At 31.8% G+C, this 230,686-nt stretch carries 236 protein-coding genes, 36 tRNA genes, 3 rRNA genes, 19 pseudogenes and 2 riboswitches (2 of these 296 running past the window's edge); of the genes and pseudogenes, 219 read left to right on the top strand and 75 right to left on the bottom strand.

Going from position 1 to position 230,686, the window contains the following annotated elements:
* Together SAMSHR1132_RS09835 and SAMSHR1132_RS09830 are read right to left on the bottom strand one after the other, a co-directional pair.
* Positions 1–757: the 5' portion of a TrkH family potassium uptake protein gene (locus SAMSHR1132_RS09835; RefSeq protein ID WP_001045060.1), read on the bottom strand. The gene continues 551 nt to the left of window position 1, outside the view; only the first 757 of its 1,308 coding nucleotides appear in the window; its start codon is at positions 755–757; its stop codon lies off the left edge, out of view.
* 617 nt (positions 758–1,374) lie between these two features.
* A complete protein-coding gene (locus SAMSHR1132_RS09830; RefSeq protein WP_000206643.1) occupies positions 1,375–2,598 on the bottom strand; it encodes an ArgE/DapE family deacylase in 1,224 nt (407 codons plus the stop codon).
* Between the two features lie 426 nt (positions 2,599–3,024).
* Here SAMSHR1132_RS09830 and SAMSHR1132_RS09825 point away from each other — a divergent pair, with 426 nt between their 5' ends.
* Positions 3,025–4,077: a leukocidin family pore-forming toxin gene (locus SAMSHR1132_RS09825; protein ID WP_000791422.1), complete on the top strand. Its 1,053-nt coding sequence runs from the start codon at positions 3,025–3,027 to the stop codon at positions 4,075–4,077.
* 21 nt (positions 4,078–4,098) lie between these two features.
* The gene (locus SAMSHR1132_RS09820) at positions 4,099–5,115 is read left to right on the top strand and encodes a leukocidin/hemolysin toxin family protein (protein ID WP_000595211.1); all 1,017 of its coding nucleotides are present in this window, start codon (positions 4,099–4,101) and stop codon (positions 5,113–5,115) included.
* A 575-nt stretch (positions 5,116–5,690) separates the two neighbouring features.
* Here SAMSHR1132_RS09820 and sph read toward each other — a convergent pair.
* From sph to SAMSHR1132_RS09795, 5 genes and pseudogenes are all read right to left on the bottom strand, one after another.
* Positions 5,691–6,515 (bottom strand): annotated as a pseudogene (gene sph / locus SAMSHR1132_RS09815) (sphingomyelin phosphodiesterase); the annotation flags it as partial.
* Between the two features lie 56 nt (positions 6,516–6,571).
* A complete protein-coding gene (locus SAMSHR1132_RS09810) occupies positions 6,572–7,609 on the bottom strand; it encodes a tyrosine-type recombinase/integrase (protein ID WP_000857198.1) in 1,038 nt (345 codons plus the stop codon).
* Between the two features lie 190 nt (positions 7,610–7,799).
* On the bottom strand, positions 7,800–8,513 hold the full coding sequence (locus SAMSHR1132_RS09805) for a type II toxin-antitoxin system PemK/MazF family toxin (RefSeq protein ID WP_001549185.1): 714 nt from the start codon (positions 8,511–8,513) through the stop codon (positions 7,800–7,802).
* A gap of 77 nt (positions 8,514–8,590) precedes the next feature.
* Positions 8,591–8,773, bottom strand: coding sequence for a hypothetical protein (locus SAMSHR1132_RS09800; protein WP_000705240.1), 183 nt, complete (start codon positions 8,771–8,773; stop codon positions 8,591–8,593).
* A gap of 199 nt (positions 8,774–8,972) precedes the next feature.
* On the bottom strand, positions 8,973–9,743 hold the full coding sequence (locus tag SAMSHR1132_RS09795) for a S24 family peptidase (RefSeq protein ID WP_001208476.1): 771 nt from the start codon (positions 9,741–9,743) through the stop codon (positions 8,973–8,975).
* A 158-nt stretch (positions 9,744–9,901) separates the two neighbouring features.
* On the opposite strand from SAMSHR1132_RS09795, the gene SAMSHR1132_RS09790 reads away from it, so the two are divergent.
* Both SAMSHR1132_RS09790 and SAMSHR1132_RS09785 read left to right on the top strand, forming a co-directional pair.
* Positions 9,902–10,126 (top strand): DUF739 family protein, encoded by a 225-nt coding sequence (locus SAMSHR1132_RS09790; protein WP_000338186.1) that lies wholly within the window; start codon positions 9,902–9,904, stop codon positions 10,124–10,126.
* 17 nt (positions 10,127–10,143) lie between these two features.
* The gene (locus SAMSHR1132_RS09785; protein WP_000435337.1) at positions 10,144–10,404 is read left to right on the top strand and encodes a hypothetical protein; all 261 of its coding nucleotides are present in this window, start codon (positions 10,144–10,146) and stop codon (positions 10,402–10,404) included.
* Positions 10,405–10,427: 23 nt separating this feature from the next.
* Here SAMSHR1132_RS09785 and SAMSHR1132_RS09780 read toward each other — a convergent pair whose 3' ends face one another.
* Positions 10,428–10,967: a hypothetical protein gene (locus SAMSHR1132_RS09780; RefSeq protein WP_000351243.1), complete on the bottom strand. Its 540-nt coding sequence runs from the start codon at positions 10,965–10,967 to the stop codon at positions 10,428–10,430.
* Between the two features lie 56 nt (positions 10,968–11,023).
* Here SAMSHR1132_RS09780 and SAMSHR1132_RS09775 point away from each other — a divergent pair, with 56 nt between their 5' ends.
* Genes SAMSHR1132_RS09775 through SAMSHR1132_RS09765 form a run of 3 tightly spaced genes read left to right on the top strand, consistent with a single transcriptional unit; the run spans position 11,024 to position 12,157 of the window.
* A complete protein-coding gene (locus tag SAMSHR1132_RS09775) occupies positions 11,024–11,773 on the top strand; it encodes a phage antirepressor KilAC domain-containing protein (RefSeq protein ID WP_001148653.1) in 750 nt (249 codons plus the stop codon).
* 15 nt (positions 11,774–11,788) lie between these two features.
* On the top strand, positions 11,789–11,986 hold the full coding sequence (locus SAMSHR1132_RS09770) for a hypothetical protein (protein WP_001148861.1): 198 nt from the start codon (positions 11,789–11,791) through the stop codon (positions 11,984–11,986).
* A 30-nt stretch (positions 11,987–12,016) separates the two neighbouring features.
* Positions 12,017–12,157, top strand: a complete 141-nt coding sequence (locus SAMSHR1132_RS09765; RefSeq protein WP_000939496.1) for a hypothetical protein — start codon at positions 12,017–12,019, stop codon at positions 12,155–12,157.
* A 14-nt stretch (positions 12,158–12,171) separates the two neighbouring features.
* On the opposite strand, the gene SAMSHR1132_RS09760 is transcribed toward SAMSHR1132_RS09765, so the two are convergent.
* Positions 12,172–12,804, bottom strand: coding sequence for a hypothetical protein (locus SAMSHR1132_RS09760; RefSeq protein ID WP_000275058.1), 633 nt, complete (start codon positions 12,802–12,804; stop codon positions 12,172–12,174).
* A gap of 58 nt (positions 12,805–12,862) precedes the next feature.
* On the opposite strand from SAMSHR1132_RS09760, the gene SAMSHR1132_RS09755 reads away from it, so the two are divergent.
* From SAMSHR1132_RS09755 to pepG1, 46 genes and pseudogenes are all read left to right on the top strand, one after another.
* Complete coding sequence (locus SAMSHR1132_RS09755; RefSeq protein ID WP_001120197.1) at positions 12,863–13,183, top strand: DUF771 domain-containing protein; 321 nt, start codon at positions 12,863–12,865, stop codon at positions 13,181–13,183.
* Positions 13,180–13,341 (top strand): DUF1270 domain-containing protein, encoded by a 162-nt coding sequence (locus SAMSHR1132_RS09750; protein WP_000066009.1) that lies wholly within the window; start codon positions 13,180–13,182, stop codon positions 13,339–13,341. Before SAMSHR1132_RS09755 ends, SAMSHR1132_RS09750 begins: the two co-directional genes overlap by 4 nt.
* Positions 13,342–13,435: 94 nt before the next feature.
* A complete protein-coding gene (locus SAMSHR1132_RS09745; protein WP_001817285.1) occupies positions 13,436–13,696 on the top strand; it encodes a DUF2482 family protein in 261 nt (86 codons plus the stop codon).
* Positions 13,697–13,735: 39 nt separating this feature from the next.
* The gene (locus SAMSHR1132_RS09740; RefSeq protein ID WP_000291505.1) at positions 13,736–13,996 is read left to right on the top strand and encodes a DUF1108 family protein; all 261 of its coding nucleotides are present in this window, start codon (positions 13,736–13,738) and stop codon (positions 13,994–13,996) included.
* 8 nt (positions 13,997–14,004) lie between these two features.
* Positions 14,005–14,268, top strand: coding sequence for a hypothetical protein (locus SAMSHR1132_RS13880; RefSeq protein ID WP_001205732.1), 264 nt, complete (start codon positions 14,005–14,007; stop codon positions 14,266–14,268).
* Positions 14,265–16,220: pseudogene (locus tag SAMSHR1132_RS09735) on the top strand (AAA family ATPase). Before SAMSHR1132_RS13880 ends, SAMSHR1132_RS09735 begins: the two are co-directional and overlap by 4 nt.
* Before the next feature lies 1 nt (position 16,221).
* The gene (locus SAMSHR1132_RS09730) at positions 16,222–17,142 is read left to right on the top strand and encodes a recombinase RecT (protein WP_000138479.1); all 921 of its coding nucleotides are present in this window, start codon (positions 16,222–16,224) and stop codon (positions 17,140–17,142) included.
* Between the two features lie 80 nt (positions 17,143–17,222).
* Positions 17,223–17,840 carry an MBL fold metallo-hydrolase gene (locus tag SAMSHR1132_RS09725; RefSeq protein ID WP_071621397.1) on the top strand — a complete coding sequence of 206 codons (618 nt, stop codon included), beginning with the start codon at positions 17,223–17,225 and terminating at the stop codon, positions 17,838–17,840.
* Entirely contained in the window at positions 17,841–18,311 is a 471-nt protein-coding gene (ssb, locus tag SAMSHR1132_RS09720) for a single-stranded DNA-binding protein (protein ID WP_000934772.1), read from the top strand.
* Positions 18,312–18,340: 29 nt separating this feature from the next.
* Positions 18,341–19,234: a DnaD domain-containing protein gene (locus SAMSHR1132_RS09715; RefSeq protein ID WP_000148334.1), complete on the top strand. Its 894-nt coding sequence runs from the start codon at positions 18,341–18,343 to the stop codon at positions 19,232–19,234.
* A 6-nt stretch (positions 19,235–19,240) separates the two neighbouring features.
* Positions 19,241–19,459 (top strand): hypothetical protein, encoded by a 219-nt coding sequence (locus SAMSHR1132_RS09710; RefSeq protein ID WP_000338530.1) that lies wholly within the window; start codon positions 19,241–19,243, stop codon positions 19,457–19,459.
* An 8-nt stretch (positions 19,460–19,467) separates the two neighbouring features.
* The gene (locus tag SAMSHR1132_RS09705; RefSeq protein WP_000401958.1) at positions 19,468–19,872 is read left to right on the top strand and encodes a RusA family crossover junction endodeoxyribonuclease; all 405 of its coding nucleotides are present in this window, start codon (positions 19,468–19,470) and stop codon (positions 19,870–19,872) included.
* 12 nt (positions 19,873–19,884) lie between these two features.
* A complete protein-coding gene (locus SAMSHR1132_RS09700) occupies positions 19,885–20,256 on the top strand; it encodes an SA1788 family PVL leukocidin-associated protein (protein WP_000101281.1) in 372 nt (123 codons plus the stop codon).
* Positions 20,257–20,505 (top strand): phi PVL orf 51-like protein, encoded by a 249-nt coding sequence (locus tag SAMSHR1132_RS09695; protein WP_001126845.1) that lies wholly within the window; start codon positions 20,257–20,259, stop codon positions 20,503–20,505.
* Between the two features lie 13 nt (positions 20,506–20,518).
* Entirely contained in the window at positions 20,519–20,953 is a 435-nt protein-coding gene (locus tag SAMSHR1132_RS09690) for a YopX family protein (RefSeq protein ID WP_001127465.1), read from the top strand.
* Entirely contained in the window at positions 20,950–21,297 is a 348-nt protein-coding gene (locus SAMSHR1132_RS13580; RefSeq protein ID WP_001105606.1) for a hypothetical protein, read from the top strand. Before SAMSHR1132_RS09690 ends, SAMSHR1132_RS13580 begins: the two co-directional genes overlap by 4 nt.
* A 158-nt stretch (positions 21,298–21,455) precedes the next feature.
* The gene (locus tag SAMSHR1132_RS09680) at positions 21,456–21,866 is read left to right on the top strand and encodes a hypothetical protein (RefSeq protein ID WP_000197966.1); all 411 of its coding nucleotides are present in this window, start codon (positions 21,456–21,458) and stop codon (positions 21,864–21,866) included.
* Positions 21,859–21,984 (top strand): annotated as a pseudogene (gene higB, locus SAMSHR1132_RS14245) (type II toxin-antitoxin system toxin HigB); the annotation flags it as partial. The gene SAMSHR1132_RS09680 and the pseudogene higB, both read left to right, overlap by 8 nt.
* 355 nt (positions 21,985–22,339) lie before the next feature.
* Positions 22,340–22,882, top strand: a complete 543-nt coding sequence (locus SAMSHR1132_RS09670) for a dUTP diphosphatase (protein ID WP_000181814.1) — start codon at positions 22,340–22,342, stop codon at positions 22,880–22,882.
* Positions 22,883–22,918: 36 nt separating this feature from the next.
* Positions 22,919–23,107, top strand: a complete 189-nt coding sequence (locus SAMSHR1132_RS09665) for a DUF1381 domain-containing protein (RefSeq protein WP_000195837.1) — start codon at positions 22,919–22,921, stop codon at positions 23,105–23,107.
* Positions 23,082–23,282 carry a hypothetical protein gene (locus SAMSHR1132_RS09660; RefSeq protein ID WP_001125015.1) on the top strand — a complete coding sequence of 67 codons (201 nt, stop codon included), beginning with the start codon at positions 23,082–23,084 and terminating at the stop codon, positions 23,280–23,282. Before SAMSHR1132_RS09665 ends, SAMSHR1132_RS09660 begins: the two co-directional genes overlap by 26 nt.
* Positions 23,283–23,284: 2 nt before the next feature.
* Complete coding sequence (gene rinB / locus SAMSHR1132_RS09655; protein WP_000237868.1) at positions 23,285–23,434, top strand: transcriptional activator RinB; 150 nt, start codon at positions 23,285–23,287, stop codon at positions 23,432–23,434.
* On the top strand, positions 23,434–23,634 hold the full coding sequence (locus SAMSHR1132_RS09650) for a DUF1514 family protein (RefSeq protein WP_000265041.1): 201 nt from the start codon (positions 23,434–23,436) through the stop codon (positions 23,632–23,634). The genes rinB and SAMSHR1132_RS09650 overlap by 1 nt, the downstream gene beginning before the upstream one ends.
* A 27-nt stretch (positions 23,635–23,661) precedes the next feature.
* Positions 23,662–24,078 carry a hypothetical protein gene (locus SAMSHR1132_RS09645; RefSeq protein WP_000590126.1) on the top strand — a complete coding sequence of 139 codons (417 nt, stop codon included), beginning with the start codon at positions 23,662–23,664 and terminating at the stop codon, positions 24,076–24,078.
* 231 nt (positions 24,079–24,309) lie between these two features.
* On the top strand, positions 24,310–24,609 hold the full coding sequence (locus tag SAMSHR1132_RS09640; protein WP_000988336.1) for an HNH endonuclease: 300 nt from the start codon (positions 24,310–24,312) through the stop codon (positions 24,607–24,609).
* A gap of 129 nt (positions 24,610–24,738) precedes the next feature.
* Positions 24,739–25,083 carry a hypothetical protein gene (locus tag SAMSHR1132_RS09635; protein WP_000402904.1) on the top strand — a complete coding sequence of 115 codons (345 nt, stop codon included), beginning with the start codon at positions 24,739–24,741 and terminating at the stop codon, positions 25,081–25,083.
* Positions 25,080–26,741: a terminase large subunit gene (locus tag SAMSHR1132_RS09630; protein WP_000625099.1), complete on the top strand. Its 1,662-nt coding sequence runs from the start codon at positions 25,080–25,082 to the stop codon at positions 26,739–26,741. Before SAMSHR1132_RS09635 ends, SAMSHR1132_RS09630 begins: the two co-directional genes overlap by 4 nt.
* Positions 26,742–26,755: 14 nt before the next feature.
* Positions 26,756–27,904 carry a phage portal protein gene (locus SAMSHR1132_RS09625; protein WP_000511812.1) on the top strand — a complete coding sequence of 383 codons (1,149 nt, stop codon included), beginning with the start codon at positions 26,756–26,758 and terminating at the stop codon, positions 27,902–27,904.
* Positions 27,901–28,623 (top strand): head maturation protease, ClpP-related, encoded by a 723-nt coding sequence (locus SAMSHR1132_RS09620; protein ID WP_000700968.1) that lies wholly within the window; start codon positions 27,901–27,903, stop codon positions 28,621–28,623. The genes SAMSHR1132_RS09625 and SAMSHR1132_RS09620 overlap by 4 nt, the downstream gene beginning before the upstream one ends.
* Before the next feature lie 23 nt (positions 28,624–28,646).
* The gene (locus tag SAMSHR1132_RS09615; protein ID WP_000216654.1) at positions 28,647–29,786 is read left to right on the top strand and encodes a phage major capsid protein; all 1,140 of its coding nucleotides are present in this window, start codon (positions 28,647–28,649) and stop codon (positions 29,784–29,786) included.
* A gap of 18 nt (positions 29,787–29,804) precedes the next feature.
* The gene (locus SAMSHR1132_RS09610) at positions 29,805–30,083 is read left to right on the top strand and encodes a hypothetical protein (RefSeq protein WP_000005716.1); all 279 of its coding nucleotides are present in this window, start codon (positions 29,805–29,807) and stop codon (positions 30,081–30,083) included.
* An 8-nt stretch (positions 30,084–30,091) separates the two neighbouring features.
* The gene (locus SAMSHR1132_RS09605) at positions 30,092–30,373 is read left to right on the top strand and encodes a phage head-tail adapter protein (RefSeq protein ID WP_000344038.1); all 282 of its coding nucleotides are present in this window, start codon (positions 30,092–30,094) and stop codon (positions 30,371–30,373) included.
* On the top strand, positions 30,357–30,719 hold the full coding sequence (locus SAMSHR1132_RS09600) for a head-tail adaptor protein (RefSeq protein WP_001231000.1): 363 nt from the start codon (positions 30,357–30,359) through the stop codon (positions 30,717–30,719). The genes SAMSHR1132_RS09605 and SAMSHR1132_RS09600 overlap by 17 nt, the downstream gene beginning before the upstream one ends.
* A complete protein-coding gene (locus SAMSHR1132_RS09595) occupies positions 30,716–31,120 on the top strand; it encodes an HK97 gp10 family phage protein (RefSeq protein ID WP_000114225.1) in 405 nt (134 codons plus the stop codon). The genes SAMSHR1132_RS09600 and SAMSHR1132_RS09595 overlap by 4 nt, the downstream gene beginning before the upstream one ends.
* A complete protein-coding gene (locus SAMSHR1132_RS09590) occupies positions 31,117–31,524 on the top strand; it encodes a hypothetical protein (RefSeq protein ID WP_000565495.1) in 408 nt (135 codons plus the stop codon). The genes SAMSHR1132_RS09595 and SAMSHR1132_RS09590 overlap by 4 nt, the downstream gene beginning before the upstream one ends.
* Entirely contained in the window at positions 31,525–32,169 is a 645-nt protein-coding gene (locus SAMSHR1132_RS09585; RefSeq protein ID WP_000268732.1) for a major tail protein, read from the top strand.
* A gap of 41 nt (positions 32,170–32,210) precedes the next feature.
* Positions 32,211–32,435 (top strand): Ig-like domain-containing protein, encoded by a 225-nt coding sequence (locus SAMSHR1132_RS13875; protein ID WP_072050172.1) that lies wholly within the window; start codon positions 32,211–32,213, stop codon positions 32,433–32,435.
* A gap of 49 nt (positions 32,436–32,484) precedes the next feature.
* Entirely contained in the window at positions 32,485–32,835 is a 351-nt protein-coding gene (gpG, locus tag SAMSHR1132_RS09580; RefSeq protein ID WP_001096355.1) for a phage tail assembly chaperone G, read from the top strand.
* Between the two features lie 50 nt (positions 32,836–32,885).
* Positions 32,886–33,023, top strand: a complete 138-nt coding sequence (gene gpGT / locus SAMSHR1132_RS14130) for a phage tail assembly chaperone GT (protein WP_001549167.1) — start codon at positions 32,886–32,888, stop codon at positions 33,021–33,023.
* A gap of 56 nt (positions 33,024–33,079) precedes the next feature.
* Positions 33,080–37,609, top strand: a complete 4,530-nt coding sequence (locus SAMSHR1132_RS09570; RefSeq protein WP_014373866.1) for a phage tail tape measure protein — start codon at positions 33,080–33,082, stop codon at positions 37,607–37,609.
* A complete protein-coding gene (locus tag SAMSHR1132_RS09565) occupies positions 37,606–39,090 on the top strand; it encodes a phage distal tail protein (protein WP_000567390.1) in 1,485 nt (494 codons plus the stop codon). The genes SAMSHR1132_RS09570 and SAMSHR1132_RS09565 overlap by 4 nt, the downstream gene beginning before the upstream one ends.
* 15 nt (positions 39,091–39,105) lie before the next feature.
* Positions 39,106–42,891 (top strand): phage tail spike protein, encoded by a 3,786-nt coding sequence (locus SAMSHR1132_RS09560; protein ID WP_000582188.1) that lies wholly within the window; start codon positions 39,106–39,108, stop codon positions 42,889–42,891.
* Positions 42,881–43,033, top strand: coding sequence for a hypothetical protein (locus tag SAMSHR1132_RS09555; protein ID WP_001153681.1), 153 nt, complete (start codon positions 42,881–42,883; stop codon positions 43,031–43,033). Before SAMSHR1132_RS09560 ends, SAMSHR1132_RS09555 begins: the two co-directional genes overlap by 11 nt.
* Before the next feature lie 46 nt (positions 43,034–43,079).
* Positions 43,080–43,367 carry a hypothetical protein gene (locus SAMSHR1132_RS09550; RefSeq protein WP_001040256.1) on the top strand — a complete coding sequence of 96 codons (288 nt, stop codon included), beginning with the start codon at positions 43,080–43,082 and terminating at the stop codon, positions 43,365–43,367.
* Positions 43,368–43,424: 57 nt separating this feature from the next.
* Positions 43,425–43,721 carry a DUF2951 domain-containing protein gene (locus tag SAMSHR1132_RS09545; protein WP_000539688.1) on the top strand — a complete coding sequence of 99 codons (297 nt, stop codon included), beginning with the start codon at positions 43,425–43,427 and terminating at the stop codon, positions 43,719–43,721.
* Between the two features lie 191 nt (positions 43,722–43,912).
* The gene (gene pepG1, locus SAMSHR1132_RS13870; protein WP_000226108.1) at positions 43,913–44,047 is read left to right on the top strand and encodes a type I toxin-antitoxin system toxin PepG1; all 135 of its coding nucleotides are present in this window, start codon (positions 43,913–43,915) and stop codon (positions 44,045–44,047) included.
* A gap of 52 nt (positions 44,048–44,099) precedes the next feature.
* On the opposite strand, the gene SAMSHR1132_RS09535 is transcribed toward pepG1, so the two are convergent.
* The gene (locus SAMSHR1132_RS09535; protein WP_001791821.1) at positions 44,100–44,207 is read right to left on the bottom strand and encodes a hypothetical protein; all 108 of its coding nucleotides are present in this window, start codon (positions 44,205–44,207) and stop codon (positions 44,100–44,102) included.
* Positions 44,208–44,258: 51 nt separating this feature from the next.
* On the opposite strand from SAMSHR1132_RS09535, the gene SAMSHR1132_RS09530 reads away from it, so the two are divergent.
* The 5 genes and pseudogenes from SAMSHR1132_RS09530 to scn all read left to right on the top strand — a co-directional run bounded on the left by SAMSHR1132_RS09530 (position 44,259) and on the right by scn (position 47,809).
* Complete coding sequence (locus tag SAMSHR1132_RS09530) at positions 44,259–44,513, top strand: phage holin (protein WP_000611512.1); 255 nt, start codon at positions 44,259–44,261, stop codon at positions 44,511–44,513.
* Positions 44,514–44,524: 11 nt separating this feature from the next.
* Positions 44,525–45,280 (top strand): CHAP domain-containing protein, encoded by a 756-nt coding sequence (locus SAMSHR1132_RS09525; protein WP_000861030.1) that lies wholly within the window; start codon positions 44,525–44,527, stop codon positions 45,278–45,280.
* A 190-nt stretch (positions 45,281–45,470) separates the two neighbouring features.
* Positions 45,471–45,962, top strand: a complete 492-nt coding sequence (gene sak, locus SAMSHR1132_RS09520; protein WP_000920035.1) for a staphylokinase — start codon at positions 45,471–45,473, stop codon at positions 45,960–45,962.
* Between the two features lie 647 nt (positions 45,963–46,609).
* A pseudogene (locus SAMSHR1132_RS13855) lies at positions 46,610–46,948 on the top strand (SH3 domain-containing protein); the annotation flags it as partial.
* 510 nt (positions 46,949–47,458) lie between these two features.
* The gene (gene scn / locus SAMSHR1132_RS09510) at positions 47,459–47,809 is read left to right on the top strand and encodes a complement inhibitor SCIN-A (RefSeq protein ID WP_000702262.1); all 351 of its coding nucleotides are present in this window, start codon (positions 47,459–47,461) and stop codon (positions 47,807–47,809) included.
* Between the two features lie 52 nt (positions 47,810–47,861).
* On the opposite strand, the gene SAMSHR1132_RS09505 is transcribed toward scn, so the two are convergent.
* The 4 genes from SAMSHR1132_RS09505 to SAMSHR1132_RS09490 form a co-directional block, all read right to left on the bottom strand.
* Positions 47,862–48,122 (bottom strand): hypothetical protein, encoded by a 261-nt coding sequence (locus tag SAMSHR1132_RS09505; RefSeq protein ID WP_001791826.1) that lies wholly within the window; start codon positions 48,120–48,122, stop codon positions 47,862–47,864.
* The gene (locus tag SAMSHR1132_RS14380; RefSeq protein ID WP_001792927.1) at positions 48,101–48,409 is read right to left on the bottom strand and encodes a hypothetical protein; all 309 of its coding nucleotides are present in this window, start codon (positions 48,407–48,409) and stop codon (positions 48,101–48,103) included. The genes SAMSHR1132_RS09505 and SAMSHR1132_RS14380 overlap by 22 nt, the downstream gene beginning before the upstream one ends.
* 23 nt (positions 48,410–48,432) lie before the next feature.
* Positions 48,433–48,612 (bottom strand): hypothetical protein, encoded by a 180-nt coding sequence (locus SAMSHR1132_RS09495; RefSeq protein ID WP_000669789.1) that lies wholly within the window; start codon positions 48,610–48,612, stop codon positions 48,433–48,435.
* A gap of 371 nt (positions 48,613–48,983) precedes the next feature.
* Entirely contained in the window at positions 48,984–49,181 is a 198-nt protein-coding gene (locus SAMSHR1132_RS09490) for a hypothetical protein (RefSeq protein ID WP_000591859.1), read from the bottom strand.
* 385 nt (positions 49,182–49,566) lie between these two features.
* Between SAMSHR1132_RS09490 and SAMSHR1132_RS09485 the strand changes: the two are divergent.
* Positions 49,567–50,982, top strand: a pseudogene (locus SAMSHR1132_RS09485) (MAP domain-containing protein).
* 53 nt (positions 50,983–51,035) lie between these two features.
* Positions 51,036–51,161, top strand: a pseudogene (locus SAMSHR1132_RS13845) (IS3 family transposase); the annotation flags it as partial.
* A 105-nt stretch (positions 51,162–51,266) separates the two neighbouring features.
* Here the strand turns inward: SAMSHR1132_RS13845 and SAMSHR1132_RS09475 are convergent.
* Complete coding sequence (locus SAMSHR1132_RS09475; protein WP_001068549.1) at positions 51,267–52,553, bottom strand: aminotransferase class I/II-fold pyridoxal phosphate-dependent enzyme; 1,287 nt, start codon at positions 52,551–52,553, stop codon at positions 51,267–51,269.
* A 199-nt stretch (positions 52,554–52,752) separates the two neighbouring features.
* Between SAMSHR1132_RS09475 and SAMSHR1132_RS09470 the strand changes: the two genes are divergently transcribed.
* The 7 genes from SAMSHR1132_RS09470 (at position 52,753) to pmtD (ending at position 57,090) form a co-directional block, all read left to right on the top strand.
* Positions 52,753–52,851, top strand: a complete 99-nt coding sequence (locus tag SAMSHR1132_RS09470; protein WP_000990055.1) for a Trp-rich small protein — start codon at positions 52,753–52,755, stop codon at positions 52,849–52,851.
* A gap of 242 nt (positions 52,852–53,093) precedes the next feature.
* Entirely contained in the window at positions 53,094–53,270 is a 177-nt protein-coding gene (locus SAMSHR1132_RS09465) for an SE1626 family protein (protein WP_000681974.1), read from the top strand.
* A gap of 256 nt (positions 53,271–53,526) precedes the next feature.
* Complete coding sequence (gene pmtR, locus SAMSHR1132_RS09460) at positions 53,527–53,907, top strand: PSM export ABC transporter transcriptional regulator PmtR (protein WP_000691588.1); 381 nt, start codon at positions 53,527–53,529, stop codon at positions 53,905–53,907.
* Positions 53,904–54,800 (top strand): phenol-soluble modulin export ABC transporter ATP-binding protein PmtA, encoded by an 897-nt coding sequence (pmtA, locus tag SAMSHR1132_RS09455; protein WP_000991312.1) that lies wholly within the window; start codon positions 53,904–53,906, stop codon positions 54,798–54,800. Before pmtR ends, pmtA begins: the two co-directional genes overlap by 4 nt.
* The gene (gene pmtB / locus SAMSHR1132_RS09450) at positions 54,801–55,457 is read left to right on the top strand and encodes a phenol-soluble modulin export ABC transporter permease subunit PmtB (protein WP_000645723.1); all 657 of its coding nucleotides are present in this window, start codon (positions 54,801–54,803) and stop codon (positions 55,455–55,457) included. It abuts the gene before it with no gap.
* 20 nt (positions 55,458–55,477) lie between these two features.
* Positions 55,478–56,350 carry a phenol-soluble modulin export ABC transporter ATP-binding protein PmtC gene (pmtC, locus tag SAMSHR1132_RS09445; protein WP_000763042.1) on the top strand — a complete coding sequence of 291 codons (873 nt, stop codon included), beginning with the start codon at positions 55,478–55,480 and terminating at the stop codon, positions 56,348–56,350.
* A complete protein-coding gene (gene pmtD / locus SAMSHR1132_RS09440; protein WP_001221655.1) occupies positions 56,350–57,090 on the top strand; it encodes a phenol-soluble modulin export ABC transporter permease subunit PmtD in 741 nt (246 codons plus the stop codon). The genes pmtC and pmtD overlap by 1 nt, the downstream gene beginning before the upstream one ends.
* A gap of 66 nt (positions 57,091–57,156) precedes the next feature.
* On the opposite strand, the gene SAMSHR1132_RS09435 is transcribed toward pmtD, so the two are convergent.
* Positions 57,157–57,720, bottom strand: a complete 564-nt coding sequence (locus SAMSHR1132_RS09435; RefSeq protein ID WP_000182845.1) for a thioredoxin family protein — start codon at positions 57,718–57,720, stop codon at positions 57,157–57,159.
* Positions 57,721–57,879: 159 nt separating this feature from the next.
* Here SAMSHR1132_RS09435 and SAMSHR1132_RS09430 point away from each other — a divergent pair, with 159 nt between their 5' ends.
* From SAMSHR1132_RS09430 to SAMSHR1132_RS09420, 3 genes are all read left to right on the top strand, one after another.
* Positions 57,880–58,365 carry a hypothetical protein gene (locus tag SAMSHR1132_RS09430; RefSeq protein ID WP_001222555.1) on the top strand — a complete coding sequence of 162 codons (486 nt, stop codon included), beginning with the start codon at positions 57,880–57,882 and terminating at the stop codon, positions 58,363–58,365.
* A 61-nt stretch (positions 58,366–58,426) separates the two neighbouring features.
* Positions 58,427–58,984: an HAAS signaling domain-containing protein gene (locus tag SAMSHR1132_RS09425; RefSeq protein WP_001033969.1), complete on the top strand. Its 558-nt coding sequence runs from the start codon at positions 58,427–58,429 to the stop codon at positions 58,982–58,984.
* On the top strand, positions 58,981–59,823 hold the full coding sequence (locus SAMSHR1132_RS09420; protein ID WP_000732303.1) for a DUF4097 family beta strand repeat-containing protein: 843 nt from the start codon (positions 58,981–58,983) through the stop codon (positions 59,821–59,823). Before SAMSHR1132_RS09425 ends, SAMSHR1132_RS09420 begins: the two co-directional genes overlap by 4 nt.
* 56 nt (positions 59,824–59,879) lie before the next feature.
* Here the strand turns inward: SAMSHR1132_RS09420 and SAMSHR1132_RS09415 are convergent, their stop codons facing one another.
* Positions 59,880–60,920: a C45 family autoproteolytic acyltransferase/hydolase gene (locus SAMSHR1132_RS09415; protein WP_001188065.1), complete on the bottom strand. Its 1,041-nt coding sequence runs from the start codon at positions 60,918–60,920 to the stop codon at positions 59,880–59,882.
* 450 nt (positions 60,921–61,370) lie between these two features.
* Here SAMSHR1132_RS09415 and SAMSHR1132_RS09410 point away from each other — a divergent pair, with 450 nt between their 5' ends.
* The gene (locus tag SAMSHR1132_RS09410; protein ID WP_000267034.1) at positions 61,371–61,544 is read left to right on the top strand and encodes a hypothetical protein; all 174 of its coding nucleotides are present in this window, start codon (positions 61,371–61,373) and stop codon (positions 61,542–61,544) included.
* A gap of 52 nt (positions 61,545–61,596) precedes the next feature.
* Here the strand turns inward: SAMSHR1132_RS09410 and SAMSHR1132_RS09405 are convergent, their stop codons facing one another.
* Positions 61,597–61,998, bottom strand: coding sequence for a YolD-like family protein (locus tag SAMSHR1132_RS09405; protein ID WP_000205102.1), 402 nt, complete (start codon positions 61,996–61,998; stop codon positions 61,597–61,599).
* A 333-nt stretch (positions 61,999–62,331) separates the two neighbouring features.
* Here SAMSHR1132_RS09405 and pglS point away from each other — a divergent pair, with 333 nt between their 5' ends.
* Positions 62,332–63,360 (top strand): 6-phosphogluconolactonase, encoded by a 1,029-nt coding sequence (gene pglS, locus SAMSHR1132_RS09400; protein ID WP_000191860.1) that lies wholly within the window; start codon positions 62,332–62,334, stop codon positions 63,358–63,360.
* A gap of 115 nt (positions 63,361–63,475) precedes the next feature.
* Here the strand turns inward: pglS and SAMSHR1132_RS09395 are convergent, their stop codons facing one another.
* On the bottom strand, positions 63,476–64,855 hold the full coding sequence (locus SAMSHR1132_RS09395) for an aldehyde dehydrogenase (RefSeq protein WP_001084326.1): 1,380 nt from the start codon (positions 64,853–64,855) through the stop codon (positions 63,476–63,478).
* A gap of 138 nt (positions 64,856–64,993) precedes the next feature.
* Between SAMSHR1132_RS09395 and SAMSHR1132_RS14240 the strand changes: the two are divergent.
* Positions 64,994–65,074 (top strand): annotated as a pseudogene (locus tag SAMSHR1132_RS14240) (hypothetical protein); the annotation flags it as partial.
* A 576-nt stretch (positions 65,075–65,650) separates the two neighbouring features.
* On the opposite strand, the gene SAMSHR1132_RS09385 reads toward SAMSHR1132_RS14240, so the two are convergent.
* Together SAMSHR1132_RS09385 and SAMSHR1132_RS09380 are read right to left on the bottom strand one after the other, a co-directional pair.
* Positions 65,651–66,580: a manganese-dependent inorganic pyrophosphatase gene (locus SAMSHR1132_RS09385; RefSeq protein ID WP_001140874.1), complete on the bottom strand. Its 930-nt coding sequence runs from the start codon at positions 66,578–66,580 to the stop codon at positions 65,651–65,653.
* A 52-nt stretch (positions 66,581–66,632) separates the two neighbouring features.
* The gene (locus tag SAMSHR1132_RS09380; RefSeq protein ID WP_000149689.1) at positions 66,633–67,193 is read right to left on the bottom strand and encodes a cysteine hydrolase family protein; all 561 of its coding nucleotides are present in this window, start codon (positions 67,191–67,193) and stop codon (positions 66,633–66,635) included.
* 375 nt (positions 67,194–67,568) lie between these two features.
* Here SAMSHR1132_RS09380 and SAMSHR1132_RS09375 point away from each other — a divergent pair, with 375 nt between their 5' ends.
* Positions 67,569–68,666 (top strand): glycosyl hydrolase family 28-related protein, encoded by a 1,098-nt coding sequence (locus SAMSHR1132_RS09375; RefSeq protein ID WP_000547878.1) that lies wholly within the window; start codon positions 67,569–67,571, stop codon positions 68,664–68,666.
* A 200-nt stretch (positions 68,667–68,866) separates the two neighbouring features.
* The gene (locus SAMSHR1132_RS09370) at positions 68,867–70,429 is read left to right on the top strand and encodes an SLC13 family permease (RefSeq protein WP_000323176.1); all 1,563 of its coding nucleotides are present in this window, start codon (positions 68,867–68,869) and stop codon (positions 70,427–70,429) included.
* Between the two features lie 169 nt (positions 70,430–70,598).
* Here SAMSHR1132_RS09370 and SAMSHR1132_RS09365 read toward each other — a convergent pair whose 3' ends face one another.
* The gene (locus SAMSHR1132_RS09365) at positions 70,599–71,393 is read right to left on the bottom strand and encodes a prephenate dehydratase (RefSeq protein WP_001177834.1); all 795 of its coding nucleotides are present in this window, start codon (positions 71,391–71,393) and stop codon (positions 70,599–70,601) included.
* A gap of 19 nt (positions 71,394–71,412) precedes the next feature.
* Positions 71,413–72,489, bottom strand: a complete 1,077-nt coding sequence (locus SAMSHR1132_RS09360) for a nitric oxide synthase oxygenase (protein WP_000897630.1) — start codon at positions 72,487–72,489, stop codon at positions 71,413–71,415.
* 183 nt (positions 72,490–72,672) lie between these two features.
* Here SAMSHR1132_RS09360 and SAMSHR1132_RS09355 point away from each other — a divergent pair, with 183 nt between their 5' ends.
* The 10 genes from SAMSHR1132_RS09355 (at position 72,673) to SAMSHR1132_RS09310 (ending at position 84,507) form a co-directional block, all read left to right on the top strand.
* Entirely contained in the window at positions 72,673–74,142 is a 1,470-nt protein-coding gene (locus SAMSHR1132_RS09355) for a nicotinate phosphoribosyltransferase (protein WP_000284444.1), read from the top strand.
* Positions 74,135–74,956 (top strand): ammonia-dependent NAD(+) synthetase, encoded by an 822-nt coding sequence (gene nadE / locus SAMSHR1132_RS09350; RefSeq protein WP_000164016.1) that lies wholly within the window; start codon positions 74,135–74,137, stop codon positions 74,954–74,956. The genes SAMSHR1132_RS09355 and nadE overlap by 8 nt, the downstream gene beginning before the upstream one ends.
* A gap of 287 nt (positions 74,957–75,243) precedes the next feature.
* Positions 75,244–75,846 (top strand): DUF2179 domain-containing protein, encoded by a 603-nt coding sequence (locus SAMSHR1132_RS09345; protein WP_000011540.1) that lies wholly within the window; start codon positions 75,244–75,246, stop codon positions 75,844–75,846.
* Positions 75,827–76,000 carry an NETI motif-containing protein gene (locus SAMSHR1132_RS09340; RefSeq protein ID WP_000669793.1) on the top strand — a complete coding sequence of 58 codons (174 nt, stop codon included), beginning with the start codon at positions 75,827–75,829 and terminating at the stop codon, positions 75,998–76,000. Before SAMSHR1132_RS09345 ends, SAMSHR1132_RS09340 begins: the two co-directional genes overlap by 20 nt.
* 526 nt (positions 76,001–76,526) lie before the next feature.
* Positions 76,527–77,825: an adenylosuccinate lyase gene (gene purB, locus SAMSHR1132_RS09335; protein ID WP_000572884.1), complete on the top strand. Its 1,299-nt coding sequence runs from the start codon at positions 76,527–76,529 to the stop codon at positions 77,823–77,825.
* Positions 77,826–77,932: 107 nt separating this feature from the next.
* Entirely contained in the window at positions 77,933–78,235 is a 303-nt protein-coding gene (locus SAMSHR1132_RS09330) for a YerC/YecD family TrpR-related protein (RefSeq protein ID WP_001165363.1), read from the top strand.
* A 171-nt stretch (positions 78,236–78,406) separates the two neighbouring features.
* Positions 78,407–79,099 carry a heptaprenylglyceryl phosphate synthase gene (gene pcrB, locus SAMSHR1132_RS09325; RefSeq protein WP_000272059.1) on the top strand — a complete coding sequence of 231 codons (693 nt, stop codon included), beginning with the start codon at positions 78,407–78,409 and terminating at the stop codon, positions 79,097–79,099.
* The gene (gene pcrA, locus SAMSHR1132_RS09320; protein ID WP_000992932.1) at positions 79,096–81,288 is read left to right on the top strand and encodes a DNA helicase PcrA; all 2,193 of its coding nucleotides are present in this window, start codon (positions 79,096–79,098) and stop codon (positions 81,286–81,288) included. The genes pcrB and pcrA overlap by 4 nt, the downstream gene beginning before the upstream one ends.
* Positions 81,289–81,291: 3 nt before the next feature.
* A complete protein-coding gene (gene ligA / locus SAMSHR1132_RS09315; RefSeq protein ID WP_000774586.1) occupies positions 81,292–83,295 on the top strand; it encodes an NAD-dependent DNA ligase LigA in 2,004 nt (667 codons plus the stop codon).
* A gap of 12 nt (positions 83,296–83,307) precedes the next feature.
* Positions 83,308–84,507, top strand: a complete 1,200-nt coding sequence (locus SAMSHR1132_RS09310; protein ID WP_000831689.1) for a CamS family sex pheromone protein — start codon at positions 83,308–83,310, stop codon at positions 84,505–84,507.
* 147 nt (positions 84,508–84,654) lie between these two features.
* Here SAMSHR1132_RS09310 and putP read toward each other — a convergent pair whose 3' ends face one another.
* Positions 84,655–86,193, bottom strand: a complete 1,539-nt coding sequence (gene putP, locus SAMSHR1132_RS09305; RefSeq protein ID WP_000957028.1) for a sodium/proline symporter PutP — start codon at positions 86,191–86,193, stop codon at positions 84,655–84,657.
* 368 nt (positions 86,194–86,561) lie between these two features.
* Between putP and gatC the strand changes: the two genes are divergently transcribed.
* From gatC to dinB, 8 genes and pseudogenes are all read left to right on the top strand, one after another.
* Complete coding sequence (gene gatC, locus SAMSHR1132_RS09300) at positions 86,562–86,864, top strand: Asp-tRNA(Asn)/Glu-tRNA(Gln) amidotransferase subunit GatC (RefSeq protein WP_000170162.1); 303 nt, start codon at positions 86,562–86,564, stop codon at positions 86,862–86,864.
* A gap of 1 nt (position 86,865) precedes the next feature.
* The gene (gatA, locus tag SAMSHR1132_RS09295) at positions 86,866–88,323 is read left to right on the top strand and encodes an Asp-tRNA(Asn)/Glu-tRNA(Gln) amidotransferase subunit GatA (RefSeq protein WP_000027931.1); all 1,458 of its coding nucleotides are present in this window, start codon (positions 86,866–86,868) and stop codon (positions 88,321–88,323) included.
* Between the two features lie 12 nt (positions 88,324–88,335).
* On the top strand, positions 88,336–89,763 hold the full coding sequence (gatB, locus tag SAMSHR1132_RS09290; RefSeq protein ID WP_000545367.1) for an Asp-tRNA(Asn)/Glu-tRNA(Gln) amidotransferase subunit GatB: 1,428 nt from the start codon (positions 88,336–88,338) through the stop codon (positions 89,761–89,763).
* A gap of 84 nt (positions 89,764–89,847) precedes the next feature.
* Positions 89,848–89,913, top strand: a pseudogene (locus SAMSHR1132_RS14450) (hypothetical protein); the annotation flags it as partial.
* A gap of 304 nt (positions 89,914–90,217) precedes the next feature.
* Entirely contained in the window at positions 90,218–91,159 is a 942-nt protein-coding gene (locus tag SAMSHR1132_RS09280) for a diacylglycerol kinase (protein WP_001231453.1), read from the top strand.
* An 86-nt stretch (positions 91,160–91,245) separates the two neighbouring features.
* Entirely contained in the window at positions 91,246–92,607 is a 1,362-nt protein-coding gene (gene rlmD / locus SAMSHR1132_RS09275; RefSeq protein ID WP_001147879.1) for a 23S rRNA (uracil(1939)-C(5))-methyltransferase RlmD, read from the top strand.
* Between the two features lie 165 nt (positions 92,608–92,772).
* The gene (locus SAMSHR1132_RS09270; RefSeq protein ID WP_000548772.1) at positions 92,773–93,303 is read left to right on the top strand and encodes a DUF3267 domain-containing protein; all 531 of its coding nucleotides are present in this window, start codon (positions 92,773–92,775) and stop codon (positions 93,301–93,303) included.
* A 227-nt stretch (positions 93,304–93,530) separates the two neighbouring features.
* Positions 93,531–94,601, top strand: coding sequence for a DNA polymerase IV (dinB, locus tag SAMSHR1132_RS09265; RefSeq protein ID WP_000140169.1), 1,071 nt, complete (start codon positions 93,531–93,533; stop codon positions 94,599–94,601).
* A 62-nt stretch (positions 94,602–94,663) separates the two neighbouring features.
* Here dinB and SAMSHR1132_RS09260 read toward each other — a convergent pair whose 3' ends face one another.
* Complete coding sequence (locus SAMSHR1132_RS09260; RefSeq protein WP_001057707.1) at positions 94,664–95,215, bottom strand: 3'-5' exonuclease; 552 nt, start codon at positions 95,213–95,215, stop codon at positions 94,664–94,666.
* A gap of 229 nt (positions 95,216–95,444) precedes the next feature.
* On the opposite strand from SAMSHR1132_RS09260, the pseudogene SAMSHR1132_RS13575 reads away from it, so the two are divergent.
* Positions 95,445–96,788 (top strand): annotated as a pseudogene (locus tag SAMSHR1132_RS13575) (carboxylesterase family protein); the annotation flags it as partial.
* Positions 96,789–97,065: 277 nt separating this feature from the next.
* Here the strand turns inward: SAMSHR1132_RS13575 and ftnA are convergent.
* Entirely contained in the window at positions 97,066–97,566 is a 501-nt protein-coding gene (ftnA, locus tag SAMSHR1132_RS09250) for an H-type ferritin FtnA (protein WP_000949232.1), read from the bottom strand.
* 291 nt (positions 97,567–97,857) lie between these two features.
* On the opposite strand from ftnA, the gene murT reads away from it, so the two are divergent.
* Positions 97,858–99,171, top strand: a complete 1,314-nt coding sequence (murT, locus tag SAMSHR1132_RS09245) for a lipid II isoglutaminyl synthase subunit MurT (RefSeq protein ID WP_001250324.1) — start codon at positions 97,858–97,860, stop codon at positions 99,169–99,171.
* A 1-nt stretch (position 99,172) separates the two neighbouring features.
* Entirely contained in the window at positions 99,173–99,895 is a 723-nt protein-coding gene (gene gatD, locus SAMSHR1132_RS09240) for a lipid II isoglutaminyl synthase subunit GatD (RefSeq protein WP_000544963.1), read from the top strand.
* Positions 99,896–100,527: 632 nt separating this feature from the next.
* Here the strand turns inward: gatD and SAMSHR1132_RS09235 are convergent.
* The gene (locus SAMSHR1132_RS09235; RefSeq protein ID WP_001005533.1) at positions 100,528–101,514 is read right to left on the bottom strand and encodes an FUSC family protein; all 987 of its coding nucleotides are present in this window, start codon (positions 101,512–101,514) and stop codon (positions 100,528–100,530) included.
* 530 nt (positions 101,515–102,044) lie between these two features.
* On the opposite strand from SAMSHR1132_RS09235, the gene map reads away from it, so the two are divergent.
* From map to vraR, 5 genes are all read left to right on the top strand, one after another.
* Positions 102,045–102,800: a type I methionyl aminopeptidase gene (gene map, locus SAMSHR1132_RS09225; protein ID WP_000636139.1), complete on the top strand. Its 756-nt coding sequence runs from the start codon at positions 102,045–102,047 to the stop codon at positions 102,798–102,800.
* A gap of 223 nt (positions 102,801–103,023) precedes the next feature.
* Positions 103,024–103,410: a hypothetical protein gene (locus tag SAMSHR1132_RS09220; protein ID WP_001110170.1), complete on the top strand. Its 387-nt coding sequence runs from the start codon at positions 103,024–103,026 to the stop codon at positions 103,408–103,410.
* A 14-nt stretch (positions 103,411–103,424) separates the two neighbouring features.
* On the top strand, positions 103,425–104,126 hold the full coding sequence (gene vraT / locus SAMSHR1132_RS09215; protein ID WP_000149061.1) for a cell wall-active antibiotics response protein VraT: 702 nt from the start codon (positions 103,425–103,427) through the stop codon (positions 104,124–104,126).
* Positions 104,123–105,166, top strand: a complete 1,044-nt coding sequence (vraS, locus tag SAMSHR1132_RS09210) for a sensor histidine kinase VraS (protein ID WP_001017132.1) — start codon at positions 104,123–104,125, stop codon at positions 105,164–105,166. The genes vraT and vraS overlap by 4 nt, the downstream gene beginning before the upstream one ends.
* The gene (gene vraR, locus SAMSHR1132_RS09205; RefSeq protein ID WP_000153529.1) at positions 105,156–105,785 is read left to right on the top strand and encodes a response regulator transcription factor VraR; all 630 of its coding nucleotides are present in this window, start codon (positions 105,156–105,158) and stop codon (positions 105,783–105,785) included. The genes vraS and vraR overlap by 11 nt, the downstream gene beginning before the upstream one ends.
* 115 nt (positions 105,786–105,900) lie before the next feature.
* On the opposite strand, the gene SAMSHR1132_RS09200 is transcribed toward vraR, so the two are convergent.
* The 3 genes from SAMSHR1132_RS09200 to SAMSHR1132_RS09190 all read right to left on the bottom strand — a co-directional run bounded on the left by SAMSHR1132_RS09200 (position 105,901) and on the right by SAMSHR1132_RS09190 (position 108,149).
* Positions 105,901–107,124, bottom strand: a complete 1,224-nt coding sequence (locus SAMSHR1132_RS09200) for a YihY/virulence factor BrkB family protein (RefSeq protein WP_000037065.1) — start codon at positions 107,122–107,124, stop codon at positions 105,901–105,903.
* A gap of 278 nt (positions 107,125–107,402) precedes the next feature.
* The gene (locus SAMSHR1132_RS09195) at positions 107,403–107,678 is read right to left on the bottom strand and encodes a YtxH domain-containing protein (RefSeq protein ID WP_000428174.1); all 276 of its coding nucleotides are present in this window, start codon (positions 107,676–107,678) and stop codon (positions 107,403–107,405) included.
* 6 nt (positions 107,679–107,684) lie between these two features.
* Positions 107,685–108,149 (bottom strand): low molecular weight protein-tyrosine-phosphatase, encoded by a 465-nt coding sequence (locus tag SAMSHR1132_RS09190; RefSeq protein ID WP_000228669.1) that lies wholly within the window; start codon positions 108,147–108,149, stop codon positions 107,685–107,687.
* 146 nt (positions 108,150–108,295) lie between these two features.
* Between SAMSHR1132_RS09190 and SAMSHR1132_RS09185 the strand changes: the two genes are divergently transcribed.
* The 3 genes from SAMSHR1132_RS09185 to SAMSHR1132_RS09175 all read left to right on the top strand — a co-directional run bounded on the left by SAMSHR1132_RS09185 (position 108,296) and on the right by SAMSHR1132_RS09175 (position 110,377).
* Complete coding sequence (locus SAMSHR1132_RS09185) at positions 108,296–108,496, top strand: DUF1128 family protein (protein WP_000180459.1); 201 nt, start codon at positions 108,296–108,298, stop codon at positions 108,494–108,496.
* 11 nt (positions 108,497–108,507) lie between these two features.
* Positions 108,508–109,755, top strand: a complete 1,248-nt coding sequence (locus SAMSHR1132_RS09180; protein ID WP_000656301.1) for an aminopeptidase — start codon at positions 108,508–108,510, stop codon at positions 109,753–109,755.
* Positions 109,756–109,846: 91 nt separating this feature from the next.
* Positions 109,847–110,377, top strand: coding sequence for an acyl-CoA thioesterase (locus SAMSHR1132_RS09175; RefSeq protein ID WP_000184380.1), 531 nt, complete (start codon positions 109,847–109,849; stop codon positions 110,375–110,377).
* Positions 110,378–110,617: 240 nt separating this feature from the next.
* On the opposite strand, the gene yfkAB is transcribed toward SAMSHR1132_RS09175, so the two are convergent.
* Positions 110,618–111,775 carry a radical SAM/CxCxxxxC motif protein YfkAB gene (yfkAB, locus tag SAMSHR1132_RS09170; protein WP_001089610.1) on the bottom strand — a complete coding sequence of 386 codons (1,158 nt, stop codon included), beginning with the start codon at positions 111,773–111,775 and terminating at the stop codon, positions 110,618–110,620.
* Between the two features lie 225 nt (positions 111,776–112,000).
* Here yfkAB and SAMSHR1132_RS09165 point away from each other — a divergent pair, with 225 nt between their 5' ends.
* The 7 genes from SAMSHR1132_RS09165 to SAMSHR1132_RS09135 all read left to right on the top strand — a co-directional run bounded on the left by SAMSHR1132_RS09165 (position 112,001) and on the right by SAMSHR1132_RS09135 (position 117,831).
* A complete protein-coding gene (locus SAMSHR1132_RS09165; protein WP_001005407.1) occupies positions 112,001–112,162 on the top strand; it encodes an SE1561 family protein in 162 nt (53 codons plus the stop codon).
* Between the two features lie 130 nt (positions 112,163–112,292).
* Positions 112,293–112,811: a type 1 glutamine amidotransferase domain-containing protein gene (locus SAMSHR1132_RS09160; protein ID WP_000163278.1), complete on the top strand. Its 519-nt coding sequence runs from the start codon at positions 112,293–112,295 to the stop codon at positions 112,809–112,811.
* Between the two features lie 363 nt (positions 112,812–113,174).
* A complete protein-coding gene (gene sgtB / locus SAMSHR1132_RS09155; RefSeq protein ID WP_000830376.1) occupies positions 113,175–113,984 on the top strand; it encodes a monofunctional peptidoglycan glycosyltransferase SgtB in 810 nt (269 codons plus the stop codon).
* A 350-nt stretch (positions 113,985–114,334) separates the two neighbouring features.
* Entirely contained in the window at positions 114,335–115,153 is an 819-nt protein-coding gene (gene recX / locus SAMSHR1132_RS09150) for a recombination regulator RecX (protein WP_001124429.1), read from the top strand.
* Positions 115,131–115,445 (top strand): YfhH family protein, encoded by a 315-nt coding sequence (locus SAMSHR1132_RS09145; protein WP_000435805.1) that lies wholly within the window; start codon positions 115,131–115,133, stop codon positions 115,443–115,445. Before recX ends, SAMSHR1132_RS09145 begins: the two co-directional genes overlap by 23 nt.
* A gap of 14 nt (positions 115,446–115,459) precedes the next feature.
* Entirely contained in the window at positions 115,460–116,977 is a 1,518-nt protein-coding gene (locus tag SAMSHR1132_RS09140; RefSeq protein WP_000535845.1) for an ABC transporter ATP-binding protein, read from the top strand.
* A gap of 8 nt (positions 116,978–116,985) precedes the next feature.
* Positions 116,986–117,831: a hypothetical protein gene (locus SAMSHR1132_RS09135; RefSeq protein ID WP_000886451.1), complete on the top strand. Its 846-nt coding sequence runs from the start codon at positions 116,986–116,988 to the stop codon at positions 117,829–117,831.
* A gap of 244 nt (positions 117,832–118,075) precedes the next feature.
* On the opposite strand, the gene SAMSHR1132_RS09130 is transcribed toward SAMSHR1132_RS09135, so the two are convergent.
* Positions 118,076–119,053 carry a metal-dependent hydrolase gene (locus SAMSHR1132_RS09130; protein WP_000379088.1) on the bottom strand — a complete coding sequence of 326 codons (978 nt, stop codon included), beginning with the start codon at positions 119,051–119,053 and terminating at the stop codon, positions 118,076–118,078.
* 151 nt (positions 119,054–119,204) lie between these two features.
* Here SAMSHR1132_RS09130 and mutY point away from each other — a divergent pair, with 151 nt between their 5' ends.
* The 3 genes from mutY (at position 119,205) to SAMSHR1132_RS09115 (ending at position 123,095) form a co-directional block, all read left to right on the top strand.
* Entirely contained in the window at positions 119,205–120,242 is a 1,038-nt protein-coding gene (mutY, locus tag SAMSHR1132_RS09125) for an A/G-specific adenine glycosylase (RefSeq protein WP_000284192.1), read from the top strand.
* A 285-nt stretch (positions 120,243–120,527) separates the two neighbouring features.
* Positions 120,528–121,070 (top strand): nucleoside tri-diphosphate phosphatase, encoded by a 543-nt coding sequence (ntdP, locus tag SAMSHR1132_RS09120; protein ID WP_000251253.1) that lies wholly within the window; start codon positions 120,528–120,530, stop codon positions 121,068–121,070.
* Between the two features lie 288 nt (positions 121,071–121,358).
* The gene (locus SAMSHR1132_RS09115; RefSeq protein WP_000597253.1) at positions 121,359–123,095 is read left to right on the top strand and encodes an SAV1866 family putative multidrug efflux ABC transporter; all 1,737 of its coding nucleotides are present in this window, start codon (positions 121,359–121,361) and stop codon (positions 123,093–123,095) included.
* A 204-nt stretch (positions 123,096–123,299) separates the two neighbouring features.
* Here the strand turns inward: SAMSHR1132_RS09115 and SAMSHR1132_RS09105 are convergent, their stop codons facing one another.
* On the bottom strand, positions 123,300–124,394 hold the full coding sequence (locus tag SAMSHR1132_RS09105; RefSeq protein WP_001236370.1) for an FUSC family protein: 1,095 nt from the start codon (positions 124,392–124,394) through the stop codon (positions 123,300–123,302).
* Between the two features lie 297 nt (positions 124,395–124,691).
* On the bottom strand, positions 124,692–125,981 hold the full coding sequence (locus tag SAMSHR1132_RS09100) for a glutamate-1-semialdehyde 2,1-aminomutase (protein WP_001011608.1): 1,290 nt from the start codon (positions 125,979–125,981) through the stop codon (positions 124,692–124,694).
* Between the two features lie 80 nt (positions 125,982–126,061).
* Between SAMSHR1132_RS09100 and bcp the strand changes: the two genes are divergently transcribed.
* From bcp to SAMSHR1132_RS08935, 34 genes are all read left to right on the top strand, one after another.
* Positions 126,062–126,517 (top strand): thioredoxin-dependent thiol peroxidase, encoded by a 456-nt coding sequence (bcp, locus tag SAMSHR1132_RS09095; RefSeq protein ID WP_000939533.1) that lies wholly within the window; start codon positions 126,062–126,064, stop codon positions 126,515–126,517.
* A gap of 6 nt (positions 126,518–126,523) precedes the next feature.
* Complete coding sequence (locus tag SAMSHR1132_RS09090) at positions 126,524–127,474, top strand: phosphoglycerate dehydrogenase (protein ID WP_000869442.1); 951 nt, start codon at positions 126,524–126,526, stop codon at positions 127,472–127,474.
* A gap of 96 nt (positions 127,475–127,570) precedes the next feature.
* Entirely contained in the window at positions 127,571–128,017 is a 447-nt protein-coding gene (gene perR, locus SAMSHR1132_RS09085; protein WP_000110009.1) for a peroxide-responsive transcriptional repressor PerR, read from the top strand.
* A 1,001-nt stretch (positions 128,018–129,018) separates the two neighbouring features.
* Positions 129,019–130,570, top strand: a 16S ribosomal RNA gene (locus SAMSHR1132_RS09080).
* Between the two features lie 91 nt (positions 130,571–130,661).
* Positions 130,662–130,738 (top strand) — tRNA-Ile (locus SAMSHR1132_RS09075).
* Positions 130,739–130,758: 20 nt separating this feature from the next.
* Positions 130,759–130,834 (top strand) — tRNA-Ala (locus SAMSHR1132_RS09070).
* Positions 130,835–131,048: 214 nt separating this feature from the next.
* Positions 131,049–133,972, top strand: a 23S ribosomal RNA gene (locus SAMSHR1132_RS09065).
* A 72-nt stretch (positions 133,973–134,044) separates the two neighbouring features.
* Positions 134,045–134,159, top strand: a 5S ribosomal RNA gene (gene rrf / locus SAMSHR1132_RS09060).
* Together the 16S, 23S and 5S rRNA genes with 28 tRNA genes alongside form the textbook arrangement of a ribosomal RNA operon.
* An 11-nt stretch (positions 134,160–134,170) precedes the next feature.
* Positions 134,171–134,246, top strand: a tRNA-Val gene (locus tag SAMSHR1132_RS09055).
* A 16-nt stretch (positions 134,247–134,262) separates the two neighbouring features.
* A tRNA-Thr gene (locus SAMSHR1132_RS09050) sits at positions 134,263–134,338 on the top strand.
* A gap of 5 nt (positions 134,339–134,343) precedes the next feature.
* Positions 134,344–134,419, top strand: a tRNA-Lys gene (locus SAMSHR1132_RS09045).
* A 3-nt stretch (positions 134,420–134,422) separates the two neighbouring features.
* Positions 134,423–134,504 (top strand) — tRNA-Leu (locus tag SAMSHR1132_RS09040).
* Between the two features lie 3 nt (positions 134,505–134,507).
* Positions 134,508–134,582, top strand: a tRNA-Gly gene (locus SAMSHR1132_RS09035).
* A gap of 11 nt (positions 134,583–134,593) precedes the next feature.
* Positions 134,594–134,682, top strand: a tRNA-Leu gene (locus tag SAMSHR1132_RS09030).
* Positions 134,683–134,700: 18 nt separating this feature from the next.
* A tRNA-Arg gene (locus tag SAMSHR1132_RS09025) sits at positions 134,701–134,774 on the top strand.
* 9 nt (positions 134,775–134,783) lie between these two features.
* Positions 134,784–134,857, top strand: a tRNA-Pro gene (locus SAMSHR1132_RS09020).
* Between the two features lie 17 nt (positions 134,858–134,874).
* Positions 134,875–134,950: transfer RNA gene (locus tag SAMSHR1132_RS09015), tRNA-Ala, on the top strand.
* A 20-nt stretch (positions 134,951–134,970) separates the two neighbouring features.
* Positions 134,971–135,044, top strand: a tRNA-Met gene (locus SAMSHR1132_RS09010).
* Positions 135,045–135,072: 28 nt separating this feature from the next.
* A tRNA-Ile gene (locus tag SAMSHR1132_RS09005) sits at positions 135,073–135,146 on the top strand.
* A 9-nt stretch (positions 135,147–135,155) separates the two neighbouring features.
* Positions 135,156–135,245: transfer RNA gene (locus tag SAMSHR1132_RS09000), tRNA-Ser, on the top strand.
* 10 nt (positions 135,246–135,255) lie between these two features.
* Positions 135,256–135,331, top strand: a tRNA-Asp gene (locus SAMSHR1132_RS08995).
* Between the two features lie 38 nt (positions 135,332–135,369).
* Positions 135,370–135,462 (top strand) — tRNA-Ser (locus SAMSHR1132_RS08990).
* Positions 135,463–135,476: 14 nt separating this feature from the next.
* Positions 135,477–135,550, top strand: a tRNA-Met gene (locus SAMSHR1132_RS08985).
* A 10-nt stretch (positions 135,551–135,560) separates the two neighbouring features.
* Positions 135,561–135,636 (top strand) — tRNA-Asp (locus tag SAMSHR1132_RS08980).
* A gap of 18 nt (positions 135,637–135,654) precedes the next feature.
* Positions 135,655–135,727, top strand: a tRNA-Phe gene (locus SAMSHR1132_RS08975).
* A 7-nt stretch (positions 135,728–135,734) separates the two neighbouring features.
* Positions 135,735–135,810: transfer RNA gene (locus SAMSHR1132_RS08970), tRNA-Thr, on the top strand.
* Positions 135,811–135,817: 7 nt separating this feature from the next.
* Positions 135,818–135,898: transfer RNA gene (locus SAMSHR1132_RS08965), tRNA-Tyr, on the top strand.
* A gap of 12 nt (positions 135,899–135,910) precedes the next feature.
* A tRNA-Trp gene (locus tag SAMSHR1132_RS08960) sits at positions 135,911–135,984 on the top strand.
* A gap of 2 nt (positions 135,985–135,986) precedes the next feature.
* Positions 135,987–136,059, top strand: a tRNA-His gene (locus SAMSHR1132_RS08955).
* Positions 136,060–136,070: 11 nt separating this feature from the next.
* A tRNA-Gln gene (locus SAMSHR1132_RS08950) sits at positions 136,071–136,142 on the top strand.
* Between the two features lie 5 nt (positions 136,143–136,147).
* A tRNA-Cys gene (locus SAMSHR1132_RS08945) sits at positions 136,148–136,221 on the top strand.
* 7 nt (positions 136,222–136,228) lie between these two features.
* Positions 136,229–136,303 (top strand) — tRNA-Gly (locus SAMSHR1132_RS08940).
* Positions 136,304–136,408: 105 nt separating this feature from the next.
* Positions 136,409–136,483 (top strand) — tRNA-Gly (locus SAMSHR1132_RS14120).
* A gap of 38 nt (positions 136,484–136,521) precedes the next feature.
* Positions 136,522–136,605, top strand: a tRNA-Leu gene (locus tag SAMSHR1132_RS08935).
* A gap of 71 nt (positions 136,606–136,676) precedes the next feature.
* Here the strand turns inward: SAMSHR1132_RS08935 and SAMSHR1132_RS14445 are convergent.
* Positions 136,677–136,763, bottom strand: a complete 87-nt coding sequence (locus SAMSHR1132_RS14445) for a hypothetical protein (RefSeq protein WP_405127604.1) — start codon at positions 136,761–136,763, stop codon at positions 136,677–136,679.
* Between the two features lie 129 nt (positions 136,764–136,892).
* Between SAMSHR1132_RS14445 and SAMSHR1132_RS08930 the strand changes: the two genes are divergently transcribed.
* The 9 genes from SAMSHR1132_RS08930 (at position 136,893) to fumC (ending at position 145,483) form a co-directional block, all read left to right on the top strand.
* A complete protein-coding gene (locus tag SAMSHR1132_RS08930) occupies positions 136,893–137,954 on the top strand; it encodes a PTS transporter subunit IIC (RefSeq protein WP_000072396.1) in 1,062 nt (353 codons plus the stop codon).
* 237 nt (positions 137,955–138,191) lie between these two features.
* Positions 138,192–139,649: an ABC transporter substrate-binding protein/permease gene (locus tag SAMSHR1132_RS08925; RefSeq protein WP_000649887.1), complete on the top strand. Its 1,458-nt coding sequence runs from the start codon at positions 138,192–138,194 to the stop codon at positions 139,647–139,649.
* A complete protein-coding gene (locus SAMSHR1132_RS08920) occupies positions 139,642–140,364 on the top strand; it encodes an amino acid ABC transporter ATP-binding protein (RefSeq protein ID WP_000590808.1) in 723 nt (240 codons plus the stop codon). The genes SAMSHR1132_RS08925 and SAMSHR1132_RS08920 overlap by 8 nt, the downstream gene beginning before the upstream one ends.
* Positions 140,365–140,514: 150 nt before the next feature.
* Complete coding sequence (queG, locus tag SAMSHR1132_RS08915; RefSeq protein WP_000379994.1) at positions 140,515–141,645, top strand: tRNA epoxyqueuosine(34) reductase QueG; 1,131 nt, start codon at positions 140,515–140,517, stop codon at positions 141,643–141,645.
* Position 141,646: 1 nt separating this feature from the next.
* On the top strand, positions 141,647–142,117 hold the full coding sequence (gene trmL / locus SAMSHR1132_RS08910; protein WP_000181399.1) for a tRNA (uridine(34)/cytosine(34)/5-carboxymethylaminomethyluridine(34)-2'-O)-methyltransferase TrmL: 471 nt from the start codon (positions 141,647–141,649) through the stop codon (positions 142,115–142,117).
* A gap of 158 nt (positions 142,118–142,275) precedes the next feature.
* Complete coding sequence (locus SAMSHR1132_RS08905; RefSeq protein ID WP_001251215.1) at positions 142,276–142,875, top strand: 6-phosphogluconolactonase; 600 nt, start codon at positions 142,276–142,278, stop codon at positions 142,873–142,875.
* Positions 142,876–142,907: 32 nt separating this feature from the next.
* Entirely contained in the window at positions 142,908–143,063 is a 156-nt protein-coding gene (locus tag SAMSHR1132_RS08900) for an SAS053 family DNA gyrase inhibitor (RefSeq protein ID WP_000031103.1), read from the top strand.
* 462 nt (positions 143,064–143,525) lie between these two features.
* Complete coding sequence (locus tag SAMSHR1132_RS08895) at positions 143,526–143,927, top strand: hypothetical protein (protein ID WP_000901017.1); 402 nt, start codon at positions 143,526–143,528, stop codon at positions 143,925–143,927.
* A 170-nt stretch (positions 143,928–144,097) separates the two neighbouring features.
* Positions 144,098–145,483: a class II fumarate hydratase gene (gene fumC, locus SAMSHR1132_RS08890; RefSeq protein ID WP_000116241.1), complete on the top strand. Its 1,386-nt coding sequence runs from the start codon at positions 144,098–144,100 to the stop codon at positions 145,481–145,483.
* Positions 145,484–145,776: 293 nt separating this feature from the next.
* On the opposite strand, the gene SAMSHR1132_RS08885 is transcribed toward fumC, so the two are convergent.
* Positions 145,777–146,598 (bottom strand): RluA family pseudouridine synthase, encoded by an 822-nt coding sequence (locus tag SAMSHR1132_RS08885; protein ID WP_000669386.1) that lies wholly within the window; start codon positions 146,596–146,598, stop codon positions 145,777–145,779.
* A 161-nt stretch (positions 146,599–146,759) separates the two neighbouring features.
* Here SAMSHR1132_RS08885 and SAMSHR1132_RS08880 point away from each other — a divergent pair, with 161 nt between their 5' ends.
* From SAMSHR1132_RS08880 to yhaM, 8 genes are all read left to right on the top strand, one after another.
* Positions 146,760–147,872 carry a GAF domain-containing sensor histidine kinase gene (locus tag SAMSHR1132_RS08880; protein WP_000436094.1) on the top strand — a complete coding sequence of 371 codons (1,113 nt, stop codon included), beginning with the start codon at positions 146,760–146,762 and terminating at the stop codon, positions 147,870–147,872.
* Positions 147,873–147,893: 21 nt separating this feature from the next.
* On the top strand, positions 147,894–148,517 hold the full coding sequence (locus SAMSHR1132_RS08875; RefSeq protein ID WP_000361976.1) for a response regulator: 624 nt from the start codon (positions 147,894–147,896) through the stop codon (positions 148,515–148,517).
* Positions 148,518–148,874: 357 nt separating this feature from the next.
* Positions 148,875–149,339 (top strand): XRE family transcriptional regulator XdrA, encoded by a 465-nt coding sequence (gene xdrA / locus SAMSHR1132_RS08870; protein ID WP_000375863.1) that lies wholly within the window; start codon positions 148,875–148,877, stop codon positions 149,337–149,339.
* A gap of 177 nt (positions 149,340–149,516) precedes the next feature.
* Positions 149,517–150,641 carry a DUF445 domain-containing protein gene (locus SAMSHR1132_RS08865; RefSeq protein ID WP_000992538.1) on the top strand — a complete coding sequence of 375 codons (1,125 nt, stop codon included), beginning with the start codon at positions 149,517–149,519 and terminating at the stop codon, positions 150,639–150,641.
* A 75-nt stretch (positions 150,642–150,716) separates the two neighbouring features.
* A complete protein-coding gene (locus tag SAMSHR1132_RS08860; protein WP_000290300.1) occupies positions 150,717–151,061 on the top strand; it encodes a YlbF/YmcA family competence regulator in 345 nt (114 codons plus the stop codon).
* 685 nt (positions 151,062–151,746) lie between these two features.
* A complete protein-coding gene (locus SAMSHR1132_RS08855) occupies positions 151,747–152,943 on the top strand; it encodes a metallophosphoesterase family protein (protein WP_000238234.1) in 1,197 nt (398 codons plus the stop codon).
* Positions 152,933–155,869, top strand: coding sequence for an ATP-binding protein (locus SAMSHR1132_RS08850; RefSeq protein WP_000584622.1), 2,937 nt, complete (start codon positions 152,933–152,935; stop codon positions 155,867–155,869). The genes SAMSHR1132_RS08855 and SAMSHR1132_RS08850 overlap by 11 nt, the downstream gene beginning before the upstream one ends.
* A complete protein-coding gene (gene yhaM, locus SAMSHR1132_RS08845; RefSeq protein ID WP_001244168.1) occupies positions 155,866–156,807 on the top strand; it encodes a 3'-5' exoribonuclease YhaM in 942 nt (313 codons plus the stop codon). The genes SAMSHR1132_RS08850 and yhaM overlap by 4 nt, the downstream gene beginning before the upstream one ends.
* 170 nt (positions 156,808–156,977) lie before the next feature.
* On the opposite strand, the gene prsA is transcribed toward yhaM, so the two are convergent.
* The 4 genes from prsA to SAMSHR1132_RS08825 form a co-directional block, all read right to left on the bottom strand.
* The gene (gene prsA, locus SAMSHR1132_RS08840) at positions 156,978–157,940 is read right to left on the bottom strand and encodes a peptidylprolyl isomerase PrsA (protein ID WP_000782132.1); all 963 of its coding nucleotides are present in this window, start codon (positions 157,938–157,940) and stop codon (positions 156,978–156,980) included.
* Between the two features lie 203 nt (positions 157,941–158,143).
* Positions 158,144–158,701, bottom strand: a complete 558-nt coding sequence (locus tag SAMSHR1132_RS08835) for a DUF3267 domain-containing protein (protein WP_000477952.1) — start codon at positions 158,699–158,701, stop codon at positions 158,144–158,146.
* Positions 158,702–159,118: 417 nt separating this feature from the next.
* Complete coding sequence (locus SAMSHR1132_RS08830; RefSeq protein WP_000648121.1) at positions 159,119–159,484, bottom strand: YtxH domain-containing protein; 366 nt, start codon at positions 159,482–159,484, stop codon at positions 159,119–159,121.
* Between the two features lie 134 nt (positions 159,485–159,618).
* Positions 159,619–160,041: an HIT family protein gene (locus tag SAMSHR1132_RS08825; RefSeq protein WP_000004983.1), complete on the bottom strand. Its 423-nt coding sequence runs from the start codon at positions 160,039–160,041 to the stop codon at positions 159,619–159,621.
* 133 nt (positions 160,042–160,174) lie between these two features.
* Here SAMSHR1132_RS08825 and ecsA point away from each other — a divergent pair, with 133 nt between their 5' ends.
* On the top strand, positions 160,175–160,915 hold the full coding sequence (ecsA, locus tag SAMSHR1132_RS08820) for an ABC transporter ATP-binding protein EcsA (protein WP_000216866.1): 741 nt from the start codon (positions 160,175–160,177) through the stop codon (positions 160,913–160,915).
* Positions 160,908–162,131 carry an ABC transporter permease EcsB gene (gene ecsB / locus SAMSHR1132_RS08815; protein WP_001245772.1) on the top strand — a complete coding sequence of 408 codons (1,224 nt, stop codon included), beginning with the start codon at positions 160,908–160,910 and terminating at the stop codon, positions 162,129–162,131. The genes ecsA and ecsB overlap by 8 nt, the downstream gene beginning before the upstream one ends.
* 123 nt (positions 162,132–162,254) lie before the next feature.
* On the opposite strand, the gene traP is transcribed toward ecsB, so the two are convergent.
* Positions 162,255–162,758 (bottom strand): signal transduction protein TRAP, encoded by a 504-nt coding sequence (gene traP, locus SAMSHR1132_RS08810; RefSeq protein WP_000737977.1) that lies wholly within the window; start codon positions 162,756–162,758, stop codon positions 162,255–162,257.
* Positions 162,759–162,922: 164 nt separating this feature from the next.
* On the opposite strand from traP, the pseudogene SAMSHR1132_RS08805 reads away from it, so the two are divergent.
* The 19 genes and pseudogenes from SAMSHR1132_RS08805 to seg all read left to right on the top strand — a co-directional run bounded on the left by SAMSHR1132_RS08805 (position 162,923) and on the right by seg (position 173,964).
* Positions 162,923–163,030: pseudogene (locus SAMSHR1132_RS08805) on the top strand (hypothetical protein).
* The gene (gene hemE / locus SAMSHR1132_RS08800) at positions 163,020–164,057 is read left to right on the top strand and encodes a uroporphyrinogen decarboxylase (protein WP_000233523.1); all 1,038 of its coding nucleotides are present in this window, start codon (positions 163,020–163,022) and stop codon (positions 164,055–164,057) included. The pseudogene SAMSHR1132_RS08805 and the gene hemE overlap by 11 nt, the downstream one beginning before the upstream one ends.
* Before the next feature lie 57 nt (positions 164,058–164,114).
* Positions 164,115–165,038, top strand: coding sequence for a ferrochelatase (gene hemH / locus SAMSHR1132_RS08795; protein ID WP_000162889.1), 924 nt, complete (start codon positions 164,115–164,117; stop codon positions 165,036–165,038).
* Between the two features lie 23 nt (positions 165,039–165,061).
* Entirely contained in the window at positions 165,062–166,462 is a 1,401-nt protein-coding gene (gene hemY / locus SAMSHR1132_RS08790; RefSeq protein ID WP_042355410.1) for a protoporphyrinogen oxidase, read from the top strand.
* A 269-nt stretch (positions 166,463–166,731) separates the two neighbouring features.
* Positions 166,732–167,286: an RBBP9/YdeN family alpha/beta hydrolase gene (locus tag SAMSHR1132_RS08785; RefSeq protein ID WP_000132895.1), complete on the top strand. Its 555-nt coding sequence runs from the start codon at positions 166,732–166,734 to the stop codon at positions 167,284–167,286.
* A 396-nt stretch (positions 167,287–167,682) separates the two neighbouring features.
* Positions 167,683–167,756, top strand: a tRNA-Met gene (locus tag SAMSHR1132_RS08780).
* 15 nt (positions 167,757–167,771) lie between these two features.
* Positions 167,772–167,847, top strand: a tRNA-Asp gene (locus SAMSHR1132_RS08775).
* Between the two features lie 16 nt (positions 167,848–167,863).
* A tRNA-Phe gene (locus tag SAMSHR1132_RS08770) sits at positions 167,864–167,936 on the top strand.
* 13 nt (positions 167,937–167,949) lie between these two features.
* Positions 167,950–168,025, top strand: a tRNA-His gene (locus SAMSHR1132_RS08765).
* Positions 168,026–168,040: 15 nt separating this feature from the next.
* Positions 168,041–168,114, top strand: a tRNA-Gly gene (locus SAMSHR1132_RS08760).
* 16 nt (positions 168,115–168,130) lie between these two features.
* A tRNA-Asn gene (locus SAMSHR1132_RS08755) sits at positions 168,131–168,205 on the top strand.
* A gap of 1 nt (position 168,206) precedes the next feature.
* Positions 168,207–168,278: transfer RNA gene (locus SAMSHR1132_RS08750), tRNA-Glu, on the top strand.
* A 54-nt stretch (positions 168,279–168,332) separates the two neighbouring features.
* Positions 168,333–168,421: transfer RNA gene (locus SAMSHR1132_RS08745), tRNA-Ser, on the top strand.
* A 229-nt stretch (positions 168,422–168,650) separates the two neighbouring features.
* Positions 168,651–169,433 (top strand): exotoxin beta-grasp domain-containing protein, encoded by a 783-nt coding sequence (locus SAMSHR1132_RS08740; protein ID WP_160149172.1) that lies wholly within the window; start codon positions 168,651–168,653, stop codon positions 169,431–169,433.
* A gap of 281 nt (positions 169,434–169,714) precedes the next feature.
* Positions 169,715–170,434, top strand: coding sequence for a staphylococcal enterotoxin type M (sem, locus tag SAMSHR1132_RS08735; RefSeq protein WP_000821650.1), 720 nt, complete (start codon positions 169,715–169,717; stop codon positions 170,432–170,434).
* Between the two features lie 34 nt (positions 170,435–170,468).
* Positions 170,469–171,197, top strand: coding sequence for a staphylococcal enterotoxin type I (gene sei / locus SAMSHR1132_RS08730; RefSeq protein WP_000713848.1), 729 nt, complete (start codon positions 170,469–170,471; stop codon positions 171,195–171,197).
* Positions 171,198–171,338: 141 nt separating this feature from the next.
* Positions 171,339–172,109: a staphylococcal enterotoxin type U gene (gene seu / locus SAMSHR1132_RS08725; protein ID WP_000764694.1), complete on the top strand. Its 771-nt coding sequence runs from the start codon at positions 171,339–171,341 to the stop codon at positions 172,107–172,109.
* Between the two features lie 38 nt (positions 172,110–172,147).
* A complete protein-coding gene (locus SAMSHR1132_RS08720) occupies positions 172,148–172,903 on the top strand; it encodes an exotoxin beta-grasp domain-containing protein (protein ID WP_001236365.1) in 756 nt (251 codons plus the stop codon).
* Positions 172,904–173,187: 284 nt separating this feature from the next.
* Entirely contained in the window at positions 173,188–173,964 is a 777-nt protein-coding gene (gene seg, locus SAMSHR1132_RS08715; protein ID WP_000736714.1) for a staphylococcal enterotoxin type G, read from the top strand.
* A gap of 453 nt (positions 173,965–174,417) precedes the next feature.
* Here seg and SAMSHR1132_RS08710 read toward each other — a convergent pair.
* The 7 genes and pseudogenes from SAMSHR1132_RS08710 to SAMSHR1132_RS08685 form a co-directional block, all read right to left on the bottom strand.
* A pseudogene (locus SAMSHR1132_RS08710) lies at positions 174,418–175,463 on the bottom strand (tyrosine-type recombinase/integrase).
* 72 nt (positions 175,464–175,535) lie between these two features.
* Complete coding sequence (locus tag SAMSHR1132_RS08705) at positions 175,536–176,030, bottom strand: hypothetical protein (RefSeq protein ID WP_001253322.1); 495 nt, start codon at positions 176,028–176,030, stop codon at positions 175,536–175,538.
* A 397-nt stretch (positions 176,031–176,427) separates the two neighbouring features.
* Positions 176,428–177,204 carry a DUF1828 domain-containing protein gene (locus SAMSHR1132_RS08700; protein ID WP_000848312.1) on the bottom strand — a complete coding sequence of 259 codons (777 nt, stop codon included), beginning with the start codon at positions 177,202–177,204 and terminating at the stop codon, positions 176,428–176,430.
* A gap of 20 nt (positions 177,205–177,224) precedes the next feature.
* Positions 177,225–177,461, bottom strand: coding sequence for a DUF6978 family protein (locus SAMSHR1132_RS08695; RefSeq protein ID WP_000617701.1), 237 nt, complete (start codon positions 177,459–177,461; stop codon positions 177,225–177,227).
* Positions 177,444–177,792 (bottom strand): annotated as a pseudogene (locus tag SAMSHR1132_RS13835) (IS30 family transposase); the annotation flags it as partial. The gene SAMSHR1132_RS08695 and the pseudogene SAMSHR1132_RS13835, both read right to left, overlap by 18 nt.
* 256 nt (positions 177,793–178,048) lie before the next feature.
* Positions 178,049–179,395 carry a DUF4041 domain-containing protein gene (locus SAMSHR1132_RS08690; RefSeq protein WP_000711489.1) on the bottom strand — a complete coding sequence of 449 codons (1,347 nt, stop codon included), beginning with the start codon at positions 179,393–179,395 and terminating at the stop codon, positions 178,049–178,051.
* Between the two features lie 158 nt (positions 179,396–179,553).
* A complete protein-coding gene (locus SAMSHR1132_RS08685; RefSeq protein WP_000595636.1) occupies positions 179,554–180,150 on the bottom strand; it encodes a hypothetical protein in 597 nt (198 codons plus the stop codon).
* Positions 180,151–181,457: 1,307 nt separating this feature from the next.
* Here SAMSHR1132_RS08685 and SAMSHR1132_RS08680 point away from each other — a divergent pair.
* A pseudogene (locus SAMSHR1132_RS08680) lies at positions 181,458–182,075 on the top strand (beta-channel forming cytolysin); the annotation flags it as partial.
* Positions 182,076–182,201: 126 nt separating this feature from the next.
* On the opposite strand, the gene SAMSHR1132_RS08675 reads toward SAMSHR1132_RS08680, so the two are convergent.
* Both SAMSHR1132_RS08675 and SAMSHR1132_RS08670 read right to left on the bottom strand, forming a co-directional pair.
* Entirely contained in the window at positions 182,202–182,993 is a 792-nt protein-coding gene (locus SAMSHR1132_RS08675) for a DUF1828 domain-containing protein (protein ID WP_001014057.1), read from the bottom strand.
* A 4-nt stretch (positions 182,994–182,997) separates the two neighbouring features.
* Positions 182,998–183,471: a DUF6978 family protein gene (locus SAMSHR1132_RS08670; protein WP_000769002.1), complete on the bottom strand. Its 474-nt coding sequence runs from the start codon at positions 183,469–183,471 to the stop codon at positions 182,998–183,000.
* Positions 183,472–183,675: 204 nt separating this feature from the next.
* On the opposite strand from SAMSHR1132_RS08670, the pseudogene SAMSHR1132_RS08665 reads away from it, so the two are divergent.
* Positions 183,676–183,933: pseudogene (locus tag SAMSHR1132_RS08665) on the top strand (BsaG family lantibiotic immunity ABC transporter permease subunit); the annotation flags it as partial.
* 413 nt (positions 183,934–184,346) lie between these two features.
* Here SAMSHR1132_RS08665 and SAMSHR1132_RS08660 read toward each other — a convergent pair.
* Positions 184,347–184,925 (bottom strand): DUF4888 domain-containing protein, encoded by a 579-nt coding sequence (locus tag SAMSHR1132_RS08660; protein WP_001093223.1) that lies wholly within the window; start codon positions 184,923–184,925, stop codon positions 184,347–184,349.
* 469 nt (positions 184,926–185,394) lie between these two features.
* Between SAMSHR1132_RS08660 and SAMSHR1132_RS08655 the strand changes: the two genes are divergently transcribed.
* Positions 185,395–186,951 carry a type I restriction-modification system subunit M gene (locus SAMSHR1132_RS08655; RefSeq protein ID WP_000028684.1) on the top strand — a complete coding sequence of 519 codons (1,557 nt, stop codon included), beginning with the start codon at positions 185,395–185,397 and terminating at the stop codon, positions 186,949–186,951.
* Positions 186,944–188,209, top strand: coding sequence for a restriction endonuclease subunit S (locus SAMSHR1132_RS08650; RefSeq protein WP_000072359.1), 1,266 nt, complete (start codon positions 186,944–186,946; stop codon positions 188,207–188,209). The genes SAMSHR1132_RS08655 and SAMSHR1132_RS08650 overlap by 8 nt, the downstream gene beginning before the upstream one ends.
* Before the next feature lie 126 nt (positions 188,210–188,335).
* Here the strand turns inward: SAMSHR1132_RS08650 and SAMSHR1132_RS08645 are convergent, their stop codons facing one another.
* A complete protein-coding gene (locus SAMSHR1132_RS08645; protein WP_000095394.1) occupies positions 188,336–188,635 on the bottom strand; it encodes a WXG100 family type VII secretion target in 300 nt (99 codons plus the stop codon).
* Between the two features lie 14 nt (positions 188,636–188,649).
* Positions 188,650–190,260 carry a hypothetical protein gene (locus tag SAMSHR1132_RS08640; RefSeq protein WP_001026719.1) on the bottom strand — a complete coding sequence of 537 codons (1,611 nt, stop codon included), beginning with the start codon at positions 190,258–190,260 and terminating at the stop codon, positions 188,650–188,652.
* A gap of 37 nt (positions 190,261–190,297) precedes the next feature.
* Between SAMSHR1132_RS08640 and SAMSHR1132_RS08635 the strand changes: the two genes are divergently transcribed.
* Entirely contained in the window at positions 190,298–190,750 is a 453-nt protein-coding gene (locus SAMSHR1132_RS08635) for a DUF1433 domain-containing protein (RefSeq protein WP_000428250.1), read from the top strand.
* A 134-nt stretch (positions 190,751–190,884) separates the two neighbouring features.
* On the opposite strand, the gene SAMSHR1132_RS08630 is transcribed toward SAMSHR1132_RS08635, so the two are convergent.
* Positions 190,885–190,986, bottom strand: a complete 102-nt coding sequence (locus SAMSHR1132_RS08630; protein ID WP_042355399.1) for a hypothetical protein — start codon at positions 190,984–190,986, stop codon at positions 190,885–190,887.
* 122 nt (positions 190,987–191,108) lie between these two features.
* Positions 191,109–191,204, bottom strand: coding sequence for a type I toxin-antitoxin system Fst family toxin SprA1/PepA1 (gene sprA1, locus SAMSHR1132_RS14115; RefSeq protein WP_001801861.1), 96 nt, complete (start codon positions 191,202–191,204; stop codon positions 191,109–191,111).
* A gap of 451 nt (positions 191,205–191,655) precedes the next feature.
* On the opposite strand from sprA1, the pseudogene SAMSHR1132_RS14440 reads away from it, so the two are divergent.
* The 6 genes and pseudogenes from SAMSHR1132_RS14440 to SAMSHR1132_RS08605 all read left to right on the top strand — a co-directional run.
* A pseudogene (locus tag SAMSHR1132_RS14440) lies at positions 191,656–191,844 on the top strand (DUF1433 domain-containing protein); the annotation flags it as partial.
* 206 nt (positions 191,845–192,050) lie between these two features.
* Positions 192,051–192,128 (top strand): annotated as a pseudogene (locus tag SAMSHR1132_RS14435) (hypothetical protein); the annotation flags it as partial.
* Positions 192,129–192,647: 519 nt separating this feature from the next.
* Positions 192,648–193,031 carry a hypothetical protein gene (locus tag SAMSHR1132_RS08620; RefSeq protein WP_000070811.1) on the top strand — a complete coding sequence of 128 codons (384 nt, stop codon included), beginning with the start codon at positions 192,648–192,650 and terminating at the stop codon, positions 193,029–193,031.
* Between the two features lie 10 nt (positions 193,032–193,041).
* Positions 193,042–193,218, top strand: coding sequence for a hypothetical protein (locus tag SAMSHR1132_RS08615; RefSeq protein ID WP_000375476.1), 177 nt, complete (start codon positions 193,042–193,044; stop codon positions 193,216–193,218).
* 7 nt (positions 193,219–193,225) lie between these two features.
* A pseudogene (locus tag SAMSHR1132_RS08610) lies at positions 193,226–193,405 on the top strand (DUF1433 domain-containing protein); the annotation flags it as partial.
* Between the two features lie 113 nt (positions 193,406–193,518).
* A pseudogene (locus SAMSHR1132_RS08605) lies at positions 193,519–194,146 on the top strand (ImmA/IrrE family metallo-endopeptidase).
* 197 nt (positions 194,147–194,343) lie between these two features.
* On the opposite strand, the gene SAMSHR1132_RS08600 reads toward SAMSHR1132_RS08605, so the two are convergent.
* The 5 genes from SAMSHR1132_RS08600 to SAMSHR1132_RS08580 form a co-directional block, all read right to left on the bottom strand.
* Positions 194,344–194,916 carry a hypothetical protein gene (locus SAMSHR1132_RS08600; RefSeq protein WP_000414227.1) on the bottom strand — a complete coding sequence of 191 codons (573 nt, stop codon included), beginning with the start codon at positions 194,914–194,916 and terminating at the stop codon, positions 194,344–194,346.
* Between the two features lie 100 nt (positions 194,917–195,016).
* Positions 195,017–195,358 (bottom strand): DUF3969 family protein, encoded by a 342-nt coding sequence (locus SAMSHR1132_RS08595; RefSeq protein ID WP_000627553.1) that lies wholly within the window; start codon positions 195,356–195,358, stop codon positions 195,017–195,019.
* A 40-nt stretch (positions 195,359–195,398) separates the two neighbouring features.
* A complete protein-coding gene (locus SAMSHR1132_RS08590) occupies positions 195,399–196,025 on the bottom strand; it encodes a hypothetical protein (protein ID WP_000669020.1) in 627 nt (208 codons plus the stop codon).
* Between the two features lie 75 nt (positions 196,026–196,100).
* The gene (locus SAMSHR1132_RS08585) at positions 196,101–197,096 is read right to left on the bottom strand and encodes a DUF4352 domain-containing protein (protein WP_000070634.1); all 996 of its coding nucleotides are present in this window, start codon (positions 197,094–197,096) and stop codon (positions 196,101–196,103) included.
* A gap of 82 nt (positions 197,097–197,178) precedes the next feature.
* Positions 197,179–197,769 carry an excalibur calcium-binding domain-containing protein gene (locus SAMSHR1132_RS08580; protein ID WP_001091091.1) on the bottom strand — a complete coding sequence of 197 codons (591 nt, stop codon included), beginning with the start codon at positions 197,767–197,769 and terminating at the stop codon, positions 197,179–197,181.
* A gap of 310 nt (positions 197,770–198,079) precedes the next feature.
* On the opposite strand from SAMSHR1132_RS08580, the gene SAMSHR1132_RS08575 reads away from it, so the two are divergent.
* From SAMSHR1132_RS08575 to menC, 3 genes are all read left to right on the top strand, one after another.
* Positions 198,080–198,559: a DUF4909 domain-containing protein gene (locus SAMSHR1132_RS08575; RefSeq protein WP_000760365.1), complete on the top strand. Its 480-nt coding sequence runs from the start codon at positions 198,080–198,082 to the stop codon at positions 198,557–198,559.
* 162 nt (positions 198,560–198,721) lie between these two features.
* On the top strand, positions 198,722–200,200 hold the full coding sequence (menE, locus tag SAMSHR1132_RS08570) for an o-succinylbenzoate--CoA ligase (RefSeq protein WP_000345481.1): 1,479 nt from the start codon (positions 198,722–198,724) through the stop codon (positions 200,198–200,200).
* Positions 200,201–200,204: 4 nt separating this feature from the next.
* Positions 200,205–201,206, top strand: coding sequence for an o-succinylbenzoate synthase (gene menC / locus SAMSHR1132_RS08565; RefSeq protein ID WP_000778506.1), 1,002 nt, complete (start codon positions 200,205–200,207; stop codon positions 201,204–201,206).
* Here the strand turns inward: menC and yidD are convergent.
* Positions 201,203–201,460 (bottom strand): membrane protein insertion efficiency factor YidD, encoded by a 258-nt coding sequence (gene yidD / locus SAMSHR1132_RS08560; protein ID WP_000718109.1) that lies wholly within the window; start codon positions 201,458–201,460, stop codon positions 201,203–201,205. The genes menC and yidD overlap by 4 nt on opposite strands.
* A gap of 65 nt (positions 201,461–201,525) precedes the next feature.
* Between yidD and ytkD the strand changes: the two genes are divergently transcribed.
* Positions 201,526–201,999, top strand: coding sequence for an RNA deprotection pyrophosphohydrolase (ytkD, locus tag SAMSHR1132_RS08555; RefSeq protein ID WP_000672016.1), 474 nt, complete (start codon positions 201,526–201,528; stop codon positions 201,997–201,999).
* Between the two features lie 4 nt (positions 202,000–202,003).
* Complete coding sequence (locus SAMSHR1132_RS08550; RefSeq protein ID WP_096001346.1) at positions 202,004–202,762, top strand: alpha/beta hydrolase family protein; 759 nt, start codon at positions 202,004–202,006, stop codon at positions 202,760–202,762.
* Positions 202,763–202,939: 177 nt separating this feature from the next.
* Here SAMSHR1132_RS08550 and pckA read toward each other — a convergent pair whose 3' ends face one another.
* Complete coding sequence (gene pckA, locus SAMSHR1132_RS08545) at positions 202,940–204,532, bottom strand: phosphoenolpyruvate carboxykinase (ATP) (protein ID WP_000109918.1); 1,593 nt, start codon at positions 204,530–204,532, stop codon at positions 202,940–202,942.
* A 154-nt stretch (positions 204,533–204,686) separates the two neighbouring features.
* A riboswitch (SAM riboswitch) is annotated at positions 204,687–204,797 on the top strand.
* Positions 204,798–204,902: 105 nt separating this feature from the next.
* On the opposite strand from pckA, the gene metK reads away from it, so the two are divergent.
* The 3 genes from metK (at position 204,903) to SAMSHR1132_RS08530 (ending at position 208,226) form a co-directional block, all read left to right on the top strand.
* Complete coding sequence (metK, locus tag SAMSHR1132_RS08540) at positions 204,903–206,096, top strand: methionine adenosyltransferase (protein WP_000933824.1); 1,194 nt, start codon at positions 204,903–204,905, stop codon at positions 206,094–206,096.
* A 124-nt stretch (positions 206,097–206,220) separates the two neighbouring features.
* Positions 206,221–207,129, top strand: a complete 909-nt coding sequence (locus tag SAMSHR1132_RS08535) for a nuclease-related domain-containing protein (protein WP_000366171.1) — start codon at positions 206,221–206,223, stop codon at positions 207,127–207,129.
* Positions 207,130–207,392: 263 nt separating this feature from the next.
* A complete protein-coding gene (locus SAMSHR1132_RS08530) occupies positions 207,393–208,226 on the top strand; it encodes an aldo/keto reductase (RefSeq protein WP_000453249.1) in 834 nt (277 codons plus the stop codon).
* 369 nt (positions 208,227–208,595) lie between these two features.
* On the opposite strand, the gene SAMSHR1132_RS08525 is transcribed toward SAMSHR1132_RS08530, so the two are convergent.
* From SAMSHR1132_RS08525 to SAMSHR1132_RS08515, 3 genes are all read right to left on the bottom strand, one after another.
* Entirely contained in the window at positions 208,596–208,949 is a 354-nt protein-coding gene (locus SAMSHR1132_RS08525) for a fluoride efflux transporter FluC (protein WP_000626064.1), read from the bottom strand.
* Positions 208,946–209,311, bottom strand: a complete 366-nt coding sequence (gene crcB / locus SAMSHR1132_RS08520) for a fluoride efflux transporter CrcB (protein WP_001199739.1) — start codon at positions 209,309–209,311, stop codon at positions 208,946–208,948. The genes SAMSHR1132_RS08525 and crcB overlap by 4 nt, the downstream gene beginning before the upstream one ends.
* Positions 209,312–209,542: 231 nt before the next feature.
* Complete coding sequence (locus tag SAMSHR1132_RS08515) at positions 209,543–209,845, bottom strand: hypothetical protein (protein ID WP_000091424.1); 303 nt, start codon at positions 209,843–209,845, stop codon at positions 209,543–209,545.
* A gap of 257 nt (positions 209,846–210,102) precedes the next feature.
* Between SAMSHR1132_RS08515 and SAMSHR1132_RS08510 the strand changes: the two genes are divergently transcribed.
* Complete coding sequence (locus tag SAMSHR1132_RS08510; protein ID WP_001096490.1) at positions 210,103–210,816, top strand: transaldolase; 714 nt, start codon at positions 210,103–210,105, stop codon at positions 210,814–210,816.
* A gap of 282 nt (positions 210,817–211,098) precedes the next feature.
* On the opposite strand, the gene SAMSHR1132_RS08505 is transcribed toward SAMSHR1132_RS08510, so the two are convergent.
* Complete coding sequence (locus SAMSHR1132_RS08505) at positions 211,099–211,719, bottom strand: CPBP family intramembrane glutamic endopeptidase (protein ID WP_000492907.1); 621 nt, start codon at positions 211,717–211,719, stop codon at positions 211,099–211,101.
* A 181-nt stretch (positions 211,720–211,900) separates the two neighbouring features.
* Positions 211,901–212,536, bottom strand: a complete 636-nt coding sequence (locus tag SAMSHR1132_RS08500; protein WP_042355925.1) for a CPBP family intramembrane glutamic endopeptidase — start codon at positions 212,534–212,536, stop codon at positions 211,901–211,903.
* Between the two features lie 289 nt (positions 212,537–212,825).
* On the opposite strand from SAMSHR1132_RS08500, the gene SAMSHR1132_RS08495 reads away from it, so the two are divergent.
* The gene (locus SAMSHR1132_RS08495; protein ID WP_000038426.1) at positions 212,826–213,269 is read left to right on the top strand and encodes a hypothetical protein; all 444 of its coding nucleotides are present in this window, start codon (positions 212,826–212,828) and stop codon (positions 213,267–213,269) included.
* On the opposite strand, the gene SAMSHR1132_RS08490 is transcribed toward SAMSHR1132_RS08495, so the two are convergent.
* Both SAMSHR1132_RS08490 and SAMSHR1132_RS08485 read right to left on the bottom strand, forming a co-directional pair.
* Positions 213,262–213,699: a competence protein ComK gene (locus SAMSHR1132_RS08490; protein ID WP_001197220.1), complete on the bottom strand. Its 438-nt coding sequence runs from the start codon at positions 213,697–213,699 to the stop codon at positions 213,262–213,264. The genes SAMSHR1132_RS08495 and SAMSHR1132_RS08490 overlap by 8 nt on opposite strands.
* 19 nt (positions 213,700–213,718) lie before the next feature.
* A complete protein-coding gene (locus SAMSHR1132_RS08485) occupies positions 213,719–214,189 on the bottom strand; it encodes a sigma-70 family RNA polymerase sigma factor (protein ID WP_000395493.1) in 471 nt (156 codons plus the stop codon).
* A 199-nt stretch (positions 214,190–214,388) separates the two neighbouring features.
* Between SAMSHR1132_RS08485 and SAMSHR1132_RS08480 the strand changes: the two genes are divergently transcribed.
* Entirely contained in the window at positions 214,389–214,613 is a 225-nt protein-coding gene (locus SAMSHR1132_RS08480; RefSeq protein ID WP_000384170.1) for a hypothetical protein, read from the top strand.
* Between the two features lie 277 nt (positions 214,614–214,890).
* Positions 214,891–215,748, top strand: coding sequence for an N-acetylglucosaminidase (locus SAMSHR1132_RS08475; RefSeq protein ID WP_001032829.1), 858 nt, complete (start codon positions 214,891–214,893; stop codon positions 215,746–215,748).
* Positions 215,749–215,946: 198 nt separating this feature from the next.
* Here SAMSHR1132_RS08475 and SAMSHR1132_RS08470 read toward each other — a convergent pair.
* The 3 genes and pseudogenes from SAMSHR1132_RS08470 to SAMSHR1132_RS08460 form a co-directional block, all read right to left on the bottom strand.
* Positions 215,947–216,291, bottom strand: a pseudogene (locus SAMSHR1132_RS08470) (arsenate reductase/protein-tyrosine-phosphatase family protein).
* A 16-nt stretch (positions 216,292–216,307) separates the two neighbouring features.
* On the bottom strand, positions 216,308–217,600 hold the full coding sequence (gene arsB / locus SAMSHR1132_RS08465; protein ID WP_042355923.1) for an arsenite efflux transporter membrane subunit ArsB: 1,293 nt from the start codon (positions 217,598–217,600) through the stop codon (positions 216,308–216,310).
* A complete protein-coding gene (locus tag SAMSHR1132_RS08460) occupies positions 217,597–217,914 on the bottom strand; it encodes an ArsR/SmtB family transcription factor (protein ID WP_000120602.1) in 318 nt (105 codons plus the stop codon). The genes arsB and SAMSHR1132_RS08460 overlap by 4 nt, the downstream gene beginning before the upstream one ends.
* A 513-nt stretch (positions 217,915–218,427) precedes the next feature.
* Between SAMSHR1132_RS08460 and SAMSHR1132_RS08455 the strand changes: the two genes are divergently transcribed.
* From SAMSHR1132_RS08455 to ribH, 5 genes are all read left to right on the top strand, one after another.
* The gene (locus tag SAMSHR1132_RS08455) at positions 218,428–219,924 is read left to right on the top strand and encodes an FAD/NAD(P)-binding protein (RefSeq protein ID WP_001261656.1); all 1,497 of its coding nucleotides are present in this window, start codon (positions 218,428–218,430) and stop codon (positions 219,922–219,924) included.
* 215 nt (positions 219,925–220,139) lie between these two features.
* Positions 220,140–220,275: riboswitch (FMN riboswitch) on the top strand.
* 127 nt (positions 220,276–220,402) lie between these two features.
* Positions 220,403–221,446, top strand: coding sequence for a bifunctional diaminohydroxyphosphoribosylaminopyrimidine deaminase/5-amino-6-(5-phosphoribosylamino)uracil reductase RibD (ribD, locus tag SAMSHR1132_RS08450; RefSeq protein WP_000077336.1), 1,044 nt, complete (start codon positions 220,403–220,405; stop codon positions 221,444–221,446).
* A gap of 6 nt (positions 221,447–221,452) precedes the next feature.
* Entirely contained in the window at positions 221,453–222,085 is a 633-nt protein-coding gene (locus tag SAMSHR1132_RS08445; protein ID WP_000493879.1) for a riboflavin synthase, read from the top strand.
* 10 nt (positions 222,086–222,095) lie between these two features.
* Entirely contained in the window at positions 222,096–223,277 is a 1,182-nt protein-coding gene (locus SAMSHR1132_RS08440) for a bifunctional 3,4-dihydroxy-2-butanone-4-phosphate synthase/GTP cyclohydrolase II (RefSeq protein WP_001159041.1), read from the top strand.
* Positions 223,278–223,289: 12 nt separating this feature from the next.
* Positions 223,290–223,751: a 6,7-dimethyl-8-ribityllumazine synthase gene (gene ribH, locus SAMSHR1132_RS08435; protein ID WP_001008547.1), complete on the top strand. Its 462-nt coding sequence runs from the start codon at positions 223,290–223,292 to the stop codon at positions 223,749–223,751.
* A gap of 140 nt (positions 223,752–223,891) precedes the next feature.
* Here the strand turns inward: ribH and SAMSHR1132_RS08430 are convergent, their stop codons facing one another.
* Positions 223,892–224,893 (bottom strand): proline dehydrogenase family protein, encoded by a 1,002-nt coding sequence (locus tag SAMSHR1132_RS08430; RefSeq protein WP_001196365.1) that lies wholly within the window; start codon positions 224,891–224,893, stop codon positions 223,892–223,894.
* Between the two features lie 111 nt (positions 224,894–225,004).
* On the opposite strand from SAMSHR1132_RS08430, the gene SAMSHR1132_RS08425 reads away from it, so the two are divergent.
* From SAMSHR1132_RS08425 to SAMSHR1132_RS08415, 3 genes are all read left to right on the top strand, one after another.
* Positions 225,005–225,145, top strand: a complete 141-nt coding sequence (locus tag SAMSHR1132_RS08425) for a hypothetical protein (RefSeq protein WP_072292030.1) — start codon at positions 225,005–225,007, stop codon at positions 225,143–225,145.
* On the top strand, positions 225,126–225,950 hold the full coding sequence (locus SAMSHR1132_RS08420) for an alpha/beta fold hydrolase (protein ID WP_000266085.1): 825 nt from the start codon (positions 225,126–225,128) through the stop codon (positions 225,948–225,950). Before SAMSHR1132_RS08425 ends, SAMSHR1132_RS08420 begins: the two co-directional genes overlap by 20 nt.
* A 602-nt stretch (positions 225,951–226,552) precedes the next feature.
* On the top strand, positions 226,553–226,954 hold the full coding sequence (locus tag SAMSHR1132_RS08415) for a transcriptional regulator, SarA/Rot family (RefSeq protein ID WP_000757544.1): 402 nt from the start codon (positions 226,553–226,555) through the stop codon (positions 226,952–226,954).
* Positions 226,955–227,062: 108 nt separating this feature from the next.
* Here SAMSHR1132_RS08415 and SAMSHR1132_RS08410 read toward each other — a convergent pair whose 3' ends face one another.
* Together SAMSHR1132_RS08410 and SAMSHR1132_RS08405 are read right to left on the bottom strand one after the other, a co-directional pair.
* A complete protein-coding gene (locus SAMSHR1132_RS08410; protein WP_000764431.1) occupies positions 227,063–227,626 on the bottom strand; it encodes a tRNA (mnm(5)s(2)U34)-methyltransferase in 564 nt (187 codons plus the stop codon).
* A complete protein-coding gene (locus SAMSHR1132_RS08405) occupies positions 227,623–228,576 on the bottom strand; it encodes a TIGR01212 family radical SAM protein (RefSeq protein ID WP_000526537.1) in 954 nt (317 codons plus the stop codon). The genes SAMSHR1132_RS08410 and SAMSHR1132_RS08405 overlap by 4 nt, the downstream gene beginning before the upstream one ends.
* 107 nt (positions 228,577–228,683) lie before the next feature.
* On the opposite strand from SAMSHR1132_RS08405, the gene SAMSHR1132_RS08400 reads away from it, so the two are divergent.
* Together SAMSHR1132_RS08400 and leuS are read left to right on the top strand one after the other, a co-directional pair.
* Positions 228,684–229,865 carry an MDR family MFS transporter gene (locus tag SAMSHR1132_RS08400; protein WP_014373855.1) on the top strand — a complete coding sequence of 394 codons (1,182 nt, stop codon included), beginning with the start codon at positions 228,684–228,686 and terminating at the stop codon, positions 229,863–229,865.
* 287 nt (positions 229,866–230,152) lie between these two features.
* Positions 230,153–230,686 carry the start of a leucine--tRNA ligase gene (gene leuS, locus SAMSHR1132_RS08395; protein WP_096001315.1) on the top strand. The gene runs 1,884 nt beyond the window's last position, so the window shows 534 of its 2,418 coding nt (coding positions 1–534); it begins with the start codon at positions 230,153–230,155; its stop codon lies off the right edge, out of view.

The following is a 230,686-nucleotide window of genomic DNA, read 5'->3' as shown; positions in this document are numbered from 1 at the left end:
CAACTAATCCCATATGTTGCATCGTATTAAACTGTTCTAATAAAAAGAATGTAATAGATCCTATAATTATTAGGATACTAGTTGTAGTTAAGACTAATTTAGAGTGCAAAGATAAACGACTCAGTTTTTTACAATTAATAAAGTCTATTACGACAAAATGTCCAATACCTCCCAATATTATGAGTATTGAGATTGTGATAATCACAATTGGATCATTAGAAAAATCTATTAAGTTATTCTTAAAAAGAGCAAATCCAGCATTATTAAAAGCTGACACTGATGTGAATAAACTTAAAAATAAACCTTTACCAATACCAAATTTTGGTATAAAAGATAAACACAAACAAAACATACCAATTAATTCAGTGACTAAACTATAAATAGCCAAGTGTTTAATTAGCTTGATAACACCACCAGGTTCGTCAATATTCCATGTAACCATAATCAAGAATCTATTTTTCATTGATATTTTTCTATTTAAAAATACTAGTGTTAATAAGGTTACGGTTACGATACCTAGGCCACCTATTTGAATTAATAACAGTATTACTATTTCACCAAGTATATTAAACTGTGACCCTATATCGACTGGAGACAAGCCAGTCACTGTGAATGCACTTGAAGCTATAAAAAGAGCATCCAAAAAAGATATTGGCTTTTTACCAGTGAAAGGTAAATATAATAAAAGTGCACCTATGATAGTTGTAGAGAAGAATAGGATTAAATAAAAATATAAAGGTTTGTGGACTTTGTTCATTTTATTGCATGCTCCTTTATATTATAAATTAATAATTAGATAATATCATAAATGAAAATGGAAATGTTACTGATGTATAATAATAACAAGCATTGACTAATTCTTTATATATTTTTAATAGAAAATGAATATAAAATATAAAACTAATTCATTGTCAGCTTGATAACAGTGTTATTTCAGCAAAAAATTTTAAAAGGAATTTTTGATCAGAAGATAATGCCAAATATAAATGGGATGAAGAGTATGGAGACAATATCAGTAAAATTTTAAATATTTAATTACGTATATTATATTCTTACTGTTAATCATAAAATTTGCGCACTTGGTTTAAAAAAAATATTAAATTATTGTATGAAAATATTTTATGAGAAGGTTTCCGTTAGTCGACTAAACTATTGGAAGGCGACATTTTTGAAAGGCCATTAGTCAAGTTATGTGCAATAATTGATCATGATTGTTTCTACTTTAAATCGTTTTGGCAATGAAAATGTGCTTGTTCATATTTTAATATTTACATCCAAATAATGTTAGTTGTTATTTCTATTTTTGGGCTTGAAACATAAAATTAAAATAAAAAACTGCCAGCAAGACGAAAAATATTGCTGACAGTATACCTCTTATTTTTCTTTTAAATATTTAATGATTGCTTCTTCATAAATATCAATATATTTAAGATACATATCTTTTTCAATAAATTCATCAATTTGATGTGCCATTATAGGATTACCTGGGCCGAAAATAGCTAAGTCCACATTATTCTTATTATCTCCTAAGAAGCTGGAAGCATCCGTAGCACCTACATGAGCAGCGATAAATATATCATCTTTATTCACATAGTTAGAAACAATTTCTTTTAACGTAGTTACTAATTTACTATTTTTATCGCTTGTTACAGGTCGATGATTGCTAGGAATTTCAAGGTTAAGTTTATTTTTATTTACATCATTAATAATATCTTGAAAGAACTTTTCAACAAAATCATTATCATATTCTGGAACAGGTCTAACATTAAATTCTAGTGACGCTTCATCAGGTACTGAATTAAATTGTTTTCCACCGCGTGCAATTGAACAAACTGCCGTAAGTCCAGAAGCATAATTTGCTTCTTCTTCAGAAATAGCATTGCCGATAAATGACTTAAACATAGGTGCGACATCAAGTTGATGTTCTGTATCATATTTTTTAAGATCTGTATATTTTTCTTTAAACTGATTATAAAATTCTAACAATGTGTCGATAGCATTATCTCCAATAAAAGGGATTGAACTATGTACAGCTTTACCAGTAGCAGTAACTTTACATGACATTGATCCTTTATGCGCATAAAATATGCCAGAGCCAGTTGGTTCAGCAATAATTAAACCGTCTACATCATCTAAATATCCTTCTTTTGCAAATAATTTTGCACCTTCTTGTTCCTTTTCTTCACCTGCTGTAGCAAGCAATCGAAGTGTTCCTTGAGGTAATCGATTTTGTTCCTTTAATTCGATGAATGATATGACCAAAGCCATAAGACCGCCTTTCATATCAGTTGTACCTCTTCCATATAGCTTGCCTTCTTTTTCTGTCAATTTAAAAGGAGGGTATGTCCAGTTATCACTATTTCCAGCATCAACAACGTCCATATGACCACTCAATGCTAGTACAGGAGAACCAGTTCCAATTTCTGCAACGATATTAGCTCTTTGATCATTAACATTTAAAATTTTAGAGTCGATATTGTATTTGGCTAATAAACCTTTTAAATATTCACAAACTTCAATTTCATTATTATTCTCTGTTTGAAGTTCAACAATATCTGCTAATAATTGAATTTTTTCCTTCTCGCTAAAAGTTGTCATTAAAATCACACCTTTAAAAAATAGTATATATTACTATATAAACATATTTTTTGGACTTAAACATTATATTCATTAAAGAATATAGTGCGTTATTTAATTTTGATTTACAGAATTAAACCTCTATATACAGCAGTAAATTTTTTTATTATCTCTTTTTTGGAATAAATAGGTTGCAATAAAATTTATTTAGACAAAGCAACTACAATTTACGAACCTACATACAATTACTTCTAATAAGAATACTTACTGAATAAAACACCTTGTACACATATTAATTTTATAGCAAAAAAAGTATTTAATAATATTAACAAAATGATTTAATAAATAGTTAAATATATATCCCTTGATTTTGTGATACTATTCACATGTCGATACATATCAACAATTATTAAATATACGAAAATTATATGAAAGAAGGTTATAACAATGAAAAATAAAAAACGTGTTTTATTAGCGTCATCATTATCATGCGCACTTTTATTGTTATCAGCAGCAACGACTCAAGCAAATTCAGCTCATAAAGACTCACAAGATCAAAATAAGAAAGAACATGTTGATAAAGCTCAACAAAAAGACAAGCAAGATTCAACTAAGAAAGGTAAGAATGTCGCAGCGCCAGATGATGTTGGTAAAAATGGTAAAGTCACAAAGCGCACCGAATCAGAATATGATGAGAAAACGAATATCTTGCAAAATTTAGAATTCAATTTCATCGATGATCCAACATATGACAAAGATGTATTACTTGTTAAAAAACAAGGTTCAATTCATTCAAATTTGAAATTTGAGTCTCATAAAGAAGAAAAAAATTCAACGTGGCTAAAATATCCAAGTGAATATCACGTAGATTTCCAAGTGAAAAGAAATCCTAAAACTGAGATATTAGATCAATTACCGAAAAATAAAATTTCAACTGCGAAAGTAGATAGTACGTTTTCATATACGCTTGGAGGTAAATTCGATTCAATAAAAGGTATTGGACGAAACTCTTCAAATAGCTATTCACAAACGATTAGTTACAATCAGCAAAATTATGACACAATTGCGAGCGGTAAAAATAATAACTGGCATGTGCATTGGTCGGTTATAGCGAATGATTTGAAATATGGTGGAGAAGTAAAAAATAGAAATGATGAATTTTTATTCTATAGAAATACTAGAACGTCTTCAGTAGATAATCCTGAATCAAGTTTTGCTGCTAAATATAGATATCCAGCTCTTGTCAGAAGTGGATTTAATCCAGAATTTTTAACTTATTTATCTAATGAAAAGTCGAACGAGAAAACGCAATTTGAAGTAACATACACACGAAATCAAGATATTTTGAAAAATAGTCCTGGTCTACATTATGCACCGCCAATTTTAGAGAAAAATAAAGTAGGTCATAGATTTATAGTGACTTATGAAGTTGATTGGAAAAATAAAACAGTTAAGGTCGTTGATAAATACTCAGATGACCAGCCGTTTAGAGAAGGATAAATTTGAAGGGAAGGATTACAAATGATTAAACAAATATGTAAAAATATCACAATCTGTAGTTTAGCGTTATCAACTACTTTAACTGTATTCCCGGCAACCTCATTTGCAAAGATTAAATCAGAAATCACACAAGTTTCTGAGCAAAATATAGATGGAAATACAAAAATGTTCACACGTACAGCTACAACTAGTGATTCTCAGAAAAAAATCTCTCAAAGTTTACAATTTAATTTTTTAACTGAACCTAATTATGATAAAGAAACAGTTTTTATCAAAGCAAAAGGAACGATTGGTAGTGGATTGAAAATATTAGACCCAAATGGTTATTGGAATAGCACGTTAAGATGGCCAGGTTCATATTCAGTTTCAATTCAAAATGTAGATAATAACACGAATACAAAAGTGACAGATTTTGCTCCGAAAAATCAAGATGAAACAAGAGAAGTTAAATACACATATGGTTATAAAACAGGTGGAGATTTCTCTATTAGTCCAGGAGGCATTACTGGTAATATTACGAAAGAACGTAATTATTCAGAAACAATAAGTTATCAACAACCATCATATCGTACATTAATTGATCAACCTGCGACAAATAAAGGTGTAGGTTGGAAAGTAGAAGCACATTTAATAAATAATATGGGACATGACCATACAAGACAATTAACTAATGATAGTGATAATAGAGTGGGTAGTGAAATTTTCACATTAACAAGAAATGGTAATTTATGGGCGAAAGATAATTTTACACCGAAAAATAAAATGCCTGTAACTGTGTCTGAAGGATTTAATCCTGAGTTTTTAGCTGTTATGTCACATGATAAGAAAGATAAAGGGAAATCAAAATTTGTAGTTCATTATAAACGTACAATGGATGATTTTAAAATAGATTGGATGCGACATGGATTCTGGGGATATTGGACAGGTAAAAACCATGTAGATCAGAAAGAAGAAAAATTGTCAGCTTTATACGAAGTAGATTGGAAGACGCACGATGTAAAATTCATTAAAGCTTTAGATGATAAAGAGAAAAAATAAGGTTTATGGTAGAGTCTGGGATATAAATCAATGTCCTAGACTCTACAATGTTATATTGACAGAAGTTGACTGCGGGGCCCGACACAGAGAATTTCAAGAAGAAATTCTACAGACAATGCAAGTTGGGGCTGGGGCCCCAACACAGAAGCTGACATAAAGTCAGCTTACAAAAATGTGCAAGTTGGGGTCGGGGCCCCAACATAGAGAATTTCAAGAAGAAATTCTACAAACAATGCAAGTTGGGGTAGGACAACGATAAAGAAATACTTTTTCTATAGAAATTAGTATTTCTTATGCATGCGTTTTATTCATGTATTCCTATTTTTAAGTACACATGAACTGTGGCTAATGTATAAGAACCACTACATAATAAATCATTAGTGGTTCTTTATTATTTCTGTCTTACTCCCTACTTTTATATTATTGTCAAAAGGCGTATGTATTAAATTGAAATAAGCATCTGACTTTAAAACTGAAGTATCTATAATTTAATGAAGAAACTAGAGCAAATAAGATTATCAGAAGATAAAAATCGCTTCGATCAAAACGACCGAAGCGATGTAGTTTGTTGAGCACTATTTACTATAGGCTTTGATTGGGTAATGATCTGAAAAATCATTGTATACATAATAGTAAGGGAACGCATATACATCCCATGGTTTTGGTTTTTCAGTAACAACCTCATTGATTAATTGCTTAGGTTGTTTATGATCTTTGTCTGTGAATATATAGTCTAAATGTTCTGGTTTGCCATTAGGATAATTATATTTTGCAATAGAATTCGATTTTGGATCCCATGTACTGTTGTGACCTGCATATAAAACATCATTAACGTTTAAGTTTTTAAGCATATCTTTGAACTCTTCAGTACCTTTATTGACATTCAAGTCGCCACCGATATATACAGTTTCGTCTTTAGGGATGTTTTTCTTTTTAACAAAGTCGCTAATTTCTTTCATTTGTTCAGCTCTAATTTTTCTATCATGACCAGCACCACAACGAGTATCTTCTGATTGTGTATGTGTTCCGATAACATGGACGTTTTTACCATTTTTTTCTATTTTTGTATAAACAAATCCTTTGTTACTATCATTATCAAATCCACAACCGCTTTTGAAAACATGTTGAATTTTTTCTTTAATCGGATATTTACTTACAATTGCTACGCCACCATCTTCAGCAACTGTATTAGAATAATTACCTTCAGTTTTATCCCAACCAGAATGAGAACGACCAAGCACAGGTGTTTGATATGGATATTCTTTTTTAACATTATTTAATAACTTATCAGATGCACCATTATCAAATGCTTCATTGAAAATAACAACATCATTATTTTTAATATATGAAGACTGACCAATTAAATCAGCTCGTTTATATTGGCCCCAGTTCGGATACATAGAAACCTTGTAACAACAGTATTTATTGGGTTTGGAGTCCCTAATGGGTCCCTAAATTACATACTTTCTAAAATTTTAGTTGTTTTTTTGTCCTCTTCATTAAATTTTTCTTCTAACAAATGAGAATACACGGATGTAGTTATTGCTATATTTTTATGACCTAATCTTTTAGAAATGTAATGTATAGATACACCTTTTGCTAGTAAATAAGAACAATGAGTGTGTCTTAATGCGTGCGATGTAATAATTGGTATATTATTGACTCTACAGGCTGATTTCAAAGCATTATTGATAGCATGAAGGTTAATTATAGATCCGGCTTCTTTGAAAATGTAACCATCATAGCTAATTGCAAATGTACTTATGACGTCCATAATGTGTTTCATATCAGATTTAGCGATACTGATATATCTAGGGGAAGTATCGGTTTTTCGCTCGTCAATAAATATAGTGTTTTTCACTTGGTTGATATGCTCAATCTTTATATTTCTTGCACCACTGACACGACAACCCGTACAAATCATTATGAATAGCGCTAATGATGAACGAGTTCTCTTCTTTCTGACGTGATCTTTTAGTATTTCATATTCAGTTACCGAGATGAATTTTTCTTGTTCTGACTTCGTAGGTTTTCCGGCTTTATAATTAACTTTATAAGCGGGATTTTTAAAAATAAGCCCATCATATAATGCGTCATCTAAAGCTGACCGAATAGCACCGTTTGTTTTTCTTATAGTTTCTTTTGCGTGTTCTTTTGAATAATCGTTTATGAATTTCTGATAAACTTGTCTATTTATCTTTGATAACTCCATTTTACCTATTTTATGTTTTTGTATATGTTGTAATGCATTTCTATAATGACGGTAGGTATTTTCTTTAACAACAGGTTGTTTATACGTTTTAATCCAATTTTCGAAGTATTCTTCAAGAGTTATATAGTTATCTATATTAAAACCACTTCTTAACTCATTTAACTTGTCTAGTCCAGCAGAATTAGCTTCACGCTTTGTTCTAAAACCTTTCTTACGGTATCTTTTTCCTTCATACTTAAATTCATATTGCCATTTTTTACCATCGTAACAACGTGTTTTCATGCGTTCCCTCCTCAAAATTGGCAAAAAATAATAAGGGTAGGCGGGCTACCCATGAAAATTGTATAAAAAAAGACGCCTGTATAAAATACAGACGCCACTTATAGTTATAAGATTACATGGTTAATTACCAAAAATGGTAACGAATATATACGTGTTTTAAAGGATAAACCTTTAATATATTAAAATTATATCATCTTATATCAGGAATCTGCAATATATTATTATTAATTCTATTTATCAGTAACATAATATCCGAAGAATCTATTACTGGATTTTTAATTTTTTGGGGTAAAACTTTTCTTATGCGAAACTTACTAATCGGCTGGAAAGAATTTATGCAAGCGTAACTATTACCTTTTAATTTTTTTACCTTATCAATTGCTGATACTATGTTATTAATGTTTCTGTCAATTTTATTTAATTTATTTTCAATTTCTAAACTATCAGATATAAATTCACTAAAATAATCTTTAGTGATGAATTCTGTGTTGTTTTTTTGGTATTTTTTATCGAAAACTTCTTTTAATATAGCTGAATTATTTTGCGCGCTAATTAAATTTAAAAACAATCTTAAATAATACTCCCATTTCAAATCAAAATTCATCTTTAAATACTTTTTGTTTTCTTTAGAAGATAAGGGAATAACATTTACTATATCTTCCGTATTAGAATCATTTTTATTCATCACTATTGCAAAGTGTGAATTAGAGAATTCTTTATTAACGTTTATACCGAAATCTACAAAAACTATTTCTCCTTGTTTAAACTTTGGATAAAAACCTTTATGGTTTTTTTCACCTTCAAATCTCTTGAGTAAATAGTGAATATCTGAATCTAATTTTTTAAATTTTGGATTTCCAGAAGTTTTTAATTTATTAATGCGTTTTTCTATATTATGCGTCATCATTTCTCCTTTATTCTCGCTCACACTCTCACCACCATTCAACGTCTACACTTGTAGACGTTTTTTGATTAGTAAAATCATAATGAATCTTCTTTGGTTAACTTATCGCCATCTATTTTTTGTGAAATAAATTCCAAGTATTTACGCGCATTATGTGACGATAAATCTTTAGGTAACTCATAAGTGAATGGTTGATTACCACTAGTTAAAACTTCATATACTATAGTTTCTTTTTTTATTTTGCAATTAGTTATTTTCATTATAAACTTCCTTTCAAACACTGCTGAAATAGACGTCTTTTTCAAATAAGCATGATTAATACTTCAATTCTTTAATCCACATATATTTAAAAGTGAGGTAGTAGGTAATAAATATAAGACTTAAAGTTAAGATTGCTTTTTTCATGTCAATTTCTCCTTTGTTTATATTTATATTAAAGCGCTAAATATACGTTATTAATCACAATACAACTTTGCCCATTACTTTAATATCACTAAACGAAGCGACTTTGATATCATCATACTTCGGATTTAGAGATACCAAATTAATATAGTCTTCGCATATATCTACACGCTTGATAAGACTTACTCCATCTAATACAACGAGTGCAATTGTACCATCTTTAATAGAATCTTCTTTCTTAATAAAAGCGTATGTTCCTTGTTTTAACATAGGTTCCATTGAATCACCATTAACTAAAATACAAAAATCAGCATTTGATGGCGTTTCGTCTTCTTTAAAAAATACTTCTTCATGTAATATGTCATCATATAATTCTTCTCCTATGCCAGCACCAGTTGCACCACATGCAATATACGATACTAGTTTAGACTCTTTATATCCATCTATAGAAGTGACTTTATTCTGTTCTTCCAAATGTTCATTTGCATAGTTAAGTACGTTTTCTTGGCGGGGAGGTGTGAGTTGAGAAAATATGTTATTGATTTTTGACATTATCGTTTCATCTTGACGTTCTTCATCAGGAACTCGATAAGAATCTACATCATACCCCATAAGCCACGCTTCACCAACGTTCAGAGTTTTAGAAAGTAGGTAAATTCTATCTTGGTCGGGTGATTGTACGTCGTTAATATATTGAGATAAAGTGCTTTTACTTAAAGATATACCTAGTTTCTTTTGATAAGGTTTCGATTTATTAATGATATCTACTTGTTTTAAGTTTCTTATTTTCATAATGTGTTTAAGTCTATTTGAAACTTTTTCTCTCATTTAGTGCACCTCCGTTTGATAACTTCATAATAAAGCTTGTTGAACAAAAATTCAACAAAAAAGTTCATAAATCATGAATTTTTGTATTGGCTTGATTCAAAACAAGGTGTAAAGTATATTTAAGTTCATGATACGTGAACTTGAGAGGAGGTGCTTTTATGTGTTACGACTACTCACGTTTGAGTGGGAAAATAGTAGAAAAGTATGGCACTCAGTACAATTTTGCAATTGCTATGAAATTGTCAGAGAGAAGTTTATCCTTAAAACTCAACGGTAAAGTTGGTTGGAAAGACAGTGAAATATGGAAAGCTATACAACTACTAGATATACCGGTAGAGAAAATACACTTATATTTTTTTAAAGAAAAAGTTCATGTTATATGAACTTAAGGAGGGACACAATGGAACAAATCACGTTAACCGAAGAAGAGTGTGTCGAACAATGCATCAATAAAGACTTAAAACTTTTAGATTATCGAGTTCAACAAATTTTAGAAGGTGTTCTATCAGAAAGTACCACATACGGTGATGCAAGAAATAAATTAGAAACATTGAAAATTATTGCTGAATCTCATTTTAAAACCGAACATGCTTCAGTTATTTACAAATTAGCATTGAAAAAGTTAGACGAAAAAATCAACGCCACTCCAATTAAAGAGTGACGGAAAGGGAGGATTTTAAATGTTTAAGGTTTTAAATGATATAAAAACTTCTTTAAAAAACCATCCTTGGGGTTGGAAAGAGCACTTACCTTATTTGCTGATGTTAACTCTGTCACTTGTGGCTCTGATTCTCGGTGTTCTGTCCGCGATTCTATGATAACAGGCTTTATATAGATTCCTTTGTTGGTAGTGACTTTGATAGTCACATCCCATTCCCATATCACTGGATATTCTTCGAGCAAAAAAGTACATTCAACACTTTCATAAGGTCCTAAAGTAAATGGAATGGAGTAGTTTTTATCTTTATATCGTATAGGTTTGAACGTTTTTTGTTCATTTACTTTATTTTTAATATCAAATTCAACGTCAATAACAGAAATGGGAAACTTTGTGAAATTAATAAATGTTATATCGTTGTAACTTGATTTGTCATCGACCAAGTAATTAAAGCTTCTGGTAGGTATAACATCGATGTTAAGAGAATCTTTCATATAGTCTAAATAATATTTAAGTGCAGTCAGTAAGAAACTAAAAATTGCGATACAAATCGCGATTATGTCCATACTTATCACCTCCTTAGGTTGATAACAACATTATACACGAAAGGAGCATAAACAATATGCAAGCATTACAAACGCAATCGAACATCGGCGAAATGTTCAACATACAAGAAAAAGAAAACGGAGAAATCGCAATAAGTGCAAGAGAGTTATATAAAGCTTTGGAAGTTAAAAAGCGTTTTAGCGCTTGGGCAGAAATTAACTTGAAGCATTTCAAAGAAAATAGGGATTTTACAAGTGTACTTACAAGTACGGTTGTTAATAACGGAGCTGTAAGACAACTAGAAGATTATGCTTTAACACTTGATGTAGCTAAACATGTTGCGATGATGTCAGGTACAGAAAAAGGTTTTGATTTTAGAGAGTATTTCATCCAAGTTGAAAAAGCATGGAATAGCCCAGAAATGATTATGCAACGTGCTTTAAAAATTGCTAACAACACAATCAATCAATTAGAAACAAAGATTGAACGTGATAAACCAAAAATTGTATTTGCAGATGCAGTAGCTACTACTAAGACATCAATTTTAGTTGGAGAGTTAGCAAAGATCATTAAACAAAACGGTATAAACATCGGGCAACGCAGATTGTTTGAGTGGTTACGTCAAAACGGATTCCTTATTAAACGCAAGGGTGTGGATTATAACATGCCTACACAGTATTCAATGGAACGTGAGTTATTCGAAATTAAAGAAACATCAATCACACATTCGGACGGTCACACATCAATTAGTAAGACGCCAAAAGTAACAGGCAAAGGACAACAATACTTTGTTAATAAGTTTTTAGGAGAAAAACAAACATCTTAATAGGAGGAACGAACAATGCAAGCTCAAAACAAAAAAGTCATCTATTACTACTATGACGAAGAAGGTAATAGACGACCCGTTAATATTCAATACAACGATGGCTACGACTTAATGATAGACCCGCGTTTTATTGAAATGACGCTTGAAAGACATCCGCATTTAAAAAATAACTTTTATGGATTAATAGATGGAAAAGAATTTAAGTTAGATTAAATTTTTGGAAATGCAAAGGAGGCATAACAAATGTTACAAAAATTTAGAATCGCGAAAGAAAAAAATAAATTAAAACTCAAATTACTAAAGCATGCTAGTTACTGTTTAGAAAGAAGTAACAACCCTGAATTGTTGCGAGCAGTTGCAGAGTTGTTAAAGAAGGTTAACTAAATTAGGCCTTATTATTACTTTTTAGAATGTGAACAATAGGTCGATAAAAAACTTAATAAACAAACTATAGCAACTATCAATGAATTTTGAATATGTAAATCGTTCTCGTTTATATAGTTTGTTACAAAGATTTGAATGTCAGCACCTGCTGCAATGCCATTAGACCATCTTATTAACTTTTTGAAAGGATGTGGAAAATCATTTTCGATACGTTTGACAAATTCATCGTGTCTCTTGTAGGTACTTTGCTCATTTATTGGATAGGTCGAATTGATGGCTTCAGCCAAAGTAGAGATAGCAGTTGGATTGATATAAAAATCTCTAATGGTCTGTTGTGCTTGAAGTACAATCTCATCATCAAACCTATAGAGTTCCTTAAAAGATTTTATCGTTTCTTCAGAAAATAAATTTCTTTGAAATGTTAGAGATGAAAAAGAATTACGCAAATTAAAATTCATTTCAATTAAGTTGTTTAGATGAAAGTCTACTTTGAAGTCAGAAAATAAATTTATGTTGTTTCTATTAATTATATCTAATTGGTACTTAGGTTTTAAAGATTGTTTAATTGCCATACTTTTAGAAATTTCAACATTACTAATTACGTTATTAATAGAAAAACGAACATTTTTTAAAGGATCAATATACACCAATATCACCTCCTTTCACTAGGAGATAACAACATTATACACGAAAGGAAAGATAGAAATGCCACATATTTTAAACGTAACAGTTCCAATACCTGAAACACATGTACTTATCACAAAAGATGAATACGATGAGCTAATTGGTTATTCATTAGACCCTGTATGGAACATGAGTGACTTAAAGAAGAAATTAAAAATTGCATCTGATGAGACTATCAAGGACAGATTACTATTTCATCCTAGATTTGAAAAAGAACTAAGAGCGCAAGGAATTGTGCATTACCCTGATGAGAATTTTAATCGCTGGAGATTTAACGCAAGAAAGATGAATAAATTCGTCGATGAGCATTTCAATGAAATATATAAGGAGAGAATAAAATGAGCAACATTTATAAAAGCTACCTATTAGCAGTACTGTGCTTCACAGTCTTAGCGATTTGTTTAATGCCATTTTTGTACTTCACAACAGCATGGTCAATTGCAGGATTCGCAAGTATCGCAACATTCATATTCTATAAGGAATACTTTTATGAAGAATAAAACAACTGCTACTTGCGCCAACAAGTAACAGTGACAAACGATTAACAAAATTAATTCATGTTCAATATAAAACGAAAAACGGAGGAAGTCAACCATGACTAAAAATTATAAAGACATGACTCAAGACGAATTAAGGGATTTATTGGCTGAAAAGAATGCAGAATTGTTTGATTTAGCGAGCGAAATCGATGAAGAAACTGAATTTGACGTTTTACTTTTTTCAAATGTAGGGATTAGCAACGGAGATTTTACACCGTCGTCACATTGTGTGATTGGGAATGTTGTTGATATTGCTAATTTATTGAAACGTAGAGCTGTTTACCGAGATATCGCTGATGTTATCAAAATGCGTTAAAAATTCTAGCTATAGATAATGACAAGGAGGACTAAAACAATGTATTACAAAACGGGTGACGTATGTCAAAAAATAATTAATGTAGATGGCTTTGATTTTCGATTAAGAGTTAAGAAACGAGCGTATAGTGTCGAAATAGTTGTTTTAGATCATGAAGGAAATTCAATTGACGGGTTACTAGTTTCTGATGAGAACGATCTATACACAGCTTTAGATATTTTAAAACAAACAATTTATGAATGGATTGAATTCAACACAGATGAACAGGACAAATTAATCAATTTAATCATGAAATGGTAGGTATAAGCATGAGAGATACAGAAAGAAATATATTGAATATTTTTAAGACGTTATTCGACGAATATACTTTGTCAAACCAACGAGCATTATTGGAAATTGAACGTAATCATCACGGGTACTTATCGATTAATTTCTTGCACTATCACGACAGTTACAAAACGAACAATAAGCTTGTGCAGATACATGAAATCAATCCAGACAGCCATGAACGAATAAAAAATTTAATTATCGAGGTGCTAAGAGGTCATCGGAAGATTAAAAAAGGAGCATGATGATGGATATAAAAATAAATAAGCTAACAATATCAAACTTTGCTGGAATCAAAGAAGAAAGCTTTAACTTTGACGGTAAAGACACAAAAATATACGGCAATAATGCGACTGGTAAGACTACGACTGCAACCGCATTACAATGGCTGCTTTTCGATAAAGGTTTGGACGGATCAACCAAATCATTTAACCCTGTACCTTTAAACGAAAAAAACGAAGAAAATTATGAGTTAATTCCGACTGTTTTCGCAGAATTTGAAATCGACGGAAAAATAACGACTTTCAAAAAAGAGTCACATCCTAAATACACAATAAATCAAAAGACGAATCGCAAGGAATACTCACGAAGTAGAACAAAGAAACAATATATCAATGATGAATCAATAAAAGTAAAGGATTATAAAGCTCGTATTGATGAACTAATTGATGAAGATGTATTCAAGTTGATTACAAATCCCCAAGCACTTAATTTACTCGATTGGAAGAAACGAAGAAGTTTGTTATTTGAAATTGCAAAACCAATTAATGATGAGGATGTCATTAAAACAAATAACGACTTTAAAGAATTAAATAATATTCTTGGTGATCATGAAATTGAAACAAAGAAAAAGATTCTTACTGACAAGATAAAGCAGATTAACAAAGACATTAAAGATATTCCGATACGTATTAATCAAACACAACAAAATAAGCAGGATGTACCAGAATTCGATAACGATAGATACGCAATTATCAAACAAGAAATTGAGCAACTTGAAAATGAGCGTATAGATATTCAAAACGGTAAGGAAGAAATTAATTTGCGTAATCAATTAGCTGATAAACAATCAGAATTGAAACGCATAGAAGACAATAACAGCGCAAGTAATGAGAACAAAATCCATGCTTTAACAAATGAATTACACGTTGAAAATGGAACGGTAGCAAACCTTAAAACGAGATTAAAGCAAAACAAACAACAAATCACGCATGAAGAAAATAGACGTAATCAATTATTGGAAAATCACAAAGGACTAAAAAGTGATTTAGAAAAATCTAAAAATCAAAAATTTGAACATCTTGATGACAATGTATGTAGTTGTTGTGGTCAACAGTTACCAACTGAACAAGTGAATGAGGCAAGAGAAAAAGCTTTACAGAAATTCAATGTAAAAAAATCGAAAGAATTAGAAACAATACAAACATCTATCAATCACATTATTTCAGAAGGCAAGAAAATAAAGCCAATCATCGAGAAGTTAGAGGATGACAACAATAATCTACAAATTAAAATCAACGAAGCAGAAGAGCGTTCAGCAAGAATACAAAACAAAATTAATAAGTTGAAAACGACTCATGTTGACGTTACACAAACTGACGAATACAAAGCAGTAATGTTATAGATAAACGAGATTAATCAAAAACGCTCGAACATTAGGAAAACTATTCAAGATAACGTTTCAGGAATAGATGACAAAATAAGCGAACTTACTCAAGAAAAATCAGAAATTGAAGTGTCAAGATCAATCGAAAAATCAAATAAACATCTAGATGATGTTATTTCTGAATTAAGAAATGAAGAAGATAGATTATTGGATGAAAAAGAAAAGTATTCACATGACCTTTATATCTTAAAAGAATTTACAACAACAAAAGTCAAAATGCTTACTGAAAATATCAATAATGAATTTGAGATTGCTGAATTTAAGTTATTCAATACCTTAGTTAACGGCGAATTAGAAGAAACATGTTCCACAACGGTTAACGGCGTCGAATACGACAGCGGTTTAAATAACGCCTCAAGAATTAATGTTGGCTTAGATATCATCAATACACTGTCAAAACATTTTAAAGTTACAGCGCCAATATTTATTGATAATGCTGAATCAGTAACAGAGCTTATCAAAACAGAATCACAACAAATTCAATTGATAGTAAATGAACAAGATAAAAAATTAAGAATGGAGACTATATAAAATGACTGAAAATAATAAATTACAAACTATTGAACAACAATTAGTACAAGAAAAGAACGTATCTGACAACGTATTAAACAAAGTGAGAGTTTTAGAGTCACAAGGCAATTTGGAATTGCCAAATGATTATTCACCAAGTAATGCCATGAAACAAGCATGGTTACAAATCAGCCAAGATAACAAATTAATGAGTTGTAACGATACAAGCAAAGCAAATGCCTTATTAGACATGGTAACGCAAGGTTTAAATCCAGCTAAAAATCAATGCTACTTTATTCCTTACGGCAACAAAATGCAGTTACAACGTAGCTATCACGGTAATGTAATGATGTTAAAACGTGATGCAGGTGCTCAAGATGTTGTTGCTCAAGTGATTTATAAAGGCGATACATTCAAGCAAGAAATGGGAGAAACAGGACGTATCAAAGCGATTAAACACGAACAAGACTTCTTTAACATCGACAAAGAAAACATTATCGGTGCGTACTGCACAATCGTATTTAATGATGGACGAGATAACTATATTGAAGTCATGACTATTGAACAAATTAAACAAGCATGGATGCAGTCATCAATGATTAAAGATGAAAAAGCATTACAAAATTCTAAAACACATAATAATTTCAAAGAAGAAATGGCTAAAAAAACAGTTATCAATAGAGCTGCTAAACGTTATATCAACACATCAACAGATAGCAATCTTTTCAAATACGCACAAGAATCCGAACAACGTCAACGCAAAGAAGTGTTGGACTCAGAAGTTGAAGAGAATGCAAATCAAGAACAATTGGACTTTGAACAACCAGTTTTCGAAGAAGCACAATACACAGAATTAGAAGATGATAAGCCTATTGATGTATCTGACTTTGAAGAAATAAAAGAACCTGCAACAGAAAAAGAAAGCGAAGAAGAGCCATTTTAATTGAAACAATAGCAACTGGTTCAAGTGGTAACTGCTACGTCTTAAATGATGGACGTACTACGTTACTACTTGAGGCAGGTATAAAATTTGAACGTGTTCAAAAGCATTTTAAATATAAAACAAGACATATAGCAGGGTGTCTTATCACACACGAACATGGTGATCATGCAAAGTACACAAAGCAGTTTGTCGACAATGGTGTAATCAGCTATATGACTGCTGGAACACAACAAGCTATGAATTTTGAAAGTCATCGCTTATGCACGATTAAGGCAAAGCAAGAGCTGCGAATAGGTACATGGTCAATTCTACCGTTTGACATCGAACATGATGCTAACGAGCCTGTGGCTTTCTTATTACAAAGCACACTAGGTTATAAGGTTCTGTATGTTACTGATACAAAGTATTTGAAATACAAATTTAATGGCATTACGCACATGATGCTAGAAGTTAATTATATCTATGAACAAATGCAAGAAAACATAAAAAACGGCAGTGTGCACAGCACATTAGCAAACAGAATTATGGAGTCTCATTTTAGCTTAGAACATGCTATCGGAATGTTAAAAGCAAATGATTTAACTAGACTCGAAGAAATACATTTAATTCATTTAAGTAGTCAAAATTCAAATGCAAAATACATTAAAAGTGAAATACAAAAAGTGACGGGCGCGCCCGTTTATGTTGGAGGTTTATAAATGCTAAACAGAACAATATTAGTTGGTCGTTTAACTAGAGACCCAGAATTAAGAACCACTCAAAGTGGTGTAAATGTAGCATCATTCACATTAGCAGTTAACCGTACATTTACAAATGCACAAGGCGAGCGCGAGGCAGACTTTATAAATGTCATCGTATTTAAAAAACAAGCAGAGAACGTTAATAAATACCTATCTAAAGGATCGTTGACGGGCGTAGATGGTAGGTTACAAACGCGGAATTATGAAAATAAGGAAGGTCAACGTGTATATGTTACGGAAGTTATTGCTGATAGTATTCAATTTTTAGAACCGAAAAACTCAAATGACACTCAACAAGATTTATACCAACAACAAGTACAACAAACACGTGGACAATCGCAATATTCAAATAACAAACCAGTAAAAGATAATCCGTTTGCGAATGCAAATGGTCCGATTGAAATAGATGACAATGATTTACCATTCTAATTTAACCGGTTTGAAAGTGAGGTGTGTATATGACTGGTTGGATAAGTATTGATCGCTCAATTCAAAATCATTGGCTATTTAAAGAAAAGAGAACATTTTCAAAGTTTGAAGCATGGATATATTTACTCATGGAAGCGAATCATTCAAAGGCAAAAGTGCCTATTGGAAACCAAATTGTAACCGTAGAAAGAGGACAAAGATTAACATCGATTTTGACCTTGTCTGACCTTTTTAACTGGTCACGATTTAAAGTGAAAACCTTCCTTGACTTACTCGAGAGTGATGGAATGTTAGAAGTCAAAACAACATCAAAATATACCCTTATAACCATTGTCAATTATGACTTTTATCAAAGTGAGCAGGGCAGGAACCAACATCAAAACGACATCAAACCAACATCAAAACAACATCAGTCAAACATCAACCCAACATCAAAACAACATCAAACCAACACAAACAATAATGATAATAAAGATAATAATGAAAAGAATGTGAATAATGAGAAGAAGAAGGTAACCGCCTTCGACTTCTTCCAAGATAACGGATTCGGTTTCATAACTCCTTACAATTTAGACGATTTAAATTATTATCTTGATTCATTTGAAAATGATTCAGATCAAATAGTTACCGCATCACTTAAAATCGCTAAAGATAGAAACAAAGTTACTTGGGGATATGCTAAAAGCATTTTGAATACATGGCTTAATGCAAACTTGAAATCTATTGAACAAGTACGTGCATTTGAAAAGCAACAACTTGAAAGCAAAAAACAAAATTATAAACCTTTCGTTAAACAATCAAAAGAAAAAACACCCAAATGGCTCACAGACAGCACGAGAGAAACGAAAACGGCGGAAGTAGATGAAAACCTTGAGAAAGACAGAGAAGCTTTTATTAAGCGTCTAAATAGCAAATGGGAGTGATTGAAAATGGATGCATTTGATAAATACTATCTATTTGATCATGACGGCAACAAAATGTTTTCAGTTACACCACATTTTAAAGATGGACGGCATTTAGTTGTTGGATTAAAACACACAAAATTCAATGGTCGACGTTGGTACTTAGATGATTATGAATTAAAAACACTTATTGATAATGAACAAATGGAGTTAGGACACCAAACAAGCTTATTTGAATATATATGAGGGATTACATGGAGATAGAAATTAAATTTAACGAAACTTTCGAGGCACCTATGGGCTCGCCTCGACCGCGTTTTAGCACAAAAGGTAGATATGCACACACATATATGCCTACAAAATATACAGAACATAAAAAATATTTACAAAATCAAATGCCAAAGCTAAATCTAGAAAATGCATTAAAAATTGAATTAGAGTTTTACTTTACTCCACCTAAATCATGGTCGAAGAAAAAGAAAACTCAAGCGATTGGACAATTAAAAGTAACTAAACCAGATATCGATAATTTGATGAAGACAGTTCTAGACGCTTGTAACAATTATTTGTGGAAAGATGACAATCAAATTGCAGAAATAACTAGCTCAAAGCGTTATGGAATTGACCCCAAAATAATCATACGAATAGAAGAAATATAAGAGGTGGATAAAATGGCGAGAAAAGCAAGGATTGTAACAATAAATGATAAACCATATAGGTTCAGTAAATTTGAAATGGAATTAATAGAAAGTCACGGTATAACCGCAGGAATGGTTTCTAAGAGAGTAAAAGACGGTTGGGAACTACATGAAGCAATGGACGCACCAGAAGGTACGCGTTTAAGCGAGTACAGAGAAAAGAAAACAATAGAAAGACTGGAACAAGCTAGACTCGAACGTAAATTGGAAAGACAGCGAAAGAAAGAGGCAGAGCTAAGAAGAAAGAAGCCACATTTATTTAATGTGCCTCAAAAACATTCACGTGATCCGTACTGGTTCGATACTACTTATAACCAAATGTTTAAGAAATGGCAGGAAGCATAAATGCCTAAAACCGATAGCGCACGTAAAGAATACTTAAACCAATTTTTCGGCTCTAAGAGATATCTGTATCAGGATAACGAGCGAGTGGCACATATCCATGTAGTAAATGACACTTATTACTTTCACGGGCATATCGTACCAGGTTGGCAAGGCGTGAAAAAGACATTTGATACAGCGGAAGAGCTTGAAACATATATAAAGCAACATGGTTTGGAATACGAGGAAGAAAAGCAACTAACTTTATTTTAGAGGAGATGGAATGATGCCGAAATATCGAGTATGGGACACCGAAACAAAAAAGATATGTGAGGTTGTAGCGTTAGATCTTCACAATAGCGAAGTAAGTTATTCAACAAAAGAAAATGAATACGGCAAGGTTATAAAGGAGTTTATAAAGACTGAGAAAATGGCAGATGTAGAACTTATGCAGTCAATAGGTATAAATCTGTGTGGAAGAGAATTATACGAGGGCGATATATTAAAAGTCGTATCAACGAAACTGTGGGGCATCGAACGGGACAAAACTTATATTTATTTAGATGCTACAGGTGTAGTCACTCGCGACCATATTGGCACTATGATTGGCGACGTACAGCTAATGAGAGTTTTTGATGCTGAAGAAGTTCGTGAAATGCCAACTATTGAATACCTAGGCAATAAGTTTGAAAATCCGGAGTTACTGGAGGAGATAGAATGAACTATGAAACAGGGTTCCAACTAGGTGTAATGGAAGCTAGGTTGAAGGATATGAGAAAACAACGTGATGCGTACAAGAAGCAACGTGATGAACTTATCGTGGATATAGGTAAGTTAAGAGAAAAGCAAAAAGCATTTGATGAGATAGATAATCTGATTTATGAAGTATTCGAAATGATGAATTGCTTTAAATGCAGTTTTATCAATGAAAATAAAGAGCTTATCCTCGATGGAGAATCAAATATTTTCTTTTCACTAAAAGATTGCGCTAACAAATTAGATTTAGTTGTTAAATTTATTCATTGGGTTAGCAGATGTTGTATTGAAAATATATCTCCTAAATGAACACAGGTATTTTTACAAGCAGGTTTCGAACAGTATATTGGCAAACATTTAACAGAAAAGGATTACGAATACATGTATAGATGCTTTGGCAACGGATTAAATAGTGATGGCGCATATAGTTATGCCAGAAGATTATTAAATATTCCGGAGGGGATAGAATGACACGACCTACTAGAGAGGAATTGTTAAGTTACTTTAAAAAATATGGAGTAGAGAGAGTAGACTCTATTACTGACGACGAAAGTGCAATACATCATTTTAGAACTAAGGCATTTTACTATAGAGAAGAAAACAAAAAACTTTCTGAAAATATCAAAAAACTAGAAAAACGCAACAAAGAGCTGGAGAACATGTGGCGCACGCTTAAAAATGAATTGTTTGGAAGATACGAATTTTACCGTTTTAGACTTAGCGAACTACAGATTGAGAGCAGAGCGAACAAGGCAGTAGCTATATATAGAGGAGCTGAAAGCAACTTAAATGTTATATTGTGCCGAATGGACAAACTAGACGGAACAAATGAGTTTAACGAATTTTTAGATCAATTGGAGGATGACACTAATGAATAATCGCGAACAAATCGAACAGTCTGTTATAAGTGCTAGTGCGTATAACGGCAATGACACAGAGGGATTGCTAAAAGAGATTGAGGACGTTTATAAGCATAAAGATATGTGGGAAAAACTTAAAAAAGACTATTTAGAAACTTATATCCAATATAGAAATGACGAAAACAGAAATATTATAGGAGAACAGCATATATTAAGTTTCATATATGCAATGGATTTATTTGATGGTAATAAAGATGCAGAGAATATGTTCAAGAAATTGGAGCGTGCTAAATATGTAGTTTATGCAAAAGGCTCATTTGTGCAAGACGTTCATTTAAGTGGAGGTACTAAACAAGGAACTTTTTGGGCTAGTTATACCCCAAAAGAAGATGCAACTATTTTAAACACATGGATTACTGACGATATTAACAAAGCTAGAGCTGTAGCGCTTTTAGTTGGTGGCAACACAATGCAATGGGAGGAGCAGGAAAATGACTAACATCCTACAAGTGAAACTATTATCAGAACATGCTAGAATGCCCGAGCGAAATCATAAGACGGATGCAGGTTATGACATATTCTCAGCTGAAACTGTCGTACTCGAGCCACAAGAAAAGGCAGTGATTAAAACAGATGTAGCCGTAAGCATACCAGAGGGTTATGTCGGACTATTAACCAGCCGTAGTGGTGTAAGTAGTAAAACACATTTAGTTATTGAAACTGGCAAGATAGACGCCGGTTATCAAGGTAATTTAGGAATTAATATTAAGAATGATGAAGAACGTGATGGAATACCCTTTTTATATGATGATATAGACGCTGAATTAGAAGATGGATTAATAAGCATTTTAGATATAAAAGGTAACTATGTACAAGATGGAAGAGGCATAAGAAGAGTTTACCAAATCAACAAAGGCGACAAACTAGCTCAATTGGTTATCGTGCCTATATGGACACCGGAACTAAAGCAAGTGGAGGAATTCGAAAGTGTTTCAGAACGTGGAGCAAAAGGCTTCGGAAGTAGCGGAGTGTAAAGACATCTTAGATCGAGTCAAGGAGGTTTTGGGGAAGTGACACAATACTTAGTCACAACATTCAAAGATTCAACAGGACGACCACATGAACATATTACTGTGGCTAGAGATAATCAGACGTTTACAGTTATTGAGGCAGAGAGTAAAGAAGAAGCTGAGCGCAAATACGAGGCACAAGTTAAGATAAGGAGAGATGGAGATGCCAAAGAAAACGGTAACGATTGATGTAGATGAAAACTTATTAGTAGTAGCTAGTAATGAAATATCAGAACTATTATATGAATATGACAGTGAGTTAATGTCAGCTGATGAAGATGGCGATAATAGAGATATCGAAGAAAAAAGAGACGCATTAAAACAAGCTATACAAATTATCGATAAATTAACATGGGGTGTTTAGTGGTGGTTAAAGAAATTTTGAGACTATTATTCTTACTAGCAATGTATGAGCTAGGTAAGTATGTAACTGAGCAAGTATATATTATGATGACGGCTAATGATGATGTAGAAGCGCCGAGTGATTACGTCTTTCGAGCGGAGGTAAGTGAGTGATGTGGATTACTATGACTATTGTATTTGCTATATTGCTATTAGTTTGTATCAGTATTAATAGTGATCGTGCAAGAGAGATACAAGCACTCAGATATATGAATGATTATCTACTTGATGAAGTAGTTAAAACTAAAGGATACAACGGGTTAGAAGAATACAGGATTGAATTGAAGCGAATGAATAACGATATTAAAAAGTAATTTATATTATCGGAGGTATTGCATTGAATGATAAAGATTGAGAAACATGATATCAAAAAGCTTGAAGAATACATTCAGCACATCGATAACTATCGAAGAGAGTTGAAGATGCGAGAATATGAATTACTTGAAAGTCATGAACCAGATAATGCAGGAGCTAGCAAAAGTAATTTGCCAGGTAATCCGATTGAACGATGTGCAATAAAGAAGTTTAGTGATAACAGATACAATACATTAAGAAATATAGTTAATGGTGTAGATAGACTGATAGATGAGAGCGATGAGGATACGCTTGAGTTATTAAGGTTTAGATATTGGGATTGTCCTATTGGTTGTTATGAGTGGGAAGATATCGCGCATTACTTTGGTACAAGTAAGACAAGTATATTGCGTAGAAGAAATGCACTGATCGATAAGTTAGCGAAGTATATTGGTTATGTGTAGCGGACTTTCACCCTATGTAAGTCCGCATTAAAACAGTTTATTATGTTAGTATCAGATTAATATTTAAAGTTATTAAATGCTAATACAACGCATGAACAAGAGGCGCATCACTATGTGATGTGTCTTTTTATTTATGAGGTATGAACATGTTCAAACTAATTGTAAATACATTACTACACATCAAGTATAGATGCGTCTTGATACTACTTAAGTTATATAAGGTGAAACATTATGATGACTAAAGACGAACGTATACGATTCTATAAGTCTAAAGAATGGCAAACAACAAGAAAAAGAGTGCTAGAAAGAGATAATTATGAATGTCAACAATGTAAGCGAGACGGCAAGTTAACGACATATGACAAAAGCAAGCGTAAGTCGTTGGATGTAGATCATATATTATCGCTAGAACATCATCCGGAGTTTGCTCATGACTTAAACAATTTAGAAACACTGTGTATTAAATGTCACAACAAAAAAGAAAAGAGATTTATAAAAAAAGAAAATAAATGGAAAGATGAAAAATGGTAAATACCCCCGGGTCAAAAAAATCGAAAGTGATCAAAACGCTTGGGGAACGGGGAGGGGCTCGACTTCGCGATAATTTTAAAAATCCATGTATAACCCCCCTCTTATAACCATTTTAAGGCAGGTGATGAAATGGAGATTATAGTTGATGAAAACTTAGTGCTTAAAGAAAAAGAAAGGCTGCAAGTATTATATAAAGACATACCTAGCAATAAATTAAAAGTAGTTGATGGTTTAATTATTCAAGCAGCAAGGCTACGTGTAATGCTTGATTACATGTGGGAAGACATAAAAGAAAAAGGTGACTATGATTTATTTACTCAATCTGAAAAGGCGCCACCATATGAAAGAGAAAGACCAGTAGCCAAATTATTTAATGCTAGAGATGCAGCCTATCAAAAAATAATCAAACAATTATCGGATTTATTGCCCGAAGAGAAAGAAGATACAGAAACACCATCTGATGATTACCTATGATTAGTAATAAATACGTTGATGAATATATAAATTTGTGGAAACAAGGAAATATAATTTTAAATAAAGAAAGAATTGATCTATTTAATTATCTACAAACACATATATATTCACGAAATGATGTATATTTTGATGAACAGAAAATCGAGGATTGTATCAAATTTATTGAAAAATGGTATTTTCCAACATTACCATTTCAAAGGTTTATCATAGCTAATATATTTCTTATAGATAAAAATACAGATGAAGCTTTCTTTACAGAATTTGCTATTTTCATGGGACGTGGAGGCGGGAAAAACGGTTTAATAAGTGCAATTAGTGATTTCCTTTCTACGCCCCTACATGGAGTTAAAGAATATCACATCTCTATTGTTTCCAATAGTGAAGAACAAGCAAAAACATCGTTTGATGAAATCAGAAACGTTTTAATGGAAAACAAACGAAATAAGACGGGTAAAACGCCAAAAGCTCCTTATGAAGTTAGTCAAACAAAAATAATAAACCGTGCAACTAAATCAGTTATTCGTTATAACACATCAAACACAAAAACCAAAGATGGTGGACGTGAGGGGTGTGTTATTTTTGATGAAATTCATTATTTCTTTGGTCCTGAAATGGTAAACGTTAAACGTGGTGGACTAGGTAAAAAGAAAAACCGACGAACATTTTATATTAGCACTGATGGCTTCGTTAGAGATGGTTATATCGATTCAATGAAGCGCAAAATTGCGAGTGTATTAAGTGGCAAAGTTAAAAATAGCAGGTTATTCCCTTTTTATTGTAAGTTAGATGATCCAAAAGAAGTTGATGACAGAAATATGTGGGAAAAGGCAAACCCAATGTTACATAAACCGTTGTCAGAATACGCTAAAACACTGCTAAGTACTATTGAAGAAGAATATAACGATTTACCATTCAACCGTTCAAATAAGCCCGAATTCATAACTAAGCGAATGAATTTGCCTGAAGTTGATCTTGAAAAAGTCATAGCCCCATGGAAAGAAATACTAGCGACTAATAGAGAGATACCAAATTTAGATAACCAAATGTGTATAGGTGGTTTAGACTTTGCAAATATCCGAGATTTCGCAAGTGTAGGGCTACTGTTCCGAAAGAACGACGATTATATTTGGTTAGGACATTCTTTTGTAAGACAAGGGTTTTTGGATGATGTCAAATTAGAGCCCCCTATTAAAGAATGGGAAAAAATGGGGTTACTGACGATTGTCGATGATGATGTTATTGAAATTGAATATATTGTTGATTGGTTTTTAAAAGCTAAGGAAAAATATGGACTTGAGAAAGTTGTGGCTGATAACTATAGAACTGACATTGTAAGGCGTGCATTTGAAGCGGCAGGCATCGAATTAGATGTTATAAGAAACCCAAAAGCAATACACGGCTTATTAGCCCCTCGAATAGATACAATATTTGCTAAACATAATGTGATATATGGAGATGATCCATTAATGCGTTGGTTTACAAATAATGTTGCTGTAAAAATCAAGCCGGATGGAAATAAAGAGTATATCAAAAAAGATGAAGTCAGACGTAAAACGGATGGATTTATGGCATTTGTTCATGCGTTATATAGAGCGGATGAAATTATTGAGTCAAATCTTGATGATGAACTTGAATTTTTAAATAGTTTGGATTTTTAGAAAGGAGGTGCAAAATGGGAATCTTAGGAAAAATTTTTAATCGTCGCGAAGATTTAAAGTGGATGTTTGACTATGACGTAATCGAAGATTTATCTAATCAAGCATATGTTAAAAGATTAGCACTAGATAGTTGTATAGAATTTTTAGCAAAGGCAGTAGCACAAAGTCAATTCAAAGTATTAAAAGGTTATAAATCGCAAATGAATGACACATATTACAAATTGAATGTTAAACCTAACACAGACATGTCTAGTGATACATTTTGGCAACATGTCATGTATAAATTGATTTACGACAATGAAGTTCTAATCATTGTATCAGACAAAAAAGAATTATTGATTGCTGATAGCTTTTACCGCAAAGAATACGCTTTATATGATGATATTTTCGAAAGTGTTGAAGTAAAAGAATATACATTTAACCGTTCTTTTAAAATGGATGAAGTTATTTATTTGAAATTTAACAACAATCAAATCATGCATTTAGTCGAATCATTATTTGAAGATTACGGAAAAATATTCGGACGAATGATTGACGCACAAATGAAAAATTATCAAATACGAGGCATAGTCAAAACAGAAAGTAGCTCTATGGAAAAAGGACAACGAGAGCTAATGAATGCTTTTATGAAAAAGATGTTTAAGTCATTTAGTGAGAATCAAATTGCAATAGCTCCGTTAACTAAAGGTTTTGATTATGAAGAACTTTCAAACGGTAAATCAAACAATATGGCATTTAATGAAATGTCAGACTTATTAAAAGATGCAATTAAAAATGTTGCGCTGATTATCGGCATTCCACCAGGTCTTATTTATGGTGAAACAGCAGATCTTGAAAAGAATATGAAGATTTTTGAAAAGTTTTGCTTAAATCCATTACTTAAGAAAATTGAAAACGAATTGAATGCAAAGCTATACAACCGAAAAGAATATTTAGAAGGTAATCGAGTTGTAGTAATTGGTGTTAATAAAAAATCGCCACTTGAACATTCAGAAGCAATTGACAAGCTTGTAAGCAGTGGTTCATTTACACGTAATGAAGTAAGAATAATGTTAGGTGAAGAACCGTCTGACAATCCTGAATTAGACGAATATCTAGTGACGAAGAACTACGAAAAAGCAAACGAAAATGGTAGTACATTGAAAGGTGGTGATGAAAAATGAAGATAAACGTTAAAGGTGCAATTATTCCAAATGATGACAAATGGATTTATGAAATGTTAGAAATGGATGCTACTTCTCCAAAAGACATTGCTGATTCACTTCCTGATACTAATGAAGATATTGACGTTATTATCAACAGTGGTGGCGGTGATGTATATAGTGGTAGCGAAATTTACACATCATTAAAAACGTATCCTGGTAAAGTTAACATTAAAATTGTTGGTGTTGCAGCAAGTGCCGCCTCAGTAATTGCTATGGCGGGTGATCATATTGAAATAAGTCCGACAGCACAAATAATGATTCATAATGCTTGGACGATGGCAATGGGTGACATAAACGAAATGCAGAAAACAGTTGATATGTTAGATGGTGTAAACAGAGGTATTGCTAATGCATACATCAATAAAACCGGTAAAACAGAAGATGAAATATTAAGTCTTATGAACAAAGAAACTTGGTTCAACGCACAAGACGCAGTTGAACACGGATTTGCTGACAGTAAGATGTTTGATGAAGCAGCACCGCGGTTGGTTGCTAATTCAGGACAAATGCTATCAGATGATGTAATAAATCGTGTTACTGCACTTGTAAGTAAAACACCAGAAATGAAAATCGATATTGACGCTATAGCAAATAAGGTAATTGAAAAAATGAATAATACAAATGAGAAACCTAAAAACACTGTTAACGAAAGTGGTTTTAATAGGTTTCTTTTTTAATGCAAAAAATGGGAGGTCATAAAATGACAGTTAAATTAAGTGATGATTTTAAAAATGCTCGTACAGAGTTTTTAGAAGCAGTAAAAAATGGTGAGTCTCAAGAAGTACAAGGTCAGTTATATTCTGATATGATTAACGAATTATTTGAAGAAGCTAGAGCACAAGCTAAAGCTGAAGCAGAAGGAATTTTAAATATGCCGAATGCCGATAAAAAGTTGAATGCTGAACAACGCAAGTTTTTCAATGAAATTAATAAAGAAGTCGGTTACAAAGAAGAGAAACTAATCCCGCAAGAAACAATTGATCGTATTTTTGAAGATTTAACAACGGCACATCCGTTATTACAAGTCATTGGGTTGAAAAATGTTGGATTACGTTTGAAATTCTTAAAATCTGAAACTAAAGGCCAAGCTGTTTGGGGTAAAATTCACGGCGAAATTAAAGGCCAGTTAGATGCAGCATTTAGTGAAGAAGAAGCAATTCAAAACAAGTTGACTGCTTTTGTTGTAATTCCAAAAGATTTAAAAGACTTTGGTCCTGCATGGATTGAATCATTCGTGAAAATTCAAATTGAAGAAGCTTTTGCAGTTGCATTAGAAGCAGCATTTTTAAATGGAACAGGTAAAGATCAACCAATTGGTTTGATTCGACAAGTTCAAGAGGGTGTGTCTGTTTCAGGTGGCGAATATCCTAAAAAGGATATTACATCTACATTATCTTTTAAAGACCCTAAAACTACAGTTTTAGAGTTGACGAAAGTATATAAACACCATTCAATAAATGAAAAGGGCAAAGCAGTTGCAGTTAAAGGTAAAGTGCACATGGTTGTTAATCCTAGTGATGCTTTTGATATTCAAGCACAATACACACACCTAAATGCTCAAGGTGTATATGTTACTGCATTACCATTTAACTTGAATATTGTTGAGTCACTAGCACAAGTTTCTGGAGAAGTAACTACATTTGTAGAAGGTCGTTATCATGCATACTTAGGTGGAGGAATTAACATCAAGAAGTTTGATCAAACGCTAGCTTTGGAAGATTTAGAGCTATACACTGCAAAGCAATTTGCTTATGGTAAAGCTTTTGATAACAAAGCTGCAGCAGTTCACAAATTGGCGTTAGCAACATCTGAGCCTGTCGATAGTGGCGAAACATTATAAACATAAAGAGGTGATAAGATGAGCGAAGTAATGAAACATGCTGTAGTCAGACCCTATACAGATATCGCTCATAAATATCATAAATACAACATCTATGATATTTATCCGGCTAAGGGATACGAGGAGACTCGAATTGACTTGTTAACTAATAACGAAGTCAATAAATACAATCAGGTTTATATCAAAGCTTTAGACAAATTTTCTAAAAATGAACTATTAGAAATTGCAGAAAGAAATAAAGTGGAAATACCTAAAAGCGCATTGAAAAATGAAATTATTGATTTATTGAATGCGTAGGTGATTTCATGGATGAACTTGTTCAAGATTTTAAAGATATGGAAAAAATTGACCATACAAGTGAAGACAGTTATATTGAAAAACTTTTGAAAAGATCTTACGAAAAGTTACAAAGAGATTATGGCAAGTTTGATATCGATAAAAACTTGATTGGTAGAGAATTGGTATTAAATCGTGCCCGTTACGCTTATCAAGATCTACTAGAATACTTTAATGAAAACTATAGAGTTGATTTAATCGACTTTGGCATTAGCCTTGTGGAGGTTGAGGACGATGAGGAAACCATTTAAAAAACCTAAAATAACGACGAGACGACTAAAAACACGTGTTCACTTTTATAAGTACATTGAAAATGATGGTCCTGAAGCTGGAGAAAGCGAAGAAAAACTTTTGTATAGTTGTTGGGCTAGCGTTGATGGTGTTTGGTTGCGCGAATTAGAGCAAGCTATTGCAAATGGAACGCATAACGACGTCAAGTTATACATTCGTGATCCGCAAGGTGATTATTTACCCAGTGAAGAACATTATCTTGAAATTGAATCAAGATATTTCAAAAATCGTTTGAATATTAAGCAAGTATCACCAGATTTGGATAATAAAGACTTTATTATGATTCGTGGAGGATATAGTTCATGAGTGTGAAAGTGATAGGTGATAAAGCATTAGAAAGAGAATTAGAAAAACGTTTTGGCATAAAAGAGATGGTAAAAGTTCAAGATAAGGCGTTAATAGCTGGTGCTAAGGTAATTGTTGAAGAAGTAAAAAAACAACTAAAGCCCTCAAAAGATACGGGAGCATTAATTAATGAGGTAAGTTTTAGTAAACCTGAATGGATAAACGGAAAACGTACAATTACTGTTCATTGGCGAGGTTCTAAAGACCGTTATAAAATCGTACATTTAATTGAATATGGACACGTTCAAAAAGAAACAGGTAAATTTATCAAACCTAAAGCTATGGGCGGTGTTAATAGAGCAATAAGACAAGGGCAAAATAAGTATTTTGAGACGCTAAAAAGGGAGTTGAAAAAATTGTGATTGATATTTTGTACAAAGTTCATGAAGTGATTAGTCAAGACAGAATTATTAGAGAGCACGTAAATATCAATAATATTAAGTTCAATAAATACCCTAATGTAAAAGATACTGATGTACCTTTTATTGTTATTGACGATATCGACGACCCAATACCTACAACTTATACTGACGGAGATGAGTGTGCATATAGTTATATTGTCCAAATAGATGTTTTTGTTAAGTACAATGATGAATATAATGCGAGAATCATAAGAAATAAGATATCTAATCGCATTCAAAAGTTATTATGGTCTGAACTAAAAATGGGAAATGTTTCAAATGGAAAACTGGAATATATAGAAGAATTTAAAACATATAGAAGCTCTCGCGTTTACGAGGGCATTTTTTATAAGGAGGAAAATTAAATGGCAGTAAAACATGCAAGTGCGCCAAAGGCGTATATTAACATTACTGATTTAGGTTTCGCTAAATTAACGAAAGAAGGCGCGGAATTAAAATATAGTGATATTACAAAAACAAGAGGATTACAAAAAATTGGTGTTGAAACTGGTGGAGAACTAAAAACAGCTTATGCTGATGGCGGTCCAATTGAATCAGGGAATACAGACGGAGAAGGTAAAATCTCATTACAAATGCATGCGTTCCCTAAAGAGATTCGCAAAATTGTTTTTAATGAAGATTATGATGAAGATGGCGTTTACGAAGAGAAACAAGGTAAACAAAACAATTACGTAGCTGTATGGTTCAGACAAGAGCGTAGAGACGGTACATTTAGAACAGTTTTATTACCTAAAGTTATGTTTACAAATCCTAAAATCGATGGAGAAACGGCTGAGAAAGATTGGGATTTCTCAAGTGAAGAGGTTGAAGGTGAGGCACTTTTCCCTTTAGTTGATAATAAAAAGTCTGTACGTAAATATATCTTTGACTCAGCTAACATGACAAATCATGGTGGCGACGGTGAAAAAGGCGAAGAGGCTTTCTTAAAGAAAATTTTAGGCGAAGAATATACTGGAAACGTGACAGAGGATAACGAAGAAACTTTGTAACGAAACCGGCTTCATCGGAAACTGCGGTAAAGTCGGTTAATATACCAGATAGCATTAAAACACTTAAAGTTGGCGACACATACGATTTAAATGTTGTAGTAGAGCCATCTAATCAAAGTAAGTTATTGAAATACACAACAGATCAAACGAATATTGTATCAATCAATAGAGATGGTCAAGTTACTGCGGAAGCACAAGGCATTGCTACGGTTAAAGCAACAGTTGGTAATATGAGTGACACTATAACAATAAATGTAGAAGCATAAGAGGGGGCAACCCCTCTATTTTATTTGAAAATAAGGAGAGTATTATAAAATGGCAAAATTAAAACGTAACATTATTCAATTAGTAGAAGACCCGAAAGCAAATGAAATTAAATTACAAACGTACTTAACACCACACTTCATTTCATTTGAAATTGTATACGAAGCAATGGATTTAATCGATGATATTGAGGACGAAAATAGCACGATGAAACCAAGAGAAATCGCTGACAGATTGATGGATATGGTTGTAAAAATTTACGATAACCAATTCACAGTTAAAGACTTAAAAGAACGTATGCATGCACCTGATGGAATGAATGCACTTCGTGAACAAGTAATTTTCATTACTCAAGGTCAGCAAACTGAGGAAACTAGAAATTTTATCCAGAACATGAAATAAAGCCTGAAGATTTAACATATAAAGCAATGTTGAAAAATATGGATACTCTCATGATGGACTTAATTGAAAATGGTAAAGACGCTAACGAAGTTTTAAAAATGCCATTTCATTATGTACTTTCCATATATCAAAATAAAAACAATGACATTTCTGAAGAAAAAGCAGAGGCTTTAATTGATGCATTTTAACCTTAACCGTTTGGTTAGGGTTATTTTTTTGAACTTTTTTAGAAAGGAGGTAAAAAATGGGAGAAAGAATAAAAGGTTTATCTATAGGTTTGGATTTGGATGCAGCAAATTTAAATAGATCATTTGCAGAAATCAAACGAAACTTTAAAACTTTAAATTCTGACTTAAAGTTAACCGGCAACAACTTCAAATATACCGAAAAATCAACTGATAGTTACCAACAAAGGATTAAAGAACTTGACGGAACTATCATAGGTTATAAGAAAAATGTTGATGATTTAGCCAAGCAATATGACAAGGTATCTCAAGAACAGGGTGAAAACAGTGCAGAAGCTCAAAAATTACGGCAAGAATATAACAAACAAGCAAATGAGCTGAATTATTTAGAAAGAGAATTGCAAAAAACATCGGCTGAGTTTGAAGAGTTCAAAAAAGCCCAAGTTGAAGCTCAAAGAATGGCAGAAAGTGGCTGGGGGAAAACCAGTAAAATTTTTGAAAGTATGGGACCTAAATTAACAAAAATGGGTGATGGTTTAAAATCTATTGGTAAAGGTATGATGATTGGTGTTACCGCACCTGTTTTAGGTATTGCAGCAGCATCAGGAAAAGCTTTTGCAGAAGTTGATAAAGGTTTAGATACAGTTACCCAAGCAACAGGAGCAACCGGCGGAGAGCTTAAGAAGTTGCAGAATTCATTTAAAGATGTTTATGGCAACTTTCCAGCAGATGCTGAGACTGTAGGCGGTGTTTTAGGGGAAGTTAACACAAGGTTAGGTTTCACTGACAAAGAACTTGAGAGTGCCACAGAGTCATTCTTGAAATTTAGTCACATAACAGGTTCTGAAGGCGTACAAGCCGTTCAATTAATTACGCGTGCAATGGGTGATGCAGGTATTGAAGCTGATGAGTATCAAAGTGTACTTGATATGGTAGCGAAAGCAGCACAGGCTAGCGGTATAAGTGTTGATACATTAGCTGATAGCATTACTAAATACGGTGCTCCAATGAGGGCTATGGGCTTTGAGATGAAAGAATCAATCGCTTTATTCTCTCAATGGGAGAAATCAGGTGTTAATACTGAAATAGCCTTCAGTGGTTTGAAAAAAGCTATATCCAATTGGGGTAAAGCTGGTAAAAATCCAAGAGAAGAATTTAAGAAGACATTAGCAGAAATTGAAAAGACGCCGGATATAGCTAGCGCAACAAGTTTAGCGATTGAAGCATTTGGTGCAAAAGCAGGTCCTGATTTAGCAGATGCTATTAAAGGTGGTCGTTTTAGTTATCAAGAATTTTTAAAAACTATCGAAGATTCCCAAGGCACAGTAAATCAAACGTTTAAAGATTCTGAAAGTGGCTCCGAAAGATTTAAAGTAGCAATGAATAAATTAAAATTAGTAGGTGCTGATGTATGGACTTCTATTGAAAGTGCGTTTGCACCAGTAATGGAAGAATTAATCAAAAAGCTATCTATAGCGGTTGATTGGTTTTCCAATTTAAGTGATGGTTCTAAAAGATCAATTGTTATTTTCGGTGGTATTGCTGCTGCAATTGGTCCTGTAGTTTTTGGATTAGGCGCATTTATAAGTACAATTGGCAATGCAGTAACTGTATTAGCCCCACTATTAGCTGGTATTGCAAAGGCTGATGGATTAATTAGTTTTTTATCGACTAAAGTACCTATATTAGGAACTGTCTTCACGGCTTTAACTGGTCCAATTGGCATTGTATTAGGTGTTTTGGCTGGCTTAGCAGTCGCATTTACAATTGCTTATAAGAAATCTGAAACTTTCAGAAATTTTGTTAATGGTGCAATTGAAAGTGTTAAACAAACATTTAGTAATTTTATTCAATTTATTCAACCTTTCATTGATTCTGTTAAAAACATCTTTAAACAAGCGATATCAGCAATAGTTGATTTTGCTAAAGATATTTGGAGTCAAATTAATGGATTCTTTAATGAAAACGGAATTTCTATTGTTCAAGCGCTTCAAAATATATGCAATTTTATCAAAGCTATATTTGAATTTATTATAAATTTTGTAATTAAACCAATCATGTTTGCGATTTGGCAAGTGATGCAATTTATTTGGCCGGCGGTTAAAGCCTTGATTGTCAGTACTTGGGAGAATATAAAAGGAGTAATACAAGGTGCTTTAAATATAATACTTGGCTTTATTAAGTTCTTTTCAAGTTTATTCACTGGTAATTGGCGAGGTGTTTGGGACGGTATTGTGATGATACTAAAAGGCACTGTGCAGTTAATTTGGAATTTAATACAACTGTGGTTTGTAGGCAAAATACTTGGCGTTGTTAGGTACTTTGGCGGATTGCTAAAAGGATTAATAACAGGTATTTGGGACGTAATAAAAAGTATATTCAGTAAATCTTTATCAGCAATTTGGAATGCGACAAAAAGTATTTTTGGATTCTTATTTAATAGTGTCAAATCAATTTTCACGAATATGAAAAATTGGTTATCTAACACATGGAGTAGTATCCGTACGAATACGATAGGAAAAGCACAGTCATTATTTAGTGGTGTGAAATCAAAATTCACTAGTTTGTGGAATGCGACAAAAGATATTTTTAGTAATCTAAGAAATTGGATGGCAAATATTTGGAATTCCATTAAAGATAATACGGTTGGAATTGCAAGTCGTTTATGGAGTAAAGTGCGTGGAATTTTTACAAATATGCGTGACGGCTTACAAAGTATTATCAGCAAAATTAAAAGTCATATCGGCGGTATGGTAGATGCTATTAAAAAAGGACTTAATAAATTAATTGAAGGTTTAAACTGGGTCGGTGGTAAGCTGGGAATGGATAAAATACCTAAGTTACACACTGGTACAGAACACACACATACTACTACAAGATTAGTTAAGAACGGTAAGATTGCGCGGGATACGTTCGCTACGGTTGGGGATAAAGGACGTGGAAATGGTCCGAATGGTTTCAGAAATGAAATGATTGAATTCCCTAATGGTAAACGTGTAATCACACCTAATACAGATACTACCGCTTATTTACCTAAAGGCTCAAAAGTATACAACGGTACACAAACTTATTCAATGTTAAACGGAACGCTTCCAAGATTTAGCTTAGGTACTATGTGGAAAGATATTAAATCCGGTGCATCATCGGCATTTAACTGGACAAAAGATCAAATAGGTAAAGGTACCAAATGGCTTGGCGATAAAGTTGGCGATGTTTTAGATTTTATGGAAAATCCTGGCAAACTTTTAAATTATATACTTGAAGCTTTTGGAATTGATTTCAATTCTTTAACTAAAGGTATGGGAATTGCAGGCGACATAACAAAAGCTGCATGGTCTAAGATTAAGAAAAGTGCTACTGATTGGATAAAAGAAAATTTAGAAGCTATGGGCGGTGGCGATTTAGTCGGCGGAATATTAGACCCTGACAAAATTAATTATCATTATGGACGTACCGCAGCTTATACTGCTGCAACTGGAAGACCATTTCATGAAGGTGTCGATTTTCCATTTGTATATCAAGAAGTTAGAACGCCGATGGGTGGCAGACTTACAAGAATGCCATTTATGTCTGGTGGTTATGGTAATTATGTAAAAATTACTAGTGGAGTTATCGATATGCTATTTGCGCATTTGAAAAACTTTAGCAAATCACCACCTAGTGGCACGATGGTAAAGCCCGGCGATGTTGTTGGTTTAACTGGTAATACCGGATTTAGTACAGGACCACACTTACATTTTGAAATGAGAAGAAATGGACGTCACTTTGACCCTGAACCATATTTAAGAAATGCAAAGAAAAAAGGTAGGTTATCAATTGGTGGCGGTGGTGCTACTTCTGGAAGTGGTGCAACTTATGCAAGCCGAGTAATCCGTCAAGCGCAAAGTATTTTAGGAGGACGTTATAAAGGTAAGTGGATTCATGACCAGATGATGCGAGTTGCAAAGCGTGAAAGTAACTATCAATCAAATGCAGTGAATAATTGGGATATTAATGCTCAAAGAGGAGACCCATCAAGAGGATTATTCCAAATCATCGGCTCAACTTTTAGAGCAAACGCTAAACGTGGATATACTAACTTTAATAATCCGGTTCATCAAGGTATTTCAGCAATGCAGTACATTGTTAGACGCTACGGTTGGGATGGATTTAAGCGTGCTGGTGATTACGCATATGCTACAGGTGGAAAAGTTTTTGATGGTTGGTATAACTTAGGTGAAGACGGTCATCCAGAATGGATTATTCCAACAGATCCAGCTCGTAGAAATGATGCAATGAAGATGTTGCATTATGCAGCAGCAGAAGTAAGAGGGAGAAAAGCGAGTAAAAATAAGCGTCCTAGTCAATTGTCTAGTGTAAATGGGTTTGATGACCCAAGCTTATTATTGAAAATGATTGAACAACAGCAACAACAAATAGCTTTATTACTGAAAATAGCGCAATCCAACGATGTGATTGCAGATAAAGATTATCAGCCGATTATTGACGAATACGCTTTTGATAAAAAGGTGAACGCGTCTATAGAAAAGCGAGAAAGGCAAGAATCAACAAAAGTAAAGTTTAGAAAAGGAGGAATTGCTATTCAATGATAGACACTATTAAAGTGAACAACAAAACAATTCCTTGGTTGTATGTCGAAAGAGGGTTTGAAATACCCTCTTTTAATTATGTTTTAAAAACAGAAAATGTAGATGGACGTTCGGGGGCTATATATAAAGGGCGTAGGCTTGAATCTTATAGTTTTGATATACCTTTAGTGGTACGTAATGACTATTTATCTCACAACGGCATTAAAACATATGATGACGTCTTGAATGAATTAGTAAAGTTTTTTAACTACGAGGAACAAGTTAAATTACAATTCAAATCTAAAGATTGGTACTGGAACGCTTATTTCGAAGGACCAATAAAGCTGCACAAAGAATTTACAATACCTGTTAAGTTCACTATCAAAGTAGTACTAACAGACCCTTACAAATATTCAGTAACAGGAAATAAAAATACTGCGATTTCAGACCAAGTTTCAGTTGTAAATAGTGGGACTGCTGACACTCCTTTAATTGTTGAAGCCCGAGCAATTAAACCATCTAGTTACTTTATGATCACTAAAAATGATGAAGATTATTTTATGGTTGGTGATGATGAGGTAACCAAAGAAGTTAAGGATTACATGCCTCCTGTTTATCATAGTGAGTTTCGTGATTTCAAAGGTTGGACTAAGATGATTACTGAAGATATTCCAAGTAATGATTTAGGTGGTAAAGTCGGCGGTGACTTTGTGATATCCAATCTTGGCGAAGGATATAAAGCAACTAATTTTCCTGATGCAAAAGGTTGGGTTGGTGCTGGCACGAAACGAGGGCTCCCTAAAGCGATGACAGATTTTCAAATTACCTATAAATGTATTGTTGAACAAAAAGGTAAAGGTGCCGGAAGAACAGCACAACATATTTATGATAGTGATGGTAAGTTACTTGCTTCTATTGGTTATGAAAATAAATATCATGATAGAAAAATAGGACATATTGTTGTTACGTTGTATAACCAAAAAGGAGACCCCAAAAAGATATACGACTATCAGAATAAACCGATAATGTATAACTTGGACAGAATCGTTGTTTATATGCGGCTCAGAAGAGTAGGTAATAAATTTTCTATTAAAACTTGGAAATTTGATCACATTAAAGACCCAGATAGACGTAAACCTATTGATATGGATGAGAAAGAGTGGATAGATGGCGGTAAGTTTTATCAGCGTCCAGCTTCTATCATAGCTATCTATAGTGCGAAGTATAATGGTTATAAGTGGATGGAGATGAATGGATTAGGTTCATTCAATACGGAGATTCTACCAAAACCGAAAGGCGCAAGGGATGTCATTATACAAAAAGGTGATTTAGTAAAAATAGATATGCAAGCAAAAAGTGTTGTCATCAATGAGGAACCAATGTTGAGCGAGAAATCGTTTGGAAGTAATTATTTCAATGTTGATTCTGGGTACAGTGAATTAATCATACAACCTGAAAACGTCTTTGATACGACGGTTAAATGGCAAGATAGATATTTATAGAAAGGAGATGAGAGTGTGATACATGTTTTAGATTTTAACGACAAGATTATAGATTTCCTTTCTACTGATGACCCTTCCTTAGTTAGAGCGATTCATAAACGTAATGTTAATGACAATTCAGAAATGCTTGAACTGCTCATATCATCAGAAAGAGCTGAAAAGTTCCGTGAACGACATCGTGTTATTATAAGGGATTCAAACAAACAATGGCGTGAATTTATTATTAACTGGGTTCAAGATACGATGGACGGCTACACAGAGATAGAATGTATAGCGTCTTATCTTGCTGATATAACAACAGCTAAACCGTATGCACCAGGCAAATTTGAGAAAAAGACAACTTCAGAAGCATTGAAAGATGTGTTGAGCGATACAGGTTGGGAAGTTTCTGAACAAACCGAATACGATGGCTTACGTACTACGTCATGGACTTCTTATCAAACTAGATATGAAGTTTTAAAGCAATTATGTACAACCTATAAAATGGTATTGGATTTTTATATAGAGCTTAGTTCTAATACCGTCAAAGGTAGATATGTGGTACTCAAAAAGAAAAACAGCTTATTCAAAGGTAAAGAAATTGAGTATAGTAAAGATTTGGTTGGGTTAACTAGGAAGATTGATATGTCAGAAATCAAAACAGCATTAATTGCTGTGGGACCCGAAAATGACAAAGGAAAGCGTTTAGAGTTAGTTGTGACTGATGACGAAGCACAAAGTCAATTCAACTTACCTACCCGTTATATTTGGGGAATATACGAACCTCAATCAGATGATCAAAATATGAATGAAACACGGTTGCGTTCTTTAGCCAAAACAGAGTTAAATAAACGTAAGTCGGCAGTTATGTCATATGAGATTACTTCTACTGATTTGGAAGTTACGTATCCGCACGAGATTATATCAATTGGTGATACAGTCAGAGTAAAACATAGAGATTTTAACCCGCCATTGTATGTAGAGGCAGAAGTTATTGCCGAAGAATATAACATAATTTCAGAAAATAGCACATATACATTCGGTCAACCTAAAGAGTTCAAAGAATCAGAATTACGAGAAGAGTTTAACAAGCGATTGAACATAATACATCAAAAGTTAAACGATAATATTAGCAATATCAACACTATAGTTAAAGATGTTGTAGATGGTGAATTAGAATACTTTGAACACAAAATACACAAAAGTGATACACCGCCAGAAAATCCAGTCAATGATATGCTTTGGTATGATACAAGTAACCCTGATGTTGCTGTCTTGCGTAGATATTGGAATGGTCGATGGATTGAAGCAACACCAAATGATGTTGAAAAATTAGGTGGTATAACAAGAGAGAAAGCGCTATTCAGTGAATTAAACAATATTTTTATTAATTTATCTATACAACACGCTAGTCTTTTGTCAGAAGCTACAGAATTACTGAATAGCGAGTACTTAGTAGATAATGATTTGAAAGCGGACTTACAAGCAAGTTTAGACGCTGTGATTGATGTTTATAATCAAATTAAAAATAATTTAGAATCTATGACACCCGAAACTGCAACGATTGGTCGGTTGGTAGATACACAAGCTTTATTTCTTGAGTATAGAAAGAAATTACAAGATGTTTATACAGATGTAGAAGATGTCAAAATGGCCATTTCAGATAGATTTAAATTATTACAGTCACAATACACTGATGAAAAATATAAAGAAGCGTTGGAAATAATAGCAACAAAATTTGGTTTAACGGTGAATGAAGATTTGCAGTTAGTCGGAGAACCTAATGTTGTTAAATCAGCTATTGAAGCAGCTAGAGAATCCACAAAAGAACAATTACGTGACTATGTAAAAACATCGGACTATAAAACAGACAAAGACGGTATTGTTGAACGTTTAGATACTGCTGAAGCTGAGAGAACGACTTTAAAAGGTGAAATCAAAGATAAAGTTACGTTAAACGAATATCGAAACGGATTGGAAGAACAAAAACAATATACTGATGACCAGTTAAGTGATTTGTCCAATAATCCTGAGATTAAAGCAAGTATTGAACAAGCAAATCAAGAAGCGCAAGAAGCTTTAAAATCATACATTGATGCTCAAGATGATCTTAAAGAGAAGGAATCGCAAGCGTATGCTGATGGTAAAATTTCGGAAGAAGAGCAACGCGCTATACAAGATGCTCAAGCTAAACTTGAAGAGGCAAAACAAAACGCAGAACTAAAGGCTAGAAACGCTGAAAAGAAAGCTAATGCTTATACAGACAACAAGGTCAAAGAAAGCACAGATGCACAGAGGAAAACATTGACTCGCTATGGTTCTCAAATTATACAAAATGGTAAGGAAATCAAATTAAGAACTACTAAAGAAGAGTTTAATGCAACCAATCGTACACTTTCAAATATATTAAACGAGATTGTCCAAAACGTTACAGATGGAACAACAATCAGATATGATGATAACGGAGTGGCTCAAGCTTTAAATGTGGGGCCACGTGGTATTAGATTAAATGCTGATAAAATTGATATTAACGGTAATAGAGAAATAAACCTTCTTATCCAAAATATGCGAGATAAAGTAGATAAAACCGATATTGTCAACAGCCTTAATTTATCAAGAGAGGGTCTTGACATCAATGTGAATAGAATTGGTATTAAAGGCGGAAATGCTAACCGTTATGTACAAGTTCAAAATGATTTTATTGAACTTGGCGGAATCGTACAACGAACTTGGAAAGGCAAACGATCAACCGATGATATATTCACACGTCTTAAAGATGGACATCTAAGGTTTAGAAATAATACCGCAGGCGGTTCACTTTATATGTCACATTTTGGTATTTCAACATATATTGATGGAGAAGGCGAAGACGGAGGTTCATCCGGTACTATTCAATGGTGGGATAAAACTTACAGTGATAGCGGTATGAATGGCATAACAATCAATTCCTATGGTGGTGTCGTTGCACTAACGTCAGATAATAATCGGGTTGTTCTGGAGTCTTACGCTTCATCGAATATCAAAAGCAAACAGGCACCGGTGTATTTATATCCAAACACAGACAAAGTGCCTGGATTAAACCGATTTGCATTCACGCTGTCTAATGCAGATAATGCTTATTCGAGTGACGGTTATATTATGTTTGGTTCTGATGAGAACTATGATTACGGTGCGGGTATCAGGTTTTCTAAAGAAAGAAATAAAGGTCTTGTTCAAATTGTTAATGGACGATATGCAACAGGTGGAGATACAACAATCGAAGCAGGGTATGGCAAATTTAATATGCTGAAACGACGTGATGGTAATAGGTATATTCATATACAGAGTACAGACCTACTGTCTGTAGGTTCAGATGATGCAGGAGATAGGATAGCTTCTAACTCAATTTATAGACGTACTTATTCGGCCGCAGCTAATTTGCATATTACTTCTGCTGGCACAATTGGGCGTTCGACATCAGCGCGTAAATACAAGTTATCTATCGAAAATCAATATAACGATAGAGATGAACAACTGGAACATTCAAAAGCTATTCTTAACTTACCTATTAGAACGTGGTTTGATAAAGCTGAGTCTGAAATTTTAGCTAGAGAGCTGAGAGAAGATAGAAAATTATCGGAAGACACCTATAAACTTGATAGATACGTAGGTTTGATTGCTGAAGAGGTGGAGAATTTAGGATTAAAAGAGTTTGTCACGTATGATGACAAAGGAGAAATTGAAGGTATAGCGTATGATCGTCTATGGATTCATCTTATCCCTGTTATCAAAGAACAACAACTAAGAATCAAGAAATTGGAGGAGTCAAAGAATGCAGGATAACAAACAAGGATTACAAGCTAATCCTGAATATACAATTCATTATTTATCACAGGAAATTATGAGGTTAACACAAGAAAACGCGATGTTAAAAGCGTATATACAAGAAAATAAAGAAAATCAACAATGTGCTGAGGAAGAGTAATCCTTAGCACTATTTTTATACAAAAATTTAAGGAGGTCATTTAATTATGGCAAAAGAAATTATCAACAATACAGAAAGGTTTATTTTAGTACAAATCGACAAAGAAGGTACAGAACGTGTAGTATATCAAGATTTCACAGGAAGTTTTACAACTTCTGAATTGGTTAACCATGCTCAAGATTTTAAATCTGAAGAAAACGCTAAGAAAATTGCGGAGACGTTAAATTTGTTATATCAATTAACTAACAAAAAACAACGTGTGAAAGTAGTTAAAGAAGTAGTTGAAAGATCAGATTTATCTCCAGAGGTAACAGTTAACACTGAAACAGTATGAAAAGCTATGAGTTAGATACTCATAATCTTTATTCTTTTAGAAAGCGGGTGTACTGAATTGGGGTGGTTCAAAAAACACGAACATGAATGGCGCATCAGAAGGTTAGAAGAGAATGATAAAACAATGCTCAGCACACTCAACGAAATTAAATTAGGTCAAAAAACCCAAGAGCAAGTTAACATTAAATTAGATAAAACCTTAGATGCTATTCAAAAAGAAAGAGAAATAGATGAAAAGAATAAGAAAGAAAATGATAAGAACATACGTGATATGAAAATGTGGGTGCTTGGTTTAGTTGGGACAATATTTGGGTCGCTAATTATAGCATTATTGCGTATGCTTATGGGCATATAAGAGAGGTGAATAAAATGTTTAAACTAATCTTTGGTTATAGTTTCTGGACATGTTTTTGGTTCGGTAAATGTAAATGAGTTTTAGTCAGTGCTTCGGTACTGACTTTTTATTTATTGTTGTAATTATGGTAATATGCAGAAGTGAGCAAGTTGGATAGATGGTGGCTATCTGAGTATAAGGAGGTGGTGCCTATGGTGGCATTACTGAAATCTTTAGAAAGGAGACGCCTAATGATTACAATTAGTACCATGTTGCAGTTTGGTTTATTCCTTATTGCATTGATAGGTCTAGTAATCAAGCTTATTGAATTAAGCAATAAAAAATAACCATCGCTAACTTTGGCTGGTTTCGATGGTTAAATGGTTATTAATTTAATCTTTAATCTAAAATAGCCACCGTCTTTTTAACGGGCTCATTAGGGTAACATGTTTGCGCATGTTGCCCTTTTTCTATATATAAATTAACACACCATAATATAAATATCAAATAGACGGCTTATTAGTCGTCTTTTTATTTTGGGTAAAAGGAGATAAGAATATGATTAATTGGAAAATTAGAATGAAACAAAAATCATTTTGGGTAGCGATATTGTCAGCTATCTTTTTATTTGCTCAAAACATCGCAAAAGCTATTGGGTATGATATCCAAGTTTATACAGAGCAATTAACAGACGGTTTAAACGCTATATTAGGATTTTTAGTATTAACTGGTGTGATTCAAGACCCGACTACTAAAGGTATAGGTGATAGCCACCAAGCTTTAGAATATGAAGAACCAAGAAGAAAATACTAGGAGGTAAAATAATGAAAACATACAGTGAAGCAAGAGCAAGGTTACGTTGGTATCAAGGTAGATATATTGATTTTGACGGTTGGTATGGTTACCAATGTGCAGATTTAGCAGTTGATTACATTTATTGGTTGTTAGAAATTAGAATGTGGGGAAATGCAAAAGATGCAATCAATAACGATTTTAAAAACATGGCAACAGTATATGAAAACACACCATCGTTTGTTCCACAAATAGGTGATGTGGCTGTATTTACCAAAGGAATATATAAACAATACGGTCATATTGGTTTAGTGTTTAATGGTGGTAATACAAACCAATTTTTAATTTTGGAACAGAACTATGACGGTAACGCAAATACGCCTGCAAAGTTACGTTGGGATAATTATTACGGCTGTACTCACTTTATTAGACCTAAGTATAAAAGTGAGGGCTTAATGAATAAGATCACAAATAAAGTTAAACCACCTGCTCAAAAAGCAGTCGGTAAATCTGCAAGTAAAATAACAGTTGGAAGTAAAGCGCCTTATAAGCTTAAATGGTCAAAAGGTGCTTATTTTAATGCGAAAATCGACGGCTTAGGTGCTACTTCAGCCACTAGATACGGTGATAATCGTACTAACTATAGATTCGATGTTGGACAGGCTGTATACGCGCCTGGAACATTAATATATGTGTTTGAAATTATAGATGGTTGGTGTCGCATTTATTGGAACAATCATAATGAGTGGATATGGCATGAGAGATTGATTGTGAAAGAAGTGTTTTAATTCTTAGGTTAAAATGTTAAATATTTGTTAATTATTTTTTAATGTAAGTTTAGTTTCTTTTAATATTTTATTGATTTTTAATATTTTCTCAATATAAAATGAAGTTGTTGATATTTATCATCTTAAATAAGGGTGTTAGCTATAAAAAGAGATAAATAAAAACAAATATATTATATTTGGAGGAAGCGCCATGCTCAAAAGAAGTTTATTATTTTTAACTGTTTTATTGTTATTATTCTCATTTTCTTCAATTACTAATGAGGTAAGTGCATCAAGTTCATTCGACAAAGGAAAATATAAAAAAGGCGATGACGCGAGTTATTTTGAACCAACAGGCCCGTATTTGATGGTAAATGTGACTGGAGTTGATGGTAAAGAAAATGAATTGCTATCCCCTCGTTATGTCGAGTTTCCTATTAAACCTGGGACTACACTTACAAAAGAAAAAATTGAATACTATGTCGAATGGGCATTAGATGCGACAGCATATAAAGCGTTTAGAGTAGTTGAATTAGATCCAAGCGCAAAGATCGAAGTCACTTATTATGATAAGAATAAGAAAAAAGAAGAAACGAAGTCTTTCCCTATAACAGAAAAAGGTTTTGTTGTCCCAGATTTATCAGAGCATATTAAAAACCCTGGATTCAACTTAATTACAAAGGTTGTTATAGAAAAGAAATAAAACAAAATAGTTGTTTATTATAGAAAGCAATGTCTTGCTTGAATATGTGTAGTGAAAATTATCTTTCATCAAATTCTCATTCATGCACGAATGGCTCTTCCCCACCTAATCAGATATTAGGTGACTTATGGGGAGAAATCAGTTAGGATGAAAAAGTGGATAATCCTTTTTTAGGCAGGTACTTCGGTACTTGCCTATTTTTTTATGTTATAATCTTTCTAGACGTATTCAAAGGACGTCTTTTTAGATTGTATGTTATAGCTAGCCTTCGGGCTAGCTTTTTGCTATGATGTGTTACACATGCATCAACTATTTACATCTATCCTTGTTCACCCAAGCATGTCACTGGGTGTTTTTTTCTTATGATAGAGAGCATAGTTTTCATACTACTCCCCCGTAGTATATATGACTTTAGCATTCCCGTATAATAGTTTACGGGGTGCTTTTTATGTTATAATTAACTGTATATAGTAGGAGTGAACTATATAGCCTGTTAAGTGGCCTAGTAACCTAACACTTATCCTGCAATTGATATCCTTTTTGCCCTTCACTCGATACATATATCTCAACAACATAGAAATATTACAGTCGCTACACCGCATCTTAAATGGTGTGGTTATTTTTATTGGAAGTGTGTATCAGGTATCAGTAATGTTAAAACACCAGCTAAAAATGAAAAGAATTCACCAGTGCCAGCAGGTTATACACTCGATAAAAACAATGTACCGTATAAAAAAGAGACTGGTTATTACACAGTTGCCAATGTTAAAGGTAATAACGTGAGGGATGGCTATTCAACTAATTCAAGAATTACAGGTGTATTACCCAATAACGCAACGATCAAATATGACGGCGCATATTGCATCAATGGCTATAGATGGATTACTTATATTGCTAATAGTGGACAACGTCGTTATATAGCGACAGGAGAGGTAGACAAGGCAGGTAATAGAATAAGCAGTTTTGGTAATTTTAGCGCAGTTTGAAAAAAAGTGTGTAAAGTTTCATATGAAGTTAATTAATTTATTATAGAATAGTTTAAAATTATGCTATAATCATTTTAGACACAGCAATGTGTTCAAATTTTCATCTATTCATAAGCTAGCCTTCGGGCTAGTTTTTTTGTGTTATATATTTGTTTTAATTAAATAAAATTAGATAATGCAATAGTAGCCATTTTATGTTAATATTACCTTGGGCGTTTTCAAGGAGCGCCTTTCATTTTTTATGTATTGCTCCCCTTCGGGCTAGTATATTAAATTTATTTTTGCGCTTTCCAAATCAATGTATATGTGTTATATTGTTTATGGGAAGTAGGTAAGCATTTCGGTGCTTACCTTTTTTTGTTTTTCTATAAATACAATAAGGTATGTCAATTTGATAATTTATTAATTTTCATTTAATAAGAAGATCTATATAGTTAATGAATAATTAATGTACTTTTTTTTAGTTAGTCATTAAAATAAATTAGTACTAATTACTAAGGAGAATAAAAAATGAAAATTAGAAAATCTATACTTGCGGGAACTTTAGCAATCGTTTTAGCATCACCACTAGTAACTAATCTAGATAAAAATGAGGCACAAGCTAGCACAAGCTTGCCAACATCGAATGAATATCAAAACGAAAAGTTAGCTAATGAATTAAAATCGTTATTAGATGAACTAAATGTTAATGAATTAGCTACTGGAAGTTTAAACACTTATTATAAGCGAACTATAAAAATTTCAGGTCTAAAAGCAATGTATGCTCTTAAGTCAAAAGACTTTAAGAAAATGTCAGAAGCAAAATATCAACTTCAAAAGATTTATAACGAAATTGACGAAGCACTAAAAAGTAAATATTAAAAAAACCACCCTTTTACGGGTGGTTTTAATTTTCTAGATAATATAAAAGTGTTCATAAATAAAACAGTATAGGCAAACAATAAAGTATTGAAAAAAGTAAGTTTAATATGAAAATTGTTAAATGAACGACATCTTTTGTTTTTATAAATATCAAGAAAATAATCAAACTCAAAATAAATAACGTAACTGTAGTCATAGGCGTCCATACATAATCAGCATTAGTCATTAAGAATGGTGCAGCCATTATGAAAAAATTTATAATGCAGATGAAATAGACAATTAGACTATAAATTAGGTAAATAACAATACACACCCTTCATAAATAAATAATTTAAATCCTATATATTTTAACAAAAGTAAAACACAGAAGTGTAGAAAATAAAAAATATTGGTAAATAAAATCAATAAGTTTAACCAATATGTTGCTCGCTTCATACCGTATATTGCAACAAAAATTCCGATCAAGAAAAATATAGCCCCTATGATAAAACAGAAATCCGATGCTGAACTATTAAAAAATGAGGTGTTTAGAGTTAGAAAATGAGTTAATGAGTTGACTATAACTAATAAGATATTAATTATATTTGTATGGTTCTTCACATGATACCTCCAAGTAAAAAAATCTAATTAATAAAGTGAATGCTTGATGAACAAGCAGTTATTCCAAACAGAATCAATAAGAAAAGTAGAATCAACATGCTAATGCCCCATAAACAACCCTTTTCACTTTCTCTATTATTAATTTCTTGACTTCTTTTAAAGATATTATTACTTTTACATTCTTTAGTTGTTTTAAATTTCACGTTTTTATTACTTCCTTTTGTCTAAAAGTTTACAATGAATTTTTGATTATAATAATATATTCAAAATAGTACTATCTAGTTTGATATGTCAAGCAATATTATTATAAAATTGGAATTCTGAGTTGTCTACTCTAATTTATTATATTTACCTATAAAAATACACCTCAAAAAATAGATTTTTCAGTCTAGCTTTTGGGGTGTACATTCCACACAAACATGTGATTATTTTGATGTTTCTATTAAACTTGTAATTTTAAATTTAAAGTCCCTAAAAAGTCCCTAAAATTTTATTTTATATGAGGTATTATTGATAATGATAAAGTTATAAACCTTGATATTATGCTGTTTTACTTTTTGAATGATAAGTAATTTTATGTTAAAAGTCTCCAGTTCGGATACAGTAGGGTCGATAACATGTAAACATTATGACTCACTAACTTCAAATCAGTATCATCTTTCTTAGTTTCGGCTTTAGCGTTACTCTCGCTAAGCGCTCCAACTAATATTAAATTGGCTAATGCAATAGTTGCAACTTTTTTTAAAGAATTAGATTTTATTTTTTTTATCATCAGTATCACTCCTTATTAATAGCATACAACGAATTAACTATTTAAGGGATTAACTGAATTTAAATTAATTATTAAATCGAATTTATATTTTTAAGCAAATGGTTTTCAAATATAAATATGATATACATACAGTTGATAAACACATTGAGAAGTAAGGATAATGTAGATATTTAGATATCTTTTTCGGTGTATTGATTGGAAGAAATAAAGACAACACTTTTGAGAAGTGTAAATTTGTAGTTAAGCGACTTTAAAAGAATATTTAGGTATGTTAAAGAAGTGTTCAAATTGATAATTTATTATTAATATTCAGTTAATTCAAAATTGTGATAAATCGTGGCTATAATGAATGTGTAAAATCGAATTTCAAAAAGGAGAGATAATTATGAAATTTAAGTCAATCATTACATCAACATTAGCACTAGGTGTTTTAGCAACAACAGGAGCAACTTTCATTAACAATGAAGCATCGGCATCAAAACAACAATCACATAGTACTTATCATAAATCGCACGCGAAGAGTCAAGTGCAATATACAATTACATTGAATGGTATAACTTCAAATATTTTATCTTATTTAGCACTTCCTAAAAATACAAATGTTAGTTATAAAGATTTAACGTATAAAGTGAAATCAGTTTTAAAATACGACAGAGGTGTTAGTGATATTGATGTAAGCAATGCTAAGAAAGCATCTTATACGGTATTTTATAAAAATGGAACTAAAAAAGTGGTAGATTTAAAATCTAATAATTATACAGCAAACTTAGTTAATACAGGTGATATTAAAAAAATTGACATCAATGTTGATTTAAAGAAACATTCTAAAGAAAAAGTGAAAGCAAATACACAAGTACCATACACAATAGCAGTAAATGGCGCTTCTACTCCGCTTTTAGCAAACTTAACATTTTCAAATAAACATTTGATTAGCTATAAAGACTTAAATGCAAAAGTAAAATCAGTATTAAAGTATGATAGAGGAATCAATGAGATTGACTTGAAATTTGCGAAAAAAGCAAAATACACAGTACATTTCAAAAATGGAACTAAAAAAGTGGTAGATTTAAAATCTGATATCTTCTCAGGTAACCTATTTAGAGCAAGCGATATTAAAAAAATTGATATTAATGTTGATGTAAAAATTGCTTCAAAAGATAAAGCAAAAGTAACTACGCAAGTACCTTACACAATAGCAGTAAATGGAACTTCAGCACCTATTTTATCAAGTATTGCATTCCCAAATAAAGAATTGATTAGCAATAAAGATTTAAATGCAAAAGTGAAATCAGTTTTAAAACACGATAGAGGTATTAGAGACCTTGATATTCAATTTGCAAAACAAGCAAAATACACAGTACATTTTAAAAATGGAACTAAAAGAGTAATAGATTTAAAATCTAATGTAATAACAGGTAACTTATTCAAAGCAAGTGACATTAAAAACATTGAAATTAATGTGAAACAACATAACCATTGAAAGGGTAAGGACGAAAATATTGTTACTAAAGTAACGATACCAGTTTATTTAAATGGACATCCCGAATTACTTTCACATCATTTTAGATTTACTCATGCAAATCGAATTACATTTGAAGACTTGAATCTAAAATTAAAATCAACTTTAGCTAATGATCAAGGTGTTCAACAATCTGATATCGATGGGGCAGAACGTATTAAATATAAAGTTTATTTTAAAGATGGCACATCTGAAGTCATTGATTTGAAAGCAAAAGTAAAAAATTGGAAAGTATTTAAAGCGACAGACATTAAAAAAATAGATATGGATTTGAAATTCTAATTAAAGAAGGCATCTCACAGGCGTGAGGTGCTTTTTCTATATATTCTCAACGCGAAGTTTTCAGGGGAAATAAGCACTTTAAATTTAATAGTGTAGAAGAAGCTATAAAAACAATTCATGATTTTATACATTTCTTTAATCATGAAAGAATTACATTAAAAATGGCTGATTCTGTTTAACAACAAAATCAACCATTAATTTTAATTATTTAATTTTCTACTTGACTGGTTGCAGTTCAAAAACGTTTCCATCAGTCCAATAAATGGTAATGCGAATTCAATTTGTTATCTTAAATCATCAATCGCATTGGCAATTGCATCAAATACGTGAGGTATGTCTTCTTTTTCGACACAGCTAAATGCAATACGTATATCTGTTGAATTTAAAGCAATGACACCAATTGAGTATTTTTCAATTAAATGCTTACGAAGTTCTTCAGGATCTACATCATGAACTTTAATTGCCATAAAATAACCTGAATTAAAGTCGTATGCTTGCCAATGAGAGCGATATTGATCAGCATAAACGACTTCTTTTGTTACTTCATAGCGTGCTTTTAATGTTTGGATATTTTGTTCAATCTCTTTATCAAATTGCTCGTTATTTTTTAAAACATGCTTAACGGCACTTTGTGTTGGAAGTGGTCCACTAGAGATATTGCTTCGAATAAGTCCTTTTACTTTCGCTTCTAGGACATCTTTTGTTACTTGGTCAGATGTACCAAATGTCATAAATCCAACACGGAATCCCCATGCGAAAAATTCTTTTGTTGCACCATCTAAGCGAACAGGTAATACTGCGTTTGATTTTAAGTTTGTTAAAGCAGTAAATAATGATTGCGTATATACATCTTCATAGAAAAGACCATAATATGCATCATCGACGACAGCTACAACTTTTGTACCTTTGTCAGCCAATGCTTTAATTGCATTAACGATTGTAGTTACTTCATCATGTGTAGGTGTATAACCAGTTGGATTATTTGGATAATTTAAAATCATAATGACTTTATCTTTATTGTATGATTGTAAAGTTTCTACAAGTGATTCAGTTGTATAGTGACCTTCTTCATTAAAGATAGGGTATGTTTGAATGTCGGCACCGTTTCTTGTATTAAACACAAGTTTATAGTTGCCCCAATTATGTTCTGGTAACAAAATGGTATCGCCTTGGTTTACAAATAAATCGCCAACTAAAGACAAACCATGAGTTAGTGCGTTCGTAACAATAGGACGTGACATATTTTCAATTGAAAGTTCAGGATTGTCACGTAACATTTTTTGTTGCCATAAATCACGTAGCTCTTCTACGCCTTGAGGTGGTGCATAAGGGAATATTTCATCAGGCGTTAAATCATTAAACATAGCCTCTAATGATGGCGCGAACATTTTCCCGTGCTTATTTGTCGCCATTCCAATTGTTGCATTATACTTTGTACTTTTTGCTTCGGCAGATTGAGATAAAATACCTTTTGGATAAAACATATTTTGACCTAAATTAGATAACATTGAAAGTGCAGTTGCGTTTGACTGTTGAAGTTGTTCATTTAAGCTTTGGGCTAAAGGATTCATTATTGCTTAACCTCTCTTTAAAAAAATTGTATGCCTATATATTATCTTCAATTATACCAAAGATAAAGCGTTGTTGTTGAACAAACGAATAATATGTAAAATTCACCACCAAAATACGAACACATGTTCTATTTTTATGTTAGAATATGTATAGGTCATCCATCAGTATGATACTTTAGTCGAATGGAGGTGTAGTGTAATGATGTGGTGGCAAGATGGGATGATGACACTAATTACAGGTGGCTTACTTATTATTTTTCGACTTTGGTTAGAATTGAAATGGAAAAATAAAAAATGATCTTACACACATAAAAAACCCCGAGTCTGCTGGTACCAGACTTGGGGTTGTGTAGTATAATTCTGTGGATACAGTTAAATAATATCATTGAACACAATATACCGCAATCAAAAATCATTTTGAAAGAATTGATTTGTTGCAATATTTTATTGGGAATATGTATTACTTATAAAATAAAGGTGAGGTTTTCATTATTAATCATTGATATATTTGTTATAATGTCGGTGTTGAGGTGAATGAGGATGAAGCATCTAACAAAAGTATTTGTTATATTAGCAATTATATTATTTATTATAGGTTATTATTTACAAGCCACGAATCATGAAAGCCAAGGCATTAAATTATTATTAGCTGCGATTATGTTCATGGTTTGTGCCTTTATTAGTAGAAGTAATGATCGACGTAAAAACAACGAATAGTAGTAGACTGTTTAAAACGCCTGCTTATATGCGATTGAAATTTATCATGCATTAGAAGCTTCGTTCTGACAGTCTTTTTTTCATTTTAGGGGAATTAGTTTGGAGTAGCGAAAAGCAGTTGCAAAACGAGACAATGCGCTAACAATTAAAATCATCGTTTTATACAGGAACCAGTATGATAGTAAGTTGTGTATATTTACAAAACTGTGCATATTGTGTATATTGTATATATACAGATTGCGGAAGGGGGACATTGATGAAAATAATTTTGAAAAATAGTAGTGATTTCCCGATTTATGAACAGATTAAGCAGCAAGTTAAACAAAATATTTTAAAAGGTCATGTTGCTCCTGGTGAGCATTTACCATCGATGAGAGAACTCGCAAAAGATTTGCAAGTCAGTTTAATCACTACTAAGCGTGCTTATGAAGATTTAGAGAAAGATGGATTTGTTACTACTATTAGAGGTAAGGGAACATTTGTTAAAGAACAAGATAGTGCCATTCTTAAAGAAAAACAATTTTTTACTATTGAAAATTTAGTTAAAGAATTAGTTAACGAAGCGCAAGCCATTGAAATGCCACTTGAGGAACTTCAAGAAATTTTAACTTTTATTTATGAGGAGGAATCGTCATGAATGCAATAGAAGTTAAAAATGTCACATATGAGTATGATCAATTTCAACTTAAAAATATTTCATTTAATGTTCCTCGAGGATTTGTTACAGGCTTTATTGGTAGAAATGGTGCTGGTAAAACGACATTAATTAGGTTGATCATGGATTTGTATGAACCTTTATCAGGTGAGATTAGAGTTTTCGAAGATGATATGGCTCGTAATCCTATCGAAATTAAGAATAAAATTGGTTTTGTTTACGCTGAAAATTATTTTAATGAGCGATGGACTGCAAAACAATTTGAAAAAATGGTTAGGTCTTTTTATTGTAAATGGGATCATCAAATTTTTGAGTTTTATCTTGAAAAATTCGACTTACCAATTAATAAACCAATAAAAAGTTTTTCAACCGGTATGAAGATGAAATTATCATTAGCAGTAGCTTTTTCGCATCATGCTGAGCTATATATTTTTGATGAACCGACTTCTGGTCTCGATCCTTTAGCAAGAAATGAACTTCTGGATATTATTCAAAAAGAATTAATAGATGAGAATAAAACAGTTTTCATGTCAACGCACATTATTTCAGATTTAGAAAAAATAGCAGACTATATCATTCACTTAAGTGATGGTGAAATTGTTTTAAATGGTTCGAAAGACGAATTGTTACAAAGATTTCAAATTGTGAGTGGTGATATCGCAGATATAGACGAAGAATTAGCATCTTTACTTATTTTTGAAGAACATAAGCGTACAGGGTTTATAGGATTAACGGAATATGCACAAGTGTTTAAAGAAATATTGGGGCATAAAGTGAATATCACAACACCTTCTATTGAGAATTTAATGGTTTATCTTGAAAAGAGAAAACCAAAATATCATGAAAACATCAAGTTGATGGAAGAGGGTATTTAAATGAAGGCATTGTTAATTAGGAACTTTAAATTGCGTCGATATACACTTATCATTTATGTTTTACTATTGATTTGTTATCCTATATATCTAACATTAGAATCAATAAAGTTCTTTAATCTATTACAATCTTTTGTAAGTGCAATAATTTTCGTTATTTGGATTTTAGATGCTGGTCACTTATTTAGGTTAAATCGTAGACTAGGTGGCAATGATTCTTATTATTTTTATATGAGTTTACCAGTTTCAAAGAAGCAATTATTGGATGCTAACTATATTACATGTATTGTTTTAACTTTAATTGGTACTTTAGTCATTAGTTTATATGCATATCAAGCAGAAGTGATTGAACCAAATTCAATTTATTTTTCAACAGCATATGCGTTTGTCATATCTAACTTTTTATCTATACCAATTGCGTTCAGTCGATTTACGGAATTGCGTAGAGTAAGAGTACATTATGGCATATATGTTTTTACTGTTATCATTTTAGTACCATTTTTATTTTCAATAGCTATCGTATTAGTAAATTATTTTGTTTTAAAACAATCAGCGTTTCCAGATTTATACTCATATTTATTAAATATTGGTTTTCTATTTGTAAGCATTGTTGTACTTATTGTCAATTATTTTAAACAGCTCAAGAAAATAAACGTTTGAATTTTTAAAGGAGGCAGTCGATGAAATTAGAACATATTACAAAAAAATACGGCTCTAACATCGTTTTAAATGATATTGATTTTGATTTTGGCGATAGTAGAATTGTCGGATTAATAGGAAAAAATGGTGTTGGTAAAACAACAGTTATGAAAGTAATGAATGGTAATATTATTAAGTTTGATGGAAAAGTAGATATTGATAATGCAGATAATATCGGTTTTTTAATTGAGCACCCTAAATTATATGATAATAAATCAGGATTGTATAACTTGAAATTATTTGCACAAGTATTAGGTAATGGTTTTGATAAAGCATACACAGATAAAATTATAGATGCATTTGGTATGCGACCTTATATTAAAAAGAAAGTTAAGAAATATTCAATGGGGATGAAGCAAAAGTTAGCGATTGCAGTATCTTTAATGAATAAACCTAAATTTTTAATCTTGGATGAGCCTACAAATGGTATGGATCCAGATGGCTCAATCGATGTACTAACTACAATTAAGTCTCTAGTTAATGAACTTGATATGAGAATTTTAATTTCTAGTCATAAATTAGAAGATATTGAATTAATTTGTGATAGAGCAGTATTTCTGAGAGATGGACATTTTGTTCAAGATGTTAACATGGAGGAAGGTGTTGCATCTGACACAACGATAGTTACTGTTGATCATAAAGACTTTGATAGAACTGAAAAATATCTTGCAGAGCATTTCCAACTACAAAATGTCGACAAAGCAGACGGACATTTAATGATTAATGCACAAAAAAATTATCAATCTATACTTAAAGCATTATCTGAATTAGATATTTATCCGAAATATATTGAAACACGTAAAAGTTCATTACGTGATACGTACTTCAATATTAACCAAAGAGGTGATAAATAATGAGAATCTTAAATTTAGTTAAGTATGATTTTTATAGTATTTTAAAAAGTCCTTTAACATATTTAGCGATACTAGTCGTATCTGGTTTGATTGCAACGCAAAGTATACTTATGGCAAATGCTTTGGATAACCCGAAACATATTATTGTCTATGAATCTGTATTTGCTGCAGCAAAATGGTTATTGTTAATAATTGGATTAATGTTTGTTGTTAAGACAATTACGCGTGATTTTTCACAAGGTACAATTCAACTTTATATGAGTAAAGTTAAAACACGCGTTGGATACATTATTTCGAAGACAATTTCAATTATTTTAATTTCAATATTATTTGCATTAATTCATTATGCGATTTTGATTGTTGTGCAGGCATCTAGTAATGGGAAGAATTTGGCGTTTTCTAAATATCTAGATAACTTATGGTTCTTCCTAATCTTTTTATTATTCTTTGGCTTGTTTTTATTCTTAATCACACTTGCATCACAAAAAACAGCAATGATATTTTCATTAGGTGTATTTTTAGTGCTCATTGTACCGTTTATTAAACCTTTCATTAGATTGATTCCAAGATACGGTGATAAAATATTAGATGCTTTTGATTATATTCCTTTTGCTTACTTAACTGATATAATGATTAGCTCTAACTTTGATTTTAGCAATTGGCAATGGGTAATTTCATTAGGTTCTATAGTAATATTCTTCATTTTGAATATCTTATATGCCGCTAAAAAAGACATTTAATAAAAATAATTTTGAGGTTGGGAATTTAATAACTTCCCAACCTCAAAATTTGTCTTTATATATTTTTTATTTATTTTCTAATTTATTTAGGATGGAATTATAAATGGCTTTCCAAAATGATGAATCTGTTTTGTAACGATTTGAAATGACTAAATGCGTTTCTTTTTCTAAATCTGCATAGTCTGGATGATCTTTGCTCGGTAATTTATCGGCACGAACATCAGTTACAAATTTTTGGACTTCATTTGCTCTTGGTCCCCAAACTGTTTCTTGTTCGAATTGATCATTTAAGAAAACAAAAATAGGGATTGCACGAGATTTTCCATTTGTTAAGTATTGATCGATTAATTTTGTATCGTCATCTCTATGGAATACACGTACTTCTAGGTTTAATGCTTCACTGATGTGTTTTAAAATTGGAAGATTCATCATTGCATCTCCACACCAGTCTTCAGTAATTACTAATACTTTAGAATAATTCATCTCTTTTATTTTGTTGATGCGTGAATCATTTTCTGGTAATTCAAATGATTGATAAATGTTAAGAACATTATCTTTGTTCGTTTTCATTCCTTCGATGTATTCATTTAAGGGCTGGCTATTTTTGAAATAAGTTTCTAAATTTGTCATTGTAAAAACCTCCTTTAGCATTTATAACATTATACCAAGTTATGCTAATAAAAGGTAATGAAATAAATTAATTGCAAATTCTATGTTAATTTTTGTTAAGGATGAAACAGAAAGCACCTTGTGCTATATTTAAATAAGAATTAAGAAAGGGTGACATCAGTGCGTATTCAAAATCGATGGGTTGTATTTGCTTTATTTTTAATTTGTTCTATTGGTGTATTAATTGGTTTATATCAATATCGCCATACGAAAACTGTAGATTTATCTGCTGTTGAAATCAATAATGTTAAATTAAATGAAAAGTTTAATAGTAAAGGTTATGAAGTGAATAAAAAAATCAAAATTGACCGTTTTAAATTTTATAACAGCAAAGCACACCCTGATTTCACTGTTAAAGTCAGAGAAAAGGACAATGTAGTAAAGGGAATAATATTAGTGAAAGATGAAAAAGTATCAACAAACTTTGATGGCTCAATAGATTCCCCAATCAATGATGCAATCGATAATCTTGGATTTGGTTATAAAAAATCAAATGTTGGTAATGATTTTGAATCAGTAAAATATATTGATAGAGACCATCATTTGAAATTAAACTTACTATATCAAGATCAAGAAATTAAGCGTATTGAATTTTTTAGTAAATAATTTATAGGCTTAAGGTTGTATAGAATGATAATGAATAATTTAATCAGGATGAGTGACCTATATGAACAAGATTACTTATTTAAATGAATTAGAGACGGCACTTGATGCGTTACCTAGACATTTACGCGATCAAAAAATGTATGAGTATGAACGATACTTCTATGAACAAGAGCTTAATGGTGTTGATGAAGAAGAAATATTAAGGAAATTAAAAGATCCTCAAGATGTTGCGACTGAGACGAAGGCAAGAAGTGTTATAGATTACGCTGAGTCAAAGCCAACGTTCGAAAATATTTCAAGAGCAGTTGCAGCATCGCTAAGTTTGGGCATTTTATCTATTTTTGTAATTCTTATTCCGGTTTCAATTGTTGGTTTATTTATATTAGCTTTATTTTTAATTTCGTTGTTGTTACTATTTTGTCCTATTATTTTATTAGCTTCAGCGATATCTAGAGGTATTGTTGATTCGATTAGTAATGTGTTTTTTGCAATATCATATTCAGGATTAGGATTAGTTTGTATCATTGTTATATTTAAAATTTTAGAATACATCTACCGTTTAATCTTAAAATATTTACTTTGGTATATTAAAACCGTTAAAGGAAGCGTTAGAAAATGAAAAAACTCTTTTTTATTGGTCTTATTGTGTTTGTGGTGTTTTTCACTGCAGCAACCATTATCTGGTTTACGTATGATAAGAATAAATACGGTACCAAACAATACGATAAAACATTTAAGGATAACGCTTTTAATCGCGTAGCTATTAATTTAGATAGTACTGAACTTCGTATTAAACATGGAAAGCAATTTAGGGTTAAATATGAGGGTGACAATGATGTATTAATTGATGTAGATGATAAGACATTGAAAATTAGTGACAAAAGGTCAAAGACAAGAGGTTACGCTATTGACATGAATCCATTTCACGAAAATAAGAAAACATTAACTCTTGAAATGCCGGACAAAATGATTAAACGTTTGAACATTATATCTGGAGCTGGCGGTGTTAAGATTAAAGGCGTTAATTTAGATAATACTAATATACAAAGTATTAATGGTGAAGTATCTATTACTAATACGCATATTGACTCGCTTGATTCAAAGACTAATAATAGTCCTACATATATAAGAGATAGCAATATAAATAATAGTAATATTAAAGTGAGTATTGGAATGCTAAGGGTTGAAAATAGTCATATTAGCAATTCTATATTTTTAAATGATAATGGTGATATTGATTTTGAAAAGATGCCATCAAAAGTTGACGCAAAAGCTTCGACAAAAGAAGGAGATATTCATTTTAAGTATGGTAAGCAACCTCAAGATACGATATTAAAGTTAAATCCTGGGACTGGAAATAGTGTCGTAAAGAACAAAGTGTTTACGAATGGAAAAGTAGGCAAGAGCGATAATGTTTTAGAGTTTTATACGATTGATGGAAATATTAGAATTGATTAAAAGTTTGAATATGCACCGATATTAGAAAACACTAACTTTCTAATATCGGTGTCTTTTTATTTGTTAGCAAATGTTAATTCAGTATCAATCTTACCGGTGAAATGTGTGATATTAAGTTCTTGACCAGCTAACCATGATTTGAAATCTATAATTTCTGGTGTTGTATTTTCACCTAGAGCGAAGTAGGCAGTCAATGTTTCAGGATGATACATAGATGTATGAATGGTACCTGACCAACTTTTGAATAATTTACTATAAATTTCATACTTGGGGTGATTGAATAACTCAAATACCGTATCCATATCTAAGTTTTCATTAGTTTGTGAAATGGTACGTGCTAATCTCTCTTTGGATTCTTTTGTGTAGTTGCGATTTTCATGTGTGAGTATTTCAAAATGATTTGTACATGTATTATCGTAACGGATATCTATTGATCGCGGAGTTACTTCAACAATGGCATGATTTAATGATTTGTCCATCAGTATATAACTAAATGAGCTTCTATGTGGAATGTCTTTCAATAAATGTACTGCCTCCGTCACATCGTGGCAGTTTTCAAGAATTAAACGACCTATCATATAACATACAAAACCATTTGCAGGATGCTTTCGATGCATGAAGTTATAGCCCATAGTTAATCCTGCCTCATTCATGCCATCCATTCTTCCTGTGACTCTTGATACAGGTCCAATTTGAGCTAATCCTCTATCGGTAGGTTGATATAACAAATAGCGACCATCGTATGTAGCAGGATGGTAATCGTAATTTCTAACCATAAAGTCCTTACCTTGAAAGACAGTACATCCACTTTCTTTTAAATCGGTAAAACGGTAATGGCCAAAGTTTAGTATAATTTGCCGTGTTGGTATTTTAAGTATACTTTGCAGTCCCATTAATTCTTCCCATATTTGTGGAGCATAAGTTTGGAAAATTTGATATGTTTCATTTACATCTATGTCAAAACGTGGGACACGTTTTTTCCATTCTTTTTCGCGATTTTTTAGCAGGGGTGTTTGAAGGAGCCATTTGGCAGTTTCAACACCTAAATCGAAATGAGAACCTCTAAAAGTCATAATATCTGATGTCACTTGTTGCATGTCATCATTCCTCTTTCTTTTTTATTGTAATATATTGTAAATAAATAGTAATCGTATGTATATTGAATGTCATGCTAAATAAAGTTATATTTTACTAAATGAAATATAACATTTTTTGAGGTGATTTCTCAGTGTATAAAACTTATCAATCAGTTAAAACATATTTTTATAGATGGTGGGGATATTAAGTTAAAAGCTTAAAATCATCTTATCATAAATATTAATCTTAAGTTAGCACTCACGAAAAGGTCATTGTTAACATTAGCATTTAAGGTCATGTCGCGATGATTTAGAGAATCCTCGACATTTTTTGAAATAATCATTAACTTGCTCGCTATATAATTTGACGAGTATCTTTCGGAAAAGTGGGTATATATTTAATGATTATTCTATATATGATAGTATAATGAACTGTAGACAGGTATTTAATTTAACAGAGGTGAAATTGAGATGTGGAATTTTATTAAATGTGTATTTAAATTCGTATTTAGCTTGGTTGCTATTACAACGCTAGTTGCTGGTGTTGGTGTGGTAGCTTTTGCATATATCTTCAAGAAAGATTTTGAAGATATCGAAAGAAAGACTAAAGAAATTATTTCTGATATTGAAAGTAAAAATAATTAATAATACTGAGGCGAGAACAATATTGATTGTTCTTGCCTTTTTTTGAGAAAAATTAAGATAAAGAGACAATATCTAAAATATCAAACACAGAAAGTTTTTGGCGTTGTTGTGATTTATAAATATGACCTTCGATTTCATAATTTATAGCATCAATTCGATAAATGATTAAACGGAGAGAATCAATAAAGCCATTATTATAAAATTTAATTTCTACGGGTTGCGCATATTGTAATGCTTCATGTAATCGGATATTTAATTCAGTCAATTGATCATCTGATAATATGGGACGTGTGATTTTATTCTGATCGATAATATATCGCTGAATTGTTTCGAACTGTTCAGGTAATGTTGCAAAAGGTGCCCATTTTATCATGCCTCTTCCCATAGGTATATTGTTATCTAATAATTCAAGTGGAATATTGCGATAATCAGTTTCCTCTTCATAACTTGTCATATTTACTCACCTCAATCTAATAATTACATTATACGAACATACGTTCTATTTTGCAATAAAAAAATGAATAGAGATAATAAAATTTACTCTGAATTTAGCGAATGATGCTTTATAAAATGAGATATCTGACGGCGAATTTATTGAGTCGTTAAAAGGTTTTTAATAATTTTTATTAATATGACTTTTAGCTAACAATCCAAAGCTTAAACTAAAATTCTCAGTATTGGATATAATTCGTTGATGTTTTTATAAGTGTGTACATGATAAATGATTGTTAATTCGCGCTAAAATTTAATAAAATAGATGTAAGACTAACATGGAGGGGTTAAAGCTATGACACAAGGATATATTGGTTCATATACTAAAAAGAACGGCAAAGGAATTTATCGTTTTGATTTAAATGAAGACCAGTCACGTATAGATTTATTAGAAACAGGATTTGAATTAGAAGCATCTACATATTTAGTACGTAATAACCATTTTTTATATGGAATCACTAAAGAAGGTGAGCAATGTGGTGTTGCAAGCTTGAAAATAGATGAAAATGGCAAATTAAGTTTGTTAAACAAATGTTTATCTTCAACAGCTGGAACAGGTTGTTATGTATCACTTTCAAATGATAAACAATACTTATTTGAAGCGGTATACGGCGCTGGAATTATACGCATATATGAATTAGACACATATACGGGTGAAATCGTACGCTTGATTCAAGAACTTGCACATGATTTTCAAACTGGTTCACATGACAGACAAGACCGACCACATGCCCATTATATTAGTCAAACGCCAGATGGTAAGTATGTTGCTGTAACGGATTTAGGTGCAGATAGGATTGTTACTTATACATTCGATGAAAATGGCTTTGAATTTTGTAGCCAATCTCAATTTAAAGACAGTGATGGAACAAGACATATTGAATTTCATAATAATGGAAAATATGCATACGTTGTGCATGAATTATCAAATACTGTCAGTGTGACTAAGTATAATGATGGCAAATTTGAAGAGATTGAACGTCATTTAACAATTCCTGAAGACTTTGCTGGAGATACTAAACTGGCAGCAGTAAGACTGTCCCATGATCAACAATTCTTGTATGTATCAAATAGAGGACATGATAGTATTGCAATTTTTAAAGTACTTGAAAATGGTCAACACTTAGAATTAGTGACGATTACAGAAAGTGGCGGAGAATTCCCAAGAGACTTTAATATTACATCATCAGATAAGTTTCTAGTTTGTGCACATGAACAAGGAGATTCAGTCGTTACTGTGTTTGAAAGAAATAAAGAGACTGGTGAAATTACGCGATGTGATAGTAGTCAGAAAGCTCCTGAAGGTGTATGTGTTATATTTTAACTATTAATAGATAATAAGAAAGAAACCATGTTTCCGAACTAATAGAATGTATCTTGTAAAATAATATTTTCAAGACATCATAGTAGGGAAGCATGGTTTGTTTTAATTTTATTGACTAATTCTTAAAGAAAGCTTTAATGTATTTGAATTTACCTTTATACGGTGGTAAATGTAGCCCTGATTCTAATCGAGTAGATTTGAAAATGTAACTTTTTTCATGAGTAAAGGTATCGAATGAATATTTACCATGATAACGTCCCATACCTGATGTACCAACACCACCAAATGGTAAATTAGGATTTGCTAATTGCATTAATGTATCATTAATAGCACCACCGCCAAACGATAACTCATTTAATACACGTTGTGTTGCATTTTCATCTTCACTAAATAAATATAAACTTAAAGGTTTAGGTCTCTGTTGTATAAAATTAATAGCTTCATCAAATGATTGATACGTTAAAATCGGTAAGATTGGACCGAATATTTCTTCTTGCATAATTGCAGCATCACTAGTGATATTATCTAACAGTGTCGGCTCAATATAGCGTGTATCTTCATCGCTATGACCACCAAATACGATATTCATTTGCGCATCATTAAGTAAGGTAGTAAGACGATGATAATGTTTTAGATTTACAATGCGACCATAATCTGGACTTTGTTGAATATTTTGACCATAAAATTCGCGCAATGTTTTGGATAGGGCTGTTATTAAGTCATCTTTCACAGATTCATGGACTAAAATATAATCTGGTGCGACACATGTTTGTCCTGCATTTGTAAATTTACCAAAACAAATTCGCTCACTTGCAACTTTAATATTGGCTGTTTGATCAACAATAACAGGAGATTTTCCACCCATTTCTAATGTTACTGGCACTAAATTTTGGCTAGCAGCTTGATAAACTACTTTACCTACGTTTTCACTTCCTGTAAAGAAGATATAGTCAAATGGTAAATGAATTAAAGTTTGTGTTTCTTCAATCCCACCTTCAATAACTTCAATGTAATTTGCATCAAATGTATCATTGATTAAACGCTTTATAACGTTGGCAACATTTGGCGTTAATTCAGATGGTTTAATGATAGCGGTATTTCCAGCAGCAATTGCTCCGATAAGTGGTTCGAATACTAATTGGAAAGGGTAGTTGAAAGGCGCAATAATTAGTACTGTTCCATAAGGTTCTTTTTTGATATAACTTTTGGTTGGAAATAAATATAAGGGTGTGTCTACGTTTTTAGTTTTAGTCCAATTTTTAAGTTCTTTACGTGCATTTTTGATACTTTTTAAAGTAATACCGATTTCTGTGGCGTATGCTTCAACTTTGTTTTTACCCAAATCTTGAAATAATGCTTCTAAAATATCTTGTTCATATGATTTGATGGCTTTACTTAATTTTTTTAACTGTTGTTTACGAAAATTAACATCTTTTGTCTGTTGTGTATTGAAAAAGGCTTTATTATTGTAAAATAATTGCTCGATACTATTCATATTGATAAGAACCTCCTTATGATTTATTTTTGAAAAGATGACAAATAGCTTTTTTACAGCGTATTTTAAAAATTTAAGTGTCAGCTTAATAATATATTGTTCATGTTAAATAAAATGTGATGAGTCAGTTTTAAATATATTTATAACTTTAATCATAACGAAAAAGGTATAGAGAAAACAAAAATTTATACTCGGCGTTGTAAATATAGTTTCAAAAGGTATAAGCATATCGAAATAAAGTTACACAAATTACCATATATTATATTCGGCAAGGTCAAGAAGTAGTGCTAGAGTTAATATCACGGGATAGTTGAAATTACAATTAGTTCGTGATTTGAAGAGTCTGCGTGATCTGAAGAGTCTGAAATATAAATCCATGTCCTAGGCACTATAATGTCATATTGGCAGTAGTTGAATGAATGAGAATGCCCTTGTAATATGCTTCTTCAATACTAATCGGGGCCCCAATATAGAGAAATTAGATCCCAATTTTTACAGACAATGCAAGTTGGCGGGGCCCCAACATAGAAGCTGACGGAAAGTCAGCTTACATTCCATAAGTTAAAATTAATGTTTGTAGTAAATTAAGAACACGTTATCTGAGGCTAATGTATAAGAACCACTACATAATAAATCATTAATGGTTCTTTATCATTTCTGTCCCAAGCCCGTTAAAAAAGAATCTATTACTTTCCGACACACAAAAAACAGTTCATTAAAAGTAAAATTATATCTACTTTAATGAACTGTTGTTAAATTATATACTGTCAAGAATTGAGCAGTTACGTATGGACTTTATTTCGTTAATGCTTCAGTGATTTGAGGTACGATTTGTTTTTTACGAGAAACAACGCCAGATAAGAATGCCATATCATCTTCTAATTGAACATTGAATGCTTCACCGACTTTATCTTTTTCAGCACCTACAACTAAGATTTTAGAATCACTATTAATAATATCAGTTACAACAAGTACGAATAAGTCGTATTTTTCTTGAGCACTAACAGCAAGCATTTCTCGTTCTAAATCTTCTTTGCGATTTAACACTTCGTCAAGGTCAACTGCATTTACTTGAGCAATACGTGTCACGTAATCACCCATAGTGAATGATTTAGCATCCATATTTAATAAGAATTCAACTGATTTGTCAGTTGTTGAAGCGCCTGCTTTTAACATATCTAAGCCGTATTTTTGAATATCAACTTTAGCGATATCTTTTAACTCTTCAGCTGCTTTAACATCTTGTTGTGTACATGTTGGTGATTTGAAAAGTAAGCTATCTGAGATAATTGCTGATAACATTAAACCAGCAATTTCAGGTTTAATTTCAAAGCCACGTTCTCTGAACATTTTGTAAAGGATTGTAGCTGTACAACCAACAGGTTCAGCACGATAACATAAAGGACCAGCAGTTTCGAAATTCGCAATTCTATGATGGTCGATTACATGCTTAATTGTAGCAGCGGCAATTGTATCAGAGCTTTGTTGAAATTCATTGTGGTCAACTAAGATAACATCTTGTCCTTCAAGATTATCAGTTAGTAATTCCGGAGCAGGTACATTAAATGTATCTAACGCGAATTGTGTTTCTGCGCTTACATCACCTAAGCGGTATGCTTTAGCACCTGAATTGCCTCTAAGTTGTTCAAATTCTGCCATAATAATCGCAGATGAAATTGCATCAGTGTCTGGATTTTTATGTCCGAAAATATATGTTTTAGCCATTGTCAAATATCTCCCTTGTATATTGTATTCTTTAAAATTATTTTAGCACGATTTAAACGTGTTGTTCTACCTCTGCACCTAATGAGTTTTTGAAATGTGCAAGTGCCCATTCATGCCCTTTTTGATTAAATGAAGCTACACCCTCAGCAGGTACTGAAATTTTATAGCCTAAATTGTACGCAGAAATTGCTGTGTGTAATACGCAAATATCAGTACATACGCCAACGATTTCTACTTGATTAATACTTCTTTCTCTCAATAAACTATCAAGTGGGGTACCGAAGAACGAATCATAGCGGGTTTTATCAATGAAATGTACATTAGATTGCGCTTTGATTGTTTCATATAATTTACCAACTTTACCGTATAATTCTCTGCCACGAGTTTCTACTATATTGTGTGGTGGGAATAATTTACTTTCAGGATGATGAATGTCATGTAAATAATGTAAATCCATTAAAAAGAATATATGGTCTTGATAATAATTAAAATCATTGATACGAGAAACAATAAAATCTTCTATATTTTGTCCAGGTTTACCACAAGTAAGTAAGCCATCGTCTGCGATAAAATCATATGAATAGTCAACAACTAATAGTGCGCGATGTGTCATTCAAAATCTCTCCTATATAATAATAAAATAAACTCCCATCTATTCATAAATGCTAGAGTAATTTTTAACCCAAATGGTTAATATATAAATATAGATTAAGTATATAGATTAATCAACTTTTTTGGAAGAGTAAATAACGCAATCACTCAATATTATGGGATATTTTTGAACTATATTTAAAAAAATAAATTCACAAATACTAGATTTGACAAGTAGGTAGCTAAAATAACAATGTGACAATCTATGGATATATGAATACTGAGGATTTTAAATAAGTAAATTTGGTACGTGAATCTAATCAAATTTAGAAGGATTATAATTTAAATAATGGGATAATATAAGAAGTAATTAGAAAATAAAAAAGGATGACAATTTATGCATATTAATGCGAAAGATTTTGGATTAACTGGTCATAATAAAAAGAAAGATACACGAGCAATACAACGCGCATTAAACTATGGTTATCGCAAGCAGACAACGGTGTATATACCAAAAGGAACATATGACATTTGTAAACCATTAACGATATACGGTAATACAACATTAGTGCTGGAAAATGAAACGATATTACGACGTTGTAATTCTGGAACGCTATTAAAGAATGGACATAGATATGGATTTTATAGAGGTTATAACGGTAACAGCCATATTCATATTAAAGGAGGAACGTTTGATATGAATGGTGTGGCTTATCCTTACAATAACACGGCTATGTGTATGGGTCATGCGGAAGACATTCAATTAATTGGTGTGACAATTAAGAATGTGGTTAGTGGTCATGCTCTTGATGCTTGTGGTATTAATGGACTTTATATCAAAGATTGTTCGTTTGAAGGATTCGTAGATTATAGTGGAGAACGCTTTTACTCTGAAGCGATACAGCTAGATATTCAAGTGCCTGGCGCTTTTCCAAAATTCGGAACTACAGATGGCACGATTACCAAAAATGTCATAATTGATCATTGTTACTTTGGACCTTCTGAATTATCTGAAATGGGTAGCTGGAATCGGGCTATTGGCTCACATGCGAGTAGACATAATTGTTATTACGATAACGTTCACATTATTAATAATACATTTGAAGGTATACAAGGTTATGCATTGACACCTTTAAAATACAAAGATACGTATATTATTAATAATAGATTTATTGATTGCCAAGGTGGAATAAGATATCTAGGAGTGAGGGACGGTAAAAATGCAGCGGATGTATTAACCGGAAAAGATTTAGGATCACAGGCTGGTATAAATATGAATATCATTGGGAATGAGTTTTTAGGGCCAATGGAAAAAGATGCTATACACGTGCGCAATTACAATAACGTAAAACATAAAGATGTTCTAATAGTAGGTAATAAATTTAATAATCTCTTGCAAACGATACATTTAGAAGATATTGATAGAGTGTTTTTAAGTTCAATTGAAGCGGATATTAAAGTGACGACAATCAATGTCAGTGATATAAAAAAATAGAAATTAGATAAAAATAGGATTGAGAGGAAGAAAATTTTTATGAAAGCGCATTCATAAAACGGTATAAATATGCTATAATAAACCCAATTATCTGATAAAAGGGGCATTTTGACGGTAATGATAATACAAGTTATACAACTTTCTGTATGTTTTTAAAGTTGGTTAGCTATGCTTGTCAGAATCAAATGAGGGGGGATTTTATGGCTTATTTTAATCGATATCAATTAACGACTTCAAAAAGGTATTTAACTTTCTTTTCAACATCAAAGAAAAAGAAACCATTTAGTATGGGACAACTTATTGGGCTAATATTAGGACCATTGCTGTTTCTTTTAACTTTAGTGTTCTTTCATCCACAAGACTTACCTTGGAAAGGTGTTTACGTATTAGCAATCACATTATGGATTGCAACATGGTGGATTACAGAAGCAATACCAATCGCAGCGACAAGTTTATTGCCAATAGTGTTGTTGCCATTGGGACACATACTAACACCAGAACAGGTATCATCCGAATATGGTAATGATATTATCTTTTTATTTTTAGGTGGATTTATATTAGCGATTGCTATGGAAAGATGGAATTTACATACGAGAGTAGCTTTAACAATTATTAATTTAATTGGTGCGAGCACTTCGAAAATTTTACTTGGATTTATGGTTGCAACGGGATTCTTATCCATGTTTGTATCAAATACTGCTGCAGTAATGATCATGATACCCATCGGTTTAGCAATAATTAAAGAGGCCCATGATTTGCAAGAAGCAAATACGAATCAAGAAAGTATTAAGAAGTTTGAAACGTCATTAGTTTTAGCAATTGGCTATGCCGGTACGATTGGTGGATTGGGCACGCTGATTGGAACGCCGCCGCTAATTATTTTAAAAGGACAATATATGCAACATTTTGGACATGAAATTAGTTTTGCAAAATGGATGATTGTAGGAATTCCAACTGTCATTATTTTATTAGGTATTACATGGTTCTACTTAAGATATGTTGCTTTTAGACATGATTTAAAATATTTGCCAGGCGGACAGACGTTAATTAAACAAAAGCTTGAAGAACTTGGAAAGATGAAATATGAAGAAAAAGTAGTACAAACCATTTTTGTCCTTGCGAGTTTATTATGGATTACAAGAGAATTTCTATTGAAAAAATGGGAAGTTACATCAGCTGTAGCGGACGGTACAATAGCTATTTTTATTTCAATATTATTATTTATAATTCCAGCTAAAAATACTGAAAAACATCGACGTATCATTGATTGGGAAGTAGCAAAAGAACTTCCTTGGGGTGTATTAATTTTATTTGGTGGCGGTCTAGCATTAGCAAAAGGGATTTCTGAAAGTGGCTTAGCCAAATGGTTAGGTGAACAGTTGAAATCATTAAATGGTGTTAGCCCAATTATTATCGTAATAGTCATTACTATTTTTGTTTTATTTTTAACTGAAGTAACATCTAATACTGCTACGGCAACGATGATTTTACCAATTTTAGCAACATTATCTGTAGCTGTGGGTGTTCATCCGTTGTTATTAATGGCGCCAGCAGCGATGGCGGCCAATTGTGCCTACATGTTACCAGTTGGAACACCGCCTAATGCCATCGTCTTCGGATCTGGAAAAATTTCTATTAAACAAATGGCATCAGTAGGATTTTGGGTAAACTTAATTAGTGCGATTATCATTATATTAGTTGTATATTATGTCATGCCGATAGTTTTAGGTATTGATATAAATCAACCATTGCCTTTGAAATAGCAAATGCAGTTGAGAATAAAATTAAAAAGTAACATTAGCATGAGCAAGTACTAGTTGAGAATATTTATAACCAATGCAAACAAAAGAAAGTCAACCAAGGATGGATTTTAATTTTAATCCTTGGTTGACTCTTTATTTTATTTAAATTGAAGAACCTAGCAAATAAAGTTTAATTAAAGGCGCCAATCAGTTCTACCTTGAAATCTAATGTTTCTAAAATAGTAATAACTTTTGTTATATCTTTTGTAATTGCTGAGTCAGCTTGAACAAAAAAGCGATACATACCTAATTGTGTTTTTAATGGGCGAGACTCGATCCAAGATAAATTAATATTAAACAAAGCGAATGTATTCAGTACACTGGCTAATAACCCAGGTTTATCATACATTGGTGTGATTAAAAACATCAGTGATGTTGCATTTTGATCAAATTGTTGCTTATTTTTAATGACTAAAAAACGAGTCACATTATGTGGATAGTCTTCAATATGTGTATCGATAGGGGTATAGCCGTATGCTTCGCCACTACCTAAAGGTGCAATTGCTGCAACGCCATTTTCTATTTTATCTAAACTTTGAATGGTACTATCAGCATAATCGTACTCAAATTGATGCTGATGTAAATAATTCGTTGTCTGACTAATCGCTGGCGCAATGGAATACACTTTTTCAATGTCAGAAAGTGTATCAACACCATTTCCATATAATGCAAAGTTAATATCTAAACGAATTTCACCATGTGCAAAGACATCTTGTTGGGCAAGTGCATCTGCCACGATATTAATCGTCCCTTCAATAGAATTTTCTATAGGGACAACGCCAACAGAGTTATTATCATCTGCAACTGATTTGATGACTTCGAATAAGTTTGACTTCGGTTGGAAAGTTGCTTCATTTTCAGAAAAATATTGTCGACAAGCCAAATATGAAAATGTTCCTTTAGGACCTAAATAATATAATTGCATATGCTACACCTCATACTACTTAATGATGGAAAGGGCACTGGTTAGTATGTGATTCTTGCTTTTTATAGAAAAAGTTTGGATCTCTAACTGTATTGTCATAACCATGATGATAATTTGACGTAAGTGTCGGTGACAAAGGTGGCGCTAGCCAAGACCATTTACCGGTTACTTTACGTCCTTGTTGTGCTTCATTTCGTTCGAATAATTCGAATTGTTTCGCAGCAGTTAAATGATCAACAATGGATACACCTTCTTTTTTAAAAGAATGGTATACAGCATAGTTCAGTTCAACAAGTGCTCGATCTTTATTAAATGAATTATTTTTAAGTGTATCAAATTCAAAAGCATCTGCAACTTTTTCTAGTAAATTATAACGGTAGTCATCAATAAAATTACGTACGCCAATTTCTGTTACCATATACCAACCATTAAAAGGAGCAGTAGGGTATACGATACCGCCAATTTTTAAATCCATATTGGAAATAATAGGCACTGCATACCATTTTAAGTTCAGATTTTTTAATTTAGGATAGCCATCATGCTCAATCGGAACTTCTTTAATTAATGAACTAGGATACTCATAAAATTTAACCGATTCATTAGGCAATTGATAAATTAGTGGTAACACATCAAAGTTAGTACCTTTTCCTTTCCAACCTAAATGATTCGCTAGGCGAGTGACTTCTTTTTCAGCAGGATCACCTAAAGCGTCATAGCCAGCATAGCGAATCAGTTGATTGTTGAAGATTTTCGGCCCATTATTTGGTGCATAAATAGTAATATAAGGCTTTAATTTACCATTGTTTGTGGCTTGAGTAATATGATTAATAATTGTTGATAAAAATGATTGTTCATCCTGTACATTTCTCGCATCAACTACATTGAGCGAATCCCAAAATAAGCGTCCAATACAACGATTTGAATTACGCCAAGCCATCTTAGCACCATAAACCAGTTCTTCTTCTGTATGTGTATATGTCCCAGTTTCTTTTATTTCTTGTTCTATGTCATGTAAACGTTTATGTATTATTTGCGCTTCGTAATGACATTCTTTATACATGTTTTCTATAAAAGCTTGAGCCTCTTTAAATAACATTAACAACACCTCACTTTATATTATAATCTACATTTTTAAAATACTCGTATAAATAATGTATATGTCATTAAATTGTTGCTTGATTGTGATAGGAAGTCTGTAAAATAAGGGACTCTATTATATATTAAAAATTGAATTATGATAAAATGTAAGAAAATATTTAGGTCGATTGGAGAGATACGAGTGTACCAATTAAAAGACGACAGTTTAATGCTACATAATGATTTATATCAAATAAATATGGCTGAAAGTTATTGGAATGATAATATACATGAAAAAATGGCTGTATTTGATTTATATTTTAGAAAAATGCCATTTAACAGTGGATATGCAGTTTTTAATGGCTTAAAACGTGTGATTGATTTTATAGAGCATTTTGGTTTTTCAGAATCAGATTTAGAATATTTAAAATCTATCGGATATAAAGATGATTTCTTGTCATACTTAAAAGATTTAAAATTTACAGGTAGCATCCGTTCAATGCAAGAAGGAGAATTATGTTTTGGTAATGAGCCATTACTTCGTGTGGAGGCTCCATTAATTCAAGCACAGTTAATTGAAACAATTTTGTTAAACATTGTAAATTTCCATACTTTAATTACAACAAAAGCAAGTCGAATTCGTCAAATTGCATCAAATGATAATTTAATGGAATTTGGTACACGTCGTGCGCAAGAAATTGATGCTGCATTATGGGGTGCTAGAGCTGCATACATTGGTGGATTTGACTCTACTAGTAATGTTAGAGCAGGGAAACTATTTGGTATACCGGTTTCGGGAACACATGCACATGCATTTGTACAAACTTACGGAGATGAATATACTGCTTTTAAAAAATATGCTGAAAGACATAAAAATTGCGTATTCTTAGTAGATACATTCCATACTTTAAAATCAGGAGTGCCAACTGCAATTAAAGTGGCTAAAGAATTAGGTGATAAAATTAACTTTGTAGGTATACGACTTGACTCAGGAGATATTGCATATTTATCTAAAGAAGCAAGACGTATGCTTGATGAAGCAGGATTTACTGATACTAAAATTATTGCATCAAATGATTTAGATGAAGAGACAATTACAAGTTTAAAAGCACAAGGCGCTAAAGTAGATTCATGGGGTGTTGGTACTAAATTGATTACAGGATATGACCAACCAGCATTAGGTGCAGTATATAAACTTGTTGCGATTGAAAATGAAGATGGCACATATAGCGATCGAATTAAATTATCAAACAATGCAGAAAAAGTTACGACGCCTGGTAAGAAAAAAGTGTATCGCATCATAAATAAGAAAACCGGTAAAGCAGAAGGGGACTATATTACTTTAGAACATGAAAACCCATATGATGAAAAACCGTTAAAACTATTTCACCCAGTTCATACCTATAAAATGAAATTTATAAAATCTTTTGAAGCAATTGATTTACATCATAATATTTATGAGAATGGTAAATTAGTTTATCAAATGCCGACGGAAGATGAATCACGAGATTATTTAACTCAAGGTTTACAATTGATTTGGGAGGAAAACAAACGATTCTTAAACCCACAAGAGTATCCAGTAGATTTAAGTAAGGCTTGTTGGGACAATAAACATAAACGTATTTTCGAAGTAGCGGAACATGTTAAGGAGATGGAAGAAGATAATGACTAAATTACAAGATGTTATTGTAGAAGAAATGAAAGTGAAAAAAAGTATTAATAGCGCTGAAGAAATTGCAGAATTAAAACAATTTGTAAAAAGCTATGTTCAATCACATTCATTTATTAAATCACTGGTATTAGGTATTTCGGGTGGACAAGATTCAACATTAGTAGGAAAGTTAGTACAAATGGCAGTAAATGAATTACGTGAAGAGGGTATTGAATGCACGTTTATAGCAGTTAAGTTACCTTATGGTGTTCAAAAAGATGCACACGAAGTTGAACAAGCATTGAAGTTTATTAATCCGGACGAGATTGTTACAGTAAATATTAAACCTGCAGTTGATCAAAGTGTTCAATCATTAAAAGAAGCCGGTATTATACTTACAGATTTTCAAAAGGGAAATGAAAAAGCCCGTGAACGTATGAAAGTACAATTTTCAATTGCATCAAATCGTCAAGGTATTGTAGTAGGAACCGATCATTCAGCAGAAAATATTACAGGTTTTTACACGAAATATGGGGATGGAGCTGCAGATATAGCACCTATATTTGGTTTGAATAAACGACAAGGACGTCAATTATTAGAATACTTAGGCGCGCCAAAACAATTATACGAAAAAACACCAACGGCAGATTTAGAAGATGACAAGCCGCAACTTCCTGATGAAGAAGCATTAGGAGTGACTTATGAAGCAATTGATGATTACTTAGAAGGAAAACCAGTTGCACCTGAAGACCAAAAAGTGATTGAAAATCATTATGTTCGAAATGCGCATAAACGTGAATTAGCATATACAAGATACACATGGCCAAAAGCATAAATGCAAGACTTTTATTAGGTAGAGGTAATTGTATATTTAGCTAAATGATTGAATCAAATAATAAAAGAGGCAAAAATGAAGATCTTAAATAAAAAATTTTTAATTCAAATCTGTGAAATGTGCATATAAAGCTAACTGAAATAATTTTAAGTATAAATCTAAAATAAGCTTAATTCACTATTTATTTCTTAGAGATTTCGTACTATATTATATTAATATGCATTCATTATGATTAGATTGAAGCGGATTGAAAATTAAAGTGTAATTGAAAGAGAGTGTGGCGTCTTATGTCATTCGTAACAGAAAATCCATGGTTAATGGTATTAACTATATTTATCATTAACGTTTGTTATGTAACGTTTTTAACGATGCGAACAATTTTAACGTTGAAAGGATACCGTTATATTGCAGCGTCAGTAAGTTTTTTAGAAGTATTGATTTATATCGTTGGTCTAGGATTAGTAATGTCTAATTTAGATCACATCCAAAATATAATTGCATATGCATTTGGCTTTTCAATTGGTATCATTGTTGGGATGAAAATTGAAGAAAAACTTGCACTTGGTTATACAGTAGTAAATGTAACATCGGCAGAATACGAGCTTGATTTACCAAATGAATTAAGAAATTTAGGGTATGGCGTTACACACTATGCTGCATTTGGACGAGATGGTAGTCGAATGGTAATGCAAATTCTGACACCAAGAAAATATGAACGTAAATTAATGGATACGATTAAAAATTTGGATCCAAAAGCATTTATCATTGCGTATGAACCAAGAAATATCCATGGTGGTTTCTGGACAAAAGGCATTCGTCGTAGAAAACTTAAAAATTATCAACCAGAAGAACTAGAAAGTGTTGTAGAACATGAAATTCAAAGTAGCTGATAATGAAACTATTACTGATTGTTTAGCACGAATGAAAAAGGAAGGATATATGCCTGTAAAACGTCTTGAAAAACCTGTGTTTCAAGAACAAAAAGATGGAACAATTGAAGTGTCACATCAAGAAATCATTTTTGTCGGAAAGAAAATTCAATAACATGATCCACTTTAAATAATGATTAATTAAAGTGGAAATGGCTATTCAAAGTTTGAGTAATTATACTTTGAATAGCTTTTTTATTTTTACTTGTAGCAGTGTCATTCAATTAGAATAAAAAGTGGTTCGTTATCTTTCATGATGGGAAGGTAAAATTCCTGACTTTTTAATACGCAAAAACGTAATTATCTCTAGAAATAAAAGTGACAAAACATATAATTAAAGGAGTTAATGCGCCTATGTGTGATGATAAATTAGAAATAATACGAATAATGGATGAGAATATAATCTAGATTAAGGTGTTGCGAACAATTACAATTTAGAAATCAGCATCAATCTGTCATAGATAATTGTATTAATCTAAAAAATAAAATAAAATGAGAATATACGGAAATTTTTTATACATTTATAACCAATTCTGTTAAACTGTGAAGAGTAGAGTTGAAAACGAACATTACACATCTTATGACGATAAATGTTCTGTTTTTATAAAAATCTGAGTATACATACGATAGGAGTTAAAAAAATGATTGAACGTTATTCTAGAGAAGAAATGTCTAATATTTGGACTGATCAAAATCGCTATGAAGCATGGTTAGAAGTGGAAATTTTAGCATGTGAAGCATGGAGTGAATTAGGTCATATTCCTAAAGAAGATGTACAAAAAATTCGCCAAAATGCAAAAGTAAATGTCGAACGTGCTCAAGAAATTGAGCAAGAAACTCGCCATGATGTTGTAGCTTTTACTAGACAAGTTTCTGAAACACTAGGGGAAGAACGTAAGTGGGTACATTATGGTTTAACTTCTACTGATGTTGTAGATACAGCTTTGAGTTTTGTTATTAAACAAGCGAATGACATTATCGAAAAAGATTTAGAAAGATTTATCGAAGTTCTAGCTGAAAAAGCGAAAAATTATAAATATACATTAATGATGGGTCGTACGCATGGTGTTCATGCAGAACCAACAACATTTGGTGTTAAAATGGCTTTATGGTATACAGAAATGCAACGTAACTTAAAACGTTTTAAACAAGTTAGAAAAGAAATCGAAGTAGGTAAAATGAGTGGGGCAGTAGGTACATTTGCTAATATTCCACCTGAAATTGAAAGTTATGTATGTAAACATTTAGGAATTGGAACAGCCCCTGTTTCAACGCAAACATTACAACGTGACCGACATGCTTATTACATTGCGACATTAGCATTAATTGCGACGTCTTTAGAAAAATTTGCAGTAGAAATTCGTAACCTTCAAAAAACAGAAACTAGAGAAGTGGAAGAAGCTTTTGCAAAAGGTCAAAAAGGATCATCAGCAATGCCGCATAAACGAAATCCGATTGGTTCTGAAAATATAACTGGTATTTCAAGAGTGATTCGTGGATATATTACAACAGCATATGAAAATGTACCATTATGGCATGAAAGAGATATATCTCATTCTTCAGCTGAGCGAATTATGTTGCCAGATGTTACAATAGCATTAGATTATGCATTGAATCGTTTCACTAACATTGTGGACCGTTTAACAGTATTTGAAGATAATATGCGTAATAATATTGATAAAACTTTCGGTTTGATTTTCTCACAACGAGTGTTACTTGCATTGATTAATAAAGGTATGGTTCGTGAAGAAGCTTATGATAAAGTACAACCAAAAGCTATGATATCATGGGAAACAAAAACACCTTTCCGTGAATTAATTGAACAAGATGATACAATTACAAACGTTTTATCAAAAGAAGAGTTAGATGAATGCTTCGATCCTAAACATCACTTGAATCAAGTTGATACTATTTTTGAACGTGCAGGATTATCAGAATAATTGATGAAGTGACGATATTGACCCGAACATAAGTATAAATTGCTACACTTTAGCAAATTAATGCGTTAAAATGACATAAAGAATAAAATTATAGGGGTTGTTTCGATATGCAAATTGAAAAATTACGTGGTGCAGCGTTAGATGAATTGTTTGATGCAATACTAACGTTGGAGAATAGAGAAGAGTGTTACCAATTTTTCGATGATTTGTGTACTGTAAATGAAATTCAATCACTGTCTCAAAGATTACAAGTTGCAAAAATGATTAAGCAAGGTTATACCTATGCAACAATTGAACAAGAATCTGGGGCGTCAACGGCAACGATTTCTAGAGTGAAGCGTTCATTGCAATGGGGTAATGATGCTTACACTATGATTTTGGATCGTATGAATATTGAAACAAATGAATAATAAATGAACAACGAACAATGGTTATCTATCTTTTGCATCAAGGTGGATAATCATTGTTTTTTCACGAAAAAATTTGTAGAGAAAAAGACTATAAAAATCATGTTAAGTCTTTAGAACTAGACACTCAAAAATGCTATAATCATATGTATGTTAAAAAAGGAGTTTCGGAAAATGTATGACATTAAAAAATGGCGCCATATTTTTAAATTAGACCCAGCAAAACACATATCGGATGATGATTTAGATGCAATTTGTATGTCTCAAACAGATGCAATCATGATTGGTGGAACAGATGACGTTACAGAAGATAATGTTATTCATTTAATGAGTAGAGTAAGAAGGTATCCATTACCATTAGCGCTTGAAATTTCAAATCTTGAAAGTGTTATGCCTGGCTTTGATTTTTATTTTGTGCCAACAGTTTTGAATAGTACAGATGTGACATTTCATAATGGCACATTACTACATGCACTTAAAACATTCGGGCATAGTATTGATTTTGAAGAAGTAGTATTTGAAGGATATGTTGTTTGTAATCCTGAAAGTAAAGTCGCAAAATATACCAAAGCAAACACAAATTTATCGACAGAGGATATTGAAGCATATGCTCAGATGGCAAACTATATGTATCGTCTACCTGTTATGTATATAGAATATAGCGGTGAATATGGCGATGTTGCTATGGTAAAAGCTGCTGCAGAACATATAACAGAAACCCAACTTTTTTATGGTGGCGGTATTTCATCGGAACAACAAGCTATAGAAATGGCATCCATTGCAGATACAATTATCGTCGGGGATATTATTTATAAAGATATAAAAAAAGCATTAAAAACAGTGAAAATAAAGGAGTCTAGTAAATGAATGCGTTATTAAATCATATGAATACAGAACAAAGTGAAGCTGTAAAAACAACTGAAGGACCATTGTTAATTATGGCAGGTGCTGGTTCAGGGAAAACACGTGTTTTAACACATCGAATTGCTTATTTATTAGACGAAAAAGATGTCTCACCATACAATGTATTAGCAATTACTTTTACTAATAAAGCTGCAAGAGAAATGAAAGAACGTGTTCAAAAACTAGTAGGAGATCAAGCAGAAGTGATTTGGATGTCAACATTTCACTCTATGTGTGTTCGTATATTGCGTCGTGATGCAGATCGAATCGGAATTGAACGTAACTTTACGATAATTGATCCTACTGACCAAAAATCTGTCATTAAAGACGTTTTAAAAAATGAAAATATCGACAGTAAAAAATTTGAACCACGTATGTTTATTGGTGCTATTAGTAATTTAAAAAATGAACTTAAAACACCTGAAGATGCTCAAAAAGAAGCAACAGACTATCATTCACAAATGGTTGCTACTGTTTATAGAGGTTACCAAAGACAATTATCACGTAATGAAGCATTAGATTTTGATGATCTAATCATGACAACCATTAATTTATTTGAGCGTGTACCAGACGTACTAGAATATTATCAAAATAAATTCCAGTATATACATGTAGATGAATACCAAGATACGAATAAGGCACAATACACATTAGTTAAGTTATTAGCTAGTAAATTTAAAAATTTATGTGTTGTAGGTGATTCAGATCAATCAATCTATGGCTGGCGTGGTGCTGATATTCAAAACATTTTATCTTTTGAAGAAGATTATCCAGAAGCGAAAACAATCTTTTTAGAGCAAAATTATCGTTCAACAAAAACAATTTTAAATGCAGCAAACGAAGTGATTAAAAACAACTCTGAGCGTAAGCCAAAAGGGCTATGGACTGCCAATACAAGTGGTGAGAAAATCCACTACTATGAAGCAATGACAGAACGTGATGAAGCGGAATATGTTGTACGTGAAATTATGAAACATCAGCGTAATGGTAAAAAATATCAAGAAATGGCAATTTTATATAGAACGAATGCACAATCACGTGTGCTTGAAGAAACATTTATGAAATCAAATATTCCGTACACTATGGTTGGTGGTCAAAAGTTCTATGATCGTAAGGAAATCAAAGATTTACTTAGTTATTTGCGTATGATTGCTAATAGTAATGATGATATAAGTTTGCAACGTATTATAAATGTTCCAAAACGTGGAGTTGGGCCATCATCGGTTGAAAAAATTCAAAATTACGCCGTTCAAAATAATATCAGTATGTTTGATGCACTTGGAGAAGCTGATTTTATAGGATTATCTAAAAAGGTCACACAAGAGTGCCTGAATTTTTACGAATTAATTCAAAATTTGATAAAAGAGCAAGAATTTTTAGAAATTCATGAAATAGTTGATGAAGTTTTACAAAAATCAGGTTATCGAGAGATGCTTGAACGTGAAAATACACTTGAATCTAGAAGTAGATTAGAAAATATCGATGAATTTATGTCAGTTCCACAAGATTATGAAGAAAATACCCCATTAGAAGAACAATCGCTTATTAACTTTTTAACTGATTTATCACTAGTAGCAGATATTGATGAGGCAGATACTGAAAGTGGCGTAACATTAATGACTATGCACTCTGCAAAAGGATTGGAATTTCCAATCGTATTTATAATGGGTATGGAAGAATCATTATTCCCGCACATAAGAGCGATTAAGAGTGAAGATGATCATGAAATGCAAGAAGAGCGACGTATTTGTTATGTGGCAATAACTAGAGCAGAAGAAATATTATATATCACACATGCGACATCTAGAATGTTATTTGGTCGTCCGCAGTCAAATATGCCATCAAGATTTTTAAAAGAGATTCCAGAATCACTTTTAGAAAATCATTCAACTTCAAAACGACAAACGATTCAACCGAAATCAAAACCATTTGCGAAGCGTGGATTTAGTCAACGAACAACGTCAACGAAAAAACAAGTATCGTCATCTGATTGGAATGTTGGTGACAAAGTAATGCATAAGGCCTGGGGAGAAGGCATGGTTAGCAATGTGAATGAGAAAAATGGCTCTATTGAATTGGATATTATTTTTAAATCACAAGGACCAAAACGTTTACTAGCACAATTTGCCCCAATTGAAAAAAAGGAGGATTAAGGGATGGCTGATTTAACGTCTCGTGTTAACGAGCTACATGATTTATTAAATCAATACAGTTACGAGTATTATGTACAGGATAATCCATCTGTGCCAGATAGTGAATATGACAAATTATTACATGAACTTATTCAAATTGAAGAGGAACATCCTGAATATAAAACTGTAGATTCGCCAACAGTTAGAGTTGGTGGCGAAGCCCAAGCCTCTTTTAATAAAGTTAATCATGATACGCCTATGCTTAGTTTAGGGAATGCTTTCAATGAAGAAGATTTAAGAAAATTTGATCAACGTATACGTGAACAAATTGGTAGTGTTGAATATATGTGCGAATTGAAAATCGATGGATTAGCTGTATCATTAAAGTATGTAAATGGTTATTTTGTACAAGGATTAACTCGTGGTGATGGTACAACAGGTGAAGATATCACTGAAAATTTAAAGACGATTCATGCTATTCCTTTAAAAATGAAAGAGCCTTTAAATGTAGAAGTACGTGGAGAGGCATATATGCCAAGACGCTCATTTTTACATTTAAATGAGGAAAAAGAGAAAAATGGAGAGCAATTGTTTGCAAATCCTAGAAATGCTGCGGCTGGTTCTTTAAGACAGTTAGATTCCAAACTTACTGCAAAACGAAAATTAAGTGTATTTATTTATAGCGTGAATGACTTCACTGACTTTGATGCAAGTTCACAAAGTGATGCTTTAGATGAATTAGATAAATTAGGTTTTAAAACAAATAAAAATCGTGAACGTGTTAGTGATATTGATGGCGTTTTAGAATATATTGAAAAATGGACGAGCCAAAGAGAATCATTGCCGTATGATATTGATGGCATTGTGATAAAGGTTAATGATTTAGATCAACAAGACGAAATGGGATTTACACAAAAATCACCTAGATGGGCCATTGCCTATAAATTTCCTGCTGAGGAAGTTGTAACTAAATTATTAGATATTGAATTAAGTATTGGACGAACAGGTGTGGTGACACCAACAGCTATACTAGAACCTGTAAAAGTAGCTGGAACTACTGTTTCAAGGGCGTCATTACACAATGAAGATTTAATTCATGATAGAGACATTCGTATTGGAGATAGTGTAGTTGTAAAAAAAGCAGGGGACATTATTCCTGAAGTTGTGAGAAGCATTCCAGATCGTCGCCCTGATGATGCAGTCACTTATCATATGCCAACACATTGCCCAAGTTGCGGACATGAATTGGTGCGCATTGAAGGTGAAGTTGCGCTTCGCTGTATTAATCCAAAATGCCAAGCGCAACTTGTTGAAGGCTTAATTCATTTTGTATCAAGACAGGCTATGAATATTGATGGCTTAGGTACTAAAATTATTCAGCAACTATATCAAAATGAGTTAATTAAAGATGTAGCTGACATTTTCTATTTAACAGAAGAAGACTTGCTTCCTCTAGAAAGAATGGGACAGAAAAAAGTTGACAATTTGTTGGCAGCAATTCAACAAGCTAAATCAAATTCACTTGAACATTTATTGTTTGGTTTAGGTATTAGGCATTTAGGGGTTAAAGCAAGTCAAGTATTAGCAGAAAAATATGAAACGATGGATCGATTACTTACTGTCACTGAAGAAGAATTAGTTGAAATTCATGATATTGGTGACAAATTAGCACAATCTGTAGTTACTTATTTAGAAAACGAAGATATTCGTGCTTTAATTCAAAAATTAAAAGATAAACATGTTAATATGGATTACAAAGGTATAAAAACTTCTGACATTGAAGGACATCCTGAATTTAGTGGTAAAACAATGGTACTGACTGGTAAACTACACCAAATGACACGAACAGAAGCTTCTAAATGGCTTACAGCACAAGGTGCTAAAGTAACGAGCAGTGTAACTAAAAATACAGATGTTGTCATCGCTGGTGAAGATGCAGGATCAAAATTAACTAAAGCACAAAATTTAGGTATTGAAATTTGGACAGAACAACAATTTGTAGATAAGCAAAATGAATTAAATAGTTAGAGGGGTATGTCGATGAAGCGTACATTAGTATTATTGATTACAGCAATCTTTATACTCGCTGCTTGTGGAAATCATAAAGATGACCAAGCTGGAAAAGATAACAAAAAGCATAACAATAGTTCAAATCAAGTAAAAGAAATTGCCACTGATAAAAATGTACAAGGTGATAACTATCGTACATTATTACCGTTTAAAGAAAGTCAGGCAAGAGGGCTTTTACAAGATAACATGGCGAATAGTTATAATGGTGGCGACTTTGAAGATGGCTTATTGAACTTAAGTAAAGAGGTTTTTCCAACAGATAAATATTTATACCAAGATGGTCAATTTTTAGATAAGAAAACAATTAATGCTTATTTAGATCCTAAGTATACTAAACAAGAAATTGATAAAATGTCTGAGAAAGATAAAAAAGATAAGAAAGCAAATGAAAACTTAGGTCTAAATCCATCTCATGAAGGTGAAACAAATCCTGAAAAAATTGCAGAAAAATCGCCTGCGTATTTATCTAACATTTTAGAACAAGATTTTTATGGTGGTGGAGATACGAAAGGTAAAAATATTAAAGGTATGACGATTGGTTTAGCCATGAATAGCGTTTACTATTATAAAAAAGAAAAAGATGGACCAACATTTAGTAAGAAATTAGATGATAGTGAAGTTAAAAAGCAAGGAAAACAAATGGCTAGCGAGATATTATCTAGACTACGTGAAAATGATGATTTAAAAGATATCCCGATTCATTTTGCGATTTATAAACAATCAAGTGAAGATTCAATAACACCAGGTGAATTTATTACGCAAGCGACTGCTGAAAAGAGTCAAACTAAACTTAATGAATGGCATAACATCAATGAAAAATCAGCATTATTGCCTTCATCAACAGCAGCAGACTATGATGAGAATTTAAATAATAACTTTAAACAGTTTAATGATAACTTGCAGTCTTATTTTTCAAATTTCACACAAGCGGTAGGGAAAGTTAAATTTGTTGATAAGAAACCTCAGCATTTAGTCGTAGATTTACCAATAGATTATTATGGACAAGCTGAAACGATTGGTATTACACAGTATGTGACTGAACAGGCTAATAAATACTTCGATAAAATTGATAACTATGAGATTCGAATTAAAGATGGTAATCAACCACGTGCTTTAATTAGTAAAACAAAAGATGACAAAGAACCACAAGTTCATATTTATAGTAATTAATTACTAAAACATATAAATAAAAGGTACTATTGCTAATCAGTATTGTGATTAACAGTAGTACCTTTTTTATAATGAAAAATCAAAGTGAGATAATGAAATAATTTTTGGAAAATATCATTTCTGTCTGACTCCAATTAAACGTATGACTTATTTTTCTCGAACGATATCTCTAACTTTATTTAAATCTGTCTCAACAAATGCACCTGGTTTTTTAGTAAGTTTACTTACAACATAAGTAACAATAACACTTACAATAAAGCCTGGAATGATTTCGTATAAACCAAAGATTTCATTGATATGTGCCAATGGTTTAATCCATGCAATCCAAATAATAACAACAAGAGCACCTGAAACCATACCACTTACAGCACCTGCACGTGTTAAACCTTTCCAATAAAGTGAGAATAATACAAGTGGACTGAATGATGCACCGAATCCTGCCCACGCATTACCAACTAGGTTTAAAATTGTGTCATTTGGATTCCAAGCAATAGAAATTGCAACAATAGCTACAACTAATACTGATAATCGTCCAACCATGACGAATTCTTTTTGATGCGTTTTTGCTTTTTCTTCACCACGAATTAATTTATAAAAATCTTCTGTTAATGAGCTTGACGTTACAAGTAATTGTGAAGAAATTGTACTCATAATTGCTGCTAAAATTGCAGCTAGTAAGAAACCGCCAACAAGCGGATGGAAGAGTACTTGGCTCATTACTATAAATAATGTTTCTGGATCTTCTAATTTAATATGGTAAGCAGGTACAAACGCGATACCAGTTAAGCCAACAGCAACTGCACCTAATAGACCAACTGCCATCCAGCTAATTCCTAAACGTCTAGCTTTTGGTAACATTTTATGTGACTTAATAGACATAAATCTTACTATAATATGAGGTTGACCGAAATAACCTAATCCCCATGAAAATAGTGAAATAATACCTATGAATGATAGGCCTTTAAATAAATTTAAATTAGTAGGTTTCATAGCAGCTACATCATGAAACGTACCCCAACCATTTAAGTTCATCATAGCAACAATAGGGACCATAACCATCGCAATTAACATAATGACACCTTGGAAGAAATCCGTAATTGACACAGCTAAATAACCACCAAAAAACGTATAGAAAATAACAATGAAAGCAACCAAAATTAACCCAAAATGGTAGTCTAAACCAAAGGCACTTTCAAATAATTTACCACCTGATACAAAACCAGAATGTGTATATAACGTAAAGAATACAACAATAATTAATCCGGAAATGATTTTAAGAATATTATTTTTATCGTTTAAGCGGTTTTTAAAGAAATCAGGTAACGTAATGGCATCTCCAGCTAATTCAGTATAAACACGAAGCCTAGGTGCAACAACGAAATAGTTAATGTAAGCACCTAATGTTAAACCGATTGTAATCCACATTGCTGAAAGACCAGTACTATATACTGAGCCTGGAAGCCCCATAATCATCCAACCACTCATATCTGATGCACCAGCTGACAAAGCAGTGATGTATGGGCCAATACTACGTCCGCCTAACATATACTCACTTAAGTTGCCGGTTGCTTGTTTATAACCATAAAAACCTATAACAATAAGTATTAAAAAGTAAACGCCAATCATTATATAAGTTTGCCAATTGGCATCAACTTGTTGGCTTAATGCTGTCCCCATTGTAAGCATGATAAACACTCCCTTTATTTAATTTATAATTTAGTTACTTGAAAACATTATACATAAAGATAAATGTTTAGAAAAGTAGGAAAATTAAATTTATTCATTTGAAAATACTTTTGTAGCAACAAAGAAAACGCTTACGTATAATTTGCGCTTAAGCAAATTTTTATGATTTTTATTGCATAAACATAATATTGATTTCATATGTTCAGAATATAAAGTGAGTTTAAATGCTTGGAAAAAGTGAACTTCTGATGAGTGAGTAAACCTATACAGATTGTATAAATTTATAGCTGAATCTCATAAATACTTAGATTTTTAATTGGAAATTTGATACAATTTAGTGATGAATGAATAAAAGGAGGCTTTTATTAATGACAAAAGTAACACGTGAAGAAGTTGAGCATATTGCAAATCTTGCACGACTTCAAATTTCTCCTGAAGAAACGGAAGAAATGGCCAACACATTAGAAAGTATTTTAGATTTTGCAAAACAAAATGATAGCGCAGATACAGAAGGCGTAGAACCTACATATCACGTTTTAGATTTACAAAACGTTTTACGTGAAGATAAAGCAATCAAAGGTATTCCGCAAGAGTTAGCTTTGAAAAATGCCAAAGAAACAGAAGATGGACAATTTAAAGTGCCTACAATCATGAATGAGGAGGACGCGTAAGATGAGTATTCGTTACGAATCGGTTGAGAATTTATTAACTTTAATTAAAAACAAAAAAATTAAACCATCTGATGTTGTTAAAGATATATATGATGCAATTGAAGAGACTGATCCAACAATCAAGTCATTTTTAGCATTAGATAAAGAAAATGCGATGAAAAAAGCACAAGAGTTAGATGAATTACAAGCTAAGGACCAAATGGATGGCAAATTATTTGGTATTCCAATGGGGATAAAAGATAACATTATTACTAATGGTTTAGAAACAACTTGTGCAAGTAAAATGTTAGAAGGCTTTGTACCAATTTATGAATCAACTGTAATGGAAAAATTACATGGTGAAAATGCTGTTTTGATCGGTAAATTAAATATGGATGAGTTCGCAATGGGTGGTTCAACTGAAACATCATATTTCAAAAAGACAGTTAACCCATTTGATCATAAAGCTGTACCTGGTGGTTCGTCAGGTGGATCTGCAGCAGCGGTTGCAGCAGGCTTAGTACCATTTAGTTTAGGATCAGATACTGGTGGTTCAATCAGACAACCAGCAGCATATTGCGGTATTGTTGGTATGAAACCAACTTATGGTCGCGTATCTCGATTTGGATTAGTTGCTTTCGCATCTTCACTAGATCAAATTGGGCCATTAACACGTAATGTAAAAGATAATGCATTAGTATTAGAAGCAATTTCAGGCTTAGACGCAAATGATTCTACAAGTGCACCTGTTGAAGATGTAGATTTTACATCTGATATCGGTAAAGATATTAAAGGGCTAAAAGTTGCATTACCTAAAGAATATTTAGGTGAAGGTGTAGCAGCAGATGTTAAAGAAGCAGTTAATAATGCTGTAGATACATTAAAGTCTTTAGGCGCTATTGTAGAAGAAGTATCATTACCAAATACAAAATTTGGTATCCCATCTTACTATGTTATCGCGTCATCAGAAGCTTCATCAAATCTTTCACGTTTTGATGGTATCCGTTATGGATATCACTCTAAAGATGCACATTCTTTAGAAGAATTATATAAAATGTCAAGATCTGAAGGTTTTGGTAAAGAAGTTAAACGTCGTATTTTCTTAGGTACATTTGCATTAAGTTCAGGATATTACGATGCATACTATAAAAAATCTCAAAAAGTTAGAACATTAATCAAAAATGATTTTGATAAAGTATTCGAAAATTATGATGTAGTAGTTGGTCCAACAACACCTACAACTGCATTCAACTTAGGCGAAGAAATTGATGATCCATTGACAATGTATGCCAATGATTTATTAACAACACCAGTAAACTTAGCTGGATTACCTGGTATTTCTGTTCCTTGTGGACAATCAAATGGCCGACCAATCGGTTTACAATTCATTGGTAAACCATTCGATGAAAAAACGTTATATCGTGTCGCTTATCAATATGAAACACAATACAATTTACATGACGTTTATGAAAAATTATAAGGAGTGGAAATCATGCATTTTGAAACAGTAATAGGACTTGAAGTTCACGTTGAGTTAAAAACGGACTCAAAAATGTTTTCACCATCACCAGCACATTTTGGGGCAGAACCTAACTCAAATACAAATGTTATCGACTTAGCATATCCAGGTGTCTTACCAGTTGTTAATAAACGTGCAGTAGACTGGGCAATGCGTGCAGCAATGGCACTAAATATGGAAATTGCGACAGAATCAAAATTTGACCGTAAAAACTATTTCTATCCAGATAATCCGAAAGCATATCAAATTTCACAATTTGATCAACCAATAGGTGAAAATGGTTACATTGATATTGAAGTAGATGGTGAGACAAAACGTATCGGTATTACACGTCTTCATATGGAAGAAGATGCGGGTAAATCAACTCATAAAGGTGAGTATTCATTAGTTGATTTGAACCGACAAGGTACACCATTAATTGAAATCGTATCTGAACCCGATATTCGTTCTCCTAAAGAAGCGTATGCTTATTTAGAAAAGTTACGTTCAATTATTCAATATACAGGCGTATCTGACGTTAAGATGGAAGAAGGATCTTTACGTTGTGATGCTAATATTTCATTACGACCATATGGTCAAGAGAAATTTGGTACAAAAGCCGAATTGAAAAACTTGAACTCATTTAACTTTGTGAGAAAAGGATTAGAATATGAAGAAAAACGCCAAGAAGAAGAATTGTTAAATGGTGGAGAAATCGGACAAGAAACACGTCGATTTGATGAGTCTACTGGTAAAACAATTTTAATGCGTGTAAAAGAAGGTTCTGATGATTATCGTTACTTCCCAGAACCAGATATCGTACCTTTGTATATTGATGAAGCTTGGAAAGAACGAGTTCGTCAAACAATTCCTGAATTACCAGACGAGCGTAAAGCTAAATATGTAAATGAACTAGGCTTACCTGCATATGATGCACATGTTTTAACTTTGACTAAGGAAATGTCTGATTTCTTTGAGTCAACAATTGAACACGGTGCTGATGTTAAATTAACATCAAACTGGTTAATGGGTGGCGTAAATGAGTATTTAAACAAAAACCAAGTAGAGTTATTAGATACTAAACTTACACCTGAAAATCTAGCTGGTATGATTAAACTTATCGAAGATGGAACAATGAGTAGTAAAATTGCTAAGAAAGTCTTCCCAGAGTTAGCAGCAAAAGGTGGAAATGCTAAACAAATTATGGAAGACAATGGCTTAGTTCAAATTTCTGACGAAGCAACACTTTTAAAATTTGTAAATGAAGCATTAGATAATAATGAACAATCAGTTGAAGATTACAAAAATGGTAAAGGTAAAGCTATGGGCTTCTTAGTTGGTCAAATTATGAAAGCTTCAAAAGGTCAAGCTAACCCTCAATTAGTAAATCAACTATTAAAACAAGAATTAGATAAAAGATAATGTTAAATAACAACCCTTGATTGCAGAAATCGCTGCAATCAAGGGTTTCTTCATAGCTATCAAAAAATGATATAGTTTAATCGATTATTCATAGTTCATATGATTACTAAAAATATTAATTTTATTAATGCGTTAGCTTTAATTATATAAAGGCAAACTGTATAATATAAAGGTATAAAACATTTTTGTATAAAGACAACTTTATATTTACAACTTCATTTTTAAGAGAGAATATCAAAAATGACAATCAAAATATAGTCGATATTACATTACTTGGACAATGTTTATAGTAGCCCAAGTACATAAAGATATGTCGTGAACGAAGCATAAGCGTTTATAAAGGTAAAAAAGTGTGTTGAAATCACACTAAGTATACAAGTATATGGTATATACCTTTATCGTATAAAAGATCAATTAATATAAAATATATGAATTTTAAGTAGAGGGATAAGATATGAGGAAACGTGCAAGAATCATTTATAACCCGACATCAGGCAAAGAACAATTTAAAAGAGATTTACCTGATGCCTTAATAAAATTAGAAAAAGCGGGATATGAAACGAGTGCATATGCAACCGAAAAAATAGGTGATGCCACACTAGAAGCAGAAAGAGCTATGCATCAAAACTACGATATAATTATCGCTGCCGGTGGAGACGGTACATTAAACGAAGTAGTTAATGGCATTGCAGAGAAACCAAATCGTCCTAAATTAGGTGTTATTCCTATGGGAACAGTAAATGATTTTGGACGTGCTTTACATATACCTAACGACATTATGGGTGCTTTAGACGTCATCATTGAAGGTCATTCTACTAAAGTAGATATAGGTAAAATGAATAATCGTTACTTCATCAATTTAGCTGCTGGTGGACAATTGACTCAAGTCTCATACGAAACCCCAAGTAAGTTGAAATCAATCGTTGGTCCTTTTGCATATTACATTAAAGGTTTCGAAATGTTACCTCAAATGAAAGCTGTTGATTTAAGAATTGAATATGATGGCAATGTTTTCCAAGGAGAAGCTTTATTATTCTTTTTAGGTCTGACAAATTCAATGGCAGGTTTTGAAAAATTAGTGCCAGATGCGAAATTGGATGATGGGTACTTTACTTTAATTATTGTTGAAAAATCAAATCTTGCAGAACTAGGACATATTATGACATTAGCTTCACGAGGTGAACATACAAAACATCCAAAAGTTATATACGAAAAGGCCAAAGCAATTAATATTTCTTCATTTACAGATTTACAGTTAAATGTAGATGGTGAGTATGGTGGAAAATTACCAGCTAATTTCTTGAATTTAGAACGTCATATTGATGTTTTTGCACCAAATGATATTGTTAATGAAGAATTGATAAATAATGATCACGTTGATGAAAAGTTAATTTAAGAATAAATCGAAGTATTTAATTAAATGATAACAGGTTAGGAAGCACATAAATATATTCCTAACCTGTTCATTTTGGAGGTAAAATTTTGCAAGCGATAGCTAAAAATGACATTAAAACAGGGACGGTAGTTGATTTAACGCATGAAGGACATGGTGTCGTAAAAATAGATCGATTTCCTATTTTCATCCCACAAGCGCTAATCAATGAACAAATCGAGTATAAAGTAATTAAAGTTAAAAAGAACTTCGCGATTGGTAAATTGCTGACTGTTAATACAGAAAGTGAGCATCGAGTGGAACCACCATGTATATATTATGAACGTTGTGGTGGTTGTCAACTTCAACATTTATCGTATGAAGCACAACTCGCAATGAAAAAAGAACAAGTAATAAATTTGTTTCAGCGTAAAGCGCATTTTGAAAATGTGACAATTAACGATACGATTGGTATGGATAATCCATGGAGATATAGAAATAAATCACAGATTCCTGTTGGTAAAAACCAACAAGAACAAGTTATCATGGGCTTTTATCGTCAAAGAAGCCATGACATTATTGATATGGAAAGTTGTCTAATTCAAGATACACAACACCAAGAAGTTATGAATGTGGTTAAAACTATTTTAAATGACTTAAATATTAGTATTTACCAAGAACAATTGAAAAAAGGATTAATAAGACATCTAGTTGTTAGAACAGGATATCATACGGATGATATGATGATTATTTTTGTTACTAATGGTAAAAAATGGCCACAAAAGGATGCTGTTGTTCAGAGAATGTTACAAGCATTTCCTAACGTTACGAGCATTAAACAAAATATAAATGATAGCCATTCAAATGTTATTATGGGGCGTCAATCTTTAACATTATATGGTAAAGATACAATTATTGATCAATTATCTGAAAGTACTTTTAAAATTAGTGATCAATCTTTTTATCAAATCAATTCAGAACAAACTGAGAAATTATATAATAAAGCGATTGATTATGCACAATTAACTGGGAATGAAGTCGTATTAGATACTTATTGCGGTATTGGTACAATCGGCTTATACATGGCACCACATGCCAAACATGTTTACGGTGTTGAAGTTGTTCCTTCTGCGATTAAAGATGCACAACAAAATGCGACTATAAACCAATGCAATAATACAACTTTTGTCTGTGGGAAAGCTGAAGATGTTATTTTAAAATGGAAGGCAGAAGGAATTAAACCAGATGTTGTTATGGTTGATCCGCCAAGAAAGGGCTGTGATGAAACATTTATTCAGACATTGCTCACATTAGAACCAAAACGAATTATATATATTTCGTGTAACCCAGCGACACAACAACGTGATGCTTTATTATTAGCTGAAAAGTATCAATTAGAAGAGGTAACACCAGTAGATATGTTTCCACAAACAACACATGTTGAAACAGTTGCGTTGTTCAATTTGAAATAGACAGATTTGAGAAATTTTGTAGCATGATTTGTAATGACAAAATGTCTTTTATTAAGATTTTATTACAGCCAATTTACTTTCTTGATATGAACTTTTTAAATTAAATATGACATTGTATACTTACATTAAGAAGAGATACGAACGTCATTATTGGGAGGGTTGGCAATGCATAAAATCGATTTATCAACTAATAATTTTCGAATGCGAAGATTTGTCGTCTTACAACTTGTCATTGCATTATTTGTAATTTTATTTACGTATAAATGGGCTTTAGGTGTGACAGCGGTTGTCGATCAAAATATAATTATCAATATTATATATGGCTTTGCTGGTTTTATCGTGTTATTAATTTTACATGAACTCATCCATAGAGTATTATTTCTTGTATTTAAAAAAGATAGTAAGCCAATGTTTAATATCCAAAAAGATAGAATGTTATTTCAAACAGCAGACGCATGTTTTAACAAATGGCAATTTTCAATTATAATGTTATCACCATTGCTTGTCCTAAGCGGTGTGTTGCTCATTTTAATTAAATCATTTGGTTATTCTTCACTTATCTTTATGTTTAGTATTCATACAGCATATTGCCTAATAGATATTCTGCTTGTCGCACTTACGATAACTAGTAATTTTAAATATGTGCAACAAGATAAAGATAGCATTTACTTATATCACCAAAAACCAATACAGTAATAGTATTTAGTCTAATGACATTTATAATATAAAGCAGTTAAATTCCCAATATTTGTTATAAAACTATCAACATCATAACGTTGAATTTTCGTTGGATTTCAAAAAATGTAGTCATCTCAATGTAGTTATCGCTATGTGCACGATACATGTAAAAATGTTGCATACAGCGTATAATTATATTGAGATCTTTTTAGTTTCACAGGTATGTATGAAGCGGAGATGAGCACTTGACTGAAAGACGCATTATTCATATAGATATGGATTATTTTTTTGCACAAGTTGAAATGAGAGATAATCCCAAATTAAAAGGTAAACCTGTCATAGTTGGTGGAAAAGCAAGTAATCGAGGCGTTGTTTCAACAGCATCATATGAAGCGCGTAAATATGGTGTCCATTCAGCAATGCCAATGTCGCAAGCACATAAATTGTGTCCGAATGGATATTTTGTCACAAGTAATTTTGGTGCTTACCGAGAAACATCAGCACAAATTATGTCTATATTTCGAAGTTATACAGATAAAGTTGAGCCGATGTCCCTTGATGAAGCATACCTCGATATTACAGAACTTGTACGGCCAGATTTACCTGCATCTAAAATTGCACAGTATATTAGAAAAGATATTTTGGAACAAACACAATTAACTGCTTCTGCAGGAGTATCTTATAATAAATTTTTAGCAAAATTAGCGAGTGGAATGAATAAACCTGATGGCATGACTGTAATCGACTATCGAAATGTTCATGATATATTAATGGCATTAGATATCGGAGACTTTCCGGGAGTTGGTAAGGCATCTAAAAAAGTAATGCATGATCATGGCATTTTTACTGGAAAAGATTTATATAATAAAAGTGAATTTGAATTGATTCATTTGTTTGGAAAACGAGGACGTGGTTTATATAATAAAGCGCGTGGAATTGATCATAGTGAAGTAAAATCAACAAGAGTGAGGAAGTCAGTAGGTACTGAACGAACTTTTGCCACTGATGTTAATGATGATGAAGAAATTTTGAGAAAAGTTTGGGAGTTGTCAGGAAAAACTGCTGAACGTCTTAATAAATTACAGAAATCAGCCAAGACAGTGACAGTAAAAATAAAAACCTATCAATTTGAAACGTTGTCTAAGCAAATGAGTTTGAGAGACTCCGTAAGTTCAGAAAATGATATTTATAATATTGCATATTTACTTTATAATGATTTAAAAGATCCAGATGTACCAATACGTCTAATAGGTGTAACAGTAGGGAATCTTGAACAATCAACATACAAAAATATGACTATATATGACTTTATATAAACAAACGCCCTATAAAGTTGTCACGTAGAACGTGTCAATTTTACAGGGCATTTTATATAATACTAGCCTTTATCTTGTAAATTTTTACCATATATATTTGTTACATGTGTTAAATTCTCATAGTTTTTCAATAATCTAAAGGTAATCATAGCACACGCTTTTGCATCATTTAATGCATCGTGATGACCATGAAAATCTAATTGATAAAATTCCATCATATGTTTCAAACCGTATCGATAAGAATCGACTGTTCTTTTAGCGAGTTGATAGCTACAAAAGTAAGTTAAATTTGGCGTCGGTAAACCAATATTTTGTATACTTTGATGTAAAACGTTCATATCAAAAGCAGCATTATGTGCGACAACTGGTAAATCTGCAATGAATTGCATCATATATGGAAATACAAAGTCGAATGTAGGTGCACTCTCAACATCTTCAGGTTGAATGCCATGGACTTTGATATTTTGTTGTGAAAAGTAATCTTGTGGGTTCACAAGTGTATGAAACGTTTCTGTTATTTGACTATCAATGACTTTAACCATACCGACAGAACAAATACTAGTACGTTTACCATTTGCTGTTTCAAAATCAAGAGCGACAAATGCATTGTTCATTTTGTATATTACAGCTCCTTAAAGATAAGTTTCATGTTTATAACTTTACATTAAAATTGAGATATATCATAATGATTTTGCTTTAAAAATATATAGTTTTTAGAAAGAGCTGATTTTTGGTGCTTAAAATTGAAAGTGGATTGATTCAAGGTTTTCATCGAAATAATACGTATTATTTTTTAGGAATTCCATATGCTGAACCACCTGTAAGTAATTTAGATGGAAGGCGCCGAGAGCGCCACGAAAATGGAAAGGTGTTTATCTAGCAAATGAATTTGGTCCAGTGTGTCCACAAAGAGGTGGTGCTAGTTTTAATTTACGTACTGAAAAGCAAAGTGAAGATTGCTTATACTTAAATGTGTGGTCTACAACTATTGATGTAACTGCTGAACAACCCGTTATGGTATGGATACATGGTGGCGGTAATCTTGGTGGTGCAGGGTAAGAAGATGCCTTTGATGGAGAAAAATTAGTACAAAATGGAGTAACAGTTGTAACGTTTAATAATAGGTTAGGTGCATTCGGTTATATTGCAGACCCAAATATCGGCTGTAATTTTGGTGTATTAGATCAAATCGCTGCATTAAGATGGGTTGCTAACAATATACGGAAATTCGGAGGTAATCCTGACAATGTAACAATATTTGGAGAATCAGCCGGAGCACAAGCAGTAAGGTATTTATTTTCAGCGAAAAATGCAAAAGGTTTATTTCATAAAGCAATCATTCAAAGTGCTGGATTTGAAAAGTATGTGTTTTCAGAAGAACCTACGTACGAAAAAGTAGCTAAACAAACAAGTAAAATGTTTGAAGAGCTAGGTAGTCATAACCTCGAAGAACTTCAAAGTGTGTCAACTGAAAGGATATTAGATATTTCGACTAAGTATTCTGGTGTACGACCACCTAGAGGACAAGTTCATACACCTGCAAATTTAATATGGAATCAGATCCCAGATGGAAAGATTATTTCGAAATCACATTTCCCTGTATTATCGAAAGATATACCGATATTAATTGGGTGTGTTGAAAACGAAGCTAGATATTTTATAAAACCAAATAAAACATATTCTGAAGAAGTATTATTGAATATGGTAGATACTTTGGCTAATAGCAAGAAAGAACGCATTTTGTCATATTTTAAACAGCATAATTATTCAAATTATGAAGCATTAGATAAATTTTTTACCACTGTTATTTGGTTTGAACCTTGTTTAGCAACAATAAAACGTTTTGAGAAGTTGTGCAAACATATATATTATTACCACTTTGCAAGAGTTTCACCTAAGAGTAAAATGAACAACGAGTTGGCTATACATACTTCCGAGATAAAATATATATTTGGAAATTTAACACCTGAAGAAGATTATGACGAAATTGACAAAGAGATTTCTCATAAAATGCAATATGCATGGTCAACTTTCGCGAGATATGGTGTACCTAAAAATTTAGATTATTCTAATTGGTGTCATTACGATAATCACAATCCTTACTACACATTGATTAACAATCGCATACAAACTAAACCATTAGAGATAAATCAGTTAATAAGGTATATACAAGAAATAAGAAATTAAATTACAAGAGAAGATTTAAAATTGAAGGCCCTTAATAATAAATAGTACAGAAATAAAAAAGTTTATATGATTAGTCGGATAGATATAAAGGTTTAACCACTTTTTATCTGTGCGACTTTTTTGATTTTGACAAATAAAAAAACGCAGATCAATGATTTAGAAAATAAATCTAAAGATCTCCGCAATACAAAATAATATAGACATTGGGTGTTTAATAGAAACCCAAATGTCTATCATGTCGTATGATATTTATCTGTCTGTTAATATAGTTTGTTAATTATTCTTCGTCAAAAGTACGTGCGCCTAATTCTTTTTCATAAAGGTATAATGCATTGCTATCGTCACCAATACGAGTTAAATAATTGATGTGTGTTTCAAACATTGCTTCTTCTTCTACTTGCTCATCTAAGAACCAGTTTAAAAATGAAATAGTTGCGTAGTCTTTATCTTGACGAGCAATTTCAGATAAGTTGTAAAAACGTCTAGTTACTTCTTGTTCTTGAGATAAGCTATCTTTGAAAGTTTCTAAAATACTTGAAAAATCAATTTTTGGTGCAGGGATAGCTCTGAATTCTGCATGTGCCCCTCGGTCATTAATATAATTATAAATTTTATGACCATGGAAACGTTCTTCTTTAGCTTGTTGAATGAAAAAGTTTGCAAAGCCTTCGTATGATTCCTTATCACAATATGCTGCCATTGCCATATACGCGTGTGCTGCAAAATATTCATGGTTCATTTGATCATTTAAAGCTTCTAATAAATCTTTACTTAACATTGTTAGACACCTCTTATTTGTAAATTAAAATTATTATGAATTACACTTATTATAACAAACGCATTCTCAATTGTAAATAATAATAATTATAATTTAATGCCTAAAATTAACGTTCTAATTGAGAAAATGTATCATTTAGCGATATTTAATTGAGAATAAATATCATTTTTAATTAACTAAATGAGAATGATTACAAATTAGAATTAATAGACCGATTTATGATTGAGAAACTTTTTTGAAGTTGCCTTATCATGTTATAATGATGCGAGTGGAAATTAGAGGAGGAAACACATGAGACAGTGGACGGCAATCCATCTAGCGAAGTTGGCGCGTAAAGCAAGTAGAGCGGTAGGTAAAAAGGGTACTGATTTACCAGGACAAATCGCTAGAAGAGTGGATACAAATATATTAAGAAAATTAGCTGAACAAGTTGATGATATTGTATTTATTAGCGGAACAAACGGCAAAACAACAACTTCAAACTTAATTGGGCATACTTTAAAAGCAAATAATATTGAAATCATACACAATAATGAAGGTGCTAATATGGCAGCTGGTATTACTTCGGCATTTATCATGCAGTCAACGCCGAAGACTAAAATCGCGGTTATCGAAATTGATGAAGGTTCGATTCCACGTGTTTTAAAAGAAGTCACACCTTCTATGATGGTATTTACAAATTTCTTTAGAGATCAAATGGATCGATTCGGCGAAATTGATATTATGGTTAATAATATTGCAACGACAATTAGTAATAAAGGCATCAAATTATTACTAAATGCCGATGATCCTTTCGTAAGCCGTTTAAAAATTGCAAGTGATGCAATTGTGTATTATGGTATGAAAGCACATGCACATGAATTTGAACAAAGTACGATGAATGAAAGTCGCTATTGTCCAAACTGTGGTCGTTTATTGCAATATGATTATATTCATTACAATCAAATTGGGCATTATCACTGTCAGTGTGGTTTCAAAAGAGAACAAGCCAAATATGAGATTTCAAATTTTGAAGTTGCGCCATTTTTACATTTAAATATTAATGATGAAAAATATGATATGAAAATTGCTGGCGACTTTAATGCGTATAATGCATTAGCTGCATATACTGTATTAAGAGAGTTAGGACTTAATGAACAAGCAATTAAGAATGGATTTGAAACGTATACATCAGACAACGGTCGCATGCAGTATTTTAAAAAAGGTAAAAAAGAAGCGATGATAAACTTAGCTAAAAACCCTGCAGGTATGAATGCAAGTTTATCTGTAGGTGAGCAATTAGAAGGCGAAAAAGTATATGTTATATCTTTAAACGACAATGCTGCCGATGGACGTGATACTTCATGGATATATGATGCAGATTTTGAAAAATTATCAAAACAACATATAGAAGCAATTATTGTAACTGGAACAAGAGCAGAAGAATTACAGTTACGATTGAAGTTAGCTGAAGTTGAAGTGCCGATCATTGTTGAACGTGATATTTATAAAGCAACAGCAAGGACAATGGATTATCAAGGGTTTACAGTTGCTATTCCAAACTATACGTCATTAGCACCTATGCTTGAACAATTAAATCGTTCATTTGAAGGAGGTCAATCATAATATGCATGAATTGACTATTTATCATTTTATGTCAGATAAATTGAATTTATATAGTGATATTGGAAATATTATTGCTTTAAGACAACGCGCCAAAAAACGTAATATTAAAGTTAATGTCATTGAAATCAATGAAACAGAAGGTATTACATTTGATGATTGTGATATTTTCTTCATTGGTGGTGGAAGTGATAGAGAACAAGCGCTTGCTACAAAAGAATTAAGTAAAATTAAGACGCCGCTTAAAGACGCAATTGAAGATGGTATGCCAGGATTAACAGTTTGTGGTGGCTATCAATTTTTAGGAACAAAATATATTACACCTGATGGAACAGAGTTAGAAGGGTTAGGTATTTTAGATTTCTATACTGAGTCAAAGACAAATAGACTAACAGGCGATATTGTCATTGAAAGTGATACATTTGGAACTATTGTAGGTTTTGAAAATCACGGTGGTAGAACATATCATAACTTCGGTACACTTGGTCATGTTACTTTTGGTTATGGTAATAATGATGAAGATAAAAAAGAAGGCATTCATTATAAAAATTTATTAGGAACATATTTACATGGACCAATCTTACCTAAAAACTATGAAATTACTGACTATTTATTAGAAAAAGCATGCGAACGTAAAGGCATTCCTTTTGAGCCTAAAGAAATTGATAATGAAGCAGAAATTCAAGCGAAACAAGTACTTATCGATAGAGCAAACAAACAGAAGTAATTTCGCTAACTCGGAGTATCGCATCAATGGATTTAAAATTGATAAACGATGAAGTTTAGTAATTAATCTTATTCGTATAAACGTACACATATCTTTTGGGAATCATAAATCCAAATTGATATGTGTTTTTTTGTATTCTAGTAATTAATAATTATATAATGATTAGTTATCCTAGATTTATTAATAGTAAGGTGATTAAGCAACATGAACAAAAAATAAATGATGAAAGGAATTTGACAATGAGTTTTACTAAAATAATTTTAGCGGATGGGAGTGGGACAGAAATGATAAAGAACCACTAATGATTTATTATGTAGTGGTTCTTACACATTAGCCACAGCTAATGTGTACTTAAAAATAGGAATACATGAGTAAAACTCATGCATAAGAAATACTAATTTCTAAAGAAAAAGTATTTCTTTATGTTGGGGCCCCAGAATTGAAAAAAGCTTGTTGCAATCGCATTTTCATTTAGTCAACTACTGCCAATATAATATTTTAGATACTTGGACATTGTTTTATGTCCCAAGCTCCATTTAGCAACTTACATTTTTAAGAAGTAACTTATATATTCGCTGAACACTTAGCAAGAGTATTTATTTAATGAAGTGCATAAGCTTAAGACATTTAAACTATGCATATCTACTATCAAGAAGGTGATAAATCATTAATACTTCATATAAGATATGACTTTTTATTTGATTTTCACCGCTAATATCTAGTGCCTTAACTGTCGCACGTAAAGTGTCTATAGATTCATGTTCTCTCTTAAATGAACCATCATAAAAAATATTATTTATACTACTGCTAATTTTTAACAATGCCATTTTTTCATCGGTTGAAAAATAAAGATGAGTGTTTTTAGGCAAGTAAATGATATTTGAAAGATGCGTAATAAATAAGCGATTAGTATATGCACGTTTGATTAATTGATTGAGTAATTTCCAATCACATTCCTTTTTCTTATGATAACTTAATTCATCACGTTGGTATCCGATTAAAGTTTCAACTTGATTATTTAAATTGAAAATATTTTTATATGTTTTTTCACTTTTAACTGATTGTAGATTTGATAAAATAAGTTCTTGGCAGCGATTGTAAAATAATTTATACATTGATGCTTCAGTACGACTTATTTTTTCTTCAACTTGACCATAATACTTTGGTGGAAAAACTAGGAAGTTGATTAGTCCTGAAGTAACAAGACCAATGATTGCTGTTAAAGTACGAGATAAAAAGTTAAACATATAAGCATCATGTATACCTGGAATCATTGCTAAACAAGTAAGTACCGCAACATTTGTACCCACTTGTAATTTAAGCTTTGTACAAAATAAAATTGTAAAGGTAGCACTTAATGCATATGTAAATGGTGATTGATCACCAAAAAGAAATGTAAATAACACCGCAAATCCAGAACCAATAACAGTTGCTGGTAGGCGACGATACCCTTTGATCAGTGATGCCTTGGCGGTAGGTTCAATTGTGACAACAGCAGTTAAAATAGCGTAGATGGGTGTTAGATCTAAAGCCATGCAAAAAACAGCTGTTAAAAAAATGGCGATACCAGTTTTAATAGTTCTGGCACCAATTAAATGTTTGTACCATTGTTCATTCATTTTTTAACCTCTAATCATCGTAAAATCTAAGCGAGCGCTTTATAATATAAAATATCGTACATTGGAAAAGATAATGTATGTAAAATAATAAACATGACCATAATTTATTTATATAGATTGTTTTTCAGATACATCAATCAAAGCCCTAGGCTCTATAATGTTATGTTGACAGTAGTTGACTAAATGAAAATGCGCTTTTAATAAGCATTTTCAATTCCGGGGCCCCAACATAGAGAAATTGGAACACAATTTCTACAGACAATGCAAGTTGGGGTGGGGCCCCAACATAAAGAAATACTTTTTCTTTAGAAATTAGTATTTCTTATGCATGAGTTTTACTCATGTATTCCTATTTTTAAGTACACATTAGCTGTGGCTAATGTGCAAGAACCACTACATAATAAATCATTAGCGGTTCTTTAACATTTCTGTCTTACTCACTTTCCAAAATACGATAAGTAACATCTTTAGTATATCAAAGAATTTTTGCTATAATAAGTTATAATAATATAAAAAAGGAACGGGATAAAATGATTGTAAAAACAGAAGAAGAATTACAAGCGTTAAAAGAAATTGGATACATATGCGCTAAAGTGCGCAACACAATGCAAGCTGCTACAAAGCCAGGCATTACAACTAAAGAACTTGATAATATTGCAAAAGATTTATTTGAAGAATACGGTGCAATTTCAGCGCCAATTCACGATGAAAACTTTCCAGGTCAAACTTGTATAAGTGTGAATGAAGAAGTAGCACATGGTATTCCTAGTAAACGTGTTATTCGTGAAGGTGACTTAGTCAATATTGATGTTTCGGCATTGAAAAACGGCTATTACGCTGATACAGGTATATCATTTGTAGTTGGTGAATCAGATAATCCGATGAAGCAAAAAGTATGTGATGTTGCAACGATGGCGTTTGAGAATGCAATTGCAAAAGTTAAACCAGGTACGAAATTAAGCAATATCGGTAAAGCAGTGCATAATACTGCTAGACAAAATGATTTGAAAGTTATTAAAAATCTAACAGGCCATGGTGTTGGTTTATCATTGCATGAAGCACCAGCGCATGTACTTAATTATTTTGATCCAAAAGATAAAACATTATTGACTGAAGGTATGGTTTTAGCTATTGAACCGTTTATTTCATCAAATGCATCATTCGTAACAGAAGGTAAAAACGAATGGGCTTTTGAAACAAGTGATAAAAGTTTTGTTGCCCAAATTGAACACACTGTTATTGTGACAAAAGATGGTCCAATTTTAACAACTAAGATTGAAGAATAATAGAAAAATCAAATACTAAGACTAAAGTATGAACATCATTTAGTTCCGGAGCCTATTCATATTGGTTTCGGAACTGTTTTATAATAATGAAGAACACAATTAATGAGTCATTAATAAAAGATATTTTGCAATTAACTAGTTTAATTAGCACTTATATCATTGACATCTAAGAAGAAACATAGCGCATTAGATATTTAAATACTTATTATAAAAGGTGATAATGATGAACTATGTTGACCGTTATATTGAACAATTTTTAAGAGAAACCGTTAGAAATAATATTAAACAGTATCTTTTAATTCTAGACAAGAAAATAAAAAACTTAGATGATTATATGCATTATTTAAAAGCTAAAAAAGAACAGCTCAGCAAGATGATTGACAGTCTAATGCTAACATTAGAAAATAAATATGTTGATATCACAGAAACATTTCACATTCAATGTGCTAGAGAGATAAATGATCAAGAAATTGAGAATATTAAAGCTGAATTAAATAAAGTCGAAGCATATTATGCACAAATTGAAATACAGATTCAACAAGCTACAACTGAAAAATTAACAACTGAAAAAACATCGTATCTAATAAATTATATGAACGCTGTGGCATAGAAAGGCGGCGAAACATGACACACAAATATATATCAACGCAAATGTTAATCATTTTTACTGCATTAATGATTATTGCCAATTTTTATTACATATTTTTTGAAAAAATTGGATTTTTACTCGTTCTATTATTGGGATGTGTATTAGTGTATGTAGGTTATCTTTATTTTCATAAAATAAGAGGGCTTTTGGCTTTTTGGATAGGAGCATTATTAATTGCCTTCACGCTACTATCTAATAAATATACGATTATTATCTTGTTCGTATTTTTATTATTACTTATTGTGCGTTACTTGATACACAAATTTAAACCTAAAAAAGTGATTGCAACTGATGAAGTCGTAACGTCACCTTCGTTTATCAAACAAAAATGGTTTGGGGAACAACGTACACCGGTATATGTTTATAAATGGGAAGATGTGCAAATACAACATGGTATTGGAGATTTGCATATTGATTTAACTAAAGCAGCTAATATTAAAGAAAATAATACTATAGTTGTTAGACATATTTTGGGAAAAGTACAAGTTATATTACCAATTAATTATAATATAAACTTACATGTCGCGGCTTTTTATGGCAGTACTTATGTAAATGAAAAGTCATATAAAGTTGAAAACGATAATATTCATATCGAAGAAATGGTTAAACCAGATAATTATACAGTTAATATCTACGTATCAACGTTTATTGGAGACGTTGAGGTGATTTATCGATGAACCATTATATTAGAACAATTGGTTCGATGCTCATCTTAGTATACAGCATGCTAGCGGCATTTCTTTTTATAGATAAAGTTTTCGTTAATATTATTTATTTTCAAGGCATGTTTTATACACAAATATTTGGGATTCCAGTCTTTTTATTTTTAAATCTCATTATCATTTTATTGTGTATCATCGTTGGATCGGTGCTTGCCTACAAAATTAATCAACAAAATGATTGGATTAAGACGCAAATTGAGCGTTCTATGGAAGGCGAAACAGTAGGTATCAACGATCAAAATATAGAAATATATAGTGAAACATTGGATTTATATCATACGTTAGTACCTTTAAATCAAGAATTGCATAAGTTAAGACTCAAAACGCAAAATTTAACAAATGAAAATTACAATATTAATGATGTTAAAGTTAAAAAGATTATCGAAGATGAAAGACAACGTTTAGCTAGAGAACTACACGACTCTGTTAGTCAACAACTTTTTGCGGCAAGTATGATGTTATCTGCAATTAAAGAAACAAAATTAGAACCACCTTTAGATCAACAAATACCTATTTTAGAGAAAATGGTTCAAGATTCTCAGTTAGAAATGCGTGCTCTGCTGCTACACTTAAGACCACTCGGCTTGAAAGACAAGTCGTTAGGCGAAGGTATTAAAGATTTAGTTATTGATTTACAAAAGAAAGTGCCAATGAAAGTTGTGCATGAAATACAAGATTTTAAAGTGCCAAAAGGTATTGAGGATCATTTATTTAGAATTACGCAAGAAGCAATATCTAATACATTGAGACATTCAAATGGTACGAAAGTAACTGTAGAATTATTTAATAAAGATGATTATTTATTGTTAAGGATACAAGATAATGGTAAAGGTTTTAATGTAGATGAAAAATTAGAACAAAGTTATGGACTTAAAAATATGCGTGAAAGAGCTTTGGAAATTGGTGCAACGTTCCTTATTGTATCACTACCAGATTCAGGTACACGTATTGAGGTGAAAGCACCTCTAAATAAGGAGGATTCGTATGACGATTAAAGTATTGTTTGTGGATGATCATGAAATGGTACGTATAGGAATTTCAAGTTATCTATCAACGCAAAGTGATATTGAAGTAGTAGGTGAGGGGGCTTCAGGTAAAGAAGCAATCGCTAAAGCCCATGAGCTAAAACCTGATTTGATTTTAATGGATTTGCTTATGGATGATATGGATGGTGTAGAAGCGACTACTCAAATTAAAAAAGATTTACCACAAATTAAAGTATTAATGCTAACAAGTTTTATTGAAGATAAAGAGGTATATCGTGCCTTAGATGCAGGTGTTGATAGCTATATTTTAAAAACAACGAGTGCAAAAGATATTGCTGATGCAGTTCGTAAAACATCTAAAGGTGAATCTGTATTTGAACCTGAAGTATTAGTAAAAATGCGTAACCGTATGAAAAAACGTGCTGAGTTATATGAAATGTTAACGGAACGTGAAATGGAAATATTATTATTAATTGCCAAAGGTTATTCAAATCAAGAAATTGCAAGTGCATCTCATATTACAATTAAAACAGTTAAGACACATGTAAGTAATATTTTAAGTAAGTTAGAAGTACAAGATAGAACACAAGCCGTTATTTATGCATTCCAACATAATTTAATTCAGTAGCTCATATTAAATTAAGCTATGTGATTATTGCTAATTGCTTCGAACGGCACATAAAATTAAAAAACAGAGGTTTTCGTTATTTATCGCGAAAACCTCTGTTTTTATTTGGTGTTGCTTAGTCTTTGTTTAATTTATCTACAATTTTATCTTTTAAATTTTTGTTATCTTCTGGATAGGTATCTTCAGGATGTTCATCGACATGATATGTTTTTTGATTTGGAGTGTTAGTCTCTTCATCATATTCATATCTTGTATTTTCATTATAGTGATTTTTATTATTATCATCATGCTCTAAAGCGGCTTCTTCAGGTGTTTTACCTTTAATAACATTACGCTGATGAATGATTGCATTGATTTCTGCACCTACGATAATAATAAAGCTAGTGATATATAACCATACTAATAAAATAATAATACCAGCAATACTACCATATGTTTTAGAATAGTTAGCAAAGTTTGAAATATACCATCCAAATCCAAATGATCCTGCTAACCAAATAATTGAAGTAAATACAGCGCCTGGTAAAACAGATCTGATTTTAGTCTTAACATTCGGGGCAACAGCATAAAGAACAATAAATACGATGAAAATAATGATAATAGGTAATACAATTCGAATTAAATTGAATACCCATTTTACTTGTTCATCGAAACCTAATGGGCCGAATAAAAAATGACTAATGACTGAACCAAGTGTTGGTAAAGCAAGGGCAACAACAAATACAACGCCCATAACAATAGTGAATACAACACTTAAAAGCTTTAGAATAATACCATTACGGCTATCTTCAACGTCATAAGCGACATTAAATGAATTCATAATTGCAGTCATACCATTTGATGCTGACCAAATTGCTAAAATCAAACCAATAGATAATAGGCTACCACTAGAGTTTTGGGTTATATCTCCAATAACACTTTTAATTAAAGTTGACGTGTCTGCAGGTGCATTACTTAACATATTTGTAATTTGACTTTGGCTAATATTAAAGAATGGTAATAATGTTAAAAGAAAAATTAACATCGGAAACATAGCGAGAACGAAATGATAAGTCATTTGTGCTGCCAGTCCAGATGCATCATCTTTTCCAATGCGGTAGATGAGATATGATAAGAAATTAGAGTCTTTCTTATATTTAGCTGGTTTATTTAGCCTTGATAAGAAAAAGACTTGATTATCTTTCTTCGGTTTTTTAGATTGAAATTGTTGAGGTTCGATATATGTACGATCAACATCAATTTTTGAATTTTTTCTCTTACTCTTGTTAGTATTAGTTTCTTCTTCTTGTCTTTTGATTGAATTCAAGTACTTTGAAGAAGAGTGATCTTTTTTCGACATACGCACTCCATAACCTTTCTCTATGTATTGTTGTAAAAGTAGCTACTAGTATTTATCCAATTATAAAAAAATTAAACAATAATATGGTTCAAACATGATAATAATATAAAAATTAATTGCTTTAAATTTTTCAGAGCATTTTCCAACTGTAAAATAAAACAAAGGCAATACCCATGCAATGTAATAAAGCCGATGAAAGTATTACTGTTAAGTAGGTACTTACGAAAGGGACATAATACATTGTATAGTATTACCTTTAAATAGTTATTAAATTGATTTTAGCGTTGATTTTTTCTATTAACAAAAGTTTCTTTTGCATCTTTTAAAGAACGTTCTAACTCAGGATTATTGCGACGAATTTCTTCAACAACATCTTTCCAATATAATACTTCGTCTTTAATTTTGCTGACTTTAGAAGGCTTGCGAGTGCGGTTGCCATTTTTAGCGTCTTTAACTGATTGAACTAAAGCTTGACGCGTAGATTTATCAGCTAAAGTGATTGCACCACCAATTACGGCACCAATTAGAATACCAGGAACAAATTTATTTTCCATTAAAAACTACCCCTCTTTCAAATTTGCATCTTTTACGATGTAATCTATTAAATTATCACAAGATGATAATACCATGTCGTATACACCTTCAAAATTATTAGTGTAGTATGGATCTGGTACATCACTCTCTTCCATATTACTAAATTCTAACAGTTTGAACAATTGTCCCTTAAGATTAGGATTGATAGATTTAATATTGTCAACATTGCTTTGATCCATTGCGATAATGTAATCAAAATCATCTGTTGATTCAAATAATTCACTAATCATGCCATCGAAAGGAATATTGTGTTTGTTTAGAATCTTTTGTGTACCTTTATGAGGTGGTTCACCTAAGTTCCAATGCCCCGTACCTCTTGAGTATACTTTAATTTCATTAATATTTCTGTCTTTAAGTCTTTGTCGCATGATTGCTTCTGCCATTGGAGAACGACATATGTTGCCAAGACAGACAAATGCTACATCTACCATTATAATTCCTCCAAACTATGTAGTTATATCCCCATTTTAAAGCGACTTTAAACAATAAGGAAGTAGATTAAATAAATTTCTATTAAAGTTTATTAAATTGTGATACTTTGATAACATAACTATAATTAGAGGTGAGCAATAAGGCTATGACAAATGAAGAAAAAGTATTAGCTATTAGAGAGAAATTAAATATTGTTAATCAAGGGTTGTTAGATCCTGATAAATATAAAAATGCCAACGAAGAAGAACTAACTGAAATATATGATTTTGTTCAATCAAGGGATAGATTATCACCGAGTGAAGTGACAGCTATCGCTGATGCATTAGGGCAATTGCGACATGACTAGGAGTGAGTAAATTGAAAGATTACAAACAAAAGTTACAACAATATGCTGAATTATTAGTAAAAGTAGGTATGAATGTTCAACCAAAGCAACCTGTTTTTATAAGAGCTTCAGTTGAAACATTAGAATTAACACATTTAATTGTTGAAGAAGCATATAAATGTGGTGCTTCCGATGTACGTGTAGCATTTAATGATCCAACATTAAATCGTTTAAAATTTGAATATGAGCAAGTAGAGTTTTTTGCAAATAATGCTATTAAATCTTATGACGTTGAAGCACGAATGGATTATGTAAAACGTGGTGCTGCTAATTTAGCATTAATTAGTGAAGACCCAGATTTAATGAATGGTATTGACAGTAAAAAATTACAAGCATTCCAGCAACAAAATTCACGTGCATTTAAAGGATATATGGAGCGTGTTCAAAAGAATCAATTCCCATGGGTAGTTGCTGCCTTCCCATCAAGAGCTTGGGCTCAGCGTGTTTATCCTGAGTTACCTGTTGAAGAAGCATATACGAAGTTTATTGATGAAGTTTTTGAGATAGTACGAATTGATGGCAATGATCCAGTTGAAAATTGGCGTCAACATATTGCGAATTTAAGTGTGTATTCTAAAAAATTACAACAGAAAAATTATCAAGCGCTACATTATATATCTGAAGGTACAGATTTGACTGTAGGTCTTGTTAAAAATCATATTTGGGAAGATGCAACAAGTTATGTAAATGGCAATGAACAAGCATTTATTGCTAATATTCCTACAGAAGAAGTCTTTACAGCACCAGATAGAAATAGAGTAGATGGCTACGTTACAAATAAATTGCCACTAAGTTATAACGGTACTATTATAGACGGTTTTAAATTGAACTTTAAAGATGGTGTAATTACTGATTTCTCAGCTGAACAAGGTGAAGCGGTACTTAATGATTTAATTAATACTGACGAAGGTTCAAGAAGATTAGGTGAGGTAGCATTAGTACCTGATGATTCACCAATTTCAAACCGCAATACAATTTTCTATAATACATTGTTTGATGAAAATGCATCATGTCACTTAGCGATTGGTTCAGCGTATGCCTTTAATGTTGAAGGTGGCACAGAAATGTCAGTAGAAGAAAAGGTCGCATGTGGATTGAATGATTCAAATGTACATGTTGACTTCATGATTGGCAGCAGTGATTTAACTATTTATGGTATTTTGGAAGATGGTACGGAAGAACTTGTTTTTGAAAATGGAAATTGGGCGCCAACGTTCTAAATAAATGATAGTACAACGTTTTGCAATGACAAAACAAGCGATCATTTAACAATGTAATACTTAATCACAGTAAAGATTGGGAGATAAAATGATGACAAATCAGGACAGACCGATGAAATCTATGTCTGAATCAAAATGCTATAAAAACAGACAAGTTTTTCCTCAAGATACAAACCATCATCATACTATGTTTGGTGGAACTTTAATGGCTAATATTGATGAAATTGCTGCGATTACAGCTATGAAACATGCAGGTGCTCAAGTGGTAACTGCTTCAACAGATTCTGTAGATTTCTTAAAACCGATTAAAACAGGTGATATATTACAGTATGTAGCAATGGTTTCATATGCTGGAACAAGTTCAATGGAAGTTGTTGTACAAATTAGAATAGATGATGTATTTAACAACAAACATGACTTAGCAGCATTAAGTTTCTTAACTTTCGTTGCGTTGGATGACGATGGTAAACCACAACATGTGCCTGGTGTTTATCCAGAGGATGATGTTGAAAAATGGTTTTACGACACAGCGCCACAACGTGTTGAAAGAAGGAAAGCGCGTCGCATTGAAAGCAAACAAACGATTGAATATTTAGCTAAAGTACAACATATTAAAGATTAATAAATAAAGACAGATTGTGAAGGATTATGATGTGCACCTAAAAAGTTGGACTAAAAAAATCTAACTAAATAGGGTTCAGTACATAATTTGAACTATTATTTCAAATTAAATCCTACAATCTGTCTTATTATTTTTTGTCATCAATCAGGTTTGCAAGTTGACCGTTTGAAACTGTACTTGTATTGAAAGGATAACGTTAAATTAATTTAGATTACTTCTCGATAATAATTATAATGGTATTTAAAATTGTAAAATTTGAGGTTGTTTATGCATATGCATATGGCGCTCATTATCTTTAAAATCCATATTCGGATAGTACATGTTTTTAACGAGAACGTTCGGACCTAAGCAACTAAATTCAGCACAATGGCAATTTAAAGATTTAGCAAGGTCTGTTGATAACCATTTATCAAATACATCTGTTAATTTATCTTTTTGAATGTTTGAAATTGTTCCTGTTTCATCGCCAAAGTCAGTAACGATAACATTACCGGTAAATACATTTACATTTAAACGACTGCGGCCATCTGGATCATTTCTAGTTGTTACATTTTTAGCGTTTCTTAAACGTGTTAGAAGCATTTGATCATTATCATCTTTTAAGCAAGGAAAAACAGGTAAAGTTCCAAATAACATCCATACATTTTCATCTCTAAAATCTAAAATGTCATGAATTGTTTTTTTCATTTCTGATAAAGATAATACATTCAATTGACTAGCAAAATCAGCCGGATACATTGGATGAATTTCATGTCTACTACATTTCATATCATGTACGACTTCCTGATGTATTTTTTGTAGATGCGGTAATGTACTTTGATTAAGCATTGTTTCAGCTGACACAAACATACCTTGTTCTGATAATGTACGTGCATTATTAATCATTTGCTCATATAGTTTCAATTTTGCTTTTAAAGGTGGTTGTTTTTCCATAGCACCAAAACCGACATTTGCAAATTCGTCAGTTGTACCCCAGTTGTGAGAAATATGCATGACATCAATATATTCAGCTATATCTAGATAGCGATCTTGCGGGAGTGTTAAGTTTGAGTTCATTTGAGTATAAATGCCACGATTATGAGCATATTTTAAAAGTGGTTTAACAACATTTCTAATAGATTTTTTAGAAAACATCGGCTCGCCACCTGTAATTGACATTGTTCGTAGATGCGGAATTTCATCTAGTCTGCGATAAATTAAATCCATATTTAATGGTTCAGGATCAACCGTTTGAAGTGTATAGCCAACTGCGCAGTGACTACAACGCATATTACATAGATTTGTAGTTGTAAATTCGATGTTACTTAAAGTCAATTCACCGTGATCTTTAACATCATTGTATGCTTCCCATGGATCATTCAGTATGCTTACAGGTTGCTTTAATTTGACGCTATTCATCGTCTTAAACTTCCTTCTTTCTATTTGATTGATACCATTGTGATATCTCTTCGTATTATTATTCGTAACAAATTATCTCGTACTTTTACCTAATTGAAAAGGTATTTTTTAAAAGTCAAAATAATTAGAATGTCATAAATGTCGCTAAGATTATATCGCTTTTAAGTGATTTCTGTTAGGATAATAATGAAAAAGAAAATCAAAATTAAAGGAGTTAACTTTTTTATGAATGAACAACAAACAATCGAACAAATAAAAGCACGTTTAAATAAATTTATTGAGGATATTGATCATGTGAATCCTGATGAAGTACGTGTGGAAGACATTGATGAATGGATTGGGTTGTTAGATCAGTTAGAAGAAAAGGTTAAATTAGTTTCTAAATAACTACTATTTCTGTGATAACGAAGAAATCATTTCGCGATTTACGAATAATATTTTAAGTCATAATATGTTTAATCACTGATTTACTTGTCTATAGTATTGATATCAATGTTATAGAGAAAGGTGATTTTCAATGACTAAAAAAGTAGCAATTATTCTAGCAAATGAATTTGAAGATATAGAATATTCAAGTCCTAAAGAGGCATTAGAAAATGCAGGCTTTGAAACCATAGTGATTGGAGATACAGCGCATAGTGAAGTCGTTGGTAAACATGGCGAAAAAGTAAACGTTGCTGTAAGTATTGCAGATGCGAAACCAGAAGATCATGATGCATTATTAATTCCTGGTGGATTTTCACCGGATCATTTACGTGGTGATGCTGAAGGACGTTATGGTACATTTGCTAAATATTTCACTAAAAATGATGTGCCAACATTTGCTATCTGTCATGGACCGCAAATATTAATAGATACAGATGATTTAAAAGGTCGTACATTAACTGCAGTATTAAATATACGTAAAGATTTATCTAATGCTGGTGCACAAGTTGTTGATGAATCTGTTGTAGTTGACAATAATATTGTAACTAGCCGAGTACCAGATGATTTAAATGATTTTAATAGAGAAATTGTCAAACAGTTACAAGATTAAATATTTACTGTAAATTAGTGTAGTGAACGCTAATAAAAACAGGATATAGCATGAGACTTTTTAATAATATTGATTTTGTTTATTAAAACATAAGTCGATGGCTAAAATTCAATATGTAAAAGGTCATTTCTATTATATGGATAGGAGTGACCTTTTTATTTTGAAATATAAATTGTCATTCTTATAAATAAATGATTGTTTTGATTTTCCTGCAAAAAATTTATTCGTTACATAATTAGTAAGTATGATGATGTATGTAAGTGTAAGCCCTTGGACTGATTTTTCTAAAAAGTGTAGCCTATTAGTGATAGTACTGGTAAACTCAAGGTATACCAAGTGAGTTTTAAAAGAAGGAGCAAACGCATGAAAAGAAGCGATAGGTACCCAAGCTCAAATGAACATATTGAGCAAAAGAATCATGAACCTCACTATAATACGTATTATCAACCTGTTGGTAAACCACCAAAAAAGAAAAAGAGTAAACGAATACTATTAAAGATATTATTAATAATCATAGTTATTATCGCATTGTTTATTGGTATCATGTATTTTTTATCTACACGCGATAATGTAGATGATTTAAGAAAAATTGAAAATAAAAGTAGTTTTGTATCAGCCGATGATATGCCAGATTATGTTAAAGGCGCTTTTATTTCAATGGAGGATGAACGTTTCTATAAACACCATGGATTTGATTTAAAAGGGACAACAAGAGCGTTATTCTCGACAATTAGTGATAGAGACGTACAAGGTGGAAGTACAATCACACAACAAGTAGTTAAAAATTATTTTTATGATAACGATCGTTCGTTTACTAGGAAAGTAAAAGAATTATTTGTGGCTCATCGCGTTGAGAAACAATATGATAAGAACGAAATTTTAAGCTTTTATTTAAATAATATTTACTTTGGAGATAATCAGTATACGATTGAGGGAGCAGCAAACCATTACTTTGGAACAACCGTTAATAAAAATAGTACATCAATGTCTCATATAACAGTTCTGCAAAGTGCTATTTTAGCAAGTAAAGTAAATGCACCAAGCGTATACAACATAAATAATATGTCGGAGAACTTTACGCAACGTGTAAGTACAAATTTAGAAAAAATGAAGCAACAAAATTATATAACTGAAACACAATATCAACAGGCAATGTCTCAATTGAATCATTAAAGTAAGCTAATAATAGTCTGATTTTAAATGTATTCTATAAATGGAATTAACTGGACAATTTGGAAAATAATAATAGCTTACGAATACTTTTAATTTATGAATCACACTTACATCTTTATGTTTGTGTGGTTTTTTATTGTCATTAATTGGTAAATTAAGTTTGAAGCTTCTATTTTTTAAATGTTCAATAATATTGAGTGGAAGATTATCAGAGTTTTATTTTGAGTAATATTTAAATTGTGAATTAACTTGCAATCAATAATTAAAGTTAAACATTTGCTATAGGAAGTCGCTTGTTGAATAATATAATAGTAAATGATTGAAATTAAGAATGTAGTGGGGGTGAAAAAATGCCTAAGATTACTAAAATAGAAGTTCAAAAGAAAAATAAAGAACGTTTCAATTTATTTTTAGATGGTCAATTTGAAATGGGGATCGATATTGATACATTAGTCAAATTTAATTTGAAAAAGGGACAGCAATTAGAAGCAGCTGAAATGGCGCAGATCCAGAAATATGATCATTATCGTTTAGGGTTAAATAAAACGATTCAGTATTTATCTTTTAAAAAAAGAACGGAAAAAGAAGTTGTTCAATATCTGCAAAAGGAAGAGATTTCAGAGCAAGCTATTTCTGAAATTATTGAATACTGTTATCGTGAAAAATTAATAGATCATCGTGATTATGCTGAAAGTTTAAAAAATACAATGATACGTACCACTGACAAAGGTCCTAAAATATATCAACAAAAGTTATACCAATTAGGTATTGAAGCAAACATTATCGAAATGTATACGGCGCTTTATCGAGAACAGCAAGATTTTGAGGATATTGTACAAATCGCAGAAAAAATCTGTAAAACTAAAAAAGGACCGCCAAGTAAAGTGAAAGAAAAAGTTATGCAGTCATTGCTACAAAAAGGTTTTGATATGGATGTCATCCATGAAGTGATGAATGAAATGGATTTTTCACAAGATGAAGCGGTTTTAGATGGATTGATAGAACGGGATTTAGAGAAGATATATAATAAAAATCGCAAAAAGTATACGCACCAAAAATTAATTTTAAAAACTATTGAAGGCCTTATGAGAAAAGGATATAAATATGATAAAATTAAAGCTAAATTAGAAGAAAGTGGTATTGCCGATGGAACAGAAGAAATTGAGTGAGATGTCTGAACCAGAACTAAGACACGAAATACAACTTTACAAAGAAAAAATGAGAAAAGCTGAGATGAATGGTATTTTAAATGAATACGATGTATATCAAAGTAAAGTCATTGTTGCCGAAAGTTACTTAGTAGATCGAGAAAAGATTGAAATAGGTAGAATTTATAAATTGACAGACGGTAGTAACCAATATTTTAAAGTTGAGAGATTAAAAGGTATTTTTGCATGGGGATTTAGATTTAATAGTAATGAACCCGAAGAAGGCTTACCTATAGCGTTATTACAATTATAGAAGGATGAAAATAGATGGGAAGTTCAATTGTTTTAAAGTTACTTAAAGTAACTCACTACTATAGGAATAAACAAAATAAAAAATGGTATTTACCTTTTGGATATGATGCTGAAGATATTGATTTAAACAATATCAGTTTGCATATTTATCAAGGGGAAGCATTAGGTATTATTGGAGAAGTTGAATCTTCTAAAGCGCTTGTTGGTCAATTGTTAGCAGGTGCAATTAAACCTGACAAAGGTAAAGTGGTATGTACTGAAGATTTGTTTTACGGTTACATAGAAGACCAGGCATTAATTCATCAAACTGTAGAAACATATACAGCGCAGTTAATACAACTTTTTCCATACGAAATTAACGACCATAAAGCAGAACAAATTATTCAATACGCACATTTAGGAGAATATAAAAAGAAACCCGTCAATCAAATTTCTAAAGCAGCATATGCACAGTTGCTATTAAGTATTGCGCGATCGTCAAAATCAAATATTATTATTTTAAATCATGTCATCGATTATTTACCGCCACAATTTATGGAGCGTGCGATTGAGCTGACAAATGATTATATCGAAAATAATTTAACAATTGTAACAATCGGTGATGATGTTGATAAAATCGCTCAAGTAAGTAACTATATTGCTTGGTTTTCACACGGTCAATTAAGAATGGAAGGTTCATTGAAACAAGTGATTCCATTGTTTAAAGAACATGAACGTGATCGATTAAGTTTAGAATCAGAAGAAGAAATACAAAACTTTGATTTGGATTGGAAAAAGAATCGCACAAGAATCCCGGAAATGACATATAATTTTAAGCGCATTGAACGTTATAATCACGCTAAACCTCCTAAATTTCTTGTACGCTTTTGGACGATGGCATCTGGAATTATTTGTGGAATTGTATTGATGGTGCTATTGATCTTCAACAATATGGGGATTGTTTCGATTACAGATTTTACAAATCGTGCAACGATGCAAAATGAAAATAAAGATCCGTATGTCGAAAAATTAGCGTATGGTATTGCATTTAATGGCAGTGTCGATATGCAAGGGGATAAACAAGTCACTATACCGAAATATAGTGTTGTGACGATTACTGGAGAAAATAGTAAAAATTATCGTGGGAATGCAGATAATAAAACGTACTATGTTAATAAAGATAAACTTGAATACTTTAATCCAGCAGGGTTGTATCAAACACATAGTTTTAAAAAGTTAGCGCCATATATGAAATCGAATTATAGTAATTATTATGCTTACTTTAACAGTCAATTACATAAAAAACATAATACTGTTATTAAAACTTTAGTACCTGATGATGATAATCGTTTTGTCGCATCCGTTACACAACAACCAATACAATTGCTTTTTAATGACAATGATCAGTTATATGGTTTCGTTTATCCAATCGTCGATAAAAAAGAATTAAAAGATAAGTTTAATATTAATAAAAACATTTGGATTACTAAAGTTGGTAATGGTTATTGTATTGCCAATTTAAAAGAAGACAAATGGATTTATATTGAATTGTAGGTGTAAAGATGCTAGATAATATTATTTTATATTTTAAAAACTTGCCACATACTAAGAGATTCGTAATAGAACGATTAAAACAAAGTTGGAAAAGTTTTCTAATCGTATTAGCTGCATGTTTATTACTTGTTGTTGCTAGTGAAACGATATTTCATTTTAGTCATTTGACTGATGTAAAAGAAGTGCGATGGTTATTTAGAGTGATTGCGCTAATTGTATTCGGCATATTAATGTACACTATTTATAGTGCCTATCATCATTACATGAATGATTTTTTAGTAACTAAACTGTTTAATATATCTGCAGCAACGCCTGTAGTCATTATGTCTATCATTTGTTTTGTACTGTTGAGTATTATGACAATGATAGGTGCATTGGTAAAACCAGTAAACTTTGAAACATCATTTATAGCATTGTTTTATTTTATTGTGATGGCTACTTTATTTGTAGGGCTTATATCCGTAACATTTGGTTTAATTAGACTCCTAACTGATAAAATAAACTTAATCTTTTATGGATATTGTGTATTATGTTTATTCATTTTACCAATTATATTTATTCCAAATCCAAATCATGTATTCTTGAACCATGTATTAATGCTTAACCCATTATATTACGTAGTTAATGGCATAACACAATCTATCATTTTTGGTATATCCAGTATGGAAAATATTCCATATCATTTATATTTTATTTTAGTTCTATTTTTGATAGCGGTAGTGAATTTCGTCTTAACAAGATATGCAACACATGCCATTTATATGAAAAAGACTAAAGCAATAAAACAAATGGTAAAGCAACATGATGCAGAAGTTAGAAATACTCATGTTGACAATGATGAATTATCAAACTAACTAAAAATTGTATATTTCAATTACACTTATATATTTATAATCCGGCGCTTCGAATATCAAAATATTGAAATTTCTAATGGAATTAAGGATTTCAAACTTTGGTTTTTAATTGCGTCGGATCTTTATATAGACTTGCCCTAGAGTTAGAATAAAAATAACCGATGAGATTTTAATCAGTAAATGATTTATATCTCATCGGTTATTTTTCTTGTGTATATTTACTTCAGGGTTTCATAATTTGTAATTATTTAGCATACAATTTACGTTGTAATTTATCTTCCGTAAAAACCCAACCAATATATGAATGGTCAATGATATTGTCTTTAGTTAGATGAGCTATTGCGACAAATGAATAATGATCATTTTTTAAATAGCGTAAATCAATCAAACGAATTTCTGTAGAACCGTCGTCAAGTTCTGTTGTTTGCCAACGATAAATGGATGAAAAGTTTAAAAATGTTCGTATATCTTTATTACCTTTTACTTTCCATAGAATAGAATCTGTAGATAATTTTTGACGTTCCACTTTATCACTAAATACAATATTTCTACCATATGCTTTTCCGACATAGTCATGCGCATCAGTTTGAATTGCCACACGCCATTCCATAAATTTTAATGTAGGTGCGACAAACACCTTAACAGGATGGTGTTCTTTTTGAATTGTTTTCAAAGCTTGTTTTTTTATCATTGCTCTCATTTTAAATCGAATAATGTAATAAACTATAAGTAAAGCAACAATTGGAAAGAAAACTGTATAAGGGTGTAAGCCTAAAAGCCATAAAACAATTCCGATACACAACACAGTGAAAATAATTGGATCAAAAGTGTTAATTACACTTAGTTGAATCCATTTGTTAGTAATAGGTCTCAGTGCCTGTGTACCATAAGAATTAAATATATCTACAAAAACATGTAAAAATACTGCGAGCTGAGCCCACATCCATACATGAAACGGATTTGTACCATTGAAGAATGTGAATATTAAAAACGTAATTATAATTGGCCATAATATTGTGAAAGGGATGGAATGTGTGATACCTCGATGATGTGAAATATATGTTGCATTGTCTTTTAATTTAAGAACGGTATCCCCGTCAGGAATTAATGAACCAACGATAAGTGTAGTAGCAGTTGCACCAAATGTTGATGCCATTGCTGGGTCTTGAGTAGCAAGTGCCGTAAGCCCTACACCAATTGCGATATGTGTTGCAGTATCCATATCTGTTCACTCATTTCATTTTATTATATATACTATTATAATCCAATTTTGCAAATAACTAAATTAACTTACTTACTAAGCTTGTTTTAATGTACAATAGAAACATTATGAGTTACGTATATTAATTTTAGTCGAGGAAAGGGTTTTATTAATGTATCAGGAGTCTAGTTTTAAGGAAAATTTGATACACTGGTTTGATGAAAATCAAAGAGAAATGCCATGGCGTCAAACAACGAATCCTTATTATATTTGGTTAAGTGAAGTTATGTTGCAGCAGACACAAGTTAAGACAGTTATTGATTATTACCATCGTTTTGTTGAACGATTTCCTACTGTAGAAGTCTTGAGCCAAGCGTCAGAAGATGAGGTATTAAAATACTGGGAAGGACTTGGTTATTATAGTAGAGCGCGTAATTTTCATACAGCAATTAAAGAAGTACATGAAAAATTTGAAGGATTAGTTCCTGACAATCCAGAACAGTTTAAAGCATTAAAGGGGGTTGGACCATATACTCAAGCGGCTGTTATGAGTATAGCGTTTAATGCACCACTTGCAACCGTTGATGGTAATGTTTTTCGAGTTTGGTCTAGATTGAATGATGATTATCGCGATATTAAGTTGCAGTCGACAAGAAAAGCATATGAACAAGAGTTATTACCATATGTAAAGACTGAAGCAGGTACATTTAATCAAGCAATGATGGAATTAGGAGCTTTAATTTGCACGCCAAAAAATCCTTTATGTTTGTTTTGTCCAGTACAAGATAATTGTGAAGCTTTTGATAAAGGTACATTTGAAAAGTTGCCGGTAAAATCGAAAAATATTAGTAAAAAGGTAATTGAACAATCTGTATTTTTAATTAGAAATAAGCAAGGTAAATATGTGCTACAAAAGCGAAGTGAAAAATTATTACATGGTATGTGGCAATTTCCGATGTATGAGAGTAAGGATGCGATTAGCCAAATTTCTAATAAATTAAATATGACAATTCAACCAGTTGAAGCACCGATTTTTGAGTTAAAGCATCAATTCACGCATTTAACTTGGAAAATAAAAGTATATGCTATACAAGGAACTGTCAGTATTGAAAGTTTACCAGATGATATGATTTGGTTTGATTTATCTGAACGTGATCAATATACATTCCCTGTTCCTATGTCGAAAATTTACCAATTTATAAATGGATAATGATTGGTCGTTGATAAGCATTTAAATAATTGTATATAGCAATTTTTATAAATAAATGTGTAATCTATGAGGTAAAACATGTGTAATTAAGTATTTTAAATAGTAACGTCTGAAGTTAAAGTATTTAAATTTTGAAAATAGCATGGTCACAGAATAATCATTTTTGAGCTGAGTTAACGATAAAATAGTAAAATCTTATTTAGTAAAAATTTGTATTTATATAATACTATTTCTGAAATATGCTATAATTTATAATGGTTAAAATAACAGAAGGTGGTGTGGAGTATGGTCAGAGAATCCATACCTAAAGAAGGGGAAAACATTAAAATTCAGAGCTATAAGCATGATGGTAAAATACATCGTGTATGGTCTGAAACAACAATTTTGAAAGGTACAGATCATGTTGTAATCGGTGGAAATGATCATACATTAGTTACTGAAAGTGATGGTAGAACTTGGATTACGCGTGAACCAGCAATAGTTTACTTTCACTCAGAATATTGGTTTAATGTTATCTGCATGTTTAGAGAAGATGGAATTTATTATTATTGCAATTTATCATCGCCGTTTGTATGTGATGAGGAAGCATTGAAATATATAGACTATGATTTAGATATTAAAGTGTATCCAAATGGAAAATATCATCTGTTAGATGAGGATGAATATGAGCAACATATGAATCAAATGAATTATCCACATGATATCGATATTATTTTAAGACGGAACGTGGATATTCTTCAACAATGGATTGAACAAAAGAAAGGTCCATTTGCTCCGGATTTTATCAAAGTTTGGAAAGAACGTTACAAAAAAATTAGACAATATTAAGCAAATAAAGTGTAAATACCAAGCAAATCATTTATATTGACTTAGTGATGTAAAGAATAAAGAAATCTTTTGTTGTAGTGTGGGGACACAGTGCTTGTCGATTAAATGAAATAGAATATAAACTTACAAATCAGTCAGCGTATTTAATCACTTCAATATGACAGAGGTTGAGATATCTTAATTTCAAACATGTAAATTTGAATGAAGAATTTACATCTATGAATTATGTATCCAACCTCTATTCATTTTTATACAAAAGATCAGGGCAATTGAAGAGGGGGAAAACGTATGATTAAACGATATTTGCAATTTGTTAAACCATACAAATATCGTATTATTGCAACAATTATCGTTGGGATAATTAAGTTTGGAATTCCGATGTTAATTCCATTACTAATTAAATATGCAATTGATGGCGTTATAAATAATCAAGCATTATCAACGAACGAAAAAGTTCATCATTTAACTATAGCAATTGGAATTGCGCTATTTATTTTTGTAATAGTGAGACCACCAATTGAATTTGTTCGTCAATACTTAGCTCAGTGGACTAGTAATAAAATTTTATATGATATTCGTAAAAAGTTATATGATCATTTGCAGGCATTAAGTGCTAGATTTTATGCTAACAATCAAGTTGGCCAGGTTATTTCAAGAGTTATTAATGACGTTGAACAAACAAAAGATTTTATTTTAACAGGATTAATGAATATATGGTTAGATTGCATCACGATTATTATTGCATTATCCATCATGTTCTTTTTAGATGTTAAATTAACTATAGCGGCATTAATTATTTTCCCATTTTATATTTTAACGGTGTATGTATTTTTTGGCAGATTGAGAAAACTAACTCGCAAAAGATCACAAGCTTTAGCAGAGGTTCAAGGTTTCCTTCATGAACGTGTACAAGGCATATCTGTTGTTAAAAGTTTTGCTATTGAAGACAATGAAGCGAAAAATTTTGATAAAAAGAATACTAATTTCTTAACGCGTGCATTGCAACATACAAGATGGAATGCATATTCATTTGCTGCAATTAATACTGTTACAGATATCGGACCAATTATTGTAATTGGTGTAGGTGCATATCTTGCTGTTTCTGGATCAATTACAGTTGGTACACTGGCAGCATTTGTAGGCTATTTAGAATTATTGTTCGGACCATTACGTCGGTTAGTAGCTTCTTTTACAACTTTAACCCAAAGTTTTGCTTCAATGGACCGTGTGTTTCAATTAATAGATGAAGATTATGATATTAAAAATGGTATTGGTGCTCAGCCAATTGAAATTAAACAAGGTCGTATTGACATTGATCATGTGAGTTTTCAATATAACGATAACGAAGCTCCAATTTTAAAAGATATTAATTTAAGTATTGAAAAAGGAGAAACTGTTGCATTTGTTGGTATGAGTGGTGGTGGAAAATCAACATTGATTAACTTGATACCGAGATTTTATGATGTGACTTCTGGACAAATTTTAATAGATGGTCATAATATTAAAGACTTTTTAACGGGAAGTTTAAGAAATCAAATTGGACTAGTGCAACAAGATAATATTTTGTTCTCTGATACAGTAAAAGAAAACATTTTACTAGGTCGTCCCACTGCTACGGATGCAGAAGTTGTTGAAGCAGCAAAAATGGCGAATGCACATGATTTTATCATGAACTTGCCTAATGGTTATGACACAGAAGTTGGTGAACGAGGTGTGAAATTATCAGGTGGACAAAAACAAAGGCTGTCGATAGCAAGAATTTTCTTAAATGATCCGCCAATTCTTATATTAGATGAAGCAACAAGTGCTTTGGATTTAGAAAGTGAATCTATTATTCAAGATGCATTAGAAGTGTTGAGTAAAGATAGAACAACTTTAATAGTTGCGCATCGATTGTCTACTATAACTCATGCAGATAAAATAGTAGTTATTGAAAATGGACAAATTGTTGAAATTGGAACGCATATGGAATTAATCACAAAACAAGGTGCTTATGAACATTTATACAGTATTCAAAATTTATAAATCATTTTGTTGATTCCACTAGTTGTTTGACTTCAGTGCAATCTTGTAGGGAAGATTTGTAACAGTATGGTGGGGTTATAACATAGAAAAAGCAGTAAGAGATTTTCTTCATTGAAAATAATCTTACTGCTTTTTTTAATTTAATTTCAAGATTCAATATTACTTTAACTTATTGTGATATTAATTGCTGGAATTGTTTTAATGTTATAAATCAAAGTCTTCTTCGACAATTTCAATATCTGCATCAGAGCGATGATATGTGAAGAAACTAATTCGAATACGGTCTAAATGCTCTAAATGATGTCTATATTCTTCGATAGCTGCAACTATTTGCATAACATTTGCAAACGAATATTCGGTTTGATAAGGATGATGTATTAATTCGTGTTGAAATGCATCCATTAAATCCTTTTTTTGAGGATTATCGAGTTCATAATCAACATGTGTGACATTATAACGTGCTTTTTTAGAAAGGCTAGCTAAAATTTGCTCATGAAAAGCAGTTAATGAATCTAAATCTAACTTAATTTGTAAAAGGAAATTGTTATTAAGTAAATACAAATCGTTTTGATAACGGGATAATTTGTTTAATACTTCATATGCTTGTCTAGTCGTCTGAACTACTTCTCTGAAAAGTATTTTCTTTCTATTTTGTTGGTGAATATGTTTTTTAGTAATAGGGCGTTCTTCACTATAATAGTCATAAATTTTCTCCAACTTCTCAATACGTTGTTTTAAATTGTGACTGTCTTGTTTAATGTTGTTAAACTCTGTCGTATCATTTAAAACTAGTTTAAACCATACAAAAATATCAGAAGATATATTTAATGAATTATAGTAAATTTTTGTTTCAAATTTAGGTGGTAGAAACACAAAATTGACTAAAGAAGAACTTATAACACCAATCATTACAAGTACAAACCTGTAAAAGGCGGTAATATAGAAAGAACCGGTATGTTGTCCCATAATAATTAAAGCTGTAACACTTGCCAATGTAGCAACATGTGCTAAATTGAATTTAAATAAAATAGCAATGAGGACAATTACAGTAACACCCATAATGATAAAATTATCACTAAAAATGGTTACCATTGTAACAGAAAGTATGGCACCGATAATGTTACCTAATGCTTGATCAGAAACTGTTTTGAACGATCGATAAATACTTGGCTGCATTGCAACAACAGCACTGACACCAGCTAAAGCTTTTAAACCAACATTTGCCGGAAGTAAAGAAGCGATAGACATAGCTAAAATAATGGCTATACCAGTTTTGAAAATCCGAGCTCCTAGTCTCAAAAATAATGACGCTCCTTTTAATTTTAATTTTTATTGAATATCTAATATTCGTATTCATTACTGTTATACACTTACTAGTTATAAAATTCAAGCTTATTTGTAGTTATTAAAATAAATCCTACATCATACTTATTAGAATGCCATACTTTAGACGGGGTATGTATGATTATATCAATATAAAAACTCACACAGTAATTCATGTATAGTTAATTATTACTTCATTAACATTTACATTGTAATCACTATGTGAGCTATTGTTTAATGTATTTCGGTATTTAGATTATCTTATTTAAACGTTTACTTCATTTGACTAAATGCATAATCTGCTGCTTTTAAAGTTTGGTCAATATCTTCTTCTGTATGTTCAGTTGTTAAGAACCAGGCTTCGAATTTAGACGGAGCTAAATTGATTCCTTGATTTAACATTAATTTGAAAAATTTTCCAAACGCTTCGCCATCAGAGCGTTCAACTTGTTCATAATGAGTGACTTTTTCATCTGTAAAGTACAAAGTTAAAGAACCATATATACGATTAATTGTTGCTGTAATTTGATGTTTTTCAATTAACTCAAGTAAACCATTCTCTAAACGTTCTCCTAGACGATTTAACTTTTCGTAAACACCATCTTGTTCTAACACTTCTAATAATGCAATACCTGCTTTCATAGATAATGGATTACCAGCCATAGTACCGGCTTGATATGCAGGGCCGAGTGGTGCAACTTGCTCCATGATATCTTGACGTCCACCATATCCACCAATTGGTAAACCGCCGCCAACAATTTTACCAAAAGCAGTTAAATCAGGAATAACACCTAATAAATCTTGAGCAGCACCATAATGGAAGCGGAAAGCAGTAATAACTTCGTCATAAATGACTAATGTTCCATTGTTATGTGAGATTTCGTTAACTGCTTCTAAAAATCCAGGTTGGGGCATTACCATTCCAAAATTTCCAACGATTGGTTCTACTAATACTGCAGCAATCTCATCACCCCAAAAATCAATAGCTTCTTTGTAAGCATCAACATCATTGAAAGGTACAGTTATAACTTCACGAGCAACACTTTCTGGTACACCAGCTGAATCGGGAGAACCAAGTTGAGATGGACCGCTACCGGCTGCAACCAACACTAAGTCAGAGTGGCCATGATACGAACCAGCAAATTTTATAATTTTATTTCTTTTAGTATATGCACGAGCAACACGAATTGTCGTCATTACTGCTTCTGTACCAGAATTAACGAATCGAATTTTTTCAAGAGAAGGAATTGCTTTACGTAATTTCTTACTAAATTCTATTTCTAATTCTGTAGGTGTTCCATATAATACACCTTTCGCAGCTTGTTCTTGAATTGCTTGAGTAATGTGAGGATGTGCATGTCCAGTAATAATTGGACCATATGCTTGAAGATAGTCAATAAATTTATTGCCATCTACATCATATAAATATGCTCCATGACCTTCTTTCATTACAACTGGAGCTCCGCCACCGACAGCTTTATATGAACGAGAAGGTGAATTCACACCGCCAAGTATATATTCATTTGAAAGTTGTTGTAAACGTTCACTTTCACTAAAATTCATGTGTATCAACCTCTTTTAATTTAATATTTTCATCTAATATCGTATCATAAAATTATTATAATGAAGAAAAAGGTGATTAGATGTTGCAAAAAGGAGAACAATTTCCAAAATTTTCATTAGAGAATCAAAATGGAAAAATAATTACAAACGATTCATTGAAAGGTAAAAAGACAATTCTTTATTTTTACCCAAGAGATAATACACCAACTTGTACTACAGAAGCATGTGATTTTAGAGACAATTTAGAAATGTTTAGTGAATTAGACGTCGCAGTATATGGCATTAGTGGCGATTCAAAGAAAAAACATCAAAATTTTATTGAAAAGCACGGATTGAATTTCGACTTGTTAGTAGATGATGAATTTGAATTATCAAAAGAAGTAGGTGTTTATCAATTGAAGAAATCTTTTGGTAAAGAAAGTATGGGTATTGTACGTACCACTTTTGTGATAGATGAAGAAGGTAAAGTCTTAGATGTTATCGAGAAAGTTAAAGTTAAAACACAAATAGAAGAACTTAAAAACATTTTGGGGTGACATGTAATGAAGGTTGTCGGTTTAAATCGTATGCGTGAAGTTGAAGCAGAATTACAACAACGGTTTCCAGACATTGAGTTCAAATTTTATAAGAATTCATCAGAAATTCCTGAAAATGATTTAGAAGATATAGATATCTTGGTAGGCTATGATGGTGCAATCGATGAGGCGTTTTTACGACGTTGTCCAAATTTAAAATGGATTGCATGGTTTGCAACTGGCGTAAATACATTACCTTTGGATTATATTGCAAATCAAGGCATACTATTAACAAATGGTAAAGGTGTTCAAGCTAAACAATTATCTGAATACATCTTAGCTTTCATATTAGATGATTATAAAAAGATGAAACTATCATATGATAACCAACAACAATATATTTATGATTCGAAAATAACTGGTAAACGACTATCGGGTCAAACGGTCGTATTTTTAGGAACAGGTGCAATATCTAAAAGAACAGCAAAATTAGCAAAGGCATTTAATATGCATTTGGTTGGTCTGAGTAAATCAGGTCAAGAGAAAGAAGAGTTTGATGAGATATATTCAATTAAATCTTTAGAAAGCATATTGCCTAAAGCTGATATTGTTGTAAATGCTTTGCCAGAAACAAAAGAAACGATTCATTTATTAAAAAGACAACATTTTGAAGTAATGAAAGATGAAACTTTGTTTATTAACATTGGTAGAGGTAGTGTTGTTGATGAACAATTATTAATAGAAGTATTAAAAAATAAAATTATTCGACATGCATATTTAGATGTGTTTGAAAATGAACCTTTGAAACCTAATCATGAACTATATGAATTAGAAAATGTTACTATCACGGCGCATATAACTGGTAATGATTATGAAGCAAAGTATGATTTATTAGATATTTTTAAAAATAATTTAGTTAATTTTCTCAATAAGAAATATCTAATTGAGAATGAAGTGGATGCTAAAAAGGGCTATTAAATGAAATCCGCATGTAAATATTGACACACGCGCAACACTACAGTTATATTTATAGTAAGTAATAATAATTATTATATAAGAAAGATGGTGATTTAGATGAGTGTTGAAATAGAATCAATTGAGCATGAATTAGAAGAATCAATTGCTTCATTGCGACAAGCTGGTGTTAGAATCACACCACAACGACAAGCAATATTACGATATTTAATTTCTTCACATACTCATCCAACAGCTGATGAAATTTATCAAGCACTTTCACCTGATTTTCCAAATATAAGTGTTGCGACAATATATAATAACTTAAGAGTATTTAAAGATATTGGAATTGTTAAAGAACTAACTTATGGTGATGCATCTAGTCGTTTCGATTTTAATACACATAATCACTATCATATTATATGTGAGCAATGTGGTAAGATTGTTGACTTCCAATATCCACAGTTAAATGAAATAGAAAGATTAGCTCAGCATATGACTGACTTTAACGTAACACATCATCGAATGGAAATTTATGGAGTTTGTAAAGAATGCCAAGATAAATAATTTAACTTTGGTAGTATGATTAATTAAATAATGTAGATGTAATTCTTTTATTAGAGAACATTAATCTAGGAGTTAAACAATAATCCGTTGTTTAACTCCTTTTTTTAATGTATTATTCGTTACAGCTTGTACAGGTATTTGAGATTTGTATTAGTAAGTTTATTGATATACATTTATAGATATTATTTTAAAGGTCAATAATTAAATAAGAGGGAAATGTAATCCGTCTGTTTATTATTATGAGGAGAGAACACATATTGCATATTTAATATCGATTCCTACCTGTAATTTATTAAATTATAATATGGATGGAATAAAAAGAGATTAGGAAGCGTACTATTTACTTATTAACAAAATGATCTATTAAAAGTGTGATAGTAAATTATTTAATGTATACAAGCGAAGGTGTAATTATAATGAATTATTATAAGCTGAAGTTCAAATACATATTAAAAGAAAACTTTACATGAATTAAAATAGATATAGAGCTACTATGAGAGTATGATTATCATGTAAATTACTTGTTAAGCCGCTAAAACAGGATAATGAATTACACTTTTAATACATATAATTCTTCCAAATAGAAATTAATCACTACAACGGTAATTTTTAAACCAAAATAAGTGTTGTTTTATGTTGACTCTATTAGAATAACTTGATATTATATAAAAGTCGTCAAACGGCACTAATATTTAAAAAACTAAATGATTAAGTTCTTGGTTTAAAATATTAATAAAGTGTAAATTTGACTATTGAAATTCAAACAAATACATAATAAAATAATATTTGTCGAATTAATTGAGTTAGGAAATTTATTTTTTAGAAATAAAATAATTAAAAATAATTCTTGACTTACAAAAACTTACAAGTTATAATTAAATCTTGTAAGTATCAAACGAACATTGAAAACTGAATGACAATATGTCAACGTTAATTCCAAAAACGTAACTATTAGTTACAAACATTATTTAGTATTTATGAGCTAATCAAACATCATAATTTTTATGGAGAGTTTGATCCTGGCTCAGGATGAACGCTGGCGGCGTGCCTAATACATGCAAGTCGAGCGAACGGACGAGAAGCTTGCTTCTCTGATGTTAGCGGCGGACGGGTGAGTAACACGTGGATAATCTACCTATAAGACTGGGATAACTTCGGGAAACCGGAGCTAATACCGGATAATATTTTGAACCGCATGGTTCAAAAGTGAAAGACGGTCTTGCTGTCACTTATAGATGGATCCGCGCTGCATTAGCTAGTTGGTAAGGTAACGGCTTACCAAGGCAACGATGCATAGCCGACCTGAGAGGGTGATCGGCCACACTGGAACTGAGACACGGTCCAGACTCCTACGGGAGGCAGCAGTAGGGAATCTTCCGCAATGGGCGAAAGCCTGACGGAGCAACGCCGCGTGAGTGATGAAGGTCTTCGGATCGTAAAACTCTGTTATTAGGGAAGAACATATGTGTAAGTAACTGTGCACATCTTGACGGTACCTAATCAGAAAGCCACGGCTAACTACGTGCCAGCAGCCGCGGTAATACGTAGGTGGCAAGCGTTATCCGGAATTATTGGGCGTAAAGCGCGCGTAGGCGGTTTTTTAAGTCTGATGTGAAAGCCCACGGCTCAACCGTGGAGGGTCATTGGAAACTGGAAAACTTGAGTGCAGAAGAGGAAAGTGGAATTCCATGTGTAGCGGTGAAATGCGCAGAGATATGGAGGAACACCAGTGGCGAAGGCGACTTTCTGGTCTGTAACTGACGCTGATGTGCGAAAGCGTGGGGATCAAACAGGATTAGATACCCTGGTAGTCCACGCCGTAAACGATGAGTGCTAAGTGTTAGGGGGTTTCCGCCCCTTAGTGCTGCAGCTAACGCATTAAGCACTCCGCCTGGGGAGTACGACCGCAAGGTTGAAACTCAAAGGAATTGACGGGGACCCGCACAAGCGGTGGAGCATGTGGTTTAATTCGAAGCAACGCGAAGAACCTTACCAAATCTTGACATCCTTTGACAACTCTAGAGATAGAGCTTTCCCCTTCGGGGGACAAAGTGACAGGTGGTGCATGGTTGTCGTCAGCTCGTGTCGTGAGATGTTGGGTTGAGTCCCGCAACGAGCGCAACCCTTAAGCTTAGTTGCCATCATTAAGTTGGGCACTCTAAGTTGACTGCCGGTGACAAACCGGAGGAAGGTGGGGATGACGTCAAATCATCATGCCCCTTATGATTTGGGCTACACACGTGCTACAATGGACAATACAAAGGGCAGCGAAACCGCGAGGTCAAGCAAATCCCATAAAGTTGTTCTCAGTTCGGATTGTAGTCTGCAACTCGACTACATGAAGCTGGAATCGCTAGTAATCGTAGATCAGCATGCTACGGTGAATACGTTCCCGGGTCTTGTACACACCGCCCGTCACACCACGAGAGTTTGTAACACCCGAAGCCGGTGGAGTAACCTTTTAGGAGCTAGCCGTCGAAGGTGGGACAAATGATTGGGGTGAAGTCGTAACAAGGTAGCCGTATCGGAAGGTGCGGCTGGATCACCTCCTTTCTAAGGATATATTCGGAGCATCTTCTTTAGAAGATGCGGAATAACGTGACATATTGTATTCAGTTTTGAATGTTTGTACATTCAAATTAATGGGCCTATAGCTCAGCTGGTTAGAGCGCACGCCTGATAAGCGTGAGGTCGGTGGTTCGAGTCCACTTAGGCCCACCATTAATTTAATTTATATATATGGGGGCTTAGCTCAGCTGGGAGAGCGCCTGCTTTGCACGCAGGAGGTCAGCGGTTCGATCCCGCTAGTCTCCACCATTATTTTGTACATTGAAAACTAGATAAGTAAGTAAAATATAGATTTTACCAAGCAAAACCGAGTGAATAAAGAGTTTTAAATAAGCTTGAATTCATAAGAAATAATCGCTAGTGTTCGAAAGAACACTCACAAGATTAATAACGCGTTTAAATCTTTTTATAAAAGAATGTGACTTCGTGTTAACGTTCGACTTATAAAAATGGTGGAAACATAGATTAAGTTATTAAGGGCGCACGGTGGATGCCTTGGCACTAGAAGCCGATGAAGGACGTTACTAACGACGATATGCTTTGGGGAGCTGTAAGTAAGCTTTGATCCAGAGATTTCCGAATGGGGAAACCCAACATGAGTTATGTCATGTTATCGATATGTGAATACATAGCATATCAGAAGGCACACCCGGAGAACTGAAACATCTTAGTACCCGGAGGAAGAGAAAGAAAATTCGATTCCCTTAGTAGCGGCGAGCGAAACGGGAAGAGCCCAAACCAACAAGCTTGCTTGTTGGGGTTGTAGGACACTCTATACGGAGTTACAAAGGACGACATTAGACGAATCATCTGGAAAGATGAATCAAAGAAGGTAATAATCCTGTAGTCGAAAATGTTGTCTCTCTTGAGTGGATCCTGAGTACGACGGAGCACGTGAAATTCCGTCGGAATCTGGGAGGACCATCTCCTAAGGCTAAATACTCTCTAGTGACCGATAGTGAACCAGTACCGTGAGGGAAAGGTGAAAAGCACCCCGGAAGGGGAGTGAAATAGAACCTGAAACCGTGTGCTTACAAGTAGTCAGAGCCCGTTAATGGGTGATGGCGTGCCTTTTGTAGAATGAACCGGCGAGTTACGATTTGATGCAAGGTTAAGCAGTAAATGTGGAGCCGTAGCGAAAGCGAGTCTGAATAGGGCGTTTAGTATTTGGTCGTAGACCCGAAACCAGGTGATCTACCCTTGGTCAGGTTGAAGTTCAGGTAACACTGAATGGAGGACCGAACCGACTTACGTTGAAAAGTGAGCGGATGAACTGAGGGTAGCGGAGAAATTCCAATCGAACCTGGAGATAGCTGGTTCTCTCCGAAATAGCTTTAGGGCTAGCCTCAAGTGATGATTATTGGAGGTAGAGCACTGTTTGGACGAGGGGCCCCTCTCGGGTTACCGAATTCAGACAAACTCCGAATGCCAATTAATTTAACTTGGGAGTCAGAACATGGGTGATAAGGTCCGTGTTCGAAAGGGAAACAGCCCAGACCACCAGCTAAGGTCCCAAAATATATGTTAAGTGGAAAAGGATGTGGCGTTGCCCAGACAACTAGGATGTTGGCTTAGAAGCAGCCATCATTTAAAGAGTGCGTAATAGCTCACTAGTCGAGTGACACTGCGCCGAAAATGTACCGGGGCTAAACATATTACCGAAGCTGTGGATTGTCCTTTGGACAATGGTAGGAGAGCGTTCTAAGGGCGTTGAAGCATGATCGCAAGGACATGTGGAGCGCTTAGAAGTGAGAATGCCGGTGTGAGTAGCGAAAGACGGGTGAGAATCCCGTCCACCGATTGACTAAGGTTTCCAGAGGAAGGCTCGTCCGCTCTGGGTTAGTCGGGTCCTAAGCTGAGGCCGACAGGCGTAGGCGATGGATAACAGGTTGATATTCCTGTACCACCTATAATCGTTTTAATCGATGGGGGGGACGCAGTAGGATAGGCGAAGCGTGCGATTGGATTGCACGTCTAAGCAGTAAGGCTGAGTATTAGGCAAATCCGGTACTCATTAAGGCTGAGCTGTGATGGGGAGAAGACATTGTGTCTTCGAGTCGTTGATTTCACACTGCCGAGAAAAGCCTCTAGATAGAAAATAGGTGCCCGTACCGCAAACCGACACAGGTAGTCAAGATGAGAATTCTAAGGTGAGCGAGCGAACTCTCGTTAAGGAACTCGGCAAAATGACCCCGTAACTTCGGGAGAAGGGGTGCTCTTTAGGGTTAACGCCCAGAAGAGCCGCAGTGAATAGGCCCAAGCGACTGTTTATCAAAAACACAGGTCTCTGCTAAACCGTAAGGTGATGTATAGGGGCTGACGCCTGCCCGGTGCTGGAAGGTTAAGAGGAGTGGTTAGCTTCTGCGAAGCTACGAATCGAAGCCCCAGTAAACGGCGGCCGTAACTATAACGGTCCTAAGGTAGCGAAATTCCTTGTCGGGTAAGTTCCGACCCGCACGAAAGGCGTAACGATTTGGGCACTGTCTCAACGAGAGACTCGGTGAAATCATAGTACCTGTGAAGATGCAGGTTACCCGCGACAGGACGGAAAGACCCCGTGGAGCTTTACTGTAGCCTGATATTGAAATTCGGCACAGCTTGTACAGGATAGGTAGGAGCCTTTGAAACGTGAGCGCTAGCTTACGTGGAGGCGCTGGTGGGATACTACCCTAGCTGTGTTGGCTTTCTAACCCGCACCACTTATCGTGGTGGGAGACAGTGTCAGGCGGGCAGTTTGACTGGGGCGGTCGCCTCCTAAAAGGTAACGGAGGCGCTCAAAGGTTCCCTCAGAATGGTTGGAAATCATTCATAGAGTGTAAAGGCATAAGGGAGCTTGACTGCGAGACCTACAAGTCGAGCAGGGTCGAAAGACGGACTTAGTGATCCGGTGGTTCCGCATGGAAGGGCCATCGCTCAACGGATAAAAGCTACCCCGGGGATAACAGGCTTATCTCCCCCAAGAGTTCACATCGACGGGGAGGTTTGGCACCTCGATGTCGGCTCATCGCATCCTGGGGCTGTAGTCGGTCCCAAGGGTTGGGCTGTTCGCCCATTAAAGCGGTACGCGAGCTGGGTTCAGAACGTCGTGAGACAGTTCGGTCCCTATCCGTCGTGGGCGTAGGAAATTTGAGAGGAGCTGTCCTTAGTACGAGAGGACCGGGATGGACATACCTCTGGTGTACCAGTTGTCGTGCCAACGGCATAGCTGGGTAGCTATGTGTGGACGGGATAAGTGCTGAAAGCATCTAAGCATGAAGCCCCCCTCAAGATGAGATTTCCCAACTTCGGTTATAAGATCCCTCAAAGATGATGAGGTTAATAGGTTCGAGGTGGAAGCATGGTGACATGTGGAGCTGACGAATACTAATCGATCGAAGACTTAATCAAAATAAATGTTTTGCGAAGCAAAATAACTTTTACTTACTATCTAGTTTTGAATGTATAATCTACATTCATATGTCTGGTGACTATAGCAAGGAGGTCACACCTGTTCCCATGCCGAACACAGAAGTTAAGCTCCTTAGCGTCGATGGTAGTTGGACTTACGTTCCGCTAGAGTAGAACGTTGCCAGGCAAGATATATTTGGAGAATTAGCTCAGCTGGGAGAGCATCTGCCTTACAAGCAGAGGGTCGGCGGTTCGAACCCGTCATTCTCCACCATTTATTCTTACATATTGCCGGCCTAGCTCAATTGGTAGAGCAACTGACTTGTAATCAGTAGGTTGGGGGTTCAAGTCCTCTGGCCGGCACCATGGAAGAGCCATTAGCTCAGTTGGTAGAGCATCTGACTTTTAATCAGAGGGTCAGAGGTTCGAATCCTCTATGGCTCACCATTTGCGGGTGTGGCGGAATTGGCAGACGCACTAGACTTAGGATCTAGCGCCTTACGGCGTGGGGGTTCGACTCCCTTCACCCGCATAAGCAGAAGTAGTTCAGCGGTAGAATACAACCTTGCCAAGGTTGGGGTCGCGGGTTCGAATCCCGTCTTCTGCTCCATTTTTTATAGTGCCGGGGTGGCGGAACTGGCAGACGCACAGGACTTAAAATCCTGCGGTGAGTGATCACCGTACCGGTTCGATTCCGGTCCTCGGCACCATTTTCAATAAAAATACATGCGCCCGTAGCTCAATTGGATAGAGCGTTTGACTACGGATCAAGAGGTTATGGGTTCGACTCCTATCGGGCGCGTTAATTATACGGGAAGTAGCTCAGCTTGGTAGAGCACTTGGTTTGGGACCAAGGGGTCGCAGGTTCGAATCCTGTCTTCCCGATATACTGTAATTATAATGGGGGCTTAGCTCAGCTGGGAGAGCGCCTGCTTTGCACGCAGGAGGTCAGCGGTTCGATCCCGCTAGTCTCCACCATTTATTTACAAACTATATAAGGCGGTGTAGCTCAGCTGGCTAGAGCGTACGGTTCATACCCGTGAGGTCGGGGGTTCGATCCCCTCCACCGCCACTATTTATTAGTTGTAAAATTATATTTAGGACCTTTAGCTCAGTTGGTTAGAGCTAACGGCTCATAACCGTTCGGTCGCAGGTTCGAGTCCTGCAAGGTCCATATAATTTTGGAGGAATACCCAAGTCCGGCTGAAGGGATCGGTCTTGAAAACCGACAGGGGCTTAACGGCTCGCGGGGGTTCGAATCCCTCTTCCTCCGTTTTACAAATGGTCTCGTAGTGTAGCGGTTAACACGCCTGCCTGTCACGCAGGAGATCGCGGGTTCGATTCCCGTCGAGACCGCCATTTAATTTTATAATTAATAGCGATTTACCTATAATAATGGAGGAATACCCAAGTCCGGCTGAAGGGATCGGTCTTGAAAACCGACAGGGCCTTAACGGGCCGCGGGGGTTCGAATCCCTCTTCCTCCGCCATTATTTTTTATTATCGCGGGATGGAGCAGTTCGGTAGCTCGTCGGGCTCATAACCCGAAGGTCGGTGGTTCAAATCCGCCTCCCGCAATATTTTTATAGGTCTCGTAGTGTAGCGGTTAACACGCCTGCCTGTCACGCAGGAGATCGCGGGTTCGATTCCCGTCGAGACCGCCATCATTACATTTTTATTATGGTTCAGTAGCTCAGTTGGTAGAGCAATGGATTGAAGCTCCATGTGTCGGCAGTTCGACTCTGTCCTGAACCATTCCTTTGCCGGCCTAGCTCAATTGGTAGAGCAACTGACTTGTAATCAGTAGGTTGGGGGTTCAAGTCCTCTGGCCGGCACCATTTTTATGGAGGGGTAGCGAAGTGGCTAAACGCGGCGGACTGTAAATCCGCTCCTTCGGGTTCGGCAGTTCGAATCTGCCCCCCTCCATTTAATTTTAATAGGGGCATAGTTCAACGGTAGAATAGAGGTCTCCAAAACCTTTGGTGTGGGTTCGATTCCTACTGCCCCTGCCATGGCGGCTGTGGTGAAGTGGTTAACACATCGGATTGTGGTTCCGACATTCGAGGGTTCGATCCCCTTCAGCCGCCCTTATTATTAATGGGCTATAGCCAAGCGGTAAGGCAACGGACTTTGACTCCGTCACTCGTTGGTTCGAATCCAGCTAGCCCAGTTATTGGCGGCATAGCCAAGTGGTAAGGCAGAGGTCTGCAAAACCTTTATCACCGGTTCAAATCCGGTTGCCGCCTCCAGGTTTATGCGGGAGTAGTTCAACTTTTAGAACACGTTCCTTCCCGGAACGAGGTATAGGTGCAAATCCTATCTTCCGCTCCATAATTTTTAATAACAATGCGGGAGTATTTCAACTCTTAGAATACATTCCTTCCTGGAATGAGATATAGGTGTAAATCCTATCTTCCGCTCCATAATTTAATACATGCGGGAGTAGTTCAACTTTTAGAACACGTTCCTTCCCGGAACGAGGTATAGGTGTAAATCCTATCTTCCGCTCCATGATTACTTCCAAAGGGAAGTTTTTTGTTTACCATTAAGCCGGCGTGGCGGAATTGGCAGACGCGCGGGACTCAAAATCCCGTTCCATTCGTGGAGTGTCGGTTCGACCCCGACCGCCGGTATAATTAACTGTAATTTACATAACATAACGTATTAGAAACCTTGTTTTACAGGGTTTCTTTTTATTTATATATCATTTAATCCAAATGAAAAATTGGTTCTCCACCAAATGTGATGGGTATATAATTAATTTAGGTTCTCCACCAAATGTGGTGGGTATATAATTTAAAGAACTATTTTAAATTACAACTTTTAGAGTTTTATTTTTAGATTAAATATATTAACAAGTCATTGTTAATGATGATTTTCTATAATATTATTGAGTTAATGTTTAAATTGGAGGTCGTTTATGAGTAACACTAAAAATGCTGAAAACAAACAATTTTTCAGTAAAATTTTAAATTCTATTGGAGCAGGTGTCGTTATAGCGCTCGTTCCTAACGCTTTATTAGGTGAAGTTTTAAAAATATTTAAAAGTGGCAATGAAATTTTAGAATTGATCTATCAATTAGTTATTCTTATACAATCCTTTATGGCTTTTATAATTGGTGTATTGGCTGCTCATCAATTTAAATTCAATGGAGCAGGTGCTGCAATTGTTGGTACTTCTGCGATGATTGGTTCTGGGGCAGTAGTTTTTAATAACAATGGTTTTATGTTAAAAGGAATTGGTGACATTATCAATGCAAGCCTTGTCGTTATAATTGCTTGTTTATTATATATGATTCTGCAAAATAAACTAGGCTCATTTGAATTAATTATCTTACCAGTATTGGTGCCAATAGTAAGTGGGGGAATTGGTCTTCTTACACTACCTTATGTTCGTAAAATTACTCAAGCTATTGGAAATGTAATACATTCATTTACTGACTTAAATCCTTTATTAATGTCTATACTAATAAGTGTTGCATTTTCATTATTAATGGTAACACCTATATCTTTAGTAGCAATCGCAACTGCTATTAGTTTAAATGGGCTTGGTAGTGGTGCAGCTAACTTAGGAATTGTAGCAGCTTGCGTTACATTCTTATTTGGATCACTACGTGTTAATTCTATAGGTGTGAATGCAGTTTTATTAATTGGTGCAGCTAAAATGATGATACCCGTATATTTGAAAAACCTAATTATTTCAATTCCTTTAACCATAAATGGAGTAATTACTGGAATTATAGCTTACGTTCTTCAGGTTAAAGGGACACCATTGTCTGCTGGATTTGGTTATACAGGATTAGTAGGGCCAATTAATGCATATAATCGTATGTCTGGTGACCCAACAATGAATATCATTTTATTAGCATTAGGTTATTTTGTAATTCCATTTGTTTCTGCATTTATCGTACATGAACTATGTAAAAAATTTATACCATCTTATTCAAATGATATATATAAATTTGAAGTTCCAAAACAGTAATCAATCGATTTAATACGAATTTAAAAAAATTTAGCGTCGCTATCATTAACAATTGTTGATAGTGGCGCTTTTTTAAGTTGAAATTCTATGTTCAAGTAAGAAAACTATTAGAAAAAAGATTGATCGTTTAATTTTCTCATCCCTCTATATTGATAAAAATACAATTTTAAAAACACTATTGCATCAAAATGTATTAATATGTATAATTATGAATATTAATTAGAGAGGGGTGCACAAATGAAGTGTTTATTTAGGGTTATATTAGTATTAGGTTTTTTATTAAGCAGTGCAATTATATATATCAACCCAATTGCGCATGCTGAACAAGATCAGACTTGGGAAAAAATCAAAGAACGCGGAGAAATTAGAGTTGGTCTTTCAGCAGATTATGCACCAATGGAATTTGAGCATACAGTTAATGGGAAGACGGAATATGCTGGTGTAGACATTGATTTAGCTAAAAAGATCGCAAAAGATAATCATTTAAAATTAAAAATTGTAAATATGTCTTTTGATAGTTTATTAGGAGCATTAAAAACTGGGAAAATAGATATTATTATTTCTGGTATGACGTCAACACCTGAACGTAAAAAACAAGTTGATTTTTCAGATTCATATATGATGACTAAAAATATTATGCTTGTTAAAAAGGATAAAGTGAACGATTATAAAGACATTAAAGATTTTAATAATAAAAAAATAGGTGCACAAAAGGGTACAGAACAAGAAAAAATTGCACAAACAGAAATTGAAAATGCTTCAATTACTTCATTGAGCCGTTTACCAGACGTAATATTAGCACTAAAAAGTGGAAAAGTAGAAGGTGCAGTGGTAGAAAAGCCGGTTGCAGAAGCATATTTAAAACAAAATCCTAAATTAGGTATTTCAAATATAAAATTTAATGAAGAAGAAAAAGATACAGTGATTGCAGTGCCAAAAGATTCACCAAAACTATTATCACAAATTAATAAATCGATTAAAGAGGTTAAGGATAAAGGGCTCATTGATAAATATATGACCAATGCAGCAAATGCAATGAATGATGACAGTGGTTTTATTTCAAAGTATGGTAGCTTTTTCTGGAAAGGTATAAAAATAACAATATTAATTTCATTTATTGGTGTGGCATTAGGTTCAATTTTGGGAGCATTTGTTGCCCTAATGAAATTAAGTAAGATTAAAATCATATCATGGATTGCTTCAATTTATATCGAAATTTTAAGAGGAACACCAATGTTAGTCCAAGTATTTATCGTATTCTTTGGTATAACTGCTGCATTAGGATTAGATATTTCAGCATTAGTTTGCGGAACAATTGCTTTGGTCATTAATTCTTCAGCATATATTGCCGAAATTATTAGAGCAGGTATTAATGCAGTTGATAAAGGACAAATGGAGGCAGCTCGAAGCTTAGGATTAAATTATAGACAAACAATGAAAAGCGTAATTATGCCACAAGCTATTAAAAATATTTTACCAGCACTTGGAAATGAATTTGTTACTTTAATAAAAGAATCGTCCATTGTTTCAACAATTGGAGTTGGTGAGATTATGTTTAATGCTCAAGTGGTACAAGGAATTTCGTTTGATCCATTTACACCATTATTAGTTGCTGCAGCATTATACTTTGTATTAACATTCGTTCTTACACGTATTATGAACATGATTGAAGGGAGATTGAGCGCTAGTGATTAAAATTAATAATCTTAATAAAGTATTTGGAGATAATGAAGTATTAAAAGATATCAATCTTGAAATCAATCAAGGTGAAGTTGTAGCAATTATTGGTCCATCAGGTAGTGGCAAAAGTACATTGTTAAGATGTATGAATTTATTAGAAGAACCTACTAAAGGACAAGTAATATTTGAAGGAAATGATTTAACAAAAAAAGGAACACAAGTCGACAAATTACGCCAAAAGATGGGCATGGTTTTCCAAAACTTTAATCTGTTTCCACATAAAAAAGTTGTCGATAATATAATATTAGCACCTAAATTACTGAAAAAAGATGATAATGAAGCATTGCATCAAGAAGCTATTTCACTTCTAGATAAAGTAGGTTTAAAAGAAAAAGCAAATGTATATCCTAATCAATTATCCGGTGGTCAAAAACAAAGGGTAGCAATTGCAAGGGCGCTAGCAATGCAACCAGATGTTATCTTATTCGATGAACCAACTTCAGCATTAGATCCTGAGGTTGTTGGTGATGTATTAAAAGTAATGAAAGACTTAGCCAAAGAAGGTATGACCATGGTAGTTGTTACACATGAAATGGGCTTTGCCAAAGATGTCAGTGACAAAGTCATATTTATGGCGGATGGTGTCGTTGTAGAATCTGGAACACCAAATGAAATCTTCGAACATCCACAACACGAAAGAACACAGAATTTCTTATCAAGAGTATTATAACTACACAACGAAGCTTGAATATATGATACGACCCACAAAGTTATATCATATATTCAAGCTTTTCATTATTTAAATAATGTGAAATGAAACATCAATATGAATAATGGTTGTGTTAAAATAACATAGTATTATTTTATGGGGGGCATACGATTGGATACAAAGCAGTTAAAGCAAGATATCATTGATTATGCATATACAATCGGAATCGACAGTATTGGGTTTACTACTGCAGATCCCTTTGATGAATTGAAGCAAAAGCTTGAAGCATATCATTCAAACGGTTATGCCTCAGGATTTGAAGAGTCTGATATTGCTTTACGGACAGAGCCAAAACTATCATTACCAACAGCAAGATCGATTATAGCAATAGCGGTGGGTTACCCTAATAAATTAAAGGGCGCACCTAAGAGTGTTAGAGGAGACCGTAGAGGTTTATTTGCAAGAGCATCGTGGGGGCAAGATTATCATTCAATTATGCGTAAACGATTAGACAAGTTGGCAGCATTCATTGAATCTAAAGTTCCAAATGTTGAAATAAAATCGATGGTAGATACAGGTGTGTTATCAGATAGAGCTGTTGCAGAACGTGCTGGGTTAGGATTTGTTGGTAGAAATGGATTTGTCATAAATCCAAATTTAGGTACGTGGACATATCTAGGTGAAATGTTAGTCAGTATACCTTTTGAACCTGATGACCCATTATTAGATAGCTGTGGTGATTGCACGATTTGTGTTGATCGTTGTCCAACAAGTGCATTAGTTGGAAATGGCCAATTAAATAGTCAAAAATGCATTAGTTTTTTAACACAAACAAAAGGTTATATGCCAGATCAATATCGATATAAAATTGGAAATAGACTTTATGGATGCGATACATGTCAGCAAGTTTGTCCGAAAAATCGTGGTATTAACACAGAACAAGATGATATTATTTTAGAGCCAGAAATTTTGAAGCCAAGACTTATACCGTTATTAAGTATGTCTAATAAAGAATTTAAACAAACATATGGTCACCTTGCAGGTGCTTGGCGAGGTAAAAAACCTATACAACGAAATGCTATTTTGGCATTAGCACACTTTAATGAAGTGGATGCAATTCCAGAATTGAAAAAAGTTGCAACTACAGATGAAAGACCTATGATTCGAGCAACTGCTTATTGGGCAATTGGTCAAATTCTTGGTGATGATGCTAAAGACTTTATCAACGCAAATTATGAAAAAGAGGATGCGGAAGTCCAACAGGAAATGATAAAAGGAATAGAAACAAGGAGAGAAAAGTAACATGACAAATCATATCGTTTTATATCAACCTGAGATTCCAGCTAATACTGGAAATATTGCACGTACGTGTGCAGGAACTAATACACATTTACATTTAATTAAGCCACTTGGTTTTAGAACGGATGATAAAATGTTAAAAAGAGCAGGATTAGATTACTGGGAATTTGTGAATATTACTTATCACGAAAGTATTGAAGCATTTTTTGAAACAACTAGTGGTGAATACTATTTATTAACAAAATTTGGCAAAAAGACTTATAGTCATTTTGATTTTTCAAGTCAAGATAAAGATTATTATTTTATTTTTGGAAAAGAAACAACAGGTTTACCAGATTGGGTTAAAGAAAAGTATCAAGAAACAGCATTAAGAATACCTATGAGTGAACACATTCGTTCACTGAATTTATCAAATACTGCGGCGTTGCTAATTTATGAAGCATTACGTCAACAAGATTTTCCAGGATTAAACTAAAAATGTATAAAATCATTATAAAAACAAGGCTTTAAATGCTATATTTAAATAAAGTACATGCAAAAGGTAAATGGTTTGATATAGTACAAGTTAGGGTATAATAAATATTAATATCGCCGTTTTTATGTAAAATGCAAACTAAGAGGAGTGTAAAGATCATGGCAATGAACTTTAAAGTATTTGACAACAGTCAACTTGTAGCAGAATATGCTGCAGATATTATTAGAAAACAATTTAACAATAATCCTACTACAATTGCAGGTTTTCATTTGGATACAGACCAAGCACCAATATTAGATGAACTAAAGAAAAACGTTGAGAAACACGCTGTTGATTTTAGTCAAATAAATATTTTAGATTATGACAATAAAAAATCTTATTTTGAAGCATTAGGCGTGCCAGCAAGTCAAATCTATCCAATTGCGTTTGAAAAAGATGCTATTGAATTTATCTCTGACAAAATTAAAACTAAAGAAAATAAAGGCAAACTAACATTACAAGTTGTTTCTATTGATGAGCAAGGAAAATTAAATGTTAGTATCCGCCAAGGTTTAATGGAAGCGAGAGAAATATTTTTAGTTGTGACAGGTGCTAATAAAAAGGAAGTTGTTGAAAAATTATACCAAGAAAATGGTAAAACAAGTTTCGAACCATCTGACTTAAAATCACATAGAATGGTAAATGTTATTCTTGATAAAGAAGCGGCTGCAGGTTTACCTGAAGATGTCAAAGCTTACTTTACATCTCGCTTTGCTTAATTTGCTTAATTAAAAATCTGTGAGGGATTAAAATGTCTAAAGATAAAGATGCAAAATTAAATTATCACGAAGAAGAAAACAGTATGGTAACTGATTTTGAAGATTTAAAAGAATTAGGTAAAGAGATGGAACAAATTTCAGATCAAAATGATCAAGAGAAGAGTACTGATGAAAAGAATAGCCATTAAATGATTAGCAATTTAAATTAATGATTGATTTTTATATGGAATAATACATTGATTCAATACTATTTTAATTGAGTTACAAATAATCCCATTACAAAAGTTAGGTAGCATATTGTTACCTAACTTTTTATTTTAAAAAGAAGGGGTGTGACAGAAATAATAAAAAAAACGATAAAAATTGATTCAAAAAACTAAATAGCAATTTAAATCACAATTATTTTTAACTCACAAAATTAGCTAAATTCTAAAGCATAATAAAAAATTGCTCCCGTATTTATGCAATTAAAAACAAGTTTTGATAATATAAAATCATCATTCAAAATAAATTTTAAATCCGTGACACAAAATATAACATTTAACAACACAGCTTAATAGTATTATTAATAAAATATTGAACACATTTCTTAAAATGGTTCGATTATGATATGCTATTGAAGAATGAAAATAGAGGAGATTTATACGTATATGTTAGGAAAATATTGGATTCATTTATTGATAGTAACTGTAATCATAAGTTTAATATCAATTAAAGCATTTCCATTGGCTGTCGGTGCGCTTTATTTGCCGGTTATTTTTAAAGTAGTGAAATTACAGCTTAACTTATCAAAAGGATTAATTGATGATGTTAATGCTCAAACATTCATTAAAAGTAATCAATCTGGCATCGTAATAAGTGTTATTTGTTGTTTACTAATTACTGGTATATTGTATTACACACTTGATGGTTTTTACTCAAGTTTATCAGGATTTTTAGGAACACTAGTATCATTAAATCCGTATACAACAATTATTAGTGCAGTATTGTATATATTAACTGCAATCGCGACAGTAGATGCTACAAAAACAAAATATCGTAAAGTAAATTAATTAAAATATATACACTAATTGAAAGTAAGTGTTGCTGTTGAATAGCGATGTACTTTCGGTTAGTGTATTTTTATTTTAAATAAATGAAAACGTTTTAATCATAAATTGCTCAAATAAATTATTTAGTGATATACTACAGATAAATAAACATTGATAAGGGGAGAAAATGAATGTCAGTAAGAATTGAACATGATACTTTTGGAGAAATAGAAGTACCAGCAGATAAATATTGGGGTGCTCAAACTGAAAGAAGTAAGAGAAATTTCCCAGTTGGTAAAGAGCGTATGCCAATTGAAGTGGTCTATGGTTTTGCACAATTAAAACGTGCAGCAGCATTAGCTAATTTTGACTTAGGAAAATTAAGTGAAGCCAAAAAAGATGCCATTGTATACGCTTGTGACCGAATCTTAGCCGGTGAGCTAGATGAACACTTCCCACTTGTTGTATGGCAAACTGGAAGCGGGACGCAAAGTAACATGAATGTGAATGAAGTAGTAAGCTTCGTTGCAAACATGTATTTAAAAGAACATCAAAGTGATGAAAGCATTCACCCTAATGATGACGTTAATAAATCGCAAAGTTCCAATGATACATTCCCAACAGCGATGCACGTAGCATTGTATCATGAAGTCGAAACAAAATTAGAACCAGCTTTAAAACTTTTAAGAAATACCTTGAAAGAAAAAGAAGATAAGTTTGATTCAATTATTAAAATTGGACGAACACATTTACAAGATGCAACACCAATCAAATTAGGGCAAGAAATTAGTGGTTGGAGATATATGTTGGATCGATGCGATACAATGTTATCAGAATCTAAAAAACATATTTTAAACCTTGCTATTGGTGGTACAGCGGTAGGTACTGGAATCAATGCGCATCCTGACTTTGGTGATAAAGTTGCACAATATATTTCTGAAAATACTGGTTATCCATTTGTATCTTCTGAAAATAAATTCCATGCATTAACTGCGCACGATGAAGTTGTACAGTTACATGGGACATTAAAAGCATTAGCTGGTGATTTAATGAAAATTGCTAATGATGTAAGATGGTTGGCTTCTGGACCAAGAGCTGGTTTAGCAGAAATTTCTATCCCTGAAAATGAACCGGGATCATCTATTATGCCTGGTAAAGTTAACCCAACACAATGTGAAATGTTAACGATGGTTGCTGTTCAAGTTATGGGTAATGATACGGTTGTTGGATTTGCAAGCTCTCAAGGTAACTTCGAATTAAATGTATATAAGCCAGTAATTATGCATAATACATTACAATCTATTTATCTTTTAGCTGATGGCATGGAAACATTTAATAATAATTGTGCTGTAGGCATAGAACCAATCGAAGAGAATATTGATAATTATCTAAATCAATCGTTAATGTTAGTTACAGCATTAAATCCACATATCGGTTACGAGAAAGCAGCACAAATTGCTAAAAAGGCCCACAAAGAAGGCTTAACTTTAAAAGAATCTGCAATTCAAACAGGATATGTAACAGAGGAACAATTTGAAGCTTGGATTAAGCCAGAAGATATGGTGGATCCACACTAATTCAATACTTATATATAATGAAGTTTGGGCATTACATGCTAATGTGATGTTCCAAGCTTTATTTTTTTGTGATAAAAATTATTTGATATCATGCGTCGTTCGAAAATACACGTACTACATTTGAACAAAAATACATGGAATTCTACAATGATTCCCTAAAATGAAAAGCTTTTCTAAAATATCAATATAAAATCGAACACCTGAAATAATTTTCAGATATCCGATTCCAAATAATACGCTATTTAATTACAAAACAATAATACACGACATAATGTCATGCGTATTTATCGATATTAATCATCTAACGAAACAGAAATGACCTCTTTAGTTAGAGGATGTACAAACTCTATTTTATAACTTTCAAGTTCTAATTGTCTCAATGTTGAGTCTCCATATAATGGGTCACCAATAACTGGATGACCAATTTCAGCTAAATGCACACGAATTTGATGTGTACGTCCAGTATCTAATTTAATTTCAAGTTGACACACATTTTCTTTTAACATTTTAGAAGTTAAAATATGTGTAATCGCACGTTGACCAGTAGGTGAAACGCGACGTTTGTTTGAATGGAATTTATCTTTACCTATTGGCATATCAATCGTTTGTGGTTTTAATGGTAGCAATGCTTTAACATTTGCTTTATAAATACGTGTAATGTTATTTTCCTCTAACATACGATCAAGTATTTTTTTCATTAAAGGATTTTTAGCAACAATTAATAATCCAACTGTTTCTTGATCCAGTCGATGAATCGGTTCAACATAATCACTGTCAACAGTATAAATAACATGATTCATCAATGTGTTACTTTCTTTTAAATCATTTGGATGCGTCTTTACACCTTTAGGCTTCATAACAATTGCCATGTCATCATCTTCATATTTAATTTGTGCATAACGATAACTAGGTACGTAATTACTTTTTTCATCAGTTGTAGGTACCACAACTTGATCGCCGGTTTGAACTTTATCCATTAATCGTGCGGGTTGGCCATTAATTGTAATATCTTTAGACATGTTTAAATTGTGTAAGTCTTTTTTAGGTACCTTAAGTTGTTGGAAAATGTCTCGTAAACTTAAGTCATTAAAGTTTTCTGGTATTTTAAATTTCATAAAATCCTCCTATAGTCTTTAATATCATATCACAAAACAGTTCAACGAAATATAACTATTAAATCATCAATATCATTTTATCATGTTCATGTCTAAGATTTTAAAATATAATAACTCAATGTATAATAGTAAATACACGTAAAATGAATTGGAGCGATTTGATGGAACAAAAGACGCGACTGGCTTTATTAAAAGAAATTGCTGAATTTTTAAATGAAGAGACAGAAATGTATAGTATGACGCAAGGCGCTTTAAAATATTTAATCGAAGGCAGTAATTTCACGACTGGTTGGATATTTTTTATAAATAGCGTCGGCGAACATGAACTTGTTTCACATGTGGACTTACCTCACTCATTAATGGCAGAACATTGTCATTATATAAAGGATGGATCGTGTTGGTGTGTTAAAGCTTTTAATCAAGGTAGGTTGATGAAAGCCTCTAATATTGTTAATTGTTCTCGAATAAATCTTGCGTCTAAAGCTTATCCAAGTCAAAACGATGATATTACACATCATGCTACGGTGCCACTTAAATCAGGACAAGAGCAATTTGGAATTTTAAATGTTGCGTCGCCTAATACTGAAATTTATAGTGACGAAGACTTAGAATTATTAGAATCAGTTGCATTTCAATTAGGTTCAGCCATCAAACGTATTTATTTAACAGATCGTGAAAAAGAAGCCGCAAAAATAAACGAACGTAACCGTTTAGCTAGAGATTTACATGATTCAGTAAATCAAATGTTATTTTCTGTAAAGTTAACAGCACATGCTGCTTATGGTATGACGAATGAAACCATTGCCAAACAAGCATTCAAGACAATCGAAGAGACAAGTCAAAATGCGGTAAATGAAATGCGTGCACTGATATGGCAACTTAAACCTGTCGGACTAGAACAAGGTTTACTGCACGCGTTGACGGCTTATAGTAAGTTAATGCAAATCCAATTAAAAGTGAATGTAGAAGGTTTGATAGACCTGTCTAATGAAATTGAAGAAAATATATATCGCGCATTACAAGAATGCATTAATAATGTAAAAAAACATGCAGACACAAATTCAATAAGTTTAATGTTAAAACAAACAAACGAAATGCTATACATAAGTGTTTATGATTATGGACAAGGTTTTGATATAGATGAAGTTGATATCAGTTCGTCACATGGCATTAACAATATAAAACAAAGAGTTAAATTATTAAAAGGTAAAGTGACATTTCAATCACAGCCATCTAAAGGGACGCAAATTTATTTCACTATTCCTATAAAATAAAATGGTTTAAGGAGTAAACATATGGACAAAGTAATATTAGTAGATGACCATTATATTGTTCGTCAAGGACTACGTTTTTTATTATCAACAATTGAAAATTTAGAAGTTATTCAAGATTTTTCAGATGGAAAATCATTTTTAGAATATTTAAAAGACCATGAGCATCCAGATATTGTGTTATTAGATTTAGTAATGCCTGAAATGAATGGCATTGAAATTACTGAATATATTAAGACACATTATCCTGAAATCAAAGTATTAGTCTTAACGAGTTATGTTGATGACGAACACGTGATTTCCGCCATCAATAAAGGCGCAGATGGTTATGAAATGAAAGATGTTGAGCCACAGCAATTAATCGACACAATTAGACGTGTCATGAATGGTGAAAAAATGATACATCCTAAAGCGCAGGATGTATTTGAAACGGTAAGCCAAAAACCACACTATACGAATAAATTGTCAAAGAGAGAAATAGAAGTGTTACGTGAAATGGTTAAAGGCAAAACAAATAAAGAAATTGCAGAAACCTTATTTGTGTCAGAAAAAACAATTAAAACACATGTTAGTCATATTTTTAGTAAGTTACAAGTAAGTGATCGTACACAAGCTGCAATCTATGCAATGGAAAATAAATTAATTTAAGGTGAGTTTTTTATAGATTCGTCAAAAAATGGTCAAATTTTCAACGTTTTATTAGGATTTTTTTCATAGCGATAGGATTTATTATACAGTTTTCTTTGTAAATTTGATATCATAATAAAAGTGTAAGTTTTATCAAATGTAGACATTATGCATAAAATTTAACTTCGTTTACTTTTGATTCATTATAAAGTAAACTTAACTTTTGTTGACTTGATCAAAATTTAATACAAATGTGAAATTGGCTCTTTTCATTTTATTAAAAATATATTAAGATGTAATCTGTGTTTCAAGAAATGTGTATTATTGCAATTTCTTGTGTCCGGATAAAATTCCCCAAACAGAAAGGTAGATAACAGAATGGATAGACAGAGTTTTACAGATTTAATTCAAACAAAATTTAAAATGGTTCGTATAGAGGCTGGTTATACGCAAGACACTATGGCGCAAACAATTGGACTTTCTAAAAAGACATTAGTACAAATTGAAAAAGAAAGAGTATTACCAAATTGGACAACTTGTATTTCTATTTGTGCATTATTCAGAGATTCTGAAGTATTAAACAGTACTTTTGGCTGTGATCCATTAGAAATCGTTCAAACAATTTCAAGAAATCACTGTGCATATCCAAACCATGCACCAACAAGTGATATTTACTGGAATAACATTGAGACACGTAACGGCTTCATTTTACAAAGCAATAAAGTTAGCAATATTTATCGTGTATTGAATCCAGATAATCAACCAATTTTCGGTACTTCTAAAATGAGAGAAGCTGAAACATACTTTAACAGAAATGCTAAAGAAGAATTAGTACATATCTAGGCCTATATACTTTTAATAAATAATAAAAGCGATGTGGAACACCTATTTGAGGTGAGGCATCGCTTTTTTGTATGTAAAATAGTTATAAAACAAACAACAAAGTAAATTGAAAAATGAATTAAAAGTTCAAAACAGTGGTATAATGAATAACTATGTTGTAACAAAGGAGTCAAAATTATGAATGCACTATTTATCATTACTTTTATGATAGTTGTAGGGGCGATAATTGGTGGTATTACGAATGTAATCGCAATTAGAATGCTATTTCACCCCTTTAAACCATACTATATATTTAAATTTAGAGTACCATTTACACCTGGCTTAATTCCTAAAAGACGAGAAGAAATCGCAACTAAGATTGGTCAAGTTATAGAAGAACACCTACTTACTGAATCTTTAATAAGTGAAAAACTAAAAAGCAGCAAATCACAAGAAGCAATTCATTCTATGATTCAGAAACAATTGCAAAAAATATCTAAAGATCAGCTAACTATTCAGCAATTAACTTCACAGTTTGATATCGATTTAAAACATGTATTACAAACTAACGGAAGTCAATACATTGAATCACAATTGAACCGATATTATCAAACACATCAAGATCAGACGATTGCAGCACTATTACCCAATCAATTTGTAACTTTACTAGATAATCAAGTAGATAAGGCGACAGACTTATTATGTGATCGCGCAAGAAATTATTTATCTTCAGCAAAAGGGACACAAGATATTAATGACATGTTAGATACTTTTTTTAATGAAAAAGGTAAGTTAATTGGTATGTTGCAAATGTTTATGACCAAAGAGAACATAGCTGATCGTATACAACAAGAACTTATAAGATTAACTTCGCACCCTAAGGCGAGAGGTATTGTTACATCAGTTATTTCAAATGAGTATGAAACGTTCAAAAATAAACCATTAAACGAGCTAATCAATACTTCGCAATTTGATGATATTGCCAAAAATATATCGACGTATTTGGCAACTTATATAAATAATCAATCAAATAAACCAATTGTTGCATTAGTACCCAATTTCATTGACTATCTTGAAAATCAACTTTCTGCAAAACTAACTGATTTAGTTATTCTACAGTTGTCTAAACATTTATCGACAATAATGACAAAAGTAGATTTACGTGGACTAATTGAAGAACAAATTAACACATTTGAATTAGATTATATTGAAAAATTAATCATTGAAATTGCAAATAAAGAATTAAAACTTATTATGTCTTTAGGCTTTATTTTAGGTGGAATTATAGGATTTTTCCAAGGACTGGTTGCAATCTTTGTCTAAAAAAGCGAGATGTGTTAAAGTAATAGCGAAACATTTTTATATAAAAGTTAACAACAACAAAGGAGTGCTATAACCATGGCAGTAAATTTATACGATTATGCAAATCAATTAGAACAAGCTTTAAGAGAAAGTGATGAATACAAAGCAATCAAAGAAGCATTTGCTAATGTAAAAGCGAACGAAGAATCTAAAAAATTATTCGATGAGTTCCGCGAAACACAAATTAACTTCCAACAAAAACAAATGCAAGGTGAAGAAATTGCTGAAGAAGATTTACAAAAAGCACAAGAACAAGCTCAAGCAATTGAAAAAGATGAAAACATCTCTGCATTAATGAATGCTGAACAAAAAATGAGTCAAGTATTCCAAGAAATCAACCAAATTATCGTTAAACCTTTAGACGAAATTTACGCTGACTAATACTTTATATAATTAAAACGCCCATTGAATAGGGAATGACTGTCGACAGAGTTTGAGACTTTGTTGGCAGTTTTTTATTTATTTCAAATCTTCGATAGCAAAGTTCGATTATGTGTAATAAATAGCTGTTTACTAACAACACGAACGTTAAAACTCGTGACTAACCCTTATTAGATGAGTTAACAACACTACCGAGAAAGTTCATGACTATTGTTGAGAAGTTTAACTTACAACATGACTGCGAGAGTTCTTGACATTTTATGAGTAGAAATATACCGAAAACTCATCAGATTAGGGGCGACTTTATTTTCGAAATTTGAATTTTTGAACACGATATTCGAGAAACTTCACCATTTTTAATGATTTAAAAAATAAACTGTTACAAAAATCCCTCAAATTCATATGTTCATCGACGTTTTGAAGCGTATTATGGTAAAATGAAGAAATAATAAACTTGTTAATAATTGAAACATCACGATTTGACTAAAGCACTTTATTATTGATTAAATAATAAATTTTTTTGTGAGACAAAAAATAAAAATCAACTGATTTTAATGAATCAGCTAATGTATCACTATTCAATTTGGTGTATAAATATATCTTTCAAACATAGTGATGACAAAGCTTTAATAGTTGGATTTTGCGAAATTGATGTTAGAACCTTAAATTAAGGAGATATGGATGTATGGTTAAATTTATTCATTGTTCGGATTTGCATTTAGATAGTCCTTTCAAATCTAAGAGTCATATAAGCCCTAAAATTTTTGAAGATGTTCAAAAAAGTGCTTATGAAAGTTTTAAGAATATTGTTGATATAGCATTACAACAGGATGTTGATTTTGTACTTATCGCAGGTGATCTATTTGATAGTGAAAATAGAACGTTACGAGCTGAAATTTTCCTGAAACAACAATTTGAACGTTTACAAAATGAACAAATCTTTGTTTACGTATGTCATGGTAATCACGATCCTTTATCATCAAAGATTTCATCAAATTGGCCAGATAATGTTTCTGTTTTCTCTAATAAAGTTGAGACCTATGAAGCAATTACTAAATCTGGTGAAACTATTTATATTCATGGTTTTAGTTATGAAAATAGAGCAAGTTATGAAAATAAAATTGATGAATATCCTTCTAGTCAAGGTCAAAAGGGTATACACATTGGTGTCTTACATGGAACTTATAGCAAATCATCAGTGAATGATAGATATACTGAATTTATACTAGAGGATTTAAACAGTAAATTATATCATTACTGGGCGTTAGGCCATATTCATGAACGTCAACAATTAAGTGATATGCCTGTAATTAACTATTCAGGTAATATTCAAGGCAGACATTTTAATGAGCAAGGTGAAAAAGGTTGCTTATTAATTGAAGGTGACCATTTAAAATTAAAAACTAAATTTTATCCAACGCAATATATTAGATTTGAAGAAGCAACAATAGAAACGGATAAGACGTCTAAACAAGGTCTGTATGAAGTAATTCAAAGCTTTAAAGAAAAAGTGAGAGAAGAAGGTAAAGCATTTTATCGTCTAACACTAATTATCAATAGTGAGACGTTAATTTCTCCGCAAGATTTATTGCAAGTTGAAGAAATGATTGCTGACTATGAAGAAAATGAAAACCAATTTGTATATATCGATGATTTAAAAATTCAATATGCACAAAATGATGAATCACCTTTAGTTAATGAATTTTCAGCGGATTTATTAGTTGATCAAGGTGTGTTTGATAAAGCAATGTCAGATTTATATTTAAATCCACGTGCATCTAAGTTTTTAGATGACTATAGTACTTTTGATCATACAGCATTGGTTAATCGTGCTGAAGAAATATTAAAAGCTGAAATGAGAGGTGAACAAAATGATAATTAAATCACTTGAAATTTACGGTTATGGTCAATTTGTTCAACGTAAAATTGAATTTAATAAAAACTTCACTGAAATTTTTGGTGAAAATGAAGCGGGTAAATCTACGATTCAAGCATTTATTCACTCAATATTATTTGGTTTTCCAACTAAAAAATCTAAAGAGCCACGATTAGAACCAAGGTTAGGAAATCAATATGGTGGTAAACTCATACTTATTCTTGATGATGGTTTAGAAATAGAAGTTGAGCGTATTAAAGGAAGTGCACAAGGTGATGTAAAAGTATATCTACCTAATGGTTCAGTACGTGATGATGCTTGGCTTCAAAAGAAATTAAATTATATTTCTAAAAAGACTTATCAAGGTATCTTTTCATTCGATGTTTTAGGGCTTCAAGATATCCATAGAAATTTAAATGAAAAGCAATTACAAGATTATTTATTACAGGCAGGTGCTTTAGGATCTACTGAATTTACATCTATGCGAGAAGTGATTAATCGTAAAAAAGATGAACTGTATAAAAAGTCTGGCAAAAATCCGATTATTAACCAGCAAATCGAACAATTAAAACAACTTGAAAGTCAAATTCGTGAAGAAGAAGCTAAATTGGAAACGTACCATCGATTAGTTGATGATCGAGACAAATCATCAAGACGCTTAGACCATTTAAAGCAAAATCTTAATCAATTATCTAAAATGCATGAAGAAAAACAGAAAGAGGTTGCTTTACATGATCATTCACAAGAATGGAAGTCGCTTGAACAGCAATTAAATATTGAGCCGATTTCATTCCCTGAAAAAGGGATAGATCGTTACGAAAAGGCAAGAGCTCATAAGCAATCATTAGAAAGAGATATTGGCTTAAGAAACGAACGTTTAGCACAACTTGAAGAAGAAGCTAGTCAATTAGAACCTGTTAAACAATCAGATATCGATGCGTTTAATAGTTTGAATCAACAAGAAAATGAAATTAAAAACAAAGAATTCGAATTAGCTGCGATTGAAAAAGATATTGCTAACAAACAACGTGATAAAGATGAACTGCAAGCCAATATTGGCTGGTCTGAAACCCATCATGGCGTTGATAGCTCAGAAGCAATGAAAAGTTATGTTAGTGAACAAATTAAAAATAAACAAGAGCAAGCGGCATATATAAAACAATTAGAACGTAGCTTAGAAGAGAATAAAATCGAAGATAATGCAATTCATAGTGAATTAGATTCGGTTGAAGAAAAAATCGTTCCTGAGGAAACATTTGAAAAGAAAAAAGAATACTCTCAACAAGTCATTGAATTAAATGAAAAAGAGAACTTGTACGGTAAGTTAAAAGAGCGTTTTGAAATTGAACAACAAGAAAAACAAAAACGTCAAAAATTATTACGTACAACATTTATTATTCTAACTTTGGCAGGAATTGGTTTAGCAGCATTTTCATTTATCTCAAATAATATGTTGTTTGGTATTATTTTTGCAGTTTTAACTTTAGTATTCATTATCGGTATCATTATGGCTAAATCAAAAGAAGTAGACTATAGTGAAGCTATTACTGATGAAATCGAAGAAATCAAAGCACAATTAGCTGTTTTAGATGAAAATTACGATTTAGACTTTGATCTTGACGAGCAATATCGCGTTCGTGATCATTGGCAACAAGCTTTGAAAAATAAAGATATTTTAGAAGAAAAACGCCAATATATTGAAGGCCGTTTAAACGATGCAAAAGGGCGACATAACGAATTACAAAATACAGTTGAAAATGTTAAAGATGAATTATTCTTATCATCTAAAATTTCGAATGATTTAATTGTTGATAGTATTTCAACAATGGCTAATATTAAAGCATTAGATCAACATATTAGTGACTTAAATCAACAACGTCAACAATTAGTACAAGATTTAGATACATTTTATAATCATGCAGAAGCTGTTACAAAATCACAATTTGTTTACTTTAATAAATTGTCATTATTCCATGATGTACAGCAGTGGTTAAAAAATGCTGAAGATACAAATGAAAAATGGCGTATTAATACTGATAATACTAAACTTACAACTAATGAGTTAAATCATTTAAAAGCACAATTAGAAGAAAACAATAATGAAATTAAATCATTATTTGATTATATCAATGTTGCTTCAGAAGAAGATTTTTATCAACATCATGAAGACTATCAAACTTACACAAGTAATTTGAATCGTTTCAATGATTTGACTAAATATCTCGAAAATCAAAACTATTCTTATGAATTAAGTTCAAGTTTGAGTGAAAAAACGACAGCACAGCTTGAAGAAGAAGATCATTTGTTAGCAACTCAAGTCGATGAATATAATGAACAATATTTAGAAATGCAAGCACAGGTTAGTGATTTAAGTGCGCAAATCAACCATATGGAGACAGATACAACATTGGCAAACTTAAGACATGAATATCATAGTCTTAAAAATCAACTTAACGATATTGCTAAAGATTGGGCAAGTTTAAGTTATTTACAAAGTTTAGTTGACGAACACATCAAACAAATTAAAGATAAACGATTGCCACAAGTTATTAATGAAGCAGTAGAAATATTGAAACATCTAACTGATGGAAGATATACGATGATTAATTATAATGAGGACTCAATTACAGTAAAACATGTAAATGGACAATTATATGATCCAGTTGAATTGAGCCAATCTACAAAAGAATTGCTTTATGTAGCATTACGTATTAGCTTAATTAAAGTGTTACGTCCATATTATCCTTTCCCATTAATTGTTGATGATGCATTTGTTCATTTTGATAAAAAACGTACTGAAAAAATGTTGAATTATTTACGATCATTATCAGAACACTATCAAGTACTTTACTTCACATGTGTTAAAGATAATATTGTACCATCAAAAGAAGTGATAACATTAAACAAAATAGAGGAAGGCGGGAAACGATGAGAAATATAGAGAATCTAAATCCCGGAGATTCAGTTGATCACTTTTTCTTAGTGCATAAAGCTACACAAGGCGTAACTGCACAAGGTAAAGATTACATGACATTACATTTGCAAGATAAAAGTGGTGAAATTGAAGCGAAATTTTGGACGGCTACAAAAAATGATATGGCAACAATCAAGCCCGAAGAAATTGTACATGTTAAAGGTGACATCATAAACTATCGCGGAAATAAACAGATGAAAGTCAATCAAATCAGACTAGCGACAGCTGAAGACCAATTAAAAACAGAACAATTTGTAGATGGTGCCCCTTTATCACCGGCAGAAATACAAGAAGAGATTTCTCATTATTTGCTAGATATTGAAAACGCTAATTTACAACGTATCACACGTCATTTATTGAAAAAATATCAAGAACGATTTTACACATATCCAGCTGCAAGTTCACATCATCATAATTTTGCAAGCGGTTTAAGCTTTCACGTATTAACAATGTTACGTATTGCGAAATCGATTTGTGATATTTATCCATTGTTAAATAAGAGCCTGCTTTATAGTGGTATTATTTTACACGATATCGGTAAAGTTAGAGAATTGAGTGGACCTGTTGCTACTTCATATACAGTCGAAGGCAACTTATTAGGACACATCTCAATTGCGAGCGATGAAGTAGTTGAAGCCGCACGCGAACTTAACATTGATGGGGAAGAAATTATGTTATTACGTCATATGATTTTATCTCATCATGGTAAGTTAGAATATGGCTCACCAAAATTACCTTATTTAAAAGAAGCAGAAATTTTATGTTATATCGATAATATTGATGCAAGAATGAATATGTTTGAAAAGGCCTATAAAAAAACTGACAAAGGTCAGTTTACAGACAAAATATTTGGTCTTGAAAATCGTCGATTCTATAATCCAGAATCACTTGATTAAAAATAATATAACATTTCGGATGAATGAGAAAAGTATTGATGATTGCCTAATCAGTTGAACATTGATTAAATGTGAAATAAAATGGCAGCTGTCATCAGTCGCATCATCTGTTTGGAATTTAATAAAAATGAGCGACCATAGGTTATTAAACCACGGTCGCTCTTTTTAATTTATTGGCTCATGCCGGATTGTCCGCCTTGTGAACCATTTTGTTTAAGTTTTTCTGGATTTAAAATTTTATTTTCTACCACTGATTTGATGTCGCGGTCTTTAAAGTCAACATCATATTCTTTTAGTAACTCTTTATATGCATCAGTAAGTAATTTTGGATCCTTTTGAATTTTTTGTTGGATTAGTTTTTCTTTAAGACTTTGTTTTTCACTCTTAAAGTCAGTTGGTTTATCTGCTTTAATAATATGGTATCCGTAACTTGTTTTAATTACGTCAGACACTTCGCCTTCTTTAAGTTTAAATAACGCTTTTTCAAACGATTCATCTGTTTGACCTTTTAGGACATAACCTAATGAACCATCTTTTTCGGCTGAAGCTTTATCCATAGATTCTTTTTTAGCGATTTCGCCAAATTTACTTGGATCTTTAGAAACTTCTTTTTGAATCTCTTCAGCTTTTTGTTTAGCTTCTTTATCATCTAAGCCTTCTTTATCGCTTTTCTTAGATTTAACTTTGATTAAAATATGTGAAGCTTTAATACTATTTTCTTTTATATCAGAATCAGATAATTTTATCTTATCATTTAATAGCTCTTTTTGATATGCGGCAGTACGTAGATTATCTTTATATTTATCTACTGTTAAACCTTGCTGTTGTAAGGCTTTTTCAAACTTATCTTTGCCACCATATTGTTTTTGCATTTTTTCGATTTGTTCATCTATCTTCTTATCGCTAACTTTATTTTTATATTTGTCAGCTAAAATTTTATTTAACATTTCAGTAAATGATGCATTTGCGATTTGATCATTACCGATTTTTTTCATAGTATCTGCAACTGTTACATTTCCAGCTTTAGAAGAAATTAATGTATTTTCTTTTGAATCCGTTGCACTAGAACCACAAGCACCTAATAATAAAGCACTTGCTGTAACTGGAACGATTAATTTGTTTATCATCTTCATAGTTGAAACTCCTTTGTAAGTTAATCATCGTGAATATAACATAATTCTATAATAGCACCAATTAATAACATATGGCATCAGACTATAGCATTAGGTTTAGGGGTAAAAATTGGTTAAATAAAAAAACAAGGTCTATATACATTTGATTGTAAGCTATTACATAGCTAAAAAACAAATAATATCACCTTGCTATAATTATTTTGTTATAAATGATATGGATTTTTAATTTTTTTCAAAATATTAATACCTGTACTATGTTCTTCTATATATTGTCCATAATTAGAAAATATAATTATTTTTAAATATAATAAATCAGTAACAGAAATACCAAAATTTAAAGCCAATAAAAACATAAAATAATGTCCATATTGTGGTAAAGCAACTGTTAGCATGATGAATATACCAGATAAAATAATCAAAGGTAAAATTAAGTTGATGCAAAAATAAAATTTGTGTACAGGCTGATTGACATATGTATTGTAAAAAATAAGCCATCTTCTTTTAGTCAATTTGTGCGCTTTAAATGATTTACGATAAGGTAAGAAAAATAATAAATGAATACTTTTATGTAAAGGATAGGTCAAAAAAACTAAAAATAAAAAGATGAGAAAATGTCTATCTGATAACGGCGTATTCGATAAGAAGTACATTACTTCATAGCTTATTAAAAACATTATGATAGTTGCTACGGCACTCATAAAGGCGATTCTAGGCAACCCAAATCTTGCATTAATATCAATTTGTCTCTTACATAAAAACATGTCTGACGCCTCATCTCTTTTCAATATAAGTTAGATTATAACCAACTCAGGTTTAGTAATTCAATAGTAACATATTATATTCGCTTTATATCAAGCGTGACACTTTTAAATTAACCATTTTGAGAACAATAAATTAAAAATTTGAAGCTAGACATTAGAAGACAACAAAATAATCAATGGACTTAAATAAATTCACTCATTTTTATTATTTTGAAAAGGGGAACTGTAGAAATAGGGGTATTAATAAAATTTGGAATTCAAAATTAGTATATTCAAGGATTTTACTTCATAAAAAATGAGATGACAAGAAATGAAATAATTTCTGATGTCATCTCGTTTTAAATAAATGAATTTTATATTTTTTAATAACTGGATTATTGTCAATATATGTTTGTAATGATTTATATCATGCTAGTTTTATTTAGATAATTCATTTCCGATATCTTCACCACGGTTTTGTAAGTTTTCAATGTGAGATTGTAAACGTTCAATATTAGGATTGATGTCAGATTTAAAGTTTCCAAGTAACGACTTAATTTCGCCACCAATAGAACCACCAAATTCTGTACTTTCATTTTTAATTTGAACTCCGTAGTTTAAAATGTCGTTGAAACTTTGTTTAATTGTTTCGATTTCTCGTTGCAGTTCAGATTTTGAACCAGTAGGGGAAGTACTATCAATTGTATTATTTTTCACACTTTTGTCATCTCTACCTTGCAGTGCAACTACAAAACCAGCTGCTACGCCAACGCCGATACCGAATAGAATGCGTGATGCTTTCATTTATATTCTCCTCACTTTTATCATCTGTGATATTAATAAATTTAATATGTGCTAACATTTTTGACATTTCGTCAAACACAATCGCTTTAATATTAATTGTAATATACCCGTTCAATCATAGGTTAAGCATATATTTAAAATTGTGCTTGAATTTTTTCAGCAATTTGTTGTTTTGCTTCATTATCTAAAATATCTTCATGTGTTTCCCATTTGTAACCAAAACCATCAATATCATTTTCATATCTAGGAATTAAGTGGAAATGAATGTGGAATACAGATTGATCTGCAAATTCACCATTGTTTTGAATGATATTTAAGCCATCAGGATTAAAAGCACGTTTAATAGCATTTGCAACTTTTGGTAAAGCTGCTCCAATATGTTTCATTGTTTCTTCATCAGTTTCGAAAATGTTTGCAGAAGCTTTTTTAGGAATTAATAACGTATGTCCTTTAGTGACTTGTGAAATATCTAAAAAGGCATAGACATAATCGTCTTCATATACTTTAAAGCTTGGAATTTCTCCAGTTAAAATTTTGCCGAAAATTGTTTCTGACATGATGACTACACTCCTCTTCAACTCGTATTATCATTTATTATAACATTGTCGCTAAAAATTCGATATTAGTACATGTCTATTTAATATGAGCATTTTATAATTTTTGGTACAATATAAGTCATGGAGGTGCCTTATGACAGTTAAAGTAGAACATCTTACAGGTGGATATGGAAAACGCCCTGTAATTAAAGATATAAATTTTGAATTAAACAAAGGTGAAATTGTTGGCCTTATCGGACTTAATGGTGCAGGTAAAAGTACAACAATTAAACATATGCTAGGATTATTGACACCTATGAAAGGATCTCTAACAATTTCAGATATAAATATTAATGATGACATTGAAACGTATCGTAGAAAGTTATCCTATATTCCTGAGTCTCCGGTTATTTATGAAGAGCTTACTTTAGAAGAACATATAGAGATGACTGCAATGGCATATGATATCGATCGCGACGAAGCAATGAAGCGTGCAATGCCATTATTAAAGACATTCCGTTTAGAAAATGAATTAAAAGTATTTCCAAGTCATTTTTCTAAAGGTATGAAGCAAAAAGTTATGATAATTTGTGCGTTTATTGTTAATCCTGAACTATATATTATAGATGAACCATTTTTAGGATTAGATCCTTTAGGAATTCAATCCATGTTAGATTTAATGGTTGAAAAGAAAAACGAAGGCAGAACCGTTTTAATGAGTACGCATATTTTAGCAACTGCAGAACGTTATTGCGATCGCTTTATTATTTTAGATGAAGGTAAAGTAGTGGCGTTTGGCGATTTAGAAGCATTGAGACAACAAACGGGCTTACATAATCAAACGCTTGATGATATTTATATTCATGTGACGCAAGGTGGAGATATACATGCGTAATCAAGCAACCACATTATTTAACAAAAGAGTACATGCCCTTCGTAAAGAGAAGAGTTATTATAATAAGTTTATTTTTAATGGTCATTTCATGGTCTTTTTACTTATTTTGCTAGGTGCATTTATATTTGGATACGGAGAATGGTTAAAACATATTCCAACAAATATTGATTTTGCATTGATTGCATCAGTCATTGTTGCATTAGTGTCGATTTTCCCGATGCGACCACTCTTAAAAGAAGCGGACAAGATATTTTTATTACCGTTTGAAAAGCATATGTCCCAGTTTATGAACCATGCGATTTTATACAGTTATTTTGCGAGAATATTAATGCAACTTGTTATTATCGTCGTACTGTTCCCGTTATTTTATAATATTAATCAACATAGTGTGGCATTTTATATATGTTTTGCTATCTGTGCATTGATATTTCCATATGTTGGATTACGTTTAAGATGGCAATGGTATCAATCTGGTTTAAGTACATGGCAAGTAAACCTCATATCAATTTTCATTTTCGGTGTCACTTATTATTTAATACTAGGAATGAAGTGGTATGTGGCAAGTATATTAATTGTTTTACCACTCTTAATAGAATTATTAGTCAAAAGGTCTAAACCTAGCTTTTTATATCCATGGGAGAAAATGATTGCTATCGAACATCGTCATCATATGAACTACTATAAATTTGTTAATATGTTTACGGATGTGAAACACTTAAAAGAATCAGCAGTTAGACGTAGCTATTTGGATATACTATTACCGGTTCCAAAAGGTCGCAAGTTCAACTCTAATTCAATGTATTTATTTTTATTTATACGTAGCTTTATTAGAGGAAGAGATGCTTTTAATATTATCTTTAGATTATTAATCATTGCTGTTCTATTAATGATTTGGTTATCATACCCATTAGTGACAGCAATTATCGGAAGTCTTTTTGTGTATATTATATTGCTTCAAATGGCACAGTTTTATTCACAACAAGCATATGGTTTATGGCCACAAGTATGGCCGGTACCTGAAGAAAAGGTAATCAAAGGGTATGAGCAGTTTCTATATAGATTAATGTTAGTTATTTGTACTGTATTTGCTGTGACATTTATGATTAAACATATGATGTTATTTTATGTAGTTGTCATTTTCTATATTGTTGGATTACTAACAATTCGAAGTATTATTAAAAAGTTAAAATATCAAGAGACATTATTAAGAGATTAAAAAACTTCCATTGGAATGTATGTTGTGTAGATGCTTGTAATGATGAGTGCCGAATTATATGGCGTTCTTATTACATTAGCATCTGTACGCGAACAGCATAACCAATGGAAGTTTTCTTTAAAATTATTCTTTAATTGGGTATAAATATCTTTCAAAATAACTTGAATGTTGACCACTTGAACCAAAATAATGACTCAATGCTTCTTTTGAAAAATGGTCATTAAAGGCATCAGATTGCTTGAAGTCTTCGTATGCATGTCGATCAGCAAATCCGAAATAAATTTTATATGTTGTACCTTTAGCAGGTCTTAACAAACGATAGCTTTTAAAGCCACCAAAGTTTCTGAAATTGTCATCCACACTAATCAATTTCTTTTCAAGTTGATATGCATGATCTTCTGTTGAAGGAATGAATATTGCACAATAGAAATGATGTTCGTTGAATTCACCAATTTCTTTTATAACGTCATACTTTGTAGGTGATTTTAAAACAGTTTCACCATCAGTTTCTTCAAAAATAACTGAAGTATCTGATGCTGAAAATTGGAATAATTGATGGGTCGGGTTATTGATTTTTATTTGATGTAAAAATCCATAAGTGCCATAAGATGTATATAGTTTCTTCATATGAAAGGTCCCCCTTATGTTTTTATTTATTATACGATGATAAACTAGTCTTTACCACTATTAATATATGTTTAAAATTACTATAATAAATCATGCGAGATATTTAGAAGTAATGATACAAAAAATGGACTTTAGAATTTAAATTTACAATAAATGGCTCTACAATTAAATGTCAGTTTTATGACATTTAATTATTGAAAATACGAACGAATGAGCGATATGATAATATAGATAAGAATGATTTTAATTTAGGAGGCCTTTATGGTGCATAATAAAAACAATACAATTTTAAAAATGATTAAAGGTGAAGAAATAACACATACACCTGTTTGGTTTATGCGACAAGCTGGCCGATCGCAACCAGAATATCGTAAATTGAAAGAAAAATATTCACTATTTGAAATTACGCATCAGCCGGAGCTATGCGCTTATGTAACACATCTACCAGTTGATAATTATCATACAGATGCAGCAATTTTATACAAAGATATTATGACACCATTAAAGCCAATTGGTGTAGATGTTGAAATTAAATCTGGTATTGGACCTGTTATACACAATCCAATTAAAACAATTCAAGATGTTGAGAAACTTTCTCAAATAGACCCCGAACGAGACGTACCTTATGTACTAGATACAATTAAACTTTTAACAGAAGAAAAGTTAAATGTACCTTTAATTGGTTTTACTGGTGCACCATTCACATTGGCATCATATATGATAGAAGGTGGACCTTCGAAAAATTATAATTTCACAAAAGCGATGATGTACAGAGATGAAGCAACGTGGTTTGCATTAATGAATCACTTAGTTGATGTATCAGTTAAGTATGTGACTGCTCAAGTTGAAGCAGGCGCAGAATTAATTCAAATTTTCGATTCATGGGTGGGGGCATTAAATGTCGGAGATTATAGACATTACATTAAACCACACATGATGCGTTTAATAAATGAAATTAAAGAAGTACATGATGTACCAGTCATTTTATTTGGTGTAGGAGCAAGCCATTTAATTAATGAATGGAATGATTTACCAATTGATGTATTAGGATTAGATTGGAGAACTTCAATAAACCAAGCGCAACAATTAGGTGTAACTAAAACATTACAAGGAAATCTTGATCCATCCATTTTATTAGCACCTTGGGATGTTATAGAAGAAAGACTAAAGCCTATTTTAGATCAAGGTATGGCACATGGAAAACATATTTTCAACTTAGGTCATGGCGTATTTCCAGAAGTACAACCTGAAACGTTACGCAAAGTAAGTGAATTTGTTCATAATTATACGCAAAAATAATTTTATGAAATAGCGATAGCACGAGAAAGATAATTCATTTAAAGGAAGGTATTATCAATGACTAAAAAAATGGGACTATTAGTTATGGCATATGGTACACCTTATACAGAGAGTGATATTGAACCATATTATACGGATATAAGACATGGTAAACGTCCAACTGAAGAAGAACTTCAAGATTTGAAGAATAGATATGAATTTATTGGTGGATTATCACCATTAGCAGGTACAACGGACGAACAAGCCAATGCGTTAGTTTCAGCTTTAAATAAAGCATATGCTGACGTTGAGTTTAAACTTTATTTAGGATTAAAACATATTTCACCATTTATTGAAGATGCAGTAGAACAAATGCATAACGATGGTATTACAGAAGCAATTACTGTTGTATTAGCACCACACTATTCTTCATTTTCAGTAGGGTCATATGACAAACGTGCAGATGAAGAAGCAGCAAAATATGGTATTCAACTGACACATGTTAAACATTATTATGAACAACCTAAATTCATTGAGTACTGGACGAATAAAGTTAATGAAACATTAGTTCAAATTCCAGAGGATGAACACAAAGATACTGTCTTGGTCGTTTCAGCACATAGCTTGCCAAAAGGTTTAATTGAAAAAAATAATGATCCATATCCAGAGGAACTAACACATACTGCGCTTTTAATCAAAGAACAATCTAATATTGAAAATATCGCGATTGGTTGGCAATCTGAAGGTAATACAGGTACACCATGGTTAGGACCGGATGTACAAGATTTAACACGTGATTTATATGAAAAACATCATTACAAAAACTTTATATACACGCCTGTAGGTTTTGTATGTGAACATTTAGAAGTACTTTACGACAACGATTATGAATGTAAAGTTGTTTGCGATGACATTGGTGCGAAATATTATCGACCTGAAATGCCGAATACACATCCATTATTTATCGGTGCAATTGTAGATGAAATAAAGTCCATATTTTAATTACGAAAGAAGCGTGAAACGTTGTGAGTAAATCAGTGGCTATAATAGGAGCGGGGATAACAGGATTATCAAGTGCATATTTTTTAAAACAGCAAGATCCTAATATTGACATAACAATCTTTGAAGCATCGAATCGACCGGGGGGAAAGATTCAATCTTATCGTAAAGATGGTTATATGATTGAACTTGGTCCTGAATCTTATTTAGGCAGAAAAACTATAATGACAGAATTAGCAAAAGATATAGGGCTAGAACAGGATATTGTTACAAATACAACAGGACAATCTTATATTTTTGCGAAAAATAAATTATATCCAATTCCAGGTGGCTCAATTATGGGAATTCCAACAGATATTAAACCATTTGTTACTACAAAATTAATATCGCCACTTGGTAAATTAAGAGCAGGATTGGATTTGCTTAAAAAGCCTACTCAAATGCAGGATGGTGATATTTCTGTTGGTGCATTTTTCAGAGCGAGATTAGGGAATGAGGTACTTGAAAATTTAATTGAACCTTTAATGGGTGGTATTTATGGTACAGATATTGATAAATTAAGTTTGATGAGTACGTTTCCTAATTTTAAAGAAAAAGAAGAGGCATTCGGAAGTTTGATCAAAGGTATGAAGGATGAGAAAAATAAGCGTCAGAAACAAAGACAATTATACCCTGGTGCACCAAAAGGACAATTCAAACAATTTAAGCATGGTTTAAGTTCATTTATTGAAGCATTAGAACAAGATGTGAAAAATAAGGGTGTATCAATTCAATATAATACAAAAGTGGATGACATTATCACGTCTCAAAAACAATATAAAATTGTTTATAACGATCAGCTAGAAGAAGTGTATGATGGCGTATTAGTAACGACACCACATCAAGTATTTTTAAATTGGTTTGGTCAAGATCCAGCATTTGATTATTTTAAAACAATGGATAGTACAACGGTTGCGACTGTTGTATTGGCATTTGATGAAAAAGATATTGAAAATACCTATGATGGTACTGGCTTCGTTATCGCGAGAACAAGTGATACAGACATTACCGCATGTACTTGGACATCGAAAAAATGGCCATTTACTACGCCAAAAGGTAAGGTGTTGATTCGTGCCTATGTAGGTAAACCAGGTGACACTGTGGTCGATGATCATACTGATGATGAGTTAGTTTCAATTGTGCGTAAAGATTTAAGTCAAATGATGACATTTAAAGGTAATCCTGAATTTACGATTGTAAATCGGTTGCCGAAAAGTATGCCACAGTATCACGTAGGACATATTCAACAAATTAGAGATATACAAACTCACGTTAAACAGACATATCCACGTCTACGAGTTACAGGTGCTTCATTTGAAGCGGTTGGATTGCCAGATTGTATTATGCAAGGTAAGGTTGCTGCTGAAGAAATTGTTGCAGAACTTTAGGCTAATTATGGACAAGGACGCTAGGGAAGTATCTTTATATATTTTTTATTGATGGAAATTCAGAAATATTGTAATTGTTATAAAAATATATACACATAGTAAGATTTGTTTCTAAATTTAATAGAAAAAATGACAAAGCACTTTAATTTGAAATGTCAATTTGAGATATAAACATTTCTATTTAAGGTGCTTTTATTTTACAATTATTAGTAAATAGTAAAAGTTTTAACAATAGAAAAAGAGACAGCATGTTGAAAGGAGAGAATGAGATGACAGATGTAATCATTGTTCATTCTATGCACGGAAATAGCAGAAATCATTGGTATCAGTGGTTGGAGCATAACTTAACTTTAGAAGGGTATGACGTAACATTATTTAATTTTGAATCACCTGAAATGAAGACAGTAGATCAATGGGTTGAAGCTATGACAAAACAAATTAATGTACGAAAGAAAGATACATATTTTGTAACTCATGGTTTAGGTTCAATTACAGCGCTAAAATATATTGAAATGATTGATCAGCCGATTGAAGGATTTTTCAGTATTGCAGGTTTTAAAGAAGATGCAGAAAAAATTGACTTAGATATCGATTTAAGTAATGTGACAATCGACTATGATAATATTAAGAAGAAAGTCGATCATTTTTATGGATTGAGTTCTAAAAATGATAAATACGTTTCATATAAAGAGACTCAACGTTTAATGAATGCATTAGAAGGTAATATACGAATCGTTGAAGATGGAGGGCACTTCTTAGAAGAGGACGGCTTCGAAACATTTACAGCATTGCAAGATCGCATGCAAGATTACATGACACGCTAGGGAATGTATGATTGCGCAGTGTTGTGTTATGTCAACAGGAGGCATAGCATTTTAGTGAAAATGACTATAATTATATTTTAATTAGCTGAAGATGTAGGTATTATAAATTTTATGGTCTCTACATCTTTTTCAATGTTTTATGGTTAATTATGACAACTATTAGACACTTATATTATAAAAGGGAATAAGAAGCGTTTTTTTACACAAAAAACTTTTAAAATGTCGTTGACGTACACTACAAAAATGAATATACTAATATTTGTGTTCAACAGAGAACATGTTGCTACGATATTTAAGTAATTATTTAAGAGATAATATTTAAATTAAATTCAAAAAGTTCTTGACTTTAGGTATTTAAATATGGTATATTAATTAGGTAATTCAAAATAATATTAGCGCGGGATGGAGCAGTTCGGTAGCTCGTCGGGCTCATAACCCGAAGGTCGGTGGTTCAAATCCGCCTCCCGCAATACATAGTTTTAATAGGTCTCGTAGTGTAGCGGTTAACACGCCTGCCTGTCACGCAGGAGATCGCGGGTTCGATTCCCGTCGAGACCGCCATTATTAATACCATTAAGGTTCAGTAGCTCAGTTGGTAGAGCAATGGATTGAAGCTCCATGTGTCGGCAGTTCGACTCTGTCCTGAACCATTCTTAATTCATGGCGGTTGTGGTGAAGTGGTTAACACATCGGATTGTGGTTCCGACATTCGAGGGTTCGATCCCCTTCAGCCGCCCCATAATCGTTTACATTAGCGGGTGTAGTTTAATGGCAAAACCTCAGCCTTCCAAGCTGATGTTGTGGGTTCGATTCCCATCACCCGCTCCATTATTTTTATTATTATTCCACAGTAGCTCAGTGGTAGAGCTATCGGCTGTTAACCGATCGGTCGTAGGTTCGAGTCCTACCTGTGGAGCCATGGCTCCTTGGTCAAGCGGTTAAGACACCGCCCTTTCACGGCGGTAACACGGGTTCGAGTCCCGTAGGAGTCATACAAACAGAAGTGAAATATCGCTTCTGTTTTTTTATTACATATTTATTATTGAGGAGAGTTGTCCGAGTTGGCCGAAGGAGCACGCCTGGAAAGTGTGTAGGCGCCACAAGCGTCTCGAGGGTTCGAATCCCTCACTCTCCGTTATAGCGCTTAAAATGGTTTGAAATCATTTTAAGCGCTATTTTTAAGGTTTTGTGTCTATTATCTGAGTCACTTAGTTTAAAATGTGTTTGTTCAATTGTAAATAGGATTGATAAGTTTTAAAATCGTATTCAAAAAAATTAGTGAATATTTAAAGGTTAAAACCAGAATTTTTTAATTTATATTGAAAAGTTTCTATAAGAAAAACTTTTTGTGAAGGAGGGATATTATAAAAAAGAGTAAAACAATGTTAAATGTATTATTATTAATTATAAATTTAATTGCAATATGTAGTGTAAACAATGCATATGCAAATGAAGAAAAACCTAAAATTGAGGATTTGTGTAAGAAGTCAAGTGTAGACCCTATTGCTCTACATAACATTGAGAAAGACTATGTAAATAATCGCTTTACAATAGATAAGTCACCTGTATCAACTACAGAAAAATTTTTAGATTTTGATTTATTATTCAAAAATTTTACTTGGTTAGATGGAAAGTCTGCTGAATTTAAAGATTTAAAAGTGGAATTTAGCTCATCGGAAATTTCCAAAGAGTATTTTGGAAAGACTGTAGATATTTATGGTGTCTACTATAAAGCGCATTGTCATGGTGAGCATCAAGTGAAAACTGCCTGTACTTATGGTGGGATAACATCTCATGAAAATAATAAATTAAGCGAGCCTAAAAATATAGGAGTAGCTGTGTATAAGGATAATGTAAATGTTAATACATTTATTGTTACTACAGATAAAAAGAAAGTTACTGCACAAGAACTTGATATTAAAGTAAGAACAAAATTAAATAATGAATATAAATTGTATGACAGAATGACTAGTGATGTACAAAAAGGTTATATTAAATTCCATTCGCATTCGGAGCAAAAAGAATCATTTTATTATGATTTGTTTTATATTAAAGGAAATTTACCAGATCAATATTTGCAAATTTATAATGATAATAAAACAATAGATTCATCAGACTATCATATTGATGTTTATTTATTTACATAACAATCTAAAAGTTGATGCGTATCAACTTACAATCCTATAAAGAACTATAGATATTAACATATTTTTACAAAGTTGCTTAGCAAATGACGATGAACGATTAATGATTCAAATCTAACTTTATTACTATAAAAAGTTTTCTATTTTAGTATAGATAACAAAAGTAGATTAACGAGTAATAGTAGATAAGTGGGATAGAGTCATGATGATTTAAGAAGAAGAATGTTTTTTTACAATAAAAGGATAATAAAGATAGGCATATTTAATTATAGGAGAAATATAAAATGAAAAGAATACTTATCATTGTTGTTTTATTGTTTTGTTATTCACAAAATCATATCGCAACCGCTGATGTTGGAGTTTTGAATCTTAGGAACTATTATGGTAGCTATCCAATCGAAGACCATCAAAATATTAATCCTGACAATAATCGTCTTTCGCATCAATTAGTTTTTTCTATGGATAATTCGACAGTAACAGCTGAATTTAAGAACGTTGATGATGTAAAGAAATTCAAAAATCGTGCTGTTGATGTATACGGTCTAAGTTATAGTGGATATTGTCTAAAAAATAAATATATGTACGGAGGAGTTACTTTAGCGGGTGATTATTTAGAGAAGTCTAAATATATTCCTATTAATCTTTGGGTTAATAGCGAACATCAAACTATATCTACTGAGAAAGTATCAACTAATAAAAAGATAGTAACAGCTCAAGAAATTGATACTAAATTAAGAAGATATCTACAAGAAGAATATAACATTTATGGCTTTAATGATACAAATAAAGGAAGAAATTACGGTACTAAGTCAAAATTTAGTTCTGGATTTAATACAGGAAAAATATCATTTCATTTGAATGACGGTTCATCTTTTTCTTATGACTTATTTGATACCGGAACAGGGCAAGCTGAAAGTTTCCTAAAAATATATAATGACAACAAAACTGTCGAAACTGATAAATTCCATTTAGATGTAGAAATATCTTATAAGGACGAAAGTTGAAGTATTTCAATCATAACTTAGAAAAGGAAATGCCATGAAAAAATTTAAATATAGTTTTATAGTAGTTTTTATATTATTTTTTAACGTTGATGACCTTTCGTATGCGCAAGGAGATATTGGTGTAGGTAACTTAAGAAATTTCTATACAAAATATGATTATATAGATTTAAAAGGCGTCACAGATAAAAACCTACCTATTGCGAATCAACTCGAATTTTCAACCGGTACCAATGATTTGATCTCAGAATCTAATAATTGGGACGAAATAAGTAAATTTAAAGGAAAGAAACTGGATATTTTTGGTATTGATTATAATGGTCCTTGTAAATCTAAATACATGTATGGAGGGGCCACTTTATCAGGACAATACTTAAATTCTGCTAGAAAAATCCCTATAAATCTTTGGGTTAATGGCAAGCATAAAACAATTTCTACTGACAAAATAGCAACTAATAAAAAACTAGTAACAGCTCAAGAAATTGATGTTAAATTAAGGAGATATCTTCAAGAAGAATACAATATATATGGTCATAATAACACTGGTAAAGGCAAAGAATATGGATATAAATCTAAATTTTATTCAGGTTTTAATAAGGGGAAAGTTTTATTTCATTTAAATGATGAAAAATCATTTTCATATGATTTGTTTTATACAGGAGATGGAGTGCCTGTAAGTTTTTTGAAAATTTATGAAGATAATAAAATAATAGAATCTGAAAAATTTCATCTTGATGTCGAAATATCATATGTAGATAGTAACTAATGATAATTACTTTTAACACTAAAATGCGAATTTATATGAATGTTAACGGTTTAAATTTAAAGGCTCTTGGGCTAATATGTACGTTTAATATTCACTGTAATACATCAAATTTATAAAAATTTAAAATATGGAGTTGTTGGAATGAAGTTATTTGCTTTTCTCTTCATATGTGTTAAGTCTTGCAGCTTACTATTTATGTTAAATGACAATCCTAAACCAGAACAATTGAATAAAGCGAGTGAATTCACTGGTCTAATGGATAATATGAGGTATTTGTATGACGATAAACACGTATCAGAAACAAACATTAAAGCCCAAGAAAAGTTTTTACAACATGATTTATTATTTAAAATAAATGGTTCTAAAATTTTAAAAACAGAATTTAATAATAAAAGTCTTTCGGATAAATATAAAAATAAAAACGTAGATTTGTTTGGGACAAACTATTATAATCAATGCTATTTTTCAGCGGATAATATGGAATTAAATGATGGTATATTAATTGGAAAAACGTGTATGTATGGCGGTGTGACCGAGCATGATGGAAATCAAATAGATAAAAATAATTCAACTGATAACTCGCATAATATCTTAATTAAGGTTTACGAAAATGAGAGAAATTCATTATCTTTTGATATACCTACTAATAAGAAAAACATAACAGCCCAAGAAATAGATTATAAAGTTAGAAACTATTTACTTAAGCATAAAGATTTATATGAATTTAACAGTTCGCCTTATGAGACTGGCTATATAAAGTTTATCGAAGGCAATGGTAATACTTTTTGGTATGATATGATGCCTGAATCTGGTGAAAAATTTTATCCTACTAAATATTTATTGATATATAACGATAATAAAACAGTTGACAGTCAATCTGTTAATGTTGAAGTTCATTTAACTAAAAAGTAATTGAGGGAGAGTATATTATAAAAAATATTAAAAAGTTTATGAGATTGTTCTACATAGCTTTAATTATAATAACTTTATTATGTCTTATAAATAATAATTATGTTAACGCCGATGTAGACAAAAATGATTTAAAGAAAAAATCTGATTTAGATAGTAGTAAGTTATTTAATTTAACAAGCTATTATACTGATATAACGTGGCAATTAGAAAAGTCAAATGTAATTAGTTCAGATCAACTACTAAATAATACAATAATATTTAAAAATATAGTTATAGCAGAGCTTAATACGTCTAGCTTGAAAGTTGAATTTAATTCATTAGATTTAGCTAATCAATATAAAGGAAGCAATGTAGATATTTTTGGATTGTATTATGGTAATAAATGTGTAGGATTGCATGGGGAAAAAACATCATGCTTATACGGAGGGGTTACGATACATGATGGTAATCAATTAGATGAAGAAAGAGTTATAGGTGTTAATGTATTTAAAGATGATGCCCAACAAGAAGGTTTTGTGATAAAAACCAAAAAAGCTAAAGTAACAGTACAAGAATTAGATACTAAAGTTCGATTTAAATTAGAAAATTTATATAAAATATACAATAAAGATACCGGTAATATACAAAAAGGATGCATATTCTTTCATTCTCATAATAATCAAGATCATTCATTTTATTATGATTTATATAACATAAAAGGTTCAGTAGGAGCAGAGTTTTTTCAGTTTTATGGTGATAATAGAACAGTCAACTCATCTAATTATCATATAGATGTATTTTTATATAAAGATTAAGTGGTTGATGATTATCAACTTAATCACGAAAATAAACTATTATATTAGGGGTACAATGATTTAAATTGTAGTAAAATTAGAAATTTATATATTATCTTGAATACGGATTCAAAATTATTTGTTGATATTAAGAATAATGATAAATAGAATGTTAATTTATTATAATATTGAATTTTTAGTTTTAAAACTAATACTATCGAAATACTACAACCTGAGCTATCTATAAGCGTGAATTTATAATAAGTTTCATTTTCAAATAGACTGAATAAGTTAGAGGAGGTTTTATGAAGAAATTATCTACTGTAATTATTATTTTGATTCTAGAAATAGTTTTATATAATATAAAATATGCGAATGCTCAACCCGATCCTAAATTAGACGAACTAAATAAAGTAAGTGATTATAAAATTAATAAGGGAACTATGGGAAATGTAATGAATCTTTATATGTCTCCACCTGTTGAAGGAAGAGGAGTTGTCAATTCTAGACAGTTTTTATCTCATGATTTAATATTTCCAATTGAGTATAAGAGTTATAATGAGGTTAAAACTGAATTAAAAAATACAGAATTAGCTAACAATTATAAAGGTAAAAAAGTAGACATTTTTGGTGTTCCATATTTTTATACTTGTATAATACCTAAACATGAACCGGATATAAACCAAAATTTTGGAGGTTGTTGTATGTATGGTGGTCTTACTTTGAATAGTTCAGAAAATGAAAGAGATAAATTAATTACTGTACAGGTAACAATCGACAATAGACAATCACTTGGATTTACAATAACTACAAATAAGAATATGGTTACTATTCAAGAGCTAGATTACAAAGCAAGACACTGGCTCACTAAAGAAAAAAAGCTATACGAGTTTGATGGTTCTGCATTTGAATCTGGATATATAAAATTTACTGAAAAGAACAAAGCGAGTATTTGGTTTGACTTATTTCCTAAAAAAGAACTAGTACCTTTTGTTCCTTATAAGTTTTTAAATATATACGGAGATAATAAAGTTGTTGATTCTAAGAGTATTAAAATGGAAGTATTTCTTAATACTCACTGATAAGTATATATGATATCACTATACAATCATAATGTGCGATTTTCGAACTTTTGTTCTAAGTGTTTTATAGATTCATGTAAATAGTTAGTTTATTACCAGTTCAATTATTTAATTTTTCTCATTGATTTATTCTAAATATGTTTTATATTACTTTGATAAAAATATGTCTAAAAACCTATTTGTGTTAACAGTCAATAGCGGTTTGAAAATGTCGTTTTTTAGCGGTTTATTATTTTAATTCTTTTAATGTTTTTTCACTTTTATAATCTTTAGACCTATATGATTGTCCTGTGGAAATGATAATTTAATAACGGACATTTTTGACTGTTTAAGAATGTGCAATTTTTTAACACTCTAGAGATAAATCTATAGAGCTAATCCGCATTCTCCGTTAATTTAACGGAAATACAATGAAATGTTCAGATTCTTAAAAGAGCAAGTGTGATATACGTATCAAGAAAAAGATTTTCTGACTCGTTGACCTTGCTCTTTTTTTGTTCTTCAAGTAAATGCGAGTAAGTGTTTAACGTTTATGATATTCTAGAGTGACCTAATCGTTTGCTCATATATTCAATCGGTATGGCTTTGGATAGCAAAGAAGATTTGTGAGTGTGTCTAAGTGAATAGGGAGTGATATAATCATTATTTAATTCTATTACTTCTTTTGATTTTTTTAATGATTTACTCACCAATGTATGAATAACCGAAAATAATTTTCCGTTAATTCTATTTGGTAATCTAGCTAACTTTGAATTTATGTGTATAATATCTCTTGAATTAACTTCAACTTCTTGTTTTGAATTCTTTGTTTTTGTTCCTGGTAAATGAACTATACCATTTTCTTTGCTTAAATCATTGTAAGTCATATTGATAACAACTCTATATCTTGCACCAGTAATACCCAATAGATACAGAAAATTTAACTTTCTTCATCTCCTTTTTAAAGTACTCTAGTAATTTTAAGTATTCTTTAATCGTTAAATACTTAAAATTCTCATCTATAGCTTTTTCAGTGCCTTTGATACTAACGTCATAGGTAGGGTCTTTTTTAAAATTGCCATCATATAATGCGTCTCCGATACATCTTGCTAAACAACCATGAATCTCTCTCACAGTTTCATCGTTATGGCCTTGTGCGTATTTATTTAAAAACCTCTGATATTCACTTCGTGTTATATTTTTTATTAGCATGTTTTCTCCGGAAAACTTGCTAAATATCCTAATGGATCTTTCATACCAATAAAACGGTTTGCTGGATAACTTTTTTTATACTTTAAATTTATCCAGTCACTGTAATATTCTGTAAACTTTTTATTATCTTCAATGTTATTATCATCCTCCAAATCTCTAAACAATTGTTGTGCGACGTTGGTTGCCTCTGCTTTAGTTTTGAAGCCTGAATTTCTTTTCCTTCCTGATTTGAAAGACGGATGATTTACATCGTATTGCCAAGATGTTGACGTTTTATTCTGCCTTTTTGTAATAGTAAATGATGTCACTTTATTTCTCCTCCTCAAAATTGGCAAAAAATAATAAGGGTAGGCGAGCTACCCTTATTATTTAATTTTATTTTATTCATACCTTTCTGGTTCGAGACCCATTTCTCTTAAAATTTGGTCGCTATTTTCTTGTGCTCTTTGAGCTTCTTCAGGTGTATAAAAATGCTTATATTCTCTTTTATATATTGGGTCTGTTTCTCCCTCTACATATCCTTCTCTAATATGGTTATTTGTAGTTGTATGTGATTGTCCATTATAAATTTCTGTAACTGTATTTCCATTTTCTATAACTGTGTAATTGTTTTTATTGCTTTGTTGTTGATTGCTATGTTCACTATTATTATTTAAGACTGGTTGATTATTATTTAAATTTTGAACTTGCTCATTATTGTTTTTGTTTATATCTTGATTCTTTTTTTCGTTCTTTGGTTTATCATTATTTTTCTTAGCTTCTTTTTTTACTTCTGACTTTTTATCGTCTTTCATTTCCTTATTTTCATTGCTAGCATCCCCACATGCTACTAAAATCATTGTACTAGCTAGTAATAGATAGAATAATCTCCTCATGCTGTTATCTCCTTTTATTTATATGTGAATCAATAGTTTTAATATTAAACAATATCTAAATTTTTAGATTTGTCTAACTAAGTGTATACTATTCATTCATATAATTATAAAATAATTGAAACTTTAGTACAATCTATTAATATAATATGTTGAAAAGGTAAGACTATTAGTATAAAGATTTTATTAACTCTCCGTTAATTTAACGGAATTACAATGAAATATTAGTATTTCAAAAGAGCAAGTGTCAATTACGTGTCAAGAAATTAATTTTCTGTCGCGTTGACCTTGCTCTTTTTTTGTTCTAAATGAAACGTCCAAATGAAAAAGATTTTTGTTTTTTCATTTGGACGATAAGATTTAAAAATTGAAAAAATAAGAATAGGGGATTACTGTTAATTTATGAGGTTAAAGTTTCAATGATTTTTGATTTATTAGACCATTTTAAAATCTCAAGGTTCTCATGTACTGCTACAGTTTGTGCTCTATCATTTATCGGATAATCTATATCATTTACTATTATTAACATTATAGGTTCTAAATTGTTTCTGGATGGTCTGTTTGGTTTGATGTCTCGATAAATATATGCTTCATTTGTTATTTTGTTAAAATCTAAGTTATTTGTAAAATTAACTAGTTTTTCTGGTTGTGATTTTGTTTCTGAAACAATATAATCAATAGAATATTTTAAACCTGATTCTCCAGAAACAGAAACTTGTGCTAATCCTCTTATTTCTTGGTCATATAAGAATTCAAATACTTCTTCATAGAACATGTTTGTAACATTAGATTTAGTAGTTAAGGTAAGGTCATAAATTTTCAATATACCTTGAATTAAATTATGTTTAGACTGAGCAAAACTCTCATTTTTAATATCTGCTGTAATTTCTTTATCAACTAATTTTAAATTAAATTGATTTAAAATACTCTGTATCAGTTTAGTTCTCGTTTTTGTGTTTATATCAATACCCAACATTTCTAATTCATTAATCGTTAATCCGTCATCAGATAGACGAATTTCATTATTTGGTAATGTATCAGCATATATTCTAATAAAATCATTCAAATGATTTTTAAATGGAGTAGTAATTTCTGTAGAACTATCTAATTCTTTGAAGATATAGTTTTGTTTTAACCAGTTGAAATATTCGTTCATTTTTTCTTCGATAGTTTTCACTAATTATCCCTCCATTTCTTTTACAGTAATCTTGGTTCTATTATAACATTATCGTGTTTTATATTAGGATACTTCATAAAGAACTCTAATGATTCCATAATTTCATCTGTTAATTCTAAATCTTTAATATCTTTTAATGGGATTGCAATACCACCATTATTATATTCTTCAGTATAAATGTGTATATGTGGCGTAGGTATTCTTTCGTTATTTGGTGGATTTGCATGATCACTACCTTTAACATCGAACCTAATCATATAAGTGGTTAAACCATAGATACTTGATTTTAAAAGAAAATCGGTTTTAAAAAATCGAATCACGTTTAATTCATAAGAATAGTGTTATTTTAAATATTGCTTAATGATATTACCAAGTTCTGGAGTAAGTCGAGTAGGACGAACACAAAGTTTTCTGTAGTTACATAATTCTTTTGAGCTGTTTCAGCTTGATATAACTTATTTATATTAATTCTGCTAATTTCACGTAAGTTAGTGGATGCGGAACGTTTTAATTTACGTGCAATAGGTCTTAAAGAATAATTTTCTCTATACATGTGTGTTCAGTAAGTAAAAGATGGTTATAGCTCATATTAGTAATACTTATATGTGTTTTTGTGGTTGTTAACATCTTACAATAAAGTGCCCATTGCGGGCATTTTTATGAACTTTTTTTGGGTTGCACTTAATATTACAATGTATTGATTAACAAATAATTACTTTTTATAATACATATCTTCATATCCAAAACCATAAAAGTTTTTACCATTTGGTTGTTTTATTATTGATATATGATATCTTCCTAAAAATTGGCAAAAATAATAAGGGTAGGTGGGCTACCCAAATTTTTAGAGTGAAGTTAATCTTAAAGTTTCTCTGTATTGTATAGCTTTTGGTTCGTCAATGAATTGAACTGTGCTATTGTGTTCTGATAAAACTTTATCTTTAATTTCATTAATATTAACTTTAAAGAATTCTTTTCTTCCGTTAACTTTATTAACTTTATATTTTTTAAAGTATTCGTGTAATTTGTTTTCAAGCTCAAAAGCATTTTCAGAGAAAATTAAAGCGTGCACATCGAATTCAAAGGGAACAGATGCGCTACTTAATTCATTAATTCTATCCATTGGTTCTAATCTACGGGTTACACCAATCTTATAAACATTTTCTCCAAATGAACCGATATTTGATATTATATAAACAAATCCTGATTGAGCATTAACTTTTCTGTCCTCTACATTTTCTCTTTCAGAATTTAAATACTTGAGTGATTGATCTAATTCTCTAATCTTTTCAATATATAATTCTTTTTCGACATGTAAATCTGTGTTATTTAAATACATTGTCAGCTTTTTGATTTCATTATTGTGGTGTCTAATGTCTTTATCAAGCTCTTTTAGTTTTTTCTCCATTTCTTTTTCTGCTTGTTCTATTTCTTTCAATCTAGCTCGTTCTTCTCTTCTTATGATTTTTTCATCTTCTATTTTAACTTGATATTTGTGCATTAAATCTAACATCTCAAGTTTTATGTCAAGTAAAGTTTCAGGAATACGTACATTATCCGTTTCAAATATTTTATTTATCCCTTCATAACTTTTAAATATTTTGTTCTGCATGCTTTCGATATTTTTGCAATTTACTTTATTAATTAATTGAGAAGTTTCAGCATTAAATAATCGTATGATTTGCTTGGCCTGTGCATTTTGATGTCTCTTATTCTCTGTAGAAACATTAAATATTTTCACTTCTTCAAGATTTAGTAATTCTTTTTCTTTCATTTGTAATTTTTTAATATATGTATTAATTTGAGATGAGTCTACTTCAACTAAATCAAAGGGATAAGTTAATTCTATATCATATTTAAATAATTCATCATTTAAATAACTAGTAATGTGTTCAAGTTCTTTAGTACCTTCTTCTATACTAGATATTAAATCTTTTTTTAGGTTCTTCAATTCTTGTATTTCACGCTTAATTTTTTGATTTTCAATGTTGATACTTTTATTTTTTTCTTTCAAGTTTTGAAGTGTTACTAAATCCGGTTCTACAAATTTATTAACAAGTATTAATTTAGATAATGCATATATTGATAAACTGAATGGGATTATTGCTATACCTGGTGTTCCTATACTAAAGAAAGATGTTACTAAGATTGTCCATATTACCCATTGCTTTTTTAAAATTTCTTTTTTCATTTTCCTATTCTCCTTAATTTGAATTTATGTGTATTTTAATACTCTCTATGGCTTAATTGTTTTGAGTTTTGACACAGTGAAAACAAATGCTATATTAATAATCTACTATCGCTTTTACTATGTAATTTTTGTTACCTTTAATTATTTAGTTGATATAACTAATTTAGAAATTGTTTTATTGCTACTAAAACGTTTGCAATTGTTGAGAAAATACTTATTGTACCAAAAACCACAGTCGTTATAAAAAATAATTTTTGAGTTCTTAAGCCTTCATCGTTATTTGATTCTTCATTAAATATCCATTTGCATACCTTCATTACTTTTTCAGTTAATTTATATGAAATAATAAAAAAGCATAAAAAAAGCGCATAAAAATGCCAAGTAGAGTCCATTTTAGAAATATCTATATTGATATGATGGCTTAGGATATAAAAAAATACTAAAAAATAAATTATAACTTTACTAATCTTTCTAAAGCTAGATTTCCTACATGTCTTAGATGTTAAAGGTATAGAAAGTATAATGTATAAACTTATTGCTGTTACAAAGAACATTAAAAATATATGTGAAATAGATGATAATAACTTAAAATATTCTTGATTATTAGATAAATGTACGAGTATATCTATTATAATGTAAGGCACAAATAAGAATGGGAATATGACAAGTGAAAATATTAAGTTTTTTTGGAAGTTACTTTTATCGAAATGTTCTTTTACTGTATTTAAACTTTTTCTTAGAACCTGTTTTATCATTTCTATTAATCCTCCATATAAGCTAAATTTTGCGAAATTAATATTATTTTGATAAAGTGTGTAATTTTGCTTAGTATGTATAAAGGTTGAAACAAATTTTAATTAATCCCAATTTTCTAGTTTACTTGTGAACTTCTACACATCATTTCTTCTACTGATTTACCAGTATCATTGGCAATTCCTGTCGGTTTAATCATTGTATTAGCTTGTGTTAAATTTTTGCAGATCAATATTGATTAAAGTTAAAGTTTTGATTATTTTTTATCCATTAGACATATTTTGGACTTATTGCGGAAAGTTAACTGCATAATTAGAGCAATGAATTAGTAAATGGTTTTAATGGTATATATTATTATAATACTTCTAAAATTTATGATTTACTTAAATGCTAATATTCGGAAATTATATATAGGTATCTGACGTGTTTTTTCAAATTCATGCAATGAAACGGTTGGACTAAAGCCTTGCCTACGTCCATAATTTCAAATTTTCGGGTTGGTCTAAGATGTCTCCATTCGTCAACTTATGCTAATTGGTTCCTTTATATAGACTTCTACTTTTAGTACTTTTGATAAATTATGTCTTAATTAAATTTTTTCCAAGAAGATAATATTATGATTCATAATTAGAAAGTTAAGAATTTACTTCTATATTTGTAAATTTTGATGTTACTTAATGTAATATTAACTTACCATAATTAGCATTATTTGACACTTATGTTTATAACTTTTCAAGTCAATAATTAAAATTGTAATTATATAGAATAATAGCCATGATAAGGAGAATTGCGACATGCATACACAACCAAAAGTGTATATTGTCAATTTAATACCCTGTAATATAGTTTTATACAATGTATAATGACATTTAAAGATGAAGTTCATCAACTTAATGATGTTATAGAAGGGTATTTTTAATATTAAGTATTGAAAAATAAAATATTTATATTATAATATAAATAAGTCAACGACCATGCGTGGACAGCAAAACGAAGTACATGCGAATGTAGTAGCCGTTTACTATGAGACTAGGCATTATAATTGAATATCATAGTATAAATTGCCATGAGAGTAGAAACTTCAGTATATGAAGATTTCGAAATCATGGTTTTTTATTTTTAGGGTGAAATTTTAGTTGATAGTAAATTTATATATGCTTTTAATTCGACTAAATCATACATTTAAATTTTTAGATAAAGCAAGAGATATTACGAAATGATACACACACCATTTCAGTTATAATAATATGAATTTATAAGCGAAAGAGTTGATGTGTGTTAACTTTATTGTGCTTTTTGAGTACAAAACTTAAAAGATAAAAGTTATGATTTAGTACTTAAAGCTGCAGGGAATATTAATTCAGGTTATAAAAAGCCGTATCCAAATGATTACAAATACTCACAATTTTATTGGGGGGCAAAATATAATGTTTCTATTAGTTCACAGCCCAATGATTCTGTAAATGTTGTTGACTATGCACCTAAAAACCAAAACGAAGAATTCCGAGTTCAACAAACATTAGGTTATTCATATGGTGGAGATATTAATATATCAAATGGTTTATCTGGTGGAGGAAATGGATCAAAATCATTTTCTGAAACAATCAATTATAAAAAAGAAAGCTAAAGAACAACAATTGATAGCAAGACAAATCATAAATCAATTGGCTGGGGAGTAGAGGCACACAAAATTATGAATAACGGTTGGGGACCATTTGGTAGAGATAGTTACGACCAAACATACGCCAATGAACTATTTTTAGGTGGCAGACAAAGTAGCTCAAATGCAGGTCAAAAATTCTTACCAACAGACCGAATGCCGATACTTTCACGTGGAAACTTTAATCCAGAATTTATCGGTGTTCTTTCTCACAAACAGAATGATGCCAAAAAATCGAAAATCAAAGTAACTTACCAAAGAGAAATGGTGTTTAATAGAAGTGAGATTTTAAAATTTATTTCTACATAAAAAAGAGAGTACAAAAGTACTCTCTCATGTTATTTTTAATAGATTATTAAGTTTAAAAATTAAAGTAGGATTCTCTCAACATATTTATGTTCTACTGAACTTATTTTCTAGTTGTTTTTTATTTTCTAATGAAAATACTTCTACATTATATTGAGACAGCATAGTTGAAACTGCTTCACTAATATCATCTTGATGTTCTGTTATGATATTTAGTCTAGCATTTGAATCGAAATTTTTGTTTCTATGTACTTCAACATCTTCCCAATCGAAAAGGGCATTTTTTGCATTGTTTTTATCGATTCGTTTAATTGTTTTAACATACTCTGTAGTTTCTCCTGGAAATACTGCTTCGAAACTATGGATTAACTTTGATTTTCCCTCAACCTTAAATTCGGGAAATACATTAGGATAAATCTTTCTATTCGATAGAAAATATTGCATCACTTCGTCTTTAAATAATGACTTAATATTTTCTTTTTTTAATATCCCCAAATAACTAATCTCTGAAATAGCCAAAACGTAATCATGAATAGCTTGAGATAAGTATTTTCGATTTGTATAAAAGTTTATGCTTTTGTTTTCAATGACTAGACCATAATTTTGTACGATGTTATTGAGGAGTTGATACTTTTTTTGTTTTTTATGACTAGTTAAATCTATACCAAATTGCTCCATGTTCCACAATGTTTCTCCATGATCAGTTAGTTTATATCGATTCTCTGAAAAAGATATATTAACAGAAATAGAATCTCCAAAATAATCAACGATAGGTGAATAAAATTCTATAGTCTCGTTTTCTAATGGGACAAATTTTGATTCTGTTTGTAAATAATCAAAATAGTCCTCACTAATAGATTTAATTATGTTGCCATTCATAGTTTCACCACCTCATAAATATATTAGTTTCAATTTTAATATTATCATTATGATTAGTTTTTGTATATTTAAGCATTGTAAATAATTGCTTAATAAAATCAGAGCTATCTTCAAATAATTTATAGGGTAAAGGATATGCAACCATATATGTTTTTCCATCATCTTTTTCTTTAAATTCCTTTTCAGAAAATATATTAATTCTATTTCCTCTTATTTTCACATTATTAGAGTTTTTATGAAAACCGTCATTAAGATTTATTCTTAACAAACAATGATTGTAACGACATTCTCTAAAATTTATAGTTGCTTTTCCGGGCTTTAAAAAATAACTTAAAATAAAACAATATTCAGTGTTAGTTGACGTAATGCTAATATCTCCCTTACAAGTGTCAACTAATTTAATGTTGTATTGTTCAAGTATTTCTTTACTTAAATTTAGTAAATAATTGAAATCTTTATCATTCAGTTTCAACTTCATTTAGATATCTCCTTAGTTTACATTTTATGGTCGTAAATCCTTATATATTATTTACAGTACAAGTAGTTATGCAAATGTATTATATAAACTTAATAATTTTTTAGTGTTACATTCTATTTCGGTAATGGCTTCAATATCTAAAAACTCTTGAGAAGTTTTGTCCTTATGTAAAAATGAATTTATTATTAATTCTAAATTTTTCATTTTATTAAAGACGTAATGGCTATTGTTGTCGGCATTTTAATGTTTATTTTTAACGTCTATTTTGGATTAGAAGTGCTCGGAGATCATTCGTGGTTCTATTTACTAATCACATATGCAACGCGTTATGTATATATGTATATTGAAGGCAATATACCAGTGATGATGACAATGGTAATCTATATTATTATCACGTTGCTATTGGCAGTTTTACTCTTTAAAGGATTCAATAAATGGAGTGGCAGAACGATTAAAGACTAGGAATTGTAGCGCTGGTGAAAAATGGAGTTTAGTTGTGTTAAAAAGGGAGAAAAGAGAATTGATAGACAATAATGCAAAATGATTTTGTATTTGGACAGAAGGGGTATTAGGCGCGATTGATTATGTCTGATTCTTTAAATGTAAAGTTTTTGATCTTGAATGCAATTGTGATTTATTGGATAGACATTTTATTGAATTGCGTGTTATTATATAAATGTAAAAATAAGACGACATGCGCGAACATGTCGTCTTAGTAAGCCAAACGCTGGCTTCTAAAAATATTTTTTAACCATTCCAACTTGCCAAAGTTAATGCGGAATGGTTTTTTATTTTATCCGCTATTTTAAATAATCAATGACGTTTTAATCTATTATGGGTTAGGTGGTTTGTAAGAAAGGGTATTAAGAATTTATTTATTCGATTGTGATTTTGTCGATGAAGCGTTTAGTCAATGTGTTTTCGCCACCACTAGTTACTCCTTCTCCCACTTTACCAGTAACAGAAGTCACTGTTGACTTTGAAGTGTCAGTATTAAATATTGTAACGCTTTCACCATTTTTTACTAATCCATTTTCAAGAAGGTTCTTCGTCAATTTTTCCCATGCTTCTTTTCCAGAAAGTGTAGTATTAAAATCATTCCCCCCAATATTCACTCTTGTAATATCAATTTTTGATAACTTGGAGAAATCACTTGGTTTATTGAAAAAGTCATTGTTAGTATCACCATGTGCAGTTACACTACTTGATTGTCCATCATTACGTACATAACTAACTTTAACCTCTTCATCTTTATTTCCGCTAATAATTTGTGCATCAATTAGAGATTTTTTAACGCCTAGCCATAATTGCCCATCAGTTAAACTATCTGCTTTTGCTGTTTTAACAACTTTATTTGTATCTAATCCTAAGTATGAAGAATGAAATCCTGTTCCTAATGTCGTTAAAACTAATGCGCTGGCTACTAATGTCTTACCTAACAATTTTGTATTCATTTTAATTGCTCCTCTTTTTATATTGTAAACGTTTACAATGCAAATATAATAATAATTTTTTAGAAAAACAATTAACTAAAAATAACAAATGTATTAAATGACTATTAACTAAAAGTTAGAATAATTTTTTAATATAATTTTTTATCCTAATCATAAAGAATGAAGAGAAATAGTAATGTTGATAAGTGTTTTAGGGAATATAAATGTAAATAAAATGATTTGAACAAATACAATTATTTGTTCTACTTATGTATAGATGTGCATTTATTTAATACCATTGAAACTTCAGATGATATTAAGAGGATTAGAAAAATTTACAACGCGACTACAAAAATTTTCCATCCATGATTTTATAATAATAACTTTCCATTATTATCACCAAAATTCTCCACATCGCAACATAACCAAATGTTATAATAAATCTATTACACAAAGAGATAAATTACTTATTCAAAGGCGGAGGAATCACATGTCTATTACTGAAAAACAACGTCAGCAACAAGCTGAATTACATAAAAAATTATGGTCGATTGCGAATGATTTAAGAGGGAACATGGATGCGAGTGAATTCCGTAATTACATTTTAGGCTTGATTTTCTATCGCTTCCTATCTGAAAAAGCGGAACAAGAATACACAGATGCCTTGGCAGGTGAAAATATCACGTATCAAGAAGCATGGGTAGATGAAGAATACCGTGAAGATTTAAAAGCAGAATTAATTGACCAAGTCGGTTACTTCATTGAGCCACAAGATTTATTCAGCGCGATGATTCGTGAAATTGAAACACAAAATTTCGATATCGAACATCTGGCGACGGCAATTCGTAAAGTTGAAACATCGACATTAGGTGAAGAAAGTGAAAATGACTTTATCGGACTGTTCAGCGATATGGACTTGAGTTCAACGCGACTAGGTAACAATGTGAAAGAACGTACTGCACTAATCTCAAAAGTCATGATTAATCTTGACGATTTACCATTCGTTCACAGCGACATGGAAATTGATATGTTAGGCGATGCATACGAATTCCTTATCGGGCGTTTTGCGGCGACAGCAGGTAAAAAAGCAGGCGAGTTTTATACACCACAACAAGTATCTAAGATACTGGCGAAGATTGTCACAGACGGTAAAGATAAATTACGTCACGTGTATGACCCAACATGTGGTTCAGGTTCATTGCTGTTACGTGTTGGTAAAGAGACGAAAGTGTATCGTTATTTTGGCCAAGAACGTAACAATACCACATACAACTTAGCACGTATGAACATGTTGTTACATGATGTACGTTATGAAAATTTCGATATCCGTAATGATGACACGTTGGAAAATCCAGCCTTTTTAGGCAATGCATTTGATGCGGTTATAGCGAACCCACCATACAGTGCGAAATGGTCAGCAGATTCAAAATTTGAAAATGACGAACGCTTCAGCGGTTACGGCAAACTTGCGCCAAAATCCAAAGCAGACTTTGCCTTTATTCAACACATGGTACATTATCTAGACGATGAAGGTACCATGGCAGTTGTACTACCACATGGTGTATTATTCCGTGGTGCCGCAGAAGGTGTCATTCGTCGCTATTTAATCGAAGAAAAGAACTACTTAGAAGCTGTGATTGGCTTACCAGCCAATATTTTCTATGGGACAAGTATTCCAACATGTATTTTAGTATTTAAAAAATGTCGCCAACAAGACGACAACGTACTATTTATCGATGCATCCAATGATTTTGAAAAAGGAAAAAATCAAAACCATTTAAGCGACGCCCAAGTCGATCGCATTATTGACACATATAAGCGTAAAGAAACGATTGATAAATATAGCTACAGCGCGACATTACAAGAAATTGCCGATAACGATTACAACCTAAACATACCGAGATATGTCGATACATTCGAAGAAGAAGCGCCAATTGATTTAGATCAAGTCCAACAAGATTTGAAAAATATCGACAAAGAAATCGCAGAAGTTGAACAAGAAATCAATGTATACCTGAAAGAACTTGGGGTGTTGAAAGATGAGTAATACAGGAAAAATGAACGTGCCAGAGTTGAGATTCCCAGGATTTGAAGGCGAATGGGAAGAGAAGGAATTAAGAGAGTTAAGAAACCCTAAGGATAAATATAGTTATACAGGTGGGCCTTTTGGCTCTGATTTAAAAAAATCTGACTATACAACTGATGGGATACAAATTATTCAACTTCAAAACATTGGAGATGGATATTTCTATAATAGTAATAAGGTCTTTACATCTAATGAGAAAGCAGAAGTACTTAAAAGTTGTAATGTATTTCCAGGAGATATAGTTATTGCTAAAATGGCAGATCCTATAGCAAGAGCAGCGATTGTACCGGATAATAATATAGGGAAATATCTAATGGCCTCAGATGGGATAAGATTAAGTGTTGACACAGTACATTTCAATACAAAGTTTGTACTTGAGTGTATAAATAGAAAAAGTTTTAGAAAAAAAGTTGAGGATAATAGTTCGGGGTCAACTCGAATGAGAATAGGACTAAGTACATTAGGTAGTCTAACTTTAAAAACCACAACACTAAAAGAACAACAAAAAATAGGACAATTCTTCAGCAAACTTGACCGACAAATTGTACTAGAAGAACAAAAACTTGAATTACTTCAACAACAGAAAAAAGGCTATATGCAGAAAATCTTTTCACAAGAATTGCGATTCAAAGATGAGAATGGTAATGATTATCCAGATTGGGAAGAGAAGCAATTAGGGGAATTATCACAAATTGTACGAGGGGCTTCTCCTAGACCTATTAAAGATCCTAAATGGTTTAATAAAGAATCAGATATAGGATGGCTAAGAATTTCTGATGTTACAAATCAAAACGGGAAAATTTATCATTTGGAACAAAAATTATCAATTGAAGGTCAAGAAAAAACAAGGGTTTTAGTAACAACACATTTATTATTAAGTATTGCGGCAAGTATTGGAAAACCTGTAATGAATTTTGTGAAAACGGGAGTTCATGATGGATTTTTAATATTTTTAAAGCCTAAGTTTAATTTATTCTTTATGTACTATTGGCTTGAATATTTCAAGGATAAATGGAGTAAATACGGTCAACCAGGTAGTCAGGTTAATTTAAATTCAGAAATTGTCAAATCTCAGACACTGAATATGCCAAGCAATCACGAACAAGAAAAAGTGGGACAGTTTTTTAATAGAAATGAAAAACTAATTGAATTGCAGCAAGAAAAAATAATGTATATCAAGCGATGTAAGCAGGTTTTACTTCAAAAAATGTTTATATAATAGTATTAAATTTGATATTTAGTTCAGCATAGAATATGAGTTAACATAAATCCCTTCACTATTTGTTTAGCGAGGGGATTTTCGTAATGTGTAAAAAAGTACAGTTAAATAAATAATACCTCTATATTATCCATTTATCTTCATTGTATTTAATAGGGATTCAAATTTTTGTTTAAGATTTTCGTTATTGTTTTTGAGTTTATTTATACTTTGTTGGGCTGCTTCGCTTGCTTTTCCTTCAAATGTACTTTCTAAATTTTGCGAAGAATTATTAATTGTTTCAATGATTTCATTTAATGTTTGAGATTTTAATGCTACATTATTTTTAGCATTGCTAACCATATTATCAGTACTATTACGCATCTCTTGCTTTAATTGTTGCAATCTAGCTTCTTCTTGACTTTTTTTTGCATCTTTTGAGCTCATTTTAATTACCCTCTTTAACTAAATAGTCCAAAAACATCGCTTTCTTCTAAATCTTTTTCTTCGAATTTATTTGCAGCAAATTCTAGTTTTTCAGCAAATTGTAACAAGTCTTTTTTGTTTTGATCTAATTCTTGAATTAAGTCATCCATTAAACCATTATTATAAAACTTGAAATTTCCTAAACTTCCCTCAACTGCTAAAATCTCCATATATTGTTCAAGATCATAAGGTGTTATAAATTCATGTGGACCGCTTAGAAGCTCCGATTGATATTTATCTAAAATGCGATTACCCCCTGATATTGTTTCTTCTCTATATTCATCCAATGCAGTAATTATTTGAGTATACAAAATTAGTCTATCACGGATTGTGTTAGCGATATTACGCACTTCATCAGGCTGAATTTTTACTTTTTTGCCTGAATCTTTGGAACCACCTTTACCTTTTTTAACAGAGCTTTCTTTTTCTGCTTTTAATTTTTTTCTATCGTCTCTTTTGGGAATTAATGGATCGTCATCATCATTTAGTTCATCATCAAAAGGATTTAAATCAATACTTAAATCTTCTTTTTGTTTATTATTAAATCCTTCTATATCAAAATCATTTGATTCGAATAATTTATCTTTTTTATTGAGAATAGCAAAAGGATCAAAATCATTTTCACTTGTTCTATTTAATATAGAACTATCGATTTTAATAGAGTCGAAAAATCTGCTATTTATACCAAATGGGTCAAATAATTGAAATCTATTAGTAAGAGATGGATCATCATTAAATTGTTCAAGTTCTGGCATTTCCTTCACATTACCATCTGCATCGAAATCATTGTAAGATTCAATTGTGTGTTGACCAATCAAAGGAAGGGCAGTTATAAATCCATCATAATGTGGCATTGCTGTAATATTTTTGCCAATACGAGGATTAAAAAAATTCAATTTATTAATAGGATCATCAAAATGGCCAATATTGCGTATTTTTGAATCATAGACACCATTATCAATGTCTTTTTTAAAGTCGCCAGTAAATGAATGGTATACGTTAGGTGCTGCAAACGTTGTACCGTTATCCAGATTATGTTTTATTAAATTATATTGAGCTAGAAATGCACCTAAACTATGTCCTAATGGGTGAATTTCACTATCTGGATATTTCTTTTTAACTGATTCAGTAAATGCATCACTTTCGTCCATTTGAGTAGGTGCAAACTTAGCTACCCATAGATTACCTAAAAGTGATTTAGAATATAACGCAGAAGAAAAACTAAACAGGTCATTTTTATCATTTATTGTATTGTATTTTTTGTGGATAGTTAAGTTATTTAAATCTTTATAATGATTATTAATTTTTAGGTTATTTGTGTTATGATGAATGGGAAGTTGTAAATCAGTACGAATATCGTTTAGACTATATGGGTTAGTGCCAGCATAACCTATTAAAAGTTGACTCTTATCAACTTTACCTTTGATTACTGGAGCGAAAACATATGCCCTAAATCCATTTTGGGTGTCGTCGCGTTTTTCGATGACTTTGTAATCTTGGCCTTGATATGAAATGATATTATCAATTTCATGTGTATTGTATGAAATTTGAGAAATGTGTCTTGATAATTTATCTGATATATTCATCAAATTCACTCCTAATAATAAAATTGAGAGGTTGAAAATGGAAAATAAAAAAATAAAAATATTGATTTCATGTATATTAATATTAACACTTTTATTGTGTTTTGGATATGTTACTCATAAAAATAAGAAGAATCAATATATTTCAACTCAAGAAAAACGAATCGATTTGTATTTTAAGCATAACCTGAATCACTATAAGTCTATGAAAATAACAAAGTTTCAAAAAAGTCCGGTGGATGCATACTTTATTAAAGGATATATAAATAATGATAAACAATATAAATTTCAGGCATATATAAATACAGGAGATGAAGGAAATCAGTTTAATAGTAGCATAGGGTATAAGGAAGAAAAAATAGGGCGATTATTGAAAGAGAAAGATGCTAAAGACCGATTAACAGTGGATGAAATAATTGAAAAAGAACACTTGGATAAAAGTGATTATGAAGCCGAGCCACCGTTATTTTTCTTTTCAGGTCCAATTGAATAAATAATATGAATAGATTAGATAATTTAATGATTTATATGTTAAACGCACGTCTTTTGGTTATGGAAATTACAATCATTTGTGCAATCGTATATTATTATGTTCAAAACTTTACGCTCCAAAAAGTAAAAAGGAAGTTAAGCAATGTTTAGTTTTCTAACTTCCGATATTGAACGCATCAGTCCAATTTGGCATAGAGCACTCTTTAGTTCTTGATGTTTCTCTTTAAAACCTTGCATATTTTACAAAAAGAAAAATTAGCAGTATAATTGAGATAACGAAAATAAGTATTTACTTATACACCAATCCCCTCACTATTTGCGGTAGTGAGGGGATTTTTATTGGTGCGGCTATATGTCACCTATTTTGTATTGCGTCTACTTAGCCAATAAGAAAAAAACGCAATGGCACAGCCACTGATGACTGGCGCTATGATGTGAACGAAAATAAGCATCACCTTATACACCTCCTCTCTGCGTCTAAATTGACGCCTGAGAGATAGGCGACTCTACTATTATATCATCTAATTGGACAAATTCTATGAGAGTAGATTTTGTTAATTTAAGAAAGAAGAACATTTAGTTCAGAGTTTAAGTTATAAATGGTTAGATTATATGAAAATGGTAAGCCAAGAAGTGAAATTATACGCGAGTATGATTTAACACCTTTGACGTTAGGAAATACAGCATTTTCATTTCGCCATTTTCCTACATTTTATAACCGCCATATATAACAGCGTTATTTTATGTATTTATAATTATGTCAAGCAAATAATTTTTAAAAGTATTTTGAAACAACGTTTCATGAGGGGCGTAAACGGAACATAGAAAAAAGATAGCATGTCAAAGTGAATTGTTTTTTGAAATCTAAAATCTATAAGAAATAAATACTAAACTTTGGGGGTTAAAATGAAAAAGAGATATGTATTTGTGGTAGTTGTTGCATTATTAATAGTACTAATTGTTATTGCATACGCGTTTCACAAAAGTAAAAAAGAACATTATATTGAGACACAAGAAAAGCGAATCGATTTGTATTTTAAGCATAACCTGAATCACTATAAGTCTATGAAAATAACAAAGTTTCAAAAAAGCCCGGTGAATGCTTACTGAAATACTCCCTTCAAAGTAGACATTGAAAAAAATGAAAACTTAGATAAAAGTGAATATGAAGCGGAACCACCGTTGTTCTTCTTTTCGGGATCGTTGGATTAGATTCGGTTGTATAATCTAATAAAAAGTGTAATCACCCTCAAAAACATTAAGGAACATGAGTATTTTTAAATAATCATTACAGAACAAACAATGTTTTTTATGATGATGACAAATATAATAAGAAAATAATTAAGAACGAAATGTCAAATATTAGGCGTAATTTTTAGATTTATCTATATATTTATGCTACCGCTCAAACTGTTATTAAAAGTTAAAAACAATATTTTATATTGAACTTTTGCCGTGAATTTCTAAATCACAACCAACAATTCACAAGGAAGCTAGTAAATAATTTTGAAAATCTTAAAGATTATAGAAGAATCATACTGACTAAAAAGATTTTAAAAGTGAATAAGTACTAAAAACACGACAATCTTAAATAGTTAAAATACACATTTGTGAAGCGTTATTGACACTAGATGCATATTTTAGAAATTTGAAAAATATATTGATTGAAATGTATTTAATTATTGGTGATAAATTATTATTATGATATATTGTGTTTAGGGATGTTGATAGGGAATAACTTTACAAGAGGGGTTTTTACTATGGATAAGTATTCAAAAAAATTATCTTTATTATTAGCTGCTGGTGTATTATTTGTTAGTCCAATTTCATTATCTTATAATTCAGATGTAGCTCATGCTGAAGATAAGTTAGACCATTCTCAAGCAAAGGTAATATATTTGAGTAACCAAAATTTATTTGATGAACTTGAGAAAAAAGGTTATAAACTGGAAGATATATTTACAAAAGAAGAAATAAAAAAATATAAAGCTGAAGACCAATTGAGAGCGGGTAAAACTCAATATGTAGAAACAGGTAAAGATACTGCAACATTATATCTTTCTTCTGCATATACAAAAACAATAGCTGCTTTAGGTGCGGGGGCTATTAGCGTTATTTCTGCACTAACAGGAGGTTTAGTTGGCGCAGGTGTTGGTGGTTTCCTTGGATCTATAGCTGCATCGAATATTGATACTAGTAAGGGAATATATATAAAATTAAAAACTAAAAAGAATGCAGCCGGGGAATACGTTCTGACAGGAGAAAAATGGGGATATCAGTAAGGGTGATTTTATGGATAGATTAAAATATTCACTTAAAGTTGGAATTTTAGCATTATTATTATTTTGTACTTTAAATTATTTAGTTCCAATGCAAAGCAATGCTTTTTCAATAATTATATATTCGGCAATTTTTGCTGTGTTACTTATGCTTTTAGTTTATATATTTTTAGGAATTTTAAAGAAATGACATGAAACAAATTAGCATTGGCTATGAAGAAATCTATGGGGATAGAATTTTTCATAGCCATTTTTTAAAAGAGCAAGAAGTAAAAAATTGGAAAACCGTCAATCAAATAATTGAAAAAGAACACTTGGACAAAAATGAATATGAAGCCGAGCCACCGTTGTTCTTCTATTCGGGATCGTTGGATTAGATTCGGTTGTACAGTATAATGAAAAATATTATAATAAATTTATAAAAAAGGTATTTTATTTTGAATTCATGTCCCTTCGTTACATATAGTAGTGAAGGGGTTTTATTTTAATAATGTTTGCACCTATAGTTATAAATTTATTAAATGATGTAGGTTAATTTTTTAGTTAGGGTGGGGAATCAATTGAAAGTTATTGAGAAAGTTCATTATGAAGATATTTTAGAACCAGAAATAGTTCAATTAATTCAGTTATTAGTTAAGGACAAAATGGATCAACTGTTTATTACTTCTGAATATTTTGCTATTGACATAGACAAGCTATTATTTCAACTTAATTTAAAAGTTAAATATATTAAAATGGAGGGTAATACTTCGGGTTATTTAAGTGGAAGAACGATTTATATCAATAATAATTACTCAATTAATAATACTAGATTTGCAATAGCTCGTGAACTTGGCCGTTTTTTATACAAATATAAAGATAGTAACGATAATAGTCTAAAGAATTTACATGAAATGATTTATGAAAGCGACGTAAATCAGTTTTCAGTCGACTTACTTATGCCTAAAAAGCAAATAGAGGCATTAGTTTATAATTTTTATGAAGTCAATAATATCAATTTAAATTCTGGTTTATCTGAAAAAGAACGAAACAAACTATTAAATCTTATATCATCTAAATTGGAAGTTTCGAAAATAGCCGCTGGATTAAGGCTGTATAATTTAGGAATACATATTTGATAAATATTGTGATAATCTAGTCGATTTATTAAAACCAAAAGAAAACTAATACAATTCAAGACCAGGCAAACTCATTTATAAACATTGTCCTTTTATAGATTGGTATGAGTGGTCTATTCTTATAAAATATATTTAATTACAGGTTTAACCATCTATAACAAAATCTCAACTGCAAAAAATAAATCTCCATTAATCATTTATCGCGACTCAAGGAAATCATATATTTCAATTCCTTTTAACATATCGTCAATTTTAATGAGTAATTTCTCTACTAATATTCCAGGCAAATAGGCACGTGCTTTGGTGGCTTGCATCCATGCTGGTTTTGGATTATATTCGTCAATGTACCAATCAATGACTGTTGGTTTGATCATTTGACATAATCCAGCCACGCCAAATTGGCCATCGGATTCTTTTGTAATAATTGCATGTAAAATTAAATGCTCGATTAAATCGCAGTAAACTAAGTTTTCTTTCTTTTGATAGTCGTATGAGTACTTAAATTCGGAAATGAATCTTAGGTCAGATAGATTTTGGAATTTGTCCTCGCTTATGTGATGGCAATATAATCCTTCGTTAGCTCTAGTGTATTTTCCTTTTGAAATACTTTTGATTTCTCCATTTAAAAATCGCGTGTATGATTTTTCCTTATAATAGTCATCGGTTACAGCGCCATATTTATTTAAAAGGTATGTTACAGCTTGCGAGTAAGTAGCGTCTAATAATTGACTATATTCATTATATTTAGCTGTATATTCGTTTTTCTCCATTTCAATATACCTCTTTTCAAACTTTATAAAATGAAATACTTGTAATTTAGAAAGAATAAAATCAATATCCACTTAGTTACGTTCGACTTTTATATGTCTATTACTTTTGCATAATGCACCAATTGATTAATATTTTGTCATTGAATTCAACATTTTTGTATTGTTTTAATAGTTCTTCAGTTCTTTGTAAACAGACTGTAACTGTATCATCAATTGATAACTTAAATGCTGCAAAGTCTTCTAACTCAGTCCCTTTGTGAATTAAATCGATAATGTCGGGTTTCACACCTAGGTAAGAGAGTGTTTCTATCATATAAGGTGTAAAGAGCGTATGCTCTGCATTGTCGATTGAAATAATGCCGAGTTTAAGTTGATTAAAAAGACCATGCATAGTCATTAAGGTGTAATTTTCAAGTTGTTGTATATTTTCAAATGTTATCATAGTGGTTCTCCTAAAAATTACTATTAATTAAAGTATCCCATTATTTAACTTTAGTTTCTGCTGAATTATTTGTCCCATTATCGTGTTGTTCTTCTTTATTAACAGCATTTTTATCGTTTTTTTCATCGATTTTTTGATCTGGTATGTCATTTTGAATGGCTTTGTTATTGTCATTGTCATGATGTTGAATGTCTTCTGACTCATTATCCGTTTCATCATGATTGTTCATACCTGGATTGTATTTAGGGCTTCTCTTTTTATATGCTTCAAATTCTTCTTTATCTTTTTCTGACATATCATCAAAAATATTAATGATCGTACCATTGTGTCGATTAACAATAGCGCAACGCTTTAAAGGTGTGCCAACGGCATCTCGGACAAGATGTTCAACATAGTATTCATGTTCATTACTTCGTTCTAGATTTGTTTTAAAATTTAAAGTTTGATATTCATTAACGCCTCTCGCTTTGTAATCGTTTCGAACGATATCTTCAGCTTGTTGTGGTGAAATTTGATTATCTGTATTTGACTGCATATTGTTGTTAGTTTGTTTAGTTTTTTTAGAAGTATCATTTGATTTATCACTATTTTCCTTATGTTGATTACCACCACAGGCAGTTAATAGTGATAATGATAATGCGATTGCTACGATAGCTTTGAATTTCATTTATTTCTTCTCCTTAAATTGCTATGTATATTTAATTTTTCCGTAAAAGAAGGGTAGACGAGCTACCCTGAAAATTTATTCTGTTGTAGCATCGTACATACTATCTTCATTGTGATTATTTTGACTAGGTGGTGCTTCACTTGTAACAGGTTTGCTTTGAGGTGCTGATTCTGCAGTAGCAGGTTCCGATTTAGATTCACTTTTTTCTACACTAGATTTATCACTCTGAGACGCATCCTGTTTATCCTCATCTTTACTAGACTGTTCATTTTCTTCAGAATCATTATTCGCACTAGATGGTGTAGAAGGTGTAGTAGCCGAAGCTTCATAATTTACATTATCGTTATTTGAACTTGCAGTAGCAACGTCCTCATCGTTGTTTTCTTTTTTAGCTTTTGATGTTTTTTTAGCATCGGATAAATCAAATGTAATCTTCTTGACACTAAATAAACTAGAAATAACTTCTAATTTTTTATCTTTTGCGTTGGCTATGTTTTCTGACACATCGAAAACAATTTTACCTTGAGCAGTGCTATCTGGATTTATACGTTGTAAGAAAAATGAATTTTCTATACTACCGTTGTCATTTTGGTTAGCAGACATTGAACCTGTATTATCTGCTTCAAATGTTTTATCACCAGTTTTTAATTTAAACATTGAACTATCAATTGTTAATGCTTCTTTACCTTTATTTTTAATCGTAACATCAGCAACGACAAATGTACCTTTGGCATTTGTTGGTGCGATAGAGGGTCCAACTGATTTCATAGTTTCAACTGAATTAACTGTGACTTCAAGATCACCATTTTTTACAGTCTCACCAATTTTATGGGTTTTGTTCGTTTCCTTAGAATTATTTCCACCAAGGTTACCAGTGATACCGGCTGTGCATGCAGAAATACCGATAATTATTAAAATAAATAGTACTAGACAGCCACCACAACCCCAGAACCATCCTTTTCTAGATTTCTTCTGTCTAAATTGTTGATTTTGCTGGTTTTGATGCTTTTGAAAGGCTTGGAATTGTTCCCATTGCCTTTTTTCTTCTTCGCTTTTAAATTGATTACTCATTCCTAAAAATCTCCCTCATTTTAAACTATGTGATTTGTGTATCAAGCTAAATACAATTTGAATAATGTCTATCGTTTGTTGCTTAACCTTTACCTGGTTCACATGCACGTTGGTCTTTATCTCTATCAAGATGAGGTCGATAGGCTGGATGACCTGCATTTACACCATTAGGATAAACTTTTCTTAGTTCCGTACAATTTGAAAATGACTGTTGTGTATTCGTTTCTGGTTCAGGTGAAGTCTTAGGTTGTGTAGGTTGTTGATTTTGTTTTGACTTATGATTGTCATTAAGGTTCATTTGTGGGTCGTCATCATTTGTATTAGTTTCTTCATTTGATGATTTCTCTTGAGGTGTAGATTGTGTACTGTCATGTTGATGAGATTCTGAATTTTCCTTTGTAACTGTTGTGTCTGTTTCTTGTTTATCTTTGTCAGTATTTTTATCGGATTGCGATTTATCTTCTTTCTTATTTTTGTCTTTGCTGCTTGTTTCTGTCTTTGACGATTTATTAGATGATGAATCGTCATTGTTACCTATAAGCATTGAACATGATGATATTAAGATAATTAATAAAATTAAAGAAATAAGGCAGCCACCACATCCTTTTAACATGCCACGTCTTTCAGAACTTTTATCAGTTTGGTTTTGAGTCTTGTTGTTTTCAGTATTCAATAGTTAATCTCCTCTATATTTATATGTTAATTTCATGAATTGCTGTAAAACCTGGGTGTTTTTAAGAGGGAGTTGCTAATATGTAAAACGCTTTCACTATATCACATAATCATATTTTACCAAATTAGTAGTGAGAATACTTTAATTTTTTTCAAAACTTTAAAATTAATTTTGGATTGCAGGAATGTTAATTTTAAAATTCTAAAATTGTATCATCATGCAAATTGACACATGCATGACAAAAATATTTAACAAAAACATAAATTAATTTTGATATAATATGTTGTATTTAAATTTAGAGGTGTTGTTTTTGAAGAAATATTTAAAACATAAGTGGATGAAAGTTTGTTTAATATTAGGTGTTGTAATCATATTAAGTAGCTGTGGCACGAATAATAAAATAGAAGGGCAACATTTTGATATACAACAACACAATAAGAATATAGGTAGTGTTTATTTTTCGCCAGATTATGCACAAGTTAAAGGTTTGGAAAAGGGTACTGCAAAGTATTTTATTAACAAAGTTGGAAGCAAACGTTATTTATTTATTGAATACATACCAAATGAAATTTTATCTTGTAAACCGGAATTTTGGGAAACGAAGAAATATAAAAAAGAAAAGAACACATATTATGTATATCTCATTGAAAATTTAGATGACGAGGTTTTTCATTTAAGTGCGTTACAGAATATTGATCAGAAATCTATTAATGATGTAGATGATTTGGCTTCAATTGCTAAATCACCACATCAAAATGATAGAATTACATTAAAAATTAAAAAATCATAAATGATATAAGTAGACAAAGTATTTTATGATATGAATCAGATAAGAAATAAATCATATCAGTGAAATCATTTGTCTGCTTTTTTACATTTTTAAACATAACGCCTGCTAGAATGTCATAAAATCGTTATAATTAAAATGTAGATGAATATGGGGGAATAGAGTATGGATTTTGGGTTATATAAACAAGCAAAACAAAATGGCCAACATATTGCAATTACTGATGGTCAAGTTTCCTACACCTATCGAGATTTATATCTTAAGGCGTATCATGTGGCTAACAAACTTAGAACTTATCAACAATCGCGTGTAGGACTATACATAGATAATTCGATTCAATCTGTCATTTTAATTCATGCATGTTGGTTAGCGAATATTGAAATTGCGATGATTAATACAAGATTGACGCCAAATGAGATGACGAATCAGATGAGGTCGATTGATGTGAAATTGATTTTTTGTACCTTGCCATTGAATTTGGAAGGATTTCAAATTGTATCGTTGGATGATATTGAATTCCCTGGAACGGATATTACAATGAACGGTTTGTTGGATAACACAATGGATATCCAAAATGATAGATCGAACGAAACAGTCATTCTGAAAGATTTGCCGTCCAACATATTAAATACATCATTTGAGCTTGATGCTATTGCATCAATCATGTTTACATCAGGGACAACTGGCCCTCAAAAAGCGGTGCCACAAACGTTTCGTAATCATTATGCCAGTGCAATCGGATGTAAAGAAAGTTTGGGATTTGATCATGACACAATATGGCTATCTGTATTGCCCATTTACCATATTTCAGGTCTCAGTGTACTGTTAAGAGCTGTTATTGAAGGATTTACGGTGCGCATTGTTGATAAATTCAATGCCGAACAAATTTTAAAAATGATTAAAAATGAATGCATAACGCACATTTCGCTTGTGCCACAAACATTGAACTGGCTTATCCAACAAGGTTTACATGAACCTTATGATTTACAAAAAATATTACTCGGCGGTGCTAAATTATCTGCCACTATGATAGAGACGGCATTACAATATAACCTGCCAATTTATAATTCATTTGGTATGACGGAGACATGTTCGCAATTTTTAACTGCGACACCACAAATGTTGCATGAACGTCCTGATACCGTTGGCATGCCAAGTGCCAATGTTGATGTAAAAATTAAAAATCCAAATAAAGAAGGTCATGGAGAATTATTAATTAAAGGTGACAATGTGATGAATGGATATTTGTATCCAACAGATTTAACAGATACGTTTGAAAATGGTTATTTTAATACAGGTGACATTGCAGAAATTGATCATGAAGGTTTTGTCATGATTTATGATCGTCGTAAAGATTTAATTATTAGTGGCGGTGAAAATATTTATCCATATCAAATTGAAACTGTAGCGAAACAATTTCCAGGTATCAGTGACGCAGTATGTGTAGGGCATCCTGATGATACATGGGGACAAGTGCCCAAATTATATTATATAAGTGAAAATGACATTGCTGAGTCACCATTGATTGCATATTTATCGCAGCATTTAGCGAAATATAAAGTTCCAAAATACTTTGAAAAGGTTGATACGTTGCCATATACATCGACTGGTAAATTACAAAGAAATAAGTTGAATAGAGGGTGATCTAGTGAAATTGACGGCTTTGCATTTTTATAAATTTAGTGAACCGTTTAAGTCGCAAATTGTAACGCCGAAAGTCACTTTAACGCATCGTGATTGTTTGTTTATTGAGATAATTGATGATAAAGGCTATTCATATTTCGGTGAATGTAATGCTTTTCCAACAGATTGGTATAATTTTGAAACGATTGATTCAGTAAAAGAAGCACTTCAACAATGGTTTATAGGTATTAAAAATAAATCATTCGAATCGTATGAAGCGGCACTTGAATTATTGGCACCTTTGGAAGATACACCTGCTGCAAGAGCAACTATAGTGATGGCATTGTATCAAATGTTTCACACATTACCTTCATTTTCAGTAGCATATGGAGCGACAGCGAGTGGCTTATCAAATAAACAACTAGCGGCCTTGAAAACAACAAAGCCTGCCAGAATTAAGTTAAAGTGGACGCCTCAAATCATGGATCAAATTAAAACGTTACGGGAATTAGACTTTCACTTTCAATTAGTTGTAGATGCAAATGAGTCATTGACCCGTCAAGATATGACAGAGTTAAAGTTATTAGCGCGTGAACAAGTTCTTTATATCGAAGAGCCATTTAAAGAAATTTCAATGCTTGATGATGTAGTGGATGGAACAATACCTCCAATAGCCCTTGATGAAAAGGCGACGTCACTGTCGTCCATTCTTAATTTGATAGAACTATATGATGTGGATGTTGTCGTATTAAAACCATTTCGACTTGGTGGCATTGATAGGGTGCAAACGGCAATGGATACTTTGAAAAAGTACGGTGTGAAGGTAGTGATTGGTGGCATGTACGAATATGGTTTGAGCCGTTATTTTACAGCGATGATTGCTCGCAAAGGTGATTATCCAGGAGATGTTACACCAGCAGGTTATTATTTTGAACAAGATGTAGTTGAACATTCAGGCATATTAAAAGAGGGACGACTCGAATTTCGTCCCCCTAGGGTAGATATTACTCAATTAAAACCATATTAATGATGATGTTTATGCGAATGTTTACTTGTTGACTTGTCTTTTTTTAAAGGAACAGGGTCAAAGCCACCTTTATGAAGCGGATGACATTTTAAAATACGACGGATGCCTAAATAAAGGCCTTTGAAAGCACCGTGGTATTGAATCGCTTCTCTAGTGTACTCTGAACATGTTGGATAAAAACGACAAGTTGGTGGAGTAAGTGGCGAAATGAAACGTTGATAAAAATGAATCATCGCCAAAAATATCTTTTTCATAATTAATGCCTCCAACAATAGTGATTAACTATTATATTAACATACAATGTAGGGATGTGATGCGCGTGAAGTTTAGGGATAAAGATAATCGTCAAGTTAATTTGACATTTAAAAAGGATAATGAGGTAGCAGATGGCAATCATGTGCTAGCTATTCCAACGTTTAAAAATCAATTGCTTTTTACCAAACATAATATTAGAGGAATTGAATTCCCTGGTGGTAAAAGGGAACACGGGGAAAGTAGTATTGAAGCTGTAACGCGGGAATTGTATGAAGAAACAGGGGCCAAAGTTAAAAATATTCATTACATCGCACAATATACCATTGATACACATGAGAAAACTGATTTTGTGAAAGATGTATATTTTATCGAAGTTGAATCATTGGTAAATAAGAATGATTATTTAGAAACAGCAGGGCCAGTGTTGTTTAAATGTATCAATGATATCGAACTTACTCATCAAAGTTTCTTGCTTCAAGATAGTACCATTTTAAAATGTGTGGAGAGGGTGCAATCACTTGGATTTTATCAAACGTAAACGAATGCCAATTGAATCTTTTACGCATCATTTTGAAGAAGTTACATATTTGTCAGATGATTTAAAAGTAAAAGCACTTATGATGACACCGTATCAAAATGTTAAAAGAATTGTAGTTTACTTGCGGGGTGGCAAAGGTCAAGTAGGACGTGTGCGCGCAGGTAGATTAATGCAATTTGCAGATGATAATACTCTAGTTATAGGACCTTATTATCGTGGCAACAATGGTAGTGAAGGTAGAGATGAATTTTATCGTGGGGATTTAAATGATGTGACACAATTATTAAGGTTGCTACATGGCAAATATCCACAAGCTTTTATTCATATGATTGGCTTTTCACGAGGCGGTTTACAAGGATTGCTAACGTTTCAAGATTTACCTGTAGATAGTTACATTATCTGGGGTGGAGTCTCAGATATTTATTTAATGTATGAAGAACGCGTTGATTTAAGAGGAATGCTTAGGAGAATGATTGGACACCCGAAAAAAGATAGAGCAGCATATGAAATGCGTCAGGCTATTCCAAATATAAATGAAAATAGTCCGCCAATTTTAATTGTACATGGAGGCAAAGATAAACAAGTTGGTATTCAACATGCGTATCATTTAGCGGAACAGCTTGAGTTAAAAGGTGTCATGCATGAAACATTTTATCAAATGACAGAAGGACATGTACCGAGACCGCCAGCCATGGTTGAAACATTGACTTATATTAAAAACTTTATGAGTAAAGTGGAGAAACTTAGGCACTTTGAAGTGTAAAGAGGCAATCTTTACTTACAATCGATATCTTGATAAGTGATTCGAGCTTTATGGGTTTTAAATATAGATGCTTTAAAATGAATTTATGAAAATGACTATAAATTTTACTATATAACATAAGAAGAGCCAACCATTGTTAAAATTTAACAGCGGTTGGCTCTGTGATTAGCATTCAATTTATTTGTTGAAGCTACCTTTTTCGGCAATATGTTCAACTTTCTTACCGAATTTTTCGAAATTCTTTTCAAAACGTTGAATTAAATCTTCTGCTTGTGCTTTATACTTCTCTTGATCGCTCCAAGCATTGATCGGATTTAAAATTGTTTTAGGAACATCTTCAATTTCAACAGGAATACTTAAACCAAAAGTACTATCTTTTGTATATTCAGCATTTTTTAATTTACCTGAAATAGCTTGATTTACCATTTGGCGTGTGTAATGTAAGCTGATTCTACGACCTACACCGTATTTTCCACCAGTCCATCCAGTATTAACAAGATAAACATCAACATCATGTAAATCGATAAGTTCACCTAGTAAGTCCGCATAAACAGTAGGGTGTAACGGGAAGAATGGTGCACCGAAACATGTTGAGAATGATGGTTCAGGTTCTGTGACACCACGTTCTGTACCAGCTAATTTAGAAGTGAAACCACTTAAGAAGTGATACATAGCTTGATCTTTATTTAATTTAGAAATTGGTGGAATCACACCAAATGCATCTGCAGTCAAGAAAATGATTGTATTTGGATGTGCTGCTTTTGATGGTACCACAATGTTATCTATATGATTTATTGGATAAGCCGCACGTGTATTTTCAGTATAGCGATTGTCTTCAAAGTCTACTGAACCGTCTTCAGCAACGACAGTATTCTCTAAAATCGCACCATATTTAATTGCGTCAAAGATCTGTGGTTCTTTTTCTTTGGAAAGATTGATTGCTTTTGCATAGCAGCCACCTTCAATATTAAATACGCCGTTTTTATTCCATCCGTGTTCATCATCACCGATTAGTTTGCGGTGTGGATCAGCTGATAATGTTGTTTTACCAGTGCCTGATAGACCGAAGAATAATGCTACATCGCCTTTTTCACCAACATTTGCTGAACAATGCATACTCATGATATCTTGCATCGGTAATAAGTAATTCATTACAGAGAAGATACCTTTTTTCATTTCGCCAGCATATTCAGTACCACCGATTAAAATTACTTTATGTTTAAATGAAATAATGACGAATGTTTCAGATCTAGTGCCATCTACTTCTGGATCTGCTTTAAAATGTGGGGCAGAAACGATAGTGAAGTTTGGTTTAATCTTCGTAGCTTCTTCTTTCGATTCAGGTCTGATAAACATATTTTTAGCGAATAAATTATGCCAAGCTAATTCGTTGATGACTGTAAGTTTTAACATTGTATCTTTATCGCTACCTGCGTAACCTTTGAAAACATATAATTCATCTTTTTTATCTAAATAGTCTAATACTTTATGGTATAACTTCAAGAAAGTTTCTTCATCGATAGGTTGATTGATATCTCCCCAATCAATGTTATCTCTATATGAAGGTTCTGAGACAAAAAATTTGTCTTTAGGCGAGCGACCAGTGTATTTACCAGTACTTGCATTAACAGCACCAAGTTCTGTTAATACGCCTTCTTTGTTATCTAAAATTTTATTATAAAGTTGTGTCGTCGAAAGCTGAAAATGTGACGTTGTTTTTTTCAATAATTTGTCAATTTTAGTTGTTTCAGTGTATGTGTCTACTGACATCCTAAATCCCTCCAAAGCGATAATTTAAATGTAAGCCTTTACATTTAATTAGTATAACACATTAACATAATTAATCTACAATATTTTACTGTAAATTTATTTATCAAAAATTGACATTAATTCATTATTTAGGTAGTATTAATTTTAACGGATTCTCTTATCCTGAGTGGTGGAGGGACATGGACCCAATGAAACCCAGCAACCTCTTTTTTATAAAAGAAAGGTGCCAAACCGTTTGCAGACAAATAGGTCTGAACGATAAGAGCGAATGGACGTATTAGGCCTTCTCTCTATATTCATAGTTAGAAGGTCTTTTTTATTTAGCTCACAGAAAGAGAATTTTCGTAATATAAATTTAAAGGAGCAAACTATGTTAAATAACAAACGATTATTTACTTCAGAGTCTGTTACAGAAGGACACCCAGATAAAATCGCTGACCAAGTGTCAGATGCAATATTAGATGCTATTTTAAAAGACGACCCAAATGCACGTGTAGCTTGTGAAACAACAGTTACAACAGGTATGGCATTAATCGCCGGCGAAATTTCTACAACAACATATGTTGATATTCCGAAAGTTGTTAGAGAAACAATTAAAGAAATTGGATACACAAGAGCAAAATATGGCTATGATTATGAAACGATGGCAATTTTAACTGCGATTGATGAACAATCACCTGACATTGCTCAAGGTGTGGATAAAGCGTTAGAATATCGTGACAAAGATAGTGAAGAAGAGATTGAAGCTACTGGTGCAGGTGACCAAGGTTTAATGTTTGGTTATGCAACAAACGAAACAGAAACGTATATGCCTTTAGCAATCTATCTATCACATCAACTAGCTAAACGTTTATCAGATGTGCGTAAAGATGGTACATTAAACTATTTACGTCCTGACGGTAAAGTTCAAGTTACTGTTGAATATGATGAAAATGATAACCCAGTACGTATTGATACGATTGTTGTTTCAACGCAACATGCTGAAGATGTGACACTAGAGCAAATTCAAGAAGACATTAAAGCACATGTCATTTATCCTACTGTTCCTGAAAACTTAATTAATGAACAAACTAAATTCTACATCAACCCTACAGGACGTTTTGTAATCGGTGGACCTCAAGGTGATGCTGGTTTAACAGGACGTAAAATTATTGTTGATACTTATGGAGGCTATGCACGTCATGGTGGCGGTTGCTTCAGTGGTAAGGATCCTACAAAAGTAGACCGTTCAGCTGCATATGCTGCACGTTATGTCGCTAAAAATATAGTAGCAGCAGGCTTAGCAGATCAATGTGAAGTTCAATTAGCATATGCCATTGGTGTTGCAGAACCAGTATCAATTGCAATTGATACATTTGGAACTGGAAAGGTTTCTGAAAGTCAACTTGTTGAAGCAGTAAGAAAGCACTTTGACTTAAGACCAGCTGGCATTATTAAAATGCTTGATTTGAAACAACCAATTTACAAACAAACTGCTGCTTATGGTCATTTTGGACGTACAGATGTATTATTCCCATGGGAAAAATTAGACAAAGTAGAAGAATTAAAAGACGCAGTTAAGTAATGATTCGAACTAAATAAGGCTAAATAAAAGATTTTCGGTATATAAATGATATTATGTATCGAAAATCTTTAGCTTTTCTATTATAATTAAAGTTATTCATATATTAAAAAGGAGCGTTGTTGTGATGGATTTATCTTCACCGGTAGTCATTGGACTCATTACTGCAGTAGTCATTGCATTAATCTTTTTTGTCCTTTTCTTAGTTGCCTTAGGTAGTAAGAAAAAAGTTAAGCGACAAACAGAAGAAAAGTATGAACAACAAGAACAAAACATTAAAAAGTCTCATGAAGAAGCTTTAGAGAAAGAGCGTATTCAAAATAAAAAGACAATTACAAAACAACAAGAAGATTATAATCACATGGTTAGTACAAAAGATCGTGAGATTGACGCATTAAAATTGTTCTCGAAAAATCATAGTGAATATGTAACGGACATGAGATTAATTGGTATTCGTGAAAGATTAGTTAAAGAAAAACGAATTCGACCAGAAGATATGCACATTATGGCAAATATCTTTTTACCAAAGGATGGCTTTAATAATATTGAACGTATTAGTCATTTAGTTTTAACTAGAACTGGACTTTATATAATTGATTCTCAATTGTTAAAAGGTCATGTTTATAATGGTATTAGTGGCGGTCAATTTAAAGATTTACCACCAATGGAACAAGTATTTGATACATTAGATTTAGATAAATCTAGACCGCAAACGATTGTGATGGATCAAAATGATGACAAACGTTCATTATCATTTGTAAATTATTCAGATCAAATTGAGGCGATTAAACAATTGGCTGAAGACTTACAAAAACAATTAGGTGCTAAATATACGCCGACTTCAATTTTATACTTTAATCCTAAAAATGAAGGTGACGTAACGATTTCAAATTATAATCAAAATAGCGCTGTAAAAGTACTTGTTGGTGCTGAACAATTAGATGAATTCTTTAACAAATTTGTATTCCATGGTCGTATTCAATACAATGTTGAAGACTTACAACAAATGATGGATAAAATCGAATCATTCAATTAAATGAAAAGCTGGAGTTATGACTTAATAGTTGTTACTTCAGCTTTTTTATTGTGTCATAAATTAAAAGAATTGAGTTTCACGCTCAACTAATTATTGTATTGTGCCATAAATTAAAAAGAATTGCTTTTGCATTTTGCGTAATATTTGATAAATAATACTAGAGTTTTATTGGTTAATCGACAAAAGTGTTTTTAAATGTATGCGTAAAGTTAGATTTGTTATGATAACAGGGTATAATACATTAAAAAAGTGAGGCGATATTAATGGAGGTTAAACGATTTTATAATGGGAACGAAATGCCACAAATTGGTTTAGGAACTTTTCGTGTTGAAAATGATGAAAATTGCATGAAAAGTGTTAAACATGCAATTGAGCAAGGATATCGTAGCATTGATACTGCAAAGGTGTATGGGAATGAAGAGCAAGTTGGGGCAGGTATTCGTGCTGGATTGGAATCGACTGGATTAAATAGGGAGGATTTATTCATTACTTCAAAATTATACTTTGAAGATTTTGGTAGAAACAATGTGGCCAATGCATACCACGCTAGTTTATCACGCCTTGGTTTATCATATTTAGATTTATATTTAGTACATTGGCCTGGTACAAATGAAGCAATCATGATTGATACATGGAAGGGCATGGAAGACCTATATAAAAATAATGAAGTAGGAAATATTGGTGTTAGCAATTTTGAGCCTGAACATTTGGAAGCATTGCTGGCACAAGTGTCAATTAAGCCGGTTATTAATCAAGTTGAATTTCATCCTTATTTAACACAACATAAATTAAAATTATACTTGGAAGCGCAACATATTGTGATGGAATCTTGGTCACCATTGATGAATGCACAAATATTAGAAGATAAAACAATTATAGAAATTGCTAAAGAAGTAGGGAAATCTGCGGCACAAGTAGTTATAAGATGGAACATACAGCATGGTGTAGTAACGATACCTAAATCTGTAACACCTGAAAGAATTACTGAAAACATAAATATATTCGATTTCAATTTAACAGATGAGCAAATGATGCGAATCGATGCCTTGAATCAAGATAGAAGAATTGGACCTGATCCAAAAACATTTGAAGGGTAATTGAATTATGAGTGACGAATAAAAACAAGTCTTTGAAGGATAGCGCGAAGTATTTCAAAGTGGTTTTAATTAAAGATAGGTTTCAATTGATCAGAGAAGTTAAACGAGGCAGGAGACCATGAAACAGCTTCATTTTTGCAATATGTTAATTTTGCTTTTCTTAGGTTTTATGGTGAAAATAAACCTCAAGAAGTTTGGTTTTTGTCTAAGGTTGTTCAACGTTAATTTATAAAGATTTGATTGATATATTAAATACCAATATAAATTTACTTAAAAATCCAACAATATATTATGATTGATTCAAAATTAAAAATGCTTTATTCAGTTTAGGATGTGAGATTACCATTTTACTGAATAAAGCATTATTTTTTAAATATGAAAACCGATATAACAGGCAATAAATCCTATAATGAATTGTAAAAGTGAATAATTGATAAAATGTGTTAACTTAAGCTTAGGAGTCATCATTAATGTAAGTTCTTTAGCTAATGTTGAAAATGTTGTAAGGCCACCTAAAAATCCTGTGACAAAAAGTGCAGATAACCACGTGTTTGAAATTGCCATTCCCATTATAAGTCCGATGAGAAAGCTACCTATGAGGTTTACAATAAGTGTTGGGATTGGCAACGATGATGTAAATTTAGCATTACAGTAATCTGTTAATGCACCTCTAACAACTGCACCAAAGCCACCACCAATCATTACTAATAATGTAGATATCATGATAGGGCACCTCCGATTTTCATACCGAAGTGACATAAAAAGATTCCTAGCACATAACTTGTTACGGCATATAATAGTAATATTATAAATTGCTGATGGTTAAACATATGTACTAATTCTATTTGAAATGTTGAAAAAGTCGTTAATGCACCTAAAAATCCTGTTGTAATTGCTTTCTTTAATGTTGGACGATTTTTAAAAAAAGAAATGGACAATGTAGTTAAAATTCCCATAACAAAGGCGCCTATTAAATTTGCTACAAAAGTACCAACAGGAAATGAACCAGATACATTTAGAAATGAAATTAAGTAACGTAAAAGTGCACCTATAGCACCACCTATAAAAATATATAAATATTGCAATTGAGTCACCTCGAATGAAAAAGTTTTGTCTTCAATCAAAAATGAGGTTTTGACAATGTTGCGATTATAAAAAATCACGTAATTGCCAAACCTCAATATAGTTATATCATGTTGTCTATGGAAATACAGAAATGATGTAAAGATTTTATGAAGCATTGGCATTTTTTTATGAGCCAATGGTATTTACTTTGATGTTAAATAAGAATCAAATAAATGTTTTAGTGATTTGACTTAAATTAAGCCAAATGTATGAACGATTGAAAATATATGAACTAAAATTACAATTAAAATAAGCCATGGCAAACTTTTACTGGCAATTCTGATCCAATCAGCATCAGGTTTTAATGCTTTTATTGAACGATCTGCAAATATTATCGCCAAAATAAGAATAATTGAATTAACAATGCTACAGAAGAATATTAATTTTATGAAAGAATTAAAAAGTCCACTTAGAAAAACATTATTTGTATTAAAGAAAAAGCTTAAAATAATCATTAAGCTCGATAAGTAAAAGTGTTTTTTTGAACGAGACATGCTTGACCTCCTGGATGATTATCATTAACATATCGTATCATAAACAACCGTAAAACAATAGTTTAATTACTATCTTGACACAATGTTGCAAAAGTAATTTATTCATTTTCTAGGCAAAACATTAGCTTAATATTATAAAAGCGTGATATAAATGTTTTATATAACAAAGAAATAAAAATCATTTTTGACAAATGGTTGTAAGAAAAAGACATGCAGATGTTGTAAAATTTTAATAAGAACCAAGGAGGCTATACTATATGGCTAAACTAAATGTTGAAGTATTTGCAGACGGTGCAGATATTGAAGAAATGAAAGCGGCTTATAAAAACAAACAAGTGGATGGTTTTACTACAAATCCAAGTTTAATGGCAAAAGCGGGTGTTACAGATTATAAAGCATTTGCTGAAGAAGCTGTAAAAGAAATTCCAGATGCATCTATTTCGTTCGAAGTGTTTGCAGATGATCTAGAAACGATGGAAAAAGAAGCAGCAATTTTAAAACAATATGGTGACAATGTTTTCGTTAAAATTCCAATTGTTAATACAAAAGGTGAGTCAACTATTCCATTAATTAAAAAACTTTCAGCTGACAATGTAAGATTAAATGTAACTGCGGTATATACTATCGAACAAGTTAAAGAAATTACAGAAGCAGTAACTGAAGGCGTACCAACATATGTTTCAGTATTTGCAGGAAGAATTGCTGATACAGGTGTAGATCCATTACCATTGATGAAAGAAGCGGTGGAAGTGACACACAGCAAAGAAGGCGTTAAGTTATTATGGGCAAGTTGCCGTGAATTATTCAATGTCATTCAAGCTGATGAAATTGGTGCAGATATTATTACATGTCCAGCAGATGTTGTTAAAAAAGTGAACACAAACTTAGGTCGCGACATTAATGAATTACCAGTTGATACAGTTAAAGGCTTTGCAAAAGATATTCAAAGTTCAGGACTTTCTATTTTATAATTTAAAATACATTTAAACCCTCATAGGCACTGTGCCTATGGGGGTTCTTAATTGATATGTAATTGGAGCCACACATAAATAGTTAAACAATAAATTAAGAAAACCACACACCTATTTAAGTCCGGCGTGTGGCTTTGTTGTATTTATATAATTCCAAAAAGTAAATGTCCAATAACAAATGAAAAGTTACCTATTTATTACATTGTTATAATTTTAGTGTCATGTTGCAATTTTCAAAATAAATAATGATTAATCATATAGTGAAGCTGAATGACTTTAATGCTAAATAGCTAAGAGGTTATTTATAAAATGTATTAAAATTGGTACCTCTAATCGTTTTGTTTTTAAGTAAGTATAGCCAAAAATTAAACCTGAATAAAAATAAGGAAGATAACCAATCAGTGTGTCAGATGCATGTATTAGTGCGAAGAATATGCTTGATACAATTAGTCCTAAGAAAAGATGGTTTCTAAATAAAACCCGTAAAATCAATCCACGACATATGATTTCTTCCGTGATTGGTGGAATTATTGCAATGCTGATTAGAGATAAGTGGAAAGGTATATCTTCAAACTCTTCATCTATCAACGTTTCATTTAATGTAGGTGGTGCGAACATAGCATATAAGCTATCCAACCCATACATTAGCAAATAGCCAAAAATAATATAAAGAATATGAGTGAATTTTAATTTTTTGAAAGATAACAGATTAATATTTAAAACTTTGAGAAGTACAACACCAAGCAATATGATGAATAACCCTATATACTCATGTTCAATACTGAAGTCTGTACCATAATTAATAACTAAAAAAATGAGTAACATCTTTAAAACTGCAATTAAATAATTATCCTTTGTTACAGATAAATCATCAACAAATACATTGTTGTTCCTCGAAAACATATTAACTCTCCTAATATAAAGATGGATGTTTAATTTTTTATAAAAATTAAGTTAATTATACAAGATTTATTATTGCTTTAAAAGCTTGTGTGTTATTAATTTGTATTGTATATAGTTTTATAGATAACATATTGAGATGCAATCAATGTGTATCATTTCAAATTATCATTTTAAACTGACATTACCCCCACAGTATAATGAATAAAGAGGAGAGATTATTTAGAAAGTGCATTAAGATAGCAACTTCTAATCGTCTTGTTTTTAAATATGCTAGTCCAAAAATTACTCCCGAATAAAGGTAAGGTAAGTATCCAATCCATGTTTCTGATTCATGTAATGATGCAAAAGCTAGACTAGACACAACTAAACCTAGTAATAAATGGTTTCTAAATATAACTCTTATTAAAATGCCGCGAAAAATAATTTCTTCTAAAAGAGCTGGAGTAACTGCGACAGTAAGAATTGAAAAGTATAATGGCATATTCTTTATTTCATTTTCCAATGTTTGTTGATTTTTAGGCGTTTCATGAAAGTATAAGTAAATGTTGTCTAAGCCAAAAAGTAAAAGGGTACCACCGATTATAAGGGCAATTTGTGGCAATGTTATTTTTTTAAGCGAAAATAGGTTTATTTTTAGTATTTTTAGAAGGAAGATACCGACCATTATTGTAAGTAAACCATATAGTAAATGTAATTCACAAATAACAATTGCGATGAGGAAATAAATCGCAATAAAAATTCCTTTTAGCAGTGTGAAAAAATAATTTCCTTGAGTAACTGATAAATCATCGTAAAAGAATTGATTGAATTTTTTAATCATAACTGATTTCTCCTTATTATTAAAAAATTAATTCAACTGGTATTTATAGTGATTACTACGTTCATTATATGAAAACTACACATGTATTTAAAGGTGCTTTAAATCTACATGTATAAATAGTAAATATAACATTCGATTTATAACTTTAAATGAACACAAAATGAAATTGTAAAATGAATTTTGTAGATTTGATGCATATATTTCTGTAAAATATATAAAATACAATGTTATTTGACTTTGCATTTTAAAATGAGGTCAAAAAATCAAAGGAGAGAAATCCTTAATTATGAGTAAAAAATTGTTTGATAAAAAAGTGAAAAAGCAATTATGGTTTTTAAATAAAAAGGAAAAGCTTGAATTAGATCAACATTTGGCATCAATCTCTGAATCTGACAATGTGAATTTTAATAAACCAATTACATTTGCTAATGCATATTTAAGACAATACATTTTCAAAGATAAAGAAGCGAAAAGTTATAGTATGTTTCTAATTTTAATTATGATGATTCTTGCATATGTTGCATTACTGGGCATTTTCTTGTTTGGATTAATTACTAGCCTATCAGGTGTACAATTTTTCGTTAATCCTAAGGTGGACTTAACTACAACAGTTGTGATATTAACAATTATTGGAGCGATTTTATTAATGTTTGTCAGTATATATTTAATTAAAATCGTAACATCATATTTCACTAAGAAATTACTAGAACTAAAATTTAATTCTAAATAGTATGTTCAATAAAATGTTTAAGTGCTAGACTTTCATGACATTTTTTCGAAATAAGTGAAATTGGCTCATCAACTTCTAACGTAATGCCTTTCTTAAAATGTATTAAAGTTGAATCATTTTTAGCAGTCATACCAATAATATAGTGTGCATTGATATAAATTTGTATCGGTGCACGCTTTTGTTTTATGGGGAAAAGTATCGTTTTGTGGTCAAGGTAAATAGGAATTAATTTGTTAATATTCAGTAGGTTTTTTGCGGTTTCAATTTGTAATTCTGGTGTTTTTAAATGAAGTTTCGCGTAATATGCGATTAATTTATTTACTGAAATAGGAAGATGATAATTATAATTTAGGAAAACACAATCTGTTTTAATATGATTCGAAGATGCAGTTTTGATATAAAGTAAATGTTTAGTAGAAATGACTTGCAAATAAATTACTCCTTTAAAGCTAATTAAAAATATGATGGCATTTACGCTTAACAGATGCCTTGATTAATTTAATTGTTGACTTTGATAATGACATAACTTTAGCAATTTCGTATTGCTTATATCCGTCAAGATATAGCTTTAGCCATTGTCGTTCTCTACAATTCAAAACCTTACATATGTCTTGAAAATATAATTCAAAGTTACTACAATATACAGGTTGTTCTAATAATATAGGTGAATTGTTTTCTAATAAAATGACATCGTTTAAACGATTTTGTTGGCGAAATAAGTCAATAAGATAAAAATTTAAGCGTAAGAATAAAAATGAAGATAAAGAATGGTTGGTTGAGGGTTTATATATTTGACTCAATTCCCACATTTTAATTAAAAGTAGTTGATAAAACTCATCATAATTATACTTAATGTTATATTTTTTTAAAAGATGGTGAATGATTTTGTGGTGCTTTTTAAATACATCATTAAATTCCAAAGTATATATCTCCATGCTATACGTATAGCGAAATATTTCCGGATAAAGTGATGATAAAGTATTTTTGAAAATCATTCATTTGCGTAATCGCTAATTTAAGTGTTAAATAGAAGACATAAGTAATTAAATTAATGTGATTTGATATATCATTACTTTGCTATATAGTAAATTGAACAAAATTTGTAATCGGGAGGTAACAATGGATTACGCACATTTAAATTTAGAACATTTTTTCGCACGAAACGATGATTTAGATGTTATAAGAGATCGTGCCGATTTCGTGATGATAAATAATTTTAATAATGAAATGATGTATCGTGATGGTCAAATAGAGGGTACGATTGATTTAAACCAGTATTATTATAAAAATAGATCAAATGCTGCCAGCTTTATCATGATGGATTATAAAAAAGAAACAAAATAATAATAGATAGCTAAAATTAAGTTATTTCATTACTTACTTGATCAATAGCTTCTTTACTAAAATTTTAAAAAGCTTTATAAAATAATTTACGTCAGTGATGCATAAAAATGGTTTCGCTTATGTTGATGAATCGTTTAAAACGTTTCATTTACATTACTGTTTATTTATGAATATGTAACAATGCATAGATAAAATTGTTAAACGGTTTTAATAATGTTAAACTTTATTATCGTAATCAAACTGAATGTATAACAACAATGACCTAAGAGGTGTGGATATGAATAAGCACAAGAAAGGTTCTATTTTTGGAATAATAGGACTTGTTATCATATTTGCTGTTGTCTCATTTTTATTTTTCTCAATGATATCCGATCAGATATTTTTCAAACATGTTAAATCAGACATTAAAATTGAAAAGTTAAATGTTACATTAAACGATGCAGCAAAGAAACAAATAAACAACTATACGAGTCAACAGGTATCAAATAAAAAAAATGATGCATGGAGAGATGCATCAGCAACTGAAATAAAAAGTGCAATGAATAGTGGTAGCTTTATTGATGATAAAAAGCAAAAATATCAATTCTTAGATTTGTCTAAGTATCAAGGCATCGATAAAAATAGAATTAAACGTATGTTAGTAGATAGACCAACATTATTGAAACATACAGATGATTTCTTGAAAGCCGCAAAAGAAAAGCACGTTAATGAAGTTTATTTAATTTCACATGCATTATTGGAAACTGGTGCAGTAAAAAGTGAATTAGCAAATGGAGTCAAAATCGACGGCAAAAAATACTATAATTTTTATGGTGTAGGCGCTCTTGATAAAGACCCAATAAAAACTGGTGCAGAATACGCAAAAAAACATGGTTGGGATACACCTGAAAAAGCTATTTCTGGCGGTGCTGATTTCATTCATAAGCACTTCTTATCAAGTACAGACCAAAATACTTTATATAGTATGAGATGGAACCCTAAGAATCCTGGTGAACATCAATATGCAACTGATATTAAGTGGGCAGAAAGTAATGCAACGATTATTGCTGACTTCTATAAAAACATGAAGACAGAAGGTAAATACTTCAAATACTTTGTGTATAAAGATGATAGCAAACATTTAAACAAACAATAATTTAATAAGGGATAAGTTATGATCTGACTTGTTCAATTACAAAAATACGCTTTCTATCGCAATGAAATAGAAAGCGTATTTTTATTTTTTGAAAATAAAGGTTTTGAAGGTTTCCTTGATGCTTTATAATTTTCTATTGTTGAACCTTTATCTTGATTTGAAATTTTCGATAGCCATTTTAATCTCGTCACTCACACGTTAGAATGCTGATCAAGGCTTACCAGCAGGATCATCAAATCTCCAATGTTCCTTCTTAACATCTGGTGGTAAAGTAGGGGGATTGGTATCTGCATCAATACATAATGTTACGACTAAATTTGAATTTTTTAAGATATTACTATTAATTAAATCAGATGTTTGGATAGATATATAAATGACTACTTCTTTCTTAGCTTCTATGCCTTTCGGATTAACACCATGTATCTCAATCCCCGCAGAATGTACTTTTCAATCTCAGCCTAGTATGTGTTTAGCTCAACCTTCAGCCATTTGACTTCGACATGAGTTACCTGTGCAAATAAAGTAAATTGTTTTTGTATTCAATATGAAATACCTTCTTCTAAAAAAGAATTAATGATAGATACAATCCTAATAAAGTTATAAATAGTACTGGAATTGTAGTCATAATTCCTGTTTTAAAATAAGATCCCCACGAAATTTTAACGTCTTTTTGTGCTAAGACGTGTAGCCACAATAATGTAGCTAAAGAGCCAATTGGTGTGATTTTAGGGCCTAAATCTGAACCGATGACATTTGCATAGATTAAGCCTTCTTTTAATATGTCATTGACATTTGTTTGACCTATAGCAATGGCATCTATTAAAACTGTAGGCATATTATTCATAACAGATGATAAAAAAGCTGATATAAAGCCCATACCCATAATTGTGTTAAATAGTCCATAATTTGAAATGTTGGATAATATATGAGCCAATATTAAAGTGATTCCAGCATTTTTTAAGCCAAAAACAACAATAAACATACCAAGTGAAAATAAAACAATATTCCACGGTGCATTTTTAATTATATGTTTAATACTTACTGCGTTAGATTTTCGAGCTAATAGTAAAAATATACACGCAATAATCCCGGTAAATATTGATACGGGAATTTTAGTAAATTCACTTATTAAGTATCCGAATAACAATATGACTAAAACGACCCACGAAATCTTAAAAAGCTTCATATCTTTAATTGCGTCTCTAGGATTTTTTATGTTTTTTGCATCAAATGTATTAGGTATAGCTTTTCTAAAATATAACCACAATACGAGAATGCTTGCTAATAGCGAGAATATATTTGGAATAATCATTCGAATAAAGTATTGAACAAAACTGATATTAAAATAATCAGCAGAAATGATATTAACTAAGTTACTTACGATTAATGGTAAAGATGTAGTATCAGCAATAAAACCACTTGCAATAATAAACGGGAATATTGCACGCTTATTGAACCCGATATTTTTTACCATAGCTAATACAATTGGAGTTAGGATTAAGGCTGCGCCATCATTAGCGAAAAATGCTGCAACAATGGCGTCTAACAAAATGATAAAAACAAACATTTTTAAACCATTACCTTTTGAAGCATGCAACATGTGGATGGCAGACCATTCAAAAAATCCAATTTTATCTAATATTAATGAAATAAGAATTACAGAGACAAAAGTTAAAGTCGCATTCCAGACTATGGTTGTTACTTCGTAAACATCAGAAATACTAACTACACGTGTAATCATAGCGATGAGGGCGCCGATTAAAGCTGAAACACCTATATCTAAGCCTTTAGGTTGCCATAAAACCAAGATTAAAGTTAACAGAAAAATGATAATTGCTAAAATAGTCATTATGAACATTTACCATTATTCAGTGCATGACAAATACATCGTTGATTTGAGGTGTGAACGGTAGCCAAATTATTAATTACAGACTCAAAAAGATTCTTATTAAGTTGATACATGTGTTTATTTCCGATTTTGTGTGTTATAACTAAGTGGTTTTTAACTAATACTTTCATATGATGGCTTAGTGTAGGTTGAGAGAAATGAAAATGCTCTAGTAAATCACAAGCGCATAATTCTCCACAAGAGAGTAAATCTAGTATTTCTAATCTACTTGGATCAGATAAAATTTTTAAAAATCTTGCTAGTTCTTTATATGACATAACAATACCTCCTAGACTTTAAATAGATTATCATCTATATAGATATATGTCTAAGTATTGCTGTTTATCATTTTTCGACAATAGCATAAAAGTAGAATATGTGGTACAACGTTGAGAATCGTCACATAAATAAAAAAAATTGAAAATTTAATATCGTTATTTTTCAAAAAAAGGTAACTGGCCAAGTTTAGATAACATGGTCAATTACCTTTTTTGAATTTAATTTATATTCTAGGGTATTAATTAAGATGCTTTATTTTTACGACTAAGAATCATAAATAGAATGACTAGCGAGATTAAAATTTTTGCTATGAATTTCATTTTGATCACCTCATTTTTGATATTTTAACACAAACAATATTGTTGTTATTGAATGAAAGCTTATAGGTTTTATTTATTTGATAATATGTGAGTAAGTTTCACTAACAAATTTTAAACTAATAAGTCAAATTGATATAATTATTGATAATACCAGAATTGCAATATTTTGAACTACTAAAGGATGGATGATGTATGCGTGTAGCAATTATAGGAATGGGAACAGCTGGAGTAAGCGTTTTAAAAGAATTAGTTAAGCATCCTAAGTTTAAACAACTAGATATAGATTTATACGATGATAAAGTTAATATGGGACAAGGCGTACCGTTTCAAAATGATAGTTCAGAACTTTTAATCAATATGCCTTCAAAAAAGATGAGTCTAAATTTAGATGATGAATCAGAATTTTGGAAGTGGTACCAACAACAAACAGAATTCACATTCGATCAACCTACATATTTACCAAGATTTGTTTTCGGGCATTACATGAAATCTTATTTGTTAATGTATTTGAAAAGATATAGTAATATCACTACTAAATTTCACAAAGTCCAAGAAATTTATACGAATTCCAAAATAGATGAGACTAAATTAACATTTTATGTTTGTACAACTGATACAAAACAATCTTGGAAAGAATATGATTATATATTTCTAACATGTGGTACATTTGCTTATCATGATCCATATAAGTTAAAAGGAACTAAAGGATATATTGCGACACCTTATCCTACCTATCATACTTTAGACGAAGTTAACGATGATGATGAAATTGCTATTGTGGGTACAGGTCTTGCAAGCTTGGATGTCGTTCGATACGTAGCTGCACACCATCCAAAATTACCAATTACAATGACAAGCCGTTCTGCTAATTTACCTAGTGTGCGTGGCACAATGATTGATATTAAATTTAATTATTTAACAAAAGAGAAGTTGAATGAAATTAAGAAAATACATTTCGGTAATGCGCCCCTTGATACTTTAGTTTCATTATTTTTAAAAGAGTGTGATGACTACAATATAGACTTTATAAAGTTAGTCAAAAGACGTACAGGAAATCATATTCAGGACTTAAAATATGATTTAAATAATCCAAAAGAGATGGGAATATTTCAAAGTATTATCGAACATTTAAAAGAAAATTTAAATTGGATATGGAATAGTTTGAATATCGAAGATCAGTATAGATTTAACAATAAGTATAGTAAAATCATTCAATTAAATTCTAATCCGATGCCACCAAGAACAGCTAAGCTAATCATTCAGTTAATTGAAAATGAGTCTTTAATATTAAAAAAAGGTTTGGATGATATAGTTTATAATAATAATTTGTATCACTTTTCATACAATAATCAAGAAATAAAAGATGTATTCAATGTTGTGATTAATGCAACTGGTGCAAAAAATCATTTATCTGAATTAGATGAAGATGACCAGTTAATGAAAAATCTTGAGAACAGACAAATTGTACAAGCGCATCCAATGGGTGGGATACAAATCATACCTGAAACTAATCAAGTCATTAGTCCTAGATTTGGCACATTGACTAATATGATAGCAATAGGACAAATGACAAATGGTGTTAATAAACTGCGCAATGGTGTGAAGATGATTGTTGAACAAGTTGCGAATACAGTGTCTCAATTATATGAAGTGTTAGAATCTTATGAACAACAAAATCATCTTAATTGATAAAATGGCATACTATATTTTATATAAATCTAAACTGAAATGAATAGAGAGTGTGTTCAAAAAAAACAAAAATCAACTTTTTGAATATAATGTTTTTAAATAACTAAATACGTATATTCAAACCGACATTAATTGTATTTTCTGAAAACATATAGTATCATTTTAAACGTAGTAGACATACTATAAACTCAAATGATCTATAACAATTTCATAAATAATTCTTTCGGGGCAGGGTGAAATTCCCAACCGGCAGTAAATTAAGCCTGCGACCCGCTAATATTTTGTATATTAGTGGCTGATCTAGTGAGACTCTAGAGCCGACAGTTAAAGTCTGGATGGGAGAAAGAATATCAGTTATCGACACAGATAATGTAGCGTATTTGTAAAATTAATTACAAATAGGCTTATTTAACGATATATTTTTACTCCTTGCATCGGATTTTTTGATGTGAGGATTTTTGTTTATAGAGGTGATAATTTGAGTCAATTTATGGATTACGCGATTCAACTTGCGAACATGGTACAAGGGCAAACGGGTGTTAATCCTCCTGTTGGTGCAGTTGTAGTTAAAGAAGGTAGAATTGTAGGTATCGGTGCACACTTGAAGAAAGGTGACAAACATGCAGAAGTTCAAGCTTTAGACATGGCCAAACAAGATGCCGTTGATGCAACTATTTATATCACGTTAGAACCATGTAGCCATTTTGGTTCTACGCCACCATGTGTTAATAAAATTATAGAGTGCAAAATTGCCAAAGTAATTTATGCTACAAAAGATGATTCGTTAGATACACATGGTGATGATAAATTACGCGCTAGTGGTATTGAAGTAGAGTGTGTTAATGATGAACGTGCTGCGCGTTTATATAGTGATTTTTTCAAAGCGAAAGCACAGCAAATACCACAAGTTACTGTAAAAGTTTCTGCAAGTTTAGATGGTAAACAAGCTAATGACTATGGACAAAGTCAATGGATTACGAATAAAGAGGTTAAACAAGATGTCTATCAATTAAGGCATAACCATGACGCTGTGTTAACAGGTCGTGGCACGATCGAATTAGATAATCCGCAATATACAACACGTATTCAAGATGGAAAAAATCCAACAAAGATAATTTTGTCAAAGTCCGGAAATATTAGTTTTAATAAACAAATTTACCAAGATGAATCAACGCCAATTTGGATATATACTGAAAATCCAAATTTAACAACGAATAAAACACATGTTGAAATTATTTATTTGAAGTCATGTGATTTAACAACAATACTTCATGATTTATATAAAAAAGGTGTTGGTACTTTGCTAGTCGAGGCAGGGCCAACGATTACTTCAGAATTTCTCCAATCTAATTTTATAGATGAACTTATTCTCTATTTTGCCCCGAAATTAATTGGCGGATCTGGAAATTATCAATTTTATCAAACGAATAAAGTGATGGAAATTCCAGACACAAACCAATTTGAAATTGTTCATTCCGAGTTATTAAATCAAAATGTCAAATTAACTTTACGAAAGAAGTGATGATGCATGTTTACTGGCATCGTTGAAGAAATAGGTGTCGTTAAAAATGTACAAATTCGTCAATCGGTAAGAACGATTGAAATTGAAGCACATAAAATTATTGAAGATATGCATATTGGTGATTCGATTAGTGTGAATGGTGCATGTTTAACAGTTATTGATTTTAGTCCAACCTCTTTTACTGTACAAGTTATTAAAGGTACTGAAAATAAAACCTATTTAGCAGATGTGAAACGACAGTCTGAAGTGAATCTAGAACGTGCAATGAGTGGTAACGGTAGGTTTGGTGGTCACTTTGTATTAGGTCATGTCGATGAACTTGGAACAATTTCTAAAATAAACGAAACTACAAATGCCAAAATTATTACTATCCAATGTTCTAATAATATTATTGAACAATTAGTTAAACAAGGTTCAATAACTGTAGATGGTGTGAGCTTGACAGTTTTTGATAAGCATGCAAATGCATTTGATATTCACCTTATTCCCGAAACAAGACGTTCTACAATTTTAGCGTCAAAAAAAATAGGTGATGATGTACATTTGGAAACGGACGTACTGTTTAAATACGTTGAAAATATTTTAAATAAAAACAACAATCATTTAACTGCGGATAAATTAAGAGCATTTGGATTTTAGGAGGGGTATTATGCAATTCGATAATATAGAGAGTGCTTTAGCAGCTCTGAAAAATGGTGAAACAATTATCGTGGTTGATGATGAAAATCGTGAAAATGAAGGTGACTTAGTTGCTGTCACTGAATGGATGGACGATCAGACTATTAATTTTATGGCGAAAGAAGGAAGAGGCCTCATTTGTGCACCAATGTCTAAAGATATTGCAGAACGATTAGAATTAGTACAAATGGTGAATGATAATTCGGATGTCTATGGAACTCAATTTACTGTGAGCGTCGACCATATTGATACTACAACCGGCATTAGTGCATTTGAACGTACATTAACTGCTAAAAAACTGATAGATTCAAATAGTATTGCAAAAGATTTCAACCGTCCTGGGCATTTGTTTCCATTAGTAGCACAAGATAAAGGTGTATTAGCAAGAAATGGTCATACTGAAGCGGCTGTTGATTTAGCAAGACTTACTGGTGCCAAGCCAGCTGGAGTTATTTGTGAAATAATGAATGATGACGGCACAATGGCCAAAGGTCAGGATTTACAACTATTTAGAGAAAAACATCAATTGAAAATGATCACAATTGAGGATTTAGTTGAATATCGTAAAAAATTAGAACCAGAAATTGAATTTAAAGCAAAAGTAAAAATGCCTACAGACTTTGGGGCATTTGATATGTATGGATTTAAAGCGACTTATACAGATGAAGAAATCGTGGTGCTTTCTAAAGGTCCAATCCGACAACATGAAAATGTTCGATTACATTCAGCATGTCTGACAGGTGATATTTTCCATAGCCAACGATGTGATTGTGGTGCACAACTTGAAGCATCTATGGAATATATTAATGACCAGGGCGGTATGATAATATATCTTCCTCAAGAAGGTCGAGGCATAGGTTTATTAAATAAATTACGTGCATATGAATTAATAGAACAAGGATATGATACTGTAACTGCAAATTTAGCATTAGGTTTTGATGAAGATTTACGTGATTATCATATTGCGGCGCAAATTTTAAAATATTTTAATGTTGAACAAATCAATTTATTAAGTAATAATCCAAGCAAATTTGAAGGTTTAAAGCAATATGGTATTAATATTGCAGAAAGAATAGAAGTCATTGTGCCAGAAACGGTACATAATCATGATTATATGGAAACAAAAAAATTAAAAATGGGTCATTTAATTTAGGAGGATAATAACATGAATTTTGAAGGAAAATTAATTGGAAAAGATTTGAAAGTAGCAATTGTAGTAAGTAGATTTAATGATTTCATTACTGGTAGATTATTGGAAGGTGCAAAAGATACACTCATCCGTCATGACGTTCATGAAGACAACATTGATGTAGCATATGTACCGGGTGCATTTGAAATTCCATTGGTAGCTAAAAAGCTAGCGAATTTAGGCAATTATGATGCTATTATTACTTTGGGATGTGTGATTCGTGGCGCGACATCACATTATGATTATGTATGTAATGAAGTTGCTAAAGGTGTATCTAAAGTAAATGATCAAACAAATGTACCAGTAATATTTGGTATATTAACAACAGAAAGTATCGAACAGGCCGTTGAAAGAGCTGGTACTAAAGCAGGTAATAAAGGTGCTGAAGCAGCAGTAAGTGCAATCGAAATGGCCAATTTATTAAAATCAATAAATTAAAAATTTATGGCACAGGATAATAGATAGAGTTGATAGATATAGTTGATAAAACGTAAATCAACTACATTTTTAAGGGAGTAGGACAACGAAATAAATTTGTGAAAATATCATTTCTGTCCAACTCCCTAAACTTTTATATATTATTTGCGACATAATTTTTTAATTAAAGTAAAGCTTAACATCATTGTAGCACCGATACCTGCAATCACACCGGCACGTTTTAATCCAGCAGGCTTAACAAATTCTTTAACCGCTAATGATAAGTTTTGAGGTCGCTCTGCTAATCTTCTCATAAAATATGCAAACCAATCGTCTCCATATGGTACATAAATCGTAAAGTTATATCCTTCGTTAGCAATTTGTTCTGCTAATTCTGATCTAAAACCATAAAGCATTTGGAATTCCATATGATCTTTTTCAATATGATGTTCTTTCATAAATTGTTTCACATGATTAATAATTCGATGGTCATGTGTCGCAATAGATGTAAAATTACGAGCATTTAGTAAACGTTGCTCAATAATTTTGATGTAATTTGCATCTACATCTTCCTTTGATTGAAAAGCAATAGTTTCATTTTCTTTGTATGCACCTTTAACTAATCGTAAACGTAAATCTTGATATTTATCTACTAACTCATGACTATCATATAAATATGCTTGGATTACAGTACCTACATTTCTAAATTCACCTTTTAAACGATTAAGAACTTGAACAATTTGTTGAAGACTAGCATATTTTTCAGTATCAATATTAATATGCATGTTATTATAACTATTTGCTTTAAGTAAAATTTCTCTTAAATTTTGATATGCTAATTCTAAATCAAATTCAGCACCTAATTGGCTTAATTTAACTGACATATGTGCGTTGACACCATGTTGGTGAAGTGCGTCCATAATCGTTAAAATTTGTTCTTTAGCATGATTACTTTCTTCCACTGTTCCAACAAATTCCCCTAAATTGTCTACAGTAACAGCAATATTTTTATCATTTAAGTGTTCAATTGTATTGATTAACTGTGGAATTGTATTTCCGGCAACGACTTTATTGGCACCCATTCGAGGTCCAACTTTTTTAGCTGCGTTGTTTAAAAAACTATTATTAGATAATCCGATAAAAAAATTCTTTAATAGTGCCATTGCTACTCCTCCAAACCCTTGTGTTTACAATAAGTTTAGCATGAAAAAATTATTCGAGAAAGCGTTTTCATCAAAAACAATTAAAAATAATTATGTATATTTACACTATTATTGGTGTTGATTTCATTTGTATTAAATAATATGGACAACAATAATACTATAAATAGAAATCTACATGCAGAATTTGCTATAATTATATTATTGAAGATTATCAAAAAGGGGCAGTATAAGAATGTGGAAGTGGGAAGCTGAAAATGATGCAAAAGGCGTCGTTGTTATTGCTCATAATATATTAGAACATACAGGTAGATATGCTTATGTTATAACGATGTTAAGACGAAATGGTTACCATGTGATAATGGGAGATTTACCAGGTCAAGGACAAACTTCTAGAGCCATTAAAGGTCAAATTGAAAATTTCCAAACATATCATGAAAGTTTGCTAGATTGGTTGAAAATCGCTAATGAATATAAAATTCCAACTTATGTTTTAGGTGTAGGACTTGGTGGTTTAATATTATTAAATTTACTTGAAAAAGTTGAATTACCTATTGAAGGCATGATGCTGATATCGCCTATGCTAGAACTTCAAAAAAATGGTAAAAATCGTAAAGATAAACTCGTTTCAAATATAGGTAAAATTTCAAAAGATACACGTTTTAATGTTGGTGTAGAAGCTAAAGATTTAACACGTAATGTAGAAATTGTAGAAGAAACAGAAAATGATGGATTAATGTTAAAAAAAGCAACATATCATTGGTACAATACGATAAATGAAACAATGAAAGACACGATGTCTCATATTCATGACATTCAACCATTACCAACTTTACTTATGTATGGAACTAAAGATTTAATAGTTGATACAAGAGCGGTTGATGAGTTTAAAGATAAATATCAAACACCGGAATTATATTTCAAAGCTTGGCAAGGTTTTTATCATGAGGTGCATAATGAGCCAGAACGTGATGAAGTTATGCGTTATATTCTGACCTTTTTAAATAATAGTGTCAATACTATGGGATTCATTGTTGAAGAAGAAATCGAAGAAATTTAATAACTAGTTTTAGTAAAGATGAGTCAAAATGAGCTCATCTTTTTTTATAATTTTTGAACAAACTATGACATGATTAATAGACACAGAATGTTAAATTATTAAAGGCGTTAACATTATTTATTATGTTTAAACTTTTGATTTATCAAAATCAAATCGTGATAAATAAAGGATTTAGCATTATACAGTTGAACCTAATTGGTTAAAATACAGGGTAACTAATTAATTTAGTTTAATCAATTTACATGAGAGTTATATGTAATAAAAATTTAATGTGTATCTTTTTTGAAGAAATATATGTAGAATTGTTGCAATTTAATGGTAATATTGATATATTTTCTTTGTATATAAATTATAAAATTAATATGTAATAGAGTGATTAGTTTTATGTACTATTATCTTATTTCTAAATATTAACTCTATCGATTATTGGTTTTTATACTTATTTAATTTTATTCAACTTTGACAATTGAATAGTTAACAAGTTTATTTACACTTGTAGTATTAAGCATAGGTTAGCACACATAAGTTTTGGGATTTATTGGGATGTAAGTTATAACTCGTGTGATGCTAAATATGTGATTATTAATTGGGAGATGTTTAGCATGAAAAAAGTAAATAATGATACTGTATTTGGGATTTTGCAATTAGAAACATTATTGGGTGACATTAACTCAATTTTTAGTGAAATTGAGAGTGAATACAAAATGTCTAGAGAAGAAATTTTAATTTTACTTACGTTATGGCAAAAGGGATCTATGACACTTAAAGAAATGGATCGATTTGTTGAGGTAAAACCTTATAAACGTACTAGAACTTATAATAATTTAGTTGAATTAGAATGGATTTACAAAGAAAGACCTGTTGATGATGAAAGAACAGTAATTATTCACTTCAATGAAAATTTAAATCAAGAGAAAGTCACATTATTGAATTTTATCAGTGACGCGATAGCGAGTAGAGCAACTACAATGCAAAATAGTTTAGATGCCATTACTGCAGTATAAAACTAAATTACACAAAAAAGAGGTTTTCGAAATCGAAAACCTCTTTTTTATGTTTCATTACCATAATTGCATATAATGCAAAGAATTATTAGATAAATTAAAGCCTTGTTAAGAAAGCTTTTCTATAGCGCAAATAAATGGTGCATGATTTCGCTGATTTAGAAATTTATATTGCAAAACTTGTGCTTGCTTTTGGTCTAAGTTGCTCAAATATTCAAGTATTTCATTTTTCTCAATTTGTCCTTCAATATGACCATGATAAATAACTAAAATGATGATGCCTTCGATTGACAGCATTTTCAACAAAGAATTAATAGCTTGAATAGTTGTATCAGGTTTTGTCACGATAGATTTGTCGCCTTTTGGCAAGTAACCTAAGTTAAAAATAGCTGCATCAATATGACCTTTATGTTTATCTTGTATATATCTTGCAACATTTTCGTGACCATCTTTAATTAAAGTGACATTGGTAAAACTTTTAATCTTTTCTCGTGTGTTTTCTAAAGCTAAATCTTGAATGTCAAAACCATAAACATGGCCTTCTGATACTTGTTCTGCTAAAAATAAAGTATCATTGCCATTTCCACATGTAGCATCAACAACTATACTTTTTGATGATGTATGTTGTTTAATAAGCGTTTTTGAAAAGGGGAGTATGCGTTCTAATTTCATTGGTTCACCTTTGACTTGTAATGTAATCCTTGATGAGAATTTCTGCGTGCCAACTCAGCGTCAATACCATTTAACACTTCCCATTTATTTACACTCCACATAGGACCTACCATAATGTCGATTGGACCATCTCCAGTAATTCTGTGAACAATCATTTCAGGAGGTATCACTTCTAATTGATCTACAACAAGGTTTGTATATTCTTCTTGAGTCATAAAAGTTAATAAACCTTTATCATATTGCTTAACCATTGGAGTTTCTTTTAATAAATGTAATAAGTGAATTTTAATACCTTGCACGTCCATTTGTGCAACTTCTTTAGCAGTTGCCATCATCATTTCATAGTCTTCACCCGGTAAGCCATTAATAATATGGGTACAAACATTGATGTTATGTTTACGTAATTTTGCAACGCCATCATAATATGTTTGCATATCATGAGCGCGATTAATTAAATCAGATGTAGATTGATGGATGGTTTGCAAACCTAATTCAACCCATAAATATGTTCTCTTATTTAAGTCAGCCAAATATTCTACTACGTCATCAGGTAAACAATCTGGACGTGTCCCAATTGATAAACCTACAACACCAGGTTCTTTAAGTACAGGTTCAAATTTTTCTTTTAACACTTCTACAGGTGCATGTGTATTTGTAAAAGCCTGAAAATAAGCGATATACTTTCCTTCATGCCATTTTTCATGCATTTTTTCTTTAATTTCTTTAAATTGTACTGCAATTGAATCTGCTCTATTGCCTGCAAAGTCTCCACTGCCAGCTGCAGAACAGAATGTACATCCACCATGTGCGACAGTACCGTCACGGTTTGGACAGTCAAAACCGCCATCCAATGCAACTTTAAATATTTTTTGCCCGAATTTATTTTTCAAATGGTAATTCCATGTGTGATAGCGTTTGTTTTCAAATGCATATTGGAAATGATTGCCCATAAGTCATTTTCCTTTCTAAAAAAATAGTACTAAGTACAGATTTTAACATATTTTAATGTTATAGTGTTTATAATAGTTTGACAAAAAAGAGAGAGGAACTATGAAATATGAATATACCTAAATCGGTCTGGTGGCTAGTAATTGGCATGGCATTAAATATTACTGGTTCCAGTTTTTTGTGGCCTTTAAATACTATTTATATGAAACAAGAACTTGGAAAAAGTTTAACAGTTGCTGGTTTAGTCCTAATGATCAATTCATTTGGCATGGTTATTGGTAACTTATTAGGTGGTTCACTATTCGATAAATTAGGTGGATACAAAACGATATTAATAGGTACTTTCACATGTCTTTGTAGCACAACACTACTGAATTTCTTTCATGGATGGCCGTGGTATGCTGTGTGGCTAGTAATGCTTGGATTTGGCGGGGGCATGATTATTCCAGCTATTTATGCCATGGCAGGTGCAGTTTGGCCTAATGGCGGTAGACAAACATTTAATGCCATTTATTTAGCACAAAATATTGGTGTAGCTGTAGGTGCAGCAATGGGTGGGTTTGTTGCAGAATTTAGCTTTAACTATATTTTTCTAGCTAATCTTATTATGTATATTGTATTCGCGCTAGTAGCCGTTACGCAATTTAATATCGAAGTTAAAGCAAAAGTTAAATATCCAACCCATTTAGATATTACGGGTAAAAAGAATAAAGCAAGATTTATTTCATTAGTACTAATTTGTGCAATGTTTGCAATTTGTTGGGTTGCGTATATTCAATGGGAGTCTACAATCGCATCATTTACACAATCTATTAATATTTCAATGGCACAATATAGTGTTTTATGGACGATAAATGGAATTATGATTTTAGTTGCACAGCCATTAATCAAGCCAATTTTATATTTGTTAAAAGGAAATTTAAAGAAACAAATGTTTGTTGGTATTGTCATTTTTATGCTGTCATTTTTTGTTACTAGTTTTGCTGAAAACTTTACTATATTTGTTGTAGGAATGATTGTTTTAACCTTTGGAGAAATGTTTGTATGGCCAGCTGTACCAACAATTGCAAATCAATTAGCGCCAGATGGCAAACAAGGACAATATCAAGGTTTTGTAAACTCAGCAGCCACAGTAGGAAAAGCCTTCGGACCATTTCTTGGTGGTGTGTTAGTTGATGCATTCAATATGCGTATGATGTTTATTGGCATGATGATATTACTAGTCTTTGCATTGGTCTTGTTAATGATTTTTAAGGAAAACAATGAGCAAGTTAAAAAAATAGATGCATAATGTGTAAACAGAATTAACCTTATAGACTTGAAATAAATGTCGTTATAACATAATATTAATTTGTATAATTTAATTTCATTTAGAGCTTTTCTACAGAAAGTTAGTGGTGCTGAGAACTAGCGTTAAGGACTAAATGTAAATCGTAATAATTTTAAACTGAATGAATGACATCTCTTACTATTAAAATGAGTGCACAACTTTTGTGAATTAGGGTGGTAACGCGGCAAATGTCGTCCCTATATAGACTAAATAGTTTGAGGTGTCTTTTTTATTGAATAGGAGGAAATGTGTTGAATTACAATCACAATCAAATTGAAAAGAAATGGCAAGATTATTGGGACGAAAATAAAACATTTAAAACAAATGATAACTTAGGTCAAAAGAAATTTTATGCGTTAGACATGTTTCCGTATCCTTCTGGTGCGGGCTTACATGTTGGACATCCTGAAGGTTACACAGCAACAGATATTATTTCAAGGTATAAAAGGATGCAAGGATATAATGTATTACATCCAATGGGGTGGGACGCATTCGGTTTACCAGCGGAGCAATATGCATTAGATACTGGGAATGATCCTCGTGAATTTACAAAGAAAAATATTCAAACATTCAAGCGTCAAATTAAAGAATTAGGATTTAGTTATGATTGGGATCGTGAAGTAAATACAACAGATCCGGAATATTATAAATGGACGCAATGGATTTTTATTCAGTTATACAACAAAGGTTTGGCTTATGTTGATGAAGTTGCCGTCAACTGGTGTCCTGCATTAGGCACAGTATTATCTAATGAAGAAGTTATTGATGGTGTATCTGAACGT

Origin of the sequence: Staphylococcus argenteus, from assembly GCF_000236925.1 — a bacterium.
Lineage (GTDB): Bacteria > Bacillota > Bacilli > Staphylococcales > Staphylococcaceae > Staphylococcus > Staphylococcus argenteus.
This window is presented reverse-complemented; position numbering and strand designations above follow the sequence as displayed.

Bases quoted from the DNA above. Each gene is read 5' to 3' on its own strand.
- SAMSHR1132_RS09830 (WP_000206643.1), bottom strand. From the start codon at position 2,598: ATGACAACTTTTAGCGAGAAGGAAAAAATTCAATTATTAGCAGATATT.
- SAMSHR1132_RS09825 (WP_000791422.1), top strand. From the start codon at position 3,025: ATGAAAAATAAAAAACGTGTTTTATTAGCGTCATCATTATCATGCGCA.
- SAMSHR1132_RS09820 (WP_000595211.1), top strand. From the start codon at position 4,099: ATGATTAAACAAATATGTAAAAATATCACAATCTGTAGTTTAGCGTTA.
- SAMSHR1132_RS09810 (WP_000857198.1), bottom strand. From the start codon at position 7,609: ATGAAAACACGTTGTTACGATGGTAAAAAATGGCAATATGAATTTAAG.
- SAMSHR1132_RS09805 (WP_001549185.1), bottom strand. From the start codon at position 8,513: ATGACGCATAATATAGAAAAACGCATTAATAAATTAAAAACTTCTGGA.
- SAMSHR1132_RS09800 (WP_000705240.1), bottom strand. From the start codon at position 8,773: ATGAAAATAACTAATTGCAAAATAAAAAAAGAAACTATAGTATATGAA.
- SAMSHR1132_RS09795 (WP_001208476.1), bottom strand. From the start codon at position 9,743: ATGAGAGAAAAAGTTTCAAATAGACTTAAACACATTATGAAAATAAGA.
- SAMSHR1132_RS09790 (WP_000338186.1), top strand. From the start codon at position 9,902: ATGTGTTACGACTACTCACGTTTGAGTGGGAAAATAGTAGAAAAGTAT.
- SAMSHR1132_RS09785 (WP_000435337.1), top strand. From the start codon at position 10,144: ATGGAACAAATCACGTTAACCGAAGAAGAGTGTGTCGAACAATGCATC.
- SAMSHR1132_RS09780 (WP_000351243.1), bottom strand. From the start codon at position 10,967: ATGGACATAATCGCGATTTGTATCGCAATTTTTAGTTTCTTACTGACT.
- SAMSHR1132_RS09775 (WP_001148653.1), top strand. From the start codon at position 11,024: ATGCAAGCATTACAAACGCAATCGAACATCGGCGAAATGTTCAACATA.
- SAMSHR1132_RS09770 (WP_001148861.1), top strand. From the start codon at position 11,789: ATGCAAGCTCAAAACAAAAAAGTCATCTATTACTACTATGACGAAGAA.
- SAMSHR1132_RS09765 (WP_000939496.1), top strand. From the start codon at position 12,017: ATGTTACAAAAATTTAGAATCGCGAAAGAAAAAAATAAATTAAAACTC.
- SAMSHR1132_RS09755 (WP_001120197.1), top strand. From the start codon at position 12,863: ATGCCACATATTTTAAACGTAACAGTTCCAATACCTGAAACACATGTA.
- SAMSHR1132_RS09750 (WP_000066009.1), top strand. From the start codon at position 13,180: ATGAGCAACATTTATAAAAGCTACCTATTAGCAGTACTGTGCTTCACA.
- SAMSHR1132_RS09745 (WP_001817285.1), top strand. From the start codon at position 13,436: ATGACTAAAAATTATAAAGACATGACTCAAGACGAATTAAGGGATTTA.
- SAMSHR1132_RS09740 (WP_000291505.1), top strand. From the start codon at position 13,736: ATGTATTACAAAACGGGTGACGTATGTCAAAAAATAATTAATGTAGAT.
- SAMSHR1132_RS13880 (WP_001205732.1), top strand. From the start codon at position 14,005: ATGAGAGATACAGAAAGAAATATATTGAATATTTTTAAGACGTTATTC.
- SAMSHR1132_RS09730 (WP_000138479.1), top strand. From the start codon at position 16,222: ATGACTGAAAATAATAAATTACAAACTATTGAACAACAATTAGTACAA.
- ssb (WP_000934772.1), top strand. From the start codon at position 17,841: ATGCTAAACAGAACAATATTAGTTGGTCGTTTAACTAGAGACCCAGAA.
- SAMSHR1132_RS09715 (WP_000148334.1), top strand. From the start codon at position 18,341: ATGACTGGTTGGATAAGTATTGATCGCTCAATTCAAAATCATTGGCTA.
- SAMSHR1132_RS09710 (WP_000338530.1), top strand. From the start codon at position 19,241: ATGGATGCATTTGATAAATACTATCTATTTGATCATGACGGCAACAAA.
- SAMSHR1132_RS09705 (WP_000401958.1), top strand. From the start codon at position 19,468: ATGGAGATAGAAATTAAATTTAACGAAACTTTCGAGGCACCTATGGGC.
- SAMSHR1132_RS09700 (WP_000101281.1), top strand. From the start codon at position 19,885: ATGGCGAGAAAAGCAAGGATTGTAACAATAAATGATAAACCATATAGG.
- SAMSHR1132_RS09695 (WP_001126845.1), top strand. From the start codon at position 20,257: ATGCCTAAAACCGATAGCGCACGTAAAGAATACTTAAACCAATTTTTC.
- SAMSHR1132_RS09690 (WP_001127465.1), top strand. From the start codon at position 20,519: ATGCCGAAATATCGAGTATGGGACACCGAAACAAAAAAGATATGTGAG.
- SAMSHR1132_RS13580 (WP_001105606.1), top strand. From the start codon at position 20,950: ATGAACTATGAAACAGGGTTCCAACTAGGTGTAATGGAAGCTAGGTTG.
- SAMSHR1132_RS09680 (WP_000197966.1), top strand. From the start codon at position 21,456: ATGACACGACCTACTAGAGAGGAATTGTTAAGTTACTTTAAAAAATAT.
- SAMSHR1132_RS09670 (WP_000181814.1), top strand. From the start codon at position 22,340: ATGACTAACATCCTACAAGTGAAACTATTATCAGAACATGCTAGAATG.
- SAMSHR1132_RS09660 (WP_001125015.1), top strand. From the start codon at position 23,082: ATGCCAAAGAAAACGGTAACGATTGATGTAGATGAAAACTTATTAGTA.
- SAMSHR1132_RS09650 (WP_000265041.1), top strand. From the start codon at position 23,434: ATGTGGATTACTATGACTATTGTATTTGCTATATTGCTATTAGTTTGT.
- SAMSHR1132_RS09645 (WP_000590126.1), top strand. From the start codon at position 23,662: ATGATAAAGATTGAGAAACATGATATCAAAAAGCTTGAAGAATACATT.
- SAMSHR1132_RS09640 (WP_000988336.1), top strand. From the start codon at position 24,310: ATGATGACTAAAGACGAACGTATACGATTCTATAAGTCTAAAGAATGG.
- SAMSHR1132_RS09635 (WP_000402904.1), top strand. From the start codon at position 24,739: ATGGAGATTATAGTTGATGAAAACTTAGTGCTTAAAGAAAAAGAAAGG.
- SAMSHR1132_RS09630 (WP_000625099.1), top strand. From the start codon at position 25,080: ATGATTAGTAATAAATACGTTGATGAATATATAAATTTGTGGAAACAA.
- SAMSHR1132_RS09625 (WP_000511812.1), top strand. From the start codon at position 26,756: ATGGGAATCTTAGGAAAAATTTTTAATCGTCGCGAAGATTTAAAGTGG.
- SAMSHR1132_RS09620 (WP_000700968.1), top strand. From the start codon at position 27,901: ATGAAGATAAACGTTAAAGGTGCAATTATTCCAAATGATGACAAATGG.
- SAMSHR1132_RS09615 (WP_000216654.1), top strand. From the start codon at position 28,647: ATGACAGTTAAATTAAGTGATGATTTTAAAAATGCTCGTACAGAGTTT.
- SAMSHR1132_RS09610 (WP_000005716.1), top strand. From the start codon at position 29,805: ATGAGCGAAGTAATGAAACATGCTGTAGTCAGACCCTATACAGATATC.
- SAMSHR1132_RS09605 (WP_000344038.1), top strand. From the start codon at position 30,092: ATGGATGAACTTGTTCAAGATTTTAAAGATATGGAAAAAATTGACCAT.
- SAMSHR1132_RS09600 (WP_001231000.1), top strand. From the start codon at position 30,357: ATGAGGAAACCATTTAAAAAACCTAAAATAACGACGAGACGACTAAAA.
- SAMSHR1132_RS09595 (WP_000114225.1), top strand. From the start codon at position 30,716: ATGAGTGTGAAAGTGATAGGTGATAAAGCATTAGAAAGAGAATTAGAA.
- SAMSHR1132_RS09585 (WP_000268732.1), top strand. From the start codon at position 31,525: ATGGCAGTAAAACATGCAAGTGCGCCAAAGGCGTATATTAACATTACT.
- gpG (WP_001096355.1), top strand. From the start codon at position 32,485: ATGGCAAAATTAAAACGTAACATTATTCAATTAGTAGAAGACCCGAAA.
- gpGT (WP_001549167.1), top strand. From the start codon at position 32,886: ATGATGGACTTAATTGAAAATGGTAAAGACGCTAACGAAGTTTTAAAA.
- SAMSHR1132_RS09570 (WP_014373866.1), top strand. From the start codon at position 33,080: ATGGGAGAAAGAATAAAAGGTTTATCTATAGGTTTGGATTTGGATGCA.
- SAMSHR1132_RS09565 (WP_000567390.1), top strand. From the start codon at position 37,606: ATGATAGACACTATTAAAGTGAACAACAAAACAATTCCTTGGTTGTAT.
- SAMSHR1132_RS09555 (WP_001153681.1), top strand. From the start codon at position 42,881: ATGCAGGATAACAAACAAGGATTACAAGCTAATCCTGAATATACAATT.
- SAMSHR1132_RS09550 (WP_001040256.1), top strand. From the start codon at position 43,080: ATGGCAAAAGAAATTATCAACAATACAGAAAGGTTTATTTTAGTACAA.
- pepG1 (WP_000226108.1), top strand. From the start codon at position 43,913: ATGGTGGCATTACTGAAATCTTTAGAAAGGAGACGCCTAATGATTACA.
- SAMSHR1132_RS09530 (WP_000611512.1), top strand. From the start codon at position 44,259: ATGATTAATTGGAAAATTAGAATGAAACAAAAATCATTTTGGGTAGCG.
- SAMSHR1132_RS09525 (WP_000861030.1), top strand. From the start codon at position 44,525: ATGAAAACATACAGTGAAGCAAGAGCAAGGTTACGTTGGTATCAAGGT.
- sak (WP_000920035.1), top strand. From the start codon at position 45,471: ATGCTCAAAAGAAGTTTATTATTTTTAACTGTTTTATTGTTATTATTC.
- scn (WP_000702262.1), top strand. From the start codon at position 47,459: ATGAAAATTAGAAAATCTATACTTGCGGGAACTTTAGCAATCGTTTTA.
- SAMSHR1132_RS09490 (WP_000591859.1), bottom strand. From the start codon at position 49,181: ATGATAAAAAAAATAAAATCTAATTCTTTAAAAAAAGTTGCAACTATT.
- SAMSHR1132_RS09475 (WP_001068549.1), bottom strand. From the start codon at position 52,553: ATGAATCCTTTAGCCCAAAGCTTAAATGAACAACTTCAACAGTCAAAC.
- SAMSHR1132_RS09470 (WP_000990055.1), top strand. From the start codon at position 52,753: ATGATGTGGTGGCAAGATGGGATGATGACACTAATTACAGGTGGCTTA.
- SAMSHR1132_RS09465 (WP_000681974.1), top strand. From the start codon at position 53,094: ATGAAGCATCTAACAAAAGTATTTGTTATATTAGCAATTATATTATTT.
- pmtR (WP_000691588.1), top strand. From the start codon at position 53,527: ATGAAAATAATTTTGAAAAATAGTAGTGATTTCCCGATTTATGAACAG.
- pmtA (WP_000991312.1), top strand. From the start codon at position 53,904: ATGAATGCAATAGAAGTTAAAAATGTCACATATGAGTATGATCAATTT.
- pmtB (WP_000645723.1), top strand. From the start codon at position 54,801: ATGAAGGCATTGTTAATTAGGAACTTTAAATTGCGTCGATATACACTT.
- pmtC (WP_000763042.1), top strand. From the start codon at position 55,478: ATGAAATTAGAACATATTACAAAAAAATACGGCTCTAACATCGTTTTA.
- pmtD (WP_001221655.1), top strand. From the start codon at position 56,350: ATGAGAATCTTAAATTTAGTTAAGTATGATTTTTATAGTATTTTAAAA.
- SAMSHR1132_RS09435 (WP_000182845.1), bottom strand. From the start codon at position 57,720: ATGACAAATTTAGAAACTTATTTCAAAAATAGCCAGCCCTTAAATGAA.
- SAMSHR1132_RS09425 (WP_001033969.1), top strand. From the start codon at position 58,427: ATGAACAAGATTACTTATTTAAATGAATTAGAGACGGCACTTGATGCG.
- SAMSHR1132_RS09420 (WP_000732303.1), top strand. From the start codon at position 58,981: ATGAAAAAACTCTTTTTTATTGGTCTTATTGTGTTTGTGGTGTTTTTC.
- SAMSHR1132_RS09415 (WP_001188065.1), bottom strand. From the start codon at position 60,920: ATGCAACAAGTGACATCAGATATTATGACTTTTAGAGGTTCTCATTTC.
- SAMSHR1132_RS09410 (WP_000267034.1), top strand. From the start codon at position 61,371: ATGTGGAATTTTATTAAATGTGTATTTAAATTCGTATTTAGCTTGGTT.
- SAMSHR1132_RS09405 (WP_000205102.1), bottom strand. From the start codon at position 61,998: ATGACAAGTTATGAAGAGGAAACTGATTATCGCAATATTCCACTTGAA.
- pglS (WP_000191860.1), top strand. From the start codon at position 62,332: ATGACACAAGGATATATTGGTTCATATACTAAAAAGAACGGCAAAGGA.
- SAMSHR1132_RS09395 (WP_001084326.1), bottom strand. From the start codon at position 64,855: ATGAATAGTATCGAGCAATTATTTTACAATAATAAAGCCTTTTTCAAT.
- SAMSHR1132_RS09385 (WP_001140874.1), bottom strand. From the start codon at position 66,580: ATGGCTAAAACATATATTTTCGGACATAAAAATCCAGACACTGATGCA.
- SAMSHR1132_RS09380 (WP_000149689.1), bottom strand. From the start codon at position 67,193: ATGACACATCGCGCACTATTAGTTGTTGACTATTCATATGATTTTATC.
- SAMSHR1132_RS09375 (WP_000547878.1), top strand. From the start codon at position 67,569: ATGCATATTAATGCGAAAGATTTTGGATTAACTGGTCATAATAAAAAG.
- SAMSHR1132_RS09370 (WP_000323176.1), top strand. From the start codon at position 68,867: ATGGCTTATTTTAATCGATATCAATTAACGACTTCAAAAAGGTATTTA.
- SAMSHR1132_RS09365 (WP_001177834.1), bottom strand. From the start codon at position 71,393: ATGCAATTATATTATTTAGGTCCTAAAGGAACATTTTCATATTTGGCT.
- SAMSHR1132_RS09360 (WP_000897630.1), bottom strand. From the start codon at position 72,489: ATGTTATTTAAAGAGGCTCAAGCTTTTATAGAAAACATGTATAAAGAA.
- nadE (WP_000164016.1), top strand. From the start codon at position 74,135: ATGACTAAATTACAAGATGTTATTGTAGAAGAAATGAAAGTGAAAAAA.
- SAMSHR1132_RS09345 (WP_000011540.1), top strand. From the start codon at position 75,244: ATGTCATTCGTAACAGAAAATCCATGGTTAATGGTATTAACTATATTT.
- SAMSHR1132_RS09340 (WP_000669793.1), top strand. From the start codon at position 75,827: ATGAAATTCAAAGTAGCTGATAATGAAACTATTACTGATTGTTTAGCA.
- purB (WP_000572884.1), top strand. From the start codon at position 76,527: ATGATTGAACGTTATTCTAGAGAAGAAATGTCTAATATTTGGACTGAT.
- SAMSHR1132_RS09330 (WP_001165363.1), top strand. From the start codon at position 77,933: ATGCAAATTGAAAAATTACGTGGTGCAGCGTTAGATGAATTGTTTGAT.
- pcrB (WP_000272059.1), top strand. From the start codon at position 78,407: ATGTATGACATTAAAAAATGGCGCCATATTTTTAAATTAGACCCAGCA.
- pcrA (WP_000992932.1), top strand. From the start codon at position 79,096: ATGAATGCGTTATTAAATCATATGAATACAGAACAAAGTGAAGCTGTA.
- ligA (WP_000774586.1), top strand. From the start codon at position 81,292: ATGGCTGATTTAACGTCTCGTGTTAACGAGCTACATGATTTATTAAAT.
- SAMSHR1132_RS09310 (WP_000831689.1), top strand. From the start codon at position 83,308: ATGAAGCGTACATTAGTATTATTGATTACAGCAATCTTTATACTCGCT.
- putP (WP_000957028.1), bottom strand. From the start codon at position 86,193: ATGCTTACAATGGGGACAGCATTAAGCCAACAAGTTGATGCCAATTGG.
- gatC (WP_000170162.1), top strand. From the start codon at position 86,562: ATGACAAAAGTAACACGTGAAGAAGTTGAGCATATTGCAAATCTTGCA.
- gatA (WP_000027931.1), top strand. From the start codon at position 86,866: ATGAGTATTCGTTACGAATCGGTTGAGAATTTATTAACTTTAATTAAA.
- gatB (WP_000545367.1), top strand. From the start codon at position 88,336: ATGCATTTTGAAACAGTAATAGGACTTGAAGTTCACGTTGAGTTAAAA.
- SAMSHR1132_RS09280 (WP_001231453.1), top strand. From the start codon at position 90,218: ATGAGGAAACGTGCAAGAATCATTTATAACCCGACATCAGGCAAAGAA.
- SAMSHR1132_RS09270 (WP_000548772.1), top strand. From the start codon at position 92,773: ATGCATAAAATCGATTTATCAACTAATAATTTTCGAATGCGAAGATTT.
- SAMSHR1132_RS09260 (WP_001057707.1), bottom strand. From the start codon at position 95,215: ATGAACAATGCATTTGTCGCTCTTGATTTTGAAACAGCAAATGGTAAA.
- ftnA (WP_000949232.1), bottom strand. From the start codon at position 97,566: ATGTTAAGTAAAGATTTATTAGAAGCTTTAAATGATCAAATGAACCAT.
- murT (WP_001250324.1), top strand. From the start codon at position 97,858: ATGAGACAGTGGACGGCAATCCATCTAGCGAAGTTGGCGCGTAAAGCA.
- gatD (WP_000544963.1), top strand. From the start codon at position 99,173: ATGCATGAATTGACTATTTATCATTTTATGTCAGATAAATTGAATTTA.
- SAMSHR1132_RS09235 (WP_001005533.1), bottom strand. From the start codon at position 101,514: ATGAATGAACAATGGTACAAACATTTAATTGGTGCCAGAACTATTAAA.
- map (WP_000636139.1), top strand. From the start codon at position 102,045: ATGATTGTAAAAACAGAAGAAGAATTACAAGCGTTAAAAGAAATTGGA.
- SAMSHR1132_RS09220 (WP_001110170.1), top strand. From the start codon at position 103,024: ATGAACTATGTTGACCGTTATATTGAACAATTTTTAAGAGAAACCGTT.
- vraT (WP_000149061.1), top strand. From the start codon at position 103,425: ATGACACACAAATATATATCAACGCAAATGTTAATCATTTTTACTGCA.
- vraS (WP_001017132.1), top strand. From the start codon at position 104,123: ATGAACCATTATATTAGAACAATTGGTTCGATGCTCATCTTAGTATAC.
- vraR (WP_000153529.1), top strand. From the start codon at position 105,156: ATGACGATTAAAGTATTGTTTGTGGATGATCATGAAATGGTACGTATA.
- SAMSHR1132_RS09200 (WP_000037065.1), bottom strand. From the start codon at position 107,124: ATGTCGAAAAAAGATCACTCTTCTTCAAAGTACTTGAATTCAATCAAA.
- SAMSHR1132_RS09195 (WP_000428174.1), bottom strand. From the start codon at position 107,678: ATGGAAAATAAATTTGTTCCTGGTATTCTAATTGGTGCCGTAATTGGT.
- SAMSHR1132_RS09190 (WP_000228669.1), bottom strand. From the start codon at position 108,149: ATGGTAGATGTAGCATTTGTCTGTCTTGGCAACATATGTCGTTCTCCA.
- SAMSHR1132_RS09185 (WP_000180459.1), top strand. From the start codon at position 108,296: ATGACAAATGAAGAAAAAGTATTAGCTATTAGAGAGAAATTAAATATT.
- SAMSHR1132_RS09175 (WP_000184380.1), top strand. From the start codon at position 109,847: ATGACAAATCAGGACAGACCGATGAAATCTATGTCTGAATCAAAATGC.
- yfkAB (WP_001089610.1), bottom strand. From the start codon at position 111,775: ATGAATAGCGTCAAATTAAAGCAACCTGTAAGCATACTGAATGATCCA.
- SAMSHR1132_RS09165 (WP_001005407.1), top strand. From the start codon at position 112,001: ATGAATGAACAACAAACAATCGAACAAATAAAAGCACGTTTAAATAAA.
- SAMSHR1132_RS09160 (WP_000163278.1), top strand. From the start codon at position 112,293: ATGACTAAAAAAGTAGCAATTATTCTAGCAAATGAATTTGAAGATATA.
- sgtB (WP_000830376.1), top strand. From the start codon at position 113,175: ATGAAAAGAAGCGATAGGTACCCAAGCTCAAATGAACATATTGAGCAA.
- recX (WP_001124429.1), top strand. From the start codon at position 114,335: ATGCCTAAGATTACTAAAATAGAAGTTCAAAAGAAAAATAAAGAACGT.
- SAMSHR1132_RS09145 (WP_000435805.1), top strand. From the start codon at position 115,131: ATGGAACAGAAGAAATTGAGTGAGATGTCTGAACCAGAACTAAGACAC.
- SAMSHR1132_RS09140 (WP_000535845.1), top strand. From the start codon at position 115,460: ATGGGAAGTTCAATTGTTTTAAAGTTACTTAAAGTAACTCACTACTAT.
- SAMSHR1132_RS09135 (WP_000886451.1), top strand. From the start codon at position 116,986: ATGCTAGATAATATTATTTTATATTTTAAAAACTTGCCACATACTAAG.
- SAMSHR1132_RS09130 (WP_000379088.1), bottom strand. From the start codon at position 119,053: ATGGATACTGCAACACATATCGCAATTGGTGTAGGGCTTACGGCACTT.
- mutY (WP_000284192.1), top strand. From the start codon at position 119,205: ATGTATCAGGAGTCTAGTTTTAAGGAAAATTTGATACACTGGTTTGAT.
- ntdP (WP_000251253.1), top strand. From the start codon at position 120,528: ATGGTCAGAGAATCCATACCTAAAGAAGGGGAAAACATTAAAATTCAG.
- SAMSHR1132_RS09115 (WP_000597253.1), top strand. From the start codon at position 121,359: ATGATTAAACGATATTTGCAATTTGTTAAACCATACAAATATCGTATT.
- SAMSHR1132_RS09100 (WP_001011608.1), bottom strand. From the start codon at position 125,981: ATGAATTTTAGTGAAAGTGAACGTTTACAACAACTTTCAAATGAATAT.
- bcp (WP_000939533.1), top strand. From the start codon at position 126,062: ATGTTGCAAAAAGGAGAACAATTTCCAAAATTTTCATTAGAGAATCAA.
- SAMSHR1132_RS09090 (WP_000869442.1), top strand. From the start codon at position 126,524: ATGAAGGTTGTCGGTTTAAATCGTATGCGTGAAGTTGAAGCAGAATTA.
- perR (WP_000110009.1), top strand. From the start codon at position 127,571: ATGAGTGTTGAAATAGAATCAATTGAGCATGAATTAGAAGAATCAATT.
- SAMSHR1132_RS08930 (WP_000072396.1), top strand. From the start codon at position 136,893: ATGAGTAACACTAAAAATGCTGAAAACAAACAATTTTTCAGTAAAATT.
- SAMSHR1132_RS08925 (WP_000649887.1), top strand. From the start codon at position 138,192: ATGAAGTGTTTATTTAGGGTTATATTAGTATTAGGTTTTTTATTAAGC.
- trmL (WP_000181399.1), top strand. From the start codon at position 141,647: ATGACAAATCATATCGTTTTATATCAACCTGAGATTCCAGCTAATACT.
- SAMSHR1132_RS08905 (WP_001251215.1), top strand. From the start codon at position 142,276: ATGGCAATGAACTTTAAAGTATTTGACAACAGTCAACTTGTAGCAGAA.
- SAMSHR1132_RS08900 (WP_000031103.1), top strand. From the start codon at position 142,908: ATGTCTAAAGATAAAGATGCAAAATTAAATTATCACGAAGAAGAAAAC.
- SAMSHR1132_RS08895 (WP_000901017.1), top strand. From the start codon at position 143,526: ATGTTAGGAAAATATTGGATTCATTTATTGATAGTAACTGTAATCATA.
- fumC (WP_000116241.1), top strand. From the start codon at position 144,098: ATGTCAGTAAGAATTGAACATGATACTTTTGGAGAAATAGAAGTACCA.
- SAMSHR1132_RS08885 (WP_000669386.1), bottom strand. From the start codon at position 146,598: ATGAAATTTAAAATACCAGAAAACTTTAATGACTTAAGTTTACGAGAC.
- SAMSHR1132_RS08880 (WP_000436094.1), top strand. From the start codon at position 146,760: ATGGAACAAAAGACGCGACTGGCTTTATTAAAAGAAATTGCTGAATTT.
- SAMSHR1132_RS08875 (WP_000361976.1), top strand. From the start codon at position 147,894: ATGGACAAAGTAATATTAGTAGATGACCATTATATTGTTCGTCAAGGA.
- xdrA (WP_000375863.1), top strand. From the start codon at position 148,875: ATGGATAGACAGAGTTTTACAGATTTAATTCAAACAAAATTTAAAATG.
- SAMSHR1132_RS08865 (WP_000992538.1), top strand. From the start codon at position 149,517: ATGAATGCACTATTTATCATTACTTTTATGATAGTTGTAGGGGCGATA.
- SAMSHR1132_RS08860 (WP_000290300.1), top strand. From the start codon at position 150,717: ATGGCAGTAAATTTATACGATTATGCAAATCAATTAGAACAAGCTTTA.
- SAMSHR1132_RS08855 (WP_000238234.1), top strand. From the start codon at position 151,747: ATGGTTAAATTTATTCATTGTTCGGATTTGCATTTAGATAGTCCTTTC.
- SAMSHR1132_RS08850 (WP_000584622.1), top strand. From the start codon at position 152,933: ATGATAATTAAATCACTTGAAATTTACGGTTATGGTCAATTTGTTCAA.
- yhaM (WP_001244168.1), top strand. From the start codon at position 155,866: ATGAGAAATATAGAGAATCTAAATCCCGGAGATTCAGTTGATCACTTT.
- prsA (WP_000782132.1), bottom strand. From the start codon at position 157,940: ATGAAGATGATAAACAAATTAATCGTTCCAGTTACAGCAAGTGCTTTA.
- SAMSHR1132_RS08835 (WP_000477952.1), bottom strand. From the start codon at position 158,701: ATGTTTTTATGTAAGAGACAAATTGATATTAATGCAAGATTTGGGTTG.
- SAMSHR1132_RS08830 (WP_000648121.1), bottom strand. From the start codon at position 159,484: ATGAAAGCATCACGCATTCTATTCGGTATCGGCGTTGGCGTAGCAGCT.
- SAMSHR1132_RS08825 (WP_000004983.1), bottom strand. From the start codon at position 160,041: ATGTCAGAAACAATTTTCGGCAAAATTTTAACTGGAGAAATTCCAAGC.
- ecsA (WP_000216866.1), top strand. From the start codon at position 160,175: ATGACAGTTAAAGTAGAACATCTTACAGGTGGATATGGAAAACGCCCT.
- ecsB (WP_001245772.1), top strand. From the start codon at position 160,908: ATGCGTAATCAAGCAACCACATTATTTAACAAAAGAGTACATGCCCTT.
- traP (WP_000737977.1), bottom strand. From the start codon at position 162,758: ATGAAGAAACTATATACATCTTATGGCACTTATGGATTTTTACATCAA.
- hemE (WP_000233523.1), top strand. From the start codon at position 163,020: ATGGTGCATAATAAAAACAATACAATTTTAAAAATGATTAAAGGTGAA.
- hemH (WP_000162889.1), top strand. From the start codon at position 164,115: ATGACTAAAAAAATGGGACTATTAGTTATGGCATATGGTACACCTTAT.
- SAMSHR1132_RS08785 (WP_000132895.1), top strand. From the start codon at position 166,732: ATGACAGATGTAATCATTGTTCATTCTATGCACGGAAATAGCAGAAAT.
- sem (WP_000821650.1), top strand. From the start codon at position 169,715: ATGAAAAGAATACTTATCATTGTTGTTTTATTGTTTTGTTATTCACAA.
- sei (WP_000713848.1), top strand. From the start codon at position 170,469: ATGAAAAAATTTAAATATAGTTTTATAGTAGTTTTTATATTATTTTTT.
- seu (WP_000764694.1), top strand. From the start codon at position 171,339: ATGAAGTTATTTGCTTTTCTCTTCATATGTGTTAAGTCTTGCAGCTTA.
- SAMSHR1132_RS08720 (WP_001236365.1), top strand. From the start codon at position 172,148: ATGAGATTGTTCTACATAGCTTTAATTATAATAACTTTATTATGTCTT.
- seg (WP_000736714.1), top strand. From the start codon at position 173,188: ATGAAGAAATTATCTACTGTAATTATTATTTTGATTCTAGAAATAGTT.
- SAMSHR1132_RS08705 (WP_001253322.1), bottom strand. From the start codon at position 176,030: ATGAGGAGATTATTCTATCTATTACTAGCTAGTACAATGATTTTAGTA.
- SAMSHR1132_RS08695 (WP_000617701.1), bottom strand. From the start codon at position 177,461: ATGATTAGGTTCGATGTTAAAGGTAGTGATCATGCAAATCCACCAAAT.
- SAMSHR1132_RS08690 (WP_000711489.1), bottom strand. From the start codon at position 179,395: ATGAAAAAAGAAATTTTAAAAAAGCAATGGGTAATATGGACAATCTTA.
- SAMSHR1132_RS08685 (WP_000595636.1), bottom strand. From the start codon at position 180,150: ATGATAAAACAGGTTCTAAGAAAAAGTTTAAATACAGTAAAAGAACAT.
- SAMSHR1132_RS08675 (WP_001014057.1), bottom strand. From the start codon at position 182,993: ATGAATGGCAACATAATTAAATCTATTAGTGAGGACTATTTTGATTAT.
- SAMSHR1132_RS08670 (WP_000769002.1), bottom strand. From the start codon at position 183,471: ATGAAGTTGAAACTGAATGATAAAGATTTCAATTATTTACTAAATTTA.
- SAMSHR1132_RS08660 (WP_001093223.1), bottom strand. From the start codon at position 184,925: ATGAATACAAAATTGTTAGGTAAGACATTAGTAGCCAGCGCATTAGTT.
- SAMSHR1132_RS08655 (WP_000028684.1), top strand. From the start codon at position 185,395: ATGTCTATTACTGAAAAACAACGTCAGCAACAAGCTGAATTACATAAA.
- SAMSHR1132_RS08650 (WP_000072359.1), top strand. From the start codon at position 186,944: ATGAGTAATACAGGAAAAATGAACGTGCCAGAGTTGAGATTCCCAGGA.
- SAMSHR1132_RS08645 (WP_000095394.1), bottom strand. From the start codon at position 188,635: ATGAGCTCAAAAGATGCAAAAAAAAGTCAAGAAGAAGCTAGATTGCAA.
- SAMSHR1132_RS08640 (WP_001026719.1), bottom strand. From the start codon at position 190,260: ATGAATATATCAGATAAATTATCAAGACACATTTCTCAAATTTCATAC.
- SAMSHR1132_RS08635 (WP_000428250.1), top strand. From the start codon at position 190,298: ATGGAAAATAAAAAAATAAAAATATTGATTTCATGTATATTAATATTA.
- SAMSHR1132_RS08630 (WP_042355399.1), bottom strand. From the start codon at position 190,986: ATGCAAGGTTTTAAAGAGAAACATCAAGAACTAAAGAGTGCTCTATGC.
- SAMSHR1132_RS08615 (WP_000375476.1), top strand. From the start codon at position 193,042: ATGGATAGATTAAAATATTCACTTAAAGTTGGAATTTTAGCATTATTA.
- SAMSHR1132_RS08600 (WP_000414227.1), bottom strand. From the start codon at position 194,916: ATGGAGAAAAACGAATATACAGCTAAATATAATGAATATAGTCAATTA.
- SAMSHR1132_RS08595 (WP_000627553.1), bottom strand. From the start codon at position 195,358: ATGATAACATTTGAAAATATACAACAACTTGAAAATTACACCTTAATG.
- SAMSHR1132_RS08590 (WP_000669020.1), bottom strand. From the start codon at position 196,025: ATGAAATTCAAAGCTATCGTAGCAATCGCATTATCATTATCACTATTA.
- SAMSHR1132_RS08585 (WP_000070634.1), bottom strand. From the start codon at position 197,096: ATGAGTAATCAATTTAAAAGCGAAGAAGAAAAAAGGCAATGGGAACAA.
- menE (WP_000345481.1), top strand. From the start codon at position 198,722: ATGGATTTTGGGTTATATAAACAAGCAAAACAAAATGGCCAACATATT.
- yidD (WP_000718109.1), bottom strand. From the start codon at position 201,460: ATGAAAAAGATATTTTTGGCGATGATTCATTTTTATCAACGTTTCATT.
- SAMSHR1132_RS08550 (WP_096001346.1), top strand. From the start codon at position 202,004: ATGCCAATTGAATCTTTTACGCATCATTTTGAAGAAGTTACATATTTG.
- pckA (WP_000109918.1), bottom strand. From the start codon at position 204,532: ATGTCAGTAGACACATACACTGAAACAACTAAAATTGACAAATTATTG.
- metK (WP_000933824.1), top strand. From the start codon at position 204,903: ATGTTAAATAACAAACGATTATTTACTTCAGAGTCTGTTACAGAAGGA.
- SAMSHR1132_RS08535 (WP_000366171.1), top strand. From the start codon at position 206,221: ATGGATTTATCTTCACCGGTAGTCATTGGACTCATTACTGCAGTAGTC.
- SAMSHR1132_RS08530 (WP_000453249.1), top strand. From the start codon at position 207,393: ATGGAGGTTAAACGATTTTATAATGGGAACGAAATGCCACAAATTGGT.
- SAMSHR1132_RS08525 (WP_000626064.1), bottom strand. From the start codon at position 208,949: ATGATATCTACATTATTAGTAATGATTGGTGGTGGCTTTGGTGCAGTT.
- SAMSHR1132_RS08515 (WP_000091424.1), bottom strand. From the start codon at position 209,845: ATGTCTCGTTCAAAAAAACACTTTTACTTATCGAGCTTAATGATTATT.
- SAMSHR1132_RS08510 (WP_001096490.1), top strand. From the start codon at position 210,103: ATGGCTAAACTAAATGTTGAAGTATTTGCAGACGGTGCAGATATTGAA.
- SAMSHR1132_RS08505 (WP_000492907.1), bottom strand. From the start codon at position 211,719: ATGTTTTCGAGGAACAACAATGTATTTGTTGATGATTTATCTGTAACA.
- SAMSHR1132_RS08495 (WP_000038426.1), top strand. From the start codon at position 212,826: ATGAGTAAAAAATTGTTTGATAAAAAAGTGAAAAAGCAATTATGGTTT.
- SAMSHR1132_RS08480 (WP_000384170.1), top strand. From the start codon at position 214,389: ATGGATTACGCACATTTAAATTTAGAACATTTTTTCGCACGAAACGAT.
- SAMSHR1132_RS08475 (WP_001032829.1), top strand. From the start codon at position 214,891: ATGAATAAGCACAAGAAAGGTTCTATTTTTGGAATAATAGGACTTGTT.
- SAMSHR1132_RS08460 (WP_000120602.1), bottom strand. From the start codon at position 217,914: ATGTCATATAAAGAACTAGCAAGATTTTTAAAAATTTTATCTGATCCA.
- SAMSHR1132_RS08455 (WP_001261656.1), top strand. From the start codon at position 218,428: ATGCGTGTAGCAATTATAGGAATGGGAACAGCTGGAGTAAGCGTTTTA.
- SAMSHR1132_RS08445 (WP_000493879.1), top strand. From the start codon at position 221,453: ATGTTTACTGGCATCGTTGAAGAAATAGGTGTCGTTAAAAATGTACAA.
- SAMSHR1132_RS08440 (WP_001159041.1), top strand. From the start codon at position 222,096: ATGCAATTCGATAATATAGAGAGTGCTTTAGCAGCTCTGAAAAATGGT.
- ribH (WP_001008547.1), top strand. From the start codon at position 223,290: ATGAATTTTGAAGGAAAATTAATTGGAAAAGATTTGAAAGTAGCAATT.
- SAMSHR1132_RS08430 (WP_001196365.1), bottom strand. From the start codon at position 224,893: ATGGCACTATTAAAGAATTTTTTTATCGGATTATCTAATAATAGTTTT.
- SAMSHR1132_RS08420 (WP_000266085.1), top strand. From the start codon at position 225,126: ATGTGGAAGTGGGAAGCTGAAAATGATGCAAAAGGCGTCGTTGTTATT.
- SAMSHR1132_RS08415 (WP_000757544.1), top strand. From the start codon at position 226,553: ATGAAAAAAGTAAATAATGATACTGTATTTGGGATTTTGCAATTAGAA.
- SAMSHR1132_RS08410 (WP_000764431.1), bottom strand. From the start codon at position 227,626: ATGAAATTAGAACGCATACTCCCCTTTTCAAAAACGCTTATTAAACAA.
- SAMSHR1132_RS08405 (WP_000526537.1), bottom strand. From the start codon at position 228,576: ATGGGCAATCATTTCCAATATGCATTTGAAAACAAACGCTATCACACA.
- SAMSHR1132_RS08400 (WP_014373855.1), top strand. From the start codon at position 228,684: ATGAATATACCTAAATCGGTCTGGTGGCTAGTAATTGGCATGGCATTA.